This is a genomic window from Thermococcus sp. 4557 (assembly GCF_000221185.1).
GTDB lineage: Archaea > Methanobacteriota_B > Thermococci > Thermococcales > Thermococcaceae > Thermococcus.
On sequence record NC_015865.1, the window covers coordinates 500,876 to 721,399 of the forward strand.

242 protein-coding genes, 6 tRNA genes and 1 CRISPR repeat array (2 of these 249 only partly in view) are annotated in these 220,524 nt (G+C 55.6%); of the genes, 139 read left to right on the plus strand and 109 right to left on the minus strand.

The genetic code is table 11. The annotated features are described in order from the left end of the window. Positions 1-567, plus strand: partial view of a DUF92 domain-containing protein gene (locus GQS_RS02495; RefSeq protein ID WP_014012094.1) — the 3' portion only. It extends 153 nt beyond the left edge of the window; the window shows 567 of its 720 coding nt (coding positions 154-720); the start codon falls outside the window, past its left edge; the stop codon is at positions 565-567. A gap of 132 nt (positions 568-699) precedes the next feature. Here GQS_RS02495 and GQS_RS02500 read toward each other — a convergent pair whose 3' ends face one another. The 9 genes from GQS_RS02500 to GQS_RS02540 all read right to left on the minus strand — a co-directional run bounded on the left by GQS_RS02500 (position 700) and on the right by GQS_RS02540 (position 7,024). Then, positions 700-1,755: an SPOUT family RNA methylase gene (locus GQS_RS02500; protein ID WP_014012095.1), complete on the minus strand. Its 1,056-nt coding sequence runs from the start codon at positions 1,753-1,755 to the stop codon at positions 700-702. An 86-nt stretch (positions 1,756-1,841) separates the two neighbouring features. Beyond that, positions 1,842-2,444, minus strand: a complete 603-nt coding sequence (locus GQS_RS02505; protein WP_014012096.1) for a 30S ribosomal protein S3ae — start codon at positions 2,442-2,444, stop codon at positions 1,842-1,844. Between the two features lie 15 nt (positions 2,445-2,459). Further along, positions 2,460-2,720, minus strand: a complete 261-nt coding sequence (locus GQS_RS02510; protein WP_014012097.1) for a KEOPS complex subunit Pcc1 — start codon at positions 2,718-2,720, stop codon at positions 2,460-2,462. Continuing rightward, on the minus strand, positions 2,710-4,137 hold the full coding sequence (locus GQS_RS02515) for a DHHA1 domain-containing protein (protein WP_014012098.1): 1,428 nt from the start codon (positions 4,135-4,137) through the stop codon (positions 2,710-2,712). Before GQS_RS02515 ends, GQS_RS02510 begins: the two co-directional genes overlap by 11 nt. Before the next feature lie 40 nt (positions 4,138-4,177). Further along, a complete protein-coding gene (locus GQS_RS02520) occupies positions 4,178-4,633 on the minus strand; it encodes a 30S ribosomal protein S15 (protein WP_014012099.1) in 456 nt (151 codons plus the stop codon). Next, the gene (locus GQS_RS02525) at positions 4,602-5,615 is read right to left on the minus strand and encodes an LAGLIDADG family homing endonuclease (protein ID WP_048056621.1); all 1,014 of its coding nucleotides are present in this window, start codon (positions 5,613-5,615) and stop codon (positions 4,602-4,604) included. Before GQS_RS02525 ends, GQS_RS02520 begins: the two co-directional genes overlap by 32 nt. A 126-nt stretch (positions 5,616-5,741) precedes the next feature. Further along, positions 5,742-5,819, minus strand: a tRNA-Met gene (locus GQS_RS02530). An 89-nt stretch (positions 5,820-5,908) separates the two neighbouring features. Further along, on the minus strand, positions 5,909-6,616 hold the full coding sequence (locus tag GQS_RS02535) for a hypothetical protein (protein WP_014012101.1): 708 nt from the start codon (positions 6,614-6,616) through the stop codon (positions 5,909-5,911). Between the two features lie 12 nt (positions 6,617-6,628). Then, positions 6,629-7,024 (minus strand): hypothetical protein, encoded by a 396-nt coding sequence (locus GQS_RS02540; RefSeq protein WP_014012102.1) that lies wholly within the window; start codon positions 7,022-7,024, stop codon positions 6,629-6,631. Between the two features lie 197 nt (positions 7,025-7,221). Here GQS_RS02540 and GQS_RS02545 point away from each other — a divergent pair, with 197 nt between their 5' ends. From GQS_RS02545 to GQS_RS02555, 3 genes are read left to right on the plus strand one after another with little or no spacing between them, the layout of a single operon-like run. After that, entirely contained in the window at positions 7,222-8,382 is a 1,161-nt protein-coding gene (locus GQS_RS02545) for an aconitase X catalytic domain-containing protein (RefSeq protein ID WP_014012103.1), read from the plus strand. 10 nt (positions 8,383-8,392) lie between these two features. After that, positions 8,393-8,794 (plus strand): DUF126 domain-containing protein, encoded by a 402-nt coding sequence (locus tag GQS_RS02550; RefSeq protein ID WP_014012104.1) that lies wholly within the window; start codon positions 8,393-8,395, stop codon positions 8,792-8,794. A gap of 40 nt (positions 8,795-8,834) precedes the next feature. Beyond that, positions 8,835-10,112: a site-2 protease family protein gene (locus tag GQS_RS02555; RefSeq protein WP_014012105.1), complete on the plus strand. Its 1,278-nt coding sequence runs from the start codon at positions 8,835-8,837 to the stop codon at positions 10,110-10,112. Here GQS_RS02555 and GQS_RS02560 read toward each other — a convergent pair. Beyond that, positions 10,102-10,533 carry an HTH domain-containing protein gene (locus GQS_RS02560; protein WP_014012106.1) on the minus strand — a complete coding sequence of 144 codons (432 nt, stop codon included), beginning with the start codon at positions 10,531-10,533 and terminating at the stop codon, positions 10,102-10,104. The genes GQS_RS02555 and GQS_RS02560 overlap by 11 nt on opposite strands. A gap of 258 nt (positions 10,534-10,791) precedes the next feature. On the opposite strand from GQS_RS02560, the gene GQS_RS10815 reads away from it, so the two are divergent. Together GQS_RS10815 and GQS_RS02565 are read left to right on the plus strand one after the other, a co-directional pair. Continuing rightward, entirely contained in the window at positions 10,792-10,965 is a 174-nt protein-coding gene (locus GQS_RS10815) for a class III signal peptide-containing protein (protein WP_014012107.1), read from the plus strand. Between the two features lie 59 nt (positions 10,966-11,024). Continuing rightward, on the plus strand, positions 11,025-11,219 hold the full coding sequence (locus tag GQS_RS02565) for a class III signal peptide-containing protein (protein WP_014012108.1): 195 nt from the start codon (positions 11,025-11,027) through the stop codon (positions 11,217-11,219). On the opposite strand, the gene GQS_RS02570 is transcribed toward GQS_RS02565, so the two are convergent. After that, the gene (locus GQS_RS02570; RefSeq protein ID WP_014012109.1) at positions 11,197-13,431 is read right to left on the minus strand and encodes a glycosyltransferase family 39 protein; all 2,235 of its coding nucleotides are present in this window, start codon (positions 13,429-13,431) and stop codon (positions 11,197-11,199) included. The genes GQS_RS02565 and GQS_RS02570 overlap by 23 nt on opposite strands. After that, positions 13,428-15,008 (minus strand): DUF2079 domain-containing protein, encoded by a 1,581-nt coding sequence (locus GQS_RS02575; RefSeq protein ID WP_014012110.1) that lies wholly within the window; start codon positions 15,006-15,008, stop codon positions 13,428-13,430. The genes GQS_RS02570 and GQS_RS02575 overlap by 4 nt, the downstream gene beginning before the upstream one ends. 144 nt (positions 15,009-15,152) lie before the next feature. Between GQS_RS02575 and GQS_RS02580 the strand changes: the two genes are divergently transcribed. The 3 genes from GQS_RS02580 (at position 15,153) to prf1 (ending at position 17,391) form a co-directional block, all read left to right on the plus strand. Next, on the plus strand, positions 15,153-15,713 hold the full coding sequence (locus GQS_RS02580; RefSeq protein WP_014012111.1) for a HEAT repeat domain-containing protein: 561 nt from the start codon (positions 15,153-15,155) through the stop codon (positions 15,711-15,713). Positions 15,714-15,805: 92 nt separating this feature from the next. Continuing rightward, on the plus strand, positions 15,806-16,042 hold the full coding sequence (locus GQS_RS02585; protein ID WP_014012112.1) for a pro-sigmaK processing inhibitor BofA family protein: 237 nt from the start codon (positions 15,806-15,808) through the stop codon (positions 16,040-16,042). Positions 16,043-16,143: 101 nt separating this feature from the next. Continuing rightward, positions 16,144-17,391, plus strand: a complete 1,248-nt coding sequence (gene prf1, locus GQS_RS02590) for a peptide chain release factor aRF-1 (protein ID WP_014012113.1) — start codon at positions 16,144-16,146, stop codon at positions 17,389-17,391. A gap of 59 nt (positions 17,392-17,450) precedes the next feature. On the opposite strand, the gene GQS_RS02595 is transcribed toward prf1, so the two are convergent. Continuing rightward, entirely contained in the window at positions 17,451-18,332 is an 882-nt protein-coding gene (locus GQS_RS02595) for a dihydrodipicolinate synthase family protein (RefSeq protein ID WP_014012114.1), read from the minus strand. 94 nt (positions 18,333-18,426) lie between these two features. On the opposite strand from GQS_RS02595, the gene GQS_RS02600 reads away from it, so the two are divergent. Then, entirely contained in the window at positions 18,427-19,500 is a 1,074-nt protein-coding gene (locus GQS_RS02600; RefSeq protein ID WP_014012115.1) for an ATP-binding protein, read from the plus strand. On the opposite strand, the gene GQS_RS02605 is transcribed toward GQS_RS02600, so the two are convergent. Next, positions 19,501-21,426: an arginine--tRNA ligase gene (locus GQS_RS02605; RefSeq protein WP_014012116.1), complete on the minus strand. Its 1,926-nt coding sequence runs from the start codon at positions 21,424-21,426 to the stop codon at positions 19,501-19,503. Between the two features lie 59 nt (positions 21,427-21,485). Between GQS_RS02605 and GQS_RS02610 the strand changes: the two genes are divergently transcribed. The 4 genes from GQS_RS02610 to GQS_RS02625 are packed head-to-tail and all read left to right on the plus strand — an operon-like array spanning position 21,486 to position 23,914. Continuing rightward, a complete protein-coding gene (locus GQS_RS02610) occupies positions 21,486-22,298 on the plus strand; it encodes a hypothetical protein (protein ID WP_014012117.1) in 813 nt (270 codons plus the stop codon). Then, positions 22,295-23,017, plus strand: coding sequence for a hypothetical protein (locus GQS_RS02615; RefSeq protein ID WP_014012118.1), 723 nt, complete (start codon positions 22,295-22,297; stop codon positions 23,015-23,017). Before GQS_RS02610 ends, GQS_RS02615 begins: the two co-directional genes overlap by 4 nt. A gap of 49 nt (positions 23,018-23,066) precedes the next feature. Continuing rightward, entirely contained in the window at positions 23,067-23,345 is a 279-nt protein-coding gene (locus tag GQS_RS02620) for a lipoate protein ligase C-terminal domain-containing protein (protein ID WP_014012119.1), read from the plus strand. Then, a complete protein-coding gene (locus GQS_RS02625; RefSeq protein ID WP_014012120.1) occupies positions 23,345-23,914 on the plus strand; it encodes a stage II sporulation protein M in 570 nt (189 codons plus the stop codon). The genes GQS_RS02620 and GQS_RS02625 overlap by 1 nt, the downstream gene beginning before the upstream one ends. On the opposite strand, the gene GQS_RS02630 is transcribed toward GQS_RS02625, so the two are convergent. Then, complete coding sequence (locus GQS_RS02630; protein ID WP_014012121.1) at positions 23,846-24,985, minus strand: DUF354 domain-containing protein; 1,140 nt, start codon at positions 24,983-24,985, stop codon at positions 23,846-23,848. The two genes, GQS_RS02625 and GQS_RS02630, sit on opposite strands and share 69 nt — an antisense overlap. Positions 24,986-25,268: 283 nt before the next feature. Between GQS_RS02630 and GQS_RS02635 the strand changes: the two genes are divergently transcribed. Continuing rightward, positions 25,269-26,555, plus strand: coding sequence for a UDP-N-acetyl-D-mannosamine dehydrogenase (locus GQS_RS02635; RefSeq protein ID WP_014012122.1), 1,287 nt, complete (start codon positions 25,269-25,271; stop codon positions 26,553-26,555). Next, a complete protein-coding gene (gene wecB, locus GQS_RS02640) occupies positions 26,552-27,685 on the plus strand; it encodes a non-hydrolyzing UDP-N-acetylglucosamine 2-epimerase (protein WP_014012123.1) in 1,134 nt (377 codons plus the stop codon). Before GQS_RS02635 ends, wecB begins: the two co-directional genes overlap by 4 nt. Here wecB and GQS_RS02645 read toward each other — a convergent pair. Genes GQS_RS02645 through GQS_RS02655 form a run of 3 tightly spaced genes read right to left on the minus strand, consistent with a single transcriptional unit; the run spans position 27,671 to position 30,276 of the window. Continuing rightward, positions 27,671-28,276: a hypothetical protein gene (locus tag GQS_RS02645; protein ID WP_014012124.1), complete on the minus strand. Its 606-nt coding sequence runs from the start codon at positions 28,274-28,276 to the stop codon at positions 27,671-27,673. The genes wecB and GQS_RS02645 overlap by 15 nt on opposite strands. Before the next feature lie 9 nt (positions 28,277-28,285). Beyond that, the gene (locus GQS_RS02650) at positions 28,286-28,957 is read right to left on the minus strand and encodes a hypothetical protein (protein ID WP_148236357.1); all 672 of its coding nucleotides are present in this window, start codon (positions 28,955-28,957) and stop codon (positions 28,286-28,288) included. Positions 28,958-29,016: 59 nt separating this feature from the next. Further along, positions 29,017-30,276, minus strand: coding sequence for a radical SAM protein (locus GQS_RS02655; protein ID WP_014012126.1), 1,260 nt, complete (start codon positions 30,274-30,276; stop codon positions 29,017-29,019). Positions 30,277-30,465: 189 nt separating this feature from the next. Between GQS_RS02655 and GQS_RS02660 the strand changes: the two genes are divergently transcribed. From GQS_RS02660 to GQS_RS02735, 16 genes are all read left to right on the plus strand, one after another. Beyond that, positions 30,466-30,966 carry a hypothetical protein gene (locus GQS_RS02660; RefSeq protein ID WP_014012127.1) on the plus strand — a complete coding sequence of 167 codons (501 nt, stop codon included), beginning with the start codon at positions 30,466-30,468 and terminating at the stop codon, positions 30,964-30,966. A 348-nt stretch (positions 30,967-31,314) separates the two neighbouring features. After that, positions 31,315-31,845, plus strand: a complete 531-nt coding sequence (locus tag GQS_RS02665) for a Na+/H+ antiporter subunit E (protein WP_014012128.1) — start codon at positions 31,315-31,317, stop codon at positions 31,843-31,845. Continuing rightward, the gene (locus GQS_RS02670; RefSeq protein ID WP_014012129.1) at positions 31,842-32,096 is read left to right on the plus strand and encodes a monovalent cation/H+ antiporter complex subunit F; all 255 of its coding nucleotides are present in this window, start codon (positions 31,842-31,844) and stop codon (positions 32,094-32,096) included. Before GQS_RS02665 ends, GQS_RS02670 begins: the two co-directional genes overlap by 4 nt. Beyond that, entirely contained in the window at positions 32,093-32,494 is a 402-nt protein-coding gene (gene mnhG / locus GQS_RS02675; RefSeq protein ID WP_014012130.1) for a monovalent cation/H(+) antiporter subunit G, read from the plus strand. The genes GQS_RS02670 and mnhG overlap by 4 nt, the downstream gene beginning before the upstream one ends. Further along, positions 32,491-32,775, plus strand: a complete 285-nt coding sequence (locus GQS_RS02680; RefSeq protein ID WP_014012131.1) for a DUF4040 domain-containing protein — start codon at positions 32,491-32,493, stop codon at positions 32,773-32,775. Before mnhG ends, GQS_RS02680 begins: the two co-directional genes overlap by 4 nt. A 2-nt stretch (positions 32,776-32,777) precedes the next feature. Beyond that, a complete protein-coding gene (locus tag GQS_RS02685) occupies positions 32,778-33,485 on the plus strand; it encodes a Na(+)/H(+) antiporter subunit B (protein ID WP_014012132.1) in 708 nt (235 codons plus the stop codon). Continuing rightward, positions 33,482-33,826, plus strand: a complete 345-nt coding sequence (locus tag GQS_RS02690; protein WP_014012133.1) for an NADH-quinone oxidoreductase subunit K — start codon at positions 33,482-33,484, stop codon at positions 33,824-33,826. Before GQS_RS02685 ends, GQS_RS02690 begins: the two co-directional genes overlap by 4 nt. Then, positions 33,823-35,310 carry a proton-conducting transporter membrane subunit gene (locus tag GQS_RS02695; protein ID WP_014012134.1) on the plus strand — a complete coding sequence of 496 codons (1,488 nt, stop codon included), beginning with the start codon at positions 33,823-33,825 and terminating at the stop codon, positions 35,308-35,310. Before GQS_RS02690 ends, GQS_RS02695 begins: the two co-directional genes overlap by 4 nt. Then, positions 35,307-37,151, plus strand: a complete 1,845-nt coding sequence (locus GQS_RS02700) for a proton-conducting transporter membrane subunit (protein ID WP_014012135.1) — start codon at positions 35,307-35,309, stop codon at positions 37,149-37,151. The genes GQS_RS02695 and GQS_RS02700 overlap by 4 nt, the downstream gene beginning before the upstream one ends. After that, positions 37,152-38,045 carry a respiratory chain complex I subunit 1 family protein gene (locus tag GQS_RS02705; protein WP_014012136.1) on the plus strand — a complete coding sequence of 298 codons (894 nt, stop codon included), beginning with the start codon at positions 37,152-37,154 and terminating at the stop codon, positions 38,043-38,045. A gap of 10 nt (positions 38,046-38,055) precedes the next feature. Then, complete coding sequence (locus tag GQS_RS02710) at positions 38,056-38,646, plus strand: NADH-quinone oxidoreductase subunit B family protein (RefSeq protein WP_014012137.1); 591 nt, start codon at positions 38,056-38,058, stop codon at positions 38,644-38,646. Then, on the plus strand, positions 38,637-39,236 hold the full coding sequence (locus GQS_RS02715; RefSeq protein ID WP_014012138.1) for an NADH-quinone oxidoreductase subunit C: 600 nt from the start codon (positions 38,637-38,639) through the stop codon (positions 39,234-39,236). The genes GQS_RS02710 and GQS_RS02715 overlap by 10 nt, the downstream gene beginning before the upstream one ends. Before the next feature lie 10 nt (positions 39,237-39,246). Further along, positions 39,247-40,431, plus strand: coding sequence for an NADH-quinone oxidoreductase subunit D (locus GQS_RS02720; RefSeq protein WP_014012139.1), 1,185 nt, complete (start codon positions 39,247-39,249; stop codon positions 40,429-40,431). A gap of 5 nt (positions 40,432-40,436) precedes the next feature. Continuing rightward, a complete protein-coding gene (nuoI, locus tag GQS_RS02725) occupies positions 40,437-41,174 on the plus strand; it encodes an NADH-quinone oxidoreductase subunit NuoI (RefSeq protein ID WP_014012140.1) in 738 nt (245 codons plus the stop codon). A gap of 114 nt (positions 41,175-41,288) precedes the next feature. Further along, positions 41,289-41,879: a DUF996 domain-containing protein gene (locus tag GQS_RS02730; RefSeq protein ID WP_014012141.1), complete on the plus strand. Its 591-nt coding sequence runs from the start codon at positions 41,289-41,291 to the stop codon at positions 41,877-41,879. A 54-nt stretch (positions 41,880-41,933) separates the two neighbouring features. Further along, complete coding sequence (locus tag GQS_RS02735) at positions 41,934-42,518, plus strand: DUF996 domain-containing protein (protein ID WP_238515809.1); 585 nt, start codon at positions 41,934-41,936, stop codon at positions 42,516-42,518. Positions 42,519-42,560: 42 nt separating this feature from the next. On the opposite strand, the gene GQS_RS02740 is transcribed toward GQS_RS02735, so the two are convergent. After that, positions 42,561-43,862: a uracil-xanthine permease family protein gene (locus tag GQS_RS02740; protein ID WP_014012143.1), complete on the minus strand. Its 1,302-nt coding sequence runs from the start codon at positions 43,860-43,862 to the stop codon at positions 42,561-42,563. Positions 43,863-43,938: 76 nt separating this feature from the next. Next, positions 43,939-45,282, minus strand: coding sequence for a leucine/methionine racemase (locus GQS_RS02745; protein ID WP_014012144.1), 1,344 nt, complete (start codon positions 45,280-45,282; stop codon positions 43,939-43,941). Positions 45,283-45,399: 117 nt separating this feature from the next. On the opposite strand from GQS_RS02745, the gene GQS_RS02750 reads away from it, so the two are divergent. Beyond that, on the plus strand, positions 45,400-45,861 hold the full coding sequence (locus GQS_RS02750) for an Lrp/AsnC family transcriptional regulator (RefSeq protein ID WP_014012145.1): 462 nt from the start codon (positions 45,400-45,402) through the stop codon (positions 45,859-45,861). Here GQS_RS02750 and GQS_RS02755 read toward each other — a convergent pair. Together GQS_RS02755 and GQS_RS02760 are read right to left on the minus strand one after the other, a co-directional pair. Then, positions 45,858-46,934, minus strand: coding sequence for a Xaa-Pro peptidase family protein (locus GQS_RS02755; RefSeq protein ID WP_014012146.1), 1,077 nt, complete (start codon positions 46,932-46,934; stop codon positions 45,858-45,860). The genes GQS_RS02750 and GQS_RS02755 overlap by 4 nt on opposite strands. A gap of 10 nt (positions 46,935-46,944) precedes the next feature. Continuing rightward, positions 46,945-48,285: a DUF438 domain-containing protein gene (locus GQS_RS02760; protein ID WP_014012147.1), complete on the minus strand. Its 1,341-nt coding sequence runs from the start codon at positions 48,283-48,285 to the stop codon at positions 46,945-46,947. Positions 48,286-48,396: 111 nt separating this feature from the next. On the opposite strand from GQS_RS02760, the gene GQS_RS02765 reads away from it, so the two are divergent. Further along, the gene (locus GQS_RS02765) at positions 48,397-48,876 is read left to right on the plus strand and encodes a DUF1858 domain-containing protein (RefSeq protein WP_014012148.1); all 480 of its coding nucleotides are present in this window, start codon (positions 48,397-48,399) and stop codon (positions 48,874-48,876) included. Positions 48,877-48,879: 3 nt separating this feature from the next. Here GQS_RS02765 and hcp read toward each other — a convergent pair whose 3' ends face one another. Beyond that, positions 48,880-50,247 carry a hydroxylamine reductase gene (gene hcp, locus GQS_RS02770; protein WP_014012149.1) on the minus strand — a complete coding sequence of 456 codons (1,368 nt, stop codon included), beginning with the start codon at positions 50,245-50,247 and terminating at the stop codon, positions 48,880-48,882. A 173-nt stretch (positions 50,248-50,420) separates the two neighbouring features. Here hcp and GQS_RS02775 point away from each other — a divergent pair, with 173 nt between their 5' ends. Together GQS_RS02775 and GQS_RS02780 are read left to right on the plus strand one after the other, a co-directional pair. Continuing rightward, entirely contained in the window at positions 50,421-50,807 is a 387-nt protein-coding gene (locus GQS_RS02775) for a transcriptional regulator (protein ID WP_014012150.1), read from the plus strand. Between the two features lie 71 nt (positions 50,808-50,878). After that, positions 50,879-51,691: a hypothetical protein gene (locus tag GQS_RS02780; RefSeq protein ID WP_014012151.1), complete on the plus strand. Its 813-nt coding sequence runs from the start codon at positions 50,879-50,881 to the stop codon at positions 51,689-51,691. A 40-nt stretch (positions 51,692-51,731) separates the two neighbouring features. Here GQS_RS02780 and GQS_RS02785 read toward each other — a convergent pair whose 3' ends face one another. Together GQS_RS02785 and GQS_RS02790 are read right to left on the minus strand one after the other, a co-directional pair. Next, positions 51,732-52,460, minus strand: coding sequence for a cytochrome c biogenesis CcdA family protein (locus GQS_RS02785; protein ID WP_014012152.1), 729 nt, complete (start codon positions 52,458-52,460; stop codon positions 51,732-51,734). A gap of 67 nt (positions 52,461-52,527) precedes the next feature. Next, entirely contained in the window at positions 52,528-53,109 is a 582-nt protein-coding gene (locus GQS_RS02790; protein WP_014012153.1) for a thioredoxin fold domain-containing protein, read from the minus strand. A 121-nt stretch (positions 53,110-53,230) separates the two neighbouring features. Between GQS_RS02790 and GQS_RS02795 the strand changes: the two genes are divergently transcribed. After that, a complete protein-coding gene (locus GQS_RS02795; protein WP_014012154.1) occupies positions 53,231-53,695 on the plus strand; it encodes a hypothetical protein in 465 nt (154 codons plus the stop codon). Between the two features lie 101 nt (positions 53,696-53,796). Further along, positions 53,797-54,048 (plus strand): membrane protein, encoded by a 252-nt coding sequence (locus GQS_RS02800; protein ID WP_014012155.1) that lies wholly within the window; start codon positions 53,797-53,799, stop codon positions 54,046-54,048. 13 nt (positions 54,049-54,061) lie between these two features. Here GQS_RS02800 and GQS_RS02805 read toward each other — a convergent pair whose 3' ends face one another. Beyond that, positions 54,062-54,529 (minus strand): YbhB/YbcL family Raf kinase inhibitor-like protein, encoded by a 468-nt coding sequence (locus tag GQS_RS02805; protein ID WP_014012156.1) that lies wholly within the window; start codon positions 54,527-54,529, stop codon positions 54,062-54,064. Positions 54,530-54,814: 285 nt separating this feature from the next. On the opposite strand from GQS_RS02805, the gene GQS_RS02810 reads away from it, so the two are divergent. Genes GQS_RS02810 through GQS_RS02825 form a run of 4 tightly spaced genes read left to right on the plus strand, consistent with a single transcriptional unit; the run spans position 54,815 to position 57,202 of the window. After that, positions 54,815-55,276, plus strand: a complete 462-nt coding sequence (locus tag GQS_RS02810) for a DUF2284 domain-containing protein (RefSeq protein WP_014012157.1) — start codon at positions 54,815-54,817, stop codon at positions 55,274-55,276. A gap of 12 nt (positions 55,277-55,288) precedes the next feature. After that, entirely contained in the window at positions 55,289-55,744 is a 456-nt protein-coding gene (locus GQS_RS02815) for a hypothetical protein (protein ID WP_014012158.1), read from the plus strand. Then, positions 55,738-56,220: a hypothetical protein gene (locus GQS_RS02820; protein ID WP_014012159.1), complete on the plus strand. Its 483-nt coding sequence runs from the start codon at positions 55,738-55,740 to the stop codon at positions 56,218-56,220. The genes GQS_RS02815 and GQS_RS02820 overlap by 7 nt, the downstream gene beginning before the upstream one ends. Beyond that, positions 56,201-57,202: a PIN domain-containing protein gene (locus GQS_RS02825; RefSeq protein ID WP_048056513.1), complete on the plus strand. Its 1,002-nt coding sequence runs from the start codon at positions 56,201-56,203 to the stop codon at positions 57,200-57,202. Before GQS_RS02820 ends, GQS_RS02825 begins: the two co-directional genes overlap by 20 nt. Here GQS_RS02825 and GQS_RS02830 read toward each other — a convergent pair whose 3' ends face one another. From GQS_RS02830 to GQS_RS02860, 7 genes are all read right to left on the minus strand, one after another. Continuing rightward, positions 57,203-57,490 carry a hypothetical protein gene (locus GQS_RS02830; protein WP_014012161.1) on the minus strand — a complete coding sequence of 96 codons (288 nt, stop codon included), beginning with the start codon at positions 57,488-57,490 and terminating at the stop codon, positions 57,203-57,205. It abuts the gene before it with no gap. Positions 57,491-57,550: 60 nt separating this feature from the next. Beyond that, the gene (locus GQS_RS02835) at positions 57,551-58,876 is read right to left on the minus strand and encodes a RuvB-like helicase (protein ID WP_014012162.1); all 1,326 of its coding nucleotides are present in this window, start codon (positions 58,874-58,876) and stop codon (positions 57,551-57,553) included. Positions 58,877-59,031: 155 nt separating this feature from the next. Next, positions 59,032-59,793 (minus strand): 7-carboxy-7-deazaguanine synthase QueE, encoded by a 762-nt coding sequence (locus GQS_RS02840; RefSeq protein WP_014012163.1) that lies wholly within the window; start codon positions 59,791-59,793, stop codon positions 59,032-59,034. 39 nt (positions 59,794-59,832) lie between these two features. Further along, positions 59,833-60,156, minus strand: coding sequence for a helix-turn-helix transcriptional regulator (locus GQS_RS02845; protein WP_014012164.1), 324 nt, complete (start codon positions 60,154-60,156; stop codon positions 59,833-59,835). 7 nt (positions 60,157-60,163) lie between these two features. After that, complete coding sequence (locus GQS_RS02850) at positions 60,164-60,382, minus strand: hypothetical protein (RefSeq protein ID WP_048056514.1); 219 nt, start codon at positions 60,380-60,382, stop codon at positions 60,164-60,166. A 118-nt stretch (positions 60,383-60,500) separates the two neighbouring features. Next, positions 60,501-60,752, minus strand: a complete 252-nt coding sequence (locus tag GQS_RS02855; RefSeq protein WP_014012166.1) for a hypothetical protein — start codon at positions 60,750-60,752, stop codon at positions 60,501-60,503. A gap of 53 nt (positions 60,753-60,805) precedes the next feature. Further along, the gene (locus tag GQS_RS02860) at positions 60,806-61,306 is read right to left on the minus strand and encodes a hypothetical protein (RefSeq protein WP_014012167.1); all 501 of its coding nucleotides are present in this window, start codon (positions 61,304-61,306) and stop codon (positions 60,806-60,808) included. A 599-nt stretch (positions 61,307-61,905) separates the two neighbouring features. On the opposite strand from GQS_RS02860, the gene GQS_RS02865 reads away from it, so the two are divergent. From GQS_RS02865 to GQS_RS02940, 15 genes are all read left to right on the plus strand, one after another. Then, complete coding sequence (locus tag GQS_RS02865) at positions 61,906-62,166, plus strand: 50S ribosomal protein L37ae (RefSeq protein WP_014012168.1); 261 nt, start codon at positions 61,906-61,908, stop codon at positions 62,164-62,166. Between the two features lie 33 nt (positions 62,167-62,199). After that, entirely contained in the window at positions 62,200-62,349 is a 150-nt protein-coding gene (locus GQS_RS02870) for a DNA-directed RNA polymerase subunit P (RefSeq protein ID WP_012571411.1), read from the plus strand. 52 nt (positions 62,350-62,401) lie between these two features. Beyond that, on the plus strand, positions 62,402-63,034 hold the full coding sequence (locus tag GQS_RS02875; RefSeq protein ID WP_014012169.1) for a ribosomal biogenesis protein: 633 nt from the start codon (positions 62,402-62,404) through the stop codon (positions 63,032-63,034). Further along, positions 62,986-63,255: a KEOPS complex subunit Pcc1 gene (gene pcc1 / locus GQS_RS02880; protein WP_048056515.1), complete on the plus strand. Its 270-nt coding sequence runs from the start codon at positions 62,986-62,988 to the stop codon at positions 63,253-63,255. Before GQS_RS02875 ends, pcc1 begins: the two co-directional genes overlap by 49 nt. A 101-nt stretch (positions 63,256-63,356) precedes the next feature. Continuing rightward, entirely contained in the window at positions 63,357-64,142 is a 786-nt protein-coding gene (locus tag GQS_RS02885; protein ID WP_014012171.1) for a type II CAAX endopeptidase family protein, read from the plus strand. A 58-nt stretch (positions 64,143-64,200) separates the two neighbouring features. Beyond that, positions 64,201-64,551 carry a prefoldin subunit beta gene (locus GQS_RS02890; RefSeq protein WP_014012172.1) on the plus strand — a complete coding sequence of 117 codons (351 nt, stop codon included), beginning with the start codon at positions 64,201-64,203 and terminating at the stop codon, positions 64,549-64,551. A gap of 29 nt (positions 64,552-64,580) precedes the next feature. Then, on the plus strand, positions 64,581-64,901 hold the full coding sequence (locus GQS_RS02895) for a DUF3194 domain-containing protein (protein ID WP_014012173.1): 321 nt from the start codon (positions 64,581-64,583) through the stop codon (positions 64,899-64,901). A 33-nt stretch (positions 64,902-64,934) separates the two neighbouring features. Beyond that, positions 64,935-65,255: a nucleotidyltransferase domain-containing protein gene (locus GQS_RS02900; protein ID WP_014012174.1), complete on the plus strand. Its 321-nt coding sequence runs from the start codon at positions 64,935-64,937 to the stop codon at positions 65,253-65,255. Continuing rightward, positions 65,248-65,634, plus strand: coding sequence for a HEPN domain-containing protein (locus GQS_RS02905; RefSeq protein WP_014012175.1), 387 nt, complete (start codon positions 65,248-65,250; stop codon positions 65,632-65,634). The genes GQS_RS02900 and GQS_RS02905 overlap by 8 nt, the downstream gene beginning before the upstream one ends. Then, positions 65,631-66,614 carry a bifunctional oligoribonuclease/PAP phosphatase NrnA gene (locus GQS_RS02910; protein ID WP_014012176.1) on the plus strand — a complete coding sequence of 328 codons (984 nt, stop codon included), beginning with the start codon at positions 65,631-65,633 and terminating at the stop codon, positions 66,612-66,614. Before GQS_RS02905 ends, GQS_RS02910 begins: the two co-directional genes overlap by 4 nt. Before the next feature lies 1 nt (position 66,615). Further along, on the plus strand, positions 66,616-66,951 hold the full coding sequence (locus tag GQS_RS02915; protein WP_014012177.1) for a hypothetical protein: 336 nt from the start codon (positions 66,616-66,618) through the stop codon (positions 66,949-66,951). A 204-nt stretch (positions 66,952-67,155) separates the two neighbouring features. After that, on the plus strand, positions 67,156-68,253 hold the full coding sequence (locus GQS_RS02920) for a hypothetical protein (protein WP_014012178.1): 1,098 nt from the start codon (positions 67,156-67,158) through the stop codon (positions 68,251-68,253). Positions 68,254-69,406: 1,153 nt separating this feature from the next. Then, entirely contained in the window at positions 69,407-70,132 is a 726-nt protein-coding gene (locus tag GQS_RS02930) for a tRNA-binding protein (protein WP_014012180.1), read from the plus strand. 116 nt (positions 70,133-70,248) lie between these two features. Continuing rightward, complete coding sequence (locus GQS_RS02935; protein ID WP_014012181.1) at positions 70,249-71,205, plus strand: hypothetical protein; 957 nt, start codon at positions 70,249-70,251, stop codon at positions 71,203-71,205. A 5-nt stretch (positions 71,206-71,210) separates the two neighbouring features. Then, positions 71,211-71,516 (plus strand): hypothetical protein, encoded by a 306-nt coding sequence (locus tag GQS_RS02940; protein WP_014012182.1) that lies wholly within the window; start codon positions 71,211-71,213, stop codon positions 71,514-71,516. Positions 71,517-71,533: 17 nt separating this feature from the next. Here the strand turns inward: GQS_RS02940 and GQS_RS02945 are convergent, their stop codons facing one another. The 3 genes from GQS_RS02945 to GQS_RS02955 form a co-directional block, all read right to left on the minus strand. Continuing rightward, on the minus strand, positions 71,534-73,393 hold the full coding sequence (locus GQS_RS02945; protein ID WP_014012183.1) for an aldehyde ferredoxin oxidoreductase family protein: 1,860 nt from the start codon (positions 73,391-73,393) through the stop codon (positions 71,534-71,536). After that, a complete protein-coding gene (locus tag GQS_RS02950) occupies positions 73,393-74,217 on the minus strand; it encodes an aldo/keto reductase (protein WP_014012184.1) in 825 nt (274 codons plus the stop codon). Before GQS_RS02950 ends, GQS_RS02945 begins: the two co-directional genes overlap by 1 nt. Before the next feature lie 90 nt (positions 74,218-74,307). Then, the gene (locus GQS_RS02955; RefSeq protein WP_014012185.1) at positions 74,308-75,543 is read right to left on the minus strand and encodes a 2,3-bisphosphoglycerate-independent phosphoglycerate mutase; all 1,236 of its coding nucleotides are present in this window, start codon (positions 75,541-75,543) and stop codon (positions 74,308-74,310) included. Positions 75,544-75,662: 119 nt separating this feature from the next. On the opposite strand from GQS_RS02955, the gene GQS_RS02960 reads away from it, so the two are divergent. After that, complete coding sequence (locus GQS_RS02960; RefSeq protein WP_014012186.1) at positions 75,663-76,163, plus strand: HIT domain-containing protein; 501 nt, start codon at positions 75,663-75,665, stop codon at positions 76,161-76,163. Here GQS_RS02960 and GQS_RS02965 read toward each other — a convergent pair. The 5 genes from GQS_RS02965 to GQS_RS02985 all read right to left on the minus strand — a co-directional run bounded on the left by GQS_RS02965 (position 76,160) and on the right by GQS_RS02985 (position 80,849). Next, entirely contained in the window at positions 76,160-76,855 is a 696-nt protein-coding gene (locus GQS_RS02965; RefSeq protein WP_014012187.1) for a hypothetical protein, read from the minus strand. The genes GQS_RS02960 and GQS_RS02965 overlap by 4 nt on opposite strands. Positions 76,856-76,948: 93 nt before the next feature. Continuing rightward, positions 76,949-78,577 (minus strand): Na+/H+ antiporter NhaC family protein, encoded by a 1,629-nt coding sequence (locus GQS_RS02970; RefSeq protein ID WP_014012188.1) that lies wholly within the window; start codon positions 78,575-78,577, stop codon positions 76,949-76,951. 142 nt (positions 78,578-78,719) lie between these two features. Continuing rightward, the gene (locus GQS_RS02975) at positions 78,720-79,376 is read right to left on the minus strand and encodes an ACT domain-containing protein (RefSeq protein WP_014012189.1); all 657 of its coding nucleotides are present in this window, start codon (positions 79,374-79,376) and stop codon (positions 78,720-78,722) included. 39 nt (positions 79,377-79,415) lie between these two features. After that, positions 79,416-80,153, minus strand: coding sequence for an FAD-dependent thymidylate synthase (gene thyX, locus GQS_RS02980; protein ID WP_014012190.1), 738 nt, complete (start codon positions 80,151-80,153; stop codon positions 79,416-79,418). 180 nt (positions 80,154-80,333) lie between these two features. Continuing rightward, positions 80,334-80,849 carry a DUF996 domain-containing protein gene (locus GQS_RS02985; protein WP_052297945.1) on the minus strand — a complete coding sequence of 172 codons (516 nt, stop codon included), beginning with the start codon at positions 80,847-80,849 and terminating at the stop codon, positions 80,334-80,336. A 234-nt stretch (positions 80,850-81,083) separates the two neighbouring features. Between GQS_RS02985 and argF the strand changes: the two genes are divergently transcribed. Continuing rightward, on the plus strand, positions 81,084-82,031 hold the full coding sequence (argF, locus tag GQS_RS02990) for an ornithine carbamoyltransferase (protein ID WP_014012192.1): 948 nt from the start codon (positions 81,084-81,086) through the stop codon (positions 82,029-82,031). A 164-nt stretch (positions 82,032-82,195) separates the two neighbouring features. Then, positions 82,196-83,125: an RsmB/NOP family class I SAM-dependent RNA methyltransferase gene (locus GQS_RS02995; RefSeq protein WP_014012193.1), complete on the plus strand. Its 930-nt coding sequence runs from the start codon at positions 82,196-82,198 to the stop codon at positions 83,123-83,125. Between the two features lie 11 nt (positions 83,126-83,136). Here GQS_RS02995 and GQS_RS03000 read toward each other — a convergent pair whose 3' ends face one another. Then, positions 83,137-84,111: a hypothetical protein gene (locus GQS_RS03000; RefSeq protein ID WP_014012194.1), complete on the minus strand. Its 975-nt coding sequence runs from the start codon at positions 84,109-84,111 to the stop codon at positions 83,137-83,139. After that, positions 84,111-84,689, minus strand: a complete 579-nt coding sequence (locus GQS_RS03005; protein ID WP_014012195.1) for a metallophosphoesterase — start codon at positions 84,687-84,689, stop codon at positions 84,111-84,113. Before GQS_RS03005 ends, GQS_RS03000 begins: the two co-directional genes overlap by 1 nt. A 58-nt stretch (positions 84,690-84,747) precedes the next feature. Here GQS_RS03005 and GQS_RS03010 point away from each other — a divergent pair, with 58 nt between their 5' ends. The 5 genes from GQS_RS03010 to speB all read left to right on the plus strand — a co-directional run bounded on the left by GQS_RS03010 (position 84,748) and on the right by speB (position 89,381). Continuing rightward, positions 84,748-85,836, plus strand: a complete 1,089-nt coding sequence (locus tag GQS_RS03010) for a saccharopine dehydrogenase family protein (RefSeq protein WP_014012196.1) — start codon at positions 84,748-84,750, stop codon at positions 85,834-85,836. After that, positions 85,814-86,473 (plus strand): 16S rRNA methyltransferase, encoded by a 660-nt coding sequence (locus GQS_RS03015; protein ID WP_014012197.1) that lies wholly within the window; start codon positions 85,814-85,816, stop codon positions 86,471-86,473. Before GQS_RS03010 ends, GQS_RS03015 begins: the two co-directional genes overlap by 23 nt. A 103-nt stretch (positions 86,474-86,576) precedes the next feature. Next, positions 86,577-87,956: a sodium-dependent transporter gene (locus tag GQS_RS03020; RefSeq protein ID WP_014012198.1), complete on the plus strand. Its 1,380-nt coding sequence runs from the start codon at positions 86,577-86,579 to the stop codon at positions 87,954-87,956. 74 nt (positions 87,957-88,030) lie between these two features. Continuing rightward, positions 88,031-88,441 carry a translation initiation factor IF-5A gene (locus tag GQS_RS03025; RefSeq protein ID WP_014012199.1) on the plus strand — a complete coding sequence of 137 codons (411 nt, stop codon included), beginning with the start codon at positions 88,031-88,033 and terminating at the stop codon, positions 88,439-88,441. 73 nt (positions 88,442-88,514) lie between these two features. Beyond that, positions 88,515-89,381: an agmatinase gene (speB, locus tag GQS_RS03030; RefSeq protein ID WP_014012200.1), complete on the plus strand. Its 867-nt coding sequence runs from the start codon at positions 88,515-88,517 to the stop codon at positions 89,379-89,381. Positions 89,382-89,387: 6 nt separating this feature from the next. On the opposite strand, the gene GQS_RS03035 is transcribed toward speB, so the two are convergent. After that, complete coding sequence (locus tag GQS_RS03035) at positions 89,388-90,077, minus strand: hypothetical protein (protein ID WP_014012201.1); 690 nt, start codon at positions 90,075-90,077, stop codon at positions 89,388-89,390. Positions 90,078-90,373: 296 nt separating this feature from the next. Here GQS_RS03035 and GQS_RS03040 point away from each other — a divergent pair, with 296 nt between their 5' ends. After that, positions 90,374-90,874 (plus strand): CBS domain-containing protein, encoded by a 501-nt coding sequence (locus GQS_RS03040; protein ID WP_238515848.1) that lies wholly within the window; start codon positions 90,374-90,376, stop codon positions 90,872-90,874. Further along, entirely contained in the window at positions 90,862-92,181 is a 1,320-nt protein-coding gene (locus GQS_RS03045; RefSeq protein ID WP_014012203.1) for a cation:proton antiporter, read from the plus strand. Before GQS_RS03040 ends, GQS_RS03045 begins: the two co-directional genes overlap by 13 nt. Positions 92,182-92,198: 17 nt before the next feature. On the opposite strand, the gene GQS_RS03050 is transcribed toward GQS_RS03045, so the two are convergent. Then, a complete protein-coding gene (locus GQS_RS03050; protein ID WP_014012204.1) occupies positions 92,199-92,669 on the minus strand; it encodes a hypothetical protein in 471 nt (156 codons plus the stop codon). A gap of 75 nt (positions 92,670-92,744) precedes the next feature. Between GQS_RS03050 and GQS_RS03055 the strand changes: the two genes are divergently transcribed. Next, a complete protein-coding gene (locus tag GQS_RS03055) occupies positions 92,745-94,466 on the plus strand; it encodes a chloride channel protein (RefSeq protein WP_048056516.1) in 1,722 nt (573 codons plus the stop codon). Between the two features lie 9 nt (positions 94,467-94,475). Continuing rightward, on the plus strand, positions 94,476-95,750 hold the full coding sequence (locus GQS_RS03060; protein ID WP_014012206.1) for a TIGR00375 family protein: 1,275 nt from the start codon (positions 94,476-94,478) through the stop codon (positions 95,748-95,750). Here GQS_RS03060 and galT read toward each other — a convergent pair. After that, positions 95,743-96,726, minus strand: coding sequence for a galactose-1-phosphate uridylyltransferase (galT, locus tag GQS_RS03065; protein ID WP_014012207.1), 984 nt, complete (start codon positions 96,724-96,726; stop codon positions 95,743-95,745). The genes GQS_RS03060 and galT overlap by 8 nt on opposite strands. Before the next feature lie 88 nt (positions 96,727-96,814). Here galT and GQS_RS03070 point away from each other — a divergent pair, with 88 nt between their 5' ends. From GQS_RS03070 to GQS_RS03105, 8 genes are all read left to right on the plus strand, one after another. Further along, positions 96,815-97,780, plus strand: coding sequence for a thiamine-phosphate kinase (locus tag GQS_RS03070; protein ID WP_014012208.1), 966 nt, complete (start codon positions 96,815-96,817; stop codon positions 97,778-97,780). 40 nt (positions 97,781-97,820) lie between these two features. Then, on the plus strand, positions 97,821-98,702 hold the full coding sequence (locus GQS_RS03075) for a flippase-like domain-containing protein (protein ID WP_014012209.1): 882 nt from the start codon (positions 97,821-97,823) through the stop codon (positions 98,700-98,702). Beyond that, the gene (locus tag GQS_RS03080; protein ID WP_014012210.1) at positions 98,678-99,901 is read left to right on the plus strand and encodes a glycosyltransferase family 4 protein; all 1,224 of its coding nucleotides are present in this window, start codon (positions 98,678-98,680) and stop codon (positions 99,899-99,901) included. Before GQS_RS03075 ends, GQS_RS03080 begins: the two co-directional genes overlap by 25 nt. Next, positions 99,901-100,623 carry a polysaccharide deacetylase family protein gene (locus tag GQS_RS03085; RefSeq protein ID WP_048056625.1) on the plus strand — a complete coding sequence of 241 codons (723 nt, stop codon included), beginning with the start codon at positions 99,901-99,903 and terminating at the stop codon, positions 100,621-100,623. Before GQS_RS03080 ends, GQS_RS03085 begins: the two co-directional genes overlap by 1 nt. 24 nt (positions 100,624-100,647) lie before the next feature. Next, complete coding sequence (amrS, locus tag GQS_RS03090; RefSeq protein WP_014012212.1) at positions 100,648-101,697, plus strand: AmmeMemoRadiSam system radical SAM enzyme; 1,050 nt, start codon at positions 100,648-100,650, stop codon at positions 101,695-101,697. A 2-nt stretch (positions 101,698-101,699) separates the two neighbouring features. Next, positions 101,700-102,524, plus strand: coding sequence for a hypothetical protein (locus tag GQS_RS03095; protein ID WP_014012213.1), 825 nt, complete (start codon positions 101,700-101,702; stop codon positions 102,522-102,524). 199 nt (positions 102,525-102,723) lie between these two features. Continuing rightward, positions 102,724-104,511: an S-layer protein gene (locus tag GQS_RS03100; protein WP_014012214.1), complete on the plus strand. Its 1,788-nt coding sequence runs from the start codon at positions 102,724-102,726 to the stop codon at positions 104,509-104,511. A gap of 45 nt (positions 104,512-104,556) precedes the next feature. Then, positions 104,557-105,354, plus strand: coding sequence for a hypothetical protein (locus GQS_RS03105; RefSeq protein WP_014012215.1), 798 nt, complete (start codon positions 104,557-104,559; stop codon positions 105,352-105,354). Here GQS_RS03105 and GQS_RS03110 read toward each other — a convergent pair. Beyond that, the gene (locus GQS_RS03110) at positions 105,341-107,086 is read right to left on the minus strand and encodes a radical SAM protein (protein WP_014012216.1); all 1,746 of its coding nucleotides are present in this window, start codon (positions 107,084-107,086) and stop codon (positions 105,341-105,343) included. The two genes, GQS_RS03105 and GQS_RS03110, sit on opposite strands and share 14 nt — an antisense overlap. 88 nt (positions 107,087-107,174) lie before the next feature. Between GQS_RS03110 and GQS_RS03115 the strand changes: the two genes are divergently transcribed. Continuing rightward, on the plus strand, positions 107,175-107,714 hold the full coding sequence (locus GQS_RS03115) for a ferritin family protein (RefSeq protein ID WP_014012217.1): 540 nt from the start codon (positions 107,175-107,177) through the stop codon (positions 107,712-107,714). On the opposite strand, the gene rsmA is transcribed toward GQS_RS03115, so the two are convergent. The 5 genes from rsmA to GQS_RS03140 all read right to left on the minus strand — a co-directional run bounded on the left by rsmA (position 107,715) and on the right by GQS_RS03140 (position 111,187). Further along, a complete protein-coding gene (rsmA, locus tag GQS_RS03120) occupies positions 107,715-108,536 on the minus strand; it encodes a 16S rRNA (adenine(1518)-N(6)/adenine(1519)-N(6))-dimethyltransferase RsmA (RefSeq protein ID WP_014012218.1) in 822 nt (273 codons plus the stop codon). Then, positions 108,533-109,153: a DUF655 domain-containing protein gene (locus tag GQS_RS03125; RefSeq protein ID WP_014012219.1), complete on the minus strand. Its 621-nt coding sequence runs from the start codon at positions 109,151-109,153 to the stop codon at positions 108,533-108,535. The genes rsmA and GQS_RS03125 overlap by 4 nt, the downstream gene beginning before the upstream one ends. A gap of 69 nt (positions 109,154-109,222) precedes the next feature. Beyond that, positions 109,223-109,591 (minus strand): RNA polymerase Rpb4 family protein, encoded by a 369-nt coding sequence (locus GQS_RS03130; protein WP_014012220.1) that lies wholly within the window; start codon positions 109,589-109,591, stop codon positions 109,223-109,225. Between the two features lie 2 nt (positions 109,592-109,593). After that, positions 109,594-109,890: a 50S ribosomal protein L21e gene (locus GQS_RS03135; RefSeq protein WP_014012221.1), complete on the minus strand. Its 297-nt coding sequence runs from the start codon at positions 109,888-109,890 to the stop codon at positions 109,594-109,596. A 136-nt stretch (positions 109,891-110,026) separates the two neighbouring features. After that, a complete protein-coding gene (locus tag GQS_RS03140) occupies positions 110,027-111,187 on the minus strand; it encodes a tRNA pseudouridine(54/55) synthase Pus10 (protein ID WP_014012222.1) in 1,161 nt (386 codons plus the stop codon). Between the two features lie 45 nt (positions 111,188-111,232). On the opposite strand from GQS_RS03140, the gene GQS_RS03145 reads away from it, so the two are divergent. From GQS_RS03145 to GQS_RS03175, 7 genes are all read left to right on the plus strand, one after another. Beyond that, positions 111,233-111,526: a transcriptional regulator gene (locus GQS_RS03145; protein WP_048056517.1), complete on the plus strand. Its 294-nt coding sequence runs from the start codon at positions 111,233-111,235 to the stop codon at positions 111,524-111,526. 105 nt (positions 111,527-111,631) lie between these two features. Beyond that, complete coding sequence (gene gatD, locus GQS_RS03150) at positions 111,632-112,951, plus strand: Glu-tRNA(Gln) amidotransferase subunit GatD (RefSeq protein ID WP_014012224.1); 1,320 nt, start codon at positions 111,632-111,634, stop codon at positions 112,949-112,951. Between the two features lie 5 nt (positions 112,952-112,956). Further along, complete coding sequence (locus tag GQS_RS03155; RefSeq protein WP_014012225.1) at positions 112,957-113,169, plus strand: antitoxin family protein; 213 nt, start codon at positions 112,957-112,959, stop codon at positions 113,167-113,169. Next, a complete protein-coding gene (locus GQS_RS03160) occupies positions 113,135-113,608 on the plus strand; it encodes a type II toxin-antitoxin system VapC family toxin (RefSeq protein WP_148236359.1) in 474 nt (157 codons plus the stop codon). The genes GQS_RS03155 and GQS_RS03160 overlap by 35 nt, the downstream gene beginning before the upstream one ends. Further along, on the plus strand, positions 113,605-115,491 hold the full coding sequence (gatE, locus tag GQS_RS03165) for a Glu-tRNA(Gln) amidotransferase subunit GatE (RefSeq protein WP_014012227.1): 1,887 nt from the start codon (positions 113,605-113,607) through the stop codon (positions 115,489-115,491). Before GQS_RS03160 ends, gatE begins: the two co-directional genes overlap by 4 nt. Before the next feature lie 37 nt (positions 115,492-115,528). Beyond that, a complete protein-coding gene (locus GQS_RS03170; protein ID WP_148236360.1) occupies positions 115,529-116,056 on the plus strand; it encodes a hypothetical protein in 528 nt (175 codons plus the stop codon). Between the two features lie 41 nt (positions 116,057-116,097). Then, entirely contained in the window at positions 116,098-116,748 is a 651-nt protein-coding gene (locus GQS_RS03175) for a hypothetical protein (protein WP_014012229.1), read from the plus strand. On the opposite strand, the gene hmgA is transcribed toward GQS_RS03175, so the two are convergent. Further along, positions 116,745-117,971: a hydroxymethylglutaryl-CoA reductase (NADPH) gene (gene hmgA, locus GQS_RS03180; RefSeq protein ID WP_014012230.1), complete on the minus strand. Its 1,227-nt coding sequence runs from the start codon at positions 117,969-117,971 to the stop codon at positions 116,745-116,747. The genes GQS_RS03175 and hmgA overlap by 4 nt on opposite strands. A gap of 17 nt (positions 117,972-117,988) precedes the next feature. Beyond that, on the minus strand, positions 117,989-118,732 hold the full coding sequence (locus tag GQS_RS03185) for a MinD/ParA family protein (protein WP_014012231.1): 744 nt from the start codon (positions 118,730-118,732) through the stop codon (positions 117,989-117,991). Between the two features lie 149 nt (positions 118,733-118,881). Here GQS_RS03185 and tdh point away from each other — a divergent pair, with 149 nt between their 5' ends. The 4 genes from tdh to truA all read left to right on the plus strand — a co-directional run bounded on the left by tdh (position 118,882) and on the right by truA (position 124,286). Further along, positions 118,882-119,934: an L-threonine 3-dehydrogenase gene (gene tdh / locus GQS_RS03190; protein ID WP_014012232.1), complete on the plus strand. Its 1,053-nt coding sequence runs from the start codon at positions 118,882-118,884 to the stop codon at positions 119,932-119,934. A gap of 71 nt (positions 119,935-120,005) precedes the next feature. Further along, positions 120,006-121,511: a phenylalanine--tRNA ligase subunit alpha gene (locus GQS_RS03195; RefSeq protein WP_014012233.1), complete on the plus strand. Its 1,506-nt coding sequence runs from the start codon at positions 120,006-120,008 to the stop codon at positions 121,509-121,511. Between the two features lie 10 nt (positions 121,512-121,521). Next, a complete protein-coding gene (gene pheT / locus GQS_RS03200; protein ID WP_014012234.1) occupies positions 121,522-123,228 on the plus strand; it encodes a phenylalanine--tRNA ligase subunit beta in 1,707 nt (568 codons plus the stop codon). 254 nt (positions 123,229-123,482) lie between these two features. Next, positions 123,483-124,286: a tRNA pseudouridine(38-40) synthase TruA gene (truA, locus tag GQS_RS03205; RefSeq protein WP_014012236.1), complete on the plus strand. Its 804-nt coding sequence runs from the start codon at positions 123,483-123,485 to the stop codon at positions 124,284-124,286. On the opposite strand, the gene GQS_RS03210 is transcribed toward truA, so the two are convergent. Further along, positions 124,233-125,633: a DEAD/DEAH box helicase gene (locus tag GQS_RS03210; protein ID WP_014012237.1), complete on the minus strand. Its 1,401-nt coding sequence runs from the start codon at positions 125,631-125,633 to the stop codon at positions 124,233-124,235. The genes truA and GQS_RS03210 overlap by 54 nt on opposite strands. Positions 125,634-125,700: 67 nt before the next feature. Here GQS_RS03210 and GQS_RS03215 point away from each other — a divergent pair, with 67 nt between their 5' ends. Further along, positions 125,701-126,966: a UbiD family decarboxylase gene (locus GQS_RS03215; protein ID WP_014012238.1), complete on the plus strand. Its 1,266-nt coding sequence runs from the start codon at positions 125,701-125,703 to the stop codon at positions 126,964-126,966. Positions 126,967-126,969: 3 nt separating this feature from the next. On the opposite strand, the gene GQS_RS03220 is transcribed toward GQS_RS03215, so the two are convergent. From GQS_RS03220 to GQS_RS03235, 4 genes are all read right to left on the minus strand, one after another. Then, the gene (locus GQS_RS03220) at positions 126,970-127,887 is read right to left on the minus strand and encodes an ABC transporter ATP-binding protein (RefSeq protein WP_014012239.1); all 918 of its coding nucleotides are present in this window, start codon (positions 127,885-127,887) and stop codon (positions 126,970-126,972) included. Positions 127,888-127,892: 5 nt separating this feature from the next. Continuing rightward, on the minus strand, positions 127,893-128,762 hold the full coding sequence (locus tag GQS_RS03225) for an ABC transporter permease subunit (RefSeq protein WP_014012240.1): 870 nt from the start codon (positions 128,760-128,762) through the stop codon (positions 127,893-127,895). A 242-nt stretch (positions 128,763-129,004) separates the two neighbouring features. Then, positions 129,005-129,796 carry an N-glycosylase/DNA lyase gene (locus GQS_RS03230; RefSeq protein WP_014012241.1) on the minus strand — a complete coding sequence of 264 codons (792 nt, stop codon included), beginning with the start codon at positions 129,794-129,796 and terminating at the stop codon, positions 129,005-129,007. Position 129,797: 1 nt separating this feature from the next. After that, a complete protein-coding gene (locus tag GQS_RS03235; protein ID WP_014012242.1) occupies positions 129,798-130,766 on the minus strand; it encodes a beta-ribofuranosylaminobenzene 5'-phosphate synthase family protein in 969 nt (322 codons plus the stop codon). An 89-nt stretch (positions 130,767-130,855) separates the two neighbouring features. On the opposite strand from GQS_RS03235, the gene GQS_RS03240 reads away from it, so the two are divergent. Further along, a complete protein-coding gene (locus tag GQS_RS03240) occupies positions 130,856-131,173 on the plus strand; it encodes a hypothetical protein (protein WP_014012243.1) in 318 nt (105 codons plus the stop codon). Further along, entirely contained in the window at positions 131,154-131,972 is an 819-nt protein-coding gene (folP, locus tag GQS_RS03245) for a dihydropteroate synthase (RefSeq protein WP_014012244.1), read from the plus strand. The genes GQS_RS03240 and folP overlap by 20 nt, the downstream gene beginning before the upstream one ends. Here folP and GQS_RS03250 read toward each other — a convergent pair. The 3 genes from GQS_RS03250 to sppA are packed head-to-tail and all read right to left on the minus strand — an operon-like array spanning position 131,950 to position 134,444. Then, positions 131,950-132,960 carry an AI-2E family transporter gene (locus GQS_RS03250; RefSeq protein ID WP_014012245.1) on the minus strand — a complete coding sequence of 337 codons (1,011 nt, stop codon included), beginning with the start codon at positions 132,958-132,960 and terminating at the stop codon, positions 131,950-131,952. The genes folP and GQS_RS03250 overlap by 23 nt on opposite strands. Continuing rightward, a complete protein-coding gene (locus GQS_RS03255) occupies positions 132,950-133,429 on the minus strand; it encodes a PH1570 family protein (RefSeq protein ID WP_014012246.1) in 480 nt (159 codons plus the stop codon). The genes GQS_RS03250 and GQS_RS03255 overlap by 11 nt, the downstream gene beginning before the upstream one ends. A gap of 10 nt (positions 133,430-133,439) precedes the next feature. Next, positions 133,440-134,444 carry a signal peptide peptidase SppA gene (gene sppA / locus GQS_RS03260; protein ID WP_014012247.1) on the minus strand — a complete coding sequence of 335 codons (1,005 nt, stop codon included), beginning with the start codon at positions 134,442-134,444 and terminating at the stop codon, positions 133,440-133,442. 93 nt (positions 134,445-134,537) lie between these two features. Here sppA and GQS_RS03265 point away from each other — a divergent pair, with 93 nt between their 5' ends. Continuing rightward, positions 134,538-135,344, plus strand: a complete 807-nt coding sequence (locus GQS_RS03265) for a sugar phosphate isomerase/epimerase (protein WP_014012248.1) — start codon at positions 134,538-134,540, stop codon at positions 135,342-135,344. Here GQS_RS03265 and GQS_RS03270 read toward each other — a convergent pair. The 5 genes from GQS_RS03270 to GQS_RS03290 all read right to left on the minus strand — a co-directional run bounded on the left by GQS_RS03270 (position 135,339) and on the right by GQS_RS03290 (position 138,647). Next, on the minus strand, positions 135,339-135,725 hold the full coding sequence (locus GQS_RS03270) for a ribonuclease III family protein (protein ID WP_014012249.1): 387 nt from the start codon (positions 135,723-135,725) through the stop codon (positions 135,339-135,341). The genes GQS_RS03265 and GQS_RS03270 overlap by 6 nt on opposite strands. Next, complete coding sequence (locus GQS_RS03275) at positions 135,722-137,038, minus strand: hypothetical protein (RefSeq protein ID WP_014012250.1); 1,317 nt, start codon at positions 137,036-137,038, stop codon at positions 135,722-135,724. Before GQS_RS03275 ends, GQS_RS03270 begins: the two co-directional genes overlap by 4 nt. A 106-nt stretch (positions 137,039-137,144) precedes the next feature. Then, the gene (locus GQS_RS03280) at positions 137,145-137,432 is read right to left on the minus strand and encodes a DNA-directed RNA polymerase subunit L (RefSeq protein ID WP_014012251.1); all 288 of its coding nucleotides are present in this window, start codon (positions 137,430-137,432) and stop codon (positions 137,145-137,147) included. Next, the gene (locus GQS_RS03285) at positions 137,422-138,054 is read right to left on the minus strand and encodes a DUF2067 family protein (protein WP_014012252.1); all 633 of its coding nucleotides are present in this window, start codon (positions 138,052-138,054) and stop codon (positions 137,422-137,424) included. The genes GQS_RS03280 and GQS_RS03285 overlap by 11 nt, the downstream gene beginning before the upstream one ends. Positions 138,055-138,056: 2 nt before the next feature. After that, complete coding sequence (locus tag GQS_RS03290; protein ID WP_014012253.1) at positions 138,057-138,647, minus strand: exosome complex RNA-binding protein Csl4; 591 nt, start codon at positions 138,645-138,647, stop codon at positions 138,057-138,059. Positions 138,648-138,746: 99 nt separating this feature from the next. Here GQS_RS03290 and GQS_RS03295 point away from each other — a divergent pair, with 99 nt between their 5' ends. Together GQS_RS03295 and GQS_RS03300 are read left to right on the plus strand one after the other, a co-directional pair. Then, positions 138,747-139,160: a hypothetical protein gene (locus GQS_RS03295; RefSeq protein ID WP_238515811.1), complete on the plus strand. Its 414-nt coding sequence runs from the start codon at positions 138,747-138,749 to the stop codon at positions 139,158-139,160. 95 nt (positions 139,161-139,255) lie between these two features. Next, complete coding sequence (locus tag GQS_RS03300) at positions 139,256-141,136, plus strand: threonine--tRNA ligase (RefSeq protein WP_014012255.1); 1,881 nt, start codon at positions 139,256-139,258, stop codon at positions 141,134-141,136. Here the strand turns inward: GQS_RS03300 and GQS_RS03305 are convergent. The 4 genes from GQS_RS03305 to GQS_RS03320 form a co-directional block, all read right to left on the minus strand. After that, on the minus strand, positions 141,126-141,860 hold the full coding sequence (locus GQS_RS03305; protein WP_014012256.1) for a hypothetical protein: 735 nt from the start codon (positions 141,858-141,860) through the stop codon (positions 141,126-141,128). The two genes, GQS_RS03300 and GQS_RS03305, sit on opposite strands and share 11 nt — an antisense overlap. Before the next feature lie 30 nt (positions 141,861-141,890). Then, positions 141,891-142,571 (minus strand): TBP-interacting protein, encoded by a 681-nt coding sequence (locus GQS_RS03310; protein ID WP_014012257.1) that lies wholly within the window; start codon positions 142,569-142,571, stop codon positions 141,891-141,893. Positions 142,572-142,671: 100 nt separating this feature from the next. Then, a complete protein-coding gene (gene uppS / locus GQS_RS03315) occupies positions 142,672-143,466 on the minus strand; it encodes a polyprenyl diphosphate synthase (RefSeq protein ID WP_014012258.1) in 795 nt (264 codons plus the stop codon). A 6-nt stretch (positions 143,467-143,472) separates the two neighbouring features. Continuing rightward, entirely contained in the window at positions 143,473-143,997 is a 525-nt protein-coding gene (locus GQS_RS03320) for a gamma carbonic anhydrase family protein (RefSeq protein ID WP_014012259.1), read from the minus strand. A gap of 70 nt (positions 143,998-144,067) precedes the next feature. Here GQS_RS03320 and hjc point away from each other — a divergent pair, with 70 nt between their 5' ends. The 7 genes from hjc to GQS_RS03355 all read left to right on the plus strand — a co-directional run bounded on the left by hjc (position 144,068) and on the right by GQS_RS03355 (position 149,520). Further along, positions 144,068-144,469, plus strand: a complete 402-nt coding sequence (hjc, locus tag GQS_RS03325) for a Holliday junction resolvase Hjc (RefSeq protein WP_014012260.1) — start codon at positions 144,068-144,070, stop codon at positions 144,467-144,469. After that, positions 144,459-146,006, plus strand: coding sequence for a membrane protein (locus GQS_RS03330; protein WP_014012261.1), 1,548 nt, complete (start codon positions 144,459-144,461; stop codon positions 146,004-146,006). Before hjc ends, GQS_RS03330 begins: the two co-directional genes overlap by 11 nt. A 73-nt stretch (positions 146,007-146,079) precedes the next feature. Then, positions 146,080-147,117, plus strand: coding sequence for a lysyl aminopeptidase (locus GQS_RS03335; RefSeq protein ID WP_014012262.1), 1,038 nt, complete (start codon positions 146,080-146,082; stop codon positions 147,115-147,117). A gap of 95 nt (positions 147,118-147,212) precedes the next feature. Beyond that, entirely contained in the window at positions 147,213-147,608 is a 396-nt protein-coding gene (locus GQS_RS03340) for a DUF86 domain-containing protein (RefSeq protein WP_238515813.1), read from the plus strand. After that, on the plus strand, positions 147,605-148,159 hold the full coding sequence (locus GQS_RS03345) for an archaemetzincin family Zn-dependent metalloprotease (RefSeq protein WP_014012264.1): 555 nt from the start codon (positions 147,605-147,607) through the stop codon (positions 148,157-148,159). Before GQS_RS03340 ends, GQS_RS03345 begins: the two co-directional genes overlap by 4 nt. Next, on the plus strand, positions 148,156-148,689 hold the full coding sequence (gene cyaB / locus GQS_RS03350; RefSeq protein ID WP_014012265.1) for a class IV adenylate cyclase: 534 nt from the start codon (positions 148,156-148,158) through the stop codon (positions 148,687-148,689). Before GQS_RS03345 ends, cyaB begins: the two co-directional genes overlap by 4 nt. A gap of 3 nt (positions 148,690-148,692) precedes the next feature. Next, positions 148,693-149,520, plus strand: a complete 828-nt coding sequence (locus tag GQS_RS03355) for a hypothetical protein (RefSeq protein ID WP_014012266.1) — start codon at positions 148,693-148,695, stop codon at positions 149,518-149,520. On the opposite strand, the gene GQS_RS03360 is transcribed toward GQS_RS03355, so the two are convergent. Next, positions 149,474-150,334 carry an ATP-binding cassette domain-containing protein gene (locus tag GQS_RS03360; RefSeq protein WP_014012267.1) on the minus strand — a complete coding sequence of 287 codons (861 nt, stop codon included), beginning with the start codon at positions 150,332-150,334 and terminating at the stop codon, positions 149,474-149,476. The two genes, GQS_RS03355 and GQS_RS03360, sit on opposite strands and share 47 nt — an antisense overlap. Beyond that, entirely contained in the window at positions 150,331-151,812 is a 1,482-nt protein-coding gene (locus tag GQS_RS03365) for a TrkH family potassium uptake protein (protein ID WP_014012268.1), read from the minus strand. Before GQS_RS03365 ends, GQS_RS03360 begins: the two co-directional genes overlap by 4 nt. Before the next feature lie 95 nt (positions 151,813-151,907). Here GQS_RS03365 and map point away from each other — a divergent pair, with 95 nt between their 5' ends. Beyond that, positions 151,908-152,795: a type II methionyl aminopeptidase gene (gene map / locus GQS_RS03370; protein WP_014012269.1), complete on the plus strand. Its 888-nt coding sequence runs from the start codon at positions 151,908-151,910 to the stop codon at positions 152,793-152,795. A gap of 227 nt (positions 152,796-153,022) precedes the next feature. Here map and GQS_RS03375 read toward each other — a convergent pair. Beyond that, positions 153,023-153,108: transfer RNA gene (locus tag GQS_RS03375), tRNA-Ser, on the minus strand. A 130-nt stretch (positions 153,109-153,238) separates the two neighbouring features. Here GQS_RS03375 and GQS_RS03380 point away from each other — a divergent pair. Continuing rightward, a complete protein-coding gene (locus GQS_RS03380; RefSeq protein ID WP_014012270.1) occupies positions 153,239-154,414 on the plus strand; it encodes a CBS domain-containing protein in 1,176 nt (391 codons plus the stop codon). 2 nt (positions 154,415-154,416) lie between these two features. Here GQS_RS03380 and GQS_RS03385 read toward each other — a convergent pair whose 3' ends face one another. Genes GQS_RS03385 through GQS_RS03395 form a run of 3 tightly spaced genes read right to left on the minus strand, consistent with a single transcriptional unit; the run spans position 154,417 to position 157,585 of the window. After that, positions 154,417-155,517, minus strand: a complete 1,101-nt coding sequence (locus GQS_RS03385) for a DUF835 domain-containing protein (protein WP_014012271.1) — start codon at positions 155,515-155,517, stop codon at positions 154,417-154,419. Continuing rightward, positions 155,514-156,773 carry a bifunctional sugar-1-phosphate nucleotidylyltransferase/acetyltransferase gene (gene glmU / locus GQS_RS03390; RefSeq protein WP_014012272.1) on the minus strand — a complete coding sequence of 420 codons (1,260 nt, stop codon included), beginning with the start codon at positions 156,771-156,773 and terminating at the stop codon, positions 155,514-155,516. Before glmU ends, GQS_RS03385 begins: the two co-directional genes overlap by 4 nt. After that, entirely contained in the window at positions 156,770-157,585 is an 816-nt protein-coding gene (locus tag GQS_RS03395) for an undecaprenyl-diphosphate phosphatase (protein WP_014012273.1), read from the minus strand. The genes glmU and GQS_RS03395 overlap by 4 nt, the downstream gene beginning before the upstream one ends. Before the next feature lie 55 nt (positions 157,586-157,640). Between GQS_RS03395 and GQS_RS03400 the strand changes: the two genes are divergently transcribed. From GQS_RS03400 to GQS_RS03410, 3 genes are all read left to right on the plus strand, one after another. Continuing rightward, entirely contained in the window at positions 157,641-158,447 is an 807-nt protein-coding gene (locus GQS_RS03400; protein WP_014012274.1) for an MBL fold metallo-hydrolase, read from the plus strand. Positions 158,448-158,516: 69 nt separating this feature from the next. Further along, entirely contained in the window at positions 158,517-159,596 is a 1,080-nt protein-coding gene (locus GQS_RS03405; RefSeq protein WP_014012275.1) for an NOG1 family protein, read from the plus strand. Positions 159,597-159,688: 92 nt separating this feature from the next. Beyond that, a complete protein-coding gene (locus tag GQS_RS03410) occupies positions 159,689-160,984 on the plus strand; it encodes a helix-turn-helix domain-containing protein (RefSeq protein ID WP_014012276.1) in 1,296 nt (431 codons plus the stop codon). A gap of 87 nt (positions 160,985-161,071) precedes the next feature. On the opposite strand, the gene GQS_RS03415 is transcribed toward GQS_RS03410, so the two are convergent. Next, the gene (locus tag GQS_RS03415) at positions 161,072-161,464 is read right to left on the minus strand and encodes a 30S ribosomal protein S8e (RefSeq protein ID WP_014012277.1); all 393 of its coding nucleotides are present in this window, start codon (positions 161,462-161,464) and stop codon (positions 161,072-161,074) included. A 136-nt stretch (positions 161,465-161,600) separates the two neighbouring features. Between GQS_RS03415 and GQS_RS03420 the strand changes: the two genes are divergently transcribed. Further along, positions 161,601-162,488: a hypothetical protein gene (locus GQS_RS03420; RefSeq protein ID WP_014012278.1), complete on the plus strand. Its 888-nt coding sequence runs from the start codon at positions 161,601-161,603 to the stop codon at positions 162,486-162,488. Here GQS_RS03420 and GQS_RS03425 read toward each other — a convergent pair. Continuing rightward, the gene (locus GQS_RS03425) at positions 162,485-164,086 is read right to left on the minus strand and encodes a CTP synthase (protein WP_014012279.1); all 1,602 of its coding nucleotides are present in this window, start codon (positions 164,084-164,086) and stop codon (positions 162,485-162,487) included. The two genes, GQS_RS03420 and GQS_RS03425, sit on opposite strands and share 4 nt — an antisense overlap. Positions 164,087-164,201: 115 nt before the next feature. Here GQS_RS03425 and GQS_RS03430 point away from each other — a divergent pair, with 115 nt between their 5' ends. After that, positions 164,202-165,107: a hypothetical protein gene (locus tag GQS_RS03430; protein WP_014012280.1), complete on the plus strand. Its 906-nt coding sequence runs from the start codon at positions 164,202-164,204 to the stop codon at positions 165,105-165,107. Here GQS_RS03430 and GQS_RS03435 read toward each other — a convergent pair whose 3' ends face one another. The 4 genes from GQS_RS03435 to GQS_RS03450 all read right to left on the minus strand — a co-directional run bounded on the left by GQS_RS03435 (position 165,108) and on the right by GQS_RS03450 (position 166,384). Further along, positions 165,108-165,488, minus strand: coding sequence for a DUF555 domain-containing protein (locus GQS_RS03435; RefSeq protein WP_014012281.1), 381 nt, complete (start codon positions 165,486-165,488; stop codon positions 165,108-165,110). A gap of 10 nt (positions 165,489-165,498) precedes the next feature. Next, the gene (locus GQS_RS03440) at positions 165,499-165,786 is read right to left on the minus strand and encodes a DUF357 domain-containing protein (RefSeq protein ID WP_014012282.1); all 288 of its coding nucleotides are present in this window, start codon (positions 165,784-165,786) and stop codon (positions 165,499-165,501) included. Positions 165,787-166,217: 431 nt separating this feature from the next. Beyond that, positions 166,218-166,295 (minus strand) — tRNA-Val (locus GQS_RS03445). 11 nt (positions 166,296-166,306) lie between these two features. Then, a tRNA-Ala gene (locus tag GQS_RS03450) sits at positions 166,307-166,384 on the minus strand. Between the two features lie 123 nt (positions 166,385-166,507). Here GQS_RS03450 and GQS_RS03455 point away from each other — a divergent pair. Then, on the plus strand, positions 166,508-167,659 hold the full coding sequence (locus GQS_RS03455) for a M20 family metallopeptidase (RefSeq protein WP_014012283.1): 1,152 nt from the start codon (positions 166,508-166,510) through the stop codon (positions 167,657-167,659). On the opposite strand, the gene GQS_RS03460 is transcribed toward GQS_RS03455, so the two are convergent. From GQS_RS03460 to hxlAB, 13 genes are all read right to left on the minus strand, one after another. Then, positions 167,652-168,485 carry a GNAT family N-acetyltransferase gene (locus tag GQS_RS03460; RefSeq protein ID WP_048056518.1) on the minus strand — a complete coding sequence of 278 codons (834 nt, stop codon included), beginning with the start codon at positions 168,483-168,485 and terminating at the stop codon, positions 167,652-167,654. The two genes, GQS_RS03455 and GQS_RS03460, sit on opposite strands and share 8 nt — an antisense overlap. Then, entirely contained in the window at positions 168,460-169,197 is a 738-nt protein-coding gene (locus tag GQS_RS03465) for a phosphoglycolate phosphatase (RefSeq protein ID WP_014012285.1), read from the minus strand. Before GQS_RS03465 ends, GQS_RS03460 begins: the two co-directional genes overlap by 26 nt. Before the next feature lie 50 nt (positions 169,198-169,247). Further along, positions 169,248-170,498, minus strand: a complete 1,251-nt coding sequence (truD, locus tag GQS_RS03470; RefSeq protein ID WP_014012286.1) for a tRNA pseudouridine(13) synthase TruD — start codon at positions 170,496-170,498, stop codon at positions 169,248-169,250. 3 nt (positions 170,499-170,501) lie between these two features. Continuing rightward, positions 170,502-170,858: a peptidyl-tRNA hydrolase Pth2 gene (pth2, locus tag GQS_RS03475; protein ID WP_014012287.1), complete on the minus strand. Its 357-nt coding sequence runs from the start codon at positions 170,856-170,858 to the stop codon at positions 170,502-170,504. Positions 170,859-170,921: 63 nt separating this feature from the next. Then, positions 170,922-172,973 carry a membrane protein gene (locus tag GQS_RS03480; RefSeq protein WP_048056519.1) on the minus strand — a complete coding sequence of 684 codons (2,052 nt, stop codon included), beginning with the start codon at positions 172,971-172,973 and terminating at the stop codon, positions 170,922-170,924. Positions 172,974-173,032: 59 nt separating this feature from the next. After that, entirely contained in the window at positions 173,033-174,349 is a 1,317-nt protein-coding gene (aspS, locus tag GQS_RS03485; protein ID WP_014012289.1) for an aspartate--tRNA(Asn) ligase, read from the minus strand. A gap of 45 nt (positions 174,350-174,394) precedes the next feature. Further along, complete coding sequence (locus GQS_RS03490) at positions 174,395-174,907, minus strand: KH domain-containing protein (protein WP_014012290.1); 513 nt, start codon at positions 174,905-174,907, stop codon at positions 174,395-174,397. 100 nt (positions 174,908-175,007) lie between these two features. Further along, a complete protein-coding gene (locus GQS_RS03495) occupies positions 175,008-175,628 on the minus strand; it encodes an HD domain-containing protein (RefSeq protein ID WP_014012291.1) in 621 nt (206 codons plus the stop codon). Positions 175,629-175,632: 4 nt separating this feature from the next. Then, complete coding sequence (locus GQS_RS03500; protein WP_014012292.1) at positions 175,633-176,442, minus strand: glutamate cyclase domain-containing protein; 810 nt, start codon at positions 176,440-176,442, stop codon at positions 175,633-175,635. Between the two features lie 3 nt (positions 176,443-176,445). After that, positions 176,446-176,625 (minus strand): hypothetical protein, encoded by a 180-nt coding sequence (locus tag GQS_RS03505; protein WP_014012293.1) that lies wholly within the window; start codon positions 176,623-176,625, stop codon positions 176,446-176,448. Further along, positions 176,622-177,266: a TIGR02253 family HAD-type hydrolase gene (locus GQS_RS03510; protein ID WP_014012294.1), complete on the minus strand. Its 645-nt coding sequence runs from the start codon at positions 177,264-177,266 to the stop codon at positions 176,622-176,624. Before GQS_RS03510 ends, GQS_RS03505 begins: the two co-directional genes overlap by 4 nt. Before the next feature lie 8 nt (positions 177,267-177,274). After that, the gene (locus GQS_RS03515) at positions 177,275-178,030 is read right to left on the minus strand and encodes a hypothetical protein (RefSeq protein ID WP_014012295.1); all 756 of its coding nucleotides are present in this window, start codon (positions 178,028-178,030) and stop codon (positions 177,275-177,277) included. A 55-nt stretch (positions 178,031-178,085) separates the two neighbouring features. Further along, positions 178,086-179,306: a bifunctional 3-hexulose-6-phosphate synthase/6-phospho-3-hexuloisomerase gene (gene hxlAB, locus GQS_RS03520; RefSeq protein WP_014012296.1), complete on the minus strand. Its 1,221-nt coding sequence runs from the start codon at positions 179,304-179,306 to the stop codon at positions 178,086-178,088. A gap of 139 nt (positions 179,307-179,445) precedes the next feature. Here hxlAB and GQS_RS03525 point away from each other — a divergent pair, with 139 nt between their 5' ends. The 6 genes from GQS_RS03525 (at position 179,446) to GQS_RS03550 (ending at position 183,849) form a co-directional block, all read left to right on the plus strand. Then, a complete protein-coding gene (locus GQS_RS03525; protein ID WP_014012297.1) occupies positions 179,446-180,171 on the plus strand; it encodes an arginase family protein in 726 nt (241 codons plus the stop codon). 4 nt (positions 180,172-180,175) lie between these two features. Continuing rightward, positions 180,176-180,505 (plus strand): Sjogren's syndrome/scleroderma autoantigen 1 family protein, encoded by a 330-nt coding sequence (locus GQS_RS03530; protein WP_014012298.1) that lies wholly within the window; start codon positions 180,176-180,178, stop codon positions 180,503-180,505. Further along, positions 180,502-180,714, plus strand: a complete 213-nt coding sequence (locus GQS_RS03535) for a helix-turn-helix domain-containing protein (RefSeq protein ID WP_014012299.1) — start codon at positions 180,502-180,504, stop codon at positions 180,712-180,714. The genes GQS_RS03530 and GQS_RS03535 overlap by 4 nt, the downstream gene beginning before the upstream one ends. Positions 180,715-180,858: 144 nt before the next feature. Continuing rightward, positions 180,859-181,896, plus strand: a complete 1,038-nt coding sequence (locus tag GQS_RS03540; protein WP_014012300.1) for a DUF4855 domain-containing protein — start codon at positions 180,859-180,861, stop codon at positions 181,894-181,896. Then, a complete protein-coding gene (locus tag GQS_RS03545; RefSeq protein ID WP_014012301.1) occupies positions 181,880-182,911 on the plus strand; it encodes a CGP-CTERM sorting domain-containing protein in 1,032 nt (343 codons plus the stop codon). The genes GQS_RS03540 and GQS_RS03545 overlap by 17 nt, the downstream gene beginning before the upstream one ends. A gap of 5 nt (positions 182,912-182,916) precedes the next feature. Continuing rightward, the gene (locus tag GQS_RS03550) at positions 182,917-183,849 is read left to right on the plus strand and encodes a CGP-CTERM sorting domain-containing protein (protein ID WP_014012302.1); all 933 of its coding nucleotides are present in this window, start codon (positions 182,917-182,919) and stop codon (positions 183,847-183,849) included. 22 nt (positions 183,850-183,871) lie between these two features. Here the strand turns inward: GQS_RS03550 and trmBL2 are convergent, their stop codons facing one another. From trmBL2 to GQS_RS03565, 3 genes are all read right to left on the minus strand, one after another. Beyond that, complete coding sequence (trmBL2, locus tag GQS_RS03555; RefSeq protein WP_014012303.1) at positions 183,872-184,663, minus strand: HTH-type transcriptional regulator TrmBL2; 792 nt, start codon at positions 184,661-184,663, stop codon at positions 183,872-183,874. Between the two features lie 343 nt (positions 184,664-185,006). Further along, complete coding sequence (gene rgy / locus GQS_RS03560) at positions 185,007-188,687, minus strand: reverse gyrase (RefSeq protein ID WP_014012304.1); 3,681 nt, start codon at positions 188,685-188,687, stop codon at positions 185,007-185,009. A gap of 52 nt (positions 188,688-188,739) precedes the next feature. Further along, positions 188,740-189,270, minus strand: coding sequence for an SWIM zinc finger domain-containing protein (locus GQS_RS03565; protein ID WP_014012305.1), 531 nt, complete (start codon positions 189,268-189,270; stop codon positions 188,740-188,742). Positions 189,271-189,363: 93 nt separating this feature from the next. Between GQS_RS03565 and GQS_RS03570 the strand changes: the two genes are divergently transcribed. Then, positions 189,364-189,597: a hypothetical protein gene (locus GQS_RS03570; RefSeq protein ID WP_014012306.1), complete on the plus strand. Its 234-nt coding sequence runs from the start codon at positions 189,364-189,366 to the stop codon at positions 189,595-189,597. Between the two features lie 2 nt (positions 189,598-189,599). Here the strand turns inward: GQS_RS03570 and GQS_RS03575 are convergent, their stop codons facing one another. Further along, positions 189,600-190,904, minus strand: coding sequence for a DUF4139 domain-containing protein (locus GQS_RS03575; protein WP_014012307.1), 1,305 nt, complete (start codon positions 190,902-190,904; stop codon positions 189,600-189,602). A gap of 154 nt (positions 190,905-191,058) precedes the next feature. On the opposite strand from GQS_RS03575, the gene GQS_RS03580 reads away from it, so the two are divergent. The 10 genes from GQS_RS03580 (at position 191,059) to GQS_RS03625 (ending at position 200,283) form a co-directional block, all read left to right on the plus strand. Continuing rightward, the gene (locus tag GQS_RS03580; protein ID WP_014012308.1) at positions 191,059-191,757 is read left to right on the plus strand and encodes an acetate--CoA ligase family protein; all 699 of its coding nucleotides are present in this window, start codon (positions 191,059-191,061) and stop codon (positions 191,755-191,757) included. 266 nt (positions 191,758-192,023) lie between these two features. Beyond that, positions 192,024-192,785, plus strand: a complete 762-nt coding sequence (cas6, locus tag GQS_RS03585; RefSeq protein WP_014012309.1) for a CRISPR-associated endoribonuclease Cas6 — start codon at positions 192,024-192,026, stop codon at positions 192,783-192,785. Next, entirely contained in the window at positions 192,745-195,051 is a 2,307-nt protein-coding gene (locus GQS_RS03590) for a CRISPR-associated helicase/endonuclease Cas3 (RefSeq protein WP_014012310.1), read from the plus strand. Before cas6 ends, GQS_RS03590 begins: the two co-directional genes overlap by 41 nt. Next, positions 195,023-196,126 (plus strand): hypothetical protein, encoded by a 1,104-nt coding sequence (locus GQS_RS03595; RefSeq protein WP_014012311.1) that lies wholly within the window; start codon positions 195,023-195,025, stop codon positions 196,124-196,126. The genes GQS_RS03590 and GQS_RS03595 overlap by 29 nt, the downstream gene beginning before the upstream one ends. After that, on the plus strand, positions 196,110-196,460 hold the full coding sequence (locus GQS_RS03600) for a hypothetical protein (RefSeq protein WP_014012312.1): 351 nt from the start codon (positions 196,110-196,112) through the stop codon (positions 196,458-196,460). Before GQS_RS03595 ends, GQS_RS03600 begins: the two co-directional genes overlap by 17 nt. Further along, positions 196,453-197,409: a DevR family CRISPR-associated autoregulator gene (locus GQS_RS03605; protein WP_014012313.1), complete on the plus strand. Its 957-nt coding sequence runs from the start codon at positions 196,453-196,455 to the stop codon at positions 197,407-197,409. Before GQS_RS03600 ends, GQS_RS03605 begins: the two co-directional genes overlap by 8 nt. Then, positions 197,410-198,081 carry a CRISPR-associated protein Cas5 gene (gene cas5, locus GQS_RS03610; RefSeq protein ID WP_014012314.1) on the plus strand — a complete coding sequence of 224 codons (672 nt, stop codon included), beginning with the start codon at positions 197,410-197,412 and terminating at the stop codon, positions 198,079-198,081. A 24-nt stretch (positions 198,082-198,105) separates the two neighbouring features. Further along, positions 198,106-198,618 (plus strand): CRISPR-associated protein Cas4, encoded by a 513-nt coding sequence (gene cas4 / locus GQS_RS03615; protein ID WP_014012315.1) that lies wholly within the window; start codon positions 198,106-198,108, stop codon positions 198,616-198,618. Between the two features lie 9 nt (positions 198,619-198,627). Next, the gene (gene cas1b / locus GQS_RS03620) at positions 198,628-199,608 is read left to right on the plus strand and encodes a type I-B CRISPR-associated endonuclease Cas1b (protein ID WP_014012316.1); all 981 of its coding nucleotides are present in this window, start codon (positions 198,628-198,630) and stop codon (positions 199,606-199,608) included. 9 nt (positions 199,609-199,617) lie between these two features. Next, positions 199,618-200,283, plus strand: coding sequence for a nuclease (locus GQS_RS03625; RefSeq protein ID WP_014012317.1), 666 nt, complete (start codon positions 199,618-199,620; stop codon positions 200,281-200,283). On the opposite strand, the gene cas2 is transcribed toward GQS_RS03625, so the two are convergent. From cas2 to GQS_RS03640, 3 genes are all read right to left on the minus strand, one after another. Beyond that, entirely contained in the window at positions 200,276-200,533 is a 258-nt protein-coding gene (gene cas2 / locus GQS_RS03630; RefSeq protein WP_014012318.1) for a CRISPR-associated endonuclease Cas2, read from the minus strand. The genes GQS_RS03625 and cas2 overlap by 8 nt on opposite strands. A 520-nt stretch (positions 200,534-201,053) precedes the next feature. Further along, a CRISPR array of direct repeats spans positions 201,054-202,831; the repeat unit is 30 nt; unit sequence GTTGCAATAAGACTCTAGGAGAATTGAAAG. A 14-nt stretch (positions 202,832-202,845) separates the two neighbouring features. Then, a complete protein-coding gene (locus tag GQS_RS03635) occupies positions 202,846-203,778 on the minus strand; it encodes a hypothetical protein (protein ID WP_014012319.1) in 933 nt (310 codons plus the stop codon). Between the two features lie 162 nt (positions 203,779-203,940). Further along, a complete protein-coding gene (locus tag GQS_RS03640) occupies positions 203,941-204,621 on the minus strand; it encodes a thioredoxin family protein (RefSeq protein ID WP_014012320.1) in 681 nt (226 codons plus the stop codon). Between the two features lie 136 nt (positions 204,622-204,757). On the opposite strand from GQS_RS03640, the gene GQS_RS03645 reads away from it, so the two are divergent. From GQS_RS03645 to GQS_RS03655, 3 genes are read left to right on the plus strand one after another with little or no spacing between them, the layout of a single operon-like run. Then, positions 204,758-205,468, plus strand: a complete 711-nt coding sequence (locus GQS_RS03645; RefSeq protein ID WP_014012321.1) for a helix-turn-helix domain-containing protein — start codon at positions 204,758-204,760, stop codon at positions 205,466-205,468. After that, on the plus strand, positions 205,452-205,655 hold the full coding sequence (locus GQS_RS03650) for a DUF362 domain-containing protein (protein WP_014012322.1): 204 nt from the start codon (positions 205,452-205,454) through the stop codon (positions 205,653-205,655). The genes GQS_RS03645 and GQS_RS03650 overlap by 17 nt, the downstream gene beginning before the upstream one ends. Then, positions 205,652-206,842: an NAD(P)/FAD-dependent oxidoreductase gene (locus GQS_RS03655; RefSeq protein WP_014012323.1), complete on the plus strand. Its 1,191-nt coding sequence runs from the start codon at positions 205,652-205,654 to the stop codon at positions 206,840-206,842. The genes GQS_RS03650 and GQS_RS03655 overlap by 4 nt, the downstream gene beginning before the upstream one ends. On the opposite strand, the gene GQS_RS03660 is transcribed toward GQS_RS03655, so the two are convergent. After that, positions 206,843-209,002 carry a DNA topoisomerase I gene (locus GQS_RS03660; RefSeq protein WP_014012324.1) on the minus strand — a complete coding sequence of 720 codons (2,160 nt, stop codon included), beginning with the start codon at positions 209,000-209,002 and terminating at the stop codon, positions 206,843-206,845. A 171-nt stretch (positions 209,003-209,173) separates the two neighbouring features. On the opposite strand from GQS_RS03660, the gene GQS_RS03665 reads away from it, so the two are divergent. Further along, positions 209,174-209,251: transfer RNA gene (locus GQS_RS03665), tRNA-Pro, on the plus strand. Positions 209,252-209,788: 537 nt separating this feature from the next. Here GQS_RS03665 and GQS_RS03670 read toward each other — a convergent pair. Further along, positions 209,789-209,865, minus strand: a tRNA-Thr gene (locus GQS_RS03670). Positions 209,866-209,891: 26 nt separating this feature from the next. After that, positions 209,892-210,491: an RNA ligase partner protein gene (locus tag GQS_RS03675; RefSeq protein WP_014012325.1), complete on the minus strand. Its 600-nt coding sequence runs from the start codon at positions 210,489-210,491 to the stop codon at positions 209,892-209,894. A 60-nt stretch (positions 210,492-210,551) separates the two neighbouring features. Here GQS_RS03675 and GQS_RS03680 point away from each other — a divergent pair, with 60 nt between their 5' ends. Next, positions 210,552-211,760 carry a hypothetical protein gene (locus GQS_RS03680; protein ID WP_014012326.1) on the plus strand — a complete coding sequence of 403 codons (1,209 nt, stop codon included), beginning with the start codon at positions 210,552-210,554 and terminating at the stop codon, positions 211,758-211,760. Positions 211,761-211,821: 61 nt separating this feature from the next. Here GQS_RS03680 and GQS_RS03685 read toward each other — a convergent pair whose 3' ends face one another. From GQS_RS03685 to GQS_RS03695, 3 genes are read right to left on the minus strand one after another with little or no spacing between them, the layout of a single operon-like run. Next, entirely contained in the window at positions 211,822-214,104 is a 2,283-nt protein-coding gene (locus GQS_RS03685; RefSeq protein WP_148236405.1) for a TRAP transporter fused permease subunit, read from the minus strand. 34 nt (positions 214,105-214,138) lie between these two features. Further along, entirely contained in the window at positions 214,139-214,597 is a 459-nt protein-coding gene (locus GQS_RS03690; protein ID WP_014012328.1) for a DUF1850 domain-containing protein, read from the minus strand. A gap of 11 nt (positions 214,598-214,608) precedes the next feature. Then, positions 214,609-215,640, minus strand: a complete 1,032-nt coding sequence (locus GQS_RS03695) for a TAXI family TRAP transporter solute-binding subunit (protein ID WP_048056520.1) — start codon at positions 215,638-215,640, stop codon at positions 214,609-214,611. Positions 215,641-215,865: 225 nt separating this feature from the next. Between GQS_RS03695 and GQS_RS03700 the strand changes: the two genes are divergently transcribed. The 7 genes from GQS_RS03700 to GQS_RS03730 all read left to right on the plus strand — a co-directional run. Continuing rightward, positions 215,866-216,684 carry a D-aminoacyl-tRNA deacylase gene (locus GQS_RS03700; RefSeq protein ID WP_014012330.1) on the plus strand — a complete coding sequence of 273 codons (819 nt, stop codon included), beginning with the start codon at positions 215,866-215,868 and terminating at the stop codon, positions 216,682-216,684. Between the two features lie 121 nt (positions 216,685-216,805). Then, complete coding sequence (gene ftsZ, locus GQS_RS03705; protein WP_014012331.1) at positions 216,806-217,927, plus strand: cell division protein FtsZ; 1,122 nt, start codon at positions 216,806-216,808, stop codon at positions 217,925-217,927. Positions 217,928-217,966: 39 nt separating this feature from the next. Further along, positions 217,967-218,152 (plus strand): protein translocase SEC61 complex subunit gamma, encoded by a 186-nt coding sequence (locus tag GQS_RS03710; protein ID WP_014012332.1) that lies wholly within the window; start codon positions 217,967-217,969, stop codon positions 218,150-218,152. Between the two features lie 23 nt (positions 218,153-218,175). Beyond that, a complete protein-coding gene (locus GQS_RS03715; RefSeq protein ID WP_014012333.1) occupies positions 218,176-218,634 on the plus strand; it encodes a transcription elongation factor Spt5 in 459 nt (152 codons plus the stop codon). A 26-nt stretch (positions 218,635-218,660) separates the two neighbouring features. Next, the gene (locus GQS_RS03720; RefSeq protein WP_014012334.1) at positions 218,661-219,152 is read left to right on the plus strand and encodes a 50S ribosomal protein L11; all 492 of its coding nucleotides are present in this window, start codon (positions 218,661-218,663) and stop codon (positions 219,150-219,152) included. A gap of 79 nt (positions 219,153-219,231) precedes the next feature. Beyond that, positions 219,232-219,882, plus strand: coding sequence for a 50S ribosomal protein L1 (locus GQS_RS03725; protein ID WP_014012335.1), 651 nt, complete (start codon positions 219,232-219,234; stop codon positions 219,880-219,882). 5 nt (positions 219,883-219,887) lie between these two features. Next, positions 219,888-220,524, plus strand: partial view of a 50S ribosomal protein L10 gene (locus GQS_RS03730; protein ID WP_014012336.1) — the 5' portion only. The gene runs 383 nt beyond the window's last position; only the first 637 of its 1,020 coding nucleotides appear in the window; it begins with the start codon at positions 219,888-219,890; its stop codon lies off the right edge, out of view.

The following is a 220,524-nucleotide window of genomic DNA, read 5'->3' on the forward strand; positions in this document are numbered from 1 at the left end:
ATGGTGGCCTTCGTTGTCATCGGCGTTCTTGCAACTAAATACAGGTTTATGGAGAAGGTCAAACTCGGCACGGCCCAGAGCAGAAACGGAGTCCGGAGCTGGGGCAACGTCCTCGGAAACGGACTCGCTGCCGCCATCTTTCTCGCCTTCGAGTACCTGTCCCAGAGGGATGTTTTCTGGGCGGCCACGTTCGCGGCCATCGCAACAGCAAACGGGGATACCCTCGCCAGCGAGCTTGGAAAGGTCTTCGGAAGAAGCCCGAAACTGATAACCAACTTCAAACCCGCCAGACCCGGAACCAACGGCGCTGTATCATGGGCAGGCGAGCTCTTCGCCCTCGCAGGAGCGCTGGCGATAGCACCCTTTGCCCTCCCACTGACCTCGGACAAGGGCCTCATGCTCCTCGCGGTGACCCTCGGCGGTTTCATCGGGGTCAATCTGGACAGCCTAATAGGCGCCACCCTGGAGAACGAGGGCATCACCAACAACAACTCCACCAATTTCCTAGCCTCGCTCCTGGGCGGCTTCGTGGGCGCTGGCTTGTTCTACCTCCTCGGTGGAGCGTGAGATTTTAAAACCTCCACGGGGATCCTCCCCTGGCGGATGATGACTACGGCGGATTCCCGAGCGGTGAGGACGACCTTAGGGTCTGACGCCTCGCCAAAGCATAATTCGAGAATTGAAGAATTGAAGAAAAACTCAGGTTTTTTCCTCCCCTTTACCCGCGTATTCCTCGTAAACCTCCCAGAGGGACACGAGTGCCGCTGGAATGCCGTGCTCTGTGGCGAAGGTCATGTACGGGGCAAGGTCGATCACGTAATCCGCGAACCTGAAGAGGCCCCTCGGGATACCCTCACGGGAGCCGATGAACACCACGACCTCCTTTGCATGGAACATGTCGCGCGCAAGTTTCTCCCCAACCTGTGCTATGGTGGGACCCTTGGGATCCGTTATTATGAGGAGTCTTTTGTCCCTCTTTTTGTCGCGAACCACCTGGTAAAGGTCCCACACGCTGACGGGAACCTTCTCAACCTTCCAGGGATAGCTCTCACGCTGTATTCTGTGCCTGCTCTCCCGACCAACCCTGACCCCTTTGATGAACTCGGCCAGCTCAAGGGCGTCCATCTTCCCCTTCGGGGCTATTATGAGCTCCTTCACCTCGAAGGCCTGGGCGGCCCTTCCGATCTTCTCCCCGAAGGAGCGGCAGACCTTAAGGCCTCCCCAGTACGGCATCTGAACCACGGTGACCTTGCGGAAGAGCTCCCTTGCGTCCCTCTTGTCGGGAGTGAACTTCCTGAACTCTTCGCCCGGGAGAACCGAAACGTATGCCCTGTCCCCGATTATCTCGACCCGAACAACCTTGTCCGGCCAGCTGAGGTTCACGTCGGCGCCCGTGAGCTCGCGCACCTTTGCCCCGAGTTCCCTGTTGACGTCGATGCTTGAGAACCCATGCTTTCCGCGCCTCTTCGTCTTCACCGCGAAGGTCTCGTTTTCCCCTATGAGCGGGGCCACCTTCTCGGCGGTCTCAACGATCCTCTCGAGCTCGGCCGGAACCTCCGCGAGAACGGGAATGATCCTCTCGATCTCGGGAATACCGAGCATCACCTCGCCCGCGTTCTCGTCCTCAGCCTCCACGATGACGAGTCCGTAGTAGCCCATCGGGGAGATCCATATCTCCGCGTCCGGAAGTGCCTCCCTTATATAATTGGCCGCGACACCCTCCATACCCTTCTGGGTCTTCACGAGAAACTTCACACTCTCACCCCCAGAGAACACTCGCGGGGGTATTTAAAAGCATGTGGGCGCGGCAGAAGATCGGAGAATAGAGAATTGAGAGGCCATCAGGCCTCCGGCTCGGCGAGAACCTTGATCTTCCTGATCTCGGCCCTCTTGATCGGGTAGATCTTCCTGGCTTCCTTGGCCATCTCGGCGGCCATCTTGCCGCTGACGGCCTCAAGAACGAAGTCCTTGTAGTTAAGCTCCTCGGCCTTCTTGTAGATGATGTCCCTGATGATCTCCCTGATGGCCCTCTCCTGGCTGGTCTGAATCCTGCGGTAGGCGATGACCATGCCCATGACGCGGAGCTTGTAGCCGTCCTTGGTGGTGACGTTGTAGATGCCGTCAACGCGGGTTGTCCTCCTCCTGACGAGGCTCCTTATGTAGCTCCTCGAGAGGGTGTGGCCCTTGAACTTGGTGTAGGCGTTCTGGCCCTTGACGTCGTAGACCTGGAAGTAGAGCTTGACCTGGCCCTTGGTGAAGTCGCCGGTGAGGTCCTTGAGGGTGGTCTCGATGACCCTTCCTATGACCTTCTCCGGCTCGTCGGCCGGGGTAAGGCCTATCTCCTTGCTCCCGAAGAAGTCCGGAGCGTAAACTATATACCACTCCTTGCTCTTCCACTTATCCTTGGTAGCGGCAGCCTTCTTCCTTGGGTTAACTTTTGCCATCTTAACACCTCCACTTCACACCTTTTCGGTTACATCTTCGGCGATTTTGATTGAAAACACCAAATCGTCCAGCGCTTTGATGAGTGTTTCAATCTCACCCGAGTATTTAACCTTTGTTATGACGTCCCCATTTTCCCATCGGGTCAGCACATTTAAACTTTTCTTTAGGCCACCCGGAATGCTGGCGTTGTCCACCTCGAGGGACCGGGCTATGGCCTCCGCCCTCTTCGGATCGCCGTAGTGCCAGACCATCTCCACCCTGGCGTCAATCCTCACCGGATTTTCCCCCCACCTGCTTTCCAAGGGCCTCGTTGAAGAGCCTGATGAACTCCTCGATCCTGTCCCTCGGGAAGCGGATTCCTGCGGCTATCGCATGCCCTCCGCCCTCTCCGCCGAGCTTCTCCGCAACCTCGCGCAGTGCATCGCCGAGGTGGTAGCCCTTAGCCAGGGCCTTCTCGGTTGTCCTTGCGGAGCCCTTCACGAGGCTCTCATCCTCGTCGCTGTCGGCCAGCACCACGACCGGCTTCTCTGGGTCAACCAGCCCGGCGTTTATCGCTATGTTGGCGGCGATGCCGACGAGAGTGTCCCTGATGCTCCTGCCCGCGTAGAAGACGTAGGCGTGCTCTCCCTCATCCGCCATGCTCCAGTTCTGGATTATGAACTTCCTGGCCTCTATCTGTTCCCGCTTGTAATCGTCAAGCATCTTCCTGGCGCGCCTGTAGGCATCCTCGTCGCCGAGGCATATCGCAACTCCCAGCGTCCCGGCGTTCAGCCTGCCTGTGGCGTTGAGGAGCGTGGCGAACTCCCTTGCCTCGTGCCGGGGGTCGCCCTCCGGGTAGAGCGGGCTTACCACCACGTCCCCGATGAGCCTGTCTATGGCCTCCTTGGGGGCGCCGTGTTTGATGAGATGTATCACAAGTGCATCGTGGAGCTTCCGCTTCTCCTCCTCGCGGAGCTGCCAGTATTTCATGTCCGGATCGAAGCCCTTGGCGCGGAGCCACTCTATGGCCTTCCGCTCATCGCCGGTTACCTCGGGAATCTCCGGGTTGGTGGAGTAGGCCAGCATCTGGCGCAGAGGCCGGCTTTCGCGTCCGAAGAGGCGAAGCTCCTTCCGGATCTCCAGGATGCCGAGAGCCTTTCCATCCTCTATGATGTCCGTGTTCATGCCGTGGAACGTGCCGTCTATCTCCTGCATGTCGCCGACTGCACCGACGAGGGCGATATAGGCCAGATCACGGTTCTTCTCGTTCATCTCCCTGGCGACGAAGTAGGCAACGCCCGAGCCGCTGAGATCGCGGACGCTGTTGGCGCCGAAGGGGACTGGGTTAACGAGAACGTGGGACTCCGTGGAGAAGCTCTCCTTCTCGGGCGGGTGGTGGTCAGCAACAACGACCGTGGCGCCTTCAAGGTACTTCTCGATGAGACCCATCGAGCCGCTCCCCAGGTCGCTGAAGACGTATATCCTGTGCTTTTCAGCGGCCAGGTCCTTGATGAGTTCCTCGCTCACCTGTTTGACGATGCTGAGCTGGAAGGTTCCGCCCTCGCGCGCAACAGCCCTTGCCAGGATCGCCCCGGCGGTTATGCCGTCAGCGTCGCGGTGGGAGATTATGCGGATGGTGTGCCCTAACTCAATGTGCATCTTGATCAGTTCGGCGCCTTCCCTGGCCCGCTCCAAAAACGCCTCTCTATCCACGGCAGGTTCACCACCGCAGGTTTAAGAAGAAGGAAAGGGATCAGCGGACCAGGAGCTTGGCCTGCTCCGGATCGTAGCGCCACTTGGCCGGAAGCTTGCCGGTCCTGCGGTAGTACTTGACGAGGCGCCTGATCTTGCTCTCGGTGAGCTGGAGACCGCGCCTTGAGTGCTTGTCCTTCGGGTGCATCTCGAGGTGCTTCCTGAGCTTGACGGCCTTCCTGATGAGGGCCATGAGGTCCTCCGGGATGTTCGGCGCGAGGCCGTTCTCCTCAAGGATCTTGGTTATCTTCTTACCGGTGACGAGCTTGACGCTCGGTATTCCGTACTGGTCCCTGAGGATGGTTCCTATCATGGCAGCGCTGTAGCCTTCCTTCCTGAGCTTAACAACGAGCCCCTCAACCTCCTCCGCCGTGTACTCGACCCAGGTCGGCGGAGCGGTCCTCGGTGGCCTCTTAGAACCTGATTTACCCCTCTTTCTCGCGTGTATCCTTGCCATACCATACACCTCCCGGTGACGGCCAGCTCCCGCCAGCCGCCCCTTCGCGTTGGGAATTGAGGGTAGGTTTAAAAAGGTTTGCCCTCGGGACGTATCCCCTGCTTCCCTTCTCGTACTCCTCATGCCATAACCTTACGGCCTTCCTATTTGGGTAATGGAGTTTTAATTCAATCGCTCGCCTGAGTTTTGCTTCTTTTCTCCATGCAGTGAAACCAATCTCCCTGGCAAACCTCATGACGTCCTCAAAGCGAGAAATCCACAGGATAAACATATCAACGTTTGACGAGTACTCCTCACCGCGGATAACGACTCTATGCCCCTTCGAATACAGTTTGGATATTTTGGAGCCTATCCCGAGTACTCCCAACAGCTTTCCAACGAACTCCAAAACCACCAGATCAGAGTTGACCGCGGCAACCTGTACTGCAAAGGTCTTTCCGGCGGATATTGTCGGGAACCCCTCACTGTCAAAGAACCCCTTGAGGAATTCAACCGGATATTCGCCGGCCAGAGAAAGCAGCCTCTCCCGAGAACCACTCAGGAGCCGAAATAGGGCCTTATTGCTTCCTTCCACGTAAAATCTATCCACGCGGGTTGAGTCCCTTTCAAATCCCATCGTGGCCTTAATCCCGAGTTTGTCTAAAGCGTTGGCAAACGCCTCCGCAAATTCCCGGTCAATGACCTTAAGTTTAACCACGTACCGTCCGTTGTCCTTCATGTGGATGCTACCATCCCCCAAGTAAACACCGATTATGTAGGAAAGCTCGGAGGAGGGCTCCATGGAAATAGCTTTGATTCGGTTAAATGGACTATGCGTACCTTTAGACCACCGAATCACAGTTGCCTTTGATAGTCGGACATTGTATTCATCAGAAATCATTCTCACAATTCCCCCGTAGCTGTGTCCCTCAGAACGCAGTGCCTTCACACGTTCTACAATCTCACGAAGTTCATCAATATCCAGATCCTTAATTCGCCGCATGACTACCAATAGCAGTAACAACGGAACCATAAAAATATTTCGCTCTCCGATGAAAGGGATTCAAGAGCCCAATGACTGAAAAAGAACACTAGTAACCATACAAGGGCCAGCAATGCACAAAATAGTTGGTAGCGGGGGGAAGATTTGAACTTCCGACCTCCGGGTTATGAGCCCGGCGGGCACTCCTAGCTGCCCCACCCCGCTGCTCGACCCGTTAGTTAGTGAACCGTGGAGGGTTTATAAATTTTGCGGATGCTCCCCGAGGCAGGCAAAAATAAAAAGAGCGAACAGGATTACTCCTCCGGGGTGATGTGAATCACCATGTGGGCGTCGGGGTCCGTGTACTCGAACTCCACCGGGACGCCCCTGGACGTTACAAGCACCCGCCACTCCTTTCCGCTTCCGACCTGAATGCGGTACTTGAAGAGCTTCTCCTTCAGCCCGAGACCCATCAGGATCCTGTCCATCAGGGATGGGGAGTCTCCGACTATCTGGACGTTTCCGGAGTTAACGGCGACATTGCGAAGTAGCAGGGTGGGAAGGTTCGCTTTAATCGCCTCAAGCGCCTGCTCCTGACTGATACCATAGTACTTCTCCCAGAATGTTACTATGTCCATGCTCGTTCCATCCGCCAGGGTCACGGTTCCCGAGATCCTCCCCGTGTTGAGGTCAACGAGCGCATCTCCCTCCATGACCAGTGAACCGTTTATGTAAAACTCCTCGTGCTCCTGGACTCTGCCAGAGGTAAGATCCACGCTGCCCGTCGCCATCATTCTGCCGGTGTACAGAAACTGTTTCCTGATGCTCCTTGAATCTCCGTTATCAACTACATAGACCCGGTACTGGTTGAAGTTGACCTCACGGGTAAAACGGTACGTTTTCATGTTCTCCAGGGCTACCACAAGCGTCTTCTGTGCCGGCGGCTGGGAAAGGGCGTAGGCCGTGCTCAACACTCCCCCAAGGAGCACCAGCGCAACTATCGGGACCAGATACCTTCTCATATTCATCCCTCCTCAGTATCCCCCTCCCCCGATGAATTTGTAGTGCCACCTCATTGTAAGGGTGGAGCTCGGTCCGCCGTCGGCGTCGTCTAGGAACGGGTAGTAGAAGTTCGCCGTGAACGTGGCCGAAGAGTACGTCCTGTACATGGAATACCCCGCGGTGTTCGTGAGCTTCGCCGAGGCATAGTCGAGGTCGTATGTCCCGAGCACAATCACCGCAATATGTGAAGTTCCTGAGCCCGAGTACCAGGAGGTCGAGTAGGACTCCACCCTGCCCTTCATCTCGAAAGGATAGTAGTAGGGCCATTCACCGACCACCGTGTTGTCGTAGAACGTTGGGCCATTGTCTGATAACACAACGTCATAGGTGGGGCCCGCTATTGTTCCAGTTGCTGGGGTCGCACCCATCCCAAATAGCACTAAAAATAACAACACCACTGCACCCTTTCTTATAGCTCCCATCACAAGTCCCCCCTTAAAGTGGCATTAGTATTATCATCAAACATCAAATAACGGTTTCTGTTGGTCAATACCCATGTACTAACTTTCAAAAATGGAAGGGAGGGCTTATAAGAGTGGATGCCCTCCAGATAACAGGTGGTATCATGTACCTGACTAAAGAGGAGGAGCTGATTCTGGCGGGGGAGTACGGCTACGCCCTCCAGAAGGCGATGGAGATACTCGTCGCTCTCGGTGAAATTTACGGTGCCGATAGACTCATCCCGATAAAGAGCGCCCAGATTGCAGGCGTTTCCTACAAGAACATCGGCGATGCTGGGATGGAGTTCCTGAGGGACTTCACCGACGCCGGCGCAAAGGTCAGCGTCTACACGACCCTCAACCCCGCGGGCATAGGCGACGATGAATTCATGGAGAAACAGAGGGAAGTTCTCGAGCTCTACAGGAGGATGGGAATCGAGATCACCTCAACCTGCACCCCCTACTACGGCGCGAACCTTCCGAAGTTCGGCGACCACATAGCATGGAGCGAAAGCTCGGCCGTCAGCTTCGCCAACTCCATCCTGGGCGCAAGGACGAACAGAGAAGGCGGCCCCTCAAGCCTGGCCGCCGCTATAGTCGGCAAGACCCCCAACTACGGCCTCCACCTGGACGAGAACAGGAAAGCGACGGTGATTGTCAGCGTTAACGCGGAGGTGGAGACCTTCGTTGACTACGCGGCCCTCGGCTACCACCTGGGCAGGACGCTCGGCAACGATGTGCCCTACCTCAGGAGGCTGAAACCCGAGAGAACCGAGTTCCTCAAGGAGATGGGGGCGGCGATGGCAGCGAGCGGGTCGATAGCACTCTACCACGTGGAGGGCGAGACCCCAGAGTACCGCACCGCAATAGCGGAGGAACTTGAGACGATAACCGTTGAGGATTCCGATATTAGGGCCGTACGGGAGGAGTTCAGGGACGACTGGGCGGACATAGACATGATCCTCATCGGCTGTCCCCACGCGTCCCTCGGCGAGGTGAAGGAGATTGCGGAGCTCCTCAGGATGCGCGGGAGGCCCCTCAGGATACCCCTGTTCATCACGGCAAGCGGCGCTGTCAAGGCTTTGGCCGATGCCCTCGGCTACACGGAGATAATAGAGCGCTACAACGGGAGAATAATAGCGGACGTCTGCTTCGTTGTCTCCCCGATAAAGGGATGGTATTCGGGTATAGCAACCAACAGCGGAAAATCCGCGTTTTACTTCCGCTCATTCGGTTTCAAGGTCAGGCTTGACGATGCAGAGAACCTGATAAGGGAGGCGCCGTGAGGTGGCGGGAATGAAGCTCAGGGGAAGGAAGATAGTTGGGGGAAAGGCAGAGGGGGAGCTGATAGTTTCCAGGAAAGCCCTTTCGTTCCTCGGCGGCGTTGACCCCGAAACGGGCATCGTCACCGATGCGGAGAGCGACATAAGGGGGCAGAGCATAGCCGGGAAGATACTCGCGTTCCCCCGCGGGAAGGGCTCGACGGTCGGTTCCTACGTCATCTACGCCCTGAAAAAGAACGGGAAGGCACCGAAGGCAATAATCGTTGGTGAAGCGGAGACCATAGTCGCGACGGGTGCAATAATAGCCGGCATCCCCATGGTCGATGGCATCGACGTTTCGAGACTGAGGAGCGGGGAGCGAGTTAAGGTCGATGCGGACTCCGGGGAGGTGGAGGTTCCCGAACCCGGGGAGTAGGGTTTTTAACCCCTCCCGACTCTTTATTCTGGGAGGAAAAATGTCGAGGGGAATTTACGAGTGCGTCAGGTGCGGCCACAGGGAGGTCGTCGATTCCAGCGAGCCGGTTCTGGAGAAAAGCTGCCCCGCATGCGGCGGAGACATGGTTCTGGTGGGCTTTGAGGCAGGAATCCCCGGAGCCACGAACGAACCACCAGTCTCTTCGCGCGTTCCTATCCACACCGTTCATCCCGCGGCACTTCCGCCTGCCGTGGAGGCAAAGCTGAGTGAGTTCTACGTCATCGAGCCCCGCGGGGTCGAGGGCAACGTCTTCACATTTGAGGTCAGGGAGATTCTGGAGGGGGACTTTGAAAGGGTCCTGAGGGAGCTCGAGGAGCTCGGCTACTGGGCGGCCCTCAAGAGGCGCGGGGGGAAGGTTCTCCTCTACGTCTTCCCCGCCGGAGAGGTCAAGGAGGACAACCGCTGGCTCCCCTGGGTCTTCCTAATCGCGACGATATTCACCACGTTCCTCGCAGGGTACTGGCTCTCCCTGAGCTACATCTCCCTCCTCGACGAATACGGCCTGCCGGGGATAAGAAACCCCTACGTCAACGCGCTGGCATTTTCAATAAGCGTCATGGCGATACTCGGAACCCACGAGCTGGGTCACAAGATAGCTGCGGCATACCACGGCGTCCGCGCCACGATGCCCTACTTCATCCCGTTCCCCAGCATGCTCGGAACGATGGGCGCTGTGATAAGGGTGAAATCCCCCCTGCCAACGAGGGACGCCGCCATCGACCTCGGCGTGAGCGGCCCGATAGCGGGTTTTCTCGTTGCCATCCCCGTCAGCATAATAGGACTAAAGCTGTCGGTTCCGATTCCCATCAGCATGGTACCCCCAACGGAAGGGGGAATAACCTTCGGCGAGAACCTCTTTTTCATGTTCATAGAGAAGTACGTGGTGACGTTCCCTGAGACCAGCGGCGTGTTCCTCCATCCGATCGCCATAGCGGGATGGGTCGGAATACTGGTAACCTTCCTGAACCTCATCCCCGCTGCCCAGCTCGACGGGGGCCACATAGCGAGGGCGTTCCTGGGCGAGAGAACGCACCGCTACCTGACCACGGCCGTTGGGCTCGTGCTCATAGGCATGAGCTTCCTCTGGGTGGGATGGCTGATATGGGGAATCCTCGTCCTCATGATGGGGGCCATGGGCAACCCCGGCGCCCTTGACGAGGTGTCCCCGATATCGAAGAAGAGAATCGCCCTGGCGCTGGCGGCGCTGGTGCTCTTCATACTGTCAGCAACCCCTGCCCCGATAAGCGCTACCGGCTGATCCGTCCCTTCTTTTTCTCCTTAAGTATCTGCTCGATGTCGTAGTATATCGAGTCCCTCGAGACCCCGAACATCCTCGCTATTTCGGAGATGTTGAGGACGCGGGGGTTGTGGTTGAACGTCTCCAGAATTCTCGCCAGGAGCTCCCTGCGCTCCTTTATTGTGAACTCGTTGAGGGGCTTCTCAGAGGGGGGCGCGTTGTAGACCACGACCACGACGGCGTAGGTTCTCCTGGTCACGGGGGTTGTATATGTACCTACCTCGAAGTCAACGACCCTGGCGTTCTTCGGGAGGAGCCTGTTGATCTTGTCCATTGTCTTGCTTATGGCGTCTTCCTTGTTTTTTCCGTGGGCGTAGTCTGCAAGGATACCTTTTTTCATATCATCCCGGTCGTCCAGCAACATTGTTACCGTGAGGTTCATGAAAGCACCGAACGTGAGGTTTATTTTGGAGGAAACAATAGACCCCGGCAGGGGGGACAGCAGTTCCCTTGACTTTGATAGCATATTGTTTATACAATCTTCAATGCTCGATGATTCACATTGGACGCTTACCAACTCCACGAAACCACCCCTGCAGTTTCCGCAGTATTGTGGGGCATCTCCCTAAATTTGGGGAGAAAGCTATATAAGCTTTTTCGGTGCATTTATGTATGAAGTAATCCTTTGGAGGTGGATAACATGAAGAGGAAGGCCCAGGGTGCGATTGAGTACCTGTTTATGATCGCCGCTGCCCTGGTTATAGTTCTCATTGTCTGGAGGCAGCTCAAGAACAGGGGGCAGAGCGCTAGCGACATAGCTGACACTGCAGAGCAGCAGATAAGTGAGGAACTCAACAGTGAGATCGGTAGCTGAAGTTCTGTTCTAAACTTTTTTAAACTTTTAATACTTCTTAGGGTATTGGGTGATTTGGAATGAAAAGAAAAGCTCAGGGGGCAGTGGAGTACCTTTTTATGATAGCCATAGCTATCGTCATGATATTCGTGTTCGTACGCAAGTTCTTTGACCCTCGCTTCGGCACCATTCATAAGACCGGGGAGCTTCAAAACACTATTGAAAGCGAAATATCCGAGGACATAGAGAGCGCTATGAACGGACAGAACGGGTGACCTTGGTAATCTCCAGGAGTTTGCCCCTCACAAGAACCCGACCCCTTGAGGTGTAGTGCAGTTCTTTCCCGACCATCCGGAATTTCTCGGTACCAACGTATATATTCAAGGCATCCTCACGCGTGTCGGGATTGGGGAGGTTTCCATTATCATCTATGGCAATCCCAGAAAACGTCACGACAAGCTGAGCGGTGTCATTTTTAAGAGAGATTATGAAGCCACTGGCATTCGCCACAGCGGTAGCAGCCACATAAGCACCATCTTCGTTATACCATCTAACAAGAAAACTATCCCCCTCTAGCCTTTCCAGAACCATGCTGAAATTAAAGCTCTGGTTCGAGACAATTGGATAAACCTCAAAGGCCTCGTGTATTCCATCCAGGAGCCATAATTTTCCTTCCCCCGATTCAGGGGTGAGCATCCTCGCAGGATAGTCAATCCGGGATACCAGGATTAAATCCCCATTCGAATAAGAGCCCGAAAAGATGGGGGTTCCATTTACCAATGCAAACGATTTGATCGGGGAGTAGAGCGTATTTAAGTCAGAGTTTCTATCCGAGATCTTATCCATCCAGGTACCCAGTACGATGCAATCCACGCCGATTTTTTTAAGCTCTTCCACCAGCTGGTCTGAAGGGTATTCAGCCATGTACAGCAACCCAAATGAGTCAACGAACCACGGCGGAACATTGAGATCCAGATAATAAGCGTTCATCGGGTTTATTGAATATGCCACATTGCACGGATGGGACTTAAGGTAAGCATCAGCACCGTCTCTCAGGGATTTTGAGTGAATGCTCATGGGGAGTTCCAGGTTGCCGTGGGGGGCGTTGATGAGGAGTCCATAGTCGGTCATGGACATAAGCAGGAGAAACACTGTTCCAAACACCATGAGGTTCCTAAAGTTGACCATCGAACCGGCGGACATTATCACATCAAGGGCAAACAGATAAAACACCAGGATGAGAGGGATCAAAAACCTAAGGTTGGGGATTATTGGGAACAGCAGCAGATACATCACGAAATTCAACAGAAACAGGAGTGAGACGGCACTATCCCGTTTAAGCTGATTTCTCCTGAGCAGCAGCACTAGGATGACAGCGGTTAGGAAAAACATCGGAACGAAGACCGATGCACGTTCCTGAACGCCGGAATAGAATGTATTAATAACACTGCTGGAGAGCTGGAAGAGAGCGGCGAACGAGAAGTACCTGCTGCTCTGGAGAAGGTATGTCTGGTTTAGGTAATCGGTAGACACCCCGTATCCAAGCAGGAGCTCAACCACCGCCTTGGGGATCAGGAGAGAAAGCAGCAGGTACGCCGCAGGTTTTAAGTGCCCCATCGTCTCCCGGGTTATATGCACCAACTTCCCAACATATCTACAGCTGAATACGTAAATCGTCAGGAATGCCCATGCAACGACGATGAGCCCTCCAACGTATTTATGCCCCACTAGAGAAAACGGATGTACCCCCAGGAGCACGAGGATTTTCTCGGTAAACCACGAAGGCCAGGCCATTCGGAGCGAGACGAATGCAGCGGCAAGGAGCAGGTATAGCGCCATGACAACGAGGATCTGAGAGCTGGAAAGGACCGTCCGAAGGCCGGATTCGATGTACTCCCAGGATTTTTCCCCCAGCAGCATAAGCACGAACACAATGTACAGGGCCACAATATACGGTATAATCGTGAACTTGATGGCGCTTCCAATCCCAGCCAAGGCAAGGGAGAGATAGGCGTATTTAATCAAGCGGGTCTTTTTATATCTGACAAAATAATACATTGAAGAAATCACGAAAAGTTCCACAAAGGTATCGTGCAGAACCAATCGATTGACGCGAAGTATCGTTGGGTCAAGAACCAAAGCAAGCGCGAACAGTGTTCCCAGTTTTTCGTCCCTAAGCTCGCTCCCAATTTTATACGCCAGGGCGATGGAAACTCCCCCTGCCACCACCGAAAGCATCCGTCCAACGATGTAGCTATCCCCAAAAACACGCAGCCATAAAGCCAGGATGTAGTAGTAGAGGGGAGGATGAACGGCAAAGATATCCCTGTATGGAAGGTATCCCTGGTTGATAAGTCTGGCTATTAAAAGGTAGGTGCCTTCATCGTAGTCGATGTATTCGTTCATCTGACTGATACTCATAGTCCGCAATACAATATAACCCGCCAAAATCATTAAAATTGCTGGAAGATAGTACTTCCTATTCATCGCATATCCCCTGAGCATTGATGTATGACCGTCTCCACTTTGTTGTCAATACAATTAATAAATTTCGTATAGTTGTCCCCGGTTTTGTTGTAGCAGGATAACATAATCGCATTGGCATCAAGTAGGGTGTATGAGACATTGTGAAGAGCAGTGTAATTATGAAAGTATTCCATTGTAATATTATAATCCGGGAGAGATCTAACTACCAGCACAACAGAGCCGTTGGGCACATACACAGATTCAAAAGGCGTTACAATATAATACGTATGTACCCTATTAGCAAGATGTGGAAATACCATATTCTGGGTCGTTACTATACAGTCTGTTTCAGATAACTGCATTACAATGTTATCCAATACATTAAAATATGGTCCCCACTCACGATAAAGAGCCCCCAGTTCGTAAAAAGACTTACCCCTGACATATGGAGAAACATCAACTACATGGAACATTGGCGAGAATATTAGCGTAACCACAATTGTCATTGCGACAATTTTTTTCAAGGTGATCTCAAAGTTATAACGCTTCTCTCTATTATTGGTTGAAAAACCAATATTTAATCTAAAGCTTTTGACGTCCTTTAGGTTATAAACTGAAAGTATGAAAAGCATTGGAATTAGCATGTAAGGATATTGGTATCCCAATATTAGCATTTCCGGTTTAGTAGAGGGTAGCAACTCAAACCATAATGGAAGTGAAGCCAAAAATGTATTAACATTCAATATAGACAGAAAACCTGTGCTTAAAATAGCCACAGTAAAGTAAACAATCACGTTACTAATATAAATGCGGCTTCCGTATCTTTTAAGCTTCCCATCACTAAGGTATGGATACTCACCACCATTGTAGTGTGGGATAATCACCAGCAGGCTAAAAAGTATCCAGAGGAATCCCATCAGAGCCAATAGAGCAGAATACGGATCGTTCTTTACAATGTGTTTCCAGTTCTTGATTCTAAGCAGATCTGTAAACTTGTGTCTCCTCAGTATAAACATTAACCCCAGACTTATTAGTATTAACCCAGCATCTTCTTTCACGGATAGAATTACCAACGAGACCAGAAAGAGCTTGGCATGCTCTTTTTTCTCATAATAATATGGGATCAAAAAAATAAATGGTACTGCCAGGCTAACGGGATGAAAGTCAAACCGATTAATTCCATGGATAAACGGATTAACAATGTACATAACAGCAATATAGAAAGCTTTCCTATCATCGAGAACAAACCGTGCAAATTTAAATAACATAACTGCTCCAAAACCCAACGCAATTGGCTGGATAATTAACAAGGTTTCAGCGTAAGGAAGAACCTTGTAAATTGGTACCAGGATAAGTAGCACTGGGCTATTATGAACACCAAAATGGGAATATGTCCCAATATCCTGCCATTCACCAGTGTTAAAAAGTAATCCCATTCTCTCGGCGGTTGTCCACAAAGACTGCATAAAAATACCTAAGTCGTAGCCAGAACTTAAATACATATAATGCCGAAGTACTGAATACAGTGAAGCTACTACCACATAGATCATTACGATGACGTTTAAATACGTAACGTATTTGTTATTAATATCCCTCATTTAACCACCATTCAACAGATATCAAATGACTTAAAAATCTTATCGTTATATTCCCAAGTGTAACTCAACTTCTGTTATTAGCAAAGTATTTAAGTTAAAGAATAAGAAGTATAGGGCAAGGATACACGCATTAAGGTGATCCCCATGCCGTTCCTCTCCTTCGGTTCGAAGAAGGATAAAATAAAAAAGCTCATCGAAGCGGAGCGCTTTGATGAGATAGTTTCGATGGCAGTGAAGGACAAGAAGGCACTTAACGGACTCATCGAACTTCTCGACGACACTGCGCCGGGTATCAGGGGAGATGCTCTGCTGATTCTGGGAATGGTGGTTGAGCAGAGGGCAGATGTTGTCGAACCCCATGTCGAGAAGATATTCCCCAAAGCCATTGAGCTCACCAGAAACAGAAATCCCTACGTGAAGGAAAACGCCATGATCCTCTCTTACGAGCTTGCCCACAGGTTCCCGGACAGGATTAGAGACCTGAAGGGTACCATAATCGACGATCTAATCAACGAGCTCAGTGAAGGCGACAAGAACACGAAGGGGTTCGCTTTGCTACTGATTGGCGAGCTCGGGGCCAAAGAGGCAAAGGGTCACGTTGAAGAGCTCGTCAGCGTCGAGGACAAGGTTATACTCCCGTTCGAGGGCAAGAAATGGGTTCCGCTTGGGGAGATAGCCAAAGAGGTCCTTGAAAAACTTTCATGAACTGAAATCGAATTGATGTATTTCTTCCATCATTCCATTTCTGTTGCGAAAGATTAATAAGCCCGTTCGTTTTAACTACTTAAGGTGATACCATGATAGCGGAGTTGCTGTTCCTGTTTTTCCTGCTCCTGGCCATCATGCTGGTGGTCAAGGTGGGCTTTGGCATAGTCAAGTACCTTGTGGCCAACGCCGTAATAGGCCTGATAATTCTGTGGTTCACGAACTGGATAGGAATATCGGACGTGCCGCTGACGGCGCTGAACGTTCTGGTGGTAGCCATAGGCGGAATCCTGGGCGTCATAGCCCTGATAATAGTCTACTGGTTCTAACCACATTCCCTTCCCGTTCCTAAACTTTTATAAATTCCCCGCTTTTTCATTCTCAAGTAGCGGAAACTGGCTGAAAAACGTTCTGAAGGGGAGTGATGCTCATGTCTCACAAGTCAGCCGAGATGTATGAACTCAAAAAGAAGGTCGAGGAGCTGAAGGGTTATCGAGGTCGGGCCACCGAACTGGTGAGCCTCTATGTTCCGGCCGGATACGACCTGAACAAGGTCATGCAGCAGCTGAGGGAGGAGTACGGAACGGCTCAGAACATCAAGAGCAAGTCAACCCGAAAGAACGTCCTTGGTGCCCTTGAGAGGGCAATGCAGCACCTCAAGCTCTACCGTAAGACCCCCGAGACCGGTCTGGCCCTCTTCGTCGGAAACGTCAGCGAGCAGGAGGGCGTCAGCGACATAAAGCTCTGGGCGATAATCCCGCCGGAACCGCTTAAGGTCAGGCTCTACCGATGCGACCAGACTTTCATCACCGAGCCGCTGGAGGAGATGCTCCGCGTCAAGGACGCCTACGGCCTCATAACCGTTGAGAAGAACGAGGCCACCATCGGAGTTCTCCGCGGAAAGCGCATTGACGTCATAGACGAGCTGACCTCCAACGTCCCGGGCAAGACGAGGGCAGGTGGTCAGTCGGCCAGGCGTTACGAGCGCATCCGTGAGCAGGAGACCCACGAGTTCATGAAGCGCATCGCAGAACACGCCAACAAGGCCTTCCTCCCCCTCCTCGAGAAGGGCGAGCTGAGGGGCATCATCATAGGCGGCCCCGGACCGACCAAGGAGGACTTCATAGACGGCGAGTACCTCCACCACGAGCTCAGGAAGAAGATAATCGGCGTCGTTGACATCAGCTACAGCGGAGCCTACGGCCTCAAGGAGCTCGTCGAGAAGGCCAGCGACATCCTGAAGGACCACGAGGCCATAAAGGAGCGCCACCTCATACAGAACTTCTTCAGGCACCTCGTCAAGGACACCGGAATGATAACGTACGGTGAGAACGAAGTCAGGAAGGCCCTCGAACTCGGCGCCGTCGATACGCTCCTCATCAGCGAGGGCTACGACAGGGTCAGGGTCAGGGTCAAGTGCAACAGCTGCGGCTGGGAAGAGCTCAAGACCATGAGCGAGTCCGAGTTCCACGTTTACAAGAAAAAGCTGACCCACTGCCCCAAGTGCGGCAGTCAGAACCTCAGCTTCGAGAAGTGGGACGTCGCGGAGGAGCTAATAAAAATGGCGGAGGAAGCCGGCTCCGAGGTGGAGGTCATCTCCCTCGACACCGAGGAGGGCCAGCAGTTCTACAAGGCCTTCGGCGGAATAGCGGCGTTCCTGAGGTACAAGATTCAGTGAGTTCCTGTGCGTCTTCTTTTTTCTTCAACCGCAAGGGAATTCAGGGAGGAGGCTTGAACTCAGCCCAGCACCTCGGCGAGCAGCTTTCTTATATTCTCCCTCACCTCATCCCCGTCCATCATGTACGGGGGCCTGAGGATGGGTTTTATTGAGAAGCCGCGGAGCGACATGGCGAGCTTTATTGCCGAGCCAAAGGATGAGGCAACGTCGTAGACCCTGGACAGCTTTGCCAGCCTTCTGGCGTGCTCAAAAGCATCCTCGAACCTCTTTTCCTGGAACGTCTTCCAGAGGGCCAGGTGAACCTCTGGGGCGAAGTTGGCGCAGGCCATTATTCCCCCGTCCCCACCCAGGACGAGCGTGTTCAGGAAGTGCTGGTCGAGGCCTGTGAAGACCATGAAATCCTTTCTCTCGCCCTTTACCTCGAGGATTACGTCGCGGACATGGTTGACGCTGTCAATCGTCTCCTTCACGCCGGAGATGTTCGAATACTCGAGGGCGAGGCGCTTGATGAGGGAAACGCTGAGCGGGTTGGCGCAGGAGGGGATGTTGTAGAGGATGATCGGTATGTCAGTGCTCTCGGCCACGGTCGAGTAGTGGGCGAACAGGGCGTCGTCGTTCAGGGGGCAGTAGTAGGGGGGCGCTATCACGACGTAGTCGGCCCCTATGTCCTGGGCGTGCTTCGTAAGCTCAACGACCTCGAAGGTGTTTGAGGAGGCCGTACCGACCAGGTAGAACGCCGACTTGACCAGCTCCCTGCCCCTCTCGGCGAGGAGCTTCCGCTCGTTCAGGCTCAGGCTCGTGAACTCGCCGGTCGTCGCGTTGATGAATATCCCGTGGACGCCGACCTTCTGGAGAAACTCGATGTGCTCCTCGAGGGCGGGGAAGTCAATTGAGTAGTCCTCGTTGAAGGGCGTTACAAGGGGCACCACAACACCGCGCATGGGATCACCGAAGATTTTGGGGGAAGGGGGTATTTTAGGGTTCCGGGAAGTTTTTAAGTATCGGTACCGATACCAAGTATCGGGGGCGATACCTATGCTCTTTGACCCGAGACCAAAAGAGAGGAGGGAGGAGATGTTTGACAGAGAGGCTGAGCTTGATGCCATTCTCATGGGTATGGAGGAGTATCCGATAACCCTTATCATAGGAATCCGCCGTGTGGGCAAGAGCTCCCTTCTAAAGGCGGCCCTCAACGAATATCGGGGAATCGGGCTCTACCTCGATGCCCGCAGGCTCTACGCGGCAGGGGGCGGAAACATAAGCGCCTCGGTGATGACTGACGAGCTTGGTAGAATACTCCTGGGAAGGGGTCGTTTTGGGTTCCTCAGGGGCATAAGCGTTGAGAGGGTGAATCTCGGGGGGATTCAGATCAAACCCCGTGACATGGGGTTCATGGACGTCCTTGAGATTATCAACGGAATCGGGGAAAGAACAGGCCAAAAAGTCATCCTGGCCTTTGATGAGGCCCAGTATCTAAGATTCTACGGTTCCCGGGGCGGAAAGGACCTGCTGGCCGGCATAGCCCACGCCTATGACTCAATGCCGAATCTGGGTTTCATATTCACCGGCTCGGAGGTTGGACTCCTCCACGACTTTCTGGGACTGGATGATTACTCAAGCCCCCTCTACGGAAGAATCTACGAGGAGGTTGAGGTCAGGCCGTTCCCGAGGGAGCTTTCCGAGGAGTTCCTCAGGGCGGGCTTCTCGGAGGTTGGGTTGGACGTACCGCAGGATGACATCAAAAGAGCTGTTGATGAGCTGGATGGAATCCCCGGATGGCTAGTTGAGTTTGGATTCAATTACTGGAAAAAGGGAGACCCCAAAAAGGCCCTGGAAGCCACGATAGCAAAGGCGAGGAACATGATACGGGAGGAACTGCTAGAACTTGAAAAGCGCTCCCCGAGGTACACCCTCATCCTGCGTGGGGTCTCCATCGGACTGTCAAGGTGGTCCGAGATACGGGACTATGTGGAGGCAAAGAGTGGCCCCATAACGAACGCCAGGCTGGGCAGCCTTATCAGGAACCTGGAAAAGATGGGATGGATAAAGAAGGAGAACGGGGGGTACCGGATAATAGACCCCGTGGTGGAAAAAGTGTTGAGGGAGTGATCACATCTTCTCCGGCGCCTCTATGCCGAGCAGCTCGAGCGTGTTCCTCAGCACCTGCTTCGTCGCCAGGACGAGCAGCAGGCGCTCCTCCAGTATTCCTTCCTCCGCCTTGAGCACGGGGTGGTCCATGTAGAACTTGTTGAAGAGTGAGGCGAGCTCGTTGGCGTACCACGGGATGAGGTGGGGCTTGACGTCCCTGCCCGCCTGCTCCACAATTTCCGGGAACTTGGCGAGGAGCTTCACCAGTTCCTTTTCCCTGCTGGTGAGCCTTGAGAAATCCGCCCTCTCCATGAGGGCCTCCCAGTCGGTCTCGATGCCACCGTCCGCGGCCTTTCTGAGGATGGACGCACACCTGGCGTGGGCGTACTGGACGTAGGGGGCGCTGTCTCCCTCGAAGTTGAGAACATCGTCCCAGCGGAAGGTTATCACCTTGTCCGGGCTGTACTTAACGAGGTTGTAGCGGACGGCACCGACTCCGACGGCTTCGGCTATGTGCTCCTTCTCTTCCTCGCTCAGGCCGGGGTTCTTCTCCTCCACGAGGGTCCTGGCACGCTGAACGGCCTCGTTGAGAACCTCATCGACGGTAAAGCCAACCCAGGTTCCTTTCCTGCCCGAGAACTTGCCCTCCTCGCGGACAACGTGTTCGTACGCAAGGTGGTGGAAGTTCTCGGCGGAGTCCTCAAAGCCGAGAAGCTGGAGGGCGTACTTGATGGCCATCTGGGGGTGCTTCTGCTCGGCGCCGATGACGTTGATGACCACATCGGCTTTTCCGAACTTTCCGGGCATCGCTCTCCCATCGGGGGCGGTCGTCCAGATTTCGTGTTCCTCGTTCTCCCACGGCTTGTAGAGCATGTCGGCTGTGACCTTGCCGAACTTCCAGAGGTGATAGGCTATGTCCTTGCCGGTGTAGGTCGCCGTCCCGTCGCTCCTCTTGAGGACGAGGAACGGGTTCTTCATGTCCGGGAAGAGCTTTCTAAGGTCCATCACGAACGCTCCCTTGTACTTCCCTTCCTCCGCCCAGAAGAAGTTCTCGTTGGCCTCAATGAGCTCGTAGGCCTCGCCGAAGATTCCGCTCTTCATTATGTCGCTCTCCCAGCTGAGGAGGTCGTAGTTTATCTTCATACGGCCGGTAGTGAGCATCTGCGCCCTGACAACCCTCTCCGCGAGCTTTCTGCCGATTTCCGCTATTTCGTTGTCCCCCTCCTCGAGCTTCTTCATCAGCTCACGAACTTCCCCATCAACATCGGGGTTCTCCTCTATGCGCCTGTTAACCTCGACGTAGAGGAGGCCCATGACGTGGTCAATGAAGTCCTCCTTGAGGCCCTTTTCCCTCATCTCCGCCTCAATCCTGTCGAATTCCTCTTTAAGGTTCAGGTAACCCCAGAGAACCTGGGCAAACTGGACGCCGAGGTCGTCTATGTAGTTCTGAACCTCGACGGTGTAGCCGAGCTTCCGCATTATGCGGGCCATCGTATCGCCGAGAACCGAGTTCCTGGCGTGTCCCATGTGGAGCGGCTTCGTCGGGTTCACTGAAGTGTGCTCGACGATGACCTTCTTCCCATCCCCAAGCGTGCTCTCGCCGTATGCGTTTTTCTTTTCAAGTATCTCGCGGACGAGCTCCCGTCCGAAGGTGCCATAGTCCAGGTAGAAGTTGATATAGCCGTTGACCGCCCTGACCTCTGAGATCTCCTCCGGGAGCTTCCCGCCGAGCCTCTCCGCAAGCTCCTCGGCTATGAGCTTCGGAGCCTTCCTGAAGACCCTGGCAAGCTGAAATGAAACCGCCGTTCCGAAGTCGCCGAGCTCGATGTTCGGGGTGTCATCAAACGTTACCTCCCCGCTCCATTCCTTTCCAGCCTCTTTCAGCATGTCCTCAATGGTTTCCTGAAGGATGAGCTTCATTTTCTCCTTAACTTCGCCGTATCCCATCTCACACCACCGGTCGTGATTTGGGATATGGACTATAAAGTTTTGCGTGGTGGCGGGAGATGAAAAACGATAATAACCTGAAGGATTTTCTATTTAGGGGATCTGGTATGAAGAGGGTCGCCGTCCTGCTTGTGATGATCCTTCTGGTGTCCTCGACTGGATGCATCGGGGAAAAGGAGCAGGTTGAAACCACAGGGAAGCTGGAAGCCATGATCATGGAAGCCGAAGCCCTGGGGTGGGTCAAAACAGGAGAGGGGTACTCTGAAACATACGAACTCTCGATTTATCGGTTGCCCCTTGTGAAAATTCCCTACAGAATACTGCTCTTCAGAAAGCCCGCTTATGAGAACCGGCGAATGAAAGAGCTGGAGGGGCTTTTTGAATTCCTCAACATCAGCGAATCCATGAAAACTACCGAGTTCACCACTATGGCGATTGGATGGATTGACACGTCAGATGTGCCGGCCAAGGGGGCTCTGGAGCCCGTTCTCGAGAAGGAGATAAAAGATTCCCTCGATTCAGAAGTCGCGGGGATGTTGAATAAAATGGGACTCTCGATAATCTCAGAAGGGGGATGGAAGGAAAAGGATGGATTGATGCTTAAAAAACTGTCCGCAGGGTATCCCGTAGGAACGTTCAGGACTCCATATGGCACCGTTGATATGGGGAATGTGAAAGTGGAGATACGTGAATACATCATCCAATCAACCAGCGGGTATGGTATTGTTATAGTCGCCGTTCCCGAGGACTACCACAGGAGGGTCACGCTGCGTCCCCTCGAGTTCGTTGAGGTCGAGGTCGAGATCGACTGGAACCTCCATGACGGTTCCCTGGTGTCGGACGCGGAGAGTGTGGCAGGGGTGGTTAAATGAGGGCGCTGAAAATCATCGGAATCATCCTCGCGGTGATAGCGCTGGTTTCCATCCTAACAGTGGGCACAATGGACGAACCGCGAACCCTTGTGCCATCCACTGCCCCAGACGAATGGAGCCCCAAAGGAACACAGGTGAATACCATTCCCTACGGCCCAATAGATGTTAGGTACACCATAACTGAGTACTCCTACACTGGATTCGCCCGTGACATGGAAAACCTTTCACGGCTGGCCGACGTGAGTGTGTCCCTGGAAAATGGAGTTGTGGGATACGTGGCGGTTGTCGATCTCTCCTCGGTTCCATCTACGATGCTTCCCCTGGCCCGTGGAAAGGTGGAGAAGGAGGTCATGGGGTTCATTGAGGACGAGGTTTTCTCCATGGCGGGAGAACTGGGGCTGGAATTTAGGGAAAGGTACACATCCGGGAAAGACGTTGTGTGGCGCTTCTCGTTTCCCCTGGAGCTTCCGGGAGTGTTCGGTGGGAATGCCACAGAGGAAGAGCTGCCCGTGTACGTAAGGGCACGCAAGATATGGCACGGAAAAGTCCTGGTGGTGGCCCTTGTGGCGTATCCCAACGGCACTCTGGAGGTATCAGGGGGAAAACATTCCTTCGGAAGCCTGTCGATATCGATAACCGCCAGGATACATCTGGAATATTCAGACGAGGCCAAGGACTTTCTCCTGTGGGCGGGCGATGCCGAACTCAAAGAAACATGACCCAACCTTTAAAAACTTCTCCCGCTAATTTACTCTGGAGGTGGGTAGAATGAAACACCATGTGGGCGAGCACAAGGCGAAGAAGGGACTCATCAGGATAGAGTTCGATGAGAGGGACGGCAGGGCCGAGCACGTCAGGATCACGGGAGATTTCTTCATGCATCCCGAGGAGGCGGTCCATGAGCTGGAGCAAAAGCTCGAGGGGCACGGGATCGACGAGCTGGAATCCCTGATGGACGAGTTCTTTGCGATGAGGATGGACATTGAGATGCCCTACGTAAACATCGAGGACTTCAAAATCGCACTCAAAAACGCGCTGAAGGAGTGATGGGCGTGCTCGATGTGAAGGTTCCGAGGAGAACCCTGGGGCACCTGCTGCTGGTGTTCCTGCTCTCCGCCATTGGGGGATACTGGGCCGGGGCCGCCAGCCCGGACACGGCCCTCGAGGCGGTTCGCAAGATAATCGAGCAGATCGGGCCCATCTCTGACTCCAGCTTCCACAACTTCGTCAAAATATTCACCAACAACTCTATGGTGGCACTCCTCACCTTCATATCGGGCCTTTTCTTCGGTCTCGGTCCGTGGTTTATAATGGCCTTCAACGGCTTCGTCGTTGGACTAGTTGTGCTTGCGGTTCACCGGATGGGCGGGATGCCGATGGGCCAGATAATCCTGGGCCTGATACCCCACGGCGTCGTCGAGATACCCGCGATAGCCCTCGCCGGCGTCGCCGGTATCGTCTGGTACAGGGAGATAATCTCAGGAGAAGGCGATGGGGGAGAAAGGTTCAGAAGAGGGGCAGTTAAGGGCCTGAAGCTTTTCGCCCTGTCAGTTCTGCTCCTTTTCGTCGCGGCCCTCATTGAGGCCTACGTAACCCCCAGGGTTGCGGGCCTCTGAGGTCCCCGCCTCCCCAATCTTCACCGCGCTGAACGTTCCGAACTCTTCGTACGTCTCAATCTCGTTGAGTATGACGTCCATGGGGTTCTCAAAGCCGCTCACGACGCTCCTGAGGTACGCCCGGTAGCTTCCGTTCATCTCCATCATGCGCTCTGCCATCATTGCGACCTTCACGGGGTCAGTTGAGTGGAACTTGACGCCCTTCTCGACGAGCCACCGCGTCACCGCGAGCAGTCTGCCCGGATATGTGGAGATCGTTGGAGTTCCGAGGGCTATGGCCTCGCGGTTCATCGTTCCACCGGCCCCTATCATAAGCCTGGCGTAGTAGAGCAGGCTGAGGCTGTCAACGGGCTCCTCCGGCATGATAACGTTGTCAAAGCGCTCGAAGCGCTCCCTCTGCTCCGGGGTCCTGGGGAAGAGGACTATCGGCACCTCTGGAAGGAGAGGTATAACGTCCTCAAGTATGCTCTTCCCGTTCCCGTTGAAGTAGTTGGCCTTCACGGGCTCGGTGCGCATGACGATGTACCCGTTCCTCCTAACGCCGAGCTTATTCAGGACCTTTCTGTTGGGAACGAAGCCGTAGAGGTGAGACAGCTCGGAGAAGCCGTTTATCGGCCTCATACCGTTGGGGTCGGCGCCGCACCTGATCAGTTCGTAGGCGTCTATGGCCTTGGGGAACACCAGGAGTTCGGTGTAGGGGAGTATGAGTTTGTTCTGGCCAACGGCGGTTTCGTTGTCCACGAAACCTATCGAAGGAATCTGGAGGCCAAAGGCGACGCGCGGTGCCTCAGCGGAGTGCTTATAGAGGGCCAGGTCCGGCTTCTCCTCCACAATGAGCTTGCTGAGGCGGTACATCCTCTCGGTACCGGCCACGAGCTTGCCCTCGAGGGTGGCACCCCCGTGCCTTCCGACGACGTAGTAATCAAACCCGTACATGTCGAGGATGCCGGTGAGGCCGTCGAATTCGCGCGTGGTTATTAAAACCTCATGTCCGGCCTTTTCGAGTTCCCTGATTATACCCTTGAAGAAGTGAACGTGAGGGGAGTTTGTTATGTCGATCCATACCTTCATTCTACCCACCATGTTACTGAACAGCTCTGTTCAATATAAGGCTTTCCCAAAAACGGTTGTGAAGCCTTCTTTTCAAAGCTTTAACAGTATGTTTTCAGACAAAAGAACGTTTAGAACGCTTTCTTTCCATGAAAACAGCTCTGGCCAAAGACAAAAACCCTGTAAACATGTCCTAGGCCCGTAAAATAGTCTGGAAACACCTGCATCCCAAGAAACCGGTTCGGAAACCGTTTTCTGGAAAAGGCTTTTATTCATGCGGGAAAAGCGTTGATGGGTGACACGAATGCGGGACAGGATAGAGAAGAGAACGGCAGAGATAGCTGTCATCGGCCTCGGGTACATCGGCCTCCCAACTGCGATAATGTTCGCCAACGCGGGCTTCAATGTTACCGGATATGAAATAAGGACTGACGTTGTTGAGAGAATAAACTCCGGAAAGGCCCACATAGTCGAGCCGGATATAGACGATCTCCTCAGGAAGGCCATTGAGAGCGGAAAGCTGCGGGCAACGTCGAACCCCGATGACATCAGAGAAAAAGACGTTTACATAATCTGTGTCCAAACGCCTCTGAGGGAGGACAGGACGCCCAACCTCACATACCTGGAAAGCGCCGTTGAAACCGTCGCAAAGGCAATGAAGCCGGGCGCACTTATCGTTATCGAGAGCACCATTCCCCCGCTCACGACGGTTAGAATGGCCGAGCTCATAGAGGAGCTGACCGGGTTGAAGCCTGGAAGAGATTTCCACATGGTTCACGCGCCGGAGAGGGTGATGCCGGGCAGGATATTCAAAGAGCTGGTGTACAACTCGCGCATCCTCGGTGGGATAACCCCCGAAAGCGCCGAGCTTGCCGAAAGGCTCTACCGCTCCTTCGTCAAAGGACAGATATTCAGGACGAAATCGACCGTCAGTGAGGTCGTCAAGCTCATGGAGAACACGTTCAGGGACGTCAACATAGCCCTCGCGAACGAGTTTGCCTACCTCGCCCATCAGTACGGGATAAACGTCTTCGAGGCAATAGAACTGGCCAACAGCCACCCGCGCGTTAAAATCCACGTTCCGGGAATAGGGGTTGGCGGCCACTGCCTTCCGAAGGACCCCCACCTTCTCGTCTGGCCGGCGAAGGACGACTTCGGCCTCATAAGGCTCGCGAGGGAGATAAACGACGGCATGCCCCTGCTCGTCAAGGACCTTCTTTTCGAGGCGCTGAGAACCATCAACCTCCCACCGGAAAAGGCCGTGGTCGCGGTGCTTGGGCTGGCTTACAAGGGCGACAGCGACGACACCAGGAACTCCCCCGCCTCTGCGTTCGTGGAAGCCATAGCGGATGACGTGGCGGAGGTAAGGACGTACGACCCGTTCGTGGAAGGAACCCACGGAAGCCTCGAGGAGGCCCTGAGGGGCGCCGATGCGGTGGTAATAGCGACGGACCACACGGTCTTCAAATCCCTCGACTGGGAAACCCTCGGGAAGCTCATGCGGAACCGCGTTCTCATCGATGGCCGCCGCGTGGTCGAGGTGCCGCCCGAAGGGTTCGTCTTCAAAGGCGTTGGGAGGGGTGAGTATTGAAACCCGCCTTTGTATTCGGAACCCGGCCGGAGATAATAAAGCTCGCGCCGGTAATACGGGCGTTCCTTGATATGGGCGTTAAGCCGCTCCTGATTCACACCGGACAGCACTACGACTACGAGATGAGTAGCGTCTTTCTGGAAGAGCTGGAGATGCCCCCAATAGACCACCACCTCGAGGTCGGTTCGGGAACGCAGGCCGAGCAGACGGGTCTAGCGATGATTAAGATCGAGAAGGTTCTGATGGATGAGAGGCCGGACGTCGTGCTCGTTCAGGGGGACACCAACACCGTCCTGGCCGGGGCCCTCGCCAGCGTCAAGCTCAAAATCCCAGTTGCCCACGTGGAGGCAGGCCTCAGAAGTTTTGACCGGACGATGCCGGAGGAGATAAACAGGATTCTTGCAGACCACGCGAGCGAGGTTCTCTTCCCTCCAACGGAGGAGGCCAGGAAAAACCTGGAGCGCGAGGGCATAACGGAGAACGTTTACGTCGTTGGCAACACCGTTGTGGATGCAGTTCTCCAGAACGCGGAGGTGGCGGAGAGAAAGAGCGATGTGCTCGAGAGGCTTGGGCTGAAGCCGAAGGAATACGTGCTCATAACCGCCCACCGCGCCGAGAACACCGACAGCAGGGAGAACCTCGAGAGGCTCATTGAGATTCTGGAAGGGCTTCCAATAAGGGCGGTCTACCCGATGCACCCCCGCACGAGGGGCAGGCTGGAGGAGTTCGGCCTCTGGGAGCGAGTAGCATCGATAGAAAACCTGACCGTGACGAAGCCCCTCGGCTACCTCGACTTCCTGAAGCTCGAGAGGAACGCCTTCGCGATAATGACCGACTCGGGCGGCGTCCAGGAGGAGGCGATAATCCTGAACGTGCCCTGCATAACGCTCCGCTACAACACCGAGAGGCCGGAAACCGTCGCCGCGGGCGGCAACGTTCTCGTGGGCCTGGAGAAGGAGCGCGCCCTGGGGTATCTTCAGAGACTCCTGGAGGATGAGGAGTTCTACCGGAAAATGGCAGGGGCGGCGAATCCGTTCGGCGACGGAAAGGCCGGGGAGAGGATAGCGGAAATTCTGCTGGAGCTCCATAAGAAGGGCGAGCTGATGGTTAAGGGCTCAAGGTTCATCTGAGGTGTGGAGGACAGGTTTCTTACCCTCTTCTTTTGAGAGCCCTTCGACCCTTTCCACCACGGCCCGGGCCGCTTCCTTCAGCAGGTGCTGCATGTAGCCTGAGTATCCCATCAGGCCCTTCGATTCGTCGGAGACATCAACCACGAGGTATGCCCGAACCTGGGGCTCGGAGGTTATCCCGGATGAGCCAGGGACATCTTCTCCAGTGCTGTTTCGGTAGTGGGGGTAGTCCGCGGGGTCGCCGGCACTGGAGTAAACGGCAACCACCCGGATGGAGCCTTTTGAGAGAACCGGAGAATATTCCACGTCCGTGTAGTTCACCCAGACGGCCAGAAACTGGCCGTCGCATTCCACCGGAGCAGCCAGGAGGAGAACCTTGTGTCCCCGGTTCATGAGTTCACCTGCCACGATCTTTCCGAAGGGGGAGTCGGGATAGACACAGAATCCCCGGTTAAACGTCGCGTTGGCTGATGAAGCTACCTCCGAGTGAACTTCGGAGCGGGATTCAGACCTCCCGAGGGTAAACGTGCCGAAGTAGAAAACGAGGGAGAAAACCAAGACGACCAGCAGCAGGACGGCGGCTTTTCTCATGGGGACACCTCACGAACCCCTTAGAAGGTTCTCAACTCCCATCCTGACCTTAAGCACCATCTCCCTGTATGGATCCCCCTTCGCGAGGTAGCCCTTGTGAACTTTCAGGTTCTTCCACCAGGAAATCCCGACGGTTCCCTCCAGCAGATTCTCCGTCAGATACCTGTTGGCGTTCTCCGAAAGCTTCTCGGCGAATTCCTCGGTATCCTCCGTATGGGCAGAATTGTATGTGGTGATGAAGCTCAATATATCGCCGGATGTGGAGTAATAGACCACAATGCTGGCTAGGTAGGTCTTTGACAGCAGGCCGGGCTCTTCCCCCCTGAACGGCACGTAAACCACGAGAACCCTGCCTTTGAACTGGAGCTTCATCAAATCCTCAGTCCCTGATGGTGTCGGAACAACGGTCGGGTTCAATCCATTCTCCCTGGCGACCTCCTCAAGCATCCCGGTCAGCAGGCTGTACAGAGGATCGCTTGCAATCACAACGATGTAGAGGGTATCCTCGCTGGAGGGAATTGCAGTGGCGTTTAAAGTGCCGTTGATGAGCACAGGACCGTTGGAGAACACTCGCTCCCCGGAATAATCCGCGATAACTGTGTTCTGGGACGCGATGAGCACGGCCGGAACAATGAGAAGCAGGACGATGACAACTACCACAAGTGCCCTCTTCATAACCACGCCCCAGGGTAGAATCTGAAGGAGGACCTTAAATAATTTTTGGACAGAGGGATGTAAAATCAAACGGGCGTTCCGATGTAGATTCCGTGCCTCGTCCTGACTATCCTGACCCTAATCCTGTCCCCGACTTCGGCGTCGGTGTTGATGACCTCAATGAGGCGGTTGCGGGCCTTCGCGAGCATCTCGCCCTTTATCCTTCCCGGGAGGACGACCTCCGCCTTGACGATTTCTCCAGGCCGGAAGGAAAGGGGGATGAACTCGCGCTTTTCCATACCGAAGTGCTTGGACTTCAGGACGAGCGGCTTCATGCCGGTTTTCTCCTCAAGCTTTCTGAGCCAGGCGTAGAAGTCCTTGAAGGGAACGAGCTTCGCTATTGTGGGGTTCCTGCCGAACTTGTAGGGGATGTAGTTCTGGAAGCCGAGGGCCGGCCAGCGCTTCCCGGCGCCGATTTTCCTTGCAAACTCGATGAAGGCCTCGGCCTCGTCGTCGTTTATGCCGAATATTATGACAGGGGCGATGAGGACGTCGATTCCAGCGTTCACCATGGCCTCCGCCATGTCCAGAACGTGCTGGAGGTCGTAGCTCTTCATTCCCATGAGCATCCTCGCCTTGTCCGGGTCGAGGGAGTGGATGGAGAGGTTCACCCTGTCAAGGCCGGCCTCCGCCAGCTCCTCGACGAGTTTGTCCGTGAGGAGTGTCCCGTTGCTCTGCATCGAGATTACGGACACGTTAGGGTGCTCCCTGAGCGCCTGGACGAGCTCAACGCGGAAGGGGTAGATGAGCGGCTCGCCCTGTCCGTCGAGGTGGGCCTCGAGGTTCCTCCCCTTTATTCTCGCGACCTCGTCGAACCATTTCATCAGGTAGTCAACATCAACCACATAGTCGAGCTTCCGCGTCCTCGAATACGGCCCCTCATCAACGGAGCAGAAGACGCAGCTGAGGTTGCAGCCGCTCACGCCGCGAATCTGAATCAGGTTGGTCCCCCTGTCAATCAGGCCGAAGGCGTTGTAGCCCAGGAGCGGGACGTCAAGCCCCTCGTGGATATAAAAAACCCGTCTGTTGGTGTAGCGGTTTCTCAGGAGGGCGCCGAGGTTGTTCTGGATGTATATTGAGATGTACTGCTCGATGCCGGGGTAGTCCGTGTCGATGACCATGACCCCGTTGCGCACCGTTATCTCGGGCTCAACGCGGTACTTCCGCCGTATAACCCTCGCCAGCTCGGCCTTGTCGAAGTCGGCATAGAGGGTCTCTCTCCATATCAGCCTGATGCTCTCGCCGGCATCCTCAAAGGTGACGTGGGGAAGGTGAACCTCGATCATGTTCCGGGGTTTGGGGCCCCTCTTAAAAATCCGACGATGGATAAAACATCCCCCACATGGGTGGGCCTCCAGGGGCGTCACTGCCCAAAGGTTTTTAAGGGAAGACCTGTTGGCATCATGCGGGCATGGAAACATTTTAATATTATTGAATTAAACAGTCTAACAATGGACTAGTGTGGGTGATATGGAATGTGGGGAAAGATCGAGCATTATTTTGACGAATATCCAGTCAGGAAGCAGATAGCCAAGACCCTCCTCAAGTACGGCCTCAAGGTCTCCGATGACCTCAAGATCAAGGCCGGTGACATAGAGGTTCCGTACACCAAGATCGCCAAGGCCCTCGACGTGGACAGGAGGGTCGTCAAGGAGACCGTCGGCATGATACTCAAGATACCCGAGCTGAAGGAGATATACACCAACCTCGAGCCGACGGTTCACATGAAGTACGTCGGCAGGCACGTCGGCTACGGCGTCATAGAGATAGAGCCCGAGCCGAGGGCCATTGGAATACTCGCCAAGATAGCCCTCAAGATAGCCGATCGCGACATCAACATCGTCCAGGTCGTCGCGGAGGATCCGGAGCTCTACCCAGAGGCAACCCTCACGATAATCACCGAGAAGCCCATCCCCGGAGACCTCATCAACGACCTCTCCAAGCTTGAGGGCGTCAAGAGGATTTCAATATACTGATGGTTTGTTTCTACCTTCTCCCCTTTATCATCATTTTTGAGCACCTCGATTCCTGTTCAACTTCTCAGCGGAGCACGGTCATCGGAACACACTTTTCTAAACGCAGCCCCTGGGGTTTCCCACGGCCGCATATGGGGATGAACAACTGGACATATTGGCTCCTATAAAGCGGTGCTCCATGAAGAACCCCTCTTGTCATCAAAGAACAAATCTGATGCCCCTATTTTAACCAAAAGTTTTAAACCTTTGTTATTCGCAGGTAAGGTTTATAAGCCAATGTTAAAAACCAAAGATTAGCTTCCCTTAACTCTGTTCGGACATGTCCACCAACCGCTGGAGGTTGATGATATGGGAGAAGCAAGCAAAATAAGCAGATACCTGTACACGGTGATCGTACTGTTCTTGATATGGCTGGCCATAACCGCCAGCCTGGACGTGCAGGAGCTGGGATTCGGCCTACTGCTGTCGCTCATAGTCGCGGCATTCACCTACGAGATATTCACCACCAACGGCCTGGCGAACCTCCACCCCAAGAGGATAGCCTACATGATAGCGTACATCCCCTACTTCCTGTGGGCCATGATCATGGCCAACCTCGACGTTGCCTACAGGGTCCTCCACCCCAAGAGGCCCATAAAGCCCGGAATAGTGAAGTGCAAGACCGTTCTCAGCAGCGATGTCGGAAAGCTCGCCCTTGCCAACTCGATAACACTGACCCCGGGAACAATAACCCTCGATGTGGACGAAGACGAGTACTTCATCCACTGGATATGGGTTCCGGATGAGGCCCTGACCGAGAGCGAAGAGGAGCACGTTAAGGCCTCCTCCGAGGGAATAACCGTTCCCTTCGAAAAGTTCCTGAAGGTGATCTTCGGATGATAGGGATAAACATCTACCTCGCCCTGATAGCGGTAGCAACGCTGCTCAGCATGTACAGGGTTTTCAGGGGACCGACCACCGTCGACAGGCTCGTTGCTGTTGATATCATGACCACCATCACCGCGGGACTCATGGTGCTCTTCGCACTCTACTACGAGCGCATGATATTCCTCGACGTGGCCCTGGTCTACGCGATACTCGCCTTCGGTGGAGTCATAGCATTCGCGCGCTACATGGAGGGAGGACTATGAACGCTCTGACTGCGATAGGAGAAGCCCTCGTCCTCATAGGAACGTTCTTCTACTTCCTGTCGGCCCTGGGTCTCATCAGGATGCCCGACGTGTACAACAGGATGCAGACTTCAACCAAGAGCGCGACCCTCGGAAGCCTCGGCGTCATGGTAGGTGTCGGCATCTGGGCGCTCGGCACCGACTTCGGAAGCGCGGCATGGCTCACCAAGACCGTGGTCATCGCGATCTTCCTCCTGCTCACCAACCCGATAAGCGCCCACGCCCTCATCAGGGCCGCCTACAAGAGGGGGATCCCGCTCTGGGAGGGCAGCGTTGTCGATAAGTACCGCGAGCACATTGAGGCTAAGGAGAGGGAGGAAGTTGAAGAAACACCCGCCGAGGAGGGTGGTGAGGAATGAACTGCATAACCTGCATCGAGTACATCATAGTGGGAATAATGATAATCTCCGCAATACTTGCCGTTGAGTGGCGCGACCTGCTCGCGGCGGTCGTTGGAATGGCGGCGGTGAGTCTGTTCGCGTCGCTGCTGTTCTTCATGCTGCAGGCGCCGGACGTCGCGATGACAGAGGCTGCAATAGGCGCAGCGCTCAGCGGTGCGATATTCATCTTCGCCATCAAGAGAACCCAGCGCTTTGAGACCGAGGAAGAGGAGAAGCCCGGCTGGTGGGTGAGGTGGTGAAAATGCTCAAGCGTGCGCTCGCGATAATTTCCCTGCTCCTCATAGGCTACTGGATTGCCCAGGGACTCGCCGGAGTCCCCTTCGGGCAGGACAGGATGCTCGTTGCCCAGTACTACCTTGACCACGTTAAGGAACAGACCGGCGCGGTCAACGCCGTCACCGCAATAGTCGTTAACTACCGTGGATTCGATACCCTCGGTGAGGTCACCGTTCTGTTCATAGCCTCAACCGGCGTGGGTGCCCTCCTCTGGAGGAGGAAGAAGCAGAGGACCGCCAAGACCGAGGGCTCGATAGTTCTCACGACCGGAACCAGGCTCCTCGTGCCGTTTGTGATGCTCTTCGGTGCGTACATCTTCATCCACGGACACCTCACCCCGGGTGGAGGATTCCCCGGCGGAGCCACCATAGCCACCGCGTTCCTGCTGCTCTACATGGCCTTCACCGCCTACGAGATACCGCACAAGGCCTTCGAGAAGACCGAGGGAGCGGTCGGAATGGCCTACGTGCTCGTCGGCCTCATCGGCCTTGTCATAGGCGGCTACTTCCTCTACGACTGGATATGGCAGGACTGGGGCTTCGGCGTTGACAACATCGGCAGGCTCCTCAGCGGAGGATTCATCCCGATAATCTACACCATCATCGGCCTCAAGGTCGGCACCGAGCTGAGCGGAATCATCGACAACATGCTCAAGGAGGAGGTGAGCGAATGATTTCAGTCTACTACTTCGGTGCCATCTCCCTCATACTGATAGGCCTCTACGCAGTCCTCGTTAAGAAGAACCTCCTTAAGATGCTCATCGGGCTGAGCATAATGGAGACCGGCGTGAACCTCCTCCTGGTCAGCGTTGGCTACGTTGCCGGAAGGAGCGCGCCCATACTGAGCGAGGGAATCGGGCCGAACCAGGCTGTTGATCCGATTCCCCAGGCGCTGGTTCTCACGGCGATAGTCATAGGCGTTGCCACCACAGCCATGGCCCTTAGCGTCGCCATGATACTCCACGAGAAGTACGGAACCCTTAACGTTGAGGAGATAAGGAGGTTGAGAGGATGAACGGGCAGTACGCTTCACTCCTCATAGCATTGCCCCTCATAAGCGCCTTCTTCGTGCCCCTGATAAAGGGCGCCGGAAAGAAGGCCGTTAAGTACTACCTCATAGCCGTTACCGCAGTCCAGACCGGAATCGCGGCGTGGGTTTTCCAGCAGGTTTACACCACCGGACAGCCGATAATAGTCATGGCCGGCGCCTGGAGACCGCCCGTTGGAATCAACCTCTACATCGGCCACTTCGCGGCCCTCTTCGTGCTCATCGTCGCGGTCGTCAGCTTCCTCATGGCAGTCTTCAGCCTTAGGGCAGTCAAGGTCGAGCCGATAGACAAGTACGCCATGCTGTTCCTCCTGCTGATGCTCGGAGCCACCGGCATGATAGCGACGGGAGACCTCTTCAACCTCTTCGTCTTCATGGAGATAACCGCAATCAGCGCCTACGCCCTCACCGCCTACAACAAGACCGGTGAGGCGGCCGAGGCCTCGATGAAGTACATCGTCCTGGGAGGAATAGGCTCAAGCTTCTTCCTCATCGGCATAGCCCTCATCTACGGCTCGCTCGGAACCCTCAACATGGCCCAGATAGCCCAGCTCGCCGGTGGAATGGACGCCACCGTTGCCCAGGTCGGGCTGGCGCTTATAGTCTTCGGCCTGGCCGTTGAGGCGGAACTGTTCCCGCTCAACGCCTGGGCGCCCGACGCCTACCAGGCCGCGCCACACCCGATAACTGCCATGTTCTCGGCCTTTGTCGTCAAGGCCGGCCTCTACGCGATGGCCAGGCTGCTCTACCTCATGCAGGCCGTCGAGAGCTGGCACAGCGTCCTCAAGCTGCTCATAATAATGGCCACCCTCACCGTCTTCGTCGCCGAGTTCGCGGCACTCAGGCAGAGGAACGTCAAGAGAATGATAGCGTACTCCAGTATAGCCCAGATAGGCCTCATCGCACTCGCCTTCGCCCTCGGAACCCAGAGCGGCGTCGATGCCGGAGTCTTCCACATGGTGAACCACGCCATAGTCAAGGCCCTCCTGTTCCTCGCCGTCGGGCACGTCGCGGTGACCCTCGGTGGGGCGGAGATGGAGAGGTTTGAGGGCCTTGGAAAGAAGATGCCCCTGACCGCCTTCGCCATAACCGTCGGAGCGGTGGCCGCCGTTGGAATACCGCTGTTCAACATATTCTGGAGCAAGCTCAGAATCCTCCTCGCCGCCATCGGCGCGGGCTACGCCTGGGCCGCCGCAATAGTGCTCATTGCCAGCGTCGTCGAGGCGGTCTATTACTTCAGGCTGATACACACGATGTGGTTCGCCGGAGAGGGCGAGAGGATAAGCGAGGGACTTGCCGTCAGCCTCATGCTGCTCTTCCTCGCGGCCCTCGTGATAGTCATAGGCGTTTACCCCGACTACGCCTGGAACATCGCCCAGAAGGCTGGAAACGACATCTTCAATGTGGCCCAGTACATTAAGAACGTTCCACTGATGGGGGTGGGAGCATGATTAACGAGCTGCTTATCATCCTCTTCGCGCCCCTGATCGCCGGTGTCATCGCATGGGCGCTTGACATCAGGGGCCTCAGAGAGGGAATCGGCATCATCGGTGCCGCGGTACCTCTGGCCATGCTGGCCAAGCTTTACTCGACCGTCCTCAGCGAGCCAGTTGAATACTCGCTCACCGTCAGCGGGTTCACCCTCCAGTTCCAGCTCAACACCATGAGCTGGTACTTCGCGGCCGTCGCTTCCCTCGTCGGCCTCGCGATGGCCTTCGGAATGGCCGTCACCTCCAGGGAGAGCTACGACTGGCTCTTCGCCCTGATGAGCTTCACCGGAGTGCTCGGCGTCTTCCTGAGCCAGGACTTCGTGGGCTTCTTCCTGCTCTGGGAGCTCATGACCTTCGCCAGCTTCATGATGGTGCTCAGGAGGAACAGGCACGAGTCCCTCAAGTACTTCGTGCTCAGCGTCATAGGCGCCTACGCCATGCTCATAGCCATTGGAATGCTCTACGCCAAGACCGGTGCCCTTGACTTCGCATCCATCAGGCAGGTGCTCTACATGGACGCTGCCATGGGCACCATAACGACCAGGGGGATGGCGGTGATATTCGGTCTCTTCCTGACCGCATTCGGTGTCAAGGCCGGTGCCTTCCCGCTCCACGTCTGGGCGCCGGGAGCTTACAGCGAGACCGACCAGAGCTACACCGCCTTCTTCAGCGGCGCCCTCAGCAAGGCGGGAGCCTACGGTTTCCTCCTGCTCTACATCCTCATGGGCTACAAGCTCTACGCCGCCTTCGGAACCTTCCACAACCACCTGGTCTTCGCGTACATAATCGCCTGGATAGGCGCCCTAACCGTCGTGATAGCCAGCTTTCTGGCCGTGCTCCAGGAGGACATCAGGAAGCTCTTCGCCTACTCCTCCGTTGGTCAGGTTGGCTACATACTGCTCGCCTTCGGCCTCGGAAGCACCCTGGGATTCGCGGGAGGTCTCTTCCACGTGCTCAGCCACGCGGTCTTCAAGGGCCTCTTCTGGCTCGTCACCGCGGCGATAATACTCCAGACCGGCAAGACCCAGTTCAAGGACATGGGCGGCCTCGCCGAGAAGATGCCGTTCACCTTCGCGATGGGCCTCATAGCCGTCCTCAGCCTCGCCGGAATCCCGCCGATGGCAGGCTTCGCGAGCAAGTGGCTCATCTACGAGGCTGCCATCAGCGCCCACATGCCCCTCGTTGCGGGGGCAATATTCCTCGGAAGCGGTCTGGCCTTTGCCTACGTTGTCAGGTTCCTCTACTCCGTCTGGTTCGGCCAGAGGCCGAGCGACCTTGAGGACGTCAGGGAGGCCCCGCTTCCGCTCCTGATAGCCATGGCCATACTGGCCATCCCGAACCTGCTCTTCGGCGTGGCTCCGGGCCTGGTCACTGGATACATCAACAAGATGCTCGGTGGAGAGGTAGTCGGCGGCGACTACTACAAGCTCGTTACCCCGACCGGAACCTACAACGCCCTGCTCGTGACCATAGTGCTTGTCATAGGCCTCGCCATAGCCGGGCTGATATACCTCTACGGCGCAAAGGTGAGGAAGATACCGGTCACCAACACCTACCAGTCCGGTAACCCTGTCACCGAGGAGTTCAACCTGAGCATCAGGAAGAACTTCTATAAACCGCTGGCAGAGGCCCTTGACTTCTGGCTCAAGAGGAGCTTCGACAGGTTCTACGAGCGCGTTGCCGGAATGGCGGAGGACTTCGCGGACTCCCTCAGGCAGGCGTTCTACAACGGAAACGTCCAGAGCTACTCATGGTATCTGGTGATAGTGCTGCTCATACTCGCGCTGTGGGGGGTGCTGTGAATGATAGACTGGAAGCTGATACTCGAAGTCATTGGGATGCTGATATACGCCACCTTCATGGGCTTCATCTTCATGGGCATTGAGAGAAAGGCAATGGCCAGGATACAGAGGCGTGTCGGACCTCCGATATACCAGCCGATCATAGACACCCTCAAGCTCCTCGGCAAGAAGGAGAGCGTCAGCCACGGCTTCATCTACGACTTCGGACCGATATTCGCGCTTGGGGCCAGCATAGCTGCGCTCCTCTTCATACCCATTGCCAACTTCCAGCTCTTCAGCTCGAACGCCGACCTCATCGTTGTCGCCTACCTCCTTGAGGTGCCGATGCTCGGTATAATGCTCGGTGCGATGAGCTCGGGCAACCCGTACTCGGCGGTCGGTGTCCAGCGTGGTCTGCTCACCATGGTGGCCATGCAGCTGCCCTACGGTCTCGCCCTGATAGCCCTCATTCAGCACTGGGGAACCTTCAAGCTCAGTGAGATAGTGGCCCTTCAGCAGACCCAGGGATGGAGCATCCTCGTTCCCGCGCTGCTCCTCGCCCTGATAGTCTTCGACATAGTCTTCCAGGCGATGCTCGGACTGGAGCCGTTCGACATCATCACTGCCCCGGCGGAAATCTCCATGGGTCCGATGGTCGAGTACGGCGGCAAGCACGCGGCGTTGCTCTTCACCCAGCACGCGGTTCAGCTCTTCGCTGAGACGGCGTTCTTTGCCGTGCTCTTCCTCGGCGGAGCTGGCAACCTGCTCGAGCTGCTGGTCAAGCAGATAGCGGTGCTCTTCATAGCGATATTCGTGGCCAGCATCTACCCGAGGTTCACCATAGACCAGGCGGCCAAGTTCTTCTGGAAGTGGCCGACCATACTGGGAATAATAGCCGTGCTCCTGACTGTGTGAGGTGATGTGGATGAGCGAGAGGAAGAATGACGAGTTCATAAACTACGAGCTCCAGGAGTTCAAGCTCTTCGAGCCCCTGTTCAAGTGGGCCAGGAAGAAGAGCCTCTGGATAGTGGCCTTCTGTACCGGATGCGGCGGTATCGAGATGCCGCCGCTGGCCACTGCCAGGTACGACTTCGAGCGCTTCGGAATAATGCCGAACCCGGCACCGAGGATGGGTGACCTGTTCCTCATCACGGGTTACGTTACCCCGAAGACCCTCAAGAGGATAATCATAACCTACGAGATGATGCAGGATCCCAAGTACGTCCTTGCCCACGGCTCCTGCCCCATCAACGGTGGAGTTTACTGGGACTCCTACAACGTGGTGAAGCAGCTCGACAAGTACATCCCGATTGATGTGGCCATAGCAGGCTGCATGCCGAGGGCTGAAGCAGTCATGGACGGAATAATGGAGATAATGCGCAGGATAGAGAGCGGAGAGGCCGATGGCTGGAAGAGGTACAGGGAGAACTACGAGTACTACAGGAAGAATCAGGACGAGCTGTTTGGAGAAGGATGGCGCGAGAAGGACGCCAGGAGGTGGCTGGCATGGATATGAACGAGAAGCCCAAAGTCGAGGAGAAGGTTGAGGAGCAGAAGCCCCAGGAGGTTCCGGAAGTGGAGGCTCCAAAGCTCCCCGACACTAAGGAGGGGAAGCTGGTCGCGGGGATGCTTGAGAGGGCACCCTACGCAGAGGGTAACGTCAGGCGCGAGAGGCGCGTTGAGTTCAAAGTTCCCGCGGACAGGATAAAGGAGTTCCTCGAGCTCGCGAGCGAGAAGTTCGAGATGCTCCTCCAGATAAGCGTCGTCGACTGGCTCAAGGAGGGCGAGTTCGAGCTCGTCTACCAGCTCTGGAGCGTCAGCGAAACGACCCACGCCTTCGTGAGGACCAGGGTTCCGAGGGAGAACGCGAAGCTGCCGACCGTCATGGACATCTGGCCGGTCGCCGAGACCTACGAGAGGGAGGCGCACGAGTTCTTCGGCATAATATTCGAGGGCAACCCGAGGCTCGGTCCGTTCATCCTCGAGCCGAGGGAGTACGAGAAGCACCCGCTCAGGAAGGACTTCAACACTCTGAGCTATGCCAAGACTATCTACGGCGAGGATTTCGACAGATACGACGAGAGCAAAACCAATTACGTGATATGAGGTGAGGATAATGGCAAATTTGGAAGTTCCGAAGGAGCTTAAAACCGAGGCAAAGGCCCACGATATGTACCTTCACCCCATCGACAAGGATACCTACGAGCTGTTCTTCGGTCCGCAGCACATGGCGACCGAGAACTTCAGCATAATCCTCAAGATGGACGGCAACAGGATAGAGAGGGCCATCGTTAATCCCGGTTTCCTCCACAGAGGATTCGAGAAGCTCTCAGAGCACAGGCCGTACTTCAGCAACATAGCCCTCATCCTCCGTATCTGTGTTCCGGAGAGCGACGTGCCGGAGAACATATACTCAATGGCCGTTGACGAGATAGTCGGCTGGGAGGTTCCCGAGAGGGCCCAGTGGATAAGGACGGTAGTCCTCGAGATGGCAAGGATGAGCGCATGGATGTTCTGGATTATGGGCTTTGGAAACGAGATAGGTCTCTACACCGCCGGCCAGTGGGCTGCAGCTTACCGTGAGAGGTTCATGCGCCTCTTCGAGGAGCTCACGGGCGGCAGGGTTTACCACATCTACACCGTGCCCGGAGGAGTCAGGAGGGACATACCGGGCGACAGGTGGCTCCGCCAGCTCAGGGACACCGTCGAGTACCTCAAGGGCAAGATGAAGGACTTCGACGAGATACTCTTTGACAACTACATAATGTTCGAGAGGACTGAGGGAGTCGGAGTGATGGACAAGCGCTTTGCACTCAAGCACGCCGTCACCGGTCCGAACCTCAGGGCCGTCGGCGTTCCCTACGACGTCAGGAAGGACGACCCGTACCTGTTCTACCCCGAGCTCGAGTTCGAGGTTCCGGTGCTCAAGGAGGGCGACAGCCTGGCCAGGGTCCTCGTCAGGAGGTACGAGATGGAGCAGGACCTCTACATCCTAGAGCAGCTCCTCGACATGGGGCCACCGAGCGGACCGCACATGGTGCAGGACGCCAGGCTCAAGGCCCTGCCGAGGTTCAAGCCGCCGAAGGGAGACGCCTACGCCCACGTCGAGAGCACGAAGGGAGACTTCGGAGTTTACGTCGTCAGCGACGGAACCCACAAGCCGTACAGGGCTCACTTCCGCGGACCGAGCCAGAGCCACGGTGTCACGGTGCTCGAGGAACTGCTCAAGGGAGCCCGCCTTGCGGACGTTCCGGTCATCCTGAAGACCCTTGACAACTGCCCGCCGGACATAGACAGGTGATGAAAATGGAGAGCGTTGAGAAGCCAAAGGTTAGGGTCGTCGGCGAGGAGAAGGTCAAGCTCAAGAAGTCATTCGTTAAGCCGTGGATGGGCATCAAGTACCTCTTCAAGAAGCCGGTGACCATCAAGATACCCTTCGAGAAGATAGAGCCTGCACCGAAGTACAGGGGATTCCACACGCTGAACTGGAAGACCTGCGTCGGCTGTAACTTCTGCGGCCAGATATGCCCGGCCAGAGCCATAGAGATGACCTGGATAGAAGTGGACGGCAAGATGGAGAAGAGGCCGCACCCGAAGGTGGACTACGGCAGATGCACCTTCTGCCAGTTCTGTGTCGACGTCTGCCCGACCGGCGCGCTCGGCTTCAGCGAGAACTACTACCTCACCACCGGCGGCTTTGAGGAGGACCTGGAGCTCTACGACTGGGTGCCCATAGACCCGAAGAAGGTCAAGGAGCTCAACGAGAAGTTCAGGGACTACCGCTTCCCGGTGGTCAAGATCGAGAAGCGTGAGGACGGCACGCACATCTACCACCTCCGCGACGGCGACAAGATAGAGTTCAAGATACTCGGCTACGGTCTGAGGCCGCCCAAGAAGCCGACGCCGGCCAAGCCGGCGGCAAAGCCTGCCACGGCCCAGGAAAAGAAAGAGGCCCCCAAGCCGGCCGAAAAGAAGGAAGCCAAGCCTGCAGAGAAGGCCGAGGAAAAGGCCCAGGCCAAGCCCGAGGAGAAGAAGACCGAGTGAGCGTTTTGTTATTCCCCCTCTTTTCTATTCTCTCCAGATTAAGATGCCCATACCGCATCCTCCAGCGCAACCCTTTAAAGTGATAATCGCACACAACTATCGGAGGGAGGCAACGTGGCTGTGAACCTGAAGAATGAAAAGAACTACGGGTTGATAGGTTCGGTTCTCGTGCTCGCAGGAGGATTCCTCGGGATAATCCCGTACATCGGGACGTTCATGGGGGCCGTCTCCCTCGTCGGGCAGGTGCTTATTCTGCTCGCCCTCAAGGGGATAGGCGACAAGCTGGGTGACGACAGACCCTTCAGGTACTACCTCTACTCCGTCATCGCTGGAATAGCTGGACTGATACTGGCAGCGGTTCTGGTCATAATCGGCGCCCTGTCCGTACCAGCGTTCGTCGAGGAAGGGGACTCCGTGTCCCTGGCCGGCATAGGCCTTCTCGGTACCGGATTGCTGGTGCTCCTGGCCGCGGCAATAATCGGCATATACTTCACCATCAAGGCCTGGCGCACTACGTACGAACTCACCGGCGTCGAGGAGTTCGACAAGACCGCCACGTGGCTCATGTGGGGCGCGATACTGGCGATAGTCCTCATCGGCCTCGTCCTGCTCCTCGTCGCGGCGGTGTACCAGATACTGGCCTTCGCCAACCTCCCGGAGGAGCTCGAGGGGCGGATGAAGGAGGAATTCAATCCCATTGGCTGAACTTTCCCACCTTTTTATGTAAGGTTTTTAAGCTTGAGGTTGATTTTTCATACGGTGGTCTCGGTGCCTGTTGTTGACGTTAGCAGCGAAAAGAGCATGGGAATGTGGGGTGCAATCCTCAGCCTCGTCGGCAGCTTTGTACCATACATCGGCAGTTTGATATCGCTGATCGGCTTCGTCCTGATGCTGCTGGCACTTAAGGGCATAAGCGATGCCGCAGGCGACGAGAGGCCCTTCAAGAACTACCTCTACGGTGTCATCTTTGCGATAGGGGGTCTGGTAGTCATCCTCGCCCTTGTCTTCGGAACCTTTGCCCTCGTTCCGGCGGGGTGGCACCCCAGCGAATCGGCAGGAATAGGCCTTGCGATACTGTTCTTCATGCTGTTCGTGGCCATGATAATCGGAGCAGCATACTTCCAGAAGAGGGCCTGGCTCGCGATGTACGAGATAACCGGCACCAGTGAGTTCAAGGACGCAGCCACGTGGGTGTGGTGGGGCGCACTGACCGCCATAATCCTCGTTGGATTACTGCTGCTCCTGATAGCGCGCGTCTTCGTCATAATAGCCTTCAACAAGATGCCCGCGGAGCTTGGGAAAGAGTCAGAGCCAACCCCCTCCGAGGAAGGGGTAATCTGGTGACCCCTTTTCTTTTGTCTTTTTGTGTTGTAAAAAAAGAAGAACTCAGAGGAGCCTGTCGAGCACTATCGCCGTAAGCGCCCCGACCGCCATCCCGGACTCAAGGATGCTGGCGATTATCTTCGGGAAGGCCGCCAGGAACTCCGCCGGGAGCTGGGGTGCGCCGAGGCCGGCTATCAGCGCGGCGGCCAGTATCAGCGTGTTCCTGTCGTTGAACTCGACCCTCTCCTTTATCAGTCTCAAACCCGTGACGCTTATCATTCCGTAGAGGGCAAGCGTCAGCCCCCCGAGGACAGGGGCCGGCATCGAGGCGAGTATCCCCGCGAACTTTGGCAGGAGGGAAAGGAATATCAGTATCACCGCGCCCACCCGTACCACGTGCCTGCTGCCAACCTTCGTGAGGGCGACGACGCCTATGTTCTCAGAGTAGCTCGTCGTCCCGCAGGCGCCTAAGAGGCCGGCTATCGAGCACGCCAGCCCCTCACTTCCTATGCCCCTCGTTATGTGCTTCTCGGTTATTTCAGAGCCTGTCACGGTCGCTATCGCGTGGTAGTCCCCGACGCTCTCTATGATGCTCACCATGAAGGCGAAGAGGAGCAGGACTATCGCCGTTGTGTCGAAGGCAGGCTCGCCCCACGGGAAGGGCCTCGGGATGCTCACAACCGGCAGGCTCTTTACGAGCCCGAAGTCCGTGAGGCCGAGGGGAACGCTCACAAGGTATCCAACCGCGGCACCCACAACGACGGGCATCGCCTTCAGGCTTCCCTTCGCCCTTAGGGCGACCATAACGATCGTGAGGAAAGTTATGACCGCCACCAGGGTTGCCCTGGCGATGCTCCCCCCTGACGGGTCCGCGTAGAAGTTGAAGAAGTTCTTAACTGCGACGTCGGCCAGGCTGAAGCCTATCAGCGTTATCGTAACCCCCGTGACCAGCGGGGTGAAGAGCTTCCTGACCTTCCCGATTATCCCGAGCCATCCAATGGCTGCCTCTACCAGGCCCCCAACGATCAGCGCACCCTGAACCGCAGCCATTCCGAGGCTTGAACCAATCGCTATGAGGCCCGGGATGAAGGCGAAGCTTGAGCCCTGCACTATCGGATAACGGGAGCCTATCGTCGTCTGGAGCAGCGTCGCGATGCCCATCGCCAGCAGAACGGCCTGTATCATGAGGGCAATCTCGGAGCCGCTCAGACCAACTGCGCCCCCAACCACCAGGGGCACGGTGACGGTGGCACCGAACATCGCGAGAACATGCTGAAGGCCAAAAACCAAAGCCTTTGAAGGTTCAACCTTATCCTCGATTCCAACCTTGAGTACCGGTCCTTTCATCGTCTCAAGGGTTTCCATTGAAGCCCGCTCAACCTGTGTAAAGGTTTGTTTAAAAAGCTTTCGGAAGCAGGGGAAATAAACAGAAAAATGTCAATCACCAGCCTTGAACCTTCGTCAGAACCTCGTCCGGAACCCTGCCCTCCTCGACGTCCGCTATGGCCCGCTCCAGCCTGTTGAGGCCCTCCTCCAGGAGCTCCTCCTCTATCGTGAGGGGCGGCTGAATCCTCAGCACGTTGCCCTGGAGGAACGCGAGAACTAAACCCAGCTCGTAGGCGCGCCAGACGACCTTCCTGGCCTCCTCGTAGGCCCTCTCCTTCGTCTCCCTGTCCTTGACGAGGTCAACGCCGAGCATCAGACCAAGGCCGCGAACGTCGCCGATGAGCTCGTGCTCCTCCTTCATCTTCTCGAGCCTCTTTCTGGTGTACTTTCCGAGCTTCTCCGCCCTCTTGAGCAGGTCTTTCTCCTCTATCTCCTCGATAACCGCCAGGGCCGCCCTGCTCGTCACGGGATTGCCGCTGAGGGTGAAGGTGTGTCCAAGCGACGGGAGGGAGTCCATAACCTCGGAGCGCCCTATTATCGCACTTATGGGCAGTCCGCCGCCGAGGGGTTTGGCTATCGTTATGACATCGGGGGTGATCCCAAAGTGCTCTATCGCGAACCATCTGCCCGTCCTCCCCATGCCGCTCTGAACCTCGTCCACTATGAAGAGAATCCCGTGCTCGTCGAGTATCCTCTTGACCCTCCTGAAGTAGCCCTCCGGCGGAACGACCATTCCGGCGTCGCCCTGTATCGGCTCGGCGAAGAGGGCCGCGACGCCGTCGGCGTAGACTTCCCCCTCGAACTTCTCCTTGATGTAGGAGACGCACTCCATTTTGCATGTCTTTGGGTCCTTCCCGAAGGGGCAGCGGTAGCAGTTGGGGTACGGGATGTAGTGGACACCGCTCAGCTCACCGACTATTGAGCGAACCTCAAAGTCGAGACCCGTTATACTCATCGCGCCGTAGGTTGCCCCGTAATAGCTCCTGAGATAGCTGAGTATCGTTCTCCTCCGCGTGTAGGCCCTCGCGAGCTTTATCGCCCCATCGTTGGCATCGCTCCCGCTCATCCCGAAGCTCACCTTTGGGCTCTCGATGGGCGATATCTCGGCGAGCTTCTCAGCCAGGAGGAGCGGCTCAACCGGGAAGCCGTAGATGAAGGTGAAGTGTATCAGCCTCTCCGCCTGCTCCCTTATCGCGTTCACAACCCTGGGGTTGTTGTGCCCAACGTTCTGAACGGCGGCGTCGCTCAGGAAGTCTATGTACTCCCTGCCCTCGATGTCCCAGACGCGGGCGTTCTCAGCCTTGACGCCCACTATCGGCGCGTAGGTGACGCGAGCCGACCTCGGAAAAACCCGTGAATAGCGCTCCACAACCTCCTCCTTGTTCCGGGGGTAGTCCATGCTCTCACCGTACTGCTATACGCGTTTGGAATTAATAGCAATTTCGCCCAGATTTTGCTAATTTCGCAGAAAAAATTAAAAAGATAGCAAAATACTGACAAAAATTGAGGTGAAAAAATGCGAACTAGTGAGCATCTTGACGAACTGGACAGGATGATACTCCACATCCTCCAGGAGGACGGGCGGGCCAGCTACTCCGAGATAGCGAGACGCCTCAAGGTGCCGGAATCGACTGTCAGGCTCAGGGTGAAGAAGCTCGTCGAGAGGGGCGTTATAAGAAAGTTCTCGGCGCTCATAAATCCATTCAAGGCAGGCTACTCGATAGTCGCGTTCATAGCGGTCGACGTTGAGCCGAGCAGGGTGAAGAAGGCCGCGGAGGAGCTGAGCAAGCTGCCGGAAGTGGATGTCCTCGGAATCGCCACCGGGGCGCACGATATACTCATGCAGGTAACCGTTAAGGACCTTCAGGAGCTCGAGAGCTTCCTCATAGAAAAGCTGGGAAGAATAGAGGGGCTGAGGAGCACGGAAACGTCAATCCTGACGAGCGTAAGGAAGTGGGGCTACGCGAGGGTGTTCTAAGTCACCCTCTCGAGCCCATCTTTTTTGACGATGTACGTGTCCTCGTGCTTTATCGCCCCCTCCGGAATCATCAGCGGCGAATGGATAACCGCTAGGACCATGTTCTCCTGAACCTTCGCGGCCCTCTGCGGGACGACTATGGTGGAAATGGGGGGTTCCTCTATGAGCAGGCCAACGCCGTGGGTGTAGCCGGCTATGTAAGCCTCGCCGAATCCCCGCTCCCTGAAGAAGTTCGCGAGCTTCTTCTCGACGGTGTTCAGTGCAACACCCACTCTCGTCTCCTCAAGCGCGATTCTGTAGGCCTCTTCCTTGGTCTCAATGGCCCTCCCGACCCTCTCGCCCGGCTCGCCGACCACAAAGGTTCTCGCCACGTTGGCGTAGTAGTTGTTCCAGTCTGCACCGATGACGACTGTAACGACACCGTTTCCGGGGACTTTCAGGTCGCGGAAGGGCTCGGCGTGCGCCCTCGGCGTCGTTGAAACGTAGACCTTCGGGTCTTCGCTGCCGCTCAGCATGAGCTCCCTCACAACTTCAGCCGCTATCTCCAGCTCGCTGAGGCCAGGTTTTATAACCTCCTCGGCGACCTTCATACCGCGCCCTGCGATTTTCCCGGCTTTCCTGATGTTGTCGAGCTCCCATTCTTCCTTTATCATCCTCAGTCCCATCGTGAGGTCGAGGATGTCCACTATCTCCATGGTCGGGTTGAGGCGCTCGAATATCTTGAGGAATATAAGGTAGGCGTCGCGCTCTATGCCGAATTCGAGTCCAACGCGGCTCATCCCGTTGCGGTGTATCCAGCCCACAACGCCGGCCATCAGGTCCTCCACCTTCTGGAACTCCACGACGTTCTCGATCCAGCTCTTCTCCCTGAAAAGGCCGGCCTCGCCCTTGACGACGTAGACCACCGGCTCGCCCTCGGCGGGAATGAGGAGGCTCGGCGGGAGCCACTTGGTTCCGGTGAAGTATGTGAAGCTGGAGAGGGTTCTTATCACCGCCCCGTCTATCTCGTTCTCCCTCAACAGCCCCTGAAAGCGCTCCACCCTTCTTCTGAATATCTCTCTGTCCCCGCGCACATGAATCACCTCAGTCCCTCCAGTCCAGCAGTCTCTTCTCGCCCTCAATCCTTTTATATGGCTCGATGTCCATCGTCATCTCAAGGGTGCCGAGGTACTCGCCGTCCCTCCCGAACAGCGGGACGTACCTGATGTAGACGTACTTCGGTCCGAGCCTGAGCCAGAAGGCTGCCTCCTTCTTCCTGCCCTCCTTGAAGGCCTTGAGGATTTTGTTCACTATGTGGACGCTCTTCGGGGGATGGCAGAGCTGGACGGGCCTTCCGAGCACGGAGGGGGTTCTCGCGAATATCCTCTCCCCCGGCGAGAAGAAGCGAACGCGGTCGTCCCTGTCAATGAACGTCACGTCCACCGGAAGGGCCTCGAATATCGCCTTCAGCTCCTCCAGGCTGACGAAGCCCGTTCCGAGGTCTATGTCGCCCTCGCGCTTCAGTTCGGTCTTGTCGAACTCCAACGGCTGGCCCCTCAATGCCTGCTGAACCTCCTTCGGAAGGTTCAAAAGTTCCTCGACACTCAGCTCCGGGTTGATCTCCCACGGATGGAGCGGTTTAACGTCCTCCCCGGGGTCCCAGGCTGGAGGGTTGACCTTGTAGTAGCCAATCTCGTCCTCCTGCATCCTTATTGCCTTCCACTCCCCATCGCTCAGCAGGGCCTTTAATGTGGGGTAGTAGATGTTGTTCTCCCTGAAGACCATATCGCTCAGCGCGAATGAAGTCTCGCCCGCCTTTTCCTTAAAGCGCTCAACGAACTCCTCCCAGGGCATCCCATCCCTTTTTCTCAAAAGCTCGGCAAGCCTCTTTACCATGAACCTGATTTCGTCGTGCTTCGTCCAGAGGACGGTAGCTATCGCTGTTAATCCCCTCCGCTCGATGTAGGGGAAGGTGAGCATCTCCTCGCGGTTGTAGTGGGTGAAGCCGACCTTCCTGAGGTTGCCCACTATCTCCTCCAGGACACCGAGGATTTCCTCCCTCATGCGCTCGTCCCTGGTGGTTGCCAAGGTTCTCGCGTAGAGGTTGAGCATCTCGGAGTCCTTCATTATCTCCTTGTTCTCGAGGTAGAGCGTCTTGAGCGGGTGTCCGTCGGGCAGGTCTTTCTCCTCAAGCTCCTCCGTTCCGGCAACCGCTTCCCTGAACAGCTCAACGTGCAGGTCGCACATCTTCGCTATGTCCTTGGCGGAAACGCCTTCCTTCACGAGCTCCTGCTCTATGATTGGAATCTCAAGGGGTGAGATACCGCTCAAAACCCTGCGGAATTCTTCCTTAAGTTTATTCACGTCCTCGCCCTCGTGGATTCTAAGGAGAAGCTTCTTCAGCTGCTCCTTCTTGTATTCGCGATTGTCCAGCAATTCAGTCATCTTTACCACCTTCATGACAAGTGTCATATTGAGTACTTTTAAGCGTTTCTGGGCAAATTTGCCCAATAACCTTTATATGCCGCATGTCATAATTGGGAGCGGTGATGAAAAATGATGCTTGACGTTCGTGGATTGAAGGCACCCCAGCCCGCGCTTATGATAATAGAAAGCCTTGGAAAGCTCCAAGTGGGGGAAACGCTTGAGGTCATAGGCGATAAGCCCTTCGTTGACATGCTGGGAAAGCTTGAGGAAGCCGGTTATCAGGTTGAACTGAAAGAAGTTGGCGGGTCATTCGTGCTCAGGATAACCAAGACCGAGAACTCCAAGGAGCTTACGATGGAAGTCAAGGAGTGCGACGATAAGCTGGACGAAATAACGGAGGAAACCAACGTGGGCAAGCTCCTAAAGGCCTATCCGGAATCCCTCAAAATACTGGTGAAGTACGGTTTCTCGCCCCTTGAGAACCCCGTGATGAGGAAAACCCTCGCGAGGACGATAACCCTGAGGGGGGCAAAGAAGCTCATTGGGATGAGCGACGAGAGGTTCAAAGAGATGATGAAGGAGCTGAAAGAGCTGGAAAAGAAAAATTAAAAATCAATCAAGCTCCTCAGCGAGGGGTGAACCCTCTTCTACCTTTATTCCTTTGCTCAGCATGTCCCTGAGGTCGGCCTCCGGGTCACCGGTGAGCCTGAGGTCAAACTGCCTCCTGAGGATTTCAAAGACCCCGGGAGTCAGGAACTCCGGCGGCTTCGGTCCGATGTAGATGCCCTTAATGCCCAGGTAGAGGAGCGAGTAGAGTATTGCTATAGCCTTCTGCTCCATCCAGCTCAGGACTATGCTTACCGGCAGGGAGTTTACATCCGTTCCGAGCTCGTTCGCGAGTGCTATTGCAATCTCGATTATTGAGTACACGTTGTTGCACTGGCCGAAGTCAAGGAAGCGCGGGATTCCCTCGATGGTGCCGTAGTCCCTCGCGTTGTAGCGGAACTTGCCGCAGGCAGCGGAGAGTATCAGTGCATCCTTTGGAATAAGCTCGGTGAGTCTCTCGTAGTAGCCCATACCCTTGTGCGGCGTATCACAGCCGCCCACGACGAAGATGTGCCTTATTTTGCCTTCCTGGATGAGCTCTATCAGCCTGTCCTTCATAGCTAAAACGTTGGTGTGGTGGAAGCCGGTGAGGAGCTTTCCACCGTCGTAAGCCTTCATCCTGGGGGTCTCAAGGGCGCGCTTTATGAGCGGCTCGAAGTTGTAGTCCTTGATGTGGGGAACCCCCTCAAGGCCCGCTATTCCGACGGTGAAGATTCTATCCTGATACGCCTTCGTCGGCTGCTGGACACAGTTGCTTGTTCCCAAGATTACTCCCGGGAACTCCGCGAATTCCTTCTTCTGGTATAGCCACGAGCCTCCCCAGTTGCCGTAGAGGGCTTTGAACTTCCTCAGCTCGGGGTATGCATGTGCTGGAAACATCTCCGCGTGGGTGTAGACCTCCAGCTCCTCCCCAAGGCCCATCTCCTCAATCTGCCTGAGGAGTTCGTACAGGGCCTTGTAGCTGTGGCCGGTAACGAGTATGCCGTGACCCTCAGCGGTTCCGGTGGGCACTTCGACCGGCTCTGGCCTGCCGAAGGTCTCAACGTAAGCCCTATCAAGGAGCTTCATGGCCTCAAGGTGAACCCTTCCGTTTTCAAGGATAAGTTCAAGGAAGCGGTTTTTGTCGAAGTTCACGTTGGTCAGGGTCGAGTAAAGCGCTTCAGCCAGAAAGTGGCCTATCCTCGGGTCGTCGTAGCCGACCTCAAGGGCGTGGTGGTAGTATGCCGCGGTTCCCTTTATGCCGTAAATCAGGGCCTCCTGAAGGGAGTTGAGGTCGGGGTCTTTACCGCAGACTCCCCTTATCGTACATCCTCCGGCCAAACTCATCGAGCACTGGTTGCAGAGCATGTCCAATTTCTCAGGCACCCTTATCATCTTCAATCCCTCCCTTTATGACGCGTGTCATATTCTTCAATTAATGGATGAATCAATCTTCATAAAAACTTTGCGGTTTCTTAACCTAAAAAGCATATATGACTTATGTCATATAAAGAAAGGTGGGCGCTTGGCAGAAAGGCTTAAATATTCCGCCCGTCATAAAACCCCTCATGAAGACCAACGCCTTTGAAGTGGCCTCGCGCTACGTGTACCCCTCACTCAGGCGGAGGCTTGTGGAGATACTCTACGAAAACGGCCTGAAGCAGACGGAGATAGCCGAACTCCTCCACATAACCCAGTCGGCGGTTTCCAGATATCTTCGGATGGACAGGGGTGCATTGATGGACGTTTCCAGTTATCCCGACATAGAGGAGGAACTCCAGTCCCTCGCCCGGGAGATCGTCGAGAGAAAACCGAATGAGTATAAGATACATAGAAAAATAGTGGAAATCTCCGTCGAGATGCTTGGAAAGGGCTACGTCTGCCAGTTCCATTCAAAAATCGACCCGGAGGTCGATCCCGCCAAGTGCAGGGTCTGCCTGGAACTTTTCGGCTGAACTAAGGCTTCTAGGGCGCTCTAAGGGAAGGTTTAATATCTTTCGACGCCTATTTTAGCCCGGTGATTTCTGTGAAAAGAGCACTCGTAACTCTCACACCCCCAGAGAGCAAGAGACTGATAGCCAGGGCGGTCGTGGCCATGCCGGAAGTTCAGCATGCGCTGAAGCACGGCTTCGTTTACATAGCCACCGGAACTACCGCCGCATACATAGCCGAGGAGATTCTGGGGGAGAGGATAGAGAAGGAGAAGTGGACTGTTGGCATAATAAGCAAGGGGCGGACGTGCGTCACGCCCAAGCAGACGTGGCCCAAGCACCTCGTCCTCTGCAGGGGCAAACCGTTTGATGATCCACTGGAAGCCCTCAAGCGTATGGGCCCGAAGGACGTCTTCATCAAGGGTGCCAACGCGATAGACATCAACTGGAACGTTGCAGTTTTTGCAGCGGCTCCCGACGGCGGGACGATAGGCAAGACCTTCGGCTGGACGATAACGAAGGGTGTCTTCACGATAACGCCGGTGAGCCTTGAGAAGTTCGTGCCGACACCGGTCGAGGAGAGCGCCAAGTTAACCGGCATCTACTCATTCGACTGGGGAACCGGGCTTTACTCGGCCCTCGTGCCAATACCGCATTCACATCCCGTCACCGAGGTCGAGGCGTACAGAATACTCGCGGGAGTCGAGGCAATTCCGATAGCGGCAGGCGGTGCCGGCGGAGCTGAAGGAAGCGTTACCCTCGTCCTTGAGGGCGATGACGAAGCCATGGAAAAGGCGAAGGAGATAACGAAGGCCGTTAAGGGCGAGCCTTACCTCGAGCCCTACACCGAGGACTGCTCGATATGTCCGTTCGCGAACATCTGCGGCCTTGGAAGTGGCGCTTTTTGAGCGGTATCCATTCTTCTTCCTTATAAAACCACATCGAGCATCAAAGCGAAGCACCGGTCAGAACCCAGACCCCTATCGCGATCAGCAGAATCCCCGCAACGACCGAAAGCTCCCGGCTCCTCCTCACCATGGCCTGGGAGAAGCGCTTGCTCTCCGTGACACTGCCCATGGCAAGCAGTATGATCACCAGCGGCAGCACAAACACTAGGTTGTAGAGAGCCAGCAGGAGGAAGGCGAGGACCTTCCCTGCCTTAGAGATTATTATCGCGTAGACCAGGTAGCTCCCGGCCGAGCATGGGAGGAGCGTGGTGGAGACTATGATGCCCAGTGTGAATGCCCCCACGGCCGTGGCGTCGCTGCTGAATATCCTCTTCTTGACGCCTTTCTTGTCGGCTATGCGCGACTTTTCCATCAGGCCTGTGACTATGGTGTAGGCCCCGAAGATTATCGCGGCAACCCCCGCGACCCACAGGGGCAGGTAGCCGGCGAAGTAGAGCAGGCCGACTCCGAGGAGGTAGTAGGATATATAGACGGCGGCTATGAAGGCGGCGCCTATGAGGTAGAGCCGTCTCTTGGAAACCTCCCTGACCGAGAGAGCTATGAGGAGCATGGTGTATATGACGAACGTGCACGGGTTTATGGAGTCCGTCATCGCAAGGGTGAAGAACTGGGGGATGAAACCGGTCATGCCCAGTGCCCACAGCGCCAGGGAGCTTATCCCGAAGGATGCAAGGACTATGAGCGCCAGACCCTTTATCTCACTCCTCATGGTAGAAAGTTATCGCGGGTCTTTTTGTGGCTTTCTAAAACAAAAAGTTGAGAACGAAAGTAGTAGTTCAGTCGGAAGTGGAGTTTGACTCCTGGGGAGGCATCTTGTGCTCGACGAAGAGAGTGTAGAGCTCGTCGATGACCTTGGCGGAGTCTTCTTTGTCCCTGGGTAGGAGGTACACCTTGCCCCCAACGGCCAGAATGGCCCCGTTATTCTTCATCCCGGTGTAGATTATCTTCGGGACTGCGGTGACGTTGAACTCCCCCTCCAGAACAGCGTAGAGCGTCCCGTTGTAGGTTATGGCTATAGCCGGAACGCCCTGGATTCCCGTTATCTGATATATCCTCTGGAACAGCTTTGAGTTCTCCTCGTTATCCACCAGTTCGTAGTAGGTTAAACTGTCCTCACCGTAGGTCTCCGAGATTTCCTCCCGCATTTTGTGGCAGTGGGGACAGGTTTTCATGCCGTACATGTAAAAATGGATGTCATCCAGGTAGATCTTCGTACCGTTCACGACGACGTAGTCGGATCCTCCGGAGGACGTTGTTTGAGTTGTAGACGACGTATTCGAGCCGCCCGAGTTCGAAATACAGCCCGCCGCAAAGCCGGCGAGGAGTATAATGAGAAGCACTATTCCAAATTTTTTCATCCAACCACCCCTGTAAACTTATCTCCGAAGGTTATAAAACCTTGCTCCCATTCAATCTCGGTTGAAGCTATTCGAACAGAATGCTTAAATCCTCTGGCGTCAAGGATGTTAGGGGATGATCATGCAGGAGTGGTACCGCTCCAGGGCGCTGTACGAGGCGGTTCTTAAACTCGTGGAATCCGGCAGGGTTAATGAGGCCCTCGATATGGCCGAGGGAATACCCGATGGCAACATACGCTCGAAGGCGTTCTCACACATAGCGGTAGAGGTGGCAAAGTCGGGGAGAGACTATACCGCGGCACTGGAGAGGGCGGTCAAGGCGGCCCTTGACATCGACAACCGCGACGAGAGCACGAAGGCCCTGATGAGCCTGGCCTTTGAGTTCCTGAACATGGGCAATCTGGAGGAAGCCCTCAGAATTTCCAGATACATAACTGACCTTTCGAACAAGTCAAAGGTCGAGGCGGAGGTGGCACTGGCCCTCGCCAAGAGCGGAAAGGTCGCAGAGGCGATGGAGATAATCAACGGCATCATGGACGAGGACGTCAAGACGTGGGCGATGTCCAGACTCGCCAGCCAGCTTTAGCTCAAATTTGTCTATTCATCCAAACGTTTTATTCGATTTTAACACGGGACCATCCACAAGGCTTTTTTACGCTCTTCCCTTCCCGTTGGCGGTGAGAGACCATGGAGATCGGAGCGATAATTGGACTCATCGGAATGCTGCTGCTGGTGGGCTCATGGGTGCCCCAGACGGTTGAGACATTGAGAACGAAGCACTGCCCCCTGAACCTGGAGTTCATCATAATCTACGTGGCCGCGGCAAGCATGCTGACCGTATACTCGTACATAATCGGGGACTGGATATTCTTCACCCTGAACTTCCTGTCCGCGTTCCAGAGCGCGGTGAACCTGGCAGTAAAGCTAATAGAAAAGTAACGGGCGGACGGGCTCATTTCCGCTCGTAGAGCCCCACAAGCTCACCCATCTGAATGATGTGGCCGTTCATGGCCCTTTCCAGTTCTTTTCTGCTCGCTCCGGGATCGAGTTCCAGGACCGTGTCAAGGGCATAGACCTTGAAGTGGTAATGGTGCACCCCGTGCCCCCGCGGCGGACAGGGCCCCCCGTATCCGATTCTCCCGAAGTCGTTCTTTCCCTGAACCATCCTAACCGGAGCGTCCACAACCCCCTGCGGCGGAACCCCCTTTGGTATCTCGCCCAGGGGCGGAATGTTCCACGCTATCCAGTGGGTGAAGGTTCCACCCGGAGCATCTGGGTCATCCATGATGATGACCAGGCTCTTTGCGTTTGGGTCAACGTGCCCGATGAATATTGGCGGGTTCACGTCGTTCCCATCACAGGTGAACTCGACGGGTATGGTCTCCCCGTCGTGGAATACGGAACCAATCTCAAGATCCATCCTAACATCCCCTCCGGAATCCTTTGAAGATATGCATCCCCCGCTCAGGGCCAGCAAAACCACCAGGAGCGGCGCTAACCACTTCATGTAAACAGTATACTCGACAGAACGTAAAAAGATTTCGGCACAATGCTTTATCAATAGCAACAATATTGGGGTGTTGATGATGGGGTAGCATTGGCCACATGACAAAGGACTGACCAACCTATCCACAAGGATAATGCAAACGCCACTGCAATCATGGGTTGATTTTTAAGCTCCTTCCCCATCTTTTCTTGATGCCCCATGAAGGTGCTGTGGGAGAGGGAGATTCCGGCGGATGAGATAGTCGTCTCGCCCAGACCGGTCTGGAAGTGCCGCTCCTGTCCGATGTACGGCAGGAGGCCGAGCTGTCCGCCCCACGCCCCGGACTGGAGGGAAGCGAGGGAGTGGGTGCGGCACTTCAGGAGGGCCCTAATAGTGAAGTTCGAGATAAACATGGAGCGCTTTGAGGAGGAAAAGAGGGAGGCCCTGCTGTACCTCCTGGCGAGGGAGGAAGAGTTCTTCAAGAGGGGAAAGATGTACGCAATGGCGCTGTTTCCCGGTTCCTGCAACCTCTGCGACGACTGCCCATTCGAGAGGGGCGAGCCGTGCAGGATGCCGACCAAGGTCAGACCGAGCATAGACGCTGTGGGCATCGAGATTGGAAAACTCGTGGAAATCAACTTCTCCGAAAGCGTTTTGTACGGGATGGTGCTAATTGAATAACGGTGCGAACGGATGAAGGAAAACGTCTCCCCCGCCGGGACGAAGTGGGGAATCTCACTCATCATGACGCTCGTATACGCCTTCGGAGCCGCGTGGTTCTACTACCTACCGGCAAAGGGTGAACCTAATCTTGAGGTAGAGTTCTGGCAACTGCTGCTCCACTTCACCGTCCTGAGCTTCCTCTTCTGGATAGTCCTGGTTCCGGAGAGGACATCGAGCAAATCCTCCAACGTTCTTATGTTCACGGTTCTAACGGTTCCCGTCGGAGTGTTCGCCGCACTCCTCTTTCTCTTCGCTGCGGGGGGAGTTGGAGTTCACGAAACCTACGGCCTCGGGTACATCGTAATGGCGCTGGTGCCATTCCTGATCGCCCACAAGACCGTTAAGGGACGGATTTCAGCGGTTCCATTCGTTTTGGCGCTGGTTTATGGAGTCATAGCGTACGTCTGGGGGAGTAGATTATGGTGAAGGTTGCGTACATAACCCTTCTCGGCCGCTCGCCGTGGGCGGTCGTTAACACCTACTACAAGCTCCTCACACGGGGAGAAAAGGCCGAGAGGATATACGTATTCACGGAGGAGCGCTACCGCCACAACCTGCCCAAGGTCGTCGAGGCGATTAGAGTAATTTCAGAGGCGTACAACCTCAACCCGAGGATAGAAACAGAAGTCGTTCCGGACTACGGCTTCTTCGTCGCCGACAGAAAGTTCAGGGAGCTGTTCTCCAAGCTGGAGCGCGAGGGCTACAGGATGGGTCTGGACATAACCTCAGGAAGGAAGGCCCTCGTTGCCGCCGCGATAGTTCAGATAAGGCAGTTCCCCGTGGCGTTCATCGTTTACATGGGGCTCCTCGACCTGGACTTCCCGGACAGGCCCTACATGATGATTCCAACCCACATGCAGCCGATAAAGAACTTCCTGGGTGATGAGAGTGAGGGAGACTAGCGAGGTTATAGAGAAACCGGAGCTCCAGATACTCCTTAACGTTCTGGGGGACATCAGGGTGAGCTATCCGCTCTACGGACTGCCCCTGCTAAGGGCAAAGCCTGTGGAAACCGGCTACCGCGTTGAGCTCACGGTGAAGAGGCGGGAGTTCAACGAGCACGTTCCGGAGTACCTCTCCCATGAACTTCCCACCTGGACGGACTTCTACGAGTGCTTCATCTCCGCGGGCATCGTGAGGTACGCGAACATCGATGAGTTCGTCCAGAACCTGGAGCTCTACGAGAGGCTCAAGAAGGGCGTGGCCTTCGCTCCGGACACCAACCTCTTCTACCACCGCTTCATCTCGGGCTTCAAGCCCCTCGACAGGTACCAGATAGTCGTGGCGGAGGGCGTGAAGAAGGAGATAGAGAACGCCATGAACTACAAGTACCGGCACAGGGAGCTGGAGGAAATCAGGCGCGAGGTTAGAAACGGAAGCCTCCTCCGGGAGTTCAGCAACAGGCGGACGAAGAGGAGCAGAAAAGCCGCGTACATAGCCCTCAAGGAGTTCGAAAGGCTGAAGGACAGGATAATCATAGCCGAGAGCGTCAAAGAACCGGCCCACAACAACGACGAGATAATAGTCAAGTCCCTCAAGCACTACGACAACATGACGCCAACTCTGCTCGTCTTCCTCACGGCGGACATAGCGATAACTGACGTGGCAGAGATGGAGGGGCTGGAGTACTTCCTCTTCAAGTACCCGCGCCAGGAGATTGGTCGGCACGACGTTACGGCCTATCAGCTCAGGACGCTCCTATTCAACCTCGCGGCGGTTTTCGGCGTCATAGAGGTGAACGGAATAACGATTTTCGGCGAGTTCGGAGGCAAGAGCGGGCTGAACGAGCTGAAGCTGGTCTTTCCAACCGAGAACAGGGGCTACCACGAGTTCGAGTTCCACCTGAAGCTCAGCAGGAAGCTGATGGAAATAATGGGGGGATAACTAAGCCCCCATCTTGAATTTAATAAAGAGGGCCGTCATCACAAGGATAAAGATAAAGAGGGCCAGTATTTCGGCGATTGCCTCATGCAGGGGCAGAAGCAGGATGGACATGGAGACGCCGAGTGCAACCAGCTCTTCCCCTTCTTTGCTTTCTCCCCCGTACCTGTACTCCAGGGCGAAGGTTAGCCAGTTGAGGGCCACTATTATCAGCGGCGTTTCCCGGAAATCCACGAAGAGATACAGGACTCCGAGTATAAGAAATGGAAGGGCAAGAAGGAGGCGCCTCATAATACCACCCAGCGTGTTTTCGGTCCCCTGAATGAAAGTTGGAAAAAGAGTTTAAGAGCTTTACTGAAGCATGCCCTCCAGCTTCTCCACGAACTCCATGCTCCTCCGGAGGTCCGCGAAGTACTCCTTCGCCCTCTCGATGTGCTCCTTCTCCACCCTTCCGCCCCTTGCCAGGACGCTGGCCGGAGCCAGGAGCTGCACCGCGTAGCGCAGGCTGGTCTTCTCGCCGAGCTCCGCGAGGTACTCTATCGCCTCCTCGCTCACCTCAATCCTCTCCTCCCTCGCGCGAATCTTGACTATCTCTCTGATTTCCTCCTTCCTGTAGGGCTCGGTGTTGATTATGAGCAGCCTGTCGAGCATGTCGATGGGTATCCCGTGCGGGGCTTCGAGGTCGGTGCCCCTTATCTTCGTCCTTCCGCGGTTCGTCGCGAGGATGAGAATCGGCGCCAGCTCGCTCTCCATCGCCCTCGCGAGGAAGGAGAACGCCTCGATGTCGAGCATGTGGACCTCGTCTATGAAGAGAACCCCCGGCACGAGGCTGGCCTTCCCTTCCTCGATCCACTTCTTGACGGTCTCATCAACGCGCCCCCTTATCTCGTCGCTTATCTCCGCCCCAGTGCTGAAGAGCAGGCCGAAGATGTTGCCCCTTGCATTGGCAACGTCGAGGTCGTGGAGAGTGACGGTGTAGGTGAACTCCTTGATCTTGAGAACCGGTCCGCTCGGTAGGTTCACCTTGCGCTTGAAGAACAGCCCCTCTTCCTCCTTCGTTGTGCCTATCTTCGAAATCCTGCCGGTCTCGGCGTCAATCTGTATGACGTCGCCCTCCTCAACGCCCATCTCCATGAGCTGATAGGCTATCTCCCTGCCGGCCCTGATGGTCTTCTGGTCATCCTTGGTGCGGAGGGTTATGACGACGCTCTCGGGGATCTCGACGTAGGGGTTGAACGGATGCCTGGTGCGGTTTATGCTTATCTCCCTGACCTCGCCCTCGTAGACCTTCCTCTCCTCGCTTATCCTAACGCCTATCGCCCTCCTGAGGGCCTCCTTCAGGAACTCGGTCTTCTTGACCTCGGCGGAATAAATCTCACTGCCCGCTATCTGGACGAAGGGCACGTCCTCACCGAGTTCCCTCGCTATGCCCATAGCTATGGCCGTTTTACCGCTTCCCGTCGGGCCGACGAGAAGGATTCCCTTTCCGGCGAGCTTGCCGCGCTTGATGAGTTCAACCGCTATTCCCGCCGCTTCCCTAGCCTTAACCTGTCCGACCATTCCGTCGGCCATGAACTTCGCCTTTCCATTCTCGTCGAGACCAAGGCCCTTGATGTGAGAGTGGCTTCCAATCCTCTCGAAGCTCCTCGGTGCGGTCACTTCCTCTATAACTGGCATGGCCCCACCCCCTTAATCTTTCCGGGGGTTACTAAAAGAGGGGAGATTTAAAAATTTGACGGCACGGCTCAGGCCGTCGATCCCGGGCATCGTTCACCCCAAAGGCCAATGTCATCATCGCCGGAAAAAGTTATGACGGACCCTTAAAAACCCTCTCAAAGCACGTGGAGGTACTTATGAACCTGGAAGCTCAGGCCGACGTTCTTCCGCCCCATGATGAGCGAAGCCTCGCGGTAGAGCTCCATGAGCCTCTCCTGGCTTATCTCAATCGGCTCCCTCGGCTGGATTACGAGTGGGGCCAGGCCCGTCAGCAGCTCCGCGTACCAGCGGACGTTCTCGATTTTTGTCTCCGACGTAACGACGAGCTTGGCGTAAACTCTGGCCCCAGCTTCCTTCAGAATCCTTATGCTCTCCACCTCGCGGAGAACCAATGACCTCCAGTCGTCAGTCGCTTTAGCGGTCTCGTCCTTTATGTCAACGCTCGCGTAATCGGTGAGCGGGGCGACCTTCCTTATGAGCTCAGGAAGGCCGCCGTGGGTTTCAAGGAAGTTGTCGAAGCCGAGGCTCTCCATCTCCTCCATGAGGGCTTTGAGCGGTTTTGTCTGGAGCGTCGGCTCGCCGCCGGTGTAGCTTACCGAGTGTATATCGCCGGTATCGAGGCGCAGGATGGCATCAACGACGTCGCCGAGCTCCGCTGGATTAGGTCGGTACTCGAACTTCCCGGTGAACGGCTCCACCTCATAGCGCCAGCGTGAAACCCGGGAGGCGTCTATGTACTCCCTGGAGTCGCACCAGACGCAGTTAAGGTCGCAGCCGGCGAAGCGGACGAAAATCTGCCTCCTGCCGAAGGCAGAGCCCTCGACGCTTCCCCCCTCCCCCTGCCAGCTGTTGAAGACTTCGGCCATTACGAGCTTCATGTCAGACACTACCCAGGGACAGTTTTAAGGATTTGGCTCTCAGTCACCCACTTGGAGTTGACCTTTAACGCTCCTCAGGATTTCTCCGATGCATGGAACATCGGTCCGCGTTCGGTAGTACTTCCTCACTATCATGCGCTTTTCGTCCAGTTCTACCCGATACTCAAGGAGTCCCGCGTTCAGGAGTTTTCTGAGGTGCGAGATGAGCAGGGGCTTCGATATTCCCAGCGCCTCCCTGAGTTCCCTACTGGTTTTCTCTTCCTCCATGCACAGCACCAGTATCCTGAGCCGGGTTGGACTCGAGAGGGCCTTGAACGTCTCGGAAAGCCTCTGGATGTCCCCGTCAACGTCCCTCTCATACATCAGTCCATCACTCCTTGAGTTCCTCCCTGAGTTCCCGAATCTCTTCCCTGAGGAGCCTTATCTCCTCAAGCAGGGCGGACATAGAATCCTCCATGCCAGGGTTTGCAGGCTTTGAGGTCTCCGAGGAGCCGGAACAGCGGACTATGAGGAAAACTATCCCCGCCACAACGGCCAAGAGCAGGAGCCAGCCCAGGAATTCGGTTCCCGGGGGCATAGGCGCGGGCATCTTTCATTCCTCCTTTCGGTTTTCATTACAGTCAACATTAATTCTACCGGGTAAACATTTGTTTACCCTATATATAAACATTTCCATTGGGTCCATTGAGAAGAGATGAGACAAGGATTCAGAGCTCGACGCCCTTCACGTGCTCGCTCACGTAGCCCTCGAGAATCTCCACCCTTACACTCCTGTCCTCGCCGGTCATATCGGCCATAAGCTGAACTCCCCTCGCGTAGTCCCAGAGGCGCCTCTTTGCCCCGTCCGTGACCCTCTCCGCCATGATGATTATCTCCCTCTCGTCGGGCCTCTCGCTCACGATCTCGATGACCTTTCTAGCGTCCTCCTCGGTGAAGATTCCTCTCTTCTTGAAAAGCACGACCACCACCTCCAGCTTTAATTAAATAATCCCGTAATTCGGTGATTACATAATCAGAGGTATCTCATCAGCAGTTCAACGGCTTCCTCGAATATCTCCCTGTCCCTCCCATCGAGAACGCTCTCCAGATAGTGAAGGTTCACAATGTTAATGATTATGTAGGCGGTGTTCCTGTCCAGGCCGAGGTCGTAGGCTTCGTAGTAGACGATTTCCCTGCCCAGGGCGTCGTTGAGCATCTCCACGAAGTAGGCGATGTCCTCCACGCGGAGCTCGTCCCACTTGCTCTCCATCTCGTCGAAGTAGCGCTCCATAACTCTGAGCGTTTCAAGGTCAACCTTCAACGTTCCCTCAAAGTAGGGGAACTCGCCCACACGGAAAATCTTGACGCCCTCCTCGTCCTGAACGCCTATGTAGTCCCACAGGAGAACGCCTTCAACTGGATTGTGGCCGTATTTGCTCGCCAGATAGGAGAAGCGCTCCATTATCTCGGTCATGTCATCGAGAAACTCCTCTTCGTCGCGGAAGTGTATTATCTTGCTTATCGTTCCGGCCATGTTCTGCACCTATGGGTGAGTTGGCCCAACCGTTATAAGGTTTTGTGCATAGGAAGAACTGCCCGACGAGTATTGGGTTGCGATGACGTCGGGACCCCCAGGGGGGCGACATCTTCACTGCCCCCCTTACAAACTTTTCTGGTGAAAAGTTTGATCAAATAATTCTGACTGTTCATGAGGCGGGTTTTATAGTCTGTGCACTTTAAGGCAGGTAAGTTTTGTTGTTGGTTTGTTTTACAATTACGATTTAACAGTGGTTCACTCTCAAGAAAGGCGTCCGTTGGACGCCAGAATGGGAGTGAACCCTTGTAAAAAGTCCAGCTTAATGTTAAACATCCTTTTCCTATAGCAAATTTTAGAGCGCACGCATTATCCTCTGCCAGTTCGACAGGAAAAGAACTTTTTGGTGAAACTTTGCCCGGCAAAGTTTCAACGCTCAGATAAATTTTATAAGGGAATCTCCTATCAACCGGCGGGTTTAAAGGAACCGCGAACTTTGATGAAACTTTGCCATGCAAAGCTTCCGGGCAAAGGTTTATAAAACGTCCCCGGAAACACTCTCCAGTCGTGAAAACCGTTGATAATTAGGGGTGATGCTCATGGGAAGGACTACTAAGGTTGGTTCAGCTGGAAGGTACGGTCCCAGGTACGGTCTCAAGATCAGGAGAAGAGTTGCCGCCGTTGAGGCCAAGATGAAGCAGAAGCACGTCTGCCCGGTCTGCGGAAGGAAGGCCGTCAGGAGGATTAGCACGGGCATATGGCAGTGCCAGAAGTGCGGCGCCACCTTCGCCGGCGGTGCCTACCTGCCGACCACTCCTGCCGGAAAGGTCGCCAAGCGTGTCACGGCCTCCAAGGCCTGACCCCTTTCCTTTGCTTAGTTTAGGGTGATAACCATGGTGATGGCCGTTTACCGCTGCGCAAAATGTGGAAAGGAGGTCGAGCTCGACCTCGAAAACACCAGGGAAGTCCGCTGCCCCTACTGCGGCAGCAAGATACTCTACAAGCCCAGGCCGAGGGTGGCCAGGCGCGTAAAGGCGATCTGATTCTTTCGTTTCGAAAGCCTTTTATCGCTTAAACGAATTTTGAGTGAGGGCTATGATGCTGATAACGACTTCCCACAGACCCACGAGGAGGACGAGGAGCTTCGGCCACGACCTAGAGAAGGTCTTCCCCAACTCCCTCTACCTGACCAGGGGAAAGAAGACGGTCCAGGACCTGCTCATGGAGGCCTACGACAGGAACTACGAGAGGCTCTTGATAGTCAACGTCTGGAAGGGGAACCCGCTCAAGATGACCTTTATCAAAGTTGACCCCGAGGACTGGGGCTACCTCGGCTACATGTACCTCCACGGCATCAAGCTCCAGCGCGAGATCGGTTTTAGGGATATAAGGCCAATACGCGAGGAGATGCCGCTTGTTGTGACCACCGCAAAGCGCGTCGGACTCGACCACGTTGCCTTTGCCCAGGTTTTCGCCGAGCTGACCGGCGGAAAGTTCGTCCCGAGAAAGGAGCGCTCGCTCCTCGGGATAGCCGACAGGTACAACACCGACGTTCTGAGCGTCATCGAGAGGCACCCACGCGGAATGGCGGTCAACTTCTACCGCCTGGACGTCAATAAGGAGAAGGCCGTTGGTCCTCTCATAAGCGTCAAGATATGGATAATGGAGGACGGGCGGAGATGGGACTACAAGGAAGCGATTCTGAAGCGTGGCCCATCGAAGGAGTGATCGAGCTCTCCCTTCCCGATGAGGAGACGGCCAAGATAGTTTATGAGAGCGTCCTCTACGAGCACGAGAGCGTGCCCTATCGGAGGAGCAGAATAGAGTTCCTCCGCGAGGGGAACAGGGTAATAATCAGGTTCCTCGCCCGGGACAACTCCGCCCTGAGGGGCACGCTGAACTCCTATCTGAGATGGATTAAGGTCGCCATCGATGCCATAGAACCTTGATTCTAGACGACCTTGATGGTTGAATTTTCCTGCAGCCGAGGGGCAGGTTTATATAATTCCAAAGCGCAGATTGAATTAGTACAGACGATGAAGGTGTCAACATGAAGTTTAGCAAAAACTTCGAACTCCCAGTGTTTTTCCTGTTGACGTTCGCTTGGTCGTGGGGCTTCTGGAGTTTGGGAGGATACACCAAAATAGCCCTCCTTCTGGCACCTTTCGGACCCACACTCATGGCTTTCCTCCTCACATACCTCACGTCCGGAAAAGGAGGCGTAAAGGACCTTCTGAGAAAGGGTCTTAGTCTCAAATTTCCCAAGGTTTGGCTGATCCCGGCACTCCTCCTGATGCCGGCCATAATCGGGCTGTCGCTGTTGATTGCAGTTATGAGTGGAGAGCCCCTTCCCGAGACGCCACTTACTGGGAATCCCCTAACGCTTATTGCGGCGTTTTTCTATATCCTAGTCCTGGGAGGCCCCCTTGCGGAGGAGTTCGGGTGGAGAGGCTTTGCCCTCGGGAGACTGCAGACAAAGTACAGCGCTCTTGTGGCGAGTCTGATTCTAGGGGTGATATGGGGACTGTGGCATCTTCCATTATTCTACGCCGCCAATGAACTATACAAGAACGTTCCTTTCCCAGGCTTCGTCGCGGGGACAATCCTCTTTTCAATGCTCTTCACATGGATATTCAACAACACCAACGGAAGCGTTTTGACCGCAATACTGCTCCACACCAGTGGGAACTGGGGCCACTTCGCCTTTCCAATAACGGCAACCCAGTGGGGAAGCCTGTACTCCTTGATAATAAACTTCGCCGTGGTTCTTGTGATCCTCGCGGTGGGGGGAACGAAAAGCATGAAGCGAGAATCTACCCCTAGCGCAGGCCCATAACCTTCTTAAACTCCCCCCCTTATTCTAACCCGGCATTACGATTACGGAGGTGTGTGTCATGCAGAACATTCCGCCCCAGGTTCAGGCCATGCTCGGCCAGCTTGAGAGCTACCAGCAGCAGCTCCAGCTCGTCATCCAGCAGAAGCAGAAAGTTCAGCTCGAGCTCACCGAGGCAAAGAAGGCCCTGGAAGAGCTTGAGAAGGTCGAGGATGGAACGGTTATCTATAAGACCGTCGGAACGCTCATCGTCAAGACCGACAAGGCCAAGGCCGTCGAGGAGCTGAAGGAGAAGGTCGAGACCCTTGAGGTCCGCCTGAACGCCCTCGAGAGGCAGGAGAAGAAGCTCAACGAGAAGCTCAAGGAGCTCACCACGAAGATACAGTCCGCCCTCAGGCCCACAGCGGGCTGACCTCTTCTCTTTCATTTGGGGTGGTAGCGATGGACGATGGTGCCAGCGGGAGAAGGGTTATCCACATCGGTCTGCCGGAGCTGAGCGAGGAGCAGCTCATTGAGGTTGGCGAGCTTGCGCAGGAGACGATAATCAAGCACGTCTTCGACGTCCTCAACAGGAGCGACGTGAAGGATATAGAGGTCACGATGAGGATAAACCGCGACGAGACTCTCGACCTCGAGGTTGAGGTCTACCTGGAGGTTCCAATCTTCGTGAAGGTGGACGTTGAGAGACTCATAGACGAGGCTGTTGAGGAGGCCTACGCGGCCGTTGAGAGAAAGCTGAGGGAGATTGCGGGTAAGGATTAAATCTAGTTTGACACAGGGTGAACCGGTGGGAGTATGGAACACAGAGAAATCGCGGAGGCCTTTGCAAGGGACGTTCGGAAGCTGCTGGGGGATAACCTTGTGGAGATAATACTCTTTGGTTCAGTGGCCAGGGGAGAGCAGAGCGAGGAAAGTGATGTGGATATTCTTGTGGTTGTAAGAAACAATCCCTGGAAAGCCCAGAAAAAGCTCGCTGACCTCGTGGTGGATTATCTGCTAGAATACGGCATTTATGTCTCCCCGAAAGCCATTAGCCTTGAGGAGTTCGAATTCATGAAGCGCATAAATTCTGCCTTTTACATCAACATAAGCCGGGAGGGAATACCTGTTGGTTAGCGAGGAAGTTCAGATTCTGCTGAAGGATGCCCATGAATCACTTGATGCCGCCAAGATACTCTTGGAGAGAGGTTTTTATAGAGATGCCATAAGCAGGGCGTACTATGCAATGTTTTACGCTGCCAGTGCGCTCCTCAGGGCGAGGGGGATAGTAACGAAAAGCCACAGGGGAGTCATTGCGAAATTTGGTCTTGAGTTTGTGAACACCGGTGTCGTTGAGAAATACTATGCAAAAGCCCTATCCCTGGCTGAGACCAGCAGAGAAAAGGCGGATTATGACCCAACTTACCGCCCAAGTGAAGAAGAAGCGGAGTCCATTGTCGAAGATGCCGAACACTTCATAGAGCGCATAGAAAAGGCCCTGGAGGAGATGAAATGAAAGGGAGACTCAAGCTTAAGCGCTTCCTTCAGCGCTCACGGGATAAATCTTTCCTTCTCCTCTGCCACCACAACGCCGACCCCGATTCCCTCGGCTCGGCGATAGCCTTTGCCCTCTACCTCAAATCAATCGGCGTTGAAAACGTGAGAATAGGCGTCGCCCAGAGCGTCTCCTCCTACGCCAAGAGACTGCTCACCCTCTCACCCGTTCCCGTTGAGAGAAATCCGATAGTTGAAGAGAACATCGTGGTAATCTTCGACACCTCTTCCCTCGAACAGCTCGAACCAATCGAGATCCCGCGCGGTAAGACCGTTATCGTCATAGACCACCATACTGAGAAGGAAAAACCCATCAGGGCGGATATATCTGTCGTTGATTCCTCACGCACCTCCACGGCCGAGATAATCTGGGAACTGTTCAAATACCTCGACTTCTACGATGAGAAAGCCGTTAAGGCTCTCTTGGCTGGAATAGTCACCGACACGGCAAACTTCCGCTTCGCGAACTCGAAGACATTCAAGGCTGTAAGTGAGATGCTGGAGCGCTTTCCAATTCAGATGGGGGAGATTTTCCAGCTCGTGGCCCCCGTCAGCGACGAGAACATCGATCAGGCGAAGCGCACTGCCATCCTCAAGGCCTGCCAGAGGATGGAGATAAGGAAGTTCAGGAGGTACATCATAGCGGTCTCCAAGGTTTCCGCCTACGAGTCCCTCGCCTGCAAGACGTTCCTGAACCTCGGCGCGGACATAGCCGTCGTGGGAAGCGAGAAGAAGGGCGTCCGTATCTCAGCGAGGGCAAAGGAGAACCTCGTGAAAAGGGGCCTGCACCTCGGCAAGATCATGGAGAAGGTCGGGCCGGTCATAGACGGCTCGGGCGGAGGTCACGCCGGCGCCGCCGGGGCGAACGGAAAGAAGAACCTCGACGAGGCGATAAAGCTCATCCTGAAGGAGATTGAGAGGTTTTTGAGGGAGGTTGATTGAGATGGCAAAGTGCCCGCTCTGCGGCTCGCCGCTCGACTGGGCAGGACTCATAGAACAGATGCTCGTCATTGAGAACGCAAAGGAGATTTTCCGGGACCGCAAAAAGTTCATGGAGGCCTTTGAAGGCTTCGTCTTCAAGTGCCCCCACTGCGGCGAGGAGTTCTACGGAAGGAACCTTCCGGCGAAGGAGGCCGAGAAGGTGTTTGAGCTGCTCAACGAGTTCAAGGGCTCCATAGACTGGGAGAACCGGAAGGTTCGCCTGAGGCTCAACAGCCTTCTGGCGCTCGACACTATGCTCGAGAACTGGGATAAGAAGGTGACGCGAGGAGCACCGTAAGAAGCACCTTTAATTTTCATATCTTGAAACCGAATGTGAGTTTTAAAGCATATATTTGCACTAGATGGGCAAATATTCCGAAAACTTAATATGATTGTTCTGCCGAGATTCTACCCGGTGGTACCATGAAGAAAGTAATTCCCGCAGTGCTCATGATAGGTTTGGTTTTTTTCTGGCTTTTTCGTAACGGCGAGTGATGTACAGGTGCCGTATTTCAGAAACATAGCAAGTGTGAACATCCAGAACGCCGGAGAAGCGCACGTCTTTGTTTCGGCCCTGTATCCAGAGGGATTTAAGCAGATCGCCGAATATGACGTTAAAAATAACGGTAGACTCGTGCTGAACCTGGGCAACCTCAGGAAGGCTTGGGAAGACGAGTACAGGAAAAATAAAAGGCTATCGCAGCCGCTGATTCTTCTAACGATAGTCACAAAGGATGGAAAAGTCTCCATCGAGACCATAAGTTTTAACTGGGACAAAATGCCCCAGTCCAAAGCGGTAACCCCTAAGTTCAAGGCATTGAAAAACACCGTAAAGACTTCCTCCGAGCAGACAAACGATGTGCAGCCCCTCTACTATTACAGCCGCACGCTGGTGGACTCCTACGAGTGGACGGCACCGACCATAGTGGCCCAAGTAACCCCCGATAGTTCAACCAAAGGGTACATCTCATACACATACTTCATTAACAAGAAAGTTGGGTTCAGCATCAACGCGTTCGTGGACACCGACTGGACCCGGCTGGCTTCATACAACATAATCCAGAAGGAAGAGAGTGGCAAGCACGCTAGTGGCTTTGCGGAGGGTAGCTCATACTACATCTGGATGAACGTCAAGTACCGCTACGAGAAATGGAGGGTTTACAGTGCGGGCTGGGTATGGTATGAAGAGTATGTCTATGTCAAGGACTTTTATCCCAGCACAATAAATGGAGGAACGTCGAAACCGTCGAATGCCCAGGTCCCGCCTATCGACAGATGGATAGATGAAGGAGTCCACTCCTCCACAGGACGCGAACCTTATTATAATTATTCTATGTGGAACCTAGACACGAGCAATTTTGCGGTGGATGCACTGAAGTTCATCGACATTCTAGAACTCATGGGAAAGATAAGTGAGTCCGCGGCTCAGAAGGCCACTTTAATCGGCCTCTTTATTGATGTCGGATTTGAATATGATAACATGAAAGCCTTTGACTTTGACCTTTCTTTGGACTCCGACATACAGGCAACCCACCATGTCTGGAGGGGGGAGAGCACGGACATGACCACGGTTCCGGTTTTGTATTTTGACGTTGATTAACACTTCCCTTTCAATTTTCATCCTGAAAGATTGAACAGCCACTGCACAGTTGCTACCGTGGCGATAGCCTTTTTTACTTTCGTCCCCTATTTCTAGCGGTTGGTGGTTCTCGTGGAGGCCGTGGAGCTTTACCTATCAAAAGGGGATTATAAAAACGCATTGAATAACGCACTGGTGATAGACGACCCCATTAGACGCCTCTTAGCACTCACGGAGGTTCTAACGGCCTTCCCAAGGGAGGAAGTCCTCGCCCACATGCTCGACACCTTGGAATCAATAAGCGGAACGCCCGAGAATGCGCTGGCCTACTCAATACTCGGAAGAGCGCTCTACGTCCTTGACAGGGACAGGGACGCCGAGGCTTACTTTGAAAACGCCATAGACATCGCCGGGAGCATAGACTCACCGAGGGTCAGGGGGGAGGTGCTGGCAGGGATAGCAAGGAACCTTGTCCTCTCGGACCGTTATAAGGACGGATTGGAGCTTTTCAAAGAGGCCGTCGAGCTCCTCCAGGCCTCGCGGGGGCTGTCATCGGCGGCAACGTCATCGCTCATAAAGGTCGCCCGATTGATCGAGAAGAGCGCCGACGAGATACCCAACGAGAGGGCCCTGGACTTCTACGAACTGGCCAGGGACGTTTACGCCTCGATATTCTTCAAGCTCCAGGCAAAGTACATTGAGGAGAAGATGGAGCTGGTGAGGGACGTCCTGAAGAGGGGCAAAGCGGCGGTGGAGGAGCTCCTCGAGAAGGGGGATGTCGAGCCCGCGATTTCAATGATGCGCTTCCTCCCGCTGGAAGGAAGGGCTATAACCATGCTTGAGCTGGCCTACTGGCTCTACCTCCACGAGCAGCCGAGGCTCGGACGGAGGGTATTCGACGACGCCCTCGAGATAATCTTCGTGGGCAAGTTCAGGCCGACCGACAGGGAGCTGGAGGGGATAGCTGGGCGTTTCCTCCGTATAGGCTTCCTGGAGGAGCCGCTGATTCTGGCAGGGGTTATCCGGGACGACAGGATAGCGTCGGAGCTCCTCGGGGAGGTGGCTCTGGCCCATGCCCGCTGGGGCGATAAAGCCAGGGCCCGTTCGATAGCCGAGGGGATAAGGGACGAAAGCGTTAAGAACCGCGTTTTAGAGGCACTAGAGGGTGAGAATTATGTGGGACACGAGCAAGGATTACCGCTTACTGGTGGCGGAGAAGAGCGTGGAGCTGTTCCTGAAGACGGTGGAGCACGCGAAGTTCAAGGGGAAGTGGAACAAGAAGGGGGCACAGCAGTTAGCGAAGGAGATGATTCCGGAGATACAGGCGATGAGGTACAGCTACGTGGAGCCGAAGGAGCTGATTGAGACACCGCAGATGAAGGCGCTGAAGGAGAAGGCCAGCGGCATAATCGAGGCTCTGGGTGGAGAGGACTGGCACCACAAGTTCATCAGCTTGGCCGATAAGAGCGAGCGCGAGAAGGTCGAGGAGCAGGTCGCGAAGGTCAGGTTCTTCCTGAACACAATCCTCGGCCTTGACAGGAGACTGGCCCTCGGAAAGATAAACGACCCGGTCATAGCAGTTGATATAAAGGTCGGCGAGGTCATGAGCGTCGGCAAGCACCCGAACGCCGACAGGCTTCTCGTCACCAACGTTAACCTTGGCGACAGGGCGATAACCGTCGTCACCAACGACCTGAGTGTTAAGGAAGGAAACCGTGTTGCCGTTGCCCTGCTCCCGCCGGCCAGCTTCCGCGGAATCGTCAGCGAGGGAATGTTCCTCGGCGCTGGAGAGGGAGTCCTCAAGGACGTGAAAGGAGAAATAGGCGGCCTTCCGAAGGGAGTTCCTCTCGAGGCCTTCAACGAGACGAGGAACCTGGTGGAGGCGTTCTTGAAGGGATGAGTTTGGTTTGTTTCTTCTTCAATCTATCACCTCCACTTTCGTCTTAGGAGTAGAAAAAGTTATAACCTAAAGGGCATATTTTATTTTGATTCCTGCCGATAGTTGGGGGGTGTTTAATGTCACGCAGGGGAACCGTCCTTCTGATTATTGCAGTGGGAATTCTTGTGGGGGCGTTGGTCGCTCTGAGGGCCTCAACCCCAACCAACACGCCTGAAAACGTGGTGTCCTCAGGATGCTTCATACCCTACTCCAGTTCACTGGACGGGCATCCACTCTTTAAGAACCCCGACGGTTCTGAAGTTTACAATACCCCCTGCGGATACGTCATTAAGCGTGGGGACTCAGCATACATCATCAACGCGAGCAAAGCCTTCTTCTTTGACTGGGGGTTTATTGCAGTTGGGAATACGACCACGAAGAGAACTGTACCCATTGTTTTGTATCAGATCGATGCCAACAGCGTTGTAAACATAAGTGTTCGCAGCGTTACATCCGATGTCAGTGTAAAGGTTCTTACGGGATGCACCTACGATGGAAAACAGCTCTGGATCATGGAATTCGACCCATACCTCTGGAGTTACAGCGATGCAAGAAGAAACAGGGTCACTAATGGAACAGCATATCCGGAGCTTCTCTTCACTCAAGCAAACGGCTACCTCTATCTCCTTGCATATCAGACCTCTTCTTCAGACGTCCAGGATTTCAGGACGTACGCACCAAACGATTATTTTTACATCATTGGAGAAAACGGGACTGTTGAGAAGTTCGACCTTGGTGGGAGTACCGTTCCAATCAGGAACACTTTCCTTGTCTCCAATGGCAGCTACGTGCTGATGGGGTTTGAGAAACCTCAGCTTGACGGTTCGCCCCGGTCGGGTTACGTCATGATTCTAAACGGAACCGAAGTCTTATTCCGGCGCTCCTTCCAAATGAACGACCCAACCTGCCTTTGCCACGTTATTCCCGGCTGGGGCAGGATCGACGAGAAAGGCTGTGCGGTTTTCGGCCTCTACACAGGGGAAGGCAGATACTGCAACGGGGAGTTCACCTACGTTGCCAACTCAACGGGGTGAAGCGCGTGAAGGCCAGAGATACCACCATCGCGGTCCTCTACGGGATGTTTCTCCTCCTCGCTTCCCCTTTCCTGCACTCCTGGAGTTCGGCAGTCATTGACACACTCGGTATTGACAGGCACTTACCTTCCGAAGTGACACCCTTTCTCGTGATCGGCATGGCGTCGCTGTTGTTTACGGTCCTCGCTTTGATGCCGCTAGTTGTCCTCAAAGGGCGAAGCGGTCTCAAAAGGCCGGCTATTGTGTTCTTCTCTCTTAGTTTTGCCTTTGATCTGCTCCTCCTCTGGCTCGGATTTATGAGCACAAAATAAATATGGTGAGAAAAGCCTCACTCCAGGTTCATCCTCTTCTTCACGACTTCCAACGCCCTCTCCGCATCATCCTTGAACTCAGGATAGCCGAGCTCCTCCATCGTCTCCGGCAACGGAACGCCGAGCTCCTCGTGCCAGCCCCTCAGCAGGTAGAATTCTTTCCTCGCTTCAAGGAAGTCGTTGTAGTCTATGAACGCCGCGTTGCCCTCCGCAGGCCCGTCCGGCTCGGGCTCCCACCAGCGTTGTGGAATCGTGTCGTCGAGCGGTGGGGTGACCCAGTCGAGGGCGTCGTGTATCCTTGCTATGCTCTCAACTGCCTGCGCGACCTTCCTGAGCTTCTCTACCGTCCACTCCTCGCCGGTTGCTAGGGAGTAGAGCCTCGCCAGGTCCTCCATCTTGTAGGAAACGAACTTGCACGTTCCGAGCATGTCCGTTATGTAGCTCTCGTCCCTGCCCTCTATCAGCGACGGGATGAGTTCCTTAGCAGGCCCCTGGTTGGGCAGCTGGTGCGGCCTCGGCCAGCCCCTCAGGTGACTCGCCCCAACGTCGGCGGTGGCGTAGCTGAGGGCGTAGGTCCTCCTTCCGCGAGGGTCCCAGGCGGGGCTCTCCATGCCCTTCACGTGCACTGCGAACTCGCAACCCCTACCCAAGCGCTCGCAGGCCCTCTTAACGCCGTCCGCTATTATAGCCCCAAAGCCCTTCCTCTCGGCCATGAGCTTGATGAGCCTCTCCTCAGCTTCCTCGTCGCCGAAGCCTTTAACCGGGAAGCCTACCTCCTCCTCGGTGAGCAGGCCCCTCTCGACCATCTCAAAGACCCAGCCTATCGTCGCTCCCGTCGCTATGCTGTCCAGGCCGAGGTCGTTGACGAGCCAGTTGAAGTACGCCACCGCTGGAAAGTTGAAAACGCCAGTTGCCGCTCCGAGCATCGCTATGCTCTCGTACTCGGGCTTAACGCGGATTTTCCTGCCCTTGTACTCGACCTCTACGTAGCGAGCGCACTTAATCGGACAGCTCTTGCCGTGGACGAACCACTCCGGCTCGACCTCGTACTTCTTGACCTCGTCGCCCGCCAGCTTGCTCGCAAGCTCGTCCGGGATGTAGGGCCGTGAGAAGTTGTAGGCCGGACTCATTCCGAGGGAGGCCGAGCTCCTAAGCGCATCACTGGTCCCGTAGTTCCTTGTGTGCTCGTACTTCGGATCTGTTGCGAAGTGGTCGTAGAACTCCTGCCACAGCTTCTGGAACTCCTCGGGGTTGGCAACTTTGGGCTTCTCGCCGGGCTCAACGACCACCGCTTTGACCTTCTTGCTCCCGAGGACCGCTCCAAGGCCGCCCCTCCCGCTCGCGCGCTCGGTGTCATAGATGACGTTGGCAATCCTGCTCAGCTTTTCGCCGGCCGGGCCGATGAGCGCCATGCTCGCAGTTGGGTGCTCCATCCAGAGTTCTTTAGCTACCTCGTAGTTGCCCCTGCCCCAGAGGTGCTTTGCATCCCTGATTTCCACCTCCCCGTCGTGGACGTAGAGGTAGACGGGCTCCTCGGCCTTACCCTCGATGATGAGCGCATCGAAGTGTCCCTTGAGCTTTGGACCGAAGGCGTCTCCACCGCTGGAGTCGCTTATAAGCCCCGTCTCCGGGCTCTTGCTGACCGCTATGACCTTGCTCGAACCGGGTATGAGGCCCGTCAGTCCACCCGGCGCGAAGACGAACTTGTTGGCCGGGCTTAGCGGGTCGGTTCCCGGTGGCACTTCCCTGTAAATCAGGTAGTAGCCGAGGCCCTTCCCGCCGACGAACTTCCTAATCACCTCGTCGGGCAGTTCCTCGTAGGTCACCCTTCCAGTACTCAGGTTAACCCGGGCTATCCTGTTATGGTAGCCGTACATCAGATGCACCCCCTCGCCTTCTCCCTATCATCCTTCGTGAGCCTCCAGCCTATCGCACCGGCGTTCTCTTTGAGATGGGCCTTGCTGCCCGCCTTAGGAATGGCTACAACGTTGTCCTCCCAGATGAGGTAGTTCAAAGCCACCTGCGCTGCGGTTTTGTCGTAGGATTTTCCAATCTCGGCCACACATTGGTTTCTCGCGAGGGAACCTTTCTCCAGCGGGGTGTAGGCTATCAGCGCAATCTTCTCGCGCTTCATGTAGTCGAGCAGGCCGCTCGTCTCGGGCCAGCGGTCGCGGAGCGAGTACTTCACCTCGTTGGCGACTATCTCGTACTTCCTCATCGCCTCCTGCGAGCGCTTGAGGAGCTCAAGGTCGAAGTTGCTGACGCCTATGTAGCGAATGAGTCCCTCATCCACAAGCTCCTCCAAGGCGTGAAGCGTTTCCTCAATTCGCCCCCACTCTGTGCCGGGCCAGTGGAGAAGGTAGAGGTCTATGTACGTGCCGAGCCTCTTCGCACTCGCCCTTGCGGCCCTCTTCGCACTTTCATAGCCAAAGTGGGTTGGCCACACCTTGCTGATTATGAAGAGCCCCTCCCTGTCGAAGCCCCTGATGGCCTCCCCGACTAGCTCCTCGGAATGGCCCGCCCCGTAGAACTCGGCGGTGTCAATTAGGTTTATTCCGAGCTCCAGGCCGTATCTGAGGGCCTCAACGCTCTCCCTGTCGCGCGAGTAGTCGGGGCTCTCGTAGCCCCCTATGCCCCACGTGCCCATACCAATGGCGGTGACCTTATCAGAACCGATAAGCTTCAAATCCTCAGGCACCATAACCTATCACCACGTCGGTAGAATTAGGAAACCAAACTTAATTAAGGTTTCCATCTGAACGCTAAGATAAAGGGACAAAAATGGGGAACGCTAAGCCCCAAACTTCTCGCTCCGGTTCATGAGGTCCATCATTACTGGCACTATGTCGTGGCCCTTTATCCTGCCGAGGCCGCCGCGCATGCACTCGCGCTCGCCGAATGCCTCGGTGTGGTCCGGCCTAACGCCACCGCCGGCTATGAGGAGCGGAACCGGGTCGCCGCTGTGGTTCATGACCTCGCACGGCGTGCTGTGGTCGCCGGTTATGGCGATGACGACGTCCTCGAGGTCGATGCTGTCGATGATGTAGCCTATCATCCTGTCGGCCTTCTCAATCATCTCGGCCTTGAGCTTCGGGTTGCTGTCGTGGCCTGCGGCGTCGGTCGGCTTGAAGTGGAGGAACACGAAGTCGTAGTCCTTGAGGAGCTCGACGACCTTCTTCGCCTTGGCCATCTCGTCGGTGTTGTACTCGCCGGTGGCCCCCTCGGGGGTGTAGACGTCAAAGCCTATGGCCCTGGCAACGCCCTTAACGAGAGAGACCGCTATAACGGCCGCGGCCTTGACCTTCCACTGCTCCGTGAACTTCATCGGGATGCCCGGGTAGGTTCCGGCGCCGCGGATGAGCAGGTAGTTGGCGACGGGCTTCCCCTCCTTCCTGCGCCTCTCGTTTATCGGGTGCCTGTCCAGAACTTCGTGGGCCTTTCTTGCGAACTCTTCAAGGATTTCCGCAACGCGTTTGCTCTCCTCATCCTCCCAGGTGAACCTGTGGGGCGGCTTGCCGGCCTCGTGGGGGTCGTTCTCCCCGACGCGGTATCCGGAAGCCATGCCCTTGAGAACCAGAACCGCCCTGTGGCCGGTGGCACCGACGAATATGAAGTCAACGGGGAGCTTGACGTTCTCCTGGATTGCTTTCGCGAGCTCGTGGGCCTCCTCGGTGCTTATCCTGCCCGCGCGCCTGTCGGTGATGATTCCGTTCTCGATGGTGGCGAAGTTCACCCGGAATGCCAGGTCGTCCTCGCTGAGGTCGAGGCCAACACCCATGGCCTCAAGGTAGCCCCTGCCGCGGTAAACCTTGTAGGGGTCGTAGCCGAAGATGCTCAGGTGGGCAGTATCGCTTCCCGCCGGCTGGCCGGGCTTTATGGGGTCCTGCTGGCCGAGAATCCCCATCTTAGCCAGTCTGTCCATGTTCGGAGTGTCAGCGTACTCCAGAGGGGTCTTTCCCCCGAACTCCTCTATCGGCCTGTCCCCGAGGCCATCGAGGATTATAAGAAGTCCCTTCCTCTGCTTCATATCTATCACCTGGGGTGAGTAGAAGGGTGGAGTTAAAAGCTTTGTTGGATGACCATGCCCCCTATCTCACCCAAAAAAGCTTTTAACCTACCCCCGTTTCTCCCACTGGAGGTGAGGTTATGAAAACCCTTTGGGCCCCATGGAGGATTGAGTACATACGCTCACCCAAACACGATGGCTGCATTTTCTGCGACTTCCCGAAGGAAAACCGCGACAGGGAGAGGCTCATTCTCTACCGCGGGAAGCACTGCTTCATAATCATGAACAACTACCCGTACAACCCGGGGCACGTCATGATAGCCCCCTACAGGCACGTTGGAAAGTGGGAAGACCTGACAGAGGAGGAGCTTCTTGAAATGATGAAGCTCTCCCAGCTCATGATAAAGGCCCTAAAGAGAACCATGAACCCCCACGGCTTCAACATGGGCGTGAACCTTGGCCGCGTTGCCGGCGCCGGAATAGACGACCACGTGCACCTCCACATAGTGCCGAGGTGGAACGGGGACACGAACTTCATGCCGGTTATAGCGGACACCAAGGTAATCCCCGAGTCGCTTGAGGAAGCCTACGACGAGCTGAAGAAGGCCATAGATGAAATAGCGGGAGAGGTCGGGCATTAAGCCCTCTTAATTTCTATTGTGAACTCCCTGTTGAGGGGCAGCCCCTCAAAGAGGTCGCTTCCCAGCTCCAGCACGGGGATATCAGCCTCGATAATGCTCTTTTTGCCCCCGGGATCCATAACAGTGAGCCGGGTGAGCTTTCCTCCACGGACAGCGGCGGATAAAAACGTTCCATCCCCCGCCCGCCCTTCCAGAATAAAGTCCTCCCCCTTGAGCTCCCACGAGACCCGTTTTATCAGAGCCGGGGCGGTTTCTGGAGTTATCCTCTCAACGACGCCCCTGCCGTTCTGTATCTTCGCCACGGGACAGCTTGCCTGGGCGTTGCAGAAGTCCCTAATGGCCTCCGCTATCCCCCTTGCAAAGTTATCCAGCGGCCTGCCCATCAGCGCCTCGCCGAACCCTGCCCAGCTCGCAGAGACCCTCAGCCTTCCATCGACCACCTCAAAGGTTATTGTGAGTATCCCCCTGTCCCCGGTGAACGTGTAAACGGCACGGTGCTCCTGGAATCCCACGGTTAGCTTGAACTCGTAGCCGAAGTTGAAGATGAAGCGGGGCACTTTGAATCGAACCCTGTCGCCCTGAATATCCTCGAAGTACGGGAAGAACGGAAGGGTTTTTTCAGGCTCGCTGAGGACAACCTGAAGGCTTTCCCACGGGTGAGAGATTTCAACTTCCCAGCTCTTTGTTTTCACTTCTATCCCCCACAGAAACCATAGAAAGGAGCATAAAAAGCGTTTCTTAAACCGTTGGTTTGGAACCCTGTGCGAAAGGAAAGAAAAAAGAAATCAATCCTCAACAGTGTAGAGATGGACCCTACCGTGCGGGATTCCGGTTCTTTTGCCGTACCATTCGCTGAGGAGGCGGTGAAGCATAACGAGCAGCGGTACCGCGATGGCGAGCAGTACCCAGCCGTTCCTCAGGCCCGCGGCGAAGAGCAGGAGCATGAGGGCGCCAACGAAGCCCGCGGTGAGGGCATAGGGTATCTGGGTGTTCACGTGGTCGATGTGGTCGCAGCCCGAGAACATGGAGCTCATGATGGTCGTATCGCTGATTGGAGAGCAATGGTCCCCGAAGACTCCTCCCGCGAAGACCGAGGCGATGCTGGCGTAGACGACCGGTCCAAAGCTTCCGCTGAGTCCGTAGGAGAGGGGAACGGCTATCGGCATCATTATCGCGAAGGTTCCCCAGCTCGTCCCCGTCGTGAAGGAGATGAAAGCCGCCACCACGAAGACCACGAGGGGAACCAATCCCGGCGAAAGGACGTTCGATGCGACGCTGACTATGTAGTCGGCCGTGCCAACCGCGTCGCAGGCGCTCTTGATGCTCCACGCGAGGATGAGTATCATCATGGCGAAGTGCATCTGCTTCATTCCGGCAACAAGGGTATGCTCAACATCCTCGAGGCTCATTATCTTCATCGCCAGAACGAGAACCATCGCGACGATGACCATGGAGAAAGAACCCCAGACGAGCGCCCACGTTGAGTCCGCGTTGGACAGGACCTCCTGGAAGCCGCCCTTGGCGTAAGCGGCGCCGCCCCCGCCGGTAACCCACAGGCCGAGGAACGTCACGAAGACGAGGGCCGCAACGGGCAGTATAAACACCCAGACGCTTTCCTTGCCCTCCACGGGCATTCCAACGTCCACCTCCGTTGTCATCATCGGCTGCGCCCCGTCACGCATCACCTTGCCCTCGGTCCTGGCGCGGTACTCTGCGTGGAGCATCGGGCCGTAGTGCCTGTGGGTGGCGGCAACGAGGTAAACGAGGATGACCGCCAGGATGGGGTAGAACCTGTAGGACCAGCTGGCAAACCACGCGGAGTAAGCGCTTATATCCGCACCGACGCTCGCTATTGCGTCCTTAAGAAGGCCAAGCTCGTAGCCAATCCAGGTGGAGACGACCGCCAGAACCGCCACAGGGGCGGCGGTGGAATCGTCGGCGTAAGCTAAGAACTCTCTTGAAACCCTCGCCCTGTCGGTTATTGGCCTCATGGTGTTGCCGACTATGATGGTGTTGGTGTAATCGTCGAAGAATATTATCGTCCCGAAGATGGCCGCCATGAGGGAAGCGGCGCGGCTGGTTTTAATCTTCCGCGTTACCGCCTTCGCTATGGCGTTCATGCCGCCGGCCTTGTATATCAGCGCTACCCCGGCGCCGATGAGTGCATCGAAGAGGAGAATCCTCGTGTTCCACAGGTCAGTGACGATCTGCCCGTTCTCCTCCCAGGCGGACGCTATGTTGAAGGCTATCCACTTTAGGGTCTCAGTCGTGGCCCCTATGGGGTTTCCTCCCGCCACCAGCAGTCCACCAACCCACACTCCAAAGAACAGGGCAAAGAGAACCCTCTTGGTCAGGATGGCGAGACCGATGGCCACCAGAGGGGGCAGGAGTGAGAGTACTCCAAAGTCCGACATGATTCCGATCCCTCCCATCTTTTGGCAAATTTCGTTTGATGTGCCAGATAAGCGGCACCGGTGTGGGCTAACAAAAAACATTTTTATTACTTTTGTAACAGATATATCAAAAAAGCAGAAACCTGTTTCATTTGGAACAGAATTACCTCATCCCGCGTATGATCCTTTCCAGGACCTGGTACGCCCTCGGCGCTTCTTCCCGGCCAATAACGAAAATCGTGTCCTTGTGGCAGGAGATCACCTGGGTTATGTTTATCCCGTTCGCGGCCAGCGCCGAGGTCATGAACACGACAACCCCGGGGGTTTCAATTATGGCCTCGGGGCTGACCACAGTCAGGGCGGTCTGGTCCCGCAGTATGCCAACGACCTCCTTCACAAGGCCAAGAACCTTCGCCTCGTCCTCACTCGCGATGACGATTGTGAACGTGTCCCGGGTCTGGGTCAGCTGGAAGAACCTCGATTTGCTCATTATTTCCAGCAGATCCTTCACGGCCCTGACAAGGTGCTCCTTCGAGACGGTTATCACGCTGACATCGGATTGGAGCTCTATGATGCTGTTTCCAACGACGCTCCTCACCCGCTCCTCCAGAAGGGACCTCTCGTCCCTGAGCTCCTCCCCGAGGCGGATCAGGGCCATCTTGACCGCGGGGATGGACGTGTCCAGGCCGGCGTCGGCTACGAGTATTCTCGCAAGGGCACTGTAGTTAACGATGCCGAGGCGCATGCACTCCCGCACAAAGGGCCGCCTCATTATCTCGTCCCGCACAATCTCGGCTATACTGGGTTTTCCGGGGTTCATCGTCTGTCCTCCTAGGACTGAATGGATTATACCATGAGATTATATCCCAGCAATTCTCTTCCATCTCTCCTTCGTCCTCTTCCAGCAGCCCGGCGGCATGAGCTCGCCCTCTGGACAGTAGCCGAGCTGAACGCACCTGGGCCCGAGCTTTGCCCACTTGATAATCGGCCTCAGGTCATCGTTCCTTGCCATCTCCTCCAGCATCTTCCAGGCCACTTCCCTTATCTCCCACTGGGCCCTCTCGCACGCCCTCAGGCCGAGGAAGTGCTTGAGCTCGCGGAGGTTCATCGTTACGACAATTTTTGTTCTGACCGCCTGGGGCAGGATGAAGCGCGCGTCCTCCTGGTGCTGGCCGCGCTCGATGCTCTTCTTGTACAGCTCTATCGAACGCTTCATGAGCTCCTTCCACTCCGCGAGGAGTTCGGGGTCTTCCTTTATTCTATCTGGGATCACGAAGGTCTCCTCGACGTCCTCCGGGTTCAGAACGATGTATCGCTGGCTCTGCTGGGTGTAGCTGGCCAACCTGTGGCGGACGAGCTGGTGACTACATACGCGGGAACAGCCCTCTATCGCGAAGGTTAGCGTCGCGTGCTCCAGAATCGACTCGTGGCCGTAGCCGAGCACCCTTGGAAGGTGCATCTCGACGTCCTTCTCACCCATCCTCTCGAATGCTCCCGTTTCCCACTCGTCCCAGTAGCTTATGAGGGCCGCCCATGTGACGGTTTCGAGAGGTTTTTTCGTATAATTGACAAGCTTTACCTTGATTCCATCCCTCATTCGCGCCACCGGAGATAGAAGAGGCCCGGGTTTATTAGGTTTACCTTCAAAACCGCCCTTCAAGGGGTCTGCAGTAACGAACCCGCAAACCAACTGCCAAAAAGTCATAGGAAGTTGAAGGATGAAGAACGCTATATACCCAACAGGGCGAAAATCGAAAAAGGAAATGGGAACAAAAAACTAAACAGGTGCTGGTTCTTCAACGGGCTTGGATATCTCGTCGGGCAGTGAGAAGAACGCGATTATCTCGAGGATTGCCGCTATGACGATAAGCAGCCCACCGATCAGGACTATCATCAGGATTGCACCGACAATGTACAGCAGTGCAACCGTGTGGAACATGCCCACACCGGTCTCCTCGGATATCATGTCATAGCTCTGCTTCATGAACCACACACCGACTATCATGAGAACCACTGCGATAATGCCGCCGGCGCCCATCATGCCCAGACCCAGCTCCGGTGAATTCGAGGCGCCCAGTATCGAGCCCCACATGGTTCCAACGAGTATCAAGCTGGCCACTATGTTCAGTATGGCGGCCCAGAGGTACTTGCTGAATATCTCGCCCCTGCCGGTAGCCTCGGCGATGTTCTTGACGGCCAAGAGCTTCAGGATGAACCCTATGAAGCCCAGGCCCACAACGGTCAGGATGGCTCCGATGCCACCCATCATTTTGGCATTTTTCAAATCACCCACGGGCAATCACCTCGAAAATAAATGTCTTCATAATCATTTAAAAGGTTTTCCACCCATGGCTATAAAAGTATGACACATCCATATTGGAAGTACTGCAAGAGGCAAGGAATACGGCGGCGTTCATTACGTTTGGAAAGCCATCGTGCATCGGTGCTCAAAAGATTTCAGTCATATCCCCCTTTCTCCGACGAAAGGGTTATTAAAACCGGGCCCCAGCTTTAGACGGTGATGCACATGGTGGTTAGCCTTGCCGGAAGGGATGTTCTCTGCCTTCAGGACTTTACGAGGGAGGAGATCGAGACTATTCTCAAGACGGCCGAGATGATGAAGATATGGAACAAAATAGGCAAGCCGCACCGCGTTCTCGAGGGTAAAACCCTGGCCATGATTTTCCAGAAGCCCTCGACCAGAACGAGGATCTCCTTCGAGGTTGGAATCTATCAGCTCGGCGGCTACGGCCTCTACCTCAACGCCAACGACCTCCAGCTCAGGCGCGGTGAGACAATAGCCGACACCGCCCGCGTTCTCAGCAGGTACGTGGACGGAATGATGGCGAGGGTTTACGCCCACAAGGACGTCGAGGACCTCGCCAAGTACGCCAGCGTCCCGGTCATCAACGGTCTGAGCGACTTCTCCCACCCGTGCCAGGCTCTGGCCGACTACCAAACCATTCTCGAGAAGAAGGGCCGCATAGCCGGCCTCAAGATAGTCTACGTCGGTGACGGAAACAACGTCGCCCACTCCCTCATGATAGCCGGAACCAAGCTCGGAGCGAACGTCGTCGTTGCAACCCCAGAAGGCTTCGAGCCTGACGAGAAGGTCATCAAGTGGGCGGAGCAGAACGCGGCCGAAAGCGGCGGCAGCTTCGAGCTCCTCCACGACCCAGTCAAGGCCGTCAAGGACGCCGACGTCATCTACACCGACGTCTGGGCGAGCATGGGTCAGGAGGCCGAGGCCGAGGAGAGGAGGAAGATATTCCAGCCGTTCCAGGTCAACAGGGACCTCGTCAAGCACGCCAAGCCAGACTACATCTTCATGCACTGCCTCCCAGCCCACAGGGGAGAGGAGGTCACCGACGACGTCGTTGACTCCCCGAACAGCGTCGTCTTCGACGAGGCCGAGAACAGGCTCCACGCCCAGAAGGCGGTTATGGCCCTCGTCATGGGCGGGATAAAGGTTTGAGGCCCTTTCCCTCCTTTTTCTATCGAACGGTTTTTGCCCGTTGTGAAAGCGGGCTTTCATAAAATGTGCAATCTATGAAAGTGCACTTTCATAAAAGGTGCAGTTTGTGAAAGTCGGGTTTCATAAACGAAGAACCTTTTAAACCCCTCTCTCTATCTCCCACCATGCTCGAAAGGTTGTTTTCCCTCGGCTACTCCAAGACCTTCGCGGAGCGCTATTACGAACTCTGGGGCGAGAGGGCATTGGCGATTGCCGAGGCTATGGAGAGGCCCCTGCCGAGGTGCTTCCGCGTAAACACGCTCAGAATAGAGGTTCCCAAGCTCACCAAGCTCCTCAACAAGAAGGGCTTCCAGTTTAAACGAGTCCCCTGGGCGAGGGAGGGCTTCTGCCTGACGAGGGAGCCATTCTCGATAACCTCCACGCCGGAATACCTGAGCGGTCTCCTCTACATCCAGGAGGCCAGTTCGATGTACCCGCCGGTGGCGCTCGAACCGAAGCCCGGCGAAACCGTTGCAGACATGGCGGCGGCACCGGGCGGAAAGACTAGCTACCTCGCCCAGCTGATGGAGAACGAGGGAATAATCTACGCCTTCGACGTCGGGGAGGAGCGGCTGAAGGAAACTCGGCTCAACCTATCGCGCCTCGGGGTTACCAACACCGTCCTAATCCACAGCTCATCGCTCCACATCGAAGAACTCGGAGTCGAGTTCGATAGAATCCTCCTCGACGCGCCGTGCACGGGCTCCGGAACGATACACAAGAACCCCGAGAGGAAGGCCAACCGCACGATGGAGGATGTAAAGTTCTGCCAGAACCTCCAGATGCAGCTCATCGAAAAGGCCCTCGAGGTTCTGAAGCCTGGAGGGGTTCTGGTTTACTCTACCTGCTCCCTCGAGCCGGAGGAGAACGAGTTCGTGGTTCAGTGGGTTCTTGAGAACTTCGACGTTGAACTGCTCCCGCTCCGCTACGGCGAGCCTGCTTTGACGAGCCCCTTCGGAATCGAGCTCAGCGAGGAGATAAGGAAGACAAGGCGCTTTTACCCCGACAGGCACGGGACGAGCGGCTTCTTCGTTGCGAAGATTAAGAAACTCTGAGCACCCCAGATTCAATCCTCCGAGTCCGGCGCGAGCTTCTCGTCGAGCTCCCTCAGCCTTTCAATGACGTCCTCGCTGAGGTTCTTCTCCAGCTCCTCCCGCGCGGCCTTGGCCAGCTCGAACTTCGAGTCGTACTTTCCGAGGGCAGTCCAGTGAATCTTCTTCCCCTCAACGAAAACGTCTATGTCGCAGAGGCGCTTGTAGCCGTGGTACTCGATGCCTTTGAGCAGGAACTTAACGCGCACCGGGTCTTCCCACGTCAGCAGCTTGAGCTTGTAAACCGGAACGCGCATGAACGGCCTCGGATAGTCCCAGTCCCAGCCCTCTCCAACGACGAAGCCAATGTCAAGGTCCTCAATCACCATCATGAGGCGCTCTATGTTCTCCTCGTAGCGCTTATCGGTGTCGTAGATTTTAATCGTAATCTCGTTCCACTCTGGCATCAGCCTTAGCAGAAGGACTGGAAGGTCAACACTCAGCTCCCTGTAGACCCCAAGGAAGCCCCTGCGGACTAGAACGGCACCGTCGATGTCCTCCGGCCCGATTGGAGAGTTGAGCTTCTTCCTGGTTACGCCGATTATCGTGTCCCCCGCCTCGCCCTCGTCGAAGGCCGTTCTGATGTCCATGATTTCGCCCCCGTACTTCTCGGCCAGCAGCTTGAGCCCATCCTCAACGTTGGTGGGTATCCTCAGGAGGATTAGGGTGCTCTCAACGTGCACCTTCTCCACGGGGAGGTTTCGGTTGACGACCTCACTGAGAACAACCGGGGCGTGGGAACTCACGAGAAAGGCCGTCTCCGGCGGGATTGTCTCCTTCTTCCACTCCTCAGTCACGAATACTATCGTCTCAAACTCGCTGCTCCTCTTAATCGCCTCGTCGGTTGGAATCTCCTCAACGCCAAAGATACCCGATATGGCCTCCCTGACGGCGTCTCCATGGGAAGTCCGGAGGAAAATAATGGACGGTCCAAATCGGAGAACCTTCATCACATACCCCTCCACATCTTGTATCCCCTATCAAAATCCGTCCCGCCGGGGTACTTCACCCGGTAGGTCTTCCCGCTCGGGAGAAGAACGAAGTTGACACCGAGGACGCCGTTCAGACCCCTGTCTATCAGCTTGAAGTTGTGGCCGTAAAGTCTGAAATCGGCGTCCAGGCCGGCCACCTCCCTCCACGTGTGGCCGAGGGCGAACCTCTTCCCTTCTATCTCAACGATGGTCCCTGGCTCGACGACGCTTTCCCCGAAGAACTCCCTGACTACCTCGGGCTCATCCTCGTTGCCGGGAACCACGTAGAGTTCCGTCCCGGGGTTCTTGAGGACGCGGGCCAGCTTCCTCACCGCCCCAACGTAGAGCGGCTTCATGTCGGGTCTCCGCTCAAGCTTTATGTTGTCCGCGAGGTCGCCGGTGTGGATGATGTAATCCGGGTCAGTTTTCTCTATGAGCTCACCTATGAAGCGGTAGGCGCTCTCTGGGGTGTCGCTGATGTGCATGACCTTCGTTTCGTCGGTGGATGACAGCAACTCCAGGACTTTTTTCCGGAAGAGCGGGAGTTTTATCGGCATTAAAGGAAATAGGAGCAGGGCTTATATATACCTTCGCCAAGTTACTAGGGGTGTTACCATGAAGGTTCTCGTTCTCGGTGCCGGAAACGTTGGAAGGGCGATAGCCTGGGATTTGAGGGATGAATTTGACGTTTACGTGGGGGACGTCAGCGATGAGAGACTGAAAGCCGTCTCTGAATTCGCCACGCCCCTGAAAGTTGATGCGTCCAGCTTCGATTCCCTCGTTGAGGCAATGAAAGGCTTTGAGCTTGTAGTGGGTGCCCTGCCAGGGAGGTTCGGCTATCAGGCAGTTATGGCCGCGATAAAGGCGGGCGTTGACATGGTCGACGTCTCGTTCATGCCGGAGAACCCGCTGGAGCTTCGCGATGAAGCAGAGAAGGCGCAGGTGACGGTTATATTCGACGCCGGCTTTGCCCCCGGGCTGAGCCACATCCTGATGGGCAGGATATGGCAGGAGATGGACGAGCTGAGGGAGGGCTACATCCACGTCGGAGGCCTCCCCAAGGAGCCCAGGCCGCCACTCTATTACAGAATTACATGGTCACCGAAGGATTTAATTGAGGAGTACACGAGGCCGGCGCGCGTGATAAGGGGCGGCGAGGTTAAGGCGGTTGACCCCTTCGAGAGGATTGAGGGGGTAACCGTGGGAGACTTCGAGTTCGAGGCCTTCGTGAGCGACGGCCTGAGGAGCCTCCTGGAGAGCGTTAGGGCGGAGAGGCTTGAGGAGTGGACGCTCCGCTGGCCGGGACACCTGGAGAAGATGAGGGTTTTGAGGGAGCTCGGCTTCTTCAGGCAGGAGCACGTTGATAAGACGCTCGAGGTCATAGCCCCGCTCATGACCTACGAGAGCCCGGACTTCTCGATAATGCAGGTGGTCGGAAGGGGAACTATCGGCGGTGAGCCGAAAGAGATAGGCTACCTCCTGTACGACGAGGAGAAAGAGGGCTTCACCTCCATGGCCCGCGTCACGGGATTCACCGCGGCCATAATAGCGAGGCTCGTGGCCGAGAAGGGCTGCATCTTCGGCGTCATCCCGCCGGAGATACTCGGAATGCGCATAGACACCTTTGAGAGAATCGCCGAAGAGATTGCCGAAAGGGGCATAAGGTTAGAGAGGTGGGAGAATGCTCCACCTGGTGATAGCTGAGGCGGAGCTTGAGCCCGTCCCGAAGGCGATACTTGACCATCCGGCCGTTGTGAACCACGCCAGGAGGAGGGGAAAGCGGCCCGACGAGATACTGCTGGACAGCACATACCACCACGCGGCCATCAAAAAGCTCCCGGACGGCGAGAGGCGCGGGCGGCCGGACATAGTCCACGTCTGCCTCCTCAACGCCCTCGAGAGCATTGCCAACAAGGAAGGCCTGCTGAGGGTCTACGTCCACACCAGGAACGACGAAGTGATTTACATCAAGCCGGAGACGAGGATTCCGCGGAACTACAACCGCTTCGTTGGGCTGATGGAGAGCCTCTTCAAGAACCGCGCGGTTCCGAGGGACCTGGAACTGCTCCGCATTGAGGAGAAATCCCTTGAAGAGCTCGTGGAGGAGCTGAACCCCGACGGAGTCTTCGTGATGCACGAGGAAGGGAGGCCCATGGGGCCGAAAGACTTTGGAAAGATGCTGGGGGGGTTTGAGAACCCACTCGTCATCGTCGGCGGCTTTCCCCATGGGGATTTTAGGAGCGAAACGCCAGGGGAAAAAATAAGCATTTACGAGGCCCCGTTGATGGCCTGGACGGTTGTGAACGAGGTAATCATCAACTTTGAGCATCGGGTTCCCTGAAAAAAGCGAAAAAGCTACATAATGTTTTTATATTTTGTCTATGCTTAATTTTTTTGGCACTTGGAAATAAGGCCACAAAGGCAACCTATGGGGGTGTCAGTCCATGCGAAAAATAAGCTTCCTGATGGCGTTCTTAATCGCCGGATACGTCCTTGGAATATGGAACTTCCTGGTTCTGCCGAAGTACTACATAACCTTCGGGCTCAAAGGGTTCCTGATTTCACTCCTCCCGATGCTGGTGGCAATGTTCCTGATATACAGCGAGGCTGAGAGCACCAAGAAGACCCGCTACCTCATATACGAGCTGTTCTTTAAGATATCCAGGACTCCCGCGCTGATATTCAGCCTGCTGATGTTCCTGATGATAATGCTCGGCGTCACCACCTACTACTCCTCCTACGGCCTCGCCCTCATCTTCGGGATGGGCTCGAGGTACATCCCCATCCTGGCCGTTGGAACGATTCTGCTCTCCGTTCTGATGCTCGTAATGGCAAAGGGCAGAACCCTCGAGTTCATCTCGGTCATCTCGATACTCTTCGTTCTTTTCGCCCTCGCTTCGGCGTTCATGATCAGGAACCAAGCGCTCAGCATGGTCACCGCGCCGCAGGCGGTCCAGTACATGGAGGGTGCGGTATCCTCGATAACGTCCTTTGATCTGCCCCTGACCACGAGGGGAGTCCTCTTCATGGTCGTTTCAGTCTTCATATCCCTCGGCCTTGGCGCGGGGGTTTACTACGTCCTGGGCAGCTTCACCCCGGAGGAGCTCGACCTGAGGAAAGTTCTCGCGGCGGTTTTCGTTCTCCAGATAATCCTCAGCTTCGCCGCGGCTTTCACCGTCGCCTACTCCCTGGGCGCCGCCTACCAGGCCTACGGCGAGGCGTTCCAGAACCCGAACATCCCCGCAGATGAATCAATGAAGCTTTTCATGAAGTTCAACGACCTCAAGGACTACGCCACCAACAGCGATAAGAGTCCGATGGACTCGATAGAGGTCTTCTACTCGATACCCGCCGTCCTGAGGGGCAACGTGCCCAACGACACGACCCTCATAGCGCTCCTGATGCTGTCCCTCTATCTCGCCGGCCTCACGACCATAATCATCCTCATCGAGATGGGCAGCCAGATGCTCTCCGAGGTTATGCAGCTTGGAAGAAACCAGAGCCTGGGGTTCGTGGGCATCATCGGCATGATAGTGGCCGGCGCCATGGTGGTGGGCGACGTCAGGACGATGTTCGTCGTTGTGCCGTTTGCCGTGGCGGCGCTCATGGCCGCGGTCGAGAGCTACCCGCTGCTTTCCTCCGAGCTGACGCACAATAAGGCGGTAGTCTCAGCCGTGATGCTGCTCCTCTTCGCCAGCGGGCTGGCGACCCTCTACTACTCGCTCACCGCCCCGAAGATGCCGGTGAAGATCGGCGCGGTGCTGGGTCTCGTGCTCCTCGTGCCGGTGCTCATGAACGGCATGCTCTTGAAGGCCCGCCGCTGAACATTTCCCCTTTTCAAAAATTTTTTAAAGACCCTTCCCAATCGGTTTTAGAACGCTTATGGGAGGTCTGAAAAATGGGAGACAAGACCAAGGTTCAGGTTAGCAAGCTCAAGCCCGGAAGGTACATCCTTATCGACGGTGAGCCCTGCAGGATCGGCAACATAACCGTTTCCTCACCAGGTAAGCACGGTTCAGCCAAGGCCAGGATCGAGGCCGTTGGAATCTTCGACGGCAAGGTCAGGAGCATCGTCAAGCCCACCAGCGCGGAGGTTGACGTTCCGATCATCGACAAGAGAACCGCTCAGGTCATCGCCATGACCCCGGACACCGTCCAGATCATGGACATGGAGACCTACGAGCTCTTCGACATCCCGATCGAGGGCGGCGTCGCCGACGAAGTCAAGGACCAGCTCAAGGAAGGCATCAACGTCGAGTACTGGGAGACCCTCGGCAGGATCAAGATCATGAGGCTCAAGGGCGAGTGAGCCCTCTATTCTATTTAACCCCTTTTCTGAAACCTTTTAAGGAGTCTTCTTCAATCCCCTTGGAGGTGGGAGTATGGACTTCCTCTACACTTACGAGACTCTCAAGCTCGAGTTCCCGCTCGTCGAGCCGGAAGAGGCGGCCTTCACGATCCTCGGCGTCCCCTTCGACGGCACGACGAGCTTCAAGGCAGGGGCACGCTTTGGACCGACGCTCATCAGGCACGCGACGCTCAACCTGGAGAGCTACGTGCTCGACTACGGCATCGACATTGCCGAACTCCCGATAGCGGACATCGGGGACGTCGCGGTTGTCGCAGGGGACCCAAAGAAGACGACCGACAGGGTTAGGGAGACGGTTGAGGAACTGAAAAAGGCGAATCCAAAGACCATTCCGATACTCCTCGGCGGTGAGCACTCCCAGACGCTTGGAGCGGTCGAGGCACTGAAACCGAAGAGCTACGTCGTCTTCGATGCCCACCTTGACCTTCGCGAGAGTTACGAGGACAACCCATACAACCACGCCTGCGTGGCTAGGAGGATAGGCGAGCTGGGAGTCAGGGAAGCCATGTTCGGGATAAGGAGCGGCACGAGGGAGGAGGTGGAGTACGCGGAGAGGGAAGGTATAGCGTGGGTGCACGCGAGGGACTACGACTTCGATGCCTTCGTCGAGCTGGTGAAGCCCCTCCCTGAGCCGGTTTACCTCTCGGTCGATATCGACGCGTTCGACCTTTCCCTGGTTCCCTCAACCGGAACCCCCGAAGCAGGGGGTTTGAGGTTCTGGGACGTTGTCGAAGCCGTGGAGTGGCTAGTGGAGAACAAGAGAATAGCAGGCTTTGACATAATGGAGGTCGCGGGGAGCGAGCTTGGTGACGTTACCGCGCTGACGGCGGCAAAGCTGCTGTTCTATTTCATAGGGGCGATGGGAACGAGAAGGCCCTGAGCTCTTTCATTCTTTCACGTGGTCCGGCTGGGGAAGTATATCAACGGACGTGGCTCCAAACTGCACGGGGGCGTTTTCGAGGGGCTTCTTCATGGAGTATGGATATTCCAGCTTGAAGACCATGAGTATTCCGGTTCCAAAGCCGAGAAGCTCCATAACGACGTCCTGCGTCTTGTTGCTCATGCTCTCGTAGAGCCAGGGCATGTCCGGCTGGAGGGCCACCTCAAAGAACTCCCACGCAATCCCAACGAGAACGAGGGCGAAGAGGCTTATGGAAACTATCTTCAGCGGGCTCCAGTGGAGGTTGTATGTCCTCGACGATTCCAGGACGACCTCGTTGAATATAACCCACGTCACGAGGCCGCCCAGGTAGTGGCTCGGGACGTCGGCGCCCTTCCAGACCTGGTTGTAAAGGTCAAGATGAAGGAATGGGACGTTGAGAAAAGTTATGTGGGCCGCCATGAATATCGCGAAGAGTGCGTAGATGCTGTCGTTGTAGAAGGGGCTGACCCACGGCCAGATTCTTCTGCTGGGGCGGGGGTATATCTTCCGGACGATGCTTGGAACGAAGAGGGCGAATAGACCCGCGGCAGCGCTGAGAATCTGGTCAAACTTTCCGTACATGAGGGTGCTGATAAGGCCGAAGAAAACGATGGCCCTGGCGATCATAATTATTCCCTTTTCCCAAGTCCGCATTCAAATCACCTTCCCCTCCCACGTAATTCCATAATCCGCCGAACCTTATATACTTGTCGGCCAAAAATGGGCCTTATCCGAACTAAAACGAGCCGAAACAAAAACCAACTTGGTGATAAGCGTTGATGGAAGAATTGGAGAGACGCATATAATGCTCCTTATCTCCCTTTTGATTCCCTCATCTCGAGCAGGCTCCTATCGCTGCCCTTTTGGTACAATGTTCTAAACGTTGCCCCAGTGTCGCGTTCAGCCCACAAAGCCTTAAATAGAACTTTTTTCATCAGTCAGAATTGGTGATGGCCGTGGAAGTCGAGTCCGCCCTTGAGAGATTCCACTCACTCAAGCTGACCGACATAATGCCGAGATTCGAAACGATGCCCGTGGTAACGGCAGATTCCGACCTCCTCAACGTCCTCAAGATACTCAGAACCAGACACCACGTTTGGGTGGTTGAGGGCAGGGAGAACATGAAGTTAGTGGGAGTCATCAGGTACATAGACGTCATAGACGTCCTTCTGCCGCCTGAGGCCCACAGGTTCAAGCTGGGAATGACGAGCAAAACCATGCGCTCGATGCTCGGCGGCGCCACAAAGGCGGAGGACGTGGCCGAGAGGCACGTGCTGACAATTGATGAAGACGCGACAGTCCTTGACGCGCTGATGAAGATGCGCAAGTATAAGATTCAGGTGCTGGCGGTTGTAAAGGACGACAGGCTGGTTGGTGAGGTGAGCCTCCGCCTGCTGATAGACGAGCTGCTTAGACTGCTGCGGGTGGGTGGTGCCCAATGGAGAGCGTGACGTGGCTTCTCTTCGCCCTTGGACTCTCGCTAATCCTTGCGAAGATAGGGGACAGCATCATCGAGCGCTACGAGCTCCCGGGAGTCCTTGGGGAGCTGCTGATGGGAATGATACTCGGGAACCTGGTCTACTTCGGCATAGTCGCGCCCCAGTACCTCCCGATAGTCAGCGGTGAGACCTTCACCACGGACATGACGGTGGTGGCCAACTTCCTCGCCAAGCTGGGCATAATATTTCTCCTGTTTCTCGGTGCCCTCGATGCGGACCTCGAACAGCTCAAGAAGACGGGCCTCACGGCCACAGTCTCGACGGTTCTCGGTGTCTTCGTCCCCCTAGTCCTCGGCTGGTTCGCCCTCATGGAGATGGGCTACCCGAGCAGGGAGGCCTTCGCGGGCGGCGTTCTCCTCACCGCGACCAGCATCGGCCTGACCGTCAGGGTGATGATGGATTTGGGGGTTCTCAAAAGTGAGGTTGGCGCGGCCTCCCTGAGTGCGAGCGTTATGGATGATTTTCTTGGTATAGCCCTTGTCATCTTTGCCGTTGGAACCGGGAGCCTGATAGAACTGAGTGTCAAGATAATCGCCTTCTTCTTGATAACCGGTGTCATCTGGTGGTTCCTCGTCGATTATTACATAAAGTTCGCCGAGAGGCTTCACGTTGAAAAGGGAATCCTCGGAGCGGTTCTCGGAATGACCTTCCTCTTCGCGGCTTTGGCTGAGGGCTGGTTCGCGGCCGCTATCGAAGGTGCGTTCATGATGGGCCTCGTCCTCTCAAAGCTCCCCGAAGGAAAGCGCATCATGGAGGACGTGAAGGCCATCGGCTACGGCCTGCTTATACCGTTCTTCTTCGTCCACACGGGGGCGATGCTCAACCTCACCGTCTTCGAGAACGCCAACGCCCTGATCCTTGCCGCCGTCCTAACCGCCGTTGCCGTTTTCGGAAAGGTGGCGGGAAGGGGGCTGGGAGCCTGGATAACCGCCTGGGGGCGCGGAAGGGACTTCCTCTTCACAAAGAAGAACTTCCAGATGTCGCTCCAGATGGGCATCGGTTCGGTTCCGAGGACTGAAGTTGCGCTCGTTGACCTGATGGTGGCAATTCACGGCGGCGCGATAAGTCCCGAGCACGCCCCGGAGTTCATAGCGGCGACCCTGATATTCATAACGGTCTCCGTGCTGATAACCCCGCCGCTCCTCAAGTGGGCGTTCAGGGAGGAAATAGAGACAACGAGGGCGCAGAAGGCCAGCGCAAAGGTCGAGAGGATAGAGAACACGAAGAAGAGGATAAAAGAACTGAAGGGCTCCGGGTGAGCCTTTCTCTTTTCCCATCAGCCGAAAAAGGCCCCCATCATGTCCATCTGCTCCTCGCTCATGGACTTTATTTTGAACTCGGGCATCTCGGGGAGCAGTTTCTCGTATTCTTCCTTTGTAATCTCCTCGGCGTCTCCGTTCCTAACGCGGTAGAAGACCCCGTACTCGGGGTCGCGGTACGCAACGAGGAACTCCTCGACCTCGATGTCGTCGAAGTCCACGAAGATGACGTTTCCGCCGGTGTAGGGGCGCCTGCACTTGAAGGGGAAGCTTGAGGAGTTGAGCATAGCATCGCCGAGGGCCTGGTTGGCCTTCTCGCCGTTTATCTCGGTCCAGAACCTCCTCCCCTCGAAGTCGCCCTCAACGACGATGAGAAACCTCTTCCCGTCGAGCTCGGCGACCGGGGCACCTTTCTCCGCGAGTATCTTGAACAGCTCGCCGATGGTCTCGGCGTTTCTAAGGGAAGCAACGAATCCTTCAACTTTCATAGTTTCCACCGGTGGGGGTTCGGGAAGGAGGTATAAAAGCTTAAGCTTTTTATTTGGGACGCAAACCCCCATTTGATGACCTCAGGAGACGGGGCGTACCTCAGGAAGTGGGGCATAGTGATGGCCTTCTCCATACTGGCCGGCCTAGTGGGCGGCTTAGGTGCGATAGTCTTCAGGGTGTTCATAGGCGTCGTTCACAGGTTTTTCTTCGAGTGGCTTCTCCCCCAGGTTTCCTACGAGGTGGGAGGCTTCAATCTCGGTTACCTGCTCCTACCCACGCTCGGCGCGTTCATCGTCGCGTTCTTCGTGATCAAGTGCCCCGAAATCAGGGGAAACGGCATCCCAGAGGTCATAGAGGCGGTCATATTCAAGGGCGGCAACATCCCCGGAAAGTTTGCCGTTCTGAAAACGATAGCCACCGCGATAACCATAGGCTCCGGAGGGAGCGTTGGACGCGAAGGGCCAATAGGATTCATAGGCGCGGCTTTAACGTCAATCCTCGCGCGCTGGTTCAGCCTATCAAAGGAGATGAAGAAGCTCCTGGTAACCTGCGGCCTCGCCGCGGGTATAGCCGGCACCTTCAACACCCCGCTCGCGGGGGCTATGTTCGCCCTGGAAGTCGTCTACATGGGCGCCTTCTCGATAAACCTCGTGCCCATATTCATAGCCGCCGTCACAGGGAACGCAGTCACCCTCGCCGTCCTCAAGGGGGCGGTGGAGATAGACATCCCCGGAAACATCGGCCACACACTTCCAGAGCTCCCCCTGTTCTTTCTCCTTGGGCTGAGCCTCGGCCTCCTGGCGGCGTTCTACGCGCGGTTCCTCTACCGCGTTGTTGACGGGTTCTCGAAGGCAAACGTGCCCGAAATCATAAAGCCCGCGGTGGGCGGCTTTGGAGTCGGCGTTCTCGGAATGCTGTTCCCGGCGTACGGCATATTTGGAATAGGCTACGAGGGAATGAAGATGGCCTTCTACGGGGAGCTGGCGATGGGACTGCTCATAGTCCTGGGGCTGGTTAAGATGCTGGCCACCGCCCTGACCATAGGGTCAGGTCAGAGCGGCGGTGTCTTCGCCCCCAGCCTATACATAGGAACGATGTTCGGAGCTGCCTTTGGGGAGGCCGTGAGGCTCCTCTTCCCGGGTCTCGGCTCGAACCCCGCAGTCTACGCCCTGGCCGGAATGGCGGCCTTCTTCAGCGGCATGACCCAGGCCCCGATAACCCAGATACTGATGGTAACGGAGCTCACAAGGAGCTACGCCGTTCTGCCCGCGGTGATGACCTCCGCCACCATAGGCTTCCTAACGGCCAGGTTCTTCCTCAAGGGGGAGTCCATCTACACCCTCAAACTCATCAGAAAGGGCTACCACGTGAAAACCGGAAAGCCAGTCATACTCGAGACGATATCCGTCGGCGAGATAATGACCCGCGAGCCGGTTTACGTCACCGAGAACCAGACGCTCTTTGACGTGGAGCACCTGATAGGCGAAACCGGCCACGACTGCTTCCCCGTTGTCAACGAAAACATGGAGGTAGTGGGCATAGTCGGCATAAAGGACATCCTGAAAAAACCCCCGGGCGTTAAGCGGATGCCGGTGAGGCGGTTCATCCACCGGGCCTACGGGGTAACCTACCCGACGGAGACGGCCGAGGACGCCTTCGAGAAGCTCATGGCCTACGACCAGAACCTTCTGCCCGTCCTGGAAAGCCCCGAGAGCAGGAGGCTCATCGGAGTCGTGACCAAAAGGGACATATACCGCGCCTACTACCGCGGTCTGGAGGGAATGTACATAGACTGAGGTGGTTTCATGCAGGTTGATGCCGACCTTCACATACACTCGCGCTACTCGAAGGCGGTCTCGAAAGCCATGACCATCCCCAACCTCGCCGAGAACGCGAGATTCAAGGGGCTCGGGATAGTCGGAACCGGCGATATACTCAACCCGAAGTGGGAGGAGGAGCTGCTCAGGTACACCGAGAAGGTGGAGGATGGGACCTACGAGAGAAATGGGATTCGCTTCCTCCCCACGGCCGAGGTGGAAGACAATCGGCGCGTTCACCACGTCCTGATCTTCCCGAGCATCTCCACCGTTCGGGAGATGAGGGAGGAACTGAGGAAGTACTCGGGGGACATAGACACTGAAGGAAGGCCGAGGGTTAACCTTCCGGCGGCGGAGATAGCTGACCTTGCCAACGAGCTCGGCGTCTTGATAGGGCCGGCGCATGCCTTCACGCCCTGGACGGCTCTCTACAAGGAGTACGACAACCTCAGGGAGGCATACCAGGGAGCAAAGGTGCATTTTCTTGAGCTCGGCCTCTCGGCGGATTCGGAGATGGCGGACAGGATAAAGGCCCACCACTCGCTGACCTACCTCAGCAACAGCGATGCCCATTCCCCGATGCCCCACCGCCTCGGAAGGGAGTTCAACCGCTTTGAAGTGAGGGAAGCCACCTTCGAGGAGATACGGAAGGCCATTCTGAAGAGGGGAGGTAGAAAAATCGTCCTCAACGCCGGCCTTGACCCCAGACTGGGTAAGTACCACCTCACGGCATGCTCACGCTGTTACACAAAGTATTCGCCGGAGGAGGCGAGGGCGTTCAAGTGGAAGTGCCCGAAGTGCGGCGGCAGAATAAAGAAGGGCGTTCACGACAGAATCCTTGAGCTGGCAGACACTGAAGAGAGACCGAAGGACAGGCCGCCCTACCTCCGCCTAGCTCCCCTAGCTGAGATAATCGCAATGGTCATAGAGAAAGGAGTTGAGACGAAGGCCGTAAGGGTTATCTGGGAGCGGTTTTTGAAGGAGTTCGGGAGCGAGATAAGGGTTCTCGTCGATGTACCGCTTGAGGGTCTGGCGGAGGTCCACGAAGAGGTTGCGAAGGCCATCTGGGCCTACAGGGAGGGCAAGCTCATAGTGATTCCCGGCGGTGGCGGAAAATACGGAGAGATAAGACTGCCGGAGGAGATAAGAAGGGCCAGAATAGAGGACCTCGAAGCCCTTGAAGTCGAAGTTCCAAAGGAGGAATACCGGCCGAGGCAGACGAGCCTCATGAAGTTCCTTGGGGGAAGCCGCGGGGCTAAGTGAAGCACCTTCCCTTCGCACCAATTCTTTTTATCACATTTCTGCAGGCACCCTTCAGCTTCTCTGCGTTCTCCTCGGGAATTCCATCATAGGTGAAGTCCCAGGTTCCCATCTCTATCCCCGCGGCGTACTTGATTCTGCCGTTCTCCCTCAGGATTGGGTAGAACTCGACGTGGAGGTGGTAGAAGCCGTAGGTTCCCTTGAACGGCGCTTGGTAGACCATCATCGTATATGGCATGTCCCTCTCCAAGACGGTATTGAGGGTTCCGGTCGCAGTTCTGAGCGCGTCGGCCAAATCCTTGAGCTCTTCCTCCGTCAGCTGGGTGAGCCACTGAACGTGCCTCTTCGGATAGACGTGAACCTCAAAGGGCCAGTTCGCGAAGAAGGGCATGAAGATTGCAAAGCTTCCGTTCTTGTATATCGCCCTCTCGCTCTCCAGCTCCTCGCGCAGAATCCTGCAAAAGAGGCACTCGCCGGTGCGTTTGAAGTATCCCCTCGAGTTCTCGAGCTTAAGGCGAACCTTGAGGGGTATAAAAGGTGTCGCGTAGAGCTGGCCGTGGGGGTGGGTCAGGCTAACGCCTATCTCCTTTCCCTTGTTCCTGAATATGGCCAGGTAGGCGACCCTCGGGTTTTTCTTTAATTCCTCAGTTATGTTTTTCCATAATGCAACAACTCTAGCCACGGCATCGGGGGAAAGCTCGTCGAGGTCTCCGAGGTCGTGCTCCGGCGTTTCAACTATCACGCTGCACTGGCCGAGCGCCCTTGCCTTTTTATAAAACCCCTCTCGCTCGGGCCTGGGGGCATCAAAGGACAGCATGGGGAACCTGTTCGGGAGAAGGAGAACCTCCCAGCCGTAACCGGTCTCCTCGCTCCCGGGACAGAAGGGGCAGAAGTCCCTAGGCCTCCAGGGGCGTTTCCTCCTCACAGCGGAGACCATGACCCACTGGCCGGTCAGGGGATTGTACCTCAGCTCCCGCATCTCCACCACTAACTTGGATTGACGGAGGAACATAAAAGCTTGGCGAAGGCTTTAAATCCCCCGCCCCAACTGGGAGTGAGGGATAAGGGTGGAGAGGGAGATAATCGAGCTCTTCAGAAGGCACCTCAAGCTCCAGGGCGACCTGCCGCTGGGGGACGATGCAGGCGCGATCCGACTCGGTGACGAATGGTTGGTCGCCACCAACGACATGCTAGTGAGAAAAACGGACGTGCCGGATATAATGACGCCCGAGCAGGTTGGGTTTAAGGCCGTTACTATGAACGTGAGCGACGTCGCGGCTATGGGAGCGAGACCGGTGGGGTTTCTCTTCTCACTGGGCGTTCCGCGGGATATTGACATGGATTACCTCGAGGGAGTTGCGGAGGGGATAGGAAATGCCCTCAAGTTCTACGGGGTTCCCGTTCTCAGTGCCGACACTAACGAGGCGGACGATTTGATAATAGACGGAATCGCCCTTGGAAGGACGAAGAGACTCCTCACCCGGAGCGGAGCGAGGCCGGGGGACCTGGTCTGCATTACCGGCGACATAGGGCGAGCTTTAGCGGGACTCCTCCTCTGGAAGCACGGCCTCGACATGCCGGAAAAGGCAAGAGAGGCCCTTTACGAGAAACTCCTCGAACCCAGAGCCAGAGTTCAAGAGGGAATCGAACTGAGCGGGATTGCGAACGCGGCAATCGACGTAAGCGACGGCCCGAGCAAGGAACTTCACCTCCTGGCCGAGATGAGCGGGGTTAGGATTGAAGTCGATGCCCAAAAACTGCCGATTCGGGAGGAGGTAAGGGCAGTTGCTGAGGCCCTGGGGCTGGAGCCGATTGAGATGGCCCTCGCGAGCGGAGAAGAGTTCGAGCTGATTTTCACCATACCTGAAAGCCTGATGGATGAATGTCCCGTGCGATGCACCGCCATTGGGAGGGTTCTCAAAGGAGCCGGGGTTTACATTACCATCGATGGAAAAAGACAGGAGATGCCCGTTCTGGGCTGGGAACACCTTAACCGGGGAGTAAAAGGGACGTATAGAGAGATGTTCCGATAACGTTTTAAAATCCTAGGCAGACTTAGGTTAGGTTGTGACTATGCTGGAGAGCCTTACCACGTCAGCACAGCAGTATTTTTCAGTGGTCGTTAGCGCGTCCCTCAAGTACCTCATCTTAGCCTTTCTCACGTACTACGTAAGCGTCGTTCTCTACGGCATCCGCTGGAAGCTCGTTCTGAGGGGCGTTGGAAGGGATGCGCCGCTCAAGGAGCTCGTCAAGGCCATACTCGCCTCGATTTTCATGAACAACGTCACCCCCATGAGCCGGAGCGGGGGAGAACTGCTCAGAATGGCGTGGGTTTCCAAGAAGGCCAACATCCCCACGGGAGTCTCCGCGGTCAGCATAGTCTACGAGCGCATACTGGAGACCATCCCCATATTCGCCCTGTTCCTCGTGGGCATGATGTACTTCTCATCCGGGGAACCCCTTCCATTCGTGATCCTCGGCATAGCGGGGGTAGTTCTGATATGGATCAAGTGGGACGCCTTCGTGAGGCTCTCGCTCCGCGTCTTCCGAACCCCAGTGACGGATGACGAGATGAGAAAGATAACCGCACTCCGTGGCATGCACAGCCTCAACCTGGCTGCGGTCCTGCTCAGCTCCACAGTCTGGCTCCTCGACGTCGTCAGGCTGAAGCTCATAGCCCTCGCCTTTGGTCTCAACCTGGCGTGGAGCTTCATAGCGGTGATTTCAATAGCGAACCTCCTCTTCGGCCTCGTTGCCTTTACCCCTGGAGGGGTGGGCATAATCGAGGGCGGCTTGGTGGGGACACTCACCTACTTCGGAATCCCCATGGCGCTCGCGGTTTCGATAACCCTCCTGGAGCGCTTTGTCTCGTACGTCGCCAGCAGTCTAGTGGGACTAGCGGTTCTCCTGACGTCCGGAGGGGTTGAAATATGGAAAGCCTTAAAATCGCAATAGCAAGCGACTGGTTCTACCCGAAGATAGGGGGAATAGAATCACACATCGATGAACTCGCCCGCAACCTCGTTCTCATGGGGCACGAGCCCTATGTCCTGACCCACGACTACAGGTACATGAAGCCGTATATCGACAGCTTCCCCTACCACGTTGTCAGATTCCCTGGAACATTCTACTTCAAGAAATACCACTCTAGCGTGGGATTTTCACAGTTCTGGAAGATAAACGAGTTCTATAAGAAGACAGGATTCGACATAACCCACGTTCACAGCATATACTCGCCCCTGGCCGTTGCCGTGTCAAAGATATCGAGGGGAATTCGGAACGTCCCGGTGGTCGCCACCAACCACTCCTTCTACGGCAGGCCCTCCCTGGACTTCCTGATCGGCCCGTTCATCAGACACAACCTCAAGCGGATAGACACCTTCGTGGCCGTCAGCACACCCGTCGCCGAGGACACCAGGAACCTGCTGGGGAATAAGCTCAACGGGCGTCCCGTCGTCGTGGTTCCCAACGGGATAGACGTCAGGAAATGGCGTCCCCCAGAACCGGAGGAGAGGGAGAGGGCCAGAAGGGACATAGGGGTGAGGGACGAGATAGTCGTGCTCTACCTCGGAAGGATGACCAAGCGCAAGCAGGCCCACAGGATACCGGTGATGGTGAAGGAGGCGCTGAAGCGGAGCGGAATTCCGAAAAGCAAGGTGAAGCTTATAATGGTTGGCAACGGCCCCATGCGCCCGGTGCTGGAGAGAAACCTCCAGGAAACCGGCATCGGAGAGATAACAGAGCTGTACGACTTCATGGAGAGGGGAAGGCTTCTCCCGCTGTACTGGGCGGCAGACCTGGTTCTCATGCCCGGCATCCTCGAGGCGTTTCCCGTCGTGGGACTTGAGGCGATGGCAACTGGAAATCCTGTGATAGGACGGAACGAGAGCGGCCTGTCGGACATGGTGGTTCACGGCATCACGGGCCTGCTCGCCGTGAGTGAGGAGGGAATGGCGGACAACCTGGCCAGGGTTTTCGAGGAACCGGAACTCCTTGTGGAGATGGGGGTGGCCGCCAGGGAGAGGGCAAGGAGGGATTTCTCCTGGGAAGTCATGCTCAGGAGACTCCTCCGGGTTTACAGAATGACGATTGAAGTGGGTTCGGAAGTGGACAGGCTGTACCTGCTGTACAAGGCGATGAGGAGGCTGGGATGATGCTCGTTTCAATAACGTTTGACGTTGAACACGACTGCCCGCCGTACCTGACAACGACGAGGGGAATGGAGGAGGGACTTCCGAAGCTGCTGGATTTGATGGCGGAGAAAAAAGTGCGGGCAACGTTCTTCTTCACGGCGGAGATGGCCAGGCGCTTTCCGGGACTCGTGAGACGGGTCATCGATGAGGGGCACGAGCTGGGGAGCCACAACTACAACCACGAACGGCTGGGCAAGCTCACCAGAACGGAGGGTGAAAAGGCCATCGTGAAGTCCCTGGAGGTGCTCCGGGAGTTCGGAGAGGTGGTTTCATTCCGCGCGCCCAACCTGCAGTTTCCGGATTACTATTATGGTATACTGGAGAGGAACGGCATAGTGGTGGACTCCTCGAAGGCGACCTACAAGGGCTACCTCGGGGGCGTGAGATTTTTCGGTGATGTTCTTGAGGTTCCAGCCTCGACGACCTCGTCCGTTATAAGGCTGCCCTGGAGGGTGCAGAAGCTCATCCATGCCCGCCTGAAGGAGCCCCGCGTCTACTTCGCCCACCCCTGGGAGTTCGTGCCGATGCAGAAGGAGAAGATAAGGTGGGACTGCAGGTTCAACACCGGGGACAGGGCCGTTGAGCTGCTTGGAATGCTGATAGACCACTACCGGCGCCAGGGAGCGGAGTTCCTGACGATGCGTGAGTACTACGAAAGGTACCAAAAACTTAAACGGGAGTGAACCTATTACAATTCGGTGAGAAGCATGCGCGAGGCCATGTACTGGGAGCCGCTCGGGGGTGGAAGGGTTAAGTGCAGACTGTGCCCCCTCAACTGCATAATAAACGAGGGCCAGCGCGGCTCCTGCAGGGTGAGGAAGAACATCGGTGGGAAGATCTACACGCTCAACTACGGTAGGGTCTCGGCCATCGGGGCGGACCCGGTGGAGAAGAAGCCCCTCTTCCACTTCTGGCCCGGTTCCTGTGCCCTCTCGATAAGCACCGTTGGCTGCAACATGCACTGCAAGCACTGCCAGAACTGGGAGATAAGTCAATCGGATGAAAACTTCCCCTACCTCCACGAGATGAGCCCGGAGATGGTCGTCGCGGTAACGAAGCGCTACGGCTGCGAGAGCATAGCCTACACCTACAACGAGCCGGTGATCTGGTACGAGTTCGTGCTCGAAACAGCGAAGCTCGCTCGGAAGGAGGGAATATACAACCTCATGATAACCAACGGCTACATCAACGAGGAGCCCTTCAGGGAGCTCGCGCCCTACATCGACGCGATGAACATCGACATCAAGGCCTTCAGCGATGAGTTCTACATGAAGATAGCGAGCGTCCCGAGCGGTGAGCCGAGCAGGAGGACTGCACTTATAGCGAAGAAGGAATACGGAATCCACGTCGAGCTGACGTACCTAATCATCCCGACGCTCAACGATGGAGAGGAGGAGATTAGAACCTTCGCCAGATGGGTGGTCGAGAACCTCGGGGACGACACGCCGGTTCACTTCTCACGCTTCTTCCCGCACTACAAGCTGGCCCACCTCCCCCCAACGCCGGTTGAGACCGTCGAAGTGGCCTACCGCGTTGCCAGAGAGGAGGGACTGAAGTTCGTCTACATTGGCAACGTGCCCGGGCACGAGGGGGAGACCACGTACTGCCCCAACTGCGGCAAACCTTTAATAGTCCGCTGGGGATTCAAAATCACAGAGTACAACATAACCGACGATGGGAAGTGTAAGTACTGCGGCGAACCTATCCCCGTGGTGGGAAGGTATCGAAAAAAGCGATATGATGGGATGTGGTGGTGAAATTGGAGAAGATTGAGGTTATTTTCTACATCGAAGGATTGGGAAGCGACAAGAAAGTTTTAGAAAGGGCTATGAAGGAGACTGCAGAGAACCTCCGGAACGAAAAGAACGTCGAGGTAAAGTATGTGCGGGTCGAGGATGTGCTGGAAAACAGCGAAGAGGACATCCTCAAGTATTCCGGGGTTATCGAAGCCCAGCTGGTTGGCGACCTGGCCGATATAGTCCGCCTGACCCTTCGCTACTCGCCCGCGATAGTCGAAGTGCTCGGACCCGGAAAGCTTGAGATTGAATCGAAGGAGCTCATGAAAATCCTCGGGGAAGTCTCGCTCTTCATGGGCAAGCTCATGGAGAAGTTCGGAGGCCTCGCGGTTTATCCAAAACTCGACGACATCCCTACGCCCGACATTGGATACCCCAGGGAGGAGATAGAGAGCCTCATCGTCGATGACAGAAACATCCTCTACCGCTTCGTCATTGAGGTCTTTGGAGAGAACGAAGAGGGCATAAAAGAGACCATGGCAAAGGCCCTCTCGATCGAGGGGTGCAGGATAAACAAGCTCGCAGTCCAGGGGCAGGAGGAGGAAGGCAGGTTTAAAGGACTCCTGGCAGCGGAGCTCCTGTCACCGTTCGAAACGCTCTTCCAGCTGACCGGAAAGTACGCTCCCGTCGCAATTTCCATCATAGAGCCCGAAATAGTCGATATCACAGCCAACGAACTCCAGAACACCCTCACAGACCTCGGCGGCTTCGTGAATGAACTGGTCACGAGACCCGTCAAGAGGCAGATCCTGGAAAAGAAGAACACGGAGTTCAAACTTAACCCCTGATATTATCGGCAAAAGGCGAAAGGCCTATAGGCATTTAATTAAGCTCCCTTTCATTTTTACGGCAATGAGCGAGCTTTTTTTAGGGAGAGAAAGGGTCTGAAAGCGAAAAGTATATATACCTGAAGTCGGTAGAAAGTCATTGACAACACATGTTAGACCATCCTAGGGCGTAAGCCCAAAGTTAAGGAGGTGTTGGGAAATGAAAGTGAAAAAGATCGCGGCCCTCGCAGTTGGTGCCGCTATGGTTGGAGCCACCATGGGCTTTGCCAGCGCTCAGCCGACCGTCCCGAACATACCGAAGGACTTCTTCGTTAACGCCGATGGAACCCCGAACGTTAAAATCGTCGTTGGAAGTACCGCTGCTGCTATGGACGTTGCCAGCGCTGCTGACATAGCCGTTGCTCTCGGCAGCCTGCTCTACACCAAGGAGCAGGTCGACGTCCAGGGTGACTACGTCAAGATCAAGGCTGAGTACCCGCCCGAGGATGTTGGCGACTCCCCGTGGACCATCTACGCCTACTACAACGACACCATAAGGAACCAGACCGCCTGGGCCACCAAGTACACCGAGCTTCCGGGCGACTACTGGTACAACGGTGCCGGCGGCTACAACGTTGCCTACAGCGACTGGATGAGCAACTTCAAGGTCACCACCACCATAGAGGACAAGGACAAGATCGGTGACGAGCAGCTCGTTGACTGGCACATCACCCTCCAGAACATCCAGCTCAAGTCCAAGGACCCGAGCAACTGGGACAAGAGCAGGCCGCCCAAGGAGGCCGACCTCGTCGTTACCCCGGGCAACGTCACCGTCTTTGTTGACTACGTCCTCTACAACTACACCGTGACCGAGGAGAAGAAGGTCAGGGACGCCTACCCCGAGTGGGGTGTTCCGGCCGTTTACGAGAACGTCACCAGCTGGTACATCGGCGATGCTGCCCAGGGCACCGGCGGAACCATCTACAAGAAGGGTGTCAAGGCCGGTGAGACCTTCACCGTCTTCGGCGAGACCTACTACGTCCTCGAGGTTGGAAACGGCACCTTCACCGCCGGTCTCGACAAGCCGACCGCCTGGTACCAGGTCGGCGAGCCGCAGGCCATCGAGGGCACCGACTGGGTCGTCACCGTCCTCGACATAAGCATCATCGACCAGAGGGCCCTTGCGGTCGTTAAGAACGCCGTCACCGGCAAGGAGAGCGACCAGGTCATCCTCCAGAAGGACACCCCGGTCGACGTCTTCAACGACGGCGCCGTCATACTCACCCTCAAGGACACCTTCGTCGGTATTGACGGCCACCTCATAGCCAGCATTGACGCCCAGGTTGACGTCAAGGACTACAAGAGCGGCGACACCATCACCTACGACGGCAAGAAGTGGAAGATGACCATCGCCACCGAGGGCGACTACATCAAGAACGTCACCCTCACCAACCTCGACAAGCTCGAGGGCAACCCGGTTGACATCTTCGGCACCTACGACCTCAAGTACAGGTTCGAGCTCAAGACCCTCAACGAGAAGAAGGTTGACTGGGACATCAACGGCGACGGCAAGAAGGAGGACAAGGACTTCGTTGTCGCCTACGCCTACATCTGCCTCAAGGAGAAGGAGGGCAAGGTCGTCGAGAAGGAGCTCGAGGTCGGCGACGACGTCCTCGACAGCGACTTCGTCGTCAGCGAGATCCACGCCACCGCTGACCAGATCACCATCAAGCCGGTCAGCGAGCCGATAACCGTCATGGACTACGAGGTCAGCATGGAGGATCCGGGAGCCAACCTCATCCTCGTTGGCGGTCCGGTTGCCAACAGCCTCACCAAGTACCTCGTCGAGCAGAACATCAGCCAGGTTGACTGGGAGAACAGCCCAGGCGACATCGAGTACATCGAGGACGCCCTTGGCGGCTACGACGTCGTCATCGTCGCTGGTGCCACCAGGAACGAGACCAAGGTCGCCGCCGAGGCCCTTATGGAGTACCTCGCTGGCCTCTGAAGGCCTTTCCTTCCCTTTTAATTCTCTCTTCTGGGGGTTTTAACGTTGAATCAAAAGAAACTCGCAGTCATTCTCATTGTCATCGTTCTGGTCGTTGCTCCAATCAGTTACCTGGTGTATTCATACCACAACTTCAGCAGCCTGGTGAACCCAGGAACCCCCAAAGCGTCTGACAGATACATCCTCATTTACACCCCCTCAGCGCAGTTCTATGCCCTTACGGCAGAGGAATATCAAAAGCTCATAGAGGAAGGAAACTCACCCCCCGCGGGATCCAAACTCTTCAACGTCACCGTGGACAGTTACCTCACGGGAAGTCCAGGGGTTGATCTCAACATAACCCTGAGAAACCTCTACGAGCACTTCACAATCGTAATGGGCGATCCCTCTGTGCTCAACTGCAAAGACAACCCACAGCTGTACATCGGAGACTGCAGATACAGAACCCTGACGGTTTCGGAAATATCAGGGGTCGTGGCCAGCATCTTCGCGGCAAACTACTACGTCCAGGGTATTCAGATGGGGTACGATAACGCCACCGCCAGACAGTACGCATACAACCAGACGGAACTGAGATACAGGAAGACCTACCTCAACTTCTGGACAAAGGTGGACCTAGGAAGGGGCAAGATCGGGAACCAGAACAGCCTCGCCGTTGTGCTGATAGGGCCCGCGGAAGGGGCAAAGGAGAACAGGATTTTTGTCCCCCGCAAAGGCGTGCTGGTGATTGAGGGAACGAGCGACGAGACCCTCAGGGCAGAAGTTGTGCTCATAGAAGACATCATAGCCTTTAAGTGGCCGCAGGGAAATGAAACCAAGACCGTGAACATCACAGGCGGATGACGTGCTCCAGGGTTTCCCTTTTCTCTTCCCCCACCACCCGGAAGAACTCGTCCTTGCTGCCGAAAGGCCTCTCCGCCAGCACCCTCACCGCGGTTTTCTTCCCGATTCCCGGCAGATACTGGAGAACTTTGGGGTTCTCGCGGTTGACGTTTATCGGGACCGGAACTCCCGTGATGCTCCGGTAGCCGTGTCCGACTATCAGGACATCGTAGAACCGGTTCAGGGGCACCTCCTTGGGCATACCAACGATAAGGGGATAGCTACCTATCTGCCTGCCGTAGGTCAGGCCGTTCTCAATAACCTCCGCACGGACATCGCGGAGGATGGTTCCCACGGGAACAACGCGCCTGAGCATCGGGAGGTCTATCTCGTGCCTTATCTTGTATTTGTAGTGCTGGATGAGCTTCTTGTGCTTCCCGGTTTTCACTTTATCCCTCATGTGCCACAGCGGAGTTCCAGGGAAGACGACCACCTGTCTGATGTTTATCCTGCGGACCATCAGCCCATCGTCCAGGAGCCTCTTGAAAAACTGGAACGTCAGCTCGTAGCTCTTCTTGGTCTCTCCAGGAAGGCCAAAAATCACGTTTATCCCGGGCAGGAGCCAGGGCATGCCGTTGGGGCCCCTCTTTGCCCCCACCTCGTTGAGTATCCTCACCGCCTCGTAGGTCTCATCTGCGGTGGCGTTCAGGTTGTTGAGCTTCGCAACCTTCGGGTCGGCGCTCTCTAAGCCAAAGGCAACGACGTTTCCGGGGGTTCCGTACTCCATCAGGGTCTTGGCTATCCTAACGCTCTCCTCGGGGTAGTTGGCTATGACCGCGGGGTTCGCGTTGTCCACGTGGAGGGTCTTAAGCCCCGGGGCAACGGAGCGAATACCCCTGAAAAGCTTTTCCAGGGCCTCAGGATTGGGCACTGGAACCCTTCCGTCCGGTTTGGCCATGTACGAAAAGATACAGCTCTGCCTGCCGACGCGGAAGTGCCTCACCCCCATGGAGTAGAGGGCCTCGACCTCCGCAACGACGTCCTCGATGGGTCTGTCCTCAACGTTTCTGTAGCGCACAGGCTCGGTGCAGAAGGAGCAGCCGCCTATGCCCATCGCCTTGGGACAGCCGCGCTGGGTTTCTATCTCAACTATTACGAAGTCCGGGAAGTCGGGAAACTGCCTGACCACCTCCGCCCCGAGCAGCGCGTAGTCCCTCAGCTCCCCGTAGGTCCTGAAGCGGAAGGGGTCTGCATCGGCTGGATTCACGAGGTAATCGTGCAGAAACGCCTCGAGGTCGCCGTAGACGATGTGGTCAAAGACGGACTGGGCAAGGAGAAGCTCGCGGGAGGTTATCCTCGTCCCGCCGGCATGGGCGGAGCCCATGAACGCCGGGCCGCCGAGGATTTTGACCCCCTGAAACGGCCGGAGGAACCTCGCCACCTCCTCAACCTGGGACGGGACGGCCGAGAGGTACTTGCCCGGGGTGTGCAGGCCCCCTATGTACACGAGAACGTCCGCCCTCTCGAGTATCTCACGGGTTTGGGGGAAGTTCGGGGTTTTGTTTTTAGTTGCCACCCCCCTTTCTCCCTCAAGGGCGGCCCTCAGGTCATCTATGGTCAGGTAGAAAACTCTGGCGTCTCTTCGGGCCTTTTTTACGGCGCCATAAGCATAACGCGGGTATATCCCAAGATAAGGAGGAACACCAAGTCCCGCGGGCTCGTCGGTGTAGCCGTCGATAATGACAACTATCATGGTTGAGAGTCAAGCCCCCCACTTAAAAATCAATCGATGACAAAAAGTATAAACGGTCTTACCACAATAACTGTTACCGGGGGATAGCATGAACAAGACCAACTATCAAACTGTGGAAAAGACGAGGTTCAAAAGGATCCTTGAGGAAATATCAAAGCTGGACTACAGGGAGCTGATGGCATATTGGATGGACCAGGAGGTAATGGAGGCCGAGATGTACCACAAGCTGTACCAGCTCAGCCGCGACGTCAACTGGGACGAGCGGGTCTCCAAGCTGTTCTTCCAGCTTTACAAAGAGAGCCTTGGACATGCAGAGGCGCTTCTCAAGATGTTCAGGGAGATGTTCCCCTGGGAGGAGCCCCCAAAGGTCAGCGTTGCTCCCCTCGAGGTGGAGCTGTCCGAGGAGCGCCTGAAAGACCTGGTGTATCACGGAAACCTTCGGGAGATCCTCGAATACCTGATGGGAACGGAGAAACTGGCCCACGACGTTTACCAGTACCTGGCGGAGAAGACGGAGGATGAAAACTCCAAAGCAACCCTTACGTGGCTCTCGAACATAGAGAACGGCCACTATCAGAAACTTAGAAACCTGTACGTAACACTTTTCGGAACGGAACCCGGGGAGTAATCACCTCAGAACGCCCTCCGCGGAGAGGAACTCCTCGATATCCCTAACCTCCGATGGGGTCAGCTGAAAGACCCGCTTCCCGGCGTGGGGCACTGCGCCGAGGATGCCGCGAACCCGTTTGAACTCTTCCTTACTCAGCCCCAGCATGTGGTGCGACTTTTTGAGGGCCGCCAGGACGGTGCTTCTCCTGTGCTGAAAGAGGGCCCTAACCAGGTCCTCATTCAGTTCAAGGCGCTTGTCCCTTGGTTTTGGCTCAAGAACGATGACCGCGGAGTCAACCTTGGGCCTCGGCCAGAAGGCGCCCCTACCGATGCGCTCCACGAGCTCGGCGTAAGCCTTCGCCCGGACCATCAACGACAGGCGGGAGTAGTTTTTATCCCCCGGCTCCGCCACCATCCTCTGGGCAAATTCCAGCTGGTAGATAAGAACCGCCCTCTCGAAATCATACCTCAGAAAGCGGAAGGTTATGGGAGATGAAATCTGGTACGGAAGGTTTGAGACTATTTTGTTGAACGCGGGGAACTCGACCTTCAGGGCATCGCCCTCGATTATTTCAACGTTGGGCCAGTCGTATTCGGCCCTCAAAATCTCCACGAGGCGGGAGTCTTTTTCAATGGCATACACCTTACCAGCGTGCCGGCTCAGGGCATCGGTGAGAACTCCAAGACCCGGGCCGACTTCAAGAACGGTATCGTTCCCATTCAGTTCCGCCCGCTCAACATTCCTCTCTATTATGTCGGGCACGATAAGAAAGTTCTGGCCGAGGTCGGAGTTGGCCCTGAGGTTGTACTTGGAAATTAAATAGAAAAGGCGCTCCCTCATACGCGGAATAGCCTCCTTGAGCCGACGAAGAGGCGGTAGCGGTCCTTGCCCTCAATCTCATCAACGACACGCTTCGCCAGCATCTTTGCCGGCTCTGGAAGCCCCTTAACACGGTGGCGCAGGTCCTCAAAGTCCTTGAACGGCTCCTTCTTGCGCTCGTCGAGTATCTCCCACATGTGCTTCTTGCCGATGCCGGGCAGGAGTTCGAGGCTGTGGAGCCTGTTGGTTATGGGGGGAGCCATGTTGAAGAACTGCACGAAGTGCTCCTCGTTGTTTTTGATTATCTCCTCAACCACGTACGGGAGCTCGGCCTTGGCGGTGGCGGTGAGGTCATCGAAGTGAATCTTCTTGTTGATCATGAGTATCTTGTCCCTCTGCCCCTTGCCTATGAAGACCCTCTCGTAGAGCATGAGGTCCTCCTTTGGGGCAACCTCAAGCAGCGTGAAAGCCTTTTCACCTATAACCTGAGCAACGGGCTTACCGGTTCTCCTTCCGGTCTTTAAATCGGTGTAGCCCTCGGGCAGATAGTCCAGCACGTAGGCGTACTCCTCATACTCAACATTCCGCCTCTTCTTGTCGAGGCTTTCCCTGTAAGAATGTCTCCGGTACCTATCCATTGTCTCTCCCCCAGAAATTATACCCGTCCGGAGTTTTTATACTTTGTCTAAGAGAAAAGGAAAGGAGGGTCACTCCTCGGGACGGTAGTCGTCGAGGAGCCTTATTATTTCCTCGGCCTCCTCCCTGGTGGGCATGTAGTCCTCCTTGGCGAAGAGGACGCGGATGTCGAAGTAGTCCTCGGGCATGAAGTCCACGAGCTTCACGGCGAGCCTCTCGTCTATCCAATCAAAGAGGCCGAGGAGCTTCTCCTTCAGCTCGGCGACCTGCTCGGGCTTGAGCTTGGCGAAGCGCTCGGCATGCTCGAGGCTAACCCTGGCCTCGTAGAACATGGGCTCCTCCGGGTTCTCCACCATGCCCTCAGCCTTGCGCCTCTCGAGGAGCTCCTTTGTCTCGGATATCGTGAGGTAGCGCTCCTCGAGCTTCTTCCTCCCTATCATGCTCATCCCTTCTGAGCCCTGAGGTGAACCGGGTGGATGAAGAAGGTCTTGACCTTGCCACCGTCCTTAACCTGGACGACGTAGGCATCGCCGCGCTTACCGACGACGGTTCCGGTTCTTCCGTGGAACCTCGGGTCCGGCATGCCCCTGTGGTAGCTCGGCTCTATGACGATGTGAACCCTCTGTCCAGCCTCGAACTCCTGGAGGAACCTGGTGAGGGGCGGGAGACCTCTCCTCCTCGGCTTCTTGCTGAGCTTGCCGCGGGTCTTCCTTCTGAAGCTGTGTGCTTTCTTAACCATTCCAATCACCTCGCAGGGTTTTACTCATCGCGCAACAGACGCAAATTCATTTTTCAGAGTTTCACGCCTCTTCGGCGTATGGACTAAGCCTGTTATGGCTCCGCTATCCAATCGGCGGGAACCGTTTATAAAGTTTTCACTCATCAAGAATGTTCATGACGTCAAGCCTCTCGCACCAGGCGGGTTTTCCAAGCAGGTCGCTGACAGAAGGCTTCGTGCGCCCCTTATCGCCGGATATGAGTTCCTTAATGTAGAGGCCCCCATCGGTGACGAGGCGGAGCTCGAAGTGCTTCCCGTCGAGCCATCTCGCTTCCGCTTCGTGAACCCTCCGGACGCGAACTTTATCGGCCCTCGCCTTCCTCACGCGCCAGGGGGTTCTCTGGCGAATCTCAAGCCCCTTGAGCTTTCTGGCAGCTTCCTCGGCCTCCTCGGGGGTTACCCCCTCCTCGACCAGAACCAGCGCGAGGTATTCTTTGCGGTGATTCCGTGTGAGGACTTCCTCGGCTTCCTTCGCCGAGACAAAGTGCAGGCCCAGCACCTCGACCTTTCCGCTTGCGTTTATCTTCCCCGCTATCTCGTCGAGGTCGAGCTTCCGTTTTTTGGGCCGCTTTATCTCAACGATAAAGGGCCTGCCGTTTCCGAGCATGCGAACGTCAACGTCCTCCCTTCCGGCCCCTTTGAAGACGCACTTCCCTCCGCTCGCCCTGGAGAACGCCCTGCAGATGATCGAGGCAACGCTCTCCTCAAAGTCAGGGAGGGGCGTCTGGGGAATGCCCCTCACGAGCTTTCTGTAGCGGCCGTAGATGTAGAGGGGGTTTATCTGAAGCTCTATTCTGTCGGAATAAGGCTCAACGATGAAAACCACGTCGGGGTTTTTGGCGGTATCCTTTCCCGTTGCCTTCCCAAAGGCCTTACCGAGCTCACGGTTGAACTCGCGGTTTATGGGCTCGGCGGTCCCTATGCCGAACTCCTCCCAGAGGGCTTTCTCGTTCTCCCGAACCTCCTCGGGGAAGCGGGAGCCGACGAGGAAAGTCTCGAACTCGACGCCAGCCGCGGCCTCCTCCATCCTTCCGGTGAGTTCGGAAATCCTTTCGAAAACGTTGCCGCACAGCTCGCACGTTTCGGGTGCTTCAACCGGGGGCAGGCCTCTGGCGGAGCGCTCCATGTTGAGGACGAACCTCACCGCCTTCCCGCGCTCCTCGTTGGTGCCCTTCCCAAGCCCCGCGAACAGTCTGCCCAGACAGTGGTCGCAGAGTTCGTGAGATTCAAGAACCTCAGCGGCCTTTTCAGTTATCATGCTCTCACCCTAAGATTTATATCCCAAAGCTCAAAGCTTCTCGCGATGATGACTCGCAGGCAGAGAATAATAAAGCTTTTGGAAGAGCGGGACTACTCACCAAGCGAGCTGGTACTGGCCCTTGAGCTCCGCGGCAGGGGTGCAAAGAAAACCGTGCTGGAGGACCTGAAGGCCATCCAGAAGACCCTCAAGCGCGAGGGAAAGGTGCTCCTCATAAAGCCCGCGGAGTGCAGGAAGTGCGGCTTCGTCTTCCGGCCGGAGATAAACATACCCTCCCGCTGTCCGAAGTGCCGGTCGGAGTGGATAGAGGAACCCAGGTTTAAGATCGAGGCCAGATAGTTGTCATTTCGACGAAGCTTACCGATAATTGCGGCCGGTTTTTGTCACTTGTCCAGCCCGAAGGTTTATATTGGGTTTGTATCAGCTTAGGGCGGAGGGAGAGTTATGCGGAAAGTTGAGAGGTTTATGAAGGAGAAAGGCCTCGAAGTCGGAGATTACGTTCGGATAATCGAAAAGGAGAATGGAAACACGAGCGTCTATGAGGGCGTTGTCATGAACCCCTACGAGCTGTCCAGCGGCGAAACCCTCACGCTGAAGCTCGACAACGGGTACAACGTCGGAATACTGGTGGATCAAATCCTGGAGGTCGAGGTGATCGAGAAGGCCGCCCCCAGGGAGGAGCTGAAGTTCGAGGAGGTCTTCCCCAAGAAGCCGGGCCTTCCAAGCGTCGCGATAATAGGAACCGGCGGAACCATAGCGAGCAGGATTGACTACAAGACGGGCGCCGTTCACGCGGCCTTCACCGCCGAGGAGCTCGCCAAGGCAGTTCCGGAGATATTCGACATAGCGAACATAACACCGAAGCTGCTCTTCAACATAATGAGTGAGGACATGCGCCCGGAGTACTGGATTAAAATAGCCCACGAGGTAGCCGAAATGCTGAACAACGGGGAAGATGGCGTCGTTATCGCCCACGGAACGGACACGATGGCCTACACCGCCTCGGCGCTCAGCTTCATGCTCCGCGATCTCGGAAAGCCGGTCATCCTCGTGGGTTCCCAGAGGAGCTCAGACAGGCCGAGCAGCGACGCGGCGATGAACCTCATCTGCTCCGTCCGGATGGCGACCGCCGACTTCGGTGAGGTGGCCATCGTCATGCACGGCGAGACCAGCGACACCTACTGCCTCGCCCACCGCGGGACCAAGGCCAGGAAGATGCACACGAGCAGGAGGGACGCGTTCAGGAGCATAAACGACATTCCCCTCGCAAGGATATGGCCGGAAGGTAAGATCGAGTTCCTCAGGAACGACTACCGCAGGAGAACCGAGAGCGAGGTCTGGGTGGACGACGAGATGGAGGAGAAGGTGGCCATCATCAAGGCCTTCCCGGGAATCCAGCCGGAGATAATAGATTTCTTCGTCGACAGGGGATACAAGGGACTGGTCATCGAAGGAACGGGTCTCGGCCACGTACCCACCTACGTCATCGATTCGATAAAGCGCGCCACGGAGGAAGGCGTCGCCGTCTGCATGACGAGCCAGTGCCTCTACGGCAGGGTGAACCTCAACGTCTACTCAACCGGAAGGAGGCTCCTAAAGGCCGGCGTGATTCCGTGCGAGGACATGCTCCCGGAGACGGCCTACGTCAAGCTCATGTGGGTTCTCGGCCACACCGACGACCCGAAGGAAGTGCGCGAGATGATGCTGACGAACTACGCCGGAGAGATAACGCCGTACACGAGGTTTGACACGTTCCTGAGGTGATAGAGGTGGGAATTCGGGCCGTCTACAAGGATGGGGTGTTTAAGCCCCTCAACAATGTTAAGCTTCCAGAGGGAACGGAGGTAGAGATTGTAATAGCGAATCCAAGGGAGGCCATCAGGAGGTACGCGGGAGCACTTAGGGAGCTGAAGGATGTCGGAAACATAGACTGGGAGGAGGCATACCATGAGCACATTCTCAAGAGAGCCGGTGATGGTTGATTCAAACGTCTGGATAGACTACCTGCTCGGGGAGAAACGCGGAACTGAACTAATGGAGAGCCTGGCCAGTGAGTACCTCCTCGCGGTGACCCCAACGATATACGGGGAGGTTGCTTTTCAGTTGCTTGCAAGGAACTATACGAAACTAACCGGAAGCTACAAGTTCTACTCGCTTAGAAAGGAGCTCGCCAAGAATCCCGAACTCTACAAGCCCGTGGAGACCTTTGATGAACTCCTTGATTCCCTTTTTGCCTCGAATGTTTTGATTTTTCTCGACGAGAACTGGGAGATAATGCACATCTCCCGGGATATCCGCAAAAAATTTGGCCTGCTTCCAAACGATTCCCTGATCGTATCCGCCTGTGAGTATTATGGGATAAGCAAGATTGCAACCTTTGATGACGACTTTTTGAGAACCCCTCTGGAGGTGTTAAGATGACCGAGAAGTTCAACTACGAGGAGCTTGGCCTCAAGGTGGGCCTTGAGATACACAGGCAGCTCGACACGAAGAGGCTGTTCTCCCCGGTCCCCAGCGAGATGAGCGACGAGGTGGACTTCACGTTCCAGCGCAGGCTCAGGCCGACGATAAGCGAGCTGGGTGAAATCGACCCGGCCGCCCTTGAGGAGTTCAAGAAGGGAAAAACCTACATCTACGAGGGCAACTACAGGCTGGCGGACCTCGTTTACATGGATGAGGAGCCTCCCCACATGCCGGACGAGGAGGCGCTCAGGGTTTCCCTCCAGATAAGCTACCTCCTCAACGCAACCCCCGTTGACGAGGTTCACTTCATGCGCAAGATAGTCATAGACGGCTCCAACGTCTCCGGCTTCCAGAGAACCGCGATAATAGCCATGAACGGAAAGGTGGACACCCCCTGGGGAAGCGTCGGCATTCCGACGATCTGCCTTGAGGAGGACGCGTGCCGCATCGTCGAGAGGGGAGAGAAGGAGGTCATCTACCGCCTCGACCGCTTAGGCATTCCGCTGGTGGAGATAAGCACCACCCCGGATATACACCACCCGGAGCAGGCAAAGGTCGTCGCGAAGTACATCGGCGACGCGCTCAGGGCCACCAGAAAGGTCAAACGCGGTCTCGGAACCATCAGGCAGGACCTGAACGTTTCCATCAGGGGCGGGGCAAGGGTTGAGATCAAAGGTGTCCAGGAGCTGGACATGATTCCCCTCATCATCGAGCGCGAGATAGAGAGACAGGTGAACCTGCTCAAAATACGCGAGGAGCTGAGGAATCGCGGGGTCAGGCCAGATGACATAACGGAGGAGTTCCACGACGTCACAGAGATATTCCAGAACACCGGCTCGAAGATAATCGCCCGCACCGTAAAGAAGGGCGGAAAGGTTCTCGCCGTTAAGCTCCCCAAGTTCCGCGGCCTGATCGGGAAGGAGATACAGCCCGGCAGGCGCCTGGGCACCGAGATGGCGGACAGGGCCAAGAAGTACGTAAAGGGAATCTTCCACATCGATGAACTGCCTAACTATGGAATTACAGAATTAGAGGTTAATGCAGTTATCGAAAAACTTGGTCTCGGAGAGAAGGATGCCTTCGTTCTCGTCGCGGCCGAGGAGGAGACCGCGAAGAACGCCCTCCGGGAGGTTCTCCAGCGCGCGAGGGAGGCCATCGAGGGCGTTCCTGAGGAGACCAGGAGGGCCCTGCCGGACGGCAACACCCAGTACATGCGCCCGCTCCCGGGCAAGGCTAGGATGTATCCGGAAACGGACATACCGCCCATACTGATAACCGGCGAGATGAAGGACGATGTACTGGCGAACCTGCCCGAGCTCCCGCAGGAGCGCGTCGAGCGCTATGTGAAGGAGTATAGGATAGACAAAAGCTTAGCAGAAACCCTGGTGAACGACGAGCGCGACGAGCTCTTCGAGGAGCTGATAGCTAGGGGCGTCAAGCCCTCCATGGCCGCCTCAATCCTCGTGGTGGTCCTCAAGGGACTCAAGAAGGAGGCACCCATCGAGAACATCACAGATGACCACATCAGGGGGGCCTTTGACCTCTACCTCAGCGGAAAGATAGCCAAGGAGGCCTTCGAGGAGATATTCAAGGAGCTGGCGAAGAGTCCGGAGAAGAGCGCCGCCCAGGTGGCCGAGGAGAAGGGCCTCACCCTCCTCAGCGAGGAAGAGGTCGAGAGGATAATAGACGAGGTCGTTCAGGCGAACATCGAAGTCATCAAGGCCAAGGGAATGGGCGCGATGGGAATGGTCATGGGCAGGGCAATGGCGAAGCTCCGCGGAAGGGCGGACGGAAAGCTCGTCAGCTCGCTCGTGAGGAAGAAGATTCAGGAGCTGAGCTGAGGGTTAAGTTTTTAACCTCCTTTTCTTACTTCCCTTTGTGGGAAGCATGGCCCAGAAGATCAAAATCGTCTACTACCTCTATGAGGTTAAAGACGAGCCCCTCGGGAACTACGCGAAGGCCGTTGAATCGAAGCTCGGCCGCTTCGTCCGGCTGGTGAATCCGGACGAGTACACCCTCATGACGAATTTTAAAAGCATCCTCGGAACCTCAAAGGAGGCCCACGTGATCGAGATTAGAAACGACATCAGCAGATGGTTCTACCTGACGAAGGGCGTGAATGACCTGGAAACGCCCAAAGCAGCCTACGAGTATGAGATTGGGAAGGAGGAGGCACTTGAAGCAGTATTCCGAGAAATAGCCGAGGGGTCCGCACATGGGAAGCTCGGCGTGGATAAATTCTCCGCGATGCTACAACTCCTGCTCTGGGGAGGATTCCTCTTCCTGAGCTATCTGGGCTACAAAAACGACGAGCTGGAGTGGATCAACAGCCTCCTGCCCCTTGTGCTGCTGCTATCCGGTCTCATAGAGGGGTTCAGGAGGGGCTACAAAAAGAGGAAAAAGTGAGTACAGCGGTCACCGGCCGTCGGGAGAAAGCGGGTGATGGTATGGAGCTCAAAGCGAAGGTTGGAGGCATCATCGCCGGCTGGATGGACGGAAAGAGGTGCACCTACGCGCGCGTTAGATGCGAGATTCTCTCGAACTGCACACGGCCCGTGGAGAGGGCCCTCAGATCCATGGGGCTGAGATTCATCCGCCTGACTGACCCCGACCCGTACCTGCTGGTGTCGTCGGGTGAGGACCTCTACGACCGCGGGAAGTTTCTGACGGTGATAGAGCTAACCGATGGACTGGGCCGTCTTTTCTATCTAACCGCGTCAGACGTGCCCGTGAGCCTCAAAGAGCTTCCCCGCCCGGAGTTCGTCCTTGCGTTTCGCGTGAAGAGAAAGGAAGGATTCCGCGCCCTCCTCGATGTCATAGGGAAAAAGAGAATCGGGGGCATCAGACACAAACACCGCTCCCTGCTGAGCTTTCTGATCAGCTTCGCGGGAAGTCTCTTGCTCTCAAGCACAGTAAACATCGAGGGCTACTGGGGCCAGGCCACCCTCATGCTCCTTCTGGCCCTGATCATTTTTATCGTCCTTGATTACCCGTTCTCCATGCTGTACGTCAAGGGCGTAGAGGTCATCCAGAACCCGGAGCCTTCCACGAAGGTCTTCATCATCAAGGTCAAAGGGGCGGAAAAGAAGGGAAGTTAACGCCCCAGCTCGGCGTGGGCCTTTGCCAGGTGCTTCGCCGCTATTGCCGCCAAGAGGGAGAGTTCCCCTGCGAGGACGGCGCCCGCTATTATCTCCGCGAACTTCTTGGCGTTGGTTCCAGGCGGGTCTCCTCCACCGGCAACGCCCATTATGCTCAGGGCTTCCCTCTGGGTCGGAACGCGCGTTCCTCCGCCGACGGTTCCAATCTCAAGGCTCGGCATGGTGACGCTTATGTAGAGGTCACCCTCCGAGGTAACCTCTGCCAGGGTTATGCCGTGCGAGCCCTCGGTGATCTGGGCCTCGTCCTGCCCGGTGGCAAGGAAAATAGCACCGACTATGTTGGCAAAGTGGGCGTTGAAGCCGTAGGAACCGGCCTGAGCCGAACCGACGAGGTTCTTCCGGTAGTTGACCTCAGCTATGAGCTCCGGGGTCGTCTTCAGCTTCTTCTCAACTATCTCGCGCGGGATTATAGCCTCGGCAATGACAGTCTTTCCGCGGCCGTTGATGAAGTTCATAGCGTTTGGCTTCTTGTCCACACACAGGTTGCCCGAGAGGGCGAGGTACCTAACGTCCGGAAAGTGCTCCTCGATGACCTTCATTATCTCCTCGCTCGATATCGTCACCATGTTCATGCCCATGGCATCGCCGGTCTCGAACTCAAACCTAAGGTAGAGGTTGTTGCCGACGATGTAGGGTTTAACGTCCCTCAGCTTCCCGTGTCTGGTGACCTTGCTGACGGCCTTCTCCTGGAGGTAGTCGATGTTGGCCTTGACCCACTCGGCAACTTCCCTGGCGCGCCTCGCGTCGGGGCACTTGAGGAGCGGCGCGCGGGTCATCTTGTCGTCGATTATGGTGGTCTTAACGCCTCCAGCGGCGGTGAGGGCCGAACAGCCGCGGTTGACGCTCGCAACGAGCGCTCCCTCCGTGGTGGCGAGTGGGATGTAGAATTCACCCTTCGCGTACTCGCCGTTGATTTTGAGCGGTCCAGCAACGCCCATCGGTATCTGAACGACGCCTATCATGTTCTCGATGTTCTTTCCTATGACCCTCTCGGGGTCTATCGAGTAGTGCCCTATGTTCTCAAGGCTCACACCGAACTTCTTCTCCAGAGCGCGGCGCCTTATCTCCGTGGCAAGCCTCTTATCGCCGTTTGTATACTTCTCGACCTGGTGGAGCTTTATCTCTCCGCTGGCTACTTTCTCCACAAGTTCCTCCACGTTCATGTCGACACCTCCAGAAATCAGCCGAATATCCACTCCTCAAGCACCTCTCCGGCTTCCCGGAATGCTATCGAGGCATCGCTATCAGGGTCATACTTAACTATGGGCACTCCAACGTTGATGGACTCAGGGACGTTGTAGTCAAAGGGTATCCACCCGAGAACCGGGACATCAAGATCCTCCTCGACCGCCTCAACGATTTTATCCACAACGTCCGCGGACTCACGAACCTTGTTCAAGATCACACCGATATTGAGACCGTACCTCTCGCCGAGTGCCTTCAGCTTCTCTATCTCGTTCTCAACCATCGTTTCGAAGGAGTATATGGGCGAGCGCTCTATCTCGACAACTATGAGCTGATAGTTTGCGACCTCAAAAGTCGGGAGGGTATCGAACGGTATGCCCGTGGGCGAATCAACGAAGACAACGCCGAACTTATACTTCACCCTGTCCAGAATGTCCACAAGTCTCCTCGGGGAGATGCCCAGAACGTCCTGGAGCTGGGTGCTTCCAGGGAGCACATGAACTCCGGTGTGGGGATGCCGGTAAATCGCCCATTCGGGGTCTATATCTGGGTTCTTCAGGAGCGAGTGAAGGGTATACCTAACCGTGTCAAGGGCAAAGTGGAAGCCAAGGTTGGGGAGATACAGGTCGCCGTCAACCGCTAGAACGCGATACTCTCGCATGGCAAGAAACGTACTGAGATTTGCCGTTGTCATGGTTTTTCCGGCACCGCCCCTGCCGGTCACTACTATGAGCGCCATCTCTAAACCCCCTTCACAGGGGACATACTCAAAAGGGGATATAAGGTTTCCGATGGGGATAGGGAACACTCAACCCCCAATTGCCGCCGCAAAAGGTTTATATCGTCCCCCGTTCAGATATCCATGTAAATGCTAAGGAGATGATTGCCATGGCTGAAAAGATGCCGGCTATCATGAAAACGAAGCCCGCTTACGGTGCTGAGCTCGTTGAGGTTGATGTTCCCAAGCCAGGGCCGGGCGAAGTCCTCATCAAAGTTCTCGCCACCAGCATATGCGGAACCGACCTCCACATCTACGAGTGGAACGAGTGGGCCCAGAGCAGGATCAAGCCGCCCCAAATCATGGGTCACGAGGTCGCCGGAGAGGTCATCGAAGTCGGACCCGGCGTTGACACCCTCGAGGTCGGCGACTACATAAGCGCCGAGACCCACATCGTCTGCGGAAAGTGCTACGCCTGCAGGCACAACCGCTACCACGTCTGCCAGAACACCAAGATATTCGGCGTTGACATGGACGGTGTTTTCGCCGAGTACGCGATAGTTCCCGCCCAGAACGCCTGGAAGAACCCGAAGGACATGCCCCCTGAGTACGCGGCGCTCCAGGAGCCGCTCGGCAACGCCGTCGATACTGTTCTGGCGGGACCGATAGCCGGAAGGAGCACCCTCATAACCGGTGCCGGCCCGCTCGGACTCCTTGGAATTGCCGTCGCAAAGGCATCCGGAGCGTACCCGGTTATCGTGAGCGAGCCGAGCGAGTTCAGGCGCGAGCTGGCCAAGAAGGTCGGTGCCGACTACGTCATCAACCCCTTCGAGGAGGATCCTGTCAAAGCTGTCATGGACATAACCGACGGCGCCGGTGTTGAGGTCTTCCTTGAGTTCAGCGGAGCGCCGAAGGCTCTGGAGCAGGGCCTGGCTGCCACCACCCCGGGGGGAAGGGTTTCCCTACTCGGCCTCTTCCCGAGGGACGTTACGGTGGACTTCAACAACTTGATCATCTTCAAGGCCCTCGAGATACACGGCATCACCGGAAGGCACCTCTGGGAGACCTGGTACACGGTCTCAAGCCTCATCCAGAGCGGCAGGCTCAACCTCGACCCGGTCATCACCCACAAGTACAAGGGCTTCGAGAAGTTCGAGGAAGCCTTTGAGCTGATGAGGGCAGGCAAGACCGGTAAGGTCGTGTTCTTCCCGCACAAGGGTTGAACTACTTCCCCTTTTCTTTCACCGCAATTCTTAAGTAACTCCTCTCAAACTCACCCCAAGGAGGTGGCACTATGGAGCTAAGCTACCAGGAGAAACTCACGCTCATAAAGCTCAGCGAAGTTGAAAAGATTAAATTCGAAGAGCTCGTCAAGAGAACCGGCCTTGATCAGGTTGCTGTTATGCGAGCGGTTCTCGGCCTTCAGAGCAAGGGGCTGGCGAAGCTCCACGAGAAAAGTGAGAGGGTTGTCAAGCTCACCGAGACCGGAAGAAAGTACGCGGAGATAGGCCTCCCTGAGTGGAGGGCGCTGGCGGTTTTGAAGGAAAAGAAAAAGGTAACCCTGGATGACCTGCGGGACGTTCTCAGCGAGGATGAGCTGAAACCAATAGTCGGCCTTCTGAGGAAGGAGGGCTGGGCGAGCGTTAGGAAGGAGGACGGGAAGTTAGTCCTCGAAATCACCGAGAAGGGGCTCGGCGCGGAAGAGAGGCCCATCGATGCCGCCCTCAAGCTCCTCACGGAGAAGGAGACCGTACCTCTAGGCGAGATTGAGAGACTCATTCCCGTTAAAGAGCTTAAGAGGAGGAAGATCGCGGAGGAAGATTCCGTTACCGAGAGGCTCGTCGAGATATCCCCCGAGGGAGCGGAGCTCGTGAAGGGGGGCATCGAGCTGAAGGAAGAGGTCTCCAACCTGACCCCCGAGCTGATAAAGTCCGGAAAATGGCGCGAGGTCGAGTTCAAGCGCTTCAACATCTCGGCCCCGGTTCGGAGGATTTACCCGGGCAAGAAGCAGCCGTACAGGGCCTTCCTCGACAAGATAAGGAGGAGACTTATCGAGATGGGATTCATCGAGATGGTCTCCGACAGCCTCATCGAGACCCAGTTCTGGAACTTTGACGCGCTCTTCCAGCCCCAGAACCACCCCGCCAGGGACTGGACCGATACCTACCAGCTCAAATACCCGAAGAGCGGCCACCTGCCCATGGAGGAACTCGTCGCCAGCGTCAAGGCCGCCCACGAGCACGGCGGCGATACGGGTTCCCGCGGCTGGGGCTACGTCTGGTCCCCGGAGAGGGCCATGCTCCTCATGCCGAGGGCACACGGTACCGCCCTGAGCGGCAGACAGCTCGCCAGGGGCGTTGAGATACCAGGCAAGTACTTCACGATACAGCGCGTCTTCCGCCCGGACGTCCTCGACAGGACCCACCTCATAGAGTTCAACCAGGTCGACGGCTTCGTCGTCGGCGAGGATTTGAACTTCAGGAACCTCCTCGGGATACTCAAGCGCTTCGCGGTGGAGATAGCCGGGGCAAAGAAGGTCAAGTTCCTGCCGGATTACTACCCGTTCACCGAGCCGAGCGTCCAGATGAGCGCCTACCACCCCGAGCTCGGCTGGGTTGAGTTCGGCGGTGCCGGAATCTTCCGTGAGGAGATGACGAAGGCCCTCGGAGTTGATGTCCCGGTCATAGCCTGGGGAATAGGAATCGACAGACTTGCTATGTTCAAACTCGGAATAGACGACATCCGCTACCTCTTCAGCTACGACCTGCGCTGGCTGAGGGAGGCGAGGCTGGTCTGGTGAGGTGATGCTCATGCCGAAGTTCGACGTTTCCAAGGCTGACCTTGAGAGGCTGGTCGGAAAGGAATTCAGCGTTGAGGAGTGGGAAGACCTCTTCCTCTACGCGAAGTGCGAGCTGGACGACGTCTGGGAGGATGACGGTGGAATCTACTTCAAGGCGGACTCGAAGGACACCAACAGGCCCGACCTCTGGAGCGCTGAGGGAATAGCGAGGCAGATCCGCTGGGCGCTCGGCTTCCAGAAGGGCCTTCCGGAGTACAAAGTGGAAGACAGCGGCGTAACGGTTTACGTTGATGAGAAGCTGAAGGACATCCGCCCCTACGGTCTCTACGCCATCGTTGAGGGGCTGAGCCTCGACGAGGAGGCACTCAAGCAGATGATTAACCTCCAGGAAAAGGTCGCCCTAACGTTCGGAAGGAGGAGGAGAGAGGTAGCGATAGGCGTCTTCGACTTCGACAAGATAAAGCCGCCGATATACTACCGCGCCGCCGAGAAGACGGAGCGGTTCGTTCCGCTGGGCTTCGAGGAGGAGATGACGCTCGAGGAGATACTCGAGAAGCACGAAAAGGGCAGGGAACACGGCCACCTGATCAGGGACAAACCCTATTATCCGCTCCTCGCTGACAGCGAGGGCAAGGTTCTCTCGATGCCCCCGATTATAAACTCCGAGATAACCGGCAGGGTGACCCCGGAAACGAGAAACGTCTTCATCGACGTGACCGGATGGGACCTGAACAAAGTCATGCTCGCCCTCAACGTCGTCGTAACGGCTTTAGCCGAACGCGGCGGGAAGATAAAGAGCGTTAAGGTCGTCTATCCGGACTTCGAGATCAGGACCCCCGACCTCACCCCGAAGGAGTTCGAGGTCGAGCTTGACTACATCAAGAGGCTCACCGGCCTCGAGCTGAGTGACGGGGAGATCAAAGACCTCCTTGAGAGGATGATGTACAGCGTCGAACTCGTCGACGGCAGAGCAAGACTCCGCTACCCGGCCTTCCGCGACGACATAATGCACGCCCGCGACGTCCTGGAGGACGTGCTCATAGCCTACGGGTACAACGAAATGGAGCCGGAGGAGCCGGAGCTGGCCGTCCAGGGAAGGGGCGACAAGTTCATCGAGTTCGAGGACGCCGTCAGGGAGCTCATGGTCGGCTACGGCCTCCAGGAGGTCATGACCTTCAACCTGACGAACAGGGAATCCCAGTACGGAAAGATGCTGCTCGAACCCGGTGAGGACCGCTTCAGCCACCCGCCCGCGGAGCTCGTTGAGATAGAGAACCCCATAAGCCCCAAGTGGTCCGCCCTGAGGGTCTGGCTCATCCCGAGCCTCCTCGATTTCCTGAGCCAGAACACCCACGAGGAGTACCCGCAGAGAATCTTTGAGGTCGGGAAGGCCACGCTCATAGACGAGAGCAGGGAGACCAAAACTGTCAGTGAGAGCAAGGTCGCCGTCGCCCTCGCCCACCCGCGCGTTACCTTCACCGAGGCCAAGGAAATACTCGAGAGCGTGATGCACCACCTAGGCTTCACATACGAGCTCGAGGGCGTTGATCACCCGAGCTTCATCCCGGGAAGGGCAGGAAAAATAGTCGTCGAAGGAAAACCGATCGGCATCATCGGGGAAATCCACCCGGCAGTCCTGGAAAACTGGGGAATAGAAATGCCCGTGGCGGCGTTTGAAATGTTCCTGAGGCCGCTCTATCGGGCGCCGTACCTCTAATCCCCCATTTTTATCCTCTTTTCCAGAAGGGCGCACATTATCTCGAAGTTCGTCACGTTCTCAAGCACCTCAATCCCTATTATCGCATCCATTCTCCCACCTCCGGGTACACTTAGGAAACGTGGTTTATCAATTTTTCTTGCTCCCGCTTGAACAGCATCCAAAATTATGGTTTACATTCGTAAAATAATCCGTCGCAGTATCAACCGGCACCCGGGAAAAGACATTTATACCCGCCGGCCCATCCCACAACCATGAGGTTTGCACTTAGAATAGCGTACGATGGCACAGCGTTCTACGGCTTTCAGAGGCAGCCCGATGTCAGAACCGTTGAAGGGGAGCTGATAAGGGCCCTATCGAAGCTCGGAATAATAAGGGACGCCGAGAGCTCGAACTTTAAGGGGGCCTCGAGGACGGATAGGGGAGTTTCCGCCATCTTCAACGTCGTGGCCTTTGACGTCGCCTCAAGGCCTGACCTCGTTCGCGCTGAGGTTCTCAACCACCACCTCAGGGACCTCTGGGTTCTCGGGGTTGCCGAGGTTCCGGACGACTTCCACCCCCGGTTCCAGGCAAGGTCAAAGACCTACCGCTACTACCTGGTTGACGAGGGCTTCAATGAGCGCGATATGAGGGAGTGCGCGGCGCTCTTCGTTGGCGAACATGACTTTTCTGCATTCTCCCGGCTCGAACCCGGCAGGGACCCGATCAGAGAGCTCCTCCGGGTTGATGTCATCAGGCGCCAAGGCTACTACATCATCGAAATCGAGGGCAAAAGCTTCCTGTGGGAGATGGCTAGGAGGATAGTCAACGCAGTCCGTCTCTGCGGCCTCGGGCTGATGGAAAGCCGCGAGGTTGAGGGAATGCTCGAGGGGGAGTACAACAAAAAGGTCCCGCCCGCGCCCCCCGAGGGGCTCATACTCTGGCATATGGAATACCCGGACGTGAAGTTCCAGGCGGATGAAAGGGGAATCAAAAAAGCAAAACGCGACCTATTCGAGCGCTACTCAAGAGCGCTTACGAGGGCGGCCCTTTTTGGTGACGCTCTCCTCGAGCTTTGAGTCCATCTCCCTGTCGTAGTATTTACCGTAGTACTGCTTGAGCGCCTTCTGCCGCTCGATGAAGTGGGTGAAGAGCAGGGGGTCGTCGTCCTGAATGTCAACTATAACGGCCTTCATTCCCTTCTTTGGCCTCAGGGCGCGGCCTATGGTCTGAATCGTCATGATATCGCTCTTGCCGCCTCCCGCGAGTATTATCGCCGAAATCTCCGGTATGTCCACGCCCTCCTTGAGGAGTGTCGAGATAAGAACCGGAATCTCGCCGTTCTTGAACGCCTCAAGTATCTCCCAGCGGTTGGGGCTCTTTGAGCTCAGGAACTCAGCCTTCACGCCCATCTCACCGAGCATCTTCCTGAGTATCCTGCCGTGCTCTATCCTTCTGACGTCGATGAGGACGCGGTGCCCCTTCCGGGCGAGCTCGACGGCCTTTTCCGCCACGGCCCGGTTTCTCTCGTCGTTGTTCATTATCATATCCTCGTACAGCTCCTTGTAGCGCTCGCTGAAGGATGGCATGCTCGACTCGTAGGTGATTATTTCAAAGCGCGGCTTCGCAAGGAACTTTTCCTTTATGAGGTCCTCCGCACGAACCTCGAAGATGGTGGGCCCAACGACGGCCTCTATCTTAATCTCCTCACCGCGTATGCGCCTCCAGGGCGTCGCGGAGAGGCCAAAGCGGTATACCTGGGGCAGCGAAAGGCCGAGCTGGTAGAACTTCTCGGCGGCGGAGGTTCTGTGGCACTCGTCGAACATGACTATCGCGTATTCGTTCTGGAGCTTGTCGGCACCCCTGGACAGGAGGGTCTGTATCATGGCTATGGTGACGTCTTTCTCGTCCCACTTGTTGTCCCCGACGATGCCGGGTTCGACTCCCAGGACCTCACGAACCTTGTCCGCCCACTGGTAGAGGAGTTCCTTCGTGTGGACGACTATCAACGCAGACAGGTCGAGCTCGTGGATTATCCTCAGCCCAACGATGGTCTTGCCGCTTCCAACCGGAAGGGCCAGAACCCCCATTTTCTCCCGGAGGGCCTTTTTAACCGCCCTTTCCTGATACCTGCGCATGCTGTAGTTCCCGTTCCACGTGGAGTTCAGCTTGGCACCCCTGACCTGCCGCTCGTCCTTCACGCGGACGCGGTATCCCTTGCAGTTGAGAAACTTCTTGACCCTCGGGAGAACTCCAACGGGAAACGTCTTCTCGTAGGGGTCGTAGAGGCTCTCCGGCTTTTCCCATTTGCCAAAGTCCCTCTTGTAGCTCAGCAGCTCGTAGATTTTGAAATACACCTGTGGATCTGCCTTCTCAATCCAAACCAGTGCGGAGCCATCGGGAATGCGGAGGGTTACCGTAGGCATGACCAATCGTCGGGAGTTTGGAAAAAGGCTTTATAGGCCTTTTGGAACACCAAACTAAGGTGATAGAATGCTGAGGAAAATCATCGAACGGTTTGATGATGCCGTCGTTGTTAAGGAGCCGGTAAGCAAAGAGCTCGAGGTAACGCGTTATCTTCTGAAGTACCGCGACAGACCCGTCCTCTTCAAAGACGTGGATGGATGGGAAGTCGCTGGCAACATCTGGAGCACCAGGGAAAGGATTGCATCGTACCTTGGTATCGAGAGGGAGCAGATACTTCACACGCTGACAAAGGCCATGGAGAATCCCGAACCATACCGGGAGGTCGATGGAGCACCCTTCATGGCAAACTCAACCGGAGACTTCTCCCTAACCGAGCTTCCAATTCCAAAGTACTACCCCCAGGACGGCGGCCAGTACTTCACCTCCGCCATGGTCATAGCCCGGGACGAAAACGGCTTCGTCAACACATCCTTCCACAGGATGATGGTCATCGACGAGAAAAGGGCCGCCATAAGGCTCGTCCCGAGGCACCTCTACGCCATGTGGAAGGAGAAGGCCGAAGCCGGGGAGGAGCTGGACGTCAGGATAATCGTCGGGAACCCGATCCACGTCCTCCTCGCAGGAGCCACGAGCGTTGCGTACGGCGTGAGCGAGCTTGAGATAGCCTCTGCGATGAGCAGGAGGGCCTTTGGAAAGCCCCTCGAGGTCTTCAACCTCAGGGGAATACCCGTTCCGGTTGAGACAGAGTTCGTCTTTGAGGCGAAGATACTTCCCGAACTGACGGACGAAGGACCCTTCGTGGATATAACCGGAACCTACGACTACGTGAGGAAGCAGCCGGTGGTGGTCTTCGAGCGCATGCACCACGTCGATGAACCGGTTTTCCACGCCCTTCTCCCCGGCGGCTACGAGCACTACATGCTGATGGGACTTCCCAAGGAGCCGCAGATTTACGCCAGCGTTAAGAGGGTCGTTCCAAAGGTTCACGGCGTAAGGCTGACCGAGGGCGGTGCGATGTGGCTCCACGCGGTGGTGAGCATAACCAAACAGCACGACGGTGACGGCAAGAACGCTATCCTGGCGGCATTCGCCGGGCATCCCAGTCTGAAGCACGTGGTAGTTGTCGATGAAGACGTGGACATATACGACGACAGGGACGTCGAGTGGGCGATAGCGACGCGCTTCCAGGCGGACAGGGACTTGGTGGTCATACCCAACGCCCGCGGCAGTTCCCTGGACCCCTCGGCGGAGAAGAGCTTAACCGCGAAGTGGGGAATCGACGCAACGAAGCCGCTGGAGAGAAAAGAAGAATTCGAGAGGGCTAAGCTCTAGCCCTCACTCCACCATTTCAAGGAATATCTCCTCGAGGCTCGGCTCTTTGACCTGCATCGTGAGTATCTTGGCGCCGCGTGAAGCAACGAAATCGTGAACCTCCTCCCTGATGTCGTCCGGCGCAACTATGCGGTACTTCTTCTCGCCCAGCGGCGTGACTGTCCATGCAACCCCCGCGAAGTCCACGGGAACGTTGGTCTCCAGCACGATGGTGTAGCCGGCTTTCCTCAGGAACTCCCTCTTGATGTTGTCGAGGTTGTCCTCAACGCGGAGCCTGCCCTTGACTATTACGCCCACTGTGTCGCATATCTCCTCAACATGCGCCAGAATGTGGCTCGAGAAGAAGACCGTCTTTCCCGCCTTCTTCTGCTCCCTGATGATGTCCTTGAACTCCGCTATTCCCGTGGGGTCGAGGCCCGTCATCGGCTCGTCGAGGATGAGCAGTTCGGGGTCGTTGATAAGCGCCTGGGCGAGCAGGAGGCGCTGCCTCATTCCCTTCGAGAACTTGCCGACCTTTCTGTCCCTATCTTCCCACAGATTGACCAGTTCAAGGAGCTCCCTGACCCGCTTCTCCCGCTCGGCCTTCGGGATTCCGAAGGCGTCGGCGATTATCTCAAGGGTCTGGACGGGGGTCATGAAGTCCCACAGGGTGGCGTGCTCCGGCATGTAGCCTATGCGTTTTTTGGCCTCGACGAGCTGGTTCTCGTTGAATTTTCCATCGGCGAATACCTCAAGGTCGAAGAGCTGAATCCTGCCCTCCTGCGGGAATATCAGGCCCAGGGTGCTGAGGATGGTGGTGCTCTTTCCGGCGCCGTTGGGACCGAGAAAGCCGTATATCTGGCCGGGCCTGACCTCAAGGTTCAGGCCATCGAGGGCGCGAACGTCCTTGTAAACCTTAACGAGATTCTCGATTCGTATCATAGTCATCACCTCAGATCCATGCGGAGGAAGCGGTAGAAGGCCAGGGCGAGGTAGACGAAGGTGAGTCCCAGGAGTATGCCCAGGTTAACAGGGTTCTTCCGTATGGCACCCCCTATTCCCACGTATTCTACCTGCGGGTTCTCTATGTCCCCAGTAACCTTTGTGGCATCGCTGACTATGACGTCTATCTGGGTCGTTGGAACGTAGAAGAGATATCTGGTCTTGTACTCCTTGCTTTTCTCCTGGTACGCCTCCCAGTCGGGGTGGTCGCTTAGTAGGGTATCCTTGGCGGCCATGAACTGAACTATGGCGGGCATTATCATGAAGACCACGAACATAATAATCAGGGCAACACCGAGTGCTGTACTGGAAGACTTCACGGTGGTGGAGATTATGTAGCCCAGCGCTATCAGCTGTACCATCGCCAGGAGCAGCAGACCGTTAAGCAGGAGGGAATCGGTGACGAGCTGGCTTCCCATCGGGGCGCCCAGCCACGCCAGGCCGACTATTCCCACGAGGGTCGTTAGAAGGAGCGCCATCAGCACAACCACCGTGTGGGCAAGGAACTTGCCGCCGATGTAGCCCAGCCGCTTTATAGGCTTGCTCATGGCAACGCGCAGCGTTCCCTTCTCTATCTCGCTGTTTATCGCGGTGGCCCCCATCAGGAGGGCGAGTATGGCGATGAAAAACCCACCCAGCCCGTTGACGTTGCTTATAAGAACCGAAACAGCCTGCTGAACGGTTTCTATCTCCTCTCCAGACGCTTTTTGGAGGTAGAACCCCGGTAGGTACAGAAGCATCATGACACCCAGGATAACCCACAACTTCTTAGTTCGAAGGCTCTGCTTGAACTCGAGCTGAAATCCCCAAAACATAACACACACCCCCTTATTTCGGCACCGGAGTGAAACTGCCCACTCGACTACAACTAATCAAAGGAGTATAAAAATTTTGTCTATCGGGTTGAAGTGACGGCGCCCCCATGCGGTTGCTGGTCAAAGCCCCACCGACAGTTATAACGACCCCGGACATACCTTTCACTCCGATGCCTCGAACTTCGAGGTATTATTGACAGCGAAATATTTAAACCTTTGCATCTGGGTTAGCCAGGCAAAATTCAAAGGGAAGCCAGCCGCAGGACGTCCTCCCACTTCGTGCAGTACTCCTTCAGCCGCCGGAGAACCTCGTCATTTCCCCCCAGAACCGGCCAGAGTATTGAATCTATGTGGAGCGGCGGAATTCCAGTTTCCTCCGCAATTCTGCCCCAGAAGCTCACCGGCGGCTCGTTCGTAAACCTCTTCGTGTAGGCGTTTATCCTCACGTCGCCGGGTATCTCGACTGCCATTGGATACGGGACAAACTCCCCAAAGGCTATCCTGCCCGCGTAGCCGAACATCTTGACGGCGAAGACTATCGTCTTGGCGCTTCTCTTCGAGCCCAGGGTTTTTGCAAGCTCGTCGCGCAGGCGCTCCATGCCGTTGAAGTAGTAGTCCCTCAGATGGTCAAGTGACAGTGAATCGAGGAACGGCTCCGCTCTGTCCAGTCTTTTGACCTTTCCCGCAACGAGCCGCCTGTTGGTTCGAGAGTCCGGCAGGAATCGGGAGTATGCCTCCGATATACTCTCTCCCGGCAGGTTTTCCGAAAAATACCTGGAGAACTCCCACCACCACCGCTCGCCCTTCGCCGTCAGCTGATAGCTTACGAGGGAGTTGGCTATGACCAGCTTGATGAAGAGTTCGTCGTCTCTCAGATTGTCGTGGAGATTTTTGAGGGCGTCGAACTGAAGGTCAACCCTCTCCTCGATGGTTCTGGCGCAGTCGATGCCAAGTTCACTTAGAATCTCCCTGAGAACTTCCACCTTCTCCTCGTTGACCCTGTATTTTACCCTGATGAACCCGTCCAGCGTCAATCTAACCACCCACGGATTTTATCAGCCTCTCAAGGAAGGCGCTCTCTCCAATTACCTCCGCCCCGGTGTTGTTCGGAATGCCAAGCTCGACCTTCGCCCTTATCCCGTGCTCCCGAAGGTAGTCGTGGGCTTCCCCGCTGAGCCTCTGGAATTCACTCCTGAGTATCAGCCCGTAAACGGTCGGTCCCCAGGAGCTTTGACCGCAGCCGTAAGTTTTCTCCGCCAGAAAGTCGAGTATCAGCTTGACGTCCTCCCTGAACTCCCCTCCCTGGTACGGCTCGAAGTGCTTTCCAACGAGCCTCTGTATCGCGGAGAGATGCCCACCGAAGGCCCTCACGTCCCGCTCCTTGAGGGCCGGCAGGAGGCCGAGCAGAATTCTGTGGCTTATCTCCATGGCAACGTCTGTCCTTCCCACAACCCCAGTCATCACGGGCTTTTCCTCCTCCTCGTCGAGGCCGGGCTTGAGCTCAGGAATAACCAGGAGAAAAGCCCAGTCTTCCGGGAAGTCCTCGCGGAATATCAGGGGTGGAATGCCGTTCCCAACACCGCCGTCTATGACGAATCCACCGTGGGCGAAGGAGTAGATTCCGGCGCCGCTGTTCCTTCCCCTTCCAAGAACCCTCGCCAGCTCCTCAACCGAGACGTTCAGGTTGTTAAGCCGGGCTATCCCCATCGCGACCGCCAGACTGAGCTGGGTGGTGGAGCCTAGACCAACGTGTCGGGGGATGGCTTTCTTGACCTCGACGATGTAATTGACCCCGGTTTCGTAGGCGGAGTTCATCCTCTTTATGGCGAACTCGATGGTTTCCCTGTCTTCCCCATCTGCAATCACTTCCATGGCCTCGCCCTCGACGATTCTGACCTCGTAGCCACCTTCAAGGGCAACCCCTAGGCTTCCAAAGCGCCTTCCAAAGGCGGCTGAGGGATCGATGAGACCCAGATGAAGCCTCCTCGGAGTACGGATTAGCATGAACGTCACCGGGGAAAGTTGGGGTTATCGATTTTTAACGGTTGGCAAAACTTTTAAGTATCTCCAATATTACACCCAACGGTGATAATATGGGGGAAGGCGATGACGCAATTGGGATTGCCCTGTACATCCTCACGATATTCACCGGACTGATCGGGATAATAACCATAGCGCCCCTCGTGACCGAGCTGTATCTTTTCCACGTCCTCGACAGGCTCAAGGCAAAGGTAACCGACGAGGCGGTCTTGGCCGGCTTCAGCGCGGTCAACGGCCTCCTCGCGGTCGCCGTGCATTCCAACGACCCGAAGATCGACCCGTTTCTGCCCACCCTCATAGCCACGCTAACCTTTTTATTCATGGCCATTAAGCTCGAACTGGGTATGAACCATGAAGTTCGCGGGGATTGACCTGAGTGAGCCCAGGATAATGGGCGTCATCAACGTTTCGCCTGAGAGCTTCTACAAGGGGAGCGTCAGGGACGACGGGGAGGGGCTCATCGAGACCGCGGTGAAGATGGTTGAGGACGGCGCTACCTTCATCGACATCGGTGCCAAATCCACAGCCCCCTACCTCGAGACCCAGATTCCAGTTGAGGAGGAGGTAAGGCGGGCGGTATGGGCGGTTAAGGCCATTCGCGACCACGTGGACGTGCCGATAAGCATAGACACAACGAGTGCCAGGGTCGCGGAGGAGGCCCTGAAGGCGGGCGCGGATGTGATAAACGACGTCACCGGCCTGAAGGGAGACGCGAAGATGGCGGAGGTCGCGACTGAATATACCGCCCCGGTGATAGTCTGCGCCCACGGGGAGGTGAGGAACCTCAGCGACCCGATTCATACCGTGGTGGACCTCCTGCAGGGAAGCATAGTCATAGCCGAGAAGCATGGTATCGAGGAGGTAGCCATAGACCCGGCCATAGGCTTCCTCCGCCCGGAGTGGCCCCCCTGGTACGAGTGGGACTCAAAGGTTCTGGCGAACCTTAACATGCTCAAAATCTTCGGACGGCCCATCCTCATAGGGGTCTCCAGGAAGTCGTTCATCGGGGCGATAACTGACAGAAAAGACCCCTTGGAGAGGCTCCCGGGGAGCCTTGCCGCCACGGCGGTGGCCATCTTCAACGGGGCGAACATAATCAGGACACACGACGTCAGGGAAACACTCGATGCCGTTAAGATGGCAACGTTCATGAGGAAGTTCCGGATGTAGCGGTCGCTTCTTTCGTCTTCTTCCATTCATCGACCAGGGTCCCGAGGAGGGACAGAGCGACGGGGCCGATTATTATTCCGACGAAACCAAAGGCTATGTAACCCCCGAAGATTCCAACGAGGCTTATCAGCGCGTTTACCCCGGTTTTCCTCTCGCCCAGGTGGGACCGGAGGAGGTAGTCCGGCATCGGGGAGACGAAAACCGCACCGTAGAGGGCAGAGACGACCGCCGCGGCGGTGTTTCCGGTGCTGAATAGATAAACCGCCCCTGCCAGCCAGACTATCCACCCCCCGAGAACGGGGAGGAGCTCGAAGATTATCGTGAAGATGCCGGCAGCTATCGCACCGCCGGCGTCGGCTATGGCGAAGAGATAGAAACCTATCGCTATGGCCGCACCTTTGAGTATGCTCAGGGCGAGCCATCCGCGGAGAAGGCTGTGGAGGGTTCTTCCAGCACTGTTCAGGAGTTTAATGGCCAGCTCCCTGTTGTCCTGCGGAAGGAGGGCATGAACTTCCTCCCGTATTGTCTCGGTGTTCACGAGGATTCCATAGAACGCGAAAACCATCACGATGGCCTGAAGGGAGAGCTTGGGAAGGGAGTAGGTGTAGCCGAGAACGTACTCCTCAAAGCGCTTGGGAATATCCTCCGCGAGGCGCTGGATGAGTTCGTAGATTGCGGGGGGAAGGTGGAAGCCAAGCAGCCACCGGAAAAAGGCATCGATGTAGTACGCCAGGGACTGCTTGACGTCGTTTATCCAGAGGGCAAAGCCGATCATGAAGAGAAACGTCAGGATCGTAAGGATGCCCGTCATTGTGAAGGCCGAAACACGCTTTCCGGTTTTCCGGGAGAGTCGCTCGTGGAAAGGATAGAGGATGTAAGCCAGGGTTATCGCGAGTATGAGGGGAGAAAGGATAGGGCTAACCGTCTCCCAGACGAGGTAGAGAACTACGAGTGATATCGCGATCCAGACTGCGGCTTCAAGCTCCATCCAGCATCCCCAGATATTTCAGTATGAGCTCCCTCGCAGCGGGTTTGTTGAAGACGATGAGGTACGCCCCCTCGCCGAGTATAAAGTTCTTCCCCAGGGCTAATAAACCTTTCTTGAGCTTGTGGACCTCGGCCTTTTCAAAGTCTATGGCCTCCTTAACCTCCCGGGGCGCATCGGTCTCCTCGAGGGCCTTTTCGAGGCGATTGAGAACGCTGCGGTTGAGGAACTTGATGGGGCTCGGCCGGAACTCCTCCGTGACTATCTCTGAGGGGTCCAGGTGGATGCCCCAGAACTCCTTGGCGCACTCAAAGGGGTAGACGTAGTCCTCCCCATAATCGGGGAGGTAAAGCTCCCGTATCACTGCAAGGAGAAGCTTTCTGGCGTCCTTTCCATAGAACTCCACCTCGAGGTTGAACTTCTCATCCCGGAATCCGTTTTCAAATACCTCGAGCTTCTCCTCACAGAGCATTCCAACCACCTCAGCCGGTCTTCAGGTAAGCGCTCACGTAGCGTGGATCAAGCAGGAGGGCCGTGCTTCCGAAGATACCAAAATCCGAAGGAGAGTCCCCACTGTATATAACGACGCGCGGGTTGGTGACGTTGAGCTCCTCCGAAAGGACCCTCAGGGCACGGTCGATGTCGCCGGTTTCGTCCACGAGGGAGCCCGTTACGTTCATGGCGAACCAGGTCTGGCCGGTTGCATACTTCCTGGTCTCGTTGAGCGGCATGTTTCTCCCGCTGCTCACCGCATGGAGGAATGCCTGGAAATATGTGTCAATGCTCTCCGCTATCATCTCGCGCTCCTCCTCGCTCAGGTCGCGCCACTCCGCACCGGTGTCCTTGTAGGGGCCGGTCTTGAAGACATCGACCTTGATGCCGTTCATCTCGTAGTTCTTCTGGAGGTTGTAGTGGACGTAGATGACGCCGATACTGCCCACCTCCGCGAGGGGGTCCGCTATTATCTTCTCGGCGCCTGCGGCGATGTAGTATCCACCCGATGCCGCCATGCCGCCGGTGTAGGCGACCACTGGTTTAATGAGGTTGAGCTTCCGAACCGTGGCGTAGATATCCCTCACCGGCCCCACGTATCCGCCAGGACTCTCTATCCAGAGAACAACGCCGCCGATTGAGTCGTTCCGGGCAATGTCCCTCAGAAGGGGTACGATTCTTAGGGCAGTGTACTCGTCAATCAGGCCGAATATCGGGACGACGGCTATCGTCGTGTTGTCTTCGGGCATGTTCCTCTCCCTGAGCTGAGCCCGCATGAAGTCCAGCTGCCTCTGGAGCTCCTCTATCTGAAGCCTATACGCAGTTTCGTTGCACGTCGCGTTCAGTGAGGTCTCCACAACTACAGGGGAGACGTTCGAAGGGGTGTAAGATTTCAGCTCAGAGTTCTGCATGTAGAGCAGCACCACCGCCACGCTTGAGGCGGCGAGCATGAGTATGAGAACCGCGGATATGTACTTCCAGATGTCTTCCCTCATCCACTCACCCGGAAGATGTTCCGCCCGGAACTTTTAAACCCTGTCCTCGGTAAGCTTTTATATCCAGCGGCACACTCTCTTGTAGGTGGTAGCATGGAGATAGGAATTACGGTCTATCCGCATTTCGTCACGAAGGACAAGACCCTCGCGTCGGTGCTCGCGGACGTCAAGATAAAGAACTACGACTTCGTCTCGATATTCCCACACACACTCGGCCTCATAAAGAACGGCGTCGTTGTTGAGAAAAAGCTCAAAAACATCGAGACGACCCTGAGGGGCGTCGGAATCGACTACATCGTCAGGATGCCCACCTCAGTCAACCTCCGCGATCACATCTACTACACCCGTCACTTCCGCGTTGCAAGGGCAGTCGCAGACGTCGCGATAAAGCTGGGCGCCAAGGTCATCGTCATGCAGAGCGGAAGGACCGGGAGGCTCGACCTCGAAATAGAGGCCCTCCAGCAGCTTGCGGACATGGTGGGCCCGTTCGGGATAAAGATAGCCCTCGAGAACACGTTCAGCGTCAAGGACACGCTCTACGTCGTCGAGAACGTGGACAGGAAAAACGTCGGCTTCGCCCTCGACGTCGCCCATGCCTTCCTCAGCGCCCAGGGTGACGCGGACAAGCTGCTCGAGGACGTAAAGCTGGGAACAGACAAAACCGTAATCCTCATGATACACGACAACTTCGGAAAGCTCTTCCCCCAGGTGGAGCCCGAGGATGCCCTCGCCTACGGTGTCGGCGACCTTCACCTGCTCCCCGGCGAGGGAAGCATACCATTCGGAAAGGTTCTCAGGCTCTTCGGGGACGTTCCCCTGCTCCTGAAGGTGAAGGACCCCGAGAAGTTCTCCAAAGTCCCGACGAAGCAGGGATTGATAGAGCTTCTGACGAGCTTATAACCCCAACCTCTCCCCTATTACCTTGAAAACCTCCGCGAAGGCCCTCCCTATCGCTTCCTTTCTTCTTGAGAAGTGTGTAACGTCCTCGGTGAAGTTTTCCCTCAGAATCTCGACGGCTTCCTCCACAGTTATCTTGCCCTCGAGCCACGCGTAGGCGAAGATTGCTTCAGCTATGTCGCCCTTACCGTGCTTGTCGGTCCTCGGTGGAATAACGTGCCTCAGCCCGGCCAGCTCAAGGGCTATAGTGAGCGACGCGTTGGGAACCCTCTCACCGGTGGGTCTGTCCAGATACTCGCTCAAGGCGAGAGAGAAGACGAAGTTGACCAGTGAATCTCCGAACTTTGAAAGCCCCTTGTCCGTGAAGTTTCTCTCGTACCTCAAGCTCTCACCCAAACCCTCTCCGAGAACCAGGCTTTAAGGTTTTTGAGGTACGGCAGGGTGCTTCCCAGCAGGAGGGCATACAGCAGGATACTCAGAACCAGGGAATAGACGACGTAGGGAACATCACCCCATACCCCAATCGTGAAGTGGCCCACAAACCTGACAACGGTCCAGCTGGGGTTCCGCAGGTGGACGTGAAACCAGAACTCACTCGGCTGGAGGATAGGCCATATTCCGATGTAAAAAGCGGTGAAGAGTGAGATCAGCCTTATCTTCCCCCGGGTGTTGAAGGCGACGAGGACCAAAAACGCGACCAGGGGAAGGAGGTACTGGGGATTAACGCGCCAGTAGGAAGCGGTAAAGGCGGCGTAGGCAAGCGAGGCGGAAACTACCAGGTTTCTTTCAAAGGAATGTCTCACAAGGGTGAGGAAGAGAAGGAGAACGGCCGGGACGTACCAGTGCTCGATAAAAATCAGCGTCTCAACCCCGTGAGCCTCGTGAAAGTACGTGAGCAGGCTGACGAATCCGTTCATGCTGTATGATAACGGAAGGGGATACCCGATTTCAATTCCCCGCATCAGCTTGGGAAGTGTGCGCAGGCTCGACGGACAGAGGAGCAGCATGGGGAGAAACGGCACGACGGCCCCAGCAAAGAGAAGTGCGGCTTTTTTTAGGCCCCTAACTCCCTCCAGGAGGTATTCCCACAGGGAAACGACGGCGGGGAACAGGAGGGTGTGTTTGATCGCCAGGGAAAGGCCCTGGAAAGCGGGCGAGATGTGTTCCCTGTTTCGCAGATGAAGTCCGAGGAGGAAAACGGCCAGGGGGACGGCATCGAACATGCCGTAAACAGCGGAGACGTGGATCACCATGGGGTTTAGATAGTAGAGGGCGCTTCCAACGACGCCCTCCCATGTTCCCCTCTCCCTGAGGAGGGCGTAGATGAGAAGAGCGACCGCCGTATCGGCGGCTATGAACACCAGCTTAACGGAGAATGCCCAGGTGGGGTCCACGTAGACGTGGTAAACGCCGCCGCTCCAGAATGACTCGACCGAACCGCCCACCAGCAACCTGATAACCGCAAGAAGATACGCCAGGACGGGCCCGTAAACGTAGGGCCATGGGTACGGCCAGCCCTTGCCGGAGTAGCCGATCCAATCGGCGTATGCGTAGAAACAGGCCTTCTTTTCGAGCATAGTCCCGGCAAAGCCGTAGAACTGGGCAAGGTCGCTTCCCGCCGAATAGGGCGCAAGGACAAGCCGGACTGTGAGACCGGCCAGTAGGATGAGGGCAAGGGCTCGCTCAGGGTGTCTCAAGATTCCACCCCTCGAAATGTATCCATTTCAACTGGAAGTTAGAAGAGTTCCAAATTTAAGGGTTTCGGAATAGCCGCGTGGAAGGTATCAAAGGAGAAAAGGAAGGTCACTCGCCTATAGCGGCCTTCCAGGCATCCAGAACCGACCTGGCCCTGTCGAACACCTTCTGTGCGGCCTCCTCAAGGGCCTTCTCGGGGGTAACCTTGCCGTCGGTAACGACGCGGAACTTCGGCTTTCTCGCCATGAGGACCGGGTGCTCGATGGTGTAGCCCGCGAAGGTCACGTGCTTGTTCTCGTGGAGCACCTCGTTGAGCAGGTTGGCGAAGGTGTGATCCTCCCCCTCAAGGTAGAACTCAAGGACGTTTTCCTCACGCTTGATGACCTCAATCTTCATTTTCCTCACCCTTCAAGTGGTTAATCAGCATCTCCAGCGCCTGCTCCTTGTTCTTCACCAGTTCGTATTTAAACTTATCCTCCTTCCACTCGGCGAGACCGAGCTCCACCAGGAGGTCGATGACGTCCTCAGGTTCGAGGTCGTAGGCAACGGCGGCGGGCAGGACGACCTCCCTTATCTGCCGCGTTGTCTGGAGGGAGATGTCGGACAGGTATCCGCCAAGGGTTCCGGTCAGGGAGACCAGCTCCTCCCAGGGCATGGACGTTACCAGCTCCCCCTCCCGCACTTCAACGGTTTCGCCCAGGAGATGGAGGGTCTTTACGAGGATGGGGGTTGAGACACTGGCTCCTGCCTCCCTGAAGATGTCGTCTATGGTGTACCTGTAGAGACCGCGTTTGTCGGGGTAGAGCTTGGCCCTGACGCGGTTGTGTATCTCCCTTATCCTGCGGATGGCCTCGCGGATGTCCTCCTTCGTCCCCTGGACGTTTATCTTGAGGTCGTTCAGCTTACCGTGGACGTATATGAACGCAGGCAGGCGGAGGCGCTGAAGCTCCCGCATGAACTCCTCCTTCTCCCTATCGTCGCGGACGTGGATGGTTATTACCTTCTTGGCCCTCGCCATGTTCACACCCTCATCTTCCTGTAAAGGGTGGAGAGCTTCCTCGTCTCGACGCTTCCGCAGCGCGGGCAGATGAGTTTGTCGCCGCGCCTCACCAGGGGGGTCCTGCAGCGGGAGCAGAGGGCATAGACCACACCGAGGTCCGGTCCTTTGGTGGAGAGCTGTATTGGGCTCTTCTCCGTGGCCACGACCCTGGCCCTCACTATGTCGCCGACCTTGAACTCTGTGGACATGCCCTCAACGTAGCCGTCCCGGACCTGAGATATATGGATCCCGGCGAGCTTCGAGGTGGCTATCTCCCTGTCATCCTCCCTTCCCTCGATTTTAATGAGCTGGACTATCGCCGCCTGCGGCTTGACCTCTATGACGTTCGCTATGACCACGTCACCCACCTGCGGCAGGGGCGGGGTGTCGGTGACGGGTTCAACGCTGATTTCCATCCTGTCCTGGTCGATTACAACCTTCCCCGCTCTCACGGCGTAGAGCTCGCCGTTCTCTTCCTTAACGCCTTCTCCTGGGAAGTACTCCTCGATGACGCCGAGGTAGTCACCGGGAAGAACGATATCACCGTTTTTTGCGCCATTCTTCTCGTCCATTCTTCCACCTCCATGAAAGTTGAAGTCCGGATTTTTTAAGCCTTTGCCATGTTACCAAAAATATTTTAAGGTTGCTACATCGTACTAATGTCTAGGTGAATGGCAATGCCTCAGATAGAGGGTATTTTGGAAGTAAAAATTGATGGACATACCCTACTAAAGGTGCCAAGAAACTCTTACAACGAATATGCTGTCCTAGAATATGCAGTAGACTTGGAGAGGAGAGCTTGCAGGATTGTCGTGAAGTACTTCAAGAAAAAGGGAATTTCCGGTGCAGTACTAGGTAAGTTTTCATTGATCGGCTATATTGGAACCGTAATCCCAAACATGTTCAATGCGTACAATGTCTCCTTAATGGGCAATCAGGTTGAGATTGAAGGGGGCGGGACCATAGTAATCGTAGATGAGGAGAAAGGTTACCGGAAGGAAATCCCAGCCAGCACAATTACAATAAAGAGACATAGATCTTCTAAGGATTTCACTCAATTCTACAACGTACTGCAAAGGTGCTAACAACAAGGCTGTAGCCTTGTTGCCCTTTCAAATGTTTTTCAACATGAAGAAAACCTTAATAACGCCAAGCCATACCCTCTTAGTGGTGGTTAAAGATGAGAATGCTTCTGATACACTCGGACTACCTTGAGTACGAGGTCAAGGACAAGGCCCTTAAGAACCCGGAGCCGATAAGCGACGAGCAGAGGAAGGGAAGGCTCGACGAGGTTCTGGCGGTTTTCATGAGCGTTGAGAAGGCCGACGAGACCAACCCCGACGAGGTCGTCGAGAAGGCCGTTATTGAGATTAAGGACGTTGCTTCACAGGTAAAGGCTGACAGGATATTCGTTTACCCCTTCGCCCACCTGAGCAGCGAGCTGGCGAAACCGGATGTCGCACTCAAGGTTCTCCAGAAGATAGAAGAGAAGCTGAAAAAGGAGGGCTTCGAGGTCAAGCGCGCTCCATTCGGCTACTACAAGGCGTTCAAGCTCTCCTGTAAGGGCCACCCGCTGGCGGAGCTCAGCAGAACCGTGGTTCCAAGCGGAGAGGCGGTTTCGAAGGAGGAGCGCAACATAGCCCTCGAGAAGGAGGAGGAGCTGAAGAGCTACTGGTACGTGCTCACGCCTGAGGGTGAGCTTATCGAGGTCGAGAAGTTCGACTTCACCGGCCACGAGAACCTCAGGAAGTTCGCCAACTACGAGATAAGCAAGAACAGGATCGCCGACAGGGAGCCTCCGCACGTCAAACTAATGCTCGAGCACGAGCTGGTTGACTACGAACCGGGAAGCGACGGAGGCAACCTCAGGTACTACCCGAAGGGAAGGCTCATCAAGGGTCTCCTCGAGCAGTACGTCACCGAGAAGGTCATAGAGTACGGGGCCATGGAGGTCGAGACCCCGATTATGTACGACTTCGAGCACCCTGCGCTCGAGAAGTACCTCAACCGCTTCCCGGCGAGGCAGTACGTCGTCAAGAGCGGCGACAAGAAGTTCTTCCTCCGCTTCGCGGCCTGCTTCGGCCAGTTCCTCATAAAGAAGGACGCCACGATAAGCTACCGCAACCTGCCGCTCAGGATGTACGAGCTCACCCGCTACTCCTTCAGGCGCGAGAAGAGCGGCGAGCTTTCGGGCCTCAGGAGGCTCAGGGCCTTCACGATGCCCGATATGCACACCGTCGCTCGCGACCTCAAGCAGGCCATGGACGAGTTCAAGAAGCAGTACAAGCTCAGCATGGAGGTTCTCAGGGGAGTTGGCCTCACGCCGGACGACTATGAGGTCGCCATAAGGTTCACCGAGGACTTCTGGAAGGAGAACAGGGACTTCGTCATTGAGCTGGCGAAGATAATCGGCAAGCCGGTCCTCATCGAGATGTGGAAGCAGAGGTTCTTCTACTTCATACTCAAGTTCGAGTTCAACTTTGTGGACAACCTCGACAAGGCTGCAGCTCTGAGCACCGTCCAGATCGACGTCGAGAACGCCGAGCGCTTCGGCATAACCTACTACAACGAGGAAGGCAAGGAGGAGCACCCGCTCATACTCCACTGCTCGCCCAGCGGTGCCATTGAGCGCGTTATGTACGCCATCCTTGAGAAGCAGGCGAAGCTCCAGGCGAGGGGCACCAAGCCGGCCTTCCCGCTCTGGCTCAGCCCGATACAGGTCAGGGTTATTCCGGTCAGCGAGGAGGTCATGGACTACGCACTCTACGTGGCCGGAAAGCTTGAGGGTGCGAAGATTCGCGTTGATGTCGATGACACCGGCGACAGGCTCAACAAGAAGATAAGGAAGGCCGAGAAGGAGTGGATTCCCTACGTGGTCGTTGTCGGCAGGAACGAGAAGGAGCAGGGCACCGTAACCGTCAGGAGAAGGAGCGACGGAAGGCAGGTCGAGATGCAGCTCGAGGACCTCATCAAGGAGATAAAAAGCCAGATCGAGGGCTTCCCGTACAGGCCGAGGCCTCTGCCCCTGCTACTCAGCAGAAGGCCCAAGTTCAGGGGCTGATCTTCTTTACCTTTAGCTTTTCTGTTCCTTTTCCACCGGTAACCCTGAAGAGGTAAGCAGTTGGTTCAAACTCCTCGCAGGGGGAGGATATGACATACAGATACTCCTTGATGCCGTCCGGCTCGAAACTGGAGCGGGCAAGGAGGACGTAATCACTAACACCTGCCACCCAGGCAACGAACTTCTCCGAGACCACATCGCGGTTTATGGGAAGAACAAGGGTCGAGTTGGGGAGCTGAGCGGCCCTTGAGGCGAGGGTCTGGTTGAGAAGCTTGAGCGTGCTTTCCTCACCTAGCATAAGGGCCGCGCCCTCGAGGGTGTATATCAGCCGGAATGCCGTTCTCTCCGAGAGCACCTTCCCCAGCTCCGTCTCGTATATGTAGCCGATTTTGGGGTTGATCGTCTCGGGTTCGACCTTGTCGAGGTAAAAGACGTTTGGCATGGCCGCCCGAGAATTGTAGCGGGTCCCAAACAGGTCGATTATCGCGAGGTCTCCCCGTTCAAGGGCGGTTCTTACATCCAGACCGACGGTGCCCGCTCGTTTTGTGAAATTGGTCAGCGGGCCGGTGTAGTTGGATACTATCCCAAAATAACCCCTCTCAATGGCCCTGCGGAGAAGAAGAAGCGGGATCCTCCACGCAGAGGAGTACGCGTCGTATATCACCGTAACAACGGCACCAGAGAGGCGGTCCTCGTTAAAAATTTCGAGAACGTTCATTTCCATGACTCCCACCCCAAAAATGGGAGGGAGAGACTACTCCCCAGTGATCCTGCTGCCAGCGAGGATTTCGTCCAGAAAGTCCCTGGCCTCCCCGCTGAACTCCTTCATAGGAACCTCTTTGCCGTACTTATCGTAGACCTTGCCGTCCCTGAAGTTTATCTCAAAGACCTCGTAGCGCTCCTCGCTCTTCTCGTGGTGCTTGATTCCGTGTCCCTTCAGGTGCCTCTCGAGGCTCTCGACATCGACGTACTTCCCGCACTCCTCGCACTTGTAAAACTGCCAGAATATGTAGTCCTGGCCGGCGAGCATGTTGTTCTTGATGTGGTTGATGAGGACGCCTCCGAGGTACTCGTAGAGGTCCTCCTGGATTAAGCTGCCATTGTCCTCGACGACCTTGAATCCGCTCCATACGATGTGGTCGTTGATGTCGGCGAGGGTCGCCTTTATGTAGCGGTAGGTAAGGATAAACGCCCCGTTGTGGATGTAGAACACGCTCTTGTCGGGAACCGCTATTATCCGTATTCCAACCCCATCCCCTTCGGCCAGCTTCTCCGCGTGCTCCTTGTTGTCCGCGACGTCTATTGTAACCCTGACGTTGCTCTTCTTGTGGATCCCCACTATCTTGTCGCCGGATATTTCCCAGTGATAATCATCCAGGTATCTCACCTGAGCGTAGACCCTCTTTATCCTTGGGCTCAGTTCACCGTACTGCATTAATCACCACCGTGGAGAACTCGAAGCCAACGTTAATAAGCTTTAGCGGAAAATTTTAAAAAGGGTCGTTCAGGGAGGAAATGGTTCCGAGGGAGAAAAGCTACCTCCCAAAGCGCCTCTGGCGCTTTTGATATTCGCGTATTATTCTGAGGAAATCAATCTTCCTGAACTCTGGGAAATACACATCGACGAAGAACAGTTCGCTGTAGGCGATCTGGTACAGGAGGAAGTTGCTTATCCTCTCCTCCCCTCCGGTTCTTATGACGATATCGGGGTCGGGCATGTTCGGGTAATAGAGGTACTCCTTTATGAGCTCCTCGTCAACGTCCTCCGGTTTTATCCTTCCCGCCAGGGCGTCCTTCACGATGTCCTTAACCGCATCTGCTATCTCGCTCCTTCCCCCGTAGGCGAGGGCTATGTTCAGCGTGTAGTTGGAGTACTTCCTGGTGGCCCTCTCCGCCTCCTCCGCGGCTTTTCTGACGTTCTCAGGTAGGAGTTCCTTCCTGCCGAGGACGTTGACCCGGATGCCGTACTTGTGCACCCTCTCATCGGTGAGGAGCTCCTTGAACTTCTCCTCGAAGAGCCCCATGAGGGCGTTCACTTCCTCGGGCGTTCTCTTGAAGTTCTCTGTCGAGAAGGCGTAAACAGTGAGCGTCCTTATACCCAGCTCACGGCACCACTCGAGTATCTCCTCGAGCTTCTGGGAGCCGAAGAGGTGGCCGTACCAAGGCGGCTTCTCGAGCTTCCTGGCCCAGCGCCTGTTTCCGTCCATTATTATGGCCACGTGGGTGGGTATGCGGCCTCCCTTAACCCGCTCGAGGAGGTAGTCCTCGTACATGTCGTAGGCGGGCTTGAACAAAATGTGGGGAACATGGGAAAGAAGACGGGAAAGCATCCGGCATCACTCGATCTTCTTCCTTGACCTGAGGTGCTTCTCAGCCAGCTCCATGTATATCTCGGCGTTCTTCTTCGTCCATTCTATTTCCTCTTCGCTGAGCTGCCTGACGACCTTTCCTGGAACTCCGACGACGAGGCTGTAGTCGGGTATCTCCTTTCCGGGCGGGACGAGGGCGCCGGCACCTATGACGACGTGCTTGCCTATCTTGGCACCGTCGAGAACTATCGCTCCCATACCTATGATGGTGTAGTCACCTATCTCGGCACCGTGCACGACTGCGTTGTGGCCGATGGTGACGTACTTACCTATTATCGTGGGCTGGCCGTGGGAGGTGTGTATGCTGACGTTGTCCTGGACGTTGGAGCAGGGGCCGACGTAAATCTGCTCTATGTCCCCCCTCAGAACCGCGCTCGGCCAGACGCTGCTCTTCTCCTCAAGGACGACATCCCCTATGATTGAGGCACTCTCATCGACGAATGCGGTCTCGTGAATTTTAGGCCTCTTTCCATCGAGTTCGTAAATCGCCATAAACATCACCGGCTTTACTCCTCGACATAACTTATAAACCTAACCGGGCAAGATGGTTCGAGGGAGTGCAATGAGGTACAGAAGGGGAGCGAGCGCCGAGAGGGAGCTCATAAAGATGCTCGAAAAAGCCGGCTTCGCTGTCGTCCGCTCCGCCGGAAGCAAGAAGGTTGATATAATAGCCGGAAACGGGAAGCTCTACCTCTGCATAGAGGTCAAAAGCACCCGCGATGAGAAGCTATACTTCAGCGAGGAGGACTACAGAAAGCTGACGTCCTTTGCCGAGAGGTTCGGGGGAAGGCCCGTGGTGGCGGTTAAGTTCATCAACAACGGCTGGAGGTTCTTCCACCCGATGGACATGGAGAAAGGGGGCAAGAACTATAAGGTGAGCCTTCAAACAAAGAATTACCTCACCTTCGATGAAGTCATAGGGAGACAGAGGTCCCTCGAAGGGGTGATAGAACGTGAAACTTAGGGGAGCCCTGATTATAATCCTGCTCACCGCGGTGCTTCCGTTTCTGCCCATCACAAGCGCCCAGTCGCCTCTCGTAATCGTGCCGCTGAACAACGACTTCTCAGGGGTTCCCGGGGACACCATCATAGTCCCATTCAAGCTGGAGAACCTCGGAAACCAGACCCTAGAAAACGTCAGCGTTTACATCACGGGGCCTGCCGAAGGATTCCTTTACCAGAGCAAGGTCATCAGAGAGCCCATAGGACCGAACCAAACATACCAGGATACGCTTTCAATAAAGATACTGAACATCGCCCCCGGGAAGTACAACCTCACCATCGTGGCCAGGGCGGGATCGGTTTACTCCGAGGCCCCCCTGACCGTGACCGTGAAGACTTTCGTGGACTACGACCTGAAGATCGATGTGGGAAGGGAATACCCATACGGAAGCAACGTGAGCGTCATTCTCAGAATGGGCTCAAAGGCCAATGGAGTGATAATCGGCAGGATAGGCTACACAATCACCAGAGACGGGGAAACCGTTGAGAACTTCGTCACCACAATATACCTGAACCCCGGGGAGAAGTGGGTCAGGAACGTTACCCTCAGCCTGCCCCCTGTGGGGGATTACACCGTGAGGCTGTGGGCGTATTTTGGGGGGAAATCAAAGAGCACCACCGCAACCTTCAGGGTGTTCCAGAGAAACCTCGGTTACAAAGCCTACTTCGAGAACGGGGCAATACACGTATTCGTCCACGACGAGGGCGACAGGGGTGTTTCCGACATCTCCGTTAAAATAAACGGGATACCGTTCAAGACGGACGAGTCGGGGACCGTTTCGTACCTCGTCAGTGAGCCCGGCACATACGGAATCGTCCTGAACCTCGACGGAAGAATAGTCACAACCTTTGTTGAGGTCAAGAAGCTCTTCATAAGCTACGAGCAGAGGAACGAGACCCTCCTAGTGAGGGTTGTTGATTCCACGGGAAAACCGGTGCCCAACATAACCGTAACAGCCTCCGGGCCCATCGGCAAGGACTACAGCACCACCAACGCCTCTGGATTGGCCGCGGTGGACCTCAGGAGGACGGGATACGGTACAATAATCCTCAAGGCGGAGAGCAGTGCGTACATGGAGGCATCTGCAAGCGCCAAAACGGTCGAACCGCCGAGGCCCACGCCGACCACGACGTCCAGCCCTAGCCCAACGACCACTACCGCCCAACCAACCACAACCACCACTCCATCAAAACCGCCGAGGGACTACGGCCCCCTCGCGCTTATACTGATCGTCTCGGGCGTCCTGCTCGCGGGAACGTCATACCTTGCGTTTTTCCAGCATACGGTTCAGGAGGAGACCCTTGACAGGTACTACTTCGTCAAGGTGAAGGCACCGAGACTGAGGGGCATCGACAACTTCAGGTTCGAGAAGGGGGTCAATGCAATCGAAGCAAGGGCAACCCGGGGGAAGGTGGAAATCAAGGATGGAAGCGTAATATGGGAGATCGACCACCTGGAACCCGGCGAGGAGGCCTACCTGCAGGTCATCCTCGGCTGAATCCCTTTTCTTTCGTAAACCTTATTAAGCCGGCCGAATACATTCAGATGGAAATCTAAAGGAGGCGAAAGCCATGGTGGACATTGAACTGCTCAGGAAAATTGTGGAGGCGCCGGGCGTTTCCGGCTACGAGTTCCTTGGAATAAGGGACGTCGTTTTTGAGGCCCTGAAGGACCACGTGGACGAGATATACGTTGACAAGCTCGGCAACGTTATCGCCCACAAGAAGGGGAACGGGCCGAGAATAATGATCGCGGCCCACATGGACAAGATAGGCGTCATGGTCAACCACATAGACAAGGAGGGCTACCTCCACATAGTCCCCGTTGGAGGCGTTGACCCCAGAACCCTCGTCGCCCAGAGGATAAGGTTCTTCACCGAGAAGGGCGAGCGCTACGGCGTCGTCGGCCACATACCACCGCACCTCCAGAAGCCCGAGGACAGGAAGAAGGCCGCGGACTGGGACACCATCGTTGTGGACGTCGGCGCTGACAGCAGGGAAGAAGCCGAGGAGATGGGCTTCCGCGTCGGAACCGTCGGTGAGTTCGCTCCAGCGTTCGTCCAGCTCAACGAGAACAGGATTGCGACGCCATACCTCGACGACCGCGTTTGCCTCTACGCCATGATAGAGGCCGCCAGAAGGGTTGAGAACCACGAGGCGGACATCTACTTCGTTGCCTCCGTGCAGGAGGAGGTCGGCCTCCGCGGTGCTAGGGTCGCGAGCTACGCGATTGATCCGGAGATAGGCATAGCCATGGACGTCACCTTTGCCAAGCAGGTCGGCGACAAGGGTAAAATCGTGCCCAAGCTCGGCGGCGGCCCGGTCATGGACGTAGGTCCGAACATCAACCCCAAGGTTCGCGCCTTTGCCGATGAGGTTGCGGAGAAGTACGAGATACCGCTCCAGGTCGAGGCCAGCCCGAGGCCGACCGGAACCGACGCCAACATAATGCAGATCAACCGCGAGGGCGTTGCGACGGCCGTTCTCAGCATACCGATACGCTACATGCACAGCCAGGTCGAGACCGCCGACCTGAGGGACATAGACAAGACCATCGAGTTCGCCAGGCGCTTCCTCGAGGAGCTTCGCGAGATGGATCTCACTCCGTGAGCATCAGGTATAACCGAGTTTTACCCTCTTTTTTCCATTATAAAGCCCGATTCCCCGGGAAAAGTTTATACTCCAAACCACCATAATATATACCGGTGGGGAGCGTGGAATATGAGGAGGTTCTGAAAAGCGTGAGGCTCATCATGGAAGGGATGCCCGCCTCCGTCGAGGAGTTCAAATCCATGGGACTCGCGCGGGATGGGGTGTACAAAAGGCTCGAGTTCGCTATCGGGGTGGTTCTGGATGGGCTCTCAGAACTCGCGAGGGAGCACGACATTATCGCCCTGTCGTACAAGGAGATAGTTGAAGGCCTCTCGGAGAAAGGAGTAATTCCCGAAAGCGTCGCGGATAAGGCGATTTTCCTGGCCCAGCTCAGGGAGGTTCTCATCTACGACTATGATTTGGTAAACGATGAAATGGCATTCAGAGACATGGATGAGTATCTCGAATTCATCGAGACTGTCCTGGACTTCCTGGAGGGGTCCCGGTGATACTCGTTGTGCCCGTGGGTGGTGTGGACACCGGAACCGTAGAGGCGGTTTCAAGGTTCGTTGACAGCTACTATTCCCGTTTGAGCCTCCCGGTCAGGGTGTCCGATACTATACCCGCAGAATGGTTCTCGGACGCGTACAATCCCTCCAGGGACCAGTTCCTCGGCAGGGTGTTTCTAGAGGCCCTTGGGGAGATAAGAGCAAAAACCGGGGCGAGGGCGGTTCTTGGAATCACATCCCTCGACCTCTACGAGAAGGGTCTCAACTTTATATTCGGGCTCGCCCACCCCGGGATGGGCGCCGCGGTCATTTCAACCTTCCGCCTTCGGCCCGAGTTCTACGGGGAGAGGTCCAACGCGAATCTGCTGGTTGAAAGGGCGGTTAAAGAGGCCATGCACGAGCTCGGCCACGTCTTCGGCCTGGGACACTGTCCGAACAGACTGTGCGTAATGCACTTCTCCAATTCCATACTCGACACGGACGTGAAGGGGCCGTACTACTGCACGTCCTGTGAGCTCAAACTGAAGAAAAACCTGGGGGTGATTTCATGATTGAGATAGAGATCAAAGGGTACGCGGATGATAAAATCTTCAGCAGGGTCAGGGAGAACTTCGAGATGATACGGAAGGAGTATCACGAGGACACGTACTTTCAGCACCCCTGCAGGGACTTCGCCGAGACTGACGAGGCGCTCAGGATAAGGGTGAGGCGCTTCAACGGGCACTTCGAGGCGTTTCTGACGTACAAAGGACCGAAGATAGACTCGAACTCAAAGACACGGAAGGAAATCGAAGTCCCGCTCAGCGATCCGGACAAGCACGCCGAGATACTGGCTCGCCTGGGCTTCAGGGAGGTCATGACCGTTGAAAAGGTCAGGGAGAAGTACTACGTGGACAAGGGAATTGTCATAGCACTGGACGAGATCGACAGGCTCGGGAAGTTCATAGAGATAGAGGCCCTGGCCGAGAGCGAGGAGGCCGTGGAAGAGACCGTGAGGCGGCTGAGGAAGATACTTGAAGAACTGGGGGTAAAACGCTTTGAGAGACGTTCGTACCTCGAGCTCCTGCTTGAAAGGAGATGAGCTATGGGGAAGCTTGATGAGTTCTTTAAATCCCTGGGAGGGGAGAAGAAGCGCTCCGAACTGGAGGTTCTGGAGGAGATCGAGGCGTACCTCCATGAGGGCGGGATAGACGAAGCCATCGCAAAGCTCCCTGAACTCAAAAGGGAGCACAACCTCTTCCTCGCCCTCAGGATGATAGTGCGCGCCATAGTCGAAACGCTCGACGAGGCTGAGAGGCAGGGCACCCTCACAGACGATGAAATAGGGATGATAAAGGAGAAGGTTCGGAGCCTGATTCCCGCCGTGAACGGCCTGTTAACCAAGCGCTATCGTGCCATTCTCCTCTCAGACCTGGCGGTTCTGTTTTACCGGCTAGACGACGAGCTCAATGGGGACCTCGCACTGAAGACCGCAATAAACCTCGCGGGGGACGATGCCGATATAGTGAGGGACATCATTATGGAGCTCGTGAAGAGGGGGCTTTTGGCGAAGGCGGGCTACGCCATCAAGATGGCAAAGAATCAGGAAACCATTGACGTCGTGCTGGTCAATCTTGCGGAGAGCTTCTACCTCGCGGGCGACGAAAAGAGGGCGGCGTTGATATTGAAGCACATATCCCATCCGTTCCAGAGGGCCATGGCGCTCTACTACATGGCGTCCGTAGAGGGAGAGCGGGACCGGAAAAAGGCCCTCCGTCTTCTTGAAGCGGCCTTTGAGGAGGCAGAGAAGGTTGAATCTCCCGACGCGAGGTTCGAGCTCATGCTGAAGCTTTACGACCTCAAACACAGTCTTTTGGGGGAGAGCTTCAACGTGAGGGACGTCCTATCCTGGAGAGGAGCTCCTCAGGAGTGAGAACCGTCTCACCGAGCACGCCCCTTTTCTTCAGCTCATGGGAAACCTCAAGGGCCGGCGGCAGCTTCACCCCGAGCCTTCTTAGGGTGTCCGCCTCCTCCGCGACCTCCTCAGGGGTCCCCTGGAGGACTATCTCCCCGCGGTCCATGACCATAACCCTGTCGGCGTAGCGGAGAATGTAGTCGGTATGGTGCTCCACGAGGACGACGGTTATACCATGCTCCCTGTTGAGGAGCGACACAAGGCCCAGAACCTCCCTCCTTCCCACGGGGTCAAGCTGGCTCGTCGGCTCGTCGAGGACTATTATTGACGGCTCCATCGCAAGAACAGCCGCGATAGCGAGCCTCTGCTGCTGACCGCCGCTCAGGTTCGGCGGGAACTCCTTCTCAAGACCCCTCAGGCCGGTGACCTCAAGGGCCCACCGGAGCCTTCTGAGTATCTCATTCCGCTCAAGCCCCAGGTTTTCCAGACCGAAGGCTATCTCCTCCTCCACCGTCATGTTGAAAAGCTGGCTCTCGGGGTTCTGAAGGACGAGGCCGACGACCGTGGAAAGCGTTGGGACGGGGGTTTCCTTCGTGTTGTACTCCTCCCCCGTCCTTGGGTCTTTAACAATCACGTCGCCCTCAAACTCCCCCTTTATCGAGTTCGGGATTATCCCGTTGAGGGTGAGGCAGAGGGTGGACTTTCCGCTCCCGCTCGGGCCGATTATCCCGAGGAGCTCGCCCCTCTTTACCGTGAAGCTGACGTCCTTCAGGGAATAGCTCTCCGCCCGACGGTATTTGAAGCGGAGGTCCTCAACACGGATTACGTTCATCTGCCCCTCACCACCCTCGGGACGAGGAAGAACGTGCTTATAATGAAGACTAGGGTGGAGAATATCTCGAGCCTCCCTATCCACATGTGGAGGATGAGGAGAATCTTCATATCCACGGGCATGTGGGTCGAGGTTATCCCCACGCTCAGCCCGACGTTGCCCTGTGCGGAGGCCACCTCGAAGAAGGAATCCACGAGGCTGGTTCCCATGCGGAGCATCGTGTAAACGGTTCCGATGAGGAGCAGGGCGATGTAGGTTATTGTGAAGCTCATAACCTCCTGAATATCCTCCTCGGTGAACAGATAGTTGCCGACCTTGCGCTTTATGACGGCTCCCCTGGGCAGTATGGCCTGCTGAATCGTCCATTTGAGGCTCTCGTACATCAGCGTGACGCGGATGAGCTTTATACCTCCCGCAGTACTTCCAGCGCCACCGCCTATGACCATGAGGATTCCGATTATGAACTTGCCGAGCTCGGGGTACCTGCTGAGATCGGCTATGCCGAAGCCCGTACACGTTATTGCAGAGACGGAGTGGAAAACCGACTGACGGAGGGATTCACCCACGGTGTCGCCCACCTGGATGAGACTGTAGGCAGTTATCGCAACCGCTGGGACGAGGAACACGAACATATACCCTACCTGGATGTCCTCAAAGAAGGGCTTCAGGTGCCTGCTGACGAACATCCTGTAGTGAACCGTGAAGTTGACGGCACCCATTATCATCAGGAATATCGTGACCGCCTCGATGGACGTGCTGTTGAAGTAGCCGATGCTGAGGTCGTGGGTGCTCATACCGCCCGTTCCCAGGCCGGTCATCGCGTGGGTGACGGCATCGAAGAGGGGCATGCCGTTGATGTAGTACAGGTAAATGCCGACAACGGTCAGGACGGAATATATCTGGAAGATGACCTTGGACGTGTTAACCAGGTTTGGGAGGATTCTCTCGCTCCTGGCCTCGGCCCGGTAAAGCCTCGCTGCAGCCACACCGGGGCGTATGAGAACGGTGAGGGCGACGAGAACTATACCGATTCCGCCGAGCCACTGCATCCAGGCACGCCAGAACAGGAGGATGTGGGGATAGCTCTCCAGATTGGTCATCATGGTGAGGCCCGTGCCCGTCCACGCGCTCATGCTCTCGAAGTAGGAGTCTATGAACGACATCTTGGCTATGGCCATGAAGGGCACGACACTTATGGCGGAGGCAAAGAGCCAGGTGAACGCGGCCGAAACCATGGCCTGCCTGAGGTTGACGTCCTCGATTTTACCCATGTGCCTTGCCAGCCAGGCACCGAAGAGCACGGAGAATGTGCCTGGGAGGGCAAAGTAGATGACGTAGTTAATCTCCTCCGGATAAAACCAGGCCAGCAATACAGGGATGAGGTAGGCGATGCCCACGCCCTGAAGGATTGAGCCGATGAGGTTCTTCACCACGAACAGATCGTCCGAGATGTTGATGTGCTTGCCGAGTTCCAGCATAGGCCCACCGTAGGGGTAGGGTTCGCACCAAATAAAAGGTTTTCCCGTGGAAAGGTTTAAGGGGCACGTGCTCACCCCAGTTATGGTGATAAAAAGTGGACGAACGGGAGGCACTGATAAAGGCCGGCGAGATAGCCAGACAGGTCAAGAAGGAAGTTGCCGAACTCATAAAGCCGGGGGCAAAGCTCTACGACATCGCCGAGTTCGTTGAAAGGAGGATAATTGAGCTTGGCGGAAAACCGGCGTTCCCGTGCAACCTTTCAATAAACGAGATTGCGGCCCACTACACACCCTACAAGGGCGACGAAACCGTCCTCAGAGAGGGCGACTACCTCAAGCTCGACCTCGGCGTTCACGTCGATGGATACATAGCCGACACCGCCGTGACCTACCGCGTCGGGATGGAGGAGGACGAGCTGATGGCGGCCGCCAGGGAGGCCCTCGAGAACGCCATCTCCACGATCAGGGCGGGCACCAGGATAAACGAACTCGGGAAGGCCATAGAGGACACCATACGCGGGAAGGGGTTCAACCCGATAGTCAACCTAAGCGGCCACAAGATAGAGCGCTACAAACTCCACGCGGGCATCAGCATACCCAACATATACCGCCCCGCCGACAGCTACGAGCTCAAGGAGGGGGACGTCATCGCGATAGAGCCCTTCGCGACCACCGGTGCCGGCCAGGTTATAGAGGTGCCGCCGGCGCTCATCTTCATGTACGTGCGCGACAGACCCGTCAGAATGGCCCAGGCGAGGAGGCTCCTCATGCACATCAAGAGGGAGTACCGCACCCTGCCCTTCGCCTACCGCTGGCTGCAGGACTTCATGCCGGAGGGACAGCTCAAGCTCGCCCTCGCCCAGCTCGACAGGGTCGGGGCCGTTTACAGCTACCCGATACTGCGTGAGGTCAGGGGCGGCATGGTAGCTCAGTTTGAGCACACGGTCATCGTGGAGAAGGACGGGGCATACATCATGACCTGACGTTTTTCATTCAATTTTGCGGCAGGGTTTATCCCCTTCTCCCATTCTTGGAAAGACATCGAAAACAGCCGAGTCAGCATCTCATTTTCTGTTTATTCGGGTCTGACTGCGGTTGAGTGAGCCGGTTCCACAGGGATGTCCGCGTTCACAGTACCAGTGGGACGTTGTGGAGTGAGCAAGACGGGAGAAGAGGGGAATCAAGACCCCCATCGGGCTCGGCAGTTGGTTGGCGCCGGGGCAGGGATTTGAACCCTGGTGGGCAGAGCCCACTGGATCTCGAGTCCAGCGCCTTCCCAGGCTAGGCTACCCCGGCGCGGTTGAGAGTTCATGGTGGAGTTTTATAAATCTTTCCGCGAAAAATTTATTAAAGAAATGTTATTAAAATCCTGTTGAAAAGGTTTAAATTGACCGGCGCCCTAGTATAATATGAAGGAGGTGACAGCATGGTCGGTATTCTTGTGCAGGAAGTTATGACCGACAGGTTCCAGAAAATCGACATCGCCGCCCCGCTTTCTGAGGCGATTGGAATTTTCGAGAAGGAAGACCCCGACCTTATTCTGGTCTTCGACGGAAACCTGTACAAGGGAGTCCTGACACAGGACCTTATTATACGCTCCCACCTCAAGTGGGACCCAACCAAGGCCAAGGTTAAGGATGTGTACAAAACCGCCCCGGTTATCAAGCCGGATGAAGACCTTAGCAAGGCCGCCAAGCTCATGATGGAGGTTGATCTCCGCTCCCTCCCCGTTGGAGAGAGCAAGGCTGAAATCATTGGAGTTATAAGCGACATAGAGCTCCTCAAAAGGGTCGCCGAGGGAGAGTTCGGAAAGAAGAAAACGGAGGAGTTCATGACCAAGGACGTCATAACACTGAAGCCGGACGATACCGTTGCCAAGGCCCTTGCAACGATGCGCGACCACGCGATATCGAGGATTCCGATAGTAAACGAGACCGGAAAGCTCGAGGGGCTCGTAACCCTCCACGACCTCATCATAAGGTTCATCAAGCCCCGCTTCAAGTCCCAGTACGGTGAGGTGGCCGGTGAGAAGATTCCCCCGTTCAGCATGCAGCTCCGCGATGTCATGATAAGGGGCGTCATAACCGCCAGGCCGGAGGCCAGCGTCAGGGAGGCCGTGGCGACGATGATGGAGAACGACATCGACGGCCTCGTCCTCGTCGATGAGGGCAACAGGGTCGTGGGCATCCTGACCGTGAAGGACCTGCTCCTGCCCATATCCAGGATGGTCGAGAAGGAGGCCCGCTTCTACCTCCAGCTGGGAGGTGACGCTGAGATACTCAGCGACTTCACGAGGGAGCGCATCATAGACGACGTCAAACGCTTCGTCGACGGCTACGAGGACCTCCTGGGCCAGGAGGGCATAATCTACCTCTACATAAGGCGCTTCAACGAGAAGTTCCGCGGCGTGCACCTGTACCAGGCCAGGATGCGCGTTGTTACCGACAGGGGAGTGTTCATAGCCACCGGTGAAACCTGGGGTGCAATACAGGCAGTTCACGACGCCCTGAGGGCCATCGAGAGGCAGCTGCTCCAGAAGGCCGAGCTGGAGCACGACACCCGCTACTACAAGAGGTTCATAGAAAAATTGGGACTGGAGTGATTTCACTCCATTTTAAATTCTCTTTCGAGGATTTTCAGCTGCTGCTTCTCCAGTGATGCGGGATCAACGATAAGCGCCATGGTGCCTCCCTGGAGCAGCACCCTGTCTTTTATGTTCAGAAGGAACTTAAACGCACTCTCAAACCCGTTCTCAACAATTAGATACTCCACCGCTTCCACGACAACCACCGTGTAGCCCCTGGCCAGGGCCCCGGCCATGAGATCCGTCAGGATGTCTATTTTGGTCGGGCTTATGGCGTACACCCTGGGTGAGTCCGAAAGCTCTCCCTCGGATACCCTCGTCATCCAGAACACAACGGCATTCGGATGCAGCACGTCTTCAAGCGAATTGACGTCTCTCCGGGTTATCAGAATCATATTGGGTATCCTCTCAAACTCCCCCAGAGCCCTCCTCGCCGCGGCCCTGCTGGGATACATGAAAGCCCCACGGGGCACTTCGTGACCGTCGTCCGGGGCGGGGAAAACAAACGGCCAGAGAACGAAGCTCAGTGCGCCGATGGCCATCATAATCCTGAAGAGGGTGCCCAGCCAGAAACCGTAGGGGATGAACCACGGCCACGCGGCGGTTACTGGATACGTGGCGTTCAGAAAACCCAGGAGAACCATCCCAGTGGGGAGGAGCATCTGACCCCATCTCCTGGAGATTACATGCCTGTAGAGCAGAAGACCCATGTAAATGTAGCCAGCAACGTAAACCATCATGGGGCCGAAGCTCTTCAGGAAGAAGCTTACCTCCACCGTGCTCACGTTGGTGATAACTATCCAGAGGTACGCCAGCACGCCCACCCCCAGGGCGAGGACGGAGTTCCTGAGGGAGGGGGTTGAAGGGTTCAGGTGTTCCGCGGCCAGTATCAGGAGAACCCCCTGGAACGCGGTGTTTATCATATCAAGCACGAAGGACACCGAAGATACAAGGGAAAGGCCCAGGGGTTCAAGGAGGAGCCTCTCCGGGTCGATGGCGGCCAGGAGGAAAGCAAACATCATCAGCATCCAGCCTCCGCTCTCCTCCCTCCGTGTTTTGTACGCCGCCACCCCAAACAGGACCCATCTCGAGATAAGGTTGAGGAAGTATGCCCAGCTCAAAGCTTCCGTACCTCCTTCTCCTGCCTGACGATCAGCAGGCTGCCGGGAGGAACGTTTCTATCAACTATGGCACCGGGACCTATGAAAGAGTTGCTCCCTATCTTTCTGCCGGGATAAATGCTGACGTTTATGCCCACCTTGACGTCGTGGCCGATTATCGCGCCGAGCTTGTGCCTGCCGCTGTCCTCGAGCTTACCCTTAACCTCGACCTTCACGTTGCCCCTGTCGTGTCTGAGGTTCGCGGTTATCGTCCCCGCGCCCAGGTTGGTGTTCTCCCCGATTATTGAGTCACCGACGTAGTTGAGGTGGGGCGCATTGCTGCCGTCCATTATTATGGAGTTCTTGACCTCCACCGCGTTGCCCACGTGACAGCCGTCCCCTATACTGGTGGCGGGCCGTATGAAGCAGTTGGGGCCAATTTTGGAGTTCCTTCCTATCTTAACCGGACCCACGATGTACGCCCCGCTCCGGACGACTGTGCCCTCTCCAATCTCAACCGGCGGGACTATGGTGGCCCCCTCCTCCACTATACCCCGTATTTCGTGCCTCAGCTTGTTCTTCAGGAGGTACTCGTTGAGCTCAAGGAGGTTCCAGGGCCTGCCTATGTCGTTCCAGTAGCCGGAGTAAACCGCGTATGTCACCCTTCTGCCCGCCCGTATCATGAGGTTGAGGGTGTCCGTTATCTCGTACTCTCCGCGCTTGCTCACCGGGGTCTTCTCGATGAACTCAAAAACCTCGGGCCTGAATATGTAAACGCCGAGGTTGGCGTAGCCGGGAACCTTCCCGGGTTTCTCCTTCACCCCGGAAACAAGGCTCCCCTCGACCTCTATCTTGCCAAAGTGGCTGAGGTCGTCGAACTCTTTAACAAGAAGGGCAGCGTCGGCCTTTTCCCTCCTGAAGGCCCCTATCAGATCCTTTACACCCTCGATCTCAAAGTAAATGTCGCCGTTGGCCACTATGAACTCCTCTTCCCCGATGTTCTTCCGGGCGGACTCTATCGCCTTGGCAGTCCCTTCACCGGGCAACTGGTCAACGTAGGTTATCGGTTTGCCGTTGAACTCATCGCCCAGGGTCTTGATCAGCTTCTCCTTCTCGTATCGAACAACGATGATGAACTCATCCACGAAAGGGTCTAGGTTCTCAAGAACGTAACCGATTATAGGCCTGTTGGCCACTTTGAGTATAACCTTTGGCCTGTCATCCGTCAGCGGCCGGAGCCTTTCACCCTTTCCAGCGGCAAGAACAACAGCCTTCACATAACCACCCCCATCAGGTAGACCGCGATTGCGATTAAACCGAAGGATACGAGGAAAGTCCGCCTGCTCACCGCGCCGGCAAGCTTGAGTAGGAGCTTCATCGTCACAAGGCTCACCACGAACGCCGCCAGGAACGCGGTGAAGAGCAGCGCGACGGGAAGCTTCGGGTCCCATCCCCCCATGAAAGCGAGCTTCAGGACCAGGTACACGGGTGCCACCAGGAAGCTCAGCTCAAGGGCCCGCTTTACGTCCATGCCCGTGCTCGCAAGGCCGAGGAGTACAAAGCCGCTCCTCGAGAGTCCCCCTATTAGGGCGACACCCTGGGCCAGCCCGGAGACCACAGCATCCACCAGGGTGGCCTCGTCCTTTTTCTCCCGGATGCTGCGTTCGATCCCTTCAAGGGGTGCCTGAACGCGCGTACCGGCCAGGAGACCCACCAGAACCAGCCCAAAGCCGGCAATCGCGTTTATCAGGTCCGAGGTGCCGGGATCCACTGCATCGGAAACCGTCTTCAGGATGGGATATCCCACCAGCAGGGTGAACACGGAGGCGTAGATGAAGTACATCGTGTCCGAATCGAGATGTTTCTTAATCGCATTTTGGGAGCCGAGCGCTATCAGCTCCCTGAAGTAGAAGAGGGTAGCAAACATCACACCCAGATAGGAGGGGACGAGATAATCCCCATACGAGGGTGCCACAGCCCCTAGAAGGGCGGTGAAGGAGTGGCCCTCCGGACCGACCGGGAGCCAGGAACCGAGCGCGATTATCATTCCGGAAATCAGCGGTGCAACGTAGTCCACGGGCGATATCATGGCAACCACAGAAGAATTTAAACGGCCTAAAACATAAACTTTTCGAGGGATTCGGATGAGGCTGACCGTGATCTACGAGAACCATGCCGGGTTCGTGAAGGGCCTCCTAGGCGGGCACGGATTCTCCGCCCTCCTGGAGCACAGGGGCAGAAGGGTGCTCATCGACACAGGAACCGACGGGGAGGTGCTTCTCGGCAACATGACCGAGCTTGGAATCGATCCTGGGGAAATAGACTCCGTCTTCATAACCCACGGGCACTACGACCATACGGGCGGACTGAAGGCGTTTTTAAATGCGCGGGAGGAGCCGGTGAGGGTCATCGCCCACCCAGAAATCTTCCGGCGCAGGGTGGCACTGAAACCCCACAGGAGGGATATAGGGATCCCCTTTGACAGGAGGGAGCTTGAGGGGCTTGGAGCTGAGTTCATCCTGAAAGAAGGGCCCTTCGAGTTTGCGCCGGGACTCTGGAGTTCCGGGGAAGTACCGCGGCGCACGTGGGACAGGGCCGTGGGCTACGTTGAGGAGAACGGCCGCCTCATCAGAGACCCGGTCCCCGACGATATCGCCCTGATCGTCGACATGGGGGACTCGGTAGCCGCGGTCACCGGCTGCGGCCATTCAGGAGTTCTGAACATAGCATGGCACGCGGAGGACGTTCTTGGAAAGCCGGTCAGGGCGTTGATAGGGGGACTCCATCTGAGGGGCGCCAAAAAAGAGCTTCTAAATGGGGTCGTTGAGAGAATCGACGCCGAAATGCTCTACGCCGGCCACTGCACGGGGCTGGACGAGTACGCGTTCCTGAAGGCGGGGCTGGGCGAGAGGATTGAACCCCTCTACGTCGGCAGGGTCATCGAGCTTTAGCGAACCTTTAAATACCCGGCCGAAAAGCTAAGCACCGCGAGAGAAAAGAGAAAATGAGAGGTGAGAGAGATGAAGAACCCCTTTGAAAAGATGCCGACGGTGCTTACCGCTGACGAGATTATCGATAAGGCCTTCAGGAGAGCGGAGAAGGCGGCCTCGGCCCTCACCCCCAAGGGCGGCCCCAGGGCCAAGGCCAGGCAGAGGGAAGAGCTGAGAATCAGAACGATCTCCAACGTCATCCGCGACAACCTGAAGAAACTGCTGGACAGGACGCCCGGAGTCTCGGAACTTCCCCCGTTCTACAGGGAGCTGGTTGATACGCTCGTTGACCGCGACCAGTTCCACCGCTCCCTGGCCCACGTCAACTGGGCAGTAAAGACGATACGGAACCTTGAGCAGCGCTACGCCGAGAAGATACGATACTCGCGCGACCCGGACGAGATGTCAAGGCTCCGCAGGCAGTTCTACGGCCGCGTTGCCGACGTCATCAGGGACATCGCCGACGACCTTGAGTACCTCAACCAGGCGAGGAACGTCCTCAAAGACCTCCCTGTCGTCGATCTCAACCTTCCGACGGTGGTTATAGCGGGTCATCCCAACGTGGGCAAGAGCACGCTCCTCAGGGTGCTGACGAACGCCAGACCAGAGGTCGCCAGCTACCCCTTCACCACCAAGGGCATAAACGTCGGCCAGTTCGAGGAGCACTACCTGAAATACCAGGTCATAGACACGCCCGGCCTTCTCGACAGGCCGCTCAGCGAGAGGAACGAGGTGGAGAGACAGGCCATCCTGGCGCTCAAGCACCTCGGAAAGGTCATAGTCTACATCTTCGACCCCAGCGAGTACTGCGGCTATCCGATTGAAGAGCAGACCCACCTGTTCGAGGAAATTTACAAAGAGTTCGGGGAGTTCCCCTTCATCGTAGTCCTCAACAAGGTGGACATAGCGGACGAGGAGAAGATTAGAAAGGTAGAGGAGTTCGTCAGAGGCAAGGGCCTTGAACCCCTCAGAATCTCGGCGCTCAACGGCGAAGGGCTCGATGAACTCAAGAAGCGCGTCATCGAGCTGGTCAAACCGATGGTCGAGGAGCAGGCGAAGAGGATAATGGAGAAGGAATTGCGGAAGTACAGGGAAGAGCTTGAGCTCTGACCCTCGCTTCTTTTATATCGTTAACCACCGTAAAGCCAGAGAAGTTAACGGTAGCGTAAAGTTTTTAGGGTTAACGGTACTTAACGGTAATCATGGATGTGAATGAACTTCTGGCACTCATTCGCCAAGGGGAGAACGAGAGGATAGAGTTCAAACGCAGGGCAACGCCTGAAATCGCCAGAGAGATATGCGCCATGGCCAACGCCGACGGTGGCTACATTCTGATAGGTGTAAGCGACGAGGGCAATGTTTTGGGATGTGACATCAAAAAGGCCAGGGAAACGATATCCTCCGCACTTCAGAACGTCACCCCTCCCCTGCAGGTAAAAACCCACGTGCTTGAGATTGGTGGCAGAAACGTTCTTGTCGTAGAGGTCCCAAAGTCCCGGAACCTCTGCTCCATCGGTGGAGTCGCCTACATCAGGATAGGCTCTGGGATAAGGCCCCTTTCAATCCAGGAGATTCTCATGCTCTCCTCCGAGCTGGGGGCGGTTACCTGGGACGAGTTTCCAGCGGCCGAACTCCCGAAGATGAAGGAAGAATACGTTGAGTGGTTTTTCTCGGCGGTGGAGAAGGCAAGGGGCAGGCGTATCCCGAGGGAAGACTGGAGCCGTTACCTGAGGAGTGGAAAGGCGATTAAAGGGGACAAGCTGACGAACGCGGGGGTCCTGTTTTTCACCGATGTCGAGGAGTTCATACCGCACGCGGGGGGCAGAATCGTCAAAATGGATGGGGAGAGACCCGTGTGGAGCAGGGAGTTCCAGGGGCCGGTATGGAAGGTTATAGATGAGATGTACGCGGAGCTTCTTTCCCAGTTCAGCACGATAGAAGTGGTGGTGGGAACAAAGAGAACCAAACTGTCCGAGTATCCCACAAGGGCCGTCAGGGAGGCCATAATAAACGCCTTCGCCCACAGGAACTACGCAATCCCCGCGGACGTCAGGATTTTCGTCCATCCGGATAGGCTTGTAATAAGAAATCCAGGGGGCCTGATGCCGGGAGTGGACCTCGAAGACCCCGAACACGTGCCGAGGAACCCCAACCTGTGCGGACTCATGTACGATGCGGGCTACATCGAAAAGTACGGCTACGGCCTAAGACTGATCCGCGAGGAATGCAGGAAGCACGGCCTTGTGGAAGTGGAGTTCAGAAGCAGCGCAAACCGCTTTGAAGTGGTCTTTAAGAAGAAAACTGACGAGCTTCTGGATGATACCGACAGAAAAATCCTCGAGTTCCTGACCGTTCCGAGGAGGAGCGGGGAGATAGCAAAGTACGTTGGCCTCTCGAAGCCTGCCGTGTTAAAAAGGCTTGAAAAGCTCGAAGCCCTGGGCCTTGTAAGAGCCATAGGCAGAGGTGCCCAGAGAAGGTACGAGATGGTTCATCGTTAACCACCGTAAAACCAAAGAAGTTAACGGTAGCGTAAAGTTTTCAGGGTTAACGGTACTTAACGATAGCACTTAAAAGGAGAAAAGAGTTCAGGCGCTCTCCTCCTTGATGAGAACGGCGTTGACGACGCCGTCCTGGCCGGGCCTGCTGGTGACTATGGCCCTGCCGGCCTCGGTCTCGACGATGGCGCCCTTGGTGATTATGTTTCTCCTGACGTACTGCCTGTTGGCCGGGTTCTCAACGACGTTGAGTATCTTGACCTTCTTGCCCTTTCCGCCGTCGAAGACGTTGGCGTAGAGGGCCTCGATGAGCCTGACCTTCCTGTTTCCGCCGTAGGTCCTGATTATCTTCTTCTTCTCCCTGTCCTCGCCGACCTTGGTGAAAGCGGGCTCCCTTCCAAGCTCCCTCTTCCTCTTCTTCCTAGCGAGGATAATCCTTCCGCCCGAAGGCTTCTTGAGTGATCTTCCCTGCCAGATAGCCATTCTTCTCACCTCATGAGATTGATATTCACCGTTTACAACCTATCGCCACTTTCGGGGGTTCGTTTATAAGCTTTTCTGGCTCGCCGGCTCAAAAAATTTAAAAGGCCCCGCCCCCATTACTCCAGCGGGTGGTGGAATGGGCGCGATAGATGCGTTTGTAAGGACATTCTCGCTCATGATGGAAGCGAAGAGACTCTACATCCCGGCACTGATCTTCGCACTCCTTCTCGCCCCGGTGACGGCGTATCTGCTCCCAAGCGGGCAGTTTGAAATCACACCGAACCAGACCACGAGCGGGGACGTCATCATGGAGCAGTACGGTGGGGACGTGGAGGAGGAGTTCCTGGACTACCTCACCCAGCTCGGAAAGGCCTTCGCGGTAATAACCCTCATCAGCACCATCATCGGCTCGATAGTCCAGTACGCCATCATAAAGGGGGTTCTCCTCCACGAATCAGGGGAGGAGTACAGCATCGAGGGGCTTCTCCTCGACGGCCTTAAGCACCTCCCAGGAGTCATTTTAATTGGACTCATATTCACTACAGTCGCCATTGCACTCGCCGCGGTCGCGCTGATACCCGCGGTTCTGGGAGCGATGTTCCTTCCATGGGGCGCGGTGCTGATACTAATTGGAGTTCTGCTCCTCCTGGCGGTACTGGCCATCACAACCAGCCTCACGGCCATAGCAATACCCCTCTACGCGGATAAGGGGCGGATAAGCGCGGCCTTTGAGGCATTTGGAATGACCTTTGGAAACGCCCTCTCCAGCCTCGCCTTCGGTGTGCTCCTCTGGGTGGGCGTGATAGCGATAACGATGATAACTGGGCCCCTGAGCTTCGCGGCGGAGGTAATCCTCCCAGAGGGAATTGCCAGCTACGTCTCGCAGTTCCTCCAGGCCCCCTTCAACGCCCTCCTCATGGAGTTCCTGTGCGTCGGAGGGGTTGCGTTCTACCGGGAAATTCAGAAGATGGAAGAACTGAAAAAAGTTGACGAAGAGCTCATGGAGCTTGGGATTGAGATTTAACCCCCGTATTTCCTCTCTTTTGCGGCCTTAACGAGCCCGCGGAACACTGGCGCGGGGTTCATCGGCCGCGACTTGAACTCGGGGTGGAACTGGGTGGCTATGAAGTACCTCCTGTCCGGGAGCTCGAGTATCTCCATCCTCCTGCCGTCGTCCCCGGCCACTCCGCTGAAGACCAGGCCCGCCTTCTCGAACTCTTCTATGTAGTCTGGATTGACCTCCCAGCGGTGCCTGTGGCGCTCGTAAACTATCTCCTTCCCGTAAAGGGCCCTGGCCATGGTGTTGGGTTTTATGTGGACCGGGTAAGCGCCAAGCCTCATCGTACCCCCAAGCCTGTCCAGGTCCCTCTGCTCCGGCATGAGGTCAACAACTGGATGAGGTGTCTGCGGGTCTATCTCCGTGGAGTGGGCGCCTTTCAGGCCAAGGACGTTCCTGGCGAACTCAACGACGGTGAGCTGGAAGCCGAAGCAAATCCCGAGGAACGGAATGTCGTTCTCCCTCGCGTAGCGGGCGGCCATCATTTTGCCCTCGGTTCCACGGGCACCGAAGCCGCCCGGGACGATTATTCCATCGACCCCCTCCAGAAGCCTGACACCGTGCTTTTCAAGCTCCTCTGCTTCTATCCAGCGTATCCTGACCTTGACGCCGTTGGCAACGCTGGAGTGCTTCAGGGCCTCCTTGATGCTCAGGTAGGAGTCCGAGAGCTTGACGTACTTTCCGACGACGGCTATCTCAACCGTGTCCTCAAGGTTCTTGTACGTCTCAACCATGTCCCTCCAGGCATCGAGGTCCGGCTCCCTTTCGGGCAGGCCGAGCCGCTTGGTGATGTACCGGGCCAGCCCCTCCTTTTCGAGCATCAGCGGTACCTCGTAGGTGTCCTCAACATCGTAGGCGCTGATTACAGCCTCCTCGGGGACGTTGGTGAAGAGGCTTATCTTCATTCTCGCGCTTTCCTCGAGCGGGTCCTCCGAGCGGGCCACTATCGCATCGGGCTGGATTCCAAGGGAGCGGAGCTCCTTGACGCTGTGCTGGGTCGGCTTCGTCTTCTGCTCGCCGACGACCTTGAGCTTCGGCACGTAGGTGACGTGGACGAAGGCAACGTTCTCCCTGCCCTCCTCGATCTGCATCTGCCTCGCCGCCTCGAGGAAGGGCATGCTCTCGATGTCGCCGACGGTTCCGCCTATCTCCACCACGACAACATCGTAGTCCCTGGCGAGCCGCCTGATGCGTCCCTTTATCTCGTTGGTGATATGGGGTATGACCTGAACCGTGGCACCGAGGTACTCGCCCTTTCTCTCCTTCTCAATGACGGCGGAGTAAACCTTGCCGGTGGTTATGTTGTGGTCAAAGCTGAGGCTCGTGTCGAGGAAGCGCTCGTAGTTGCCGAGGTCGAGGTCAACCTCACCGCCGTCGTCGAGGACGAAAACTTCTCCATGCTGGTAGGGGTTCATCGTTCCCGCGTCGTAGTTGAGGTAAGGGTCGATTTTGATGTTCGTCGTCCTGAGGCCCCTTGCCTTCATCAGCATTCCCAACGAGGCGCTGGTTATGCCCTTCCCAAGACCGCTAACAACACCACCCGTGACGAATATGAACTTTGTCATGGCAAAACCTCCAGGGGTTATGTCGTTGGTTGATTGATGAGTGCTTAAAAGCTTTGTCGAGGCAGGAGGGAAAAGGCTTAAATAGGTTCACCCACACACCACTTGCTGATGTAACATGGGGACTCCCAGTATAGAATTCGACAAGACGCTCAGAAGTAAGAAGTTCATGAGTCTGCTCATCGCAGCCCTGCTCGTGACCTACGCCCTCCCGTTCCCCCTGGTGAGCGGGTTCATGGAGAGCTACGGGATGGTAAAGGAGATACTGAGGCTGATGGAGAAGGAGAACGACGCCATAAACTGCCACGCGGTTTTCAACTTCGATCCCGACTTCTTCGGCGGGCATGGAATGAAATGTGACGAGACCTACTACCGTCCCAACGAGACAACCGTGAGCTGCTGCGGAATGCAGGTTTACCGGGACACCTACTGGGAGTACCTCCGTGCATCGAGCGAGATGAGGGAAAAACTTCCCCTGATGGTTGTCTTCGCGGTGTGGGTGTTCCTGACAAATCTGACCTTTAGCTACGCCCTCGTGGACGCTGCGGTAGGGCTGACAGGAGACGGAGAAAAGAGGATCATAGAATCCATCAAAGCAGGATTGAAAGCTTTGCCGGCCCTGGTTGCCGCGGAGATTCTGACGTTCGTAGTCGTTCTAATTGCACTGGTTCTCCTGGCGATTCCCATAGCGATCTTCGGCCCATTCGGCTCCTTTATAGCCGGGATACTGACCACACCCGCCTTCGCGCTCGTCGTCCCGGCGTATTACTTCACGGGGGACGTTGGGGTCGTGGGGGAGATATGGCGCGTCGCCAGGACCAACCCCGGCGGCTACTTCACCATGGGGCTGGGACTCTCAATCGTGGATGTCTTTCTGGTTCTCCAGTACGAATACTACATGGGGGCGCTGACGCTGCTCCTCCTGCTCTTCCTCGGGGCGGTGAGGTACGTGATAAACAGCCCGGGCGCACTGTGGGTGTACGTGGAGACGATTCCAGAAGAGGAAATTGAGGGAGAAATCTGATCACTCCCCAAGCTCCACGCCGTCCCCCTCATCCTCCTCGGTCAGCTCCCTTATCTCATAGACCTTGAGGGGAACCTTCTTGAGGGCCTTGCCGATGACGGCCTTGGCTATCCTCTCGGCGTGCTCGATGGTCTGGGCGTTGTAGACCTTTATGGTCAGGTACATCCCCACCAGACCCACCGAGCCAATGACGAAGGCGCTCTCGAAGTGGGCCCCGCAGACGGGGCACTGGGAGTAGCCTATTTCAACCCTCACGAAGTCGAGCTTCTCCTTGTTGAGCGCCTTGGCGACCTTGGAAACGGCGACGTTTATCGCGTCCTCGCTCGTCTCAACGTCCCTCACTATTATGGGTGCCTCCAAAACGACGACGTAGTCTCCCATAGTCCTCACCTCAGCCGAAGGCAAAGAGCCTGTCATCCTCTCCCCTGAAAACTCCGAGCCTTACGCCTGCATCGATAAAGCCGTGGGCGTAGTTCAGCGCCGCGAACGCCGTGACGTAATCGCCCTTCTCGTAGTAGTATTTGGCGTCCTCAAAATAGCTCCTCGCCATCGTCAGAAAATCCTCCGCGACGCCCCTAAGAAGGCTCTTCTCATGGACGGCTATTTCAAGGGTCTTTAAAGCCTCTTCGGTGATTCTAAAGTACTTCTGGAGCTTTTCCTCGGTTATCTCCCGCCCCACCGGTCTCGCCTCACGTTGGGTTGGGACGTTGTCTTATAAACCTTATCGTCCCCAGTCCACGCCCGAGCAAGGCTTGACCAAGAAACTCTACCTTTGCAAAGTTTCATCAAACTTCGCAAAGCAAGCTTTAAGAAAGCTTGACCAAAAGTTTGTAGCTCTCTGCGTTGTCGCGTTTGGAAAAGTTTGGTTTTCTTTCTCTTGAGAATCTGTTTTTAATGGAGAACAACGAACAAAATGCCAAGCTTATCAAGGGGTTTACTTTCCTCTGACGCCCTTTGGGCGTCTTTTTAGGGTTAAACCCCTTTGCAATGAGCCTCTAAAGGAGTTCTCACTCAAAACACTTGATTTTAAGTAGAAAACCTCCCAAGAACTTGCACTTCAAGAAGGAGTTACGAACTTTGATGAAACTTTTGCTTGGCAAAAGTTTCTTATGGTGGGCCCGCGGGGATTCGAACCCCGGACCTTCACCGTGTCAGGGTGACGTCATAACCAGTCTAGACCACGGGCCCAACCCAAGGAATGGTGGACCGGCCGGGATTTGAACCCGGGGCCTCCGCCTTGCCAAGGCGGCGCTCATACCAGGCTGAGCTACCGGCCCACTTCCATCGACGCCGTAATCACCTATCTGGGGGGGTTTATAAATTTTACGGTCGGTGCCCTCTTTCAGATGCCCATCGAAAAGCTAATATCCTCCCAGGCAGAATGTCCCATGGTGAAGACTATGGGCTTTGACCCGGTTTTGGAGGCAAAGAGGATTGAGAAAGAGATAATATCCTGGAGACGGGACTTCCACATGCACCCGGAGCTTAAGTACGAGGAGGAGAGAACCTCGGGGATAGTTGAGGAGCACCTCCACGAATGGGGGTACAGGATAAAGCGCGTAGGAACCGGGATAATAGCAGACATCGGGGAGGGCGAGAAGACGATAGCCCTCAGGGCGGACATGGACGCCCTGCCCGTTCAGGAGGAGAACGACGTCCCCTACAAGTCCCGCGTTCCCGGAAAAATGCACGCCTGCGGACACGACGCACACACTGCCATGCTCCTCGGAACTGCAAAGATAATCTCGGAGCACACCGATGAGTTCAACGGCCGGGTGAGGCTAATCTTTCAGCCGGCAGAGGAGGGCGGCAACGGAGCGGTGAAGATGATCGAAGGGGGAGCCCTGGAGGGGGTGGATGCTGTATTCGGCCTCCATGTCTGGCACGACCTCCCGAGCGGAATCATCGGAATAAAGGAAGGCCCGTTCATGGCCGGTGCGGGCATATTCAATGCACGGATAATCGGGAAGGGCGGCCACGGGGCATCGCCGCACCAGACCGTTGATCCCATCCCGATAGCGGCAGAAACAATACTGGCACTCCAGACCATAGCAAGCAGAAACATCCCTCCGATTGAGACTGGAGTCGTCAGCGTCACTGCCGTACAGGCGGGAACGGCCTTCAACGTGATTCCAGAGGAAGTTGAGATGAAGGGGACGATACGGTTCTTCAAGCACGAGATAGGCGAGCTGATTCAGAGGCGCATGGGGGAGATACTCGAAGGCATAACGAAGGCGCACGGGGCTTCCTACGAGCTGTCGATAGAGGAGCTCGTCCCGCCGACCGTTAACGATAAGAACATGGCGGCTTTTGCCAGAAAGGTGGCCGAAAAGTACGGCCTGAGGCATGGCGATGTTGAGCCGACAATGGGCGCCGAGGACTTCGCCTACTACCTCCAGAAGGTCCCTGGGGCGTTCCTGACGCTCGGAATCTACAACGAGGAAAAGGGGATAATCTACCCGCACCACCATCCCAGGTTCGACGTTGACGAGGAGGTTCTCCACCTCGGAACGGCGATGGAAGTTGCCCTGGCCATGGAGTTCCTCAGGTGAGGGGCTTTCCTATTATCTCCACCTCCCTCACTTTCTGAACCCCGAAGCTCTCGACCTCGCTGGGAAGAACCGTCAGAACCCTCTCACAGCCGAGAACCCTGGCCCTCCCAAGGACCTGCTTCACGTCCTCGAGCCTTCCCCACAGGAGCAGTGCCAGGCCGTCCCTGCCGGGAAGGTTTCGAAGAGCGTAGTACGAGCCCCCGCTCCGCCCGCTCTCAACCGTGTGATGAATTCCAGCGATATTGTCCCTGAACGCTGAAAAGAACATGCTGTAAGAACTCTGAAAACGGCCGGCAACCAGTTCGAGGTCCTTAACGTCCTCCCAGCCGAATTCAGTGGTTTCTGTCTCCCCCTCCCCTCCGGTGGGAACCCACACAATCGTCCCCGAAAACACCGCAACGCCGAAGCCGAGCTTCTCGTAGAACCTCCTAGCGGCATCATCGGGCTGAACCGTGAGAAGCCTGGCCCCTCTTTCCCTGGATATCTCCTCGACGAACTCGATGAGCGCCCTTCCAATGCCCCTGCCCCTGTAATCCGGGTGAACCTCGATGACGTCAATGTGGGCGATTCGCATAAGCTTCCCGTTAATCGGCTCCTCCGAGAAGAGAACCTCTATCTCGCCCACGATTTCTCCGTCCAACTCCGCAACGGCGACCGGCTGGTTATCCAGCAGGAGGTTGTTGATGTGGACCGCGAGCGTCTCGACGCTCATCCAGGGGCCGCCCACTGAGTAGCGCCGGTAGAGGTCGCCCGCAGGTTCCTCTCCGGCCGTGTGGAGCTTCATTATTCCGGCAACGTCGTCAAGGGTCGCCAAACGGATCCTCACCGCCCTCACCCAGGTAGCCGAACTCTTTAAGGATGTGGACTATACCCTCAGCTCCCCCATCACCGTAGGTTCTTTTCGTCACGTAGTCGGCTTCCCTTTTCAGGCTCTCCGGAGCCTGGCCGACGGCAACGCGGTAGCCGACGACGCGGAAGGCATCCAGGTCGTTCTCCCCATCCCCGACGTGGGCAACTTCACCGGGACTTATCCCGAGTATCTCACAGGCCTTTTCAATCCCCGTACCCTTGTTGATCCAGGGCTTCTTGACGTGTATCGCGAAGCCGGAATCCACGGCAATGAGGTTGAGCCCGAGCTCCGCTATTATATCCTTCACGGCCTCGACGGGGATGGTCCTCAGAATCACGAGGCCGGCCTTCCGCTCCGGCATCGAGAAGCTCATGACAGCCTCAGGGTATCGTCTCTTTATCTCGCTCCAGAGAATCCACTCCTCGTCCATCTTCGTCAGGTAAACCCTCCTCCTAAGCCGCCCGTCCTTTATGGACAGCGCGCCCCCATCCTCCGCGACAACCGGCCCGCTGGTGCCTATCATTATCGCCATGGCCTCCGCGAAGGGAACGGAGTTGCCGGTGACGAGCATGACCGGAAGGCCCAGACTCTCGGCGAGCCGTATTGCCCTTAAAGCGTTCTCACTGAGCCGCCTGTCGGGATAGGTTATAGTGCCGTCGATATCAAGCGATATTGCCCTCACCCTCACTCACACCACCGGAAGAAGTTGAGAAAACCCGATAAAAGGGTTGCTGGACATCAGTGGTCCTTCATTATCTCCCTGAGCACGCTGGTTGCGTAAACCCCCTTCGGTAGGAAGAAGCGGAAGCACATTCCGGTTCCAGGGATGTGACCGTAGGTGAGGCTAAGGGGCCGTATCAGAAGCTCCCTCCTGCCGCCCGGTTCGGCCATCGGTTTCGGGAGCCTTCTGAAGGTCTCAAGCGTTATGCCCTCTTTCTCAAGAATCTCCCCCTCAAGCTTCCCCGGAAGCCCCAGGGCTTTTCTCATCGCAAAGCCGAAGAGCGGGCCACTAAGGGCGGCCTCGCCGCGCCGTATCTTTTCGTTCACAAAATCGATGTTCGTCTCGGTGACGCGGTACGTTCTATCGCGGTAGGGAATACCTCCCTTGACCTGAACGACGATATCGCCGACGAGAGCCTCGTTCAGGGGAATGCCCATCTCAATCCTCCTGGAGATGTAGAGGTTGAAGAGGTAGCTCTGGTAGGCGTGGATGAAGATGCGCATTATCGGGAGGGGCAGCGAGAGGAAGGCCCTTCTCCAGCTCCCAGTTTCCTTGTAGCGGTAGAGGAGCGTTCTCTCATAGCGCAGGAAGTTCGGGAACTCCTCCAATGCCCTGTCAACGTCGCCCGTCTCCCAGAAATGCTTCCTGGCTTCGTCGCCCTCCATACCGCCCTCGTGCGCTCCGAGGAACAGCCTCGCGGCACCCTCGAAGTCCCCCTGGAGGAGGAGCTTTCCGATGAGATGGTTAGTGACGCGCCGCTCTCCAAAGCGCTGGTAGCCGAAGTAGTTGGGAAAGCCACCTCTGCTGCGCAGCTCCCGGATGATCTCCCGGCTCCGCTCGAAGGCCTTTTCATCAACCTCTCTAACTATTATCCGGAACCGGTTCCCAAGGAGGTGACCTAGCTTGATAAACCTGCCGTAGGAAACGAAGCGGAGCTCAACGTCCCTGATCTGAACGTTTTCAACCTTCTCCTTCGCGTCTTGGGGCACGCTTATGTACTGATAAGTCACCGCGTGCCTGTCCTTCGTTCCGGCAAAGCCGATGTCCCTGTAGTTAATCCCGGCGCGCTTCGCTATCTCCTTCACCGCGCTCATCGTGTCCCAGTTCCTCTTTTTGAGAAGGAAGATCGCGTGCTTCCTACCCTCAAAAATCGAGGGGAGAGGCTCTTCAATAACCACGAAGTCCTCGGGATGGACCTTTATCCTGCCCCCGATGCCGGGTTCTTTGCTCAGATACCTGAACTGGGAAAAGAACTCGCGGTGATCCATCTCTCACACCAGCTTTAGATGACCGGTAACCTTGTCCACGATCTCCTCCGGGGCCGGACCGATCGCAAGGACGGTTATCGTGCCAGGAGGTATCTCCGTCAGGCCGGCGTCCCTGATGAGCGCAGTTGGGATTCCCAGTTTCTCCGCGTGGGCCTTCAGTTCGAAGAGCTCCCTCTCGTTTTCAGCCTTAACGACGACCTTCTTCTGCCCCTCATGGAACCACGCTTTGAACCATTCGGGTTTTTCCTTCTGAGCCTTCAGTGCAGCGGTAACCGCTCCGTGGGCAACCTGGACGGCGAACTTGCCCTTGCTGAGCTTCAGATCCCTCCGGGAGACTATGACCTGCTTGTACCTGAACATGTCCCATCCCGAAGAAACTGCGAGAACCGATTTATAAATTTAAGGAGAGAAAAGACGAGAAGTTCAGAGCTCAGCAATCTCGGAGCTCTCCCCCTCTTCCTCGCCCTCCTTCTTCGGCAGTCCTCCAGGGCGCCTCTGTTTCTTCCGCTCAAGCTTCTCCTTGAGCTTCTCTGCCTCGTCCCAGTACCTGTAGGCCACTCCCGCGAGTATGACCGTCACCAGGATGAACACTATCGCCGCGGGCTTCCACGGGTTGCTCTCCGGCGGGAGGTATTCCGCGGAGATGCCGGCAAGCTCCTCCGCCAGCGGCTTGGGATCGTCCATCTTGGCGAGGGTCTGGTTGATGTAGGAGGGAAGCTCCTCCGCCGTCGGCCATACTTTGACCTCTTCCGTTATTATCCTCGGGGGGATGCTGTTGATCGTGACGAGGCTGCCGAGGGCGAGCCTGTGCTCCCCGCCGAGCGGATCGAGGTACACAAGGGTGGCCTCGATGTTGGTGAGGTTCTCCTTGAGCACCGTGAGGTCGAGCTGGAGGGTCTTGGTCTCGCCGGCCCTTATGGTGCCGATGTCAACCAAGGACTGCCCGTCAACGCTCGATGGGAGGTCGAGGAGCAGGGTGGCGTTCTTGACGAACTCGTAGTCGGGGTTGCCGTCGGAGGCGCGGAGGGTGAACTTGAGGCTGACCTTGTCCCCGACCTTGGCGGTCACGTAGTCGCCCCAGGTGCCGTTGTATGCCTGGGCGCTAACGTCTATGGAGGGGATGTTGTAAACCTTAATACCGGTGAGCGATGCGGAGTAGATTACCCTCTTCTTGCCCGTCTCGAGGCTCTTGTCGTCGTAGAATGTGACTGTGGCCTTTCCAATGTCGAACTCACCGACCTTAGTGGGCTTGAGAACGTAGATGAGGGCCGGCATGTTCGTGAAGGCCGGGAAGGTCTTGAGGTTCCACGTCTTGGTCATGCTTACGAGCTCGAAGTCGTTCGGTATCGGCGCGGCGACGCTCACGTCGTAGGCGTCTCCCCTGCCGAGGTTCTGGACGTTGATGGTAACCACGAGGCTGTCGGTCAGCATCATCTCCTTGGGAATCGCGTCTATGTTAGCAACCAGGTTGGCCTGCCTGAGTATCGGGGTAACCTCGGCACCCATGGGCGCGTACACCCTCAGGGTAGCGCGCTTGTAGTCGGGTTCGACCCCCTGGACGGACAGCCTGAGGGGTGTCTTTGGAACATCCTTCGGAACGTCTCCAACCTCGAGGAGCATTGTTCCAAGGCTCTGGCCGCCCTTCAGGACCTCCACCTTTGCCACGTCGGGAATGACGGATACAAGCTTAACGTAGTAAGTGGTGTTCTCGACCTTCACGGGCAGTTTCTCGTTGACATATATGAGCCCGTTGTAAACGAGCACGGTCTCCTGCGGGTTCTGATCGGGAGGATTCGTATCCTGGCCCTCCTTAACGATCTTGAAGCTGGTGGAGGCTATCTTGGGTATGTAAACGTTGATCGTGGCCCCGTTGTTAACGGTGTTGGTGACCTCTATCGTGAGGTAGTTTGAGTATGAGTGCGTGTCGTCCAGCTTGTATCTAACGGTTCCAGCGGAGCCCTTGTCCACGGTGAGGGTGTATGTGTCCCCGTACGGCATGGTGACCTTGAAGGACGCGGTATCGCCGGAGACCGATGTCAGCTTTATCTTTATCTGGGGGAACCCTTCTGGAAGTGTGAGGGTGTTTCCAACCACCATGTTCCTGTCGGACAGTATCTTCTGAAGGGGAGATTTTATCTCCAGCAGGACCGATTTGGTATCATACCTAATCCACACGAGGCTCACGTTGAGGTAAACGTTCGCACTCGATGGGTATAGGAGGTATCCATCCTGGCTAACGACGTACCTGAGCGGTCCCTGCGGGCCGTCAACCTGGAGGTATATCTTGCTCCAGTTGGGGTTCACGTCGACAAACTGAACCTCAAACGGGCCGAGAACCGCCTTGTCCTTCAGACCCAGTGAAACGCCGGTTATGCTGGCGCTCTTGGGCACGGTGGCGGATTTCGCTAAATGCATCACAGGTGTTAGGGAGAAAACCATCAGTCCCAGCAGGATTAGAGCAACGGCCTTTTTCATGCCTCCAGCCTCCAAAGAGTATTAACTAATCACCAAAAGGAAAAGGTGGTATAAAGGCGTTACGGTGTAAGCCTTCTTCTGTCCCGGGGGAACAGTATAACCTCACGGATGTTACCGAGGTCGAGCATCTGTTTTATCAGGCGCTCGGCCCCGAGCCCGAACCCACCGTGGGGCGGCATTCCGTAGCGGAACGCCTTGAGGTAGAACTCAAAGCTCTCCGGGTTGAGACCTTTCTCCTTTATCTGCTCGACGAGGACGTCGTAGCGGTGCTCCCTCTGACCGCCGGAGGTTATCTCAACACCCCTGTACTCGAGGTCGAAGGCCCTGCAGACTTCCGGCTTATCATCATATTTCATTATGTAGAAGGGCTTCGCCTCGCTGGGGTACTTGTACAGGAAGTACAGCGGTGTCTCCTCGTTCTCCATCATGTACTTTCCAAGGAGCCTCTCGCCCTCGGTGTCTATGTCCTCGCCCCAAGGGATCTCCTTGCCCAAATCGGCGAGTATCTCAAGGGCCTCATCGTAGGTAACGCGCAGGAACGGCAGTTTCGGTTCCTCGAGCTCGAAGTTGAGAACCTCAAGCTCCCTGGCGTTGTGCTCGCGGACGTAGTTGATCGTGTGGGCGACGAGCCTCTCAAGGAGCTCCATGACCTCCTCCTCGTTCTCTATGAAGGCCATCTCACTGTCGATGCTCCACGCCTCGTTGAGGTGTCTGGTCGTGTTGTGCTCCTCAGCGCGGAATATGGGGGCGATTTCGTAAACCCTGTCGAGGCCGCTCGCCATCATTATCTGCTTGTAGAGCTGGGGACTCTGGGCGAGGAAAGCATCTTTCTCGAAGTACTTCATGGGGAAGAGCTCGGTTCCACCTTCAGTGGCGGTGGCGATTATCTTGGGGGTGTGAACCTCGATGAAACCGTTCTCATGGTAGAAGTCCCTGACGGCCTTGAAAACGCTGGACCTGATTTTGAATATCGCCATTACCTCGGGGTTTCTGAGGTCCATGAAGCGGTTGTCCAGCCTGGTGTCCAGCTCGGCCTTCACCTTTCCGGTCGGGTCGAGCGGAAGCGGACTCGCGGCCCTGCTCAGTATTTCAAGCTTCTCCGGGAGGATTTCGAAGCCGAGCTTGGCCTTGGGCGTGAAGTTCACCGTTCCCTCAACCGCAACAACGTCCTCGGCGTTGAGCTTCGGGATAAGCTTGAACAGCTCCGGGTCAACCTTCTTCTTGGGGGCGGTTACCTGAACTATGCCCTCCCTGTCCCTTATCCAGAGGAACTTTATGCCTCCGAGGTCCTTGACCTCCCAGACCCAGCCGGCCACCCTGATGCGCTGGCCGTTGAGTTCCTCCGTAATCTGGCTCGAGTAGTGCGTCCGGTACATCCTATTTACCTCCAGTTCGTAAACCTGTAGGGAAGAAAAGGAAGTTCAAATAAAGTTTATCTTTACCTCGGCCCCTGTTATCTGGGAGAGGATGCTCTCCAGGACGTCGGCCTTTTCGGGGAGCTTCTTCCTGTCCCTTCCCATGACGAGGACCTTGTAGTAGGTTCCACCGCCGGGCTTGTAGACGATGTTGACTCCGAAGACGCCCGCGGGGTAGAGGAGGTCGGTGGCAAGCTTCTTGACGTCGTCGGTTCCGGTGACCTCAACGGCCTCTATGACGCGTATCCTCTTTCCGAGCTCCCTCATGAGAGCCTTGATGTTCTTGCCGCCCTTGCCTATGGTTACCGGAACGTCTCCCTCTCCAACCACGATGACTATTATGTCGCCGGCCTCAACGGCCCTCTTAAACTCCATGTCAGCGTCCCCGATGAGCTTGTAAAGGAGTCTCGCAACCTTAACATCAAGCTCCGAGATGACCCCGTCCTGGAGCTTTTTCTCGTCAGCCGGGCACAGAATGTCGTCGGTCTTCAAACACACCTCACAGATTGGCGCCTTCATTTCCTCACCTCCTCACCTAAGAATGACCTTAAACGGGCTAACCCTTAATTCTGGAAGTCCTTTAAAAACCTTATTATGGAAGAAAAAGCCGAAAGGAGGTTCAGATTTCGCCCTCTATCTCGCGCCTTATGCGCTCGATGAATTCCTCGGTGAAGCGATGCCTCTCCTCGGCCATCCTCCTCGCGGTTTCGGTGTACATCAAATCCTTCAGCTTCAGTATCTTCTCCTCGAAGTGCTCTAAGGAATCCTCGATGCTCCTTCCGTGCTCGCCCGAGTACATGAAAACCCTTGCCACGCCTATCGCACCGATCGCATCGAGCTTGTCGGCGTCGCTGAGTATCTTGGCTTCAAGCGTCTCCGGCTCCGGGCCGCGGGAGAAGCGGTGGGCCTCTATGGCGTGGGCAACCGCCTCAACCTTCTCCTCCGGGTACCCGAGGCTTCTGAGGTAGTGCCTCGCTATCCTGGCCCCTTCAGCGGCGTGGTCTTCAACCCTTCCAGCGCTCTCGAGCGGCCTCGCCACGTCGTGGAGGAGGGCCGCAAGGGCCAGGGTCTCCAGGTCGGCCCCCTCCTCCCTCCCGATGTGGAGGCAGAGGTTGAGCACGCGCTCCACGTGGCTGAAGCCATGGGTTCCCTCCCGTTCAAAGAAGTGCCTGGCGTAATCGCGGGTCCGTTCTATGAGTCTGATTGAATTTCCATCATCGATGAACTCCTCGAGCCTCATCTCATCACCTTAGGGCCTCGTTTACAACGGCGTTTAAAAGCTCAACGATTTTCTCGTGAACGTCGAGGCTTATCCCATCAACCGTCGGCGTCTGGGTTTTGGAGACCCCGTCTATCAGACCGAGCTTTGAGATTATTGTAACTATCGTCTTCTCATCCCATCCCGGGAGGAGCTTCCGCCCGAGCTCTATCGACGCCTGGGCCACGAGCCCGTAGGCCCCCCAGTTTGAGACGGCGGAGAGAATGAGCTCATCGGTCTCAACGGTGCTCGATATCCTCTCACCGTGTGGTACGTATCGCGAGACGAGGCCCCTTATGTTCCCCATGCCCGCCTCGTTGCCCCCGTCGCCTATTCCAATCGTGGGAACTCCGATGTCCCTCGCCCTGAGAACCGCCCAGTCAAAAGTCCCCCTCGTGATCTCCATGGCGCTCATTGAGTAGTACCTTCCATCCGCGGCCCTGCCAGGGGTTTCGACCGCTATCACGAGGGAGTAGTCCCCTATCTCCGGCTCGTCCGTGAACCTGATGCCGAAGGGCTCCAGGGCGGTCTTTACCTCCGGATAAGTAAGCACCTCAGCGGTGCCCCCCAGGGTCTCAACCGCCTTCGCCAAGGCCAGTGCTCCCGGCGGGCCGTCGGTTTCTGCCCTCATCTCCGGCGGTATGGGAAATCCAGTAACGATGAGAACGCGTTCATAATTATCCAAAAACAGTTTTGCAGAATTATGTAAAAAATTGGGGTTCTCCCGGCGGTAGTCGAGGTATACCCTCAGAACCCCCCGGTTCCCAACGTCCGTGTTTATCAGATGTGCTATCATGCCTCATTCCTCGAGTTCGTAAACGACTATCCTGACCTTTCTGCCCTTCACAGCCTCTTTAAGCTTCCACCAGAGCTCCGTCGGCTCCTCACTCCGGTGGGTCAGTTCGTGGCCGTTCTCAAGCTTCACTCTCTTCTCCCGGTACCGGACAAAAACTCCCTCGGCGTTGAATACCTCCCTCATTCCAATCCCCCCAGCACTTTTCTCAGCTCGTGAAGCGTTCTAATCTCGTAGTCCGCCATGTTGTAATCCTCGTCGCCGTTCCGATTTATCCAGACCGCCACCATGCCCACGTTCTTGGCACCGTAAACGTCCTGGCTCAGGGAGTCCCCCACCATGACAGCTTCTTCCGGCTCGACACCCAGCTTCTCCAGGGCGTACAGGAATATTTTGGGCTCGGGCTTTATTGCCTTGACGTCCTCCCGAGTGACAACAGCGTCGAAGTAGTCCATCAGCCCGGTGAGCCTCAGCTTGAGCCTCTGGTACTCGGGTCCGCTGGTAACGGCCCCAAGCTTGTAGCCGCTCTCCCTCAGCCACTCAAGCACGGGAATCGTATCCGGATAGACGTGGAGCTTGTGAGGGTACCTCTCCATGAGTTCCTCGTACTGGAGGTCGAGGTCAAAGAGCCTGAAGAAGAAGTTCCAGTCGTGCCAGTCGTAGGTGTCCCTCCTCTCGAATATCTCGCCCAGGAACCGTTCCCTGGCCTCATCCTTGCTGATTCCAAACCGTTTCGAGAGCGTGTCGTAAACCTGCGGGAGAAACAGCTGAATCAGCGGCATCTCTGTCAGCAGAGTCCCATCGATGTCGAAGAGAACCGCCCTCATTTTACCACCTACCACTTTTTGACGAGCAGGGAGAGTATCTCGACCCTGCCGTTGAGGTTCTCGTCCGTTATCACGCCCCAGATCACATCCTTCTCGGAGAGTATCTCCTGGAAACTGTGCAGTATGCTGTGGGCCCCCTTGAGAGGGAAGTCGTTCCCCACGAGGATACCTATGAGCCCGCGCTCCCAGATGCCCCAGTGCCAGGTGAAGTCCACCTCACGGAGGAGGCGCAGGATTCCGACGTTGCCGCCGCGGATCATGTTGAACAGGTCGGCGTAGTCGATGTTCACCAGCATCTGGCTCTCCAGATAGTAGTAGAGCCGCGAGAACATCTCCGCTATGCCCGCGGAGGCCCCCTGGAACGCATCCTGGAGGGAAACGCTCTCATCGGTGAAGAAGTCCCAGAGGGAGTCGTAAAAAACCGTCTCAAAATCGCGTGCCCAGGGGGGTTTTTTCTCATTCACGAGCTCCTTTCTAGGGGTGAGAACGTAAGCGAGCCTTATTGTGTCCCGGGGCGCGCTGTCTATTATAATCTCCCTCAGTTCGTGATTCACGTCCTTATCCTCAAACACCAGCCAGAGGAACGTGTCCTTCGGGAGCCTGGAAAAGAAGTTCCGGAGCCTCTCCTCGTACCTCTCCGAGTTCGAGAGAAGGTAGTAAGCGGGGTTAACTGTCACCTTAACTATCCCATCGGCGGTTATGCTGTTGACTATCCGCGCGCCCGTGCCGCCTATTCCAACGAAAAGATGGGTAAAGGACTGCATGACGACCCCTAAAAAGGGAATAGGAAAGGCCGTTCATATCCTTTTCGGTCAGCCCTCACTCAAGGGTCGCGTGCTTCTTCTTCATGTCCTTCTCCGTTTTCTGGAAGGTTGCCATGAGGAGGGCTATGACCCCGTCGAGGAATATCATGGTCGAGTCCTCGAAGAGGGTTCCCATCGGGGCTATCCACTTGTACTTGGTGAGCATCTGGCGCGCTATGTAGTCCGTCGGGATGTCGGTCTTGGCCCTTCCGGGTATCTCAACAACCACGTCGGCGAGCTTCCCAAGGGTCGAGTTGGCGTAGGAGGTTATCGCGACCACTTTGCCTCCCTGCTTCTTGGCTATCTCCGCCGCATCGACGATGCTGTTGGTCTCACCGGAACCGCTGATGGCTATGAGCAGGTCCCCCTGGCCGAAGGCCGGGGTTATGGTCTCGCCGACGACGTAGACGTTGAAGTCGAGGTGCATGAGTCTCATCGCGAAGGCCTTGCCGACGAGGCCGCTCCTCCCGGCGCCGTAGATGAATATCTTGTTCGCCCCGATCATGGCATCGACGAAGCCGCGAACCTGCTCCAGCTTGAGGCTCTCCGAGACGTTGTGGATGTGGTCGATTATGTCGTCCATCGCCTTCCTTATGGTCATCATGTACTCGCCCCAGAAGAGGTCGATTATCTTCCTCGTAACATCATCCGGCTTCTCGGCCTTGGTTATCGCGCCCCCGACGATTATTATCGTGGCCCCCAGCTCGATGACCTTCGGTATGGTCTGGAGGTTCAGTCCGCCGGCGACGGCAACGGGGACGCTGACGGCTTTGACGACTTTCTCCAGGTCCTCCAGCGGGCTCTTGCCCTGAACCTGCTCGTCTATGCCCGTGTGGACGAGTATGTAGTGAACGCCCATCTTCTCGAGTTCCTTGGCGCGCTTGACCTTGTCCTTAACGCCTATGAGGTCAACCATGACCCTGATTCCATAGCGCCTTGCAACTTCAACCGCGTCCTTTATCGTCTTGTCATCGGCGACACCGAGGATAGAAACGACATCGGCACCGTGGCGCGCGGCCATCTCGACCTCCAGGGCGCCGGTGTCCATGGTCTTGAGGTCGGCGACGATCTTCCTGTCCGGGAAGCGCCTCTTGAGAAGCTCCACAGCGCGCATGCCTTCCTTCTTGATAAGAGGAGTTCCAACCTCGAGCCAGTGGGCACCGCCGCGGGCGGCCTTCTCCGCGATAGAAATGGCCTGCTCAATGTCAGTCAGATCAAGGGCAACCTGAAGTATCATCTCCTCGCCTCCGAAGAGTTTTCGATTTAACCTCAGAATGCTACTTTTTAAACTTTGGCGTCGCAAATTAACATTTAAATGTCCAAACACATCGCCAAGGTTTAAAAGCCCGAGCGCCAACACGGGTCGGTGGAATCAAATGGTGACGTTCATTCCCTTCGGCGAAAAGCCCAACCGCGACGGCGTTCTCTACGTTCTTCAGCTCCTCAAAAGGAACAAACTCATCGAGGATTACATGATAGTTGAATCGAGCAGGGTCGAGCTTCTGCCGGAGAGGATTCCCCAGGACAGTGCGTACATAATAGGGGAGCACCTCGCCACGTACGGAATAGTCGAAAAGCTCAGGCCCCAGTCGCTCATCAGCGTCGATGCCCACACTGACCTGATGCACGACTACCTCGACCACGGCTCGTGGCTGGCATATGCCCTTGAGGAGCGCCTCGTAAACCGTGCCGTCGTCCTCGCCCCGGTTCTCATGATACCAACCACCGAGCGGACGCAGCTCTGGACGCGGCGCGTCAAGATATTTCCCGCCCTGCTGAGGAGCAGAAAGGTGCGCGGAAAGTGGAGGGCCTACAAGAACCTCCAGACGAACGACCTGCTCGAGATACTCGACGAGACGAAGAAGTACCTCGGGGAAGAGATATACCTCACCGTCGACCTCGACGTCCTCCGGCCAGAGTACAAGATAGCCCGCTTCCAGCACGGCGAGCTGACCCTTGATGAGCTCATGGAGTTGCTGGAAGAGGTGAAAAAGAATTTCAAGATAGCGGCTTTTGACATAGCCGAGGTCTCGGACAGGATAAGGCGTTCGAGACTCGGGAAGAAGGCCTTCGTCGAGATCTTCCAGCTCCTGACGGGGTGATTAAATGAGCGCCAGGGGGCCCACGGAGGAGGAGATCCGGAATATAATAATGCCCCTCATGCTCTCGGGGGCCAAGATGCTCGACAAGCACTGCCCCAAGTGCGGCTCGCCCCTCTTCGAGAAGGATGGTAAGGTCTTCTGCCCCGTCTGCGAGCACAGGAAGAAGCAGCAGAAGGCAGAGATGAAGGGCGTCGAAGAGAGGCTGATGGAGAAGCTCAACGAGCTCGCCAACTCCCTCCCGGAGGACATCGGCGAACTGGAGAAACACTTAAGGGCAATGGAGAAGATAATAGAACTGTTGGAAAGATACCGGAAACTGGAGGGAGGAGAATGAAGAATGTAAAGGTTCTGGAGGCCCTCGGCGATGGCCCCAAGACCATCGAGGAGATAGCGGAAAAGACCGGCGTCCCCGCAATGGAGGTGCGCCGCTACCTGCTCCGCTTCGTCGAACAGGGCAAGGTCGAGAGCTACCAGAAGGATGGGAAGCTCTACTGGAAGCTGAAGGAAAAGGACGAGCTTGAGGAGGAGTTCAAATACGTCTGAGACCTTTTCGACTTTTGTATCCAATTGGAGACTGAGTAATCCGTTTTACCTTTTGTTTTTGACTCATTATGTTGCAGTTTTAGCAAGTAGAAATCCAAAAATGCTTTTATGTCTCCCAGGGATAATCCATAATGGTGATGTCCTATGGCGAAGTTCGCACTGTGGTGGGTTAAGTGGAATGGTCCTAACTACGAGTCAAGGATGACCGTTGGGGGCAAGAAAGCCACTGTCGAGGACTTCAGGGAGAGGGGCTTTGATAGGATTGTTGTGCTTGATGGAGAGGGAAGAGGTTCTCGCTATACCGGTCCGTACTATGATTCCGGGCGAAATGATGGGAAAGAATTCGCGAGGTGGGTGGCAGATCACATCTCCGGAATCCCTCTATTATATCTAACAATACCCTTTTATCGCCCCGACGGTAGCCAAAGGGATCAGGCACTGATTTCATTTGGATACTCCGGCGTGAACTCGTACTATAAAGGCTGGATTGATGGTGTTCTGAGCGTTAACAACGGCAATCTCAAAGGATTCTACTGGAGTTATGAGAGTTGCCTTCAAACCGGTAACTATGGTAAGAACGTTTCTAAGGAATTCATCCAATACATGTACGACTACATCCACGACCACGGGCTGGAGTTGATTTGGATTCCGGCAACTAATGATAGAGGCGTGTCGTATTTGAGCGATGATGCGTTTGACGGGATTCTCAAAGTTGGCGGCTACTTTGATTACGTATTCGTTCAGCCAAACTATTATCAGAACAAAAACTGCATAGAGAACATTAACGGCACTGAACAAACGTTCCCGTACTCCTATAAGAAACTCGTTGAGAAAATCAGGTACATTCACGATGGGCTACAAAAACAGGTCAGGAAACAAAATCCAAACACGGTAGTCTCAATAGAGATGGAAGCAGACAGGACAGTCCTGGGCATTCCGTGCAGATATTCGGGCAGATGCCCCGAAAACATGGGATGCGACCACAACCTTAAAACCTGTTATGAAAACTGCAGGGAGCACGAGCATGGGAAAGCAATAAACTATGCCCTAGATTATATGAGAGCATTACACGATACAGGATGGGAACCATCGGACCGGGCCTACTACTTCAGCACTGACCTCAAAGTGATAGACGTGCTCCAAGAACGCTGCCGGAGGGAACTCAATGAACCGTACGTTTAGAGCAGCCATCACCCTGTTTTTCGCTCTCACACTCTTATCCAAGGCCGTGGTTTCAGCTGGATCGGGCGGTTCTGTCTACAACGTTCAGTACTCCGTCATATCCAACGGAAGCGAGGCTTTTATTCCCCTCCTAATCCTCACCTACGGGCCATACTGCCCCCCACTTTCGGGAATTGACTGCGCCAATGCGACCACCGGGGAGGTTATTGGGGGAGAAGAGCATCTGCTCTACTTCAATGGCTCTCAGCTATACCTTCTAAACCTCACGCCCGCATTCCGAGCCCTTTATCCGAACTACAGCACGCTCCTTGACAGGTTCGAGGCCCTCTACCACTACACTCTCGGCCATTCTCTTAATGGTGCGCGCTTCATAAACGGAAGCTGGTACCTGGATCTCACGTTCCGCCCTCCGATGACTCATGTCCGCGGTGTCTACATTTTCGATTCAGAAAACCTGTGCATTGAACCCGTTAATGTTAGCTGGTCCAAGCTTCCAAGGGGAAAAATCAGCGACGAGATAAACGGCTGGAAAATAGTGCTTCAGTCCCCGAGCTTCACAAAATGGGACTACGCAAACATGAGCGACGTGTGGGTCACGATGAGCGAGAACGCGCTGAGGTGGTCTCCTGGCTCCCCTGAAATCGTCAATTCGAGCGTTTTTCCTATTTACTTCCTCCTCAAAAAGGAGGGTCACGTGAAGAACATCACCCTCGTTTACCTTAACATGAACGTTACAAGGGACGACTTCGTCCCGCCGAGCGCCCCCGTTCCAGGCTACTGGTTCCCAGACAGTGTTAAGATAGCCAATGTGACCACCTGCGAGAAAGCGAACGTGACTACATCCCCCAGTACGGCCGCTGAGACTAGTACCGTCCCTAACAGAACAACAATCTCATCAAATACAATGAAAACACCAACCAACACAAAAGAAACCAAAGATGGCATCTGCGGACCAGGGTTCATTGTTCTCTTGGCAGTCATGAGCTTGCTCCCAAGAAAAACTCCAAAGAGGTGAGTCAAATGTCCCGACTGGTGATTCCCCTCTTCATCGCCCTTCTTTTCGTCGCTGCCCCAGTTTCGGCAGTCTATTCCGTGCATTCAGGCGGTTTTCTATACGAAGTCCACAGCTCCGTCTTCTCAAACGGGACAGGGGCACTGATTCACGCCGAGGTTGACAACTACGGCATCACCTGCGGTATGGATTCCTGCTGGGCAGAGGTGTATGATGTTTATGATTATCTCCTCTTCTTCGATGGTTCTCAGCTCTACCTCCTCAACTTTACCCCCTCCGTACTCAGCGACCTCCCCCCTTATGCCCCAAAGAACGTGAGCGCCGTGTACTTCAAAGGAGTAACCTACGTGAACGGCTCCTGGTACGTTAACGTGCACGTCTTCGCCTACTCCAAGGAGAACCACAGTAGCGTGAACGTTGACTACGTTTATAGGTTAGATACGGGACAGTTCTGCGTTGAGCGCGTTAACGAGAGCTGGTTCCGGCTCAAGAAAGGGATGCTAAAGAAGGAGATAAACGGCTGGAAAATCGAAGTCCCCGGAAATTTCTTCCTCGTTGCAAAGGCGAGTGATGCCAACCAGTCTCCCCTGCGACCGCTGGTTGTTAACTGGGCCCAGTTTCCAGTCTATTTCACTCTCAGAAAGGGCAATTTGACGAAGAACATCACCCTCTTCTACATCAACACAACCAGCACGATAAACGGCTTCTGGTTTCCCGATGACGTTAAAATCGTTAACGTGACGGTCTGCAAGAAAACAAGCGCGAACACCCCAACCGGCACGCCCGCTGAGGCTAACCTTACCCCTCCAACAAGGGAGACGCGGTCAAACAAAACGGAAACAGCAACCAACACGGGGAACACCGAAACGAGCATCTGCGGACCCGGATTTATCCTCTTAGCCGCCTTAATACCCGTCCTGCTGAGAAGAGCAAAGCGGTGAAAATGGATAAGAGAAAGAAGAATCAGGCCTTCTTGGCCTGCTCCCAGTACTCGTTGAACTTGCCCTCAAAGAGGGCCTTGACGCGGAAGTCCTTGATCCATATCTGGGTCTCGTAGTTGAAGTAGCGAGCGGCCATGTCGAGGGCGAAGAAGACCTCATCGTCGCAGATGAGCATCGGGAGCTCGAGCTTGTCGATAACCTTGAGCTCGACCTTGCCCTTCTTGTAGTAGTCCATTATCTTGGAGGTGCCGAGCCTGTGGAGGACGTTCTCGGTGACGATTATCTTGGCCTTGGCGCCGTTGTCGATGGCCTTGATGATGTCGCTCTCGAGGTTGATGGCGATGTAGCCGTCGTCGGCGAGGAGTATCTGCTCCCTGACCTCCTCGAACATCTCCTTGGTCTTGAGGGTGGCGTTCCTGATTCCCCTGACAACCCAGACCTTCTCGACGCCGTACTTCGGAATCTCGGTCTCGATGAGCGGGCTCATGAGCTCGAGGAGCTCCTCCTTTGCCTTCTTCTTGAGCTCAAGCTCCTCGGCGACGCGCTCCTGCCACTCCTCGATGAACTTCTCGAGGATGTTCTGCGGGTGGACGGGCCTGTACTTGTTCACCTTGCCCGGCTGGCTGATGGCGAAGCCCTTCTTCTCAAGGCTCCTGAGGACGTCGTAGGTCCTCGGCGCCGGAACCTCCGAAACGCTCGCCAGCTCCGCCGGGGTGAGGACGCCAAAACCGACTAATGCCACGTACGCCCTGGCCTCGTAGAGGTTCAACTCAAAGTGCTCCTGAAGGAGCTCAACCATCCTGTCCTTGACCATTCTTACCACCACCGCATTTCCTATTCTGTTTTTCGATTTCATCACATATAAGTTTTTTCCAAATGTTGTTAGTGTCTTCGGTTATGTCCCGAAGATTGCCCCGGGATGACTTCCCGGGATATTACTGCCGTTGCGTATACATGCAAACTCATTACTACATCGGGATTTTAAAATTTTTGGTTTTACTTGGGAGCAAAATCACCCTGAAACCTTTTGTCGCCACGCAGTGCCCAAAATTCCGGAAAACCTGACCCTCCGTACCGGTACGGTCCAAACTTGATATCACCAAAAGTGTTAGAGCACAGAGTGTCAAAAAGTGGTAAACAACCAACGGAAAGAAACATTATTGGGGCTTTCCATTCCCCAGATAGCCCTGCAGCTCCCGGTAAAGCGCATTTAGAACCTCCTGGTAATCGACGCTGCCCTCCTCGATGCGGTCCATCATCTCCTCGAGTCCCCGAGTTTTCTCCTCGTTGACGAGGTCCTTATATTTACTAATGAGATAGTGATAAACCTTGATGCCCTGGTCAGTCGGCACCAGCTTCTTCCTGCCGCGGGTCTCGATGGCGTAGTAGCGCTGGAGGAGCGTCTGAACGATCTTCGCGTACGTAGATGGCCGGCCTATCTTGCGCTCCTTCATCAGGGCTATTATGTCGCCCTGGGTGTAGAGCGACACCTTCGGTGCCTTCCACTTCTTGGCCTCCACGACCTTCAGCCTGGCCCCTTTCTCCAGCATCGGGAGCTGCCTCATCGGCGGGCTCCTCAGCCGCGTCCAACCATCTTCAACAACCTCGACATAGCCCTCTACCTCGGTCTTTCCGATGCCCGCGTCGATGACGGCCCTTTCATGGATTATCCTTGCAGCCTTCATCTGGCTCGTCATGAACTTCTTGAATATCATGTCGTAGAGCCTGTAGTGGTTGCGGGTAAGGTTCTTCGGAAGCTGGAGGATTCCATCGCGGATCAACTGCATCAGCCTGCCCGTGTCTATCGGCCTCGTTGGCCTTATGGCCTCGTGGGTTCCCTCCTCACCCCAGGGGCGCGGTTTAAAGTACTCCTCGCCGAGTTCCTGGGTGATGTACTCCTTAGCGATCTCTATTCCCGTGTTGCTGACGTGAGTGGAGTCTGTGCGGTGGTAGGTGATGAGACCCATCTCGAAGAGATCCTGGGCGATGCGCATCGCCTCCGGCGCGGACAGCTTGAGGAAGGTCGAGGCGTCCTTGAGCATGGCGTCAGTTGTGTACGGCGGCGAGGGCTTCAGCTCCCTTTCCTCAAGCTGAACGTCCTCGACAGTGACGTACTCCGGCGGCTCAATCCCCTTGCCGTCCTTTCCGAGTTCTATCGTGACCCTGAGGTCGTTCTCAAGGGTCAGCCCCATGAAGTACGTCTCGCTCTCGGTGAACTCCTTGTAGCGCTCAATCACCCAGCCCAGAACCGGCGTCTGAACCCTTCCTGCGGAGAGGTTGCGGTTCTCGAAGACGCGCTGGAGTTCCTGGCTCAGTTCAAAGCCTATCCACCTGTCCTCTATTCTCCTCACTATCTGCGCGTTGACGCGGCCCTCGTTCACATCCCTCGCCTCTTCGATGGCCCTCATTATGGCCGGTCTCGTGACCTCGTGGAACTCTATGCGCTTGATGTTTGGCGTGTACGGACTCAGGACGTTCATGATGTCCCAGGCTATCTTCTCACCCTCCGTATCGGGGTCCGTCGCTATGAGTATCTCATCGACCTCCTGGGCGAGCTCGCGCATCGCCTTGACGTTCTGAAGGGCGTCGCGGACGTTGGTCGAGCCGCAGCGCGGACAGACACCTTTCTCCTCCCAGTCCACGAACTGATGACCGCAGTCGCGACAGCGCTTGATGGTGTCGTAGACGGGTATGAACTTCAGCATGCCGTCTTTCTCATCAACAAGAACGCCGTGGTAGCCCTCGTTCGTCACGAGGTCGAACATGTGCCCGCCGCTGGCGAGGATGGTCAGCATCATGTTTCCTATGCTCACCTCGTAGGCGACCAGGTCACCTATCCTCGTCTTGCTCGGCTGGCCGAAGAAGTTGGCTATCGTCCTGGCCTTGTTCGGGCTCTCCACTATCATGAGGGCGGATTTTACCAGATCTTTGACCTTGGCGCTTATCTTGCCTTCCATCACCAGCCTAACTTTCTCCCTGTCCTCGTCTATCTGCCTCAGAACCTCGTCGAGGTCGAGCTCCTTGAAGGGCACCATCTTGAACTCTGTGAAGCGCCAGCGCATCTGTCTGAGGAGGCCGTTGAAGACCTTCTCGTTGTCAACTATGAGCACGCTCAGTCCCTTTGTGATTCCACCGGCGAACAGCCTGCTCGTCCTTCCGGTGGCCTGGATGTACGTCCTGACGTCGGGGATCTCGATATACCACTTGCCATCTTCCTCCTTCAGGCTGATGAACGGGTCCTCGGCGAGCTTTCTGAGAACCTCCTCGTCCTTGAGAACCCTCCTCAGGAACTCAACCAGCTCGCGGAAAACGCCGAGGACGTGGTTGTGGAACTCGTTCTCTATCGGCAGTCCCTCGGCCAAAGCTTCCTCGATCTTAAGTAGCTCAAACTGCGGAATGTTGCGTATCAGCCTCCTGAGCCTCGCATGGAGCTTTTCAGCCTGCTTCCGGTCTTCGTCGCTCAGGAAGTCCATGACCTCACTGAGGAGGCCGAGGGCGCGGTAGATGGTCGGTCTTTCGAGGTCTATGGAGAAGCGGAACTTGGGAACACCGGTGAATATCGCGTAGCGGATGAGATGGGGCATGTCGAGACCGCGGACGAGGGAGCCGTAGTATGTGGCGGAGCCTATGAGGTAGTCGGCCTCGCCGTTCTCGAAGCGTTCGATGGCCTTCCTGTTCTTGGAGCTGACGAGTTCAATTCTGAAGCCGCGCTCGCGGAGATAATCCGCCAGCTCCTCGGCGTAGCCCAGCCCCTGATCGATCGGGGTGAATATTATGCCCCCCCTGCCGAGCATCGTTAAAAGGTCCTCCACGTGCTCCTTGATGTCCTTGCTCGGCTTTAGGTAGGTGTCAGCGACGTTCCTGAGGGCGCTTCTCCCGCTTCCGACCTCGAATCCAAGCAGCTCGCGGTAGAGCTTTATCCTGTCGCCCCTTGCCGAGCCCGTGGCCGAGGCTATTATCATGATTCCGATCGGGTTTTCGCGCTTGAACTCCTCTATATCGCGCTGGAGCTCCGCTATCTGAGCGTTTAGCTCCTTAAGTCTCTCCTCCCTGTCCTTGGCGCGTCCGTTCAGGTATTTGGACATCTGCTTTTTAAGGCGAATTATCTCCCAGGCCTTTCCGATCACCTCGTCGTTGAAACCGAGGAGGTAAAGGGAGCGGTCTATGTTCTTGCTGGCCTTGAGAAACGCATCAACGTCATCGACGAATATGAAATCGAAGTGCCTGCCCTTCAGAACCTCATCGAACTTCCTGGCCATCCACTGGGCGCTGGTGACGAGTATCCCGTAGTCCTCGTTCTGAATCTTGGCCAGCATCTCCTCCTTCTCCTTCTTCCGGAGGTTGCCGTGGTAGTAGGCGAGGTTGACCTCAACGCCCGCGTTCTCCGCTATCTTCCTAATCTTCCTGGCGGTCTGAACCACCAGCGGTGTTGTCGGCACAACTATGTAGCTCTTCTTTCCCCTGGTCGCGTGCCATACAGCCATGAACGCCCCGAAGGTGCTCTTGCCCATTCCAGTGGGGGCTATGATTGAGAAGCTCCTGCCCTTGAGGAGTCTCTTAACCCACGTTCTCTGCGCGCTCCAGAAGGTAAAGCCGGTGGCCTTTTCGAAGAACCCCTCGACTTCACGCAGCCCGTTCTCGAGGGAGTATATCCTCTCCCACTCCTTCAACGTGCCTCTGAGCTTCAGAGCGCTTCTAACCGCGGTGATGAGGTCAAAATAAGAATCGGCGGTGACGGTATCATCGAGACACTCGCTGCACGGGTTCTTATTGATCAGCCTCTCATCGGAGATTCTACCGAGGCAGTTCGGGCACATCTCCCGATAGATCGCCTTCATTTTCTCACCCTCTAAGTTTCTATTTGGTGCGTGGGGGATTTATAAGGCTTTTTTAGAGGGCCGTCTCAAGCTCCCTCAGTTCGTTCTCGAGCCTCAGCGCCAGCTCATAGTCGCTGAAAACGTGCCGGTATTCCTCAATCACCTCTTCAAGGAAGTGCAGGGCTTCCCTTTTCCCGGTCATGCCCACAAGCCTAAGTGCCCGCCTGAAAAGCCTCGCAACTTCACTCCCGCTCTCGTCGGTGCTGAGGGCAAAACGGAGCTCCTTAATGGTGACGTCGAGGGCCAGCTCCGGAACCTCCGCAAGGAACTCCATCGCAACCGCTTCAGGGAAGAGATCGGCGTGACGGTCGAAGGCCTCAAAGTAGAACCCGTTCTCGTGGGCCTTCATAACGGCCGCAACATGCTTGCAGTCACCGCCCAGAGGGCAGGTGCAGGTGTTTTCTCCCGTCGAAAGGTTCAGCTCCACGTAGTACGGGTAAGTGCCCAGGACCTTGGAAAAGAGCCTGTCACCGTACTTGACGACCCACAGGACCTTTCCCGCCCTGTAGTAGCGCTCGCCCTTCCTGAGGGTCTTCTCGTCCATGGCTCTCACTCTCACCGCTTGACCGGGGTTGCTTTAAGCCTTTCGGACGAAAGCGTTTTATCCTCCGGGAGCATACTATAACCGGTGGTGACCATGGATGTTTTTGAGCTGGCCAGGTGCTATCACGACGAGCTGGGCATAAAAGAGCCGAGCATGGCCACGATGGCGGCGGAGTTCTTCGGCGACCTGGGTCTAAAGATAGCGGAGTTCCTCAAAGGGGAGGGCTACGCCGTCGTGAACACCAAGTTCGTCGACTACGACAAGAGCCTCGTGCTGGGCATAACAAAAGGAGAAAACATATTCGAGATAACCCTTCGGAAGAGCTGACCTCAATACCGGTTCTCGTAGTCGAAGACTATCTCCTTCTTTTCCCCGGGCTTCAGGGTCACCCTGAAGTCGATGTAGTTGGCGGTCTCTTCGATCGGCTGGACGCTCGAAGTCAGCAGCTTGCCCCACTTGTGGTGCCTGACCACGACGGTCTTGGTCTCGTTCCCGAAGTTCTCGAGGGTTATCTTTATCTTGTAGTACGTGTAGCCCTCGCCGTTCCTCTGATCGAGCACGGTAGTTGTGCCTTTGAGGTCGTAGTCCCTGCCGATGCCTATCCTCAGCATCTCGCCTTTGGGGGTATGCTCGATGGCCCTCTCGCCGATGAGGAGAGACCCGTCGTCGGTCTCCCGGTATATCTCAACGATTCCCGCGGGGAGAACCTTCTCCGTCTTGAACGATATCGACTCGTAGACGGCCCCCTCTCCCCCGTACGGCCAGCTCTCGTAGAGGTATTCCCTCTCAAAGGGGACTTCGAAGTTGATGTAGGGATACATCATCTTGCTCGCGGGGTTCAGGTCAACGACGCCGAGCTTGTAGAGGTAGAACGCCTCTATCTTCTCCGGCTGGCCGACGTTGACCTGGTCCGTTCCCTTCTCGGCCATGGCGTAGAGAACCCTCGGCTGGGGAACGTTCTGATACAGCTGGACGTCGCCGGCAACCAGGAGAACCTTCGCGTCCTTGAATTCCTGGGCGGTCGGGTTGTTGAGGACGATGTAGCCGTAGAGCTTCGCGTTATCGCCGATGTAGAGCTTGTACCTGCTCTCCCAGCTCATGTTGGAGACGCGGTAGACGATGCTCACGTTGTACTTTCCGGCCTCCTCCGCCTGAAGAACCGCGTAGACGCTCGCCTGCCCGCCGAGGTTTTTGGCCTTGAAGTACACGACCTCACTCGGGTTTATGAGGTAGTAGCCGTCGCCCTCGATGGCTATCTTTCCGTTCTTGAATCCAAGGAACTTACCAGTAACGGTGTCGCCGCTCCTGAGCTTTACTTCAACCTCGCTTCCGACGTTGGCGCTGTAAACGTCCCCGGTTGAGCCTTTGCTGAAGACCCCGAGGACGTGTACTCCACCGTCAAGAGGTCTTATCGTAACTTCCGCTATGTCGAGCCCGGCCAGCTCCTCCAGGGGCACGTCGTTCATTCCCTCATCCAGCTCGACCTCCATGACCTTCTCCACAACCCCAATCTTCGCGGAGTTGTAGAGAACGACGGTGGCCTCGCTCGCCGCCGCCTTCTCCCCCTGGAACGAGAAAACCGCCAGGATTATAAGTGCAATTCCACCCACTGCAGCTATCGCCTTCTTTCTCATAAGAATCACCTGTATTATATTCGGCGGCGGAGTATTTATACCCCCCTCATCGCTTCAAACCGAGCCGAAACGAAAGAAACGATAGGTTGACGAATGGAAACCCTTTTAACTGCCCGGTCGGATTGAGAACTGTCAAGCTGATGAGGTGATTGGTATGGACAGGGTTGAAAAGGCTAGGGCAATCATCGAGAAGGCCAAGGCCGAAAACAGGCCGCTCGTCGAGCCTGAGGCGAAGGAGATACTCAAGCTCTACGGCGTCCCCGTTCCGGACTTCAAGGTCGCCACCAACGAGGAGGAGGCCGTTCAGTTCGCCAGGGAGATTGGCTACCCGGTCGTCATGAAGATCGTTTCTCCGCAGATCATCCACAAGAGCGACGCCGGCGGTGTTAAGGTCAACATCAAGAGCGACGAGGAGGCCAGGCAGGCCTTCAAGACCATCATGGAGAACGCCAAGAACTACAAGCCGGACGCCGACCTCTGGGGCGTCATCGTTTACAGGATGCTCCCGCTCGGCAAGGAGGTCATCGTCGGTATGATCCGCGACCCGCAGTTCGGCCCGGCCATCATGTTCGGTCTCGGTGGAATCTTCGTCGAGATCCTCAAGGACGTCAGCTTCCGCGTTGCCCCGATAACCAAGGACGAGGCCCTCGACATGATCAAGGAGATCAAGGCCTACCCGATCCTCGCCGGAGCCCGTGGCGAGAAGCCGGTGAACATCGAGGCCCTCGCCGAGATAATCACCAAGGTCGGCGAGCTCGCCCTCGAGCTTCCGGAGATCAAGGAGCTCGACATCAACCCGATCTTCGCCTACGAGGACAGCGCCGTTGCCGTCGACGCCAGGATGCTCCTCTGAGGGCTTTGGCCCTTTTCTATCCTATTCTGAGTTTGCAGGTATCCCAAGTATAATCGTGGTTATTATAATGGTGGTTATACAAATTGACACGTGATGAACTCACCAGATGCTGATTTATAAAGCCCGGACAGAATAATTTACCACCCTTCTTTTCATCCTTTGAAACGTTATGCACAGTTCTCATAGTACTCCAAACCATGGAAAAACCTTATAAGGGCAAAGAACGTACTCTTTTTGCCATACGCTGCTCTGTATGGGGGAGGGAAATGGTCAGGTTCCTAATAAGACTCCGCCCGGAGAATGAACCGTTTCGAATACCCTTCAACCACCAGCACATGCTGCAGGGGCTGATTTACCGCAGGATTCAACGGGTAAACCCCGATCTGAGCCTCCGTCTTCACTCGCCGAAGATACCGAAGCTCTTCACGTTTTCACTGTTCATGGCAGAGAAGCGAAAGCTCGCGGATGACAGAAGCGCTCTGCTCGGCCACGGCCACGGTTTCTTCTACTTCTCAACAGCAGTTCCGGAGGTAGCGGAGGCGTTCATCACCGGCCTGCTCCAGGGGCCGGAGGTCGAGCTCTGGGGCGAGAGGTTCATGGTGGAGGAGGTCAAGGCTCTGGCGGAACCCGAGAGGCTGAGCGGGAGGAAGTTCGTGACGCTTTCGCCGATAGCGGCAACGACGAAGAGGGTTCAGCTCGGCAAGCCCAGGAGCTACGACCTCAGCCCCTCGGAGCCGGAATTCTACGAACTGATACGCGAGAACCTTCGGGAGAAGTACCTCGCGATATACGCCGAGAGGCCGCCGGAAGATTTCGATATGAAGGTGCTCAACGCCAAGCCCAAACGCTTCGAGGTAAAGCCCGGTATCTTCCAAGTGGCGTGGCATCTCGTCTTCCGGGCAAAGGGCGACGAGGGGCTCCTGAGGGCGGGCTACATGGCCGGCTTCGGGGAGAAGAACTCGATCGGGTTTGGGATGGTGAAGGTTGATGGGGGCAAGAGAGGACTTTCGAAAGGCAACAGGGTTTAATCCCTACACCTTTCAACGGGAGGCAATGGAAAATTTAATTGAAGGGAGCTCCCTCATAGTTCGTGCTCCTACAGGCTCAGGGAAGAGTGAGATGGTTCTCATCCCCTTCATTTTCCAGATTAATGAGAACTTACCATCCCAAATGATTTATTCACTTCCCAACAGAACGCTCGTAGAGAGCATAGGAGAAAGAGCGAGGCGATACACTTCCTATAAGAAGCTTCGGGTGGCAGTTCATCATGGCAAAAGGCCTGAGAGCTCACTCTTTGAGGAAGACGTGATTGTAGCAACCATTGATCAAACAGCTGGAGCTTACCTAAGCGTTCCCCTGAGCATGCCGAAAAGATGGGGAAACATATTTCTAGGGACAGCAGGTTCTGCGATGCTTGTTTTTGATGAGGTTCATACCCTTCACCCTGAGAAGGGACTTCTAACTTCAGTCGCCATGAGCATTGAGAGTGCGAAGTTAGGTATTCCATTTGTTATGATGTCAGCAACCCTACCCAGAAACTTTATGGAGCGAGTGAAAGCTTTAGCCGAGAAAAAGGGTGGGAAAGTTGAGATAATAGATGTAGAAGATGAAAAGGAAATAGAAGCAAGGGCAAGAAGGAAAGTTGAACTCAATACGGAGCCCTTATTTAATGAAACCTGCCTCACAGCAAAGGAAATAGAAAGACAAGCGGAAGACGTTGATAATCTCATTGTCGTCGTCAATACGGTCGGGAAAGCCCAGCAACTTTATCGGGAATTGAAGGCCAACGCTGACAGGCCGGTAATTTTAATCCACTCTCGCTTCCTGGAGGAAGATAGATCCCAGAAAGAGGCAAAAGTCAGGGAAATCTTTGGGAAGGGAAGCTCCGCTAATGAAGCTATACTGATATCAACACAGGTTATTGAAGTAGGAATGGATATATCTTCAGCGAAACTCCTAACTGAGGTCTCTCCTATTGATTCTCTCATCCAGAGAGCTGGAAGAGTTGCTAGATGGGGAGGTAAAGGCGAAATTATAGTATATAACGTCGAGAAAAAAGCGGGAAATCCCTATGCCCCTTACTCTAGGGAACTCGTTGAATCCACTATCGATGCTCTAAAGGGTGTTGAACTACTTGATTGGCAGACGGAGATAGAACTTGTTGAGAGAGTTCTCTCAAAACCGTTTGAGGGCTATCTGGATCCATACAAATTTTATGAGCGACTGGGAGGCCTTGCAAGGGCAGTTTATGAAGGTAAGAGATCCTATGTTGAAGAGAACGTTAGAGAGGCGTATTCAGTTGATGTTGCAATCTACAACGACGTAAGTAATCTGAATCCTGACGATGCCTGGAAGCTCAAGCGCCTTCGGGTTGATTTCAGAGTTCTTAAAGGTAAATTCGACCAAATTATGGAAGTTGGAGGGGGAATCTACAGGGTGGAAGAGAACTTTATCATTGATGAATACGAAAGTAGATACACCTTTGTTCCTGTCTCAGATAAGAACGAGATAATGCCGTTTGAGTTCTATATAATAACGGGCATTAGCTATTCGCCGGAGCTGGGACTGCTCTTTGATTGTGAGGGGGGCATCAAGAGGTTTGAGTTCGAGGAAAGAGACAACGTAATCAATGTGGTTGGAGAAGGCAGAATGAGAAAGGAAAGCTGGGTAGAACATTCGAGAAAAGCCCTCGATGTCCTAAGAGTGTATATGCTTCCACGCTACGACTATCCAATTAGAGCATTTGCCAAATATTTTGGTGTTTCTAAGAAAGAGCTGATTAGTTGGGTAGAACTGAGCGTCGCTTTGCACGACCTTGGAAAGTTGAACATCTACTGGCAGAAAAAAGCGGGCTGGAGACTCGGGGAAGAGCCAATAGCCCACGGATTTGAGAAGAAAGGCAAGTTGCCACCGCATGCAACCGTCTCGGCTAAGGCCCTTGAGAAATTACTATTTTCAAATATTGAGAAAAAGATTGCAAGAGCACTCTATCTATCAATAGCTCATCATCATTCTCCAGGAGCACGAGAGTTTTCTAAATTCAAGTTGGTTGACTCATGGACATCTCAAATTCTCAAAGTTATTGATAGTATTGACCTTGATGTGGACATTACAAGAGTTCAAGAAAAATCTGATGGTGGAAAATTACCCATTGCTTATTCTCAAATTCCAGATATTCAAAAGAAAAACGCTCAATATAGATTTTACGGTTTAGTCTCAAAACTTTTGCGTATATCAGATTGGATCGCGACAGGAGGGGGTGAATATGAGAGAATACTTTATTCCAAAAACTGAGTTTAATTTTTTTGATATTGCTAGGGCATATGGGTTAGGTATTGTTGCATATGCCCTATCTGATGAGTCAGATGTTACAGTGGAGGATATTGGATTCGCATACAAAATAACAGTCGGGGAAGAACTTAACATAGGAAACACCGAGGAAATACAAAGGTATCTGCCCTCTCAAGATTCTCCTAGTGGCCAATACTGGGAGTACGTCCTTAAGACGTCCAATATAAAGAATAAGCTAAAGCAAGAAGTTAAGAACTTTTTTAAAGACCCAAAAAACGTTAAGGGAATTCTTGAAAAACACTCAAACATTGAGAACATAGCATGGGTATTTAACTCATCAACAAAAGGAAAAAAGAAGCCAAAAAAGAAAGAAAAAGCACTAAGTCTACCACAGTCTTTGGAATTGGGGGCAGGGAAAGGGATAAGAGCTACCATACCCTCAACATTGACAGAAAAAGGCCTTGAATTGCCCCCAGAAAATAAGGATCAGCTGTACTTAGCCATTCTAGGTGCCTTAAATGCGTCGGTATATTCTTTTCATCATTCGGGTAGCACTACATATACATACATTGTTTATCCCCTCCCTGGTAAAGTTGATGTTGAGTTCATTACAACAAGGGCTATAACCAATGAATTAAGAAAAGCGTTAGCAAACTCCCACAAGGCAGGCCTGTTCCCGACATTAGCGTATATAGCGGTCGAGATGGAGATGGCAAAACGGAGCTCCTTCTTAGAAGAACCGACACTTGTTCCCTCACTAATCTACGGGGTCATGGCAAAGTCCCCTCAAGCAAAAGATAAGCCCTATTCCACAGGAAGATTCCCGTTAGAGTTAGTAAGCAAAGTTCCCTCTGAAGTCTTATCTTTTTGGAGAAACATACTCAGACGTAGTGACAGAAAAGGCTACGAAGACATTGCCATGGCGTTATCTAAGTTCATGGCTGAACCAACTTTGGAGAATTACTACTCCTACATCCGGCTTCACTTAAGAAACGAGTTGAGGTCAAACTCAATAAAATTCGGTGCTTATGACGCGGATCCCCTTTTGGAGGTGTTGAAGAATGTCGGAATTAGCTAAGTTGTTTGAGAACGAAGCAGTTAGGAACTTTGGGAGAGTACTAAGAAACATGATTAGACCACCAATTGACAACAAAACAAAAAAAGAAAAGTGGTCTCCAGACTATTCCTCTTTAGTTGAGCTAGAGTACGTTGAAAAAAGTGAGGACTTTGTTGACGTCATAAAGAGACTCCTCAGAAGATATGAGACCATAGCAAGGAAACATAACTTAAGAAGAGTAAGTGAAAAAGACTTGGAAGAGCTGGTGAAACTTGTTGACGAATATGGGGTCAAGCTCGTTCGTTCTGCACTCATAAGCTATGCCCTTGTTAAAGGAGGTGAGGAGAATGAGTGAAGAAAAGACAAAAGTTTTTGAGATTGCCATACTCGGTAGGGCCCTTTGGGAGCTCCACAGCCTCAATAACGAAGGGAACGTCGGAAACGTCGTTGAGCCGAGAAGTGTCAAGATAATAGAGCCAAACACCGGAAAGGCGGTAACCACCGACGGCATCTCAGGGGAAATGCTCAAGCACATACACGCTGAGCTAATGTGGCTTCTTGATGACAAAAACCATCTATGTGAAGCTTGTAGAACGCTCCATCCAGAGAGATTCAACTACGTTGTTAGTAAGACTGGGAAATACTCTAAGGGGGACGAGCCAAAAGTCATTGAAGATGCATTGAAAACTTGTGATATCTGTGATGTTCACGGGTTTATGGTTGAAAAGCCAACGGTTTCAAGGAAGTCCACCGTTGAGTTCGGATGGGCTCTGGGAATCCCAGAGGTTTACAGGGATATACACCTTCATGCGAGACACGCTTTGGGCGAAAAAGGCAAGAGACAGGAGAGTGAAGAAGGCAGAGAAGGTGGAACCCAGATGATATACCACAGGCCAACAAGAACTGGCAGGTATGCAATAGTTACCGTCTTCCAGCCTTGGCGTATAGGTCTCAATGAGGCAAAGCAGGACGTGTATACCTACGATGGAAATCGCAGAAAGGAACGCTACCAGCTCGCACTTAGGGCCTATCAGCTTATGTTCACAAGGCCTGAGGGAGCCATGACAACCACGAGGTTGCCTCACGTCGTTGATTTTGAGGGTGTTATAGTTTACTCGACCGAGCCAATGCCAGTGCCCATAATCTCACCGCTAAAGGACGAGTACATCAGCGAGATTGAGAAGATTACGAACGCTTTGGATGGTGTTCAGGTTGTGAAGTTCAAGGGTGTAGCGGACTTCGTGGAGAAGCTCAGGATATTGGTGAATGCAGAGCCGTACCAAATGACATTCGGGGGAGAGTGAATGAAGTGGCTTAAGCTAGTCGTTCACTTTCCTTCCTTCTACTCCTACAGGATCCCAGAATATTCATCCCAATACGCACTGGCACTACCGCTGATAGCCCCATCTACTATAAAGCTAGCAATAATCTCAACAGCTATAAGGATAAGCGGGAAAGTTAGTGAGGGAAAAAAGATATTTGGTTATATCCGGGACGCAGAGGTTGGAATAAAGCCCCCAGAGAGGATAACAGTAAATAGCGTCTTCGTGAAGAGACTTAAGAAAAAGAAAGACCAGGGAGGTTTCCAGGAGAGCTTTGGAGTCAGAGAGTACATACACTTCTCTGGGGATATAGAAGTTTACTTGGGAATACCCGATGAAGCAATGGAAAAAGTAAAGCACTATGCAAGGCACATAAGATACCTTGGTACAAGCGATTCATTAGCATACATAAAAAGTGTTGAACTCACTAACGAGCTTCCTCAAGGGGTGATATTTCCGGTTGCAATCTCTGAAGTCCCACCGGGTTCACACATCTATCCAGTAAAAGACTTTTCTTCAAAGGCCACTTTTGAGCAGATAAATCCATATTCCTCGAAGAATCGTGGAAAACCCTATGAAACCAAATACTACCCACTAAAACTTTCCAGGAGACCAGTAGAGGGTAGCAATTGGAAAATTCTTTCCATTTCTTAATTTGTTCTGGTTGGAGGGTTATTAATGCCCCCTGAATACCCCCTCACGGACCTCCTCATCACCGGTACGGAAATCAACTACCTCTTCATCTGCCCGACGAAGCTGTGGTATTTCTCGAAGGGCATCACGATGGAGCAGGAGAGCGAATGGGTCGACCTCGGCAGATTCCTCCACGAGCAACGGTACGGCGGTGAGGAGAAGGAAATACAAATCGGCTCAATAAAGATCGATTTCATCCGAAGAGGCGACATCATTGAGGTTCACGAGGTCAAGCTGAGCAAGAGCATGGAGAAAGCCCACGAGATGCAGGCGCTGTACTATCTCTATTACCTCAAAAAGTTCGGCATTAAGGCCAAAGCGGTTCTCCACTACCCCAAGCTCAACGAGACCAGGGAAGTTGTTCTCGACGGAAGGGAAGAGGAGATTGAATGGGCGATAAAAGAAGTCGAACGGATAAAATCACTCCCATCGCCACCGGAGCCAGTTAAATCGAAGAAGTGCAAGAAATGTGCCTATCGTGAGCTCTGTTGGGTTTGAGGTGGTGGTATGAGAAAGCGCTCCATAACCCTGCTCTCCGATGGAACGCTTTTCCGAAGGGAAAACACCCTCTACTTCGAGAACGAGCGCGGCAGAAAGCCCCTCGCCGTTGAGGGTGTTTACGACATCTACATCTACGGCCACGTGAACATAACCTCCCAGGCGCTCCACTTCCTCGCCCAGAAGGGTATAGCCGTGCACTTCTTCAACCACTACGGCTACTACGACGGGAGCTTTTACCCCAAAGAGAAGCTCCACTCCGGGGACCTCGTCATCAAGCAGGCCGAGCACTACCTCGACCGGGAGAAGCGCCTTGAGCTGGCGAGGCTCTTCGTCAAGGGGTCTGCCCTCAACATGGAGAAGAACCTGAGGCGCTGGAAGGTCGCCGACGGCTTCTCCGATATGCTGGGGGAGCTGTTTAAGGAGCTCGAGGATGCCCGAAAAATAACAGAGGTCATGAACGTCGAGGCTCGGATAAGGCAGGAGTACTACGCCCGCTGGGACGAACACCTGCCGGATGGCTTCAAGATAGTGAAGAGAACGCGCAGACCGCCGGAGAACGAGATGAACGCCCTGATAAGCTTCCTCAACTCGAGGCTCTACGCGACGATCGTGAGCGAGCTGTACAACACCCAGCTCGTCCCCACCGTCAGCTACCTCCACGAACCGGGCGAAAGGCGCTTTTCACTGGCCCTCGACCTGAGCGAGATATTCAAACCGATTATAGCCGATAGGATAGCCAACAGGCTCGTGAAGCAGGGGATTATTAGGAAGGAGCACTTCAGGGAAGAGCTTAACGGGGTTCTGCTCACGAAGGAGGGGACAAAGAAAGTGGTGGAGGCCTACAACGAGGAGATGCGGCGGAGCGTGAGGCACCCGAACCTCAAAACGAACGTCACGAAGCAGAGGTTAATAAGGCTCGAAGCTTACAAGCTCATGCGTCATTTCGTTGGAAGCGGTCGGTACGAGCCGCTGGTGGCATGGTTCTGAGGTGGTAACATGAACTACCCGGGAGAAATTGAGGAGTTCAACGAGAGAATCCGGAACGCGATAGCCGGAAAGACGCCGGAGCGGAAGATATGGGTAACCTCCCTGAGTTTCTGTCTTCGAAAGGCGGCGCTCTCGGTGTATCTAGGAACATTCAGATACGAAAGAACCGGGGAGATGCTCGTCGGCAGTATCCTGCACGAATGGCTGGGAAACGCCGTGAGCGGGGACGACATAGAGTTCGAGGTGCCGGTTGAATATCCCCTGGATGAAGGCTGGAAGCTCGTAGGACGGGTAGATGCCGTTAAGGGGGACTACCTTCTGGAATTCAAGTTCAGGGGATTTGCTGCGGGAGACGATGAGAGTCCAAGGGGCCCCGAAGAGATGAAAGAACCTCCCAAGCTCGCCGTTGAGCAGCTAAACACGTACCTTAACATGGCCGGAAAGGAAAGGGGCTACATCTACGTCTTTGACAAGAACGGGATGAACTTCAAGCCGTTCGAGGTCAAAAGGGATGAAGACCAGTTCCAAAAGATGCTGGGACGGGCCAGAATTGTCATTAACGGTGTGAAGCAACTCGAAGCAGGCGGGTTTCCGAAGTGGATAAAGCCGCGCTGGAAGGGCGAATGCGAGGAGTGCATCTTTAGGCCGATATGTGATGCCGCGGAGTCTAAATGACATCCTCCATCGGGTTCTTTTCTATTCCCATCACTTCCCTCCGAGGCATGGAGCGGAGTTTGTATATAACGATTGAATCCTCGTCCTCATCTATGATTTCCCGGAGGGTGGTCTTAATCCTCTCGTACTCAGCCCGGGTCACCTCCCCCTCGAAGACGCTGTTCTGAACCCAGTGAAGGTGCTGGCGCAGGAACTTCTTGACCCTATTCACCCTCCCGACGGCCACGTCGTAGACGATAACCACGTACATGGCACCACCACAGAGACTAGAGAACCGGAGCTTTTAGGGGTTGCGATAGTGTGGTATCACATTCAAACCCCCGAAATTCAGTGAAAACGGGCGTTCAAGATGGATATTCAAAAATTGGGCCCGATGAAGGCAGGGGAAGTCTTAAATAACCAGGCGTTATCATATCACGTTCCGTTACTAAATTTTCTTCCAATGTAACGAAATTTTTTCAGAAACGGCAGAAACGGCATGGTGGGGCCAGAAATAGGCCACACTCCAGGGAAATGAGTTGCTTGGCCTATTGAAGGAGTATAAGTCCAGATTTGGACAAATAGAGCGAGAAAAAGGCGCGGGAACCCACAGTGAATGGGCGCGAACCATACGAACGTGCCCGAATCTTTCCCCAAAGGCCTCAGATCTCAGGGGAGAAAGCCCGAATTGATGGTTCCAACGGGTTTCCCAAAAACCCCTCCAAAGAAAGGCTTATAAAAATAAACGCGTTTTATTTCTTTACAGGGCAAAAGAAAGTAAAAGCCGCCCTGTTGCAATAAGACTCTAGGAGAATTGAAAGTTACGACCACCTCCGTGTGGGTTTTCAGTACTCTTTGTTGCAATAAGACTCTAGGAGAATTGAAAGCGCTTTGTTAGCTTCCGCTGTAACAATCGCGGTTGTTGTTGCAATAAGACTCTAGGAGAATTGAAAGGATGACCTTAAACGTGGTCCCATCCTGCCGTATCTCCATGTTGCAATAAGACTCTAGGAGAATTGAAAGCAGAGGGACCACTCCCCCCTGTTTCATCTCTGCGTATGTTGCAATAAGACTCTAGGAGAATTGAAAGAGGACGTGGAAAAAGTCGTCAGGGACTTTTTCGGGTGGGTTGCAATAAGACTCTAGGAGAATTGAAAGACTTCGCGAAGTACCACCCCAGGCTGTACAAGCGGCTGGTTGCAATAAGACTCTAGGAGAATTGAAAGTAATCTCCAGTGGAAAAATAAAACCCCTTACTCACCCGTTGCAATAAGACTCTAGGAGAATTGAAAGCAGTTTTCTCGTTGAGAGGCCAGAGCACGTCGAGAAGGTTGCAATAAGACTCTAGGAGAATTGAAAGTAACCTGAACTTCCTGAAGATATAAGTCATTTCCCCAGTTGCAATAAGACTCTAGGAGAATTGAAAGTTGAAGTAGTCGTCCCATATCTCGTTAGCCAGGCGAACGTTGCAATAAGACTCTAGGAGAATTGAAAGTGAATTATTTCCACACTTTAAAAAGAACCGCAAAAAGTTGCAATAAGACTCTAGGAGAATTGAAAGCACTAAGGTGAAACTGACCCCCAAGGGGTTCCTTTACCGTTGCAATAAGACTCTAGGAGAATTGAAAGTTAGCAGATACTGGGTATGACATTCGTGATATTGAGAGTTGCAATAAGACTCTAGGAGAATTGAAAGTTTTTATCCTCTCTACGACCTTTAAAGCCTCCTTCTCGTTGCAATAAGACTCTAGGAGAATTGAAAGAACGACGGCCTCACAATTGGGGCGTTCATCACCGGCGGTTGCAATAAGACTCTAGGAGAATTGAAAGGTTGGTTGATGCTGGGGTTATTTATCGTTGGAGGACCGTTGCAATAAGACTCTAGGAGAATTGAAAGCACTTGAGAACGGCCACGCCACGGACGAGGACATAGGTTGCAATAAGACTCTAGGAGAATTGAAAGTTCTGACCACCTCCACCGTCCGTGAAGCCGACCTTGGTTGCAATAAGACTCTAGGAGAATTGAAAGCGAGGAGAACGTCTATTTCAACGAGTATGACGTGGCAGTTGCAATAAGACTCTAGGAGAATTGAAAGAACATCGTCGAGAAAATCGTCGCGAGCATCGCCCCGGGTTGCAATAAGACTCTAGGAGAATTGAAAGCGACTCCCTCGCTGAAGAACTACCAGTTTGATCTTCGTTGCAATAAGACTCTAGGAGAATTGAAAGTGCATCGATAAGGGTGTGCTCGCCCGTGAGGTTCGTGGTTGCAATAAGACTCTAGGAGAATTGAAAGTTGTTTATCACGGGCGGGGCCGTCATTTGGTATCCGGGTTGCAATAAGACTCTAGGAGAATTGAAAGGTAGACTCTAATGTCGCCAGCGTCGTATTCGTCAATAGGTTGCAATAAGACTCTAGGAGAATTGAAAGTGAAAATCCACCAATTCTGACCTGCGCCCCACACGGTTAAGTTGCAATAAGACTCTAGGAGAATTGAAAGTAGCCGCGGCTCCTTTCAACCCCACCACGGTGATGACGGTTGCAATAAGACCCTAAGAGAATTGAAAACGAAGAACCAGAATCTACTCCCTCTGCGCAAGCTCCATCTCGAAGACCCTTTCGAAAACCGCCTTGTGGTTTCCGAAGGCCTCGAACATTCTGCCGGAGTAGTTCTCGGAGGTGGTTTCGAGGAACAGCCGAAGGTTTTTGCTTATCTCGTCGCTCATGGGGACGTGGAGGGGTGAGGGTTCGTAGTAGTCGAGGCCCTTCATGAGGGCCGTTGAGAAGTACCAGAGCGTTTTCCTGACCTTCCTGCCCTTTATCGTGGAGAAGCTTGCCTCCATGCAGTTGAACGCCGCGTGAAGGAGGACTATCATGTCGATCTCGACGCCGCGCTCCAGAAGCCTCTTCCTGCCGGCGTCCTTTCTGAGGTCCGTTATCCTGTAGCCGCTTCTCGTCTGTTCATCGTAGGGCACCTCAATGCCGTAGATGCCCTCCACCCTGGGGTCGTAGACAAGGACCTCCGTTCCGCCGACGATGTAGAGCTTTCCGTCGCGAACCTCAACGACGGTGTTCTCCGTGCTGAGGACCGGCAGACCTTTGGCCATCGCAAGAACAGACATGGTGCTCTTCCCCGTGTGGGGATAACCAACGAAGAGCACAGCCTTTCCGTTGGATGCCATGACGCCCACGGAGTCCGTTATGAACATCCTTCCGGCCCTGGCCGCGGCCCTCGCGGACGCCTGGAGTATGAAGAAGATGGGCGCCTCGTTTCCGTAGGCGGACGGAACGCGTGATTCTATCTTGTACTCGTCGCGCCCCATGTGGTCGTAGACCGCACTGAAGACCCTGAACTCGTCGCCCTTAAAGCGCTCCACCACGACGTGAGGCTCCCCTGAGCTCTCCTCGACATCAGGAAGATAGCGCCGCGCAAAAACTCCATTGAAAGCCCTATCAAAGCCATCGTCAAGTTCCCCGCTGAAATGAACGTTCACACCGCCGATTCTCACTCCCATTGGCTCCCCCGGTATGGGCTGGGTGGGGGGATTTATAACTTTTCCGTGCGAAGCCGCACCCGCTGAGCGGTGCACATTGACACGAAGATGAAAAAACATCACGGAGGGAATCCAGAAGGGTGGTACAAAATACGGGCCAAAACGGAGAAAAGAACGGGACCCTCACTCGAGGGCCGCGAGGAGCTTCTCCATGAACATCTTCTCGGGGTAGGCACCCTCGAACTGAACCTTGTCCTCGCCGTCGACTATGATGACGATCTTCGGCACGGCCATGACGCTGTACTTGTCGGCCCACTCGGGGTACTCGATGGCCTCGACCATGTCGCCGAGTATCTTGCCCTTGCCGGCGTTGGTGTTCTCGATGGCGAACTTGTGGGCCATCCTGACGGCGAGCGGGCAGTACGGGCAGGTCGGGGTGACGAAGACGAGTATCCTGACATCCCTGTCAACCTTGGCCAGCTCCTCCTTGCTCTCCGGCATCAGGTCTGTGGTCGCGTTGCTGACATCGACGATGCTCTCGAGGAAGGCGCCGAACTCGTGGCCGGCCGGAAGGCCGAAGAACCTGACGCCCATGTCCTTGCCGTCCTGGGTGAGCGTGATGGCCGGGGCGCGGTCGATCCTGTACTGCTCGGCTATCTTCCTGCCCTCCTCGGTGTCGAAGTCGTGGAACTCGTAGGTGAGCTTGTCGGTGAGCTCGCTGAGCTCCTGAACCAGCCCCTTGAGCTGGTCGCAGTACTGGCAGTGCTCCTTGCCCGTGAATCCGATAATCTTAACGGGGTTCGTCATCTTGGAAAAGAACTCCTCCTTGATGACCTTCTTATCAGCGTCGCTAATCAGTCCCATTTCCAAACACCTCCATAGCTAAAGGTTTATAACGTTTTGAGCACAATACCACGTGGAGTTTAATCTCCAGGTTTGCAACCTAAGGTTGAATGTTCACTATATAAGCTTTGCGTCACAGATTTGGGTGGTGTGGGTCATGACTGAACCGGACATCTTTTACATCCTGGGGAACAAGGTGAGGCGCGATCTGCTCAGCCACCTCACCTGCACCGAATGTTACTTCAGCTTCCTGAGCAGCAAGGTTAGCGTTTCTTCAACAGCTGTTGCAAAGCACCTTAAAATCATGGAGCGCGAGGGAATATTGAAGTCCTACGAGAGGGAGGGCCCGTTCATCGGCCCGGCCAGGAAATACTACGACATAGCCATCTCAAAGACGTACGTTGCCACGGTTACGCCAAACCTGTTCTGGTACCGCGGGCTCGACCTGGGGGGAGAGTCCCTGGAGAAAACTAAGATAGACCTGTCCCGTATTCCCAGGGAGCACGACTCGCTCCTGGGCATGGTCCACTCCTTCCACGAGCTGACTTCGGAGCTTGAAAAGGTTCTCAAGGCCCTCCAGGCTGTCGAGAGCAGGCGCGAGGTGCTCATGAGGCAGATAAAGGAGCGCTACCTCAAGGAGATCGGCGATATGACCCAGCTCGCGATACTGCACTACATCCTCCTCGTCGGAGAGGCCACCGTTGACGAGCTCAGCGACAGACTTAACCTCAAGGAGAGGGAGGTTCTGGTCAAGGCCCAGGAGCTGGACAGGTTCGTACCGTTAATAATAAAAGACGGCACCATTAAAATTGACGAAGAAAGGCTCAAACAAAAACTTGGCGGTGAAAGCGATGCCAGAGAGGATTAAAGTCATCGTGAACGAGGACCGGTGCTACCTCTGCGGGGGCTGCGCCGGCGTCTGCCCCACCCTTGCAATCGAAGTGCACTCCAGCGGCTGGGAGTTCCTCCAGGACAAGTGCATAAGCTGCAGGATATGCATCAGCGCCTGTCCAGTTGGAGCGCTCAGCGCCGAACCCCTGGAGGTGAGCGAATGAAGGAGATGAAATACGACGTCGTCGTTGTCGGCGCCGGAATCGCCGGGCCGATAGTGGCGAGGAACGTTGCCAAGTCAGGATACTCGGTTCTGCTCATCGATAAGAAGTCCGCCATCGGCACGCCCAAACAGTGCGCCGAGGGCATAAGCATAAAGGTCTTCGAGAAGTATGACATCCCCTATGACAAGCGATTTATCAACCGTAAGATTTACGGAGCCAAACTCTACTCACCGAGCGGTTACGAGCTTGAGATGAGGTACAAGGACGTCAGCGGTGTTATCCTTGAGAGAAAGGTCTTCGACAAGATGCTGGCATACTACGCGGCGAAGGCCGGTGCCGACGTCCTCGCCAGAACCGAGGCTCTGGACGTCATCAGGAAGGACGGGAGGATAGCCGGCATCAAGGCCAAGCACGAGGACGAGACGGTTGAGATTCATGCCGACATCATAGTCGCGGCGGACGGCGTGGAGAGCACCATAGCGAGGAAGGCGGGCATAAACACCTACGCTCCCCCGCACGAGTTCGATTCCAGCTACGAGTACGAGATGCTCATCGAGGGCTACGACCCCGACCTGATACACCTCTGGTTCGGCAACGAGGTTGCCCCGAGGGGCTACGTCTGGGTCTTCCCGAAGGACGAGGACAGGGCCAACGTCGGCATAGGAATAAACTCCGACAACCCGCAGACCGCCAAGTACTACCTCGACAAGTGGCTGAGGGAAAACAAGGTCCCTGCCAAGAAGATTCTCGAGGTGAACGTCGGCGTTGTCCCGGTCGGCGGCTTCGTCAAGGAGCTGGCGAAGGACAACGTCCTCGTCGTCGGTGATGCCGCCAGGCAGGTAAACCCGATGCACGGCGGCGGAATGGCCGAGGCAATGGAGGCCGGGACGATAGCGAGCAAGTGGATAGTCAGGGCCCTCGAGGAGGAGAACCCCGGACTGCTCAGGAACTACACGACCGAATGGTGGGAAACCGACGGAAAGAGACTCCAGAAAGTCCTCAAGGTCAGGAAGGTCACGGAGAAGCTCAGCGACGAGGACCTGGACCTTTTCATCCAGATACTCAGCGGAGCAGACGCGGAGAAGATAGCGGGCGGCGACTACGGAGAGGTCATCAGGGCGCTCCTCAAGCACCCAAAGGTCATCCTCAGCCCGAGGAGAATAAAGCTCCTCAGGGAGCTTCTCTGACTACTTCTTCCCCTTCTTCCAATCCCTGCAGTTCATGTCAACGCATATCTCGTACTCGCGGCCCTTCTCGCGTATCTTAACCACCGGCGCGCCGCCGCAGCAGGTTTTGTCCGTCGGGATTATCTCACCGCGCTGGAGGAGCGGGTAGGTGACGTTGCACTTCGGCCAGTTGGAGCAGCCGACGAACCTCTTCCCGGTCTTCCTGTTATAGCGCACCACGAGGTCGCCGCCGCACTTGGGGCACTTGCCTAGCACGAGGGGCTCCTTCCTCCGCTCTCCCCCATCAACGGCCTTTTTAACCGCCTTCTCCTCTTCCCCGCTGAGCTCCTTCACGGCGCCGGCTTTTCTGGCGGCGGTTTTTGAGGTGGTCGCACCGGTTCCAGTAGTCTCCATGAGCATCTTTCCGATGTCGAGCTCCTTCTCCTTGAAAACCTTGAGGATTTTGATGAGCTGGTTCTTGCTCTCCTCGATGACATCTTCTCTGTCAGCCTTCCCGGCCATAATCTCCGCCATCTTCTCCTCGAAGGCCTTCGTCAGCTCGACGCTCACTATGTCGGGCACGTTCTTCTCCAGGGCCTCAACGACGCGCATGCCGAGGGGAGTGACCTTTATCTTCCGCTTGCCCTCGATGTAGCCGCGGCTGTAGAGGGTCTCCAGAATCTGGGCGCGGGTGGCCTTGGTTCCTATGCCAAGGTCCTCCATCCTCTTGATAACCGCCGCGGGCGAATAGCGCGCGGGGGGCTTCGTCTTCTTCTTCTCGCGCTTTATCTGGATGACCTTGACCGGCTCGCCCTCCTTAAACGCCGGGAGGATCACCTCATCGAACTTGACGTACTTGCCGTAGACCTTCAGCCAGCCCTCCTTCACGGTCCTCGCTCCACCCAGGATGAAGCGGTGGGAGTTGGAGTTTATTACGACCTTCATTATCTCCCTGACGGCCGGCTCCATGAAGAGGGCCAAGAACCTCCTGACGATGAGGTCGTAGAGGTTCTGCTCATCCTTCGTGAGGTCGCCGGGCTTTGGCAGTTCGCCGGTTGGGTAGATTGCCGGATGGGCGGGGTCTTCCTTCTTGCCCTCAACTGGCTTGAGTCGCTCTTTGCCCAGGAGCTCGTGGGCGAAGGGCTTGTACTCAGGTAACTTGGCGAGGTTCTGGAGAATGGGACGGAAGTTGAGGTTCTTGGGGAGCTTCTGTGAGCTTGTCCTTGGATAGCTCGTTAATCCCCGCTCATACAGCTTCTGTGCGAGCTCTAAAGTCTTCTTCGGGCTGTATCCAAAGGCAGAATAGGCCTCCCTCTGCAGGGTTCCGAGGTCGAAGGGCACCGGCGGATTCCTCTTCTGCTGCTTGACCTCGACCTTCTCGACGAAGGCCGGGCCCTTCTTAGCCTCCTCGACGATGCGCTTCGCCTCATCCTCATCGAGTATGCGCTCCTTCTCATAGACCGCCGTGTACTGCTCCCCGTTCTTCTCGAGGAGCATCTTTATGACCCAGTACGGTGTGGGCTTGAAGTTCTGAATCTCCTTCTCTCTGTCAACCAGAAACTTAAGCGTCGGCCCCTGAACGCGGCCGGTGGAGAGAACCTGCCACTTGCCGCTGGCGCGCTTTATGGCTGATGTAAGGGCCCTCGACAGGTTCACGCCCCAGTACCAGTCGAGGACGTGGCGCGCTATTCCTGCGTCCGCCATCCCGAAGTTTATCGTCGGCTCAAGGTTGTACCATGCTTTGAGGAGGTCCTTTTTGGTGAGCGCTGAGAACTTCATCCTCTTCGCCCTGGAGGGGTCAATGCCGCAGGCGTACTTGAGGGCCGTGTAGCCTATCACCTCACCCTCCGTGTCGTAGTCGCAGGCTACCACGAACTCGTCCGCCCGCTTTGCGAGCGTGGCTAACGCCTTGATGTAGTCCTTCGCGTAGCTCTTGCCCTTTTCAGCGACATAGACAGGTACCCACTCGATGTCGAAGATGGGGTAGCCGTAGGTCTTCACTTTGGGGGCGAGGGAAAAGAGGTGGCCCACGGCGGGAGCGACGATTATCCTCTTTCCGTCGCGGGTGAACTCGTAGTAACCTACCTTCCCTATCGTTTTTCTCACGGGTTTGCCTTCCGCTAACGCATAGGCGATTTTACGGGCAACGTTGGGCTTCTCGGCTATGATGAGCGTGACCATGACGACACCTTGAGGCGATAGGTGGGTGGATTATAAAAATCCTGCGGAGCAAGCTTCTGGAAAACGAATGTCCAAGATCCCACCGAATACCTCCCTTGAGAGACTGCAGACTTTTGGTGGAACTTCAGCGAAAAGCTTAATAAGGAACCCCCCGATGCACCTACCGCGGGCGGGGCCGTAGGGTAGCCTGGTCCATCCTGCGGGCTTTGGGAGCCCGTGACCCGGGTTCGAATCCCGGCGGCCCCACCATGACAACCCTTTGCTGGCGCAAAGCGTTGACGGAAAGATGGCGTACGATTCTAAAAACGCTTGTCTTCTAAGTGGTTTACTCCCCAATTGCTAATCCAATAGCGTTTCACTCGCTCAAGGCGTCCTCCGGACGCCAGAATAAGAGTGAAACCTGAGTAATAGCCTGTTTTAAAGCTAAACCCCCCTCACGGGCAAATTTCAGAGCGTACGCCCGGATTTCCGCCAATCTGGAAGAAACAGATAGGATATAGGGTGTAGCTATTTCGTGAGTTTAAGAGTACAGGAAACTTTGCAGGGCAAAGTTTCAGCGTTAATGGAAAGACGTCTGCTGATCAAGTTTTTCTAGGGGCTTTAGGTGGTACAAAGTTTCTGGGGGTGTGGGGGCGTTAGCCCCCCGGAGGATTAAGGAATAAGGAAGGTGGGGAAACGTAGTTTCCCAGGTTTTTAGAGAAAAAGCGGGGTTGTGGGGTGAAACCCCACTCCTGGGGTTTGAGAGTACAGAGAGATAAGGGGGCGGAGCCCCCTTGTCTTTCGTTGTGGAGCCCCGGGCGGGGTTTGAACCCGCGGCCTGCCGCTTACCAAGCGGCCGCTCCACCAGGCTGAGCCACCGGGGCGTCGATGATACGATGCAGCCGAGGCTTTATAAATTTTTCCCTTCCCCCAGCTTGTCCACCAGACCCTCAAGGACCTCCCTGAAGTTGGCGGCGTCTATCCACTTGATGCCCATCTTCTGCGCCCAGGTGAGTATGCCGACGTCGGCGGAAACTATGGTTGCATCGAGCTCCTTTGCGAGAAGGATCAGCTCAAAGTCCTCCTTACTGTCCACTATACCCTCGCGGAGGGCTTTGCGGTAGTTTCTGCGGAGTTTCTGGATTATCCTGTCCACGTTATCGGTCTCGATGACCCCCTCCCTCACCGCCTTCTCGGCGACGCGGAGTCCCTTGTCGATCCTGCGCCGGATGTCGTCTATCAGCTCGTAGACCACAAAGGCAGGAATTTTGATGTCGTGAACGTTCGGGGGCTTTTTGATTATGTACAGCTCGACCTCTGGAAGGAGCTCCTCCTCATCGACGAAATGCATGACCTCCCTGTAGATGCCCGGGGGCATGTAGAACTCTATTCTACCGAAGAGCTTCTCGGCATAGTCCAGAAAAGCACGCATCGCCTCGGTCGGACTGTCGCCGAACTTTCCCCGTATCTCGGGGTTGACGAAGATGCTCGTATCGAGGACGAACCGCATTGCCACGCTACCACCACAAGCTTATTTAAGCGCGGAAGTTTAAAACGGTTAGGTGAAAGCATGAAGGTCGGAGTCGTTTTTGGAGTCAGCGAGCTTGCGAACCCGAAGGACTTTGAGAAGAAAGCCTCGGAGTTCATAACGGGTCTCGCAAAGGAGTTCGAGGTTGTTGGAGGGTTCTTCATCTCGACGAAGAGGGATTTCAAGGAGGCCAAGGAGGAGGTCAACTTCAACGAGGTTGATGCCATAGTTCTCTACCCCCTCACCGGCGGCACAGAAGGCCCGCTGAAGGAGTTCTTCGTTTACAGGCGGCCGATAGTCATCTACGGCGACCCGTTCAACAACTCCCTTGCCGCTGGAATTGAGCTCAGGGAGTACTTCAGGGACCGGCTCGTGCCGTCCACCCTGGTGAAGGACTTCAACGAGCTGAAGGCGGCGCTTCTGGGCTACGAGGACATGAAGGACGTTCTGGATAAGTTCCTCAAGATGCGCATCGGCATAATAGGCAGGGTCTCACCCTGGCTCATCAACGAGAAGTTCGAGCTTCCCTACACCAGCATCAGCCTCAAGAAGTTCTACGAGTACTACGAGGCAACCACCGACGCGGAAGGCTGGAAGGTGGTGGAGGAAATCGTCGGAAAGGCCATCGAGATAAAGGAGCCCGGCAGGGAGGACCTGGTAAAGGCCGGAAGGATATACCTGGCGATAAAGAGAATACTGGAGGACTACAGGCTCGACGGCTTTACCATCGGCTGCTTCGATCTGATAGGCAAGCTCAAAGCGACGCCCTGCCTGGCGCTGGCCATGTTCAACGCGGAGGGAATTCCAGCCGCCTGCGAGGGCGAGCTGAACGCGCTCATGGGCATGATGATAGCGAGGCGCTTCTTCGACAAGCCGGCGTTCATGGGCAACATCGCCGACTACGGGGAAAGCCACATAATCCTCGCCCACTGCACCGCTCCTCTCATTGGAAAGTACATCGTCAGGTCACACTTTGAGAGCGGTATGGGAGTCGGCGTCGACGTCCAGCTGCCCAGAGGAAAGGCCAGCCTCCTGAAGATACGCGGAAGGAAGGCCGTCGTTGCCGGCGTCGAGGTGGTCGGCCAGGAGCACAGCAACTCCAGATGCAGAACCCAGATGAAGCTCCGCATAGAGGACGCGATGGACTTCATAGACGGCACCCTCGGAAACCATCACCTGCTGGTTTACGTGGACAGCGAGGAGCTGGCTGATCTGCTTAGCGAGCTGGGCTTCGAGGTCATGCTCTACTGAGCTTTTTCGCTTTCCAAACTTTTTCAGAACAGGACACAAAAGGGAAAAGTAAAACGAGGGGCTAAGAGGCGCTCTTCTCGAACCTCGCCCCGTAGAACTTCAGGCCGAGCCACGCGGCGACGCCTGCCCCTATGACGATGGGGTTCAGGGTCACGCCGGCCAGGCCGAGGATGCCAATTACCCCGCGCATCCAGGACTTGAGCTTCGTGCTGTAAAAGCCGGTCAGCGCTATCGCCAGGAGGTACATGACGAAGAGCGTTGCCACCAGGTAGTAGAGCACCCGCAGTATCATCGCCGGGGTCCACTCGGAGACCGTTATGAGGAACATCTCCGGGTGGGTGAAGTATATGTACGGCCCTATGTAGCCCGCCAGCGCGTACTTCACGGCGTTTATGGCGGTCTTCCAGAAGTCTCCGCCCGCGATTGCTGAGCCCGCGTAGCTCGCGAGGGCCACCGGAGGGGTAACGTCCGCGAGGATTCCGAAGTAGAAGACGAAGAAGTGGGCCGCGAGCATGGCTATGAGGACGGTGTAGCCCGGAACCGGCTGGTTGTAGGGCGCGATGTTCCTGACCAGCATGTAGATTGCCGGGGCGGCGACGAGCGAGGTGATGATATAGTTGGCCGTTGTTGGCACTCCCATTCCGAGGATGAGGCTGAAGACCATAGTGAGCAGGAGGAGCAGCCAGAGGTTTCCGTGGGTCAGGCTTATAAGGCGGTAGCCGATGTTCGTCAGCTCACCGGTCATCGTGAGAACGCCCTGTATAAGGCCCGCGCTGGCGGCCGCAAGCATGACGCTGACGCTGGTTTTGCCCGCGTCTATCATGGCCTCGTAGGTGGCGCGGTACATCATCTTGCCGCTGTCGAGTGCCGAGCGGTAGCCGACGATGATTGAGAAGACTATTCCGAAGACGCCGGTCATGAGAACTATCTGCTCCTTGCCCATTCCAAGGTACTTGGTCAGGGATATGAACAGCAGGAAGAGGGAGGTTATGTAGAACTTCTCGTTGAAGGCGACACCCCGCTTCATTACCCCAAGCGCGGCCAGCAGGAGGAACATGGCCAGGAGAACCATGGAGGTCTGCTTTCCAACGTCCTTGCCCAGGAACATCAGGAGCGTTGCCAGCAGCGAAATGGCGACGTAGAGCTTCTCGTTTCCATATATCTCGTCCCTTGATATCCACGCAACCCATATGGCAACTCCGAGCGACGATATAGCCGCTATCTGCGGCGCTATTCCCCAGACGAGGGCCACCGTGATGACGACTATCGGCAGGAGGATGTAGAGCTTGCGCAGGAAGTAGGCCATCGTCTTGAACGCTTCGGCGGCCATGCCCTTCAGACCGAGCCTCTTGGTCTCGAGGTCTATGAAGAGGTAGACTCCGCCGTAGTAGACCAGTGCCGGCAGAACCGCGGCAATGATGATTTTGTTATAGGGCAGGTTCAGAAACTCGGCCATTATGAAGGCTGCCGCACCCATGATGGGCGGCATCAGCTGGCCGCCGGTTGATGCGACAGGCTCAACTGCTCCCGCTATCTCGGGTGGATAGCCGGCCTTCTTCATCAGCGGGATTGTGAAGGTTCCGGTGGTGAGGACGTTGGCGACGCTCGAACCGCTGACCGTTCCCATGAGGGCGCTCGAGATGACCGCGGACTTCGCCGGGCCGCCGGGTCTCTTTCCGAAGAGGTTTATCATGAACTCGGTGATGTAGTCGCTGACGCCTATCCTCAGAAGGAAGGCGCCGAAGAATATGAAGGCGAACACGTATATCGTCATGACGAAGAATGGGATTCCGAAGATTCCCTCGTCGAAGTAGAGCTGCTGGACGAAGCGGGTCCAGTCATAGTTGATGGCGTAGATTCCGTAGAGCAGGAAAAGGACGACTATCATGGGCAGGACCCAACCGAGGACGCGCCTCGTTGCCTCGATGACCATTATTATGGCCAGCAGGCCGAAGATTACGTCGGTCTGGTTCAGGGACGACGTCAGTATGTAGCGCTCGTAGACCGCGAACAGGTAGAGCATTGAAACCACTCCGGCGGCTCCCATGATGTAGTCGTAGGAGAAAACCTTCCGGAAGTACTTCTCCTTCTTGCGTATCGGGTAGAGGAGGAAGGTTATCACCATGAGCATTGCCATGACGAAGGCCTCGCCCTGCTTGGGCTGGAAGGTTATCCTCAGGAACTCGAGCTCCACGCCGAGGCGCTGGAAGAGGTCGTAGAGCGTGTAGTTGAAGTTGAAGATGAACAGAATCTCGTACAGGCCGATGAGCACCGCCGCCACCTTAACCACGAGTTCCAGCCTCGGGGGCAGGGTCCTCGTCCGTTCTATCACGACCTCCTCCATCTCGACAACATCTATACTGGGTTCCTCTGCCACTTTACCACCTCCCAATGAGTTTCATTATGAGCGGAACACGCTTGATGCGGAAATCCACAACAACCTGCCTCCCACCGTCGGAGTTCACGATGACGGGGGAGCCGTCCACGGTGATGTTCGCGTGGTTTATCGGAATGAACCAGTAGCGGAATTCCCTCCCGAGGTAATCGCGGGTCTTCTTGACGTAAAAGCCGTCCGTCAGGTTCTGGATGTCCTCTGGAAGGCCCGCCCCGAAGTCCTTCCACTTCATCTCGACGGCGTAGAAACCGCTGTCGTTGGCGACGAGCACCTCGATAACGGTGCTCCGCTCAACGCTGTGGATGTAGGATATCTCGATCGTGGAACCAGGGGGATAAACGTGAGATTCACCATCAACAGTTATCTCAACCGCTTTAACCGGGAGAAAGGGCAGGAGAAATACGAGAATGACTGCAAAAAAAGAAAGGGCTTTTCGGCTCAAAGAGACCCTCCTCACGGCTTTAGTTCATCGGGGACGGTCTTGCCCTTCTCCTCGTAGTACTTGACGGCCCCTGGGTGGAGCGGAATGCTCATACCGTCGAGGGCGGTGTCGAAGCTTATGTACTGCGCCTTGGCGTGAACCTGCCTGAGCTCGTCAACGTGGAGGAAGAGGAGCCTGGTCATTGCGTAGACAACGTCGTCCGGAACGTCGGCGCTGACGACGAGAATGGCTTTAACGGCAAGGGTTGGGGTGTCCTCGGTCATTCCCTTGTAAGTGTCCTTCGGGAGGGTCTGGCTGACGTAGAATATATACCCATCATCCTTGAGCTTCTTAAGGATGTCCTCCCCTATCGGAAGGACCCTGACCGGGGTCTGAACGGCTATCTGGTCGATGGCCGGGGTTGGGGCACCCGAGACTATAACCGCGGCGTCGATCTGGCCGAGTTTGAGCTGCTGGGCGGCCTCGCTGAACTTGAGGTAGACCTTGTCAACGTCGTTCCAGACTCCGGCAGCTTCGAGTATCTGCTGGGCGGCCACGGCGGTACCGCTTCCGGCGGCACCAACGGCAACCTTCTTGCCCTTGAGGTCCTCGAGGGTCTTTATGTTGCTGTCAGCCTTAACAACGAACTGGATGGTCTCGGGGTAGAGGGCGGCGACACCGCGGATCTTGGTGACGGCCTTGCCCTGGAACGCCTCGAGGGTGGTACCGTGGAAAGCGTAGTAGGCGACATCGTTCTGCATTATAGCCGCCTGGGCCCTTCCCTCACCGATGGCCTGGGCGTTGGCAACGCTGGCGCCGCTGGTGACGGCCCTGGCTTCAATCTTAATACCCGCCTCATCCTTGCTGTACTGGTTCAGTATGTTGGCGTAGGCTGAGCCGAGCGGGTAGTAGACGCCGCTGGTTCCTCCAGTGTATATCTCCACCGAGTAGCTCTCCGTCGGGCCGGTGGTAGAGCTGGTCTCCCCTCCTGGGCTCATACAGCCTGCCATAACCACGGCAAAAAGCAAAACCGCAACCAATCCGATTGGGACAAACTTTCTCATAGTCCTGTACACCTCCAAACTATAATGTACGTTTAATGGCCTAACGACCATATTAGGATATTGAAGTACATTCTATGTTATATAGTTTGCGTTACATTTTCGTAAATCTTTCATTCGATGCCAATATGAAACGTAAGAACCTCGATATAAACTATACAAAGGTAGAATTTCGAACCCGAGCAAAGCCTTTTAATCAGAACGGGAATCTCCCGTGGGGGTTGTAAAATGAAGGTTATAATGACAACCAAGATCGACCTGGCATCTATGAACATAATGAGAAAGCTCATCGAGAACTTCGGATTCAAGGAGACGGAGGGGGAGTTCGACGGCAACCCCGTCTATTCAAAGGACGACACCCTCATCCTCACGACGAACGAGGAGATGATATACTACGACGGCCTCGATGGGGCCATAAAAGAGCAGCTTGGAATCACCCCGGAGATCATAGTATTCGCCTCGCGCCACTCCAGCAAGCAGAAGCTTCCCGCGCTTACCACCCATGTCACCGGCAACTGGGGGAACGCGATGTACGGGGGGAAAGACGAGAGCCTCGCCATAGCCCAGCCCGCGGCCATGAAGCTTGCCCTCATGAAAATGAACGAGCTCAACGACCTCGGCTGGACCGTCTGCTACGAGGCAACGCACCACGGCCCCAGCGAGCTCGACGTGCCGAGCCTGTTTATTGAGATAGGCTCGAGTGAGGAGGAGTGGGTCAACGACAGGGCTGGGGAGATAATAGCGGAGACGATAATCCACGTGCTCGAAAACTACAAGACCGCCAGGTTTCCGGTCGCCATAGGCATAGGCGGCGGGCACTACGCGCCGAAGCAGACCAAGAGGGCACTTGAGACAGACATAGCGTTCAGCCACATAGCCCCGAAGTACGCACACCCGGTTAAAGAGGAGCTCCTTCTCAGGGCCATCGAGAGGACACAGGGAGGAGTCGATGCCATTTACGTCGACTGGAAGGGCAGCAGGGGTGAAACCCGGCAGCTGGCGAAGAGGCTGGCCGAGGAACTGAACTTGGAGTTCATAAGGGACTGAAGGGGCGAAATCTTTAAAGATGTTGAGCGGGATTTTAAAATCAACACTCGTCCTTAGCTAAATTTATATACTACCTGCGTACAAAGTGGAACAGATGTTAAATTGCCCGGAGGGTGAAAAGATGCTGAAGCTGATTGAAGACGCCATTGAAAGAACCTCCGCCGGCCTTAACAAGGTGCCGGAGGCCCAGGCCCCCCAGACTGACATCGATGAGGAGCTCAGGAGAATCCTTGAGCAGATTCAGGCTAAGATTAATGTCGTTGGTGTCGGCGGTGCCGGCTGTAACACCATTAACAGGATGATGCAGGTTGGTATTCAGGGCGCTAAGGTTGTCGCCATCAACACGGACGCCCAGGACCTCCTCAAGGTTCGCGCTCACAAGAAGATACTCATCGGTAAGGAGCTCACCCGCGGCCTCGGAGCAGGAAACAACCCCAAGATGGGAGAAGAGGCCGCCAAGGAGAGCGAGAGGGACATCAGGGAGGCCCTGGAAGGAGCTGACATGGTCTTCATCACCTGCGGTCTCGGCGGAGGTACCGGCACCGGCGCCGCTCCGGTCGTTGCCGAGATCGCCAAGAAGATGGGGGCCCTCACGGTCTCCGTCGTCACCCTCCCGTTCACGGTTGAGGGCATAAGGAGGATAAAGAACGCCGAGTACGGCCTGGAGAGGCTCAGGAAGAACAGCGACACCGTCATAGTCATCCCGAACGACAAGCTCATGGAGGTCGCCCCGAACCTGCCGATCCACATGGCCTTCAAGGTCGCCGACGAGATACTCGTCCAGGCCGTTAAGGGCATAACCGAGCTCATCACCAAGCCCGGCCTTGTCAACCTCGACTTCAACGACGTCCGCGCCGTCATGAAGGACGGCGGCGTCGCCATGATCGGTATCGGCGAGAGCGACAGCGAGAAGCGCGCCCTGGAGGCTGCCCAGCAGGCCCTCAACAGCCCGCTCCTCGACGTTGACATCAGCGGTGCGAAGGGCGCCCTCATAAGCATCAGTGGAAGCGACGTCAAGCTCGAGGAGGCCCAGCAGATAATAGAGCTCGTCACGAGCAAGCTCGACCCGGAGGCGCAGGTCATCTGGGGTATCCAGCTCGACGAGGAGCTGGAGAAGATGATCCGCATCCTCATCGTGGTCACCGGCGTCAGCTCACCCTACGCGGTGGCTGAGGAGGAGCAGGGTTACTACAGTGAGGAGCAGGAGAGAAAAGTTATTAAGCTCGATCTTGAGGAGCTTTGACGATACCTTTCATTTTCAAAATTTAGCGAGGTGACGGGAGTGGCAACGACCACGGAAAAGCTTAAAAGCTTCTTCGCGGAGTCGCGGAGGGTTTTGATGGTCACTAAGAAGCCGGGAATGAAGGAATTTAAGATGGCAGCGAAGATAACCGGCATTGGAATGCTCCTGATAGGTACCATTGGCCTTATACTCCGCCTGATAGGCTACCTCATCACCGGAGCCTGAACCAGCGGCAGTGGGTGAGAATGATGAGCGACGGCAAGATATTCACAGTGCGTGTCACGGTGGGGCAGGAAGAGACCACCGCAAAGCTGATATACAGCAAGATTAAGACGTACAACCTTCCAGTTTACGCCATACTGGCGCCGTCGAAGGTTAAGGGATATATCTTCATCGAGGCGCCGAGCAAAAGCGCCGTGGATGAGGCCATAAAGGGCATACGCCACGCCAAGGGGACCCTTCCCGGCGAGGTCAAGTTCGAGGAGATAGAGCACTTCCTCGAGGAGAAGCCCGCTGTGAGCGGCTTCGAGCCCGGCGACATCGTTGAGCTCATCTCCGGCCCGTTCAAGGGCGAGAAGGCCAAGGTCGTCAGGGTCGACGAAGCCAAGGACGAGATAGTCGTTGAGCTCATAGGCTCGATCGTCCCGATTCCGGTCACGGTGAGGGGCGAATACGTTAGACTTATAAGCAAACGCCAGAAGGAGTGAACGGTCAACAGACAGAGGTGAGAAAAATGGCACAGGTTGTTGAGGTGCTCGTTGAGGGAGGAAAGGCTTCACCCGGACCCCCGCTCGGTCCCGCCATCGGTCCGCTCGGACTCAACGTCAAGCAGGTCGTTGACGAGATAAACAAGGCTACCAAGGACTTTGAGGGAATGCAGGTTCCCGTCAAGATCATCGTCACCGACCCGAAGAAGAAGACCTTCGAGATCGAGGTCGGTGTCCCGCCGGTCAGCCAGCTCATCAAGAAGGAGATCGGCGCCCCGAAGGGCTCCAGCGAGCCCGGTCACAGCCCGGTCGGGAACCTGACCATGGAGCAGGTCATCAGAATCGCGAAGGCCAAGGTCGAGCAGATGCTCGCGGCAGACATCAAGGCCGCGGCGAAGGAGGTCATCGGCACCGCCCTCAGCATGGGCGTCACCATCGAGGGCAAGGATCCCAGGGAAGTTCAGAGGGAGATTGACGAAGGCGTTTACGACGAGATTTTCGCCAACGCCGAGGAGTGAGGGAAAAGTTTAAAAATCCCTCTTTTTACGCATCTTTGACTTTTTCGGGCTTAAATCAAAACCGAAAGGAGGGCTGTAAATGGCCTTTGACAGGCAGAAAATCGTGGAAGCGGTGAAGGAGGCGAAGGCCCGGGCTAAGCCGCGCAACTTCACACAGACCGTCGAAATGGCAGTCAACCTCAAGGATATCGACCTCCGCAAGCCGGAGAACAGGTTCAAGCTTGAGGTTGTGCTGCCCCACGGTCGTGGGAAGGAGCCCAAAATCGCGGTCATCGCTGATGGTGCCGTTGCCGAGGCGGCTAAAAAGCTCGGGCTTGATGTGATTAGTGGAGAGCAGCTTGAGGAACTTGCCAAGAGCCCAAGGGAAGCCAGGAAGCTCGCGAAGAACTACGACTTCTTCATAGCGGCGGCTCCCCTGATGCCGAAGATCGGTAGGTACCTCGGTAGGTACCTCGGTCCGAGGAACAAGATGCCGCAGGTAGTTCCGCCGACCATGACCAACCTCGAACCGATAGTTGCCAGGCTCAAGAGGACCGTCAGGCTGCAGCTCAAGAACAACCCCGTTGTGCACGCCAGAGTTGGAACCGAGGACATGGACGACGAGAAGCTGGCTGAAAACGCCGAGGCCGTTCTCAACGCCATCATCAACAAGCTGGAGCGCGGCGAGAACCAAGTGAAGTCAGTGTACGTCAAGACCACCATGGGACCGGCAGTTAAGGTGGAGAGGTGAGGAAGATGGCCCACGTTGCCGAGTGGAAGAAGAAGGAAGTTGAAGAGCTCGCCAACATCATCAAGAGCCACCCAGTGATAGCGCTCGTTGACGTCGCCAACGTCCCGGCTTACCCGCTCAGCAAGATGCGTGAGAAGCTCAGGGGCAAGGCGCTCCTCAGGGTCAGCAGGAACACCCTCATAGAGCTCGCCATAAAGAGGGCCGCCCAGGAGCTCAACAACCCGGACCTCGAGAAGCTCATCGACCACATCCAGGGCGGAGCCGGAATCCTCGCCACCGAGATGAACCCGTTCAAGCTCTACAAGCTCCTTGAGGAGAGCAAGACCCCTGCCCCGGCCAAGCCGGGAGCGGTGGTTCCCAGGGACGTCGTCATACCCGCCGGTCCGACTTCGATCTCGCCGGGTCCGCTCGTCGGTGAGATGCAGGCCCTAGGAATCCCGGCGAGGATCGAGAAGGGTAAGGTCAGCATCCAGAAGGACTACACCGTCCTCAAGGCCGGTGAGGTCATCACCGACCAGCTCGCGAGGATCCTCAACGCGCTCGGAATTGAGCCGCTCGAGGTCGGTCTCAACCTGCTCGCGGCCTACGAGGACGGAATCGTCTACACTCCAGAAGTCCTGGCGATCGACGAGAGCGAGTACA

Excerpts from the sequence above, each read along its gene's own strand:
- GQS_RS02505 (WP_014012096.1), bottom strand. The coding sequence starts at position 2,444 with ATGGCAAAAGTTAACCCAAGGAAGAAGGCTGCCGCTACCAAGGATAAG.
- GQS_RS02520 (WP_014012099.1), bottom strand. The coding sequence starts at position 4,633 with ATGGCAAGGATACACGCGAGAAAGAGGGGTAAATCAGGTTCTAAGAGG.
- GQS_RS02525 (WP_048056621.1), bottom strand. The coding sequence starts at position 5,615 with ATGCGGCGAATTAAGGATCTGGATATTGATGAACTTCGTGAGATTGTA.
- GQS_RS02535 (WP_014012101.1), bottom strand. The coding sequence starts at position 6,616 with ATGAGAAGGTATCTGGTCCCGATAGTTGCGCTGGTGCTCCTTGGGGGA.
- GQS_RS02540 (WP_014012102.1), bottom strand. The coding sequence starts at position 7,024 with ATGGGTGCGACCCCAGCAACTGGAACAATAGCGGGCCCCACCTATGAC.
- GQS_RS02545 (WP_014012103.1), top strand. The coding sequence starts at position 7,222 with ATGTACCTGACTAAAGAGGAGGAGCTGATTCTGGCGGGGGAGTACGGC.
- GQS_RS02550 (WP_014012104.1), top strand. The coding sequence starts at position 8,393 with ATGAAGCTCAGGGGAAGGAAGATAGTTGGGGGAAAGGCAGAGGGGGAG.
- GQS_RS02555 (WP_014012105.1), top strand. The coding sequence starts at position 8,835 with ATGTCGAGGGGAATTTACGAGTGCGTCAGGTGCGGCCACAGGGAGGTC.
- GQS_RS02560 (WP_014012106.1), bottom strand. The coding sequence starts at position 10,533 with ATGAACCTCACGGTAACAATGTTGCTGGACGACCGGGATGATATGAAA.
- GQS_RS10815 (WP_014012107.1), top strand. The coding sequence starts at position 10,792 with ATGAAGAGGAAGGCCCAGGGTGCGATTGAGTACCTGTTTATGATCGCC.
- GQS_RS02565 (WP_014012108.1), top strand. The coding sequence starts at position 11,025 with ATGAAAAGAAAAGCTCAGGGGGCAGTGGAGTACCTTTTTATGATAGCC.
- GQS_RS02570 (WP_014012109.1), bottom strand. The coding sequence starts at position 13,431 with ATGAATAGGAAGTACTATCTTCCAGCAATTTTAATGATTTTGGCGGGT.
- GQS_RS02575 (WP_014012110.1), bottom strand. The coding sequence starts at position 15,008 with ATGAGGGATATTAATAACAAATACGTTACGTATTTAAACGTCATCGTA.
- GQS_RS02580 (WP_014012111.1), top strand. The coding sequence starts at position 15,153 with ATGCCGTTCCTCTCCTTCGGTTCGAAGAAGGATAAAATAAAAAAGCTC.
- GQS_RS02585 (WP_014012112.1), top strand. The coding sequence starts at position 15,806 with ATGATAGCGGAGTTGCTGTTCCTGTTTTTCCTGCTCCTGGCCATCATG.
- prf1 (WP_014012113.1), top strand. The coding sequence starts at position 16,144 with ATGTCTCACAAGTCAGCCGAGATGTATGAACTCAAAAAGAAGGTCGAG.
- GQS_RS02595 (WP_014012114.1), bottom strand. The coding sequence starts at position 18,332 with ATGCGCGGTGTTGTGGTGCCCCTTGTAACGCCCTTCAACGAGGACTAC.
- GQS_RS02600 (WP_014012115.1), top strand. The coding sequence starts at position 18,427 with ATGCTCTTTGACCCGAGACCAAAAGAGAGGAGGGAGGAGATGTTTGAC.
- GQS_RS02605 (WP_014012116.1), bottom strand. The coding sequence starts at position 21,426 with ATGGGATACGGCGAAGTTAAGGAGAAAATGAAGCTCATCCTTCAGGAA.
- GQS_RS02610 (WP_014012117.1), top strand. The coding sequence starts at position 21,486 with ATGAAAAACGATAATAACCTGAAGGATTTTCTATTTAGGGGATCTGGT.
- GQS_RS02615 (WP_014012118.1), top strand. The coding sequence starts at position 22,295 with ATGAGGGCGCTGAAAATCATCGGAATCATCCTCGCGGTGATAGCGCTG.
- GQS_RS02620 (WP_014012119.1), top strand. The coding sequence starts at position 23,067 with ATGAAACACCATGTGGGCGAGCACAAGGCGAAGAAGGGACTCATCAGG.
- GQS_RS02625 (WP_014012120.1), top strand. The coding sequence starts at position 23,345 with ATGGGCGTGCTCGATGTGAAGGTTCCGAGGAGAACCCTGGGGCACCTG.
- GQS_RS02630 (WP_014012121.1), bottom strand. The coding sequence starts at position 24,985 with ATGAAGGTATGGATCGACATAACAAACTCCCCTCACGTTCACTTCTTC.
- GQS_RS02635 (WP_014012122.1), top strand. The coding sequence starts at position 25,269 with ATGCGGGACAGGATAGAGAAGAGAACGGCAGAGATAGCTGTCATCGGC.
- GQS_RS02645 (WP_014012124.1), bottom strand. The coding sequence starts at position 28,276 with ATGAGAAAAGCCGCCGTCCTGCTGCTGGTCGTCTTGGTTTTCTCCCTC.
- GQS_RS02655 (WP_014012126.1), bottom strand. The coding sequence starts at position 30,276 with ATGATCGAGGTTCACCTTCCCCACGTCACCTTTGAGGATGCCGGCGAG.
- GQS_RS02660 (WP_014012127.1), top strand. The coding sequence starts at position 30,466 with ATGTGGGGAAAGATCGAGCATTATTTTGACGAATATCCAGTCAGGAAG.
- GQS_RS02665 (WP_014012128.1), top strand. The coding sequence starts at position 31,315 with ATGGGAGAAGCAAGCAAAATAAGCAGATACCTGTACACGGTGATCGTA.
- GQS_RS02670 (WP_014012129.1), top strand. The coding sequence starts at position 31,842 with ATGATAGGGATAAACATCTACCTCGCCCTGATAGCGGTAGCAACGCTG.
- mnhG (WP_014012130.1), top strand. The coding sequence starts at position 32,093 with ATGAACGCTCTGACTGCGATAGGAGAAGCCCTCGTCCTCATAGGAACG.
- GQS_RS02680 (WP_014012131.1), top strand. The coding sequence starts at position 32,491 with ATGAACTGCATAACCTGCATCGAGTACATCATAGTGGGAATAATGATA.
- GQS_RS02685 (WP_014012132.1), top strand. The coding sequence starts at position 32,778 with ATGCTCAAGCGTGCGCTCGCGATAATTTCCCTGCTCCTCATAGGCTAC.
- GQS_RS02690 (WP_014012133.1), top strand. The coding sequence starts at position 33,482 with ATGATTTCAGTCTACTACTTCGGTGCCATCTCCCTCATACTGATAGGC.
- GQS_RS02695 (WP_014012134.1), top strand. The coding sequence starts at position 33,823 with ATGAACGGGCAGTACGCTTCACTCCTCATAGCATTGCCCCTCATAAGC.
- GQS_RS02700 (WP_014012135.1), top strand. The coding sequence starts at position 35,307 with ATGATTAACGAGCTGCTTATCATCCTCTTCGCGCCCCTGATCGCCGGT.
- GQS_RS02705 (WP_014012136.1), top strand. The coding sequence starts at position 37,152 with ATGATAGACTGGAAGCTGATACTCGAAGTCATTGGGATGCTGATATAC.
- GQS_RS02710 (WP_014012137.1), top strand. The coding sequence starts at position 38,056 with ATGAGCGAGAGGAAGAATGACGAGTTCATAAACTACGAGCTCCAGGAG.
- GQS_RS02715 (WP_014012138.1), top strand. The coding sequence starts at position 38,637 with ATGGATATGAACGAGAAGCCCAAAGTCGAGGAGAAGGTTGAGGAGCAG.
- GQS_RS02720 (WP_014012139.1), top strand. The coding sequence starts at position 39,247 with ATGGCAAATTTGGAAGTTCCGAAGGAGCTTAAAACCGAGGCAAAGGCC.
- nuoI (WP_014012140.1), top strand. The coding sequence starts at position 40,437 with ATGGAGAGCGTTGAGAAGCCAAAGGTTAGGGTCGTCGGCGAGGAGAAG.
- GQS_RS02740 (WP_014012143.1), bottom strand. The coding sequence starts at position 43,862 with ATGGAAACCCTTGAGACGATGAAAGGACCGGTACTCAAGGTTGGAATC.
- GQS_RS02745 (WP_014012144.1), bottom strand. The coding sequence starts at position 45,282 with ATGGACTACCCCCGGAACAAGGAGGAGGTTGTGGAGCGCTATTCACGG.
- GQS_RS02750 (WP_014012145.1), top strand. The coding sequence starts at position 45,400 with ATGCGAACTAGTGAGCATCTTGACGAACTGGACAGGATGATACTCCAC.
- GQS_RS02760 (WP_014012147.1), bottom strand. The coding sequence starts at position 48,285 with ATGACTGAATTGCTGGACAATCGCGAATACAAGAAGGAGCAGCTGAAG.
- GQS_RS02765 (WP_014012148.1), top strand. The coding sequence starts at position 48,397 with ATGATGCTTGACGTTCGTGGATTGAAGGCACCCCAGCCCGCGCTTATG.
- hcp (WP_014012149.1), bottom strand. The coding sequence starts at position 50,247 with ATGATAAGGGTGCCTGAGAAATTGGACATGCTCTGCAACCAGTGCTCG.
- GQS_RS02775 (WP_014012150.1), top strand. The coding sequence starts at position 50,421 with ATGAAGACCAACGCCTTTGAAGTGGCCTCGCGCTACGTGTACCCCTCA.
- GQS_RS02785 (WP_014012152.1), bottom strand. The coding sequence starts at position 52,460 with ATGAGGAGTGAGATAAAGGGTCTGGCGCTCATAGTCCTTGCATCCTTC.
- GQS_RS02790 (WP_014012153.1), bottom strand. The coding sequence starts at position 53,109 with ATGAAAAAATTTGGAATAGTGCTTCTCATTATACTCCTCGCCGGCTTT.
- GQS_RS02795 (WP_014012154.1), top strand. The coding sequence starts at position 53,231 with ATGCAGGAGTGGTACCGCTCCAGGGCGCTGTACGAGGCGGTTCTTAAA.
- GQS_RS02800 (WP_014012155.1), top strand. The coding sequence starts at position 53,797 with ATGGAGATCGGAGCGATAATTGGACTCATCGGAATGCTGCTGCTGGTG.
- GQS_RS02805 (WP_014012156.1), bottom strand. The coding sequence starts at position 54,529 with ATGGATCTTGAGATTGGTTCCGTATTCCACGACGGGGAGACCATACCC.
- GQS_RS02810 (WP_014012157.1), top strand. The coding sequence starts at position 54,815 with ATGAAGGTGCTGTGGGAGAGGGAGATTCCGGCGGATGAGATAGTCGTC.
- GQS_RS02815 (WP_014012158.1), top strand. The coding sequence starts at position 55,289 with ATGAAGGAAAACGTCTCCCCCGCCGGGACGAAGTGGGGAATCTCACTC.
- GQS_RS02820 (WP_014012159.1), top strand. The coding sequence starts at position 55,738 with ATGGTGAAGGTTGCGTACATAACCCTTCTCGGCCGCTCGCCGTGGGCG.
- GQS_RS02825 (WP_048056513.1), top strand. The coding sequence starts at position 56,201 with ATGAGAGTGAGGGAGACTAGCGAGGTTATAGAGAAACCGGAGCTCCAG.
- GQS_RS02830 (WP_014012161.1), bottom strand. The coding sequence starts at position 57,490 with ATGAGGCGCCTCCTTCTTGCCCTTCCATTTCTTATACTCGGAGTCCTG.
- GQS_RS02835 (WP_014012162.1), bottom strand. The coding sequence starts at position 58,876 with ATGCCAGTTATAGAGGAAGTGACCGCACCGAGGAGCTTCGAGAGGATT.
- GQS_RS02840 (WP_014012163.1), bottom strand. The coding sequence starts at position 59,793 with ATGAAGCTCGTAATGGCCGAAGTCTTCAACAGCTGGCAGGGGGAGGGG.
- GQS_RS02845 (WP_014012164.1), bottom strand. The coding sequence starts at position 60,156 with ATGTATGAGAGGGACGTTGACGGGGACATCCAGAGGCTTTCCGAGACG.
- GQS_RS02850 (WP_048056514.1), bottom strand. The coding sequence starts at position 60,382 with ATGCCCGCGCCTATGCCCCCGGGAACCGAATTCCTGGGCTGGCTCCTG.
- GQS_RS02860 (WP_014012167.1), bottom strand. The coding sequence starts at position 61,306 with ATGGCCGGAACGATAAGCAAGATAATACACTTCCGCGACGAAGAGGAG.
- GQS_RS02865 (WP_014012168.1), top strand. The coding sequence starts at position 61,906 with ATGGGAAGGACTACTAAGGTTGGTTCAGCTGGAAGGTACGGTCCCAGG.
- GQS_RS02870 (WP_012571411.1), top strand. The coding sequence starts at position 62,200 with ATGGTGATGGCCGTTTACCGCTGCGCAAAATGTGGAAAGGAGGTCGAG.
- GQS_RS02875 (WP_014012169.1), top strand. The coding sequence starts at position 62,402 with ATGATGCTGATAACGACTTCCCACAGACCCACGAGGAGGACGAGGAGC.
- pcc1 (WP_048056515.1), top strand. The coding sequence starts at position 62,986 with ATGGGACTACAAGGAAGCGATTCTGAAGCGTGGCCCATCGAAGGAGTG.
- GQS_RS02885 (WP_014012171.1), top strand. The coding sequence starts at position 63,357 with ATGAAGTTTAGCAAAAACTTCGAACTCCCAGTGTTTTTCCTGTTGACG.
- GQS_RS02890 (WP_014012172.1), top strand. The coding sequence starts at position 64,201 with ATGCAGAACATTCCGCCCCAGGTTCAGGCCATGCTCGGCCAGCTTGAG.
- GQS_RS02895 (WP_014012173.1), top strand. The coding sequence starts at position 64,581 with ATGGACGATGGTGCCAGCGGGAGAAGGGTTATCCACATCGGTCTGCCG.
- GQS_RS02900 (WP_014012174.1), top strand. The coding sequence starts at position 64,935 with ATGGAACACAGAGAAATCGCGGAGGCCTTTGCAAGGGACGTTCGGAAG.
- GQS_RS02910 (WP_014012176.1), top strand. The coding sequence starts at position 65,631 with ATGAAAGGGAGACTCAAGCTTAAGCGCTTCCTTCAGCGCTCACGGGAT.
- GQS_RS02915 (WP_014012177.1), top strand. The coding sequence starts at position 66,616 with ATGGCAAAGTGCCCGCTCTGCGGCTCGCCGCTCGACTGGGCAGGACTC.
- GQS_RS02930 (WP_014012180.1), top strand. The coding sequence starts at position 69,407 with ATGTGGGACACGAGCAAGGATTACCGCTTACTGGTGGCGGAGAAGAGC.
- GQS_RS02935 (WP_014012181.1), top strand. The coding sequence starts at position 70,249 with ATGTCACGCAGGGGAACCGTCCTTCTGATTATTGCAGTGGGAATTCTT.
- GQS_RS02945 (WP_014012183.1), bottom strand. The coding sequence starts at position 73,393 with ATGTACGGCTACCATAACAGGATAGCCCGGGTTAACCTGAGTACTGGA.
- GQS_RS02950 (WP_014012184.1), bottom strand. The coding sequence starts at position 74,217 with ATGGTGCCTGAGGATTTGAAGCTTATCGGTTCTGATAAGGTCACCGCC.
- GQS_RS02955 (WP_014012185.1), bottom strand. The coding sequence starts at position 75,543 with ATGAAGCAGAGGAAGGGACTTCTTATAATCCTCGATGGCCTCGGGGAC.
- GQS_RS02960 (WP_014012186.1), top strand. The coding sequence starts at position 75,663 with ATGAAAACCCTTTGGGCCCCATGGAGGATTGAGTACATACGCTCACCC.
- GQS_RS02970 (WP_014012188.1), bottom strand. The coding sequence starts at position 78,577 with ATGTCGGACTTTGGAGTACTCTCACTCCTGCCCCCTCTGGTGGCCATC.
- GQS_RS02975 (WP_014012189.1), bottom strand. The coding sequence starts at position 79,376 with ATGAACCCCGGAAAACCCAGTATAGCCGAGATTGTGCGGGACGAGATA.
- thyX (WP_014012190.1), bottom strand. The coding sequence starts at position 80,153 with ATGAGGGATGGAATCAAGGTAAAGCTTGTCAATTATACGAAAAAACCT.
- argF (WP_014012192.1), top strand. The coding sequence starts at position 81,084 with ATGGTGGTTAGCCTTGCCGGAAGGGATGTTCTCTGCCTTCAGGACTTT.
- GQS_RS02995 (WP_014012193.1), top strand. The coding sequence starts at position 82,196 with ATGCTCGAAAGGTTGTTTTCCCTCGGCTACTCCAAGACCTTCGCGGAG.
- GQS_RS03000 (WP_014012194.1), bottom strand. The coding sequence starts at position 84,111 with ATGAAGGTTCTCCGATTTGGACCGTCCATTATTTTCCTCCGGACTTCC.
- GQS_RS03005 (WP_014012195.1), bottom strand. The coding sequence starts at position 84,689 with ATGCCGATAAAACTCCCGCTCTTCCGGAAAAAAGTCCTGGAGTTGCTG.
- GQS_RS03010 (WP_014012196.1), top strand. The coding sequence starts at position 84,748 with ATGAAGGTTCTCGTTCTCGGTGCCGGAAACGTTGGAAGGGCGATAGCC.
- GQS_RS03015 (WP_014012197.1), top strand. The coding sequence starts at position 85,814 with ATGCTCCACCTGGTGATAGCTGAGGCGGAGCTTGAGCCCGTCCCGAAG.
- GQS_RS03020 (WP_014012198.1), top strand. The coding sequence starts at position 86,577 with ATGCGAAAAATAAGCTTCCTGATGGCGTTCTTAATCGCCGGATACGTC.
- GQS_RS03025 (WP_014012199.1), top strand. The coding sequence starts at position 88,031 with ATGGGAGACAAGACCAAGGTTCAGGTTAGCAAGCTCAAGCCCGGAAGG.
- speB (WP_014012200.1), top strand. The coding sequence starts at position 88,515 with ATGGACTTCCTCTACACTTACGAGACTCTCAAGCTCGAGTTCCCGCTC.
- GQS_RS03035 (WP_014012201.1), bottom strand. The coding sequence starts at position 90,077 with ATGCGGACTTGGGAAAAGGGAATAATTATGATCGCCAGGGCCATCGTT.
- GQS_RS03040 (WP_238515848.1), top strand. The coding sequence starts at position 90,374 with ATGGCCGTGGAAGTCGAGTCCGCCCTTGAGAGATTCCACTCACTCAAG.
- GQS_RS03045 (WP_014012203.1), top strand. The coding sequence starts at position 90,862 with ATGGAGAGCGTGACGTGGCTTCTCTTCGCCCTTGGACTCTCGCTAATC.
- GQS_RS03050 (WP_014012204.1), bottom strand. The coding sequence starts at position 92,669 with ATGAAAGTTGAAGGATTCGTTGCTTCCCTTAGAAACGCCGAGACCATC.
- GQS_RS03055 (WP_048056516.1), top strand. The coding sequence starts at position 92,745 with ATGACCTCAGGAGACGGGGCGTACCTCAGGAAGTGGGGCATAGTGATG.
- GQS_RS03060 (WP_014012206.1), top strand. The coding sequence starts at position 94,476 with ATGCAGGTTGATGCCGACCTTCACATACACTCGCGCTACTCGAAGGCG.
- galT (WP_014012207.1), bottom strand. The coding sequence starts at position 96,726 with ATGCGGGAGCTGAGGTACAATCCCCTGACCGGCCAGTGGGTCATGGTC.
- GQS_RS03075 (WP_014012209.1), top strand. The coding sequence starts at position 97,821 with ATGCTGGAGAGCCTTACCACGTCAGCACAGCAGTATTTTTCAGTGGTC.
- GQS_RS03080 (WP_014012210.1), top strand. The coding sequence starts at position 98,678 with ATGGAAAGCCTTAAAATCGCAATAGCAAGCGACTGGTTCTACCCGAAG.
- GQS_RS03085 (WP_048056625.1), top strand. The coding sequence starts at position 99,901 with ATGCTCGTTTCAATAACGTTTGACGTTGAACACGACTGCCCGCCGTAC.
- amrS (WP_014012212.1), top strand. The coding sequence starts at position 100,648 with ATGCGCGAGGCCATGTACTGGGAGCCGCTCGGGGGTGGAAGGGTTAAG.
- GQS_RS03100 (WP_014012214.1), top strand. The coding sequence starts at position 102,724 with ATGAAAGTGAAAAAGATCGCGGCCCTCGCAGTTGGTGCCGCTATGGTT.
- GQS_RS03110 (WP_014012216.1), bottom strand. The coding sequence starts at position 107,086 with ATGATAGTTGTCATTATCGACGGCTACACCGACGAGCCCGCGGGACTT.
- GQS_RS03115 (WP_014012217.1), top strand. The coding sequence starts at position 107,175 with ATGAACAAGACCAACTATCAAACTGTGGAAAAGACGAGGTTCAAAAGG.
- rsmA (WP_014012218.1), bottom strand. The coding sequence starts at position 108,536 with ATGAGGGAGCGCCTTTTCTATTTAATTTCCAAGTACAACCTCAGGGCC.
- GQS_RS03125 (WP_014012219.1), bottom strand. The coding sequence starts at position 109,153 with ATGGATAGGTACCGGAGACATTCTTACAGGGAAAGCCTCGACAAGAAG.
- GQS_RS03130 (WP_014012220.1), bottom strand. The coding sequence starts at position 109,591 with ATGATAGGGAGGAAGAAGCTCGAGGAGCGCTACCTCACGATATCCGAG.
- GQS_RS03135 (WP_014012221.1), bottom strand. The coding sequence starts at position 109,890 with ATGGTTAAGAAAGCACACAGCTTCAGAAGGAAGACCCGCGGCAAGCTC.
- GQS_RS03140 (WP_014012222.1), bottom strand. The coding sequence starts at position 111,187 with ATGATAACTGAAAAGGCCGCTGAGGTTCTTGAATCTCACGAACTCTGC.
- GQS_RS03145 (WP_048056517.1), top strand. The coding sequence starts at position 111,233 with ATGATGACTCGCAGGCAGAGAATAATAAAGCTTTTGGAAGAGCGGGAC.
- gatD (WP_014012224.1), top strand. The coding sequence starts at position 111,632 with ATGCGGAAAGTTGAGAGGTTTATGAAGGAGAAAGGCCTCGAAGTCGGA.
- GQS_RS03160 (WP_148236359.1), top strand. The coding sequence starts at position 113,135 with ATGAGCACATTCTCAAGAGAGCCGGTGATGGTTGATTCAAACGTCTGG.
- gatE (WP_014012227.1), top strand. The coding sequence starts at position 113,605 with ATGACCGAGAAGTTCAACTACGAGGAGCTTGGCCTCAAGGTGGGCCTT.
- GQS_RS03175 (WP_014012229.1), top strand. The coding sequence starts at position 116,098 with ATGGAGCTCAAAGCGAAGGTTGGAGGCATCATCGCCGGCTGGATGGAC.
- hmgA (WP_014012230.1), bottom strand. The coding sequence starts at position 117,971 with ATGAACGTGGAGGAACTTGTGGAGAAAGTAGCCAGCGGAGAGATAAAG.
- GQS_RS03185 (WP_014012231.1), bottom strand. The coding sequence starts at position 118,732 with ATGGCGCTCATAGTAGTGACCGGCAGGGGCGGTGCCGGAAAAACCATG.
- tdh (WP_014012232.1), top strand. The coding sequence starts at position 118,882 with ATGGCTGAAAAGATGCCGGCTATCATGAAAACGAAGCCCGCTTACGGT.
- GQS_RS03195 (WP_014012233.1), top strand. The coding sequence starts at position 120,006 with ATGGAGCTAAGCTACCAGGAGAAACTCACGCTCATAAAGCTCAGCGAA.
- pheT (WP_014012234.1), top strand. The coding sequence starts at position 121,522 with ATGCCGAAGTTCGACGTTTCCAAGGCTGACCTTGAGAGGCTGGTCGGA.
- truA (WP_014012236.1), top strand. The coding sequence starts at position 123,483 with ATGAGGTTTGCACTTAGAATAGCGTACGATGGCACAGCGTTCTACGGC.
- GQS_RS03210 (WP_014012237.1), bottom strand. The coding sequence starts at position 125,633 with ATGCCTACGGTAACCCTCCGCATTCCCGATGGCTCCGCACTGGTTTGG.
- GQS_RS03215 (WP_014012238.1), top strand. The coding sequence starts at position 125,701 with ATGCTGAGGAAAATCATCGAACGGTTTGATGATGCCGTCGTTGTTAAG.
- GQS_RS03220 (WP_014012239.1), bottom strand. The coding sequence starts at position 127,887 with ATGATACGAATCGAGAATCTCGTTAAGGTTTACAAGGACGTTCGCGCC.
- GQS_RS03225 (WP_014012240.1), bottom strand. The coding sequence starts at position 128,762 with ATGTTTTGGGGATTTCAGCTCGAGTTCAAGCAGAGCCTTCGAACTAAG.
- GQS_RS03235 (WP_014012242.1), bottom strand. The coding sequence starts at position 130,766 with ATGCTAATCCGTACTCCGAGGAGGCTTCATCTGGGTCTCATCGATCCC.
- GQS_RS03240 (WP_014012243.1), top strand. The coding sequence starts at position 130,856 with ATGGGGGAAGGCGATGACGCAATTGGGATTGCCCTGTACATCCTCACG.
- folP (WP_014012244.1), top strand. The coding sequence starts at position 131,154 with ATGAAGTTCGCGGGGATTGACCTGAGTGAGCCCAGGATAATGGGCGTC.
- GQS_RS03250 (WP_014012245.1), bottom strand. The coding sequence starts at position 132,960 with ATGGAGCTTGAAGCCGCAGTCTGGATCGCGATATCACTCGTAGTTCTC.
- GQS_RS03255 (WP_014012246.1), bottom strand. The coding sequence starts at position 133,429 with ATGCTCTGTGAGGAGAAGCTCGAGGTATTTGAAAACGGATTCCGGGAT.
- sppA (WP_014012247.1), bottom strand. The coding sequence starts at position 134,444 with ATGAGGGAAGACATCTGGAAGTACATATCCGCGGTTCTCATACTCATG.
- GQS_RS03265 (WP_014012248.1), top strand. The coding sequence starts at position 134,538 with ATGGAGATAGGAATTACGGTCTATCCGCATTTCGTCACGAAGGACAAG.
- GQS_RS03280 (WP_014012251.1), bottom strand. The coding sequence starts at position 137,432 with ATGAAGATTGAGGTCATCAAGCGTGAGGAAAACGTCCTTGAGTTCTAC.
- GQS_RS03285 (WP_014012252.1), bottom strand. The coding sequence starts at position 138,054 with ATGGCGAGGGCCAAGAAGGTAATAACCATCCACGTCCGCGACGATAGG.
- GQS_RS03290 (WP_014012253.1), bottom strand. The coding sequence starts at position 138,647 with ATGGACGAGAAGAATGGCGCAAAAAACGGTGATATCGTTCTTCCCGGT.
- GQS_RS03295 (WP_238515811.1), top strand. The coding sequence starts at position 138,747 with ATGGCAATGCCTCAGATAGAGGGTATTTTGGAAGTAAAAATTGATGGA.
- GQS_RS03300 (WP_014012255.1), top strand. The coding sequence starts at position 139,256 with ATGAGAATGCTTCTGATACACTCGGACTACCTTGAGTACGAGGTCAAG.
- GQS_RS03305 (WP_014012256.1), bottom strand. The coding sequence starts at position 141,860 with ATGGAAATGAACGTTCTCGAAATTTTTAACGAGGACCGCCTCTCTGGT.
- GQS_RS03310 (WP_014012257.1), bottom strand. The coding sequence starts at position 142,571 with ATGCAGTACGGTGAACTGAGCCCAAGGATAAAGAGGGTCTACGCTCAG.
- uppS (WP_014012258.1), bottom strand. The coding sequence starts at position 143,466 with ATGCTTTCCCGTCTTCTTTCCCATGTTCCCCACATTTTGTTCAAGCCC.
- GQS_RS03320 (WP_014012259.1), bottom strand. The coding sequence starts at position 143,997 with ATGGCGATTTACGAACTCGATGGAAAGAGGCCTAAAATTCACGAGACC.
- hjc (WP_014012260.1), top strand. The coding sequence starts at position 144,068 with ATGAGGTACAGAAGGGGAGCGAGCGCCGAGAGGGAGCTCATAAAGATG.
- GQS_RS03335 (WP_014012262.1), top strand. The coding sequence starts at position 146,080 with ATGGTGGACATTGAACTGCTCAGGAAAATTGTGGAGGCGCCGGGCGTT.
- cyaB (WP_014012265.1), top strand. The coding sequence starts at position 148,156 with ATGATTGAGATAGAGATCAAAGGGTACGCGGATGATAAAATCTTCAGC.
- GQS_RS03355 (WP_014012266.1), top strand. The coding sequence starts at position 148,693 with ATGGGGAAGCTTGATGAGTTCTTTAAATCCCTGGGAGGGGAGAAGAAG.
- GQS_RS03360 (WP_014012267.1), bottom strand. The coding sequence starts at position 150,334 with ATGAACGTAATCCGTGTTGAGGACCTCCGCTTCAAATACCGTCGGGCG.
- GQS_RS03365 (WP_014012268.1), bottom strand. The coding sequence starts at position 151,812 with ATGCTGGAACTCGGCAAGCACATCAACATCTCGGACGATCTGTTCGTG.
- GQS_RS03380 (WP_014012270.1), top strand. The coding sequence starts at position 153,239 with ATGGTCGGTATTCTTGTGCAGGAAGTTATGACCGACAGGTTCCAGAAA.
- GQS_RS03395 (WP_014012273.1), bottom strand. The coding sequence starts at position 157,585 with ATGATATCGCCCGTGGACTACGTTGCACCGCTGATTTCCGGAATGATA.
- GQS_RS03400 (WP_014012274.1), top strand. The coding sequence starts at position 157,641 with ATGAGGCTGACCGTGATCTACGAGAACCATGCCGGGTTCGTGAAGGGC.
- GQS_RS03405 (WP_014012275.1), top strand. The coding sequence starts at position 158,517 with ATGAAGAACCCCTTTGAAAAGATGCCGACGGTGCTTACCGCTGACGAG.
- GQS_RS03410 (WP_014012276.1), top strand. The coding sequence starts at position 159,689 with ATGGATGTGAATGAACTTCTGGCACTCATTCGCCAAGGGGAGAACGAG.
- GQS_RS03415 (WP_014012277.1), bottom strand. The coding sequence starts at position 161,464 with ATGGCTATCTGGCAGGGAAGATCACTCAAGAAGCCTTCGGGCGGAAGG.
- GQS_RS03420 (WP_014012278.1), top strand. The coding sequence starts at position 161,601 with ATGGGCGCGATAGATGCGTTTGTAAGGACATTCTCGCTCATGATGGAA.
- GQS_RS03425 (WP_014012279.1), bottom strand. The coding sequence starts at position 164,086 with ATGACAAAGTTCATATTCGTCACGGGTGGTGTTGTTAGCGGTCTTGGG.
- GQS_RS03430 (WP_014012280.1), top strand. The coding sequence starts at position 164,202 with ATGGGGACTCCCAGTATAGAATTCGACAAGACGCTCAGAAGTAAGAAG.
- GQS_RS03435 (WP_014012281.1), bottom strand. The coding sequence starts at position 165,488 with ATGGGAGACTACGTCGTCGTTTTGGAGGCACCCATAATAGTGAGGGAC.
- GQS_RS03455 (WP_014012283.1), top strand. The coding sequence starts at position 166,508 with ATGGGCTTTGACCCGGTTTTGGAGGCAAAGAGGATTGAGAAAGAGATA.
- truD (WP_014012286.1), bottom strand. The coding sequence starts at position 170,498 with ATGGATCACCGCGAGTTCTTTTCCCAGTTCAGGTATCTGAGCAAAGAA.
- pth2 (WP_014012287.1), bottom strand. The coding sequence starts at position 170,858 with ATGTTCAGGTACAAGCAGGTCATAGTCTCCCGGAGGGATCTGAAGCTC.
- GQS_RS03480 (WP_048056519.1), bottom strand. The coding sequence starts at position 172,973 with ATGAAAAAGGCCGTTGCTCTAATCCTGCTGGGACTGATGGTTTTCTCC.
- aspS (WP_014012289.1), bottom strand. The coding sequence starts at position 174,349 with ATGTACCGGACGCACTACTCGAGCCAGATTACGGAGGAACTCAACGGC.
- GQS_RS03490 (WP_014012290.1), bottom strand. The coding sequence starts at position 174,907 with ATGAAGGCGCCAATCTGTGAGGTGTGTTTGAAGACCGACGACATTCTG.
- GQS_RS03495 (WP_014012291.1), bottom strand. The coding sequence starts at position 175,628 with ATGAGGCTCGAGGAGTTCATCGATGATGGAAATTCAATCAGACTCATA.
- GQS_RS03500 (WP_014012292.1), bottom strand. The coding sequence starts at position 176,442 with ATGATAGCACATCTGATAAACACGGACGTTGGGAACCGGGGGGTTCTG.
- GQS_RS03505 (WP_014012293.1), bottom strand. The coding sequence starts at position 176,625 with ATGAGGGAGGTATTCAACGCCGAGGGAGTTTTTGTCCGGTACCGGGAG.
- GQS_RS03510 (WP_014012294.1), bottom strand. The coding sequence starts at position 177,266 with ATGAGGGCGGTTCTCTTCGACATCGATGGGACTCTGCTGACAGAGATG.
- GQS_RS03515 (WP_014012295.1), bottom strand. The coding sequence starts at position 178,030 with ATGCAGTCCTTTACCCATCTTTTCGTTGGAATAGGCGGCACGGGCGCG.
- hxlAB (WP_014012296.1), bottom strand. The coding sequence starts at position 179,306 with ATGATACTTCAGGTTGCCCTTGATCTGACTGACATTGAGCAGGCCATT.
- GQS_RS03525 (WP_014012297.1), top strand. The coding sequence starts at position 179,446 with ATGGTGACGTTCATTCCCTTCGGCGAAAAGCCCAACCGCGACGGCGTT.
- GQS_RS03530 (WP_014012298.1), top strand. The coding sequence starts at position 180,176 with ATGAGCGCCAGGGGGCCCACGGAGGAGGAGATCCGGAATATAATAATG.
- GQS_RS03535 (WP_014012299.1), top strand. The coding sequence starts at position 180,502 with ATGAAGAATGTAAAGGTTCTGGAGGCCCTCGGCGATGGCCCCAAGACC.
- GQS_RS03540 (WP_014012300.1), top strand. The coding sequence starts at position 180,859 with ATGGCGAAGTTCGCACTGTGGTGGGTTAAGTGGAATGGTCCTAACTAC.
- GQS_RS03545 (WP_014012301.1), top strand. The coding sequence starts at position 181,880 with ATGAACCGTACGTTTAGAGCAGCCATCACCCTGTTTTTCGCTCTCACA.
- GQS_RS03550 (WP_014012302.1), top strand. The coding sequence starts at position 182,917 with ATGTCCCGACTGGTGATTCCCCTCTTCATCGCCCTTCTTTTCGTCGCT.
- trmBL2 (WP_014012303.1), bottom strand. The coding sequence starts at position 184,663 with ATGGTCAAGGACAGGATGGTTGAGCTCCTTCAGGAGCACTTTGAGTTG.
- rgy (WP_014012304.1), bottom strand. The coding sequence starts at position 188,687 with ATGAAGGCGATCTATCGGGAGATGTGCCCGAACTGCCTCGGTAGAATC.
- GQS_RS03565 (WP_014012305.1), bottom strand. The coding sequence starts at position 189,270 with ATGGACGAGAAGACCCTCAGGAAGGGCGAGCGCTACTACAGGGCGGGA.
- GQS_RS03570 (WP_014012306.1), top strand. The coding sequence starts at position 189,364 with ATGGATGTTTTTGAGCTGGCCAGGTGCTATCACGACGAGCTGGGCATA.
- GQS_RS03575 (WP_014012307.1), bottom strand. The coding sequence starts at position 190,904 with ATGAGAAAGAAGGCGATAGCTGCAGTGGGTGGAATTGCACTTATAATC.
- GQS_RS03580 (WP_014012308.1), top strand. The coding sequence starts at position 191,059 with ATGGACAGGGTTGAAAAGGCTAGGGCAATCATCGAGAAGGCCAAGGCC.
- cas6 (WP_014012309.1), top strand. The coding sequence starts at position 192,024 with ATGGTCAGGTTCCTAATAAGACTCCGCCCGGAGAATGAACCGTTTCGA.
- GQS_RS03590 (WP_014012310.1), top strand. The coding sequence starts at position 192,745 with ATGGGGGCAAGAGAGGACTTTCGAAAGGCAACAGGGTTTAATCCCTAC.
- GQS_RS03595 (WP_014012311.1), top strand. The coding sequence starts at position 195,023 with ATGAGAGAATACTTTATTCCAAAAACTGAGTTTAATTTTTTTGATATT.
- GQS_RS03600 (WP_014012312.1), top strand. The coding sequence starts at position 196,110 with ATGTCGGAATTAGCTAAGTTGTTTGAGAACGAAGCAGTTAGGAACTTT.
- GQS_RS03605 (WP_014012313.1), top strand. The coding sequence starts at position 196,453 with ATGAGTGAAGAAAAGACAAAAGTTTTTGAGATTGCCATACTCGGTAGG.
- cas5 (WP_014012314.1), top strand. The coding sequence starts at position 197,410 with ATGAAGTGGCTTAAGCTAGTCGTTCACTTTCCTTCCTTCTACTCCTAC.
- cas4 (WP_014012315.1), top strand. The coding sequence starts at position 198,106 with ATGCCCCCTGAATACCCCCTCACGGACCTCCTCATCACCGGTACGGAA.
- cas1b (WP_014012316.1), top strand. The coding sequence starts at position 198,628 with ATGAGAAAGCGCTCCATAACCCTGCTCTCCGATGGAACGCTTTTCCGA.
- GQS_RS03625 (WP_014012317.1), top strand. The coding sequence starts at position 199,618 with ATGAACTACCCGGGAGAAATTGAGGAGTTCAACGAGAGAATCCGGAAC.
- cas2 (WP_014012318.1), bottom strand. The coding sequence starts at position 200,533 with ATGTACGTGGTTATCGTCTACGACGTGGCCGTCGGGAGGGTGAATAGG.
- GQS_RS03635 (WP_014012319.1), bottom strand. The coding sequence starts at position 203,778 with ATGGGAGTGAGAATCGGCGGTGTGAACGTTCATTTCAGCGGGGAACTT.
- GQS_RS03640 (WP_014012320.1), bottom strand. The coding sequence starts at position 204,621 with ATGGGACTGATTAGCGACGCTGATAAGAAGGTCATCAAGGAGGAGTTC.
- GQS_RS03645 (WP_014012321.1), top strand. The coding sequence starts at position 204,758 with ATGACTGAACCGGACATCTTTTACATCCTGGGGAACAAGGTGAGGCGC.
- GQS_RS03650 (WP_014012322.1), top strand. The coding sequence starts at position 205,452 with ATGCCAGAGAGGATTAAAGTCATCGTGAACGAGGACCGGTGCTACCTC.
- GQS_RS03655 (WP_014012323.1), top strand. The coding sequence starts at position 205,652 with ATGAAGGAGATGAAATACGACGTCGTCGTTGTCGGCGCCGGAATCGCC.
- GQS_RS03660 (WP_014012324.1), bottom strand. The coding sequence starts at position 209,002 with ATGGTCACGCTCATCATAGCCGAGAAGCCCAACGTTGCCCGTAAAATC.
- GQS_RS03675 (WP_014012325.1), bottom strand. The coding sequence starts at position 210,491 with ATGCGGTTCGTCCTCGATACGAGCATCTTCGTCAACCCCGAGATACGG.
- GQS_RS03680 (WP_014012326.1), top strand. The coding sequence starts at position 210,552 with ATGAAGGTCGGAGTCGTTTTTGGAGTCAGCGAGCTTGCGAACCCGAAG.
- GQS_RS03685 (WP_148236405.1), bottom strand. The coding sequence starts at position 214,104 with ATGGAGGAGGTCGTGATAGAACGGACGAGGACCCTGCCCCCGAGGCTG.
- GQS_RS03695 (WP_048056520.1), bottom strand. The coding sequence starts at position 215,640 with ATGAGAAAGTTTGTCCCAATCGGATTGGTTGCGGTTTTGCTTTTTGCC.
- GQS_RS03700 (WP_014012330.1), top strand. The coding sequence starts at position 215,866 with ATGAAGGTTATAATGACAACCAAGATCGACCTGGCATCTATGAACATA.
- ftsZ (WP_014012331.1), top strand. The coding sequence starts at position 216,806 with ATGCTGAAGCTGATTGAAGACGCCATTGAAAGAACCTCCGCCGGCCTT.
- GQS_RS03715 (WP_014012333.1), top strand. The coding sequence starts at position 218,176 with ATGAGCGACGGCAAGATATTCACAGTGCGTGTCACGGTGGGGCAGGAA.
- GQS_RS03720 (WP_014012334.1), top strand. The coding sequence starts at position 218,661 with ATGGCACAGGTTGTTGAGGTGCTCGTTGAGGGAGGAAAGGCTTCACCC.
- GQS_RS03725 (WP_014012335.1), top strand. The coding sequence starts at position 219,232 with ATGGCCTTTGACAGGCAGAAAATCGTGGAAGCGGTGAAGGAGGCGAAG.